Source organism: Enterococcus sp. ARL09-542 (genome assembly GCF_005234805.1).
Classification (GTDB): Bacteria; Bacillota; Bacilli; order Lactobacillales; family Enterococcaceae; genus Enterococcus_D; species Enterococcus_D gallinarum.
Map to the genome: position 1 here is coordinate 1 of NZ_QPQX01000006.1, position 201986 is coordinate 201986.

186 protein-coding genes, 14 tRNA genes, 1 rRNA gene, 1 pseudogene, 1 riboswitch and 1 other annotated feature are annotated in these 201986 nt (G+C 40.3%); of the genes and pseudogenes, 167 read left to right on the forward strand and 35 right to left on the reverse strand.

Annotated features, from left to right (window positions below):
- The 15 genes from rrf to DVW06_RS08090 form a co-directional block, all read left to right on the forward strand.
- Nucleotides 1-77, forward strand: a 5S ribosomal RNA gene (rrf, locus tag DVW06_RS17830); the annotation flags it as partial.
- An 8-nt stretch (nt 78-85) separates the two neighbouring features.
- Nucleotides 86-159, forward strand: a tRNA-Asn gene (locus tag DVW06_RS08025).
- A 43-nt stretch (nt 160-202) separates the two neighbouring features.
- A tRNA-Ser gene (locus DVW06_RS08030) sits at nt 203-291 on the forward strand.
- Between the two features lie 10 nt (nt 292-301).
- Nucleotides 302-373, forward strand: a tRNA-Glu gene (locus DVW06_RS08035).
- 20 nt (nt 374-393) lie between these two features.
- Nucleotides 394-466 (forward strand) — tRNA-Val (locus tag DVW06_RS08040).
- Between the two features lie 4 nt (nt 467-470).
- Nucleotides 471-544: transfer RNA gene (locus tag DVW06_RS08045), tRNA-Asp, on the forward strand.
- Between the two features lie 34 nt (nt 545-578).
- Nucleotides 579-654: transfer RNA gene (locus DVW06_RS08050), tRNA-Phe, on the forward strand.
- A 1-nt stretch (nt 655) separates the two neighbouring features.
- Nucleotides 656-736, forward strand: a tRNA-Tyr gene (locus DVW06_RS08055).
- Between the two features lie 6 nt (nt 737-742).
- Nucleotides 743-816 (forward strand) — tRNA-Trp (locus DVW06_RS08060).
- A 29-nt stretch (nt 817-845) separates the two neighbouring features.
- Nucleotides 846-918 (forward strand) — tRNA-His (locus DVW06_RS08065).
- Nucleotides 919-928: 10 nt separating this feature from the next.
- Nucleotides 929-1000: transfer RNA gene (locus tag DVW06_RS08070), tRNA-Gln, on the forward strand.
- 39 nt (nt 1001-1039) lie between these two features.
- A tRNA-Cys gene (locus DVW06_RS08075) sits at nt 1040-1110 on the forward strand.
- A gap of 26 nt (nt 1111-1136) precedes the next feature.
- Nucleotides 1137-1220: transfer RNA gene (locus DVW06_RS08080), tRNA-Leu, on the forward strand.
- A 126-nt stretch (nt 1221-1346) separates the two neighbouring features.
- Nucleotides 1347-1430, forward strand: a tRNA-Leu gene (locus DVW06_RS08085).
- Between the two features lie 170 nt (nt 1431-1600).
- Nucleotides 1601-2362, forward strand: coding sequence for a (S)-acetoin forming diacetyl reductase (locus tag DVW06_RS08090; protein WP_005472124.1), 762 nt, complete (start codon nt 1601-1603; stop codon nt 2360-2362).
- Nucleotides 2363-2640: 278 nt separating this feature from the next.
- On the opposite strand, the gene DVW06_RS08095 is transcribed toward DVW06_RS08090, so the two are convergent.
- Nucleotides 2641-4644, reverse strand: a complete 2004-nt coding sequence (locus DVW06_RS08095; RefSeq protein WP_137264549.1) for a beta-galactosidase — start codon at nt 4642-4644, stop codon at nt 2641-2643.
- A 291-nt stretch (nt 4645-4935) separates the two neighbouring features.
- On the opposite strand from DVW06_RS08095, the gene arcA reads away from it, so the two are divergent.
- From arcA to DVW06_RS08155, 12 genes are all read left to right on the forward strand, one after another.
- On the forward strand, nt 4936-6159 hold the full coding sequence (arcA, locus tag DVW06_RS08100) for an arginine deiminase (RefSeq protein WP_005472128.1): 1224 nt from the start codon (nt 4936-4938) through the stop codon (nt 6157-6159).
- 370 nt (nt 6160-6529) lie between these two features.
- Nucleotides 6530-6841: a hypothetical protein gene (locus tag DVW06_RS08105; protein ID WP_117474631.1), complete on the forward strand. Its 312-nt coding sequence runs from the start codon at nt 6530-6532 to the stop codon at nt 6839-6841.
- Nucleotides 6842-8836 (forward strand): V-type ATP synthase subunit I, encoded by a 1995-nt coding sequence (locus DVW06_RS08110; protein ID WP_029487035.1) that lies wholly within the window; start codon nt 6842-6844, stop codon nt 8834-8836.
- Nucleotides 8820-9293, forward strand: a complete 474-nt coding sequence (locus DVW06_RS08115; protein WP_137264550.1) for a V-type ATP synthase subunit K — start codon at nt 8820-8822, stop codon at nt 9291-9293. Before DVW06_RS08110 ends, DVW06_RS08115 begins: the two co-directional genes overlap by 17 nt.
- 13 nt (nt 9294-9306) lie before the next feature.
- The gene (locus DVW06_RS08120) at nt 9307-9897 is read left to right on the forward strand and encodes a V-type ATP synthase subunit E (protein ID WP_005472136.1); all 591 of its coding nucleotides are present in this window, start codon (nt 9307-9309) and stop codon (nt 9895-9897) included.
- A 12-nt stretch (nt 9898-9909) separates the two neighbouring features.
- Nucleotides 9910-10911 (forward strand): V-type ATP synthase subunit C, encoded by a 1002-nt coding sequence (locus DVW06_RS08125; protein ID WP_117474628.1) that lies wholly within the window; start codon nt 9910-9912, stop codon nt 10909-10911.
- The gene (locus DVW06_RS08130; protein ID WP_005472140.1) at nt 10904-11218 is read left to right on the forward strand and encodes a V-type ATP synthase subunit F; all 315 of its coding nucleotides are present in this window, start codon (nt 10904-10906) and stop codon (nt 11216-11218) included. The genes DVW06_RS08125 and DVW06_RS08130 overlap by 8 nt, the downstream gene beginning before the upstream one ends.
- Before the next feature lie 31 nt (nt 11219-11249).
- A complete protein-coding gene (locus tag DVW06_RS08135; RefSeq protein ID WP_029487034.1) occupies nt 11250-13025 on the forward strand; it encodes a V-type ATP synthase subunit A in 1776 nt (591 codons plus the stop codon).
- Complete coding sequence (locus tag DVW06_RS08140; protein WP_021151278.1) at nt 13025-14422, forward strand: V-type ATP synthase subunit B; 1398 nt, start codon at nt 13025-13027, stop codon at nt 14420-14422. The genes DVW06_RS08135 and DVW06_RS08140 overlap by 1 nt, the downstream gene beginning before the upstream one ends.
- Entirely contained in the window at nt 14413-15057 is a 645-nt protein-coding gene (locus tag DVW06_RS08145) for a V-type ATP synthase subunit D (RefSeq protein WP_137264551.1), read from the forward strand. Before DVW06_RS08140 ends, DVW06_RS08145 begins: the two co-directional genes overlap by 10 nt.
- 331 nt (nt 15058-15388) lie before the next feature.
- Entirely contained in the window at nt 15389-15562 is a 174-nt protein-coding gene (locus DVW06_RS08150; protein ID WP_005472148.1) for a hypothetical protein, read from the forward strand.
- Nucleotides 15563-15586: 24 nt separating this feature from the next.
- Complete coding sequence (locus DVW06_RS08155; RefSeq protein ID WP_137264552.1) at nt 15587-16420, forward strand: D-alanine--D-alanine ligase family protein; 834 nt, start codon at nt 15587-15589, stop codon at nt 16418-16420.
- Nucleotides 16421-16650: 230 nt separating this feature from the next.
- Here the strand turns inward: DVW06_RS08155 and vanS are convergent, their stop codons facing one another.
- The 9 genes from vanS to DVW06_RS08200 all read right to left on the reverse strand — a co-directional run bounded on the left by vanS (nt 16651) and on the right by DVW06_RS08200 (nt 26959).
- Nucleotides 16651-17736, reverse strand: a complete 1086-nt coding sequence (gene vanS / locus DVW06_RS08160; protein ID WP_003126774.1) for a vancomycin resistance histidine kinase VanS — start codon at nt 17734-17736, stop codon at nt 16651-16653.
- Nucleotides 17726-18421: a vancomycin resistance response regulator transcription factor VanR-C gene (gene vanR-C, locus DVW06_RS08165; RefSeq protein WP_003126775.1), complete on the reverse strand. Its 696-nt coding sequence runs from the start codon at nt 18419-18421 to the stop codon at nt 17726-17728. Before vanR-C ends, vanS begins: the two co-directional genes overlap by 11 nt.
- A gap of 88 nt (nt 18422-18509) precedes the next feature.
- On the reverse strand, nt 18510-20606 hold the full coding sequence (gene vanT / locus DVW06_RS08170) for a membrane-bound serine racemase VanT (protein ID WP_137264553.1): 2097 nt from the start codon (nt 20604-20606) through the stop codon (nt 18510-18512).
- Nucleotides 20603-21175 (reverse strand): D-Ala-D-Ala dipeptidase/D-Ala-D-Ala carboxypeptidase VanXY-C, encoded by a 573-nt coding sequence (locus DVW06_RS08175; RefSeq protein WP_003126779.1) that lies wholly within the window; start codon nt 21173-21175, stop codon nt 20603-20605. Before DVW06_RS08175 ends, vanT begins: the two co-directional genes overlap by 4 nt.
- Nucleotides 21172-22203 (reverse strand): D-alanine--D-serine ligase VanC1, encoded by a 1032-nt coding sequence (gene vanC1, locus DVW06_RS08180; protein WP_040013725.1) that lies wholly within the window; start codon nt 22201-22203, stop codon nt 21172-21174. Before vanC1 ends, DVW06_RS08175 begins: the two co-directional genes overlap by 4 nt.
- A 348-nt stretch (nt 22204-22551) precedes the next feature.
- A complete protein-coding gene (locus DVW06_RS08185; protein WP_021151270.1) occupies nt 22552-23361 on the reverse strand; it encodes an ABC transporter ATP-binding protein in 810 nt (269 codons plus the stop codon).
- Nucleotides 23358-24278 (reverse strand): ABC transporter permease, encoded by a 921-nt coding sequence (locus DVW06_RS08190; RefSeq protein ID WP_005472153.1) that lies wholly within the window; start codon nt 24276-24278, stop codon nt 23358-23360. Before DVW06_RS08190 ends, DVW06_RS08185 begins: the two co-directional genes overlap by 4 nt.
- A gap of 101 nt (nt 24279-24379) precedes the next feature.
- Nucleotides 24380-25354 (reverse strand): ABC transporter substrate-binding protein, encoded by a 975-nt coding sequence (locus DVW06_RS08195; protein WP_005472155.1) that lies wholly within the window; start codon nt 25352-25354, stop codon nt 24380-24382.
- Between the two features lie 450 nt (nt 25355-25804).
- A complete protein-coding gene (locus DVW06_RS08200) occupies nt 25805-26959 on the reverse strand; it encodes a hydroxymethylglutaryl-CoA synthase (RefSeq protein WP_003126783.1) in 1155 nt (384 codons plus the stop codon).
- A gap of 191 nt (nt 26960-27150) precedes the next feature.
- Here DVW06_RS08200 and DVW06_RS08205 point away from each other — a divergent pair, with 191 nt between their 5' ends.
- Entirely contained in the window at nt 27151-29598 is a 2448-nt protein-coding gene (locus tag DVW06_RS08205) for a hydroxymethylglutaryl-CoA reductase, degradative (protein WP_170081210.1), read from the forward strand.
- Nucleotides 29599-29689: 91 nt separating this feature from the next.
- Here the strand turns inward: DVW06_RS08205 and DVW06_RS08210 are convergent, their stop codons facing one another.
- The 4 genes from DVW06_RS08210 to DVW06_RS08225 all read right to left on the reverse strand — a co-directional run bounded on the left by DVW06_RS08210 (nt 29690) and on the right by DVW06_RS08225 (nt 32289).
- Nucleotides 29690-30109, reverse strand: coding sequence for a GNAT family N-acetyltransferase (locus tag DVW06_RS08210; RefSeq protein WP_174784173.1), 420 nt, complete (start codon nt 30107-30109; stop codon nt 29690-29692).
- 195 nt (nt 30110-30304) lie between these two features.
- On the reverse strand, nt 30305-30946 hold the full coding sequence (locus DVW06_RS08215; protein ID WP_003126789.1) for a hypothetical protein: 642 nt from the start codon (nt 30944-30946) through the stop codon (nt 30305-30307).
- A 213-nt stretch (nt 30947-31159) separates the two neighbouring features.
- On the reverse strand, nt 31160-31429 hold the full coding sequence (locus DVW06_RS08220; RefSeq protein ID WP_005472161.1) for a hypothetical protein: 270 nt from the start codon (nt 31427-31429) through the stop codon (nt 31160-31162).
- 14 nt (nt 31430-31443) lie between these two features.
- Nucleotides 31444-32289, reverse strand: a complete 846-nt coding sequence (locus tag DVW06_RS08225) for an aldo/keto reductase (RefSeq protein WP_003126791.1) — start codon at nt 32287-32289, stop codon at nt 31444-31446.
- A gap of 153 nt (nt 32290-32442) precedes the next feature.
- Here DVW06_RS08225 and DVW06_RS08230 point away from each other — a divergent pair, with 153 nt between their 5' ends.
- Complete coding sequence (locus DVW06_RS08230; protein WP_003126792.1) at nt 32443-33447, forward strand: nucleoid-associated protein; 1005 nt, start codon at nt 32443-32445, stop codon at nt 33445-33447.
- A 44-nt stretch (nt 33448-33491) separates the two neighbouring features.
- On the opposite strand, the gene DVW06_RS08235 is transcribed toward DVW06_RS08230, so the two are convergent.
- Nucleotides 33492-33851 carry a YxeA family protein gene (locus DVW06_RS08235; protein ID WP_003126793.1) on the reverse strand — a complete coding sequence of 120 codons (360 nt, stop codon included), beginning with the start codon at nt 33849-33851 and terminating at the stop codon, nt 33492-33494.
- A gap of 274 nt (nt 33852-34125) precedes the next feature.
- On the opposite strand from DVW06_RS08235, the gene tuf reads away from it, so the two are divergent.
- The 14 genes from tuf to DVW06_RS08305 all read left to right on the forward strand — a co-directional run bounded on the left by tuf (nt 34126) and on the right by DVW06_RS08305 (nt 48112).
- Nucleotides 34126-35313, forward strand: coding sequence for an elongation factor Tu (gene tuf, locus DVW06_RS08240; RefSeq protein WP_003126794.1), 1188 nt, complete (start codon nt 34126-34128; stop codon nt 35311-35313).
- A 178-nt stretch (nt 35314-35491) separates the two neighbouring features.
- Entirely contained in the window at nt 35492-36121 is a 630-nt protein-coding gene (locus DVW06_RS08245) for a lysozyme family protein (protein WP_021151258.1), read from the forward strand.
- Between the two features lie 158 nt (nt 36122-36279).
- The gene (gene dnaG / locus DVW06_RS08250; RefSeq protein ID WP_137264555.1) at nt 36280-38109 is read left to right on the forward strand and encodes a DNA primase; all 1830 of its coding nucleotides are present in this window, start codon (nt 36280-36282) and stop codon (nt 38107-38109) included.
- 23 nt (nt 38110-38132) lie between these two features.
- On the forward strand, nt 38133-39239 hold the full coding sequence (gene rpoD / locus DVW06_RS08255; protein WP_003126797.1) for an RNA polymerase sigma factor RpoD: 1107 nt from the start codon (nt 38133-38135) through the stop codon (nt 39237-39239).
- A gap of 324 nt (nt 39240-39563) precedes the next feature.
- Nucleotides 39564-41519, forward strand: coding sequence for a cell division site-positioning protein MapZ family protein (locus DVW06_RS08260; RefSeq protein ID WP_005472165.1), 1956 nt, complete (start codon nt 39564-39566; stop codon nt 41517-41519).
- Between the two features lie 118 nt (nt 41520-41637).
- Nucleotides 41638-42345 (forward strand): AzlC family ABC transporter permease, encoded by a 708-nt coding sequence (locus DVW06_RS08265; RefSeq protein ID WP_003126799.1) that lies wholly within the window; start codon nt 41638-41640, stop codon nt 42343-42345.
- The gene (locus DVW06_RS08270) at nt 42338-42655 is read left to right on the forward strand and encodes an AzlD domain-containing protein (protein ID WP_003126801.1); all 318 of its coding nucleotides are present in this window, start codon (nt 42338-42340) and stop codon (nt 42653-42655) included. Before DVW06_RS08265 ends, DVW06_RS08270 begins: the two co-directional genes overlap by 8 nt.
- 25 nt (nt 42656-42680) lie before the next feature.
- A complete protein-coding gene (locus tag DVW06_RS08275) occupies nt 42681-43544 on the forward strand; it encodes a CvfB family protein (RefSeq protein ID WP_003126802.1) in 864 nt (287 codons plus the stop codon).
- Between the two features lie 109 nt (nt 43545-43653).
- Nucleotides 43654-44124 carry a ferric iron uptake transcriptional regulator gene (gene fur, locus DVW06_RS08280; RefSeq protein ID WP_003126803.1) on the forward strand — a complete coding sequence of 157 codons (471 nt, stop codon included), beginning with the start codon at nt 43654-43656 and terminating at the stop codon, nt 44122-44124.
- 89 nt (nt 44125-44213) lie between these two features.
- Nucleotides 44214-45104, forward strand: a complete 891-nt coding sequence (xerD, locus tag DVW06_RS08285) for a site-specific tyrosine recombinase XerD (RefSeq protein ID WP_003126804.1) — start codon at nt 44214-44216, stop codon at nt 45102-45104.
- A 14-nt stretch (nt 45105-45118) separates the two neighbouring features.
- Nucleotides 45119-45871 carry a segregation/condensation protein A gene (locus tag DVW06_RS08290; protein ID WP_003126805.1) on the forward strand — a complete coding sequence of 251 codons (753 nt, stop codon included), beginning with the start codon at nt 45119-45121 and terminating at the stop codon, nt 45869-45871.
- Nucleotides 45864-46442, forward strand: coding sequence for an SMC-Scp complex subunit ScpB (gene scpB / locus DVW06_RS08295; RefSeq protein WP_003126807.1), 579 nt, complete (start codon nt 45864-45866; stop codon nt 46440-46442). The genes DVW06_RS08290 and scpB overlap by 8 nt, the downstream gene beginning before the upstream one ends.
- A complete protein-coding gene (locus DVW06_RS08300) occupies nt 46442-47158 on the forward strand; it encodes a pseudouridine synthase (protein WP_137264556.1) in 717 nt (238 codons plus the stop codon). Before scpB ends, DVW06_RS08300 begins: the two co-directional genes overlap by 1 nt.
- An 81-nt stretch (nt 47159-47239) precedes the next feature.
- A riboswitch (FMN riboswitch) is annotated at nt 47240-47364 on the forward strand.
- Between the two features lie 154 nt (nt 47365-47518).
- Complete coding sequence (locus tag DVW06_RS08305) at nt 47519-48112, forward strand: ECF transporter S component (RefSeq protein ID WP_003126809.1); 594 nt, start codon at nt 47519-47521, stop codon at nt 48110-48112.
- A gap of 41 nt (nt 48113-48153) precedes the next feature.
- On the opposite strand, the gene DVW06_RS08310 is transcribed toward DVW06_RS08305, so the two are convergent.
- Entirely contained in the window at nt 48154-48369 is a 216-nt protein-coding gene (locus tag DVW06_RS08310) for a ferredoxin (protein ID WP_003126810.1), read from the reverse strand.
- Between the two features lie 35 nt (nt 48370-48404).
- Here DVW06_RS08310 and DVW06_RS08315 point away from each other — a divergent pair, with 35 nt between their 5' ends.
- From DVW06_RS08315 to DVW06_RS08385, 15 genes and pseudogenes are all read left to right on the forward strand, one after another.
- Nucleotides 48405-49388, forward strand: a complete 984-nt coding sequence (locus DVW06_RS08315) for a helix-turn-helix domain-containing protein (protein WP_003126811.1) — start codon at nt 48405-48407, stop codon at nt 49386-49388.
- Nucleotides 49382-50758, forward strand: a complete 1377-nt coding sequence (locus tag DVW06_RS08320; protein WP_005472169.1) for a RecQ family ATP-dependent DNA helicase — start codon at nt 49382-49384, stop codon at nt 50756-50758. The genes DVW06_RS08315 and DVW06_RS08320 overlap by 7 nt, the downstream gene beginning before the upstream one ends.
- Nucleotides 50759-50830: 72 nt before the next feature.
- Nucleotides 50831-51466 carry an SAG1386/EF1546 family surface-associated protein gene (locus DVW06_RS08325; protein ID WP_003126813.1) on the forward strand — a complete coding sequence of 212 codons (636 nt, stop codon included), beginning with the start codon at nt 50831-50833 and terminating at the stop codon, nt 51464-51466.
- Nucleotides 51467-51540: 74 nt separating this feature from the next.
- Nucleotides 51541-52212: a (d)CMP kinase gene (gene cmk / locus DVW06_RS08330; RefSeq protein ID WP_003126814.1), complete on the forward strand. Its 672-nt coding sequence runs from the start codon at nt 51541-51543 to the stop codon at nt 52210-52212.
- 308 nt (nt 52213-52520) lie between these two features.
- Nucleotides 52521-53729, forward strand: coding sequence for a 30S ribosomal protein S1 (gene rpsA / locus DVW06_RS08335; RefSeq protein ID WP_003126816.1), 1209 nt, complete (start codon nt 52521-52523; stop codon nt 53727-53729).
- 167 nt (nt 53730-53896) lie between these two features.
- Entirely contained in the window at nt 53897-55207 is a 1311-nt protein-coding gene (gene der / locus DVW06_RS08340; protein WP_003126818.1) for a ribosome biogenesis GTPase Der, read from the forward strand.
- A gap of 234 nt (nt 55208-55441) precedes the next feature.
- Entirely contained in the window at nt 55442-55717 is a 276-nt protein-coding gene (locus tag DVW06_RS08345; protein ID WP_003126821.1) for an HU family DNA-binding protein, read from the forward strand.
- A gap of 407 nt (nt 55718-56124) precedes the next feature.
- Nucleotides 56125-57813: a dihydroxy-acid dehydratase gene (ilvD, locus tag DVW06_RS08350; RefSeq protein WP_029487024.1), complete on the forward strand. Its 1689-nt coding sequence runs from the start codon at nt 56125-56127 to the stop codon at nt 57811-57813.
- A complete protein-coding gene (ilvB, locus tag DVW06_RS08355; RefSeq protein ID WP_003126824.1) occupies nt 57813-59510 on the forward strand; it encodes a biosynthetic-type acetolactate synthase large subunit in 1698 nt (565 codons plus the stop codon). The genes ilvD and ilvB overlap by 1 nt, the downstream gene beginning before the upstream one ends.
- 6 nt (nt 59511-59516) lie before the next feature.
- Nucleotides 59517-59993 carry an acetolactate synthase small subunit gene (gene ilvN, locus DVW06_RS08360; protein WP_003126825.1) on the forward strand — a complete coding sequence of 159 codons (477 nt, stop codon included), beginning with the start codon at nt 59517-59519 and terminating at the stop codon, nt 59991-59993.
- A gap of 38 nt (nt 59994-60031) precedes the next feature.
- Nucleotides 60032-61030, forward strand: a pseudogene (gene ilvC / locus DVW06_RS08365) (ketol-acid reductoisomerase); the annotation flags it as partial.
- A gap of 13 nt (nt 61031-61043) precedes the next feature.
- Nucleotides 61044-62297 carry a threonine ammonia-lyase IlvA gene (gene ilvA, locus DVW06_RS08370; protein ID WP_003126827.1) on the forward strand — a complete coding sequence of 418 codons (1254 nt, stop codon included), beginning with the start codon at nt 61044-61046 and terminating at the stop codon, nt 62295-62297.
- Nucleotides 62298-62464: 167 nt separating this feature from the next.
- A complete protein-coding gene (locus tag DVW06_RS08375; protein WP_005472178.1) occupies nt 62465-63514 on the forward strand; it encodes a hypothetical protein in 1050 nt (349 codons plus the stop codon).
- Entirely contained in the window at nt 63515-64774 is a 1260-nt protein-coding gene (locus DVW06_RS08380) for a tetratricopeptide repeat protein (RefSeq protein WP_003126829.1), read from the forward strand.
- A gap of 9 nt (nt 64775-64783) precedes the next feature.
- A complete protein-coding gene (locus DVW06_RS08385; protein ID WP_003126831.1) occupies nt 64784-65341 on the forward strand; it encodes a YpiB family protein in 558 nt (185 codons plus the stop codon).
- Between the two features lie 172 nt (nt 65342-65513).
- Here the strand turns inward: DVW06_RS08385 and DVW06_RS08390 are convergent, their stop codons facing one another.
- Nucleotides 65514-66416 carry a YitT family protein gene (locus tag DVW06_RS08390; RefSeq protein WP_003126833.1) on the reverse strand — a complete coding sequence of 301 codons (903 nt, stop codon included), beginning with the start codon at nt 66414-66416 and terminating at the stop codon, nt 65514-65516.
- Nucleotides 66417-66552: 136 nt separating this feature from the next.
- On the opposite strand from DVW06_RS08390, the gene DVW06_RS08395 reads away from it, so the two are divergent.
- From DVW06_RS08395 to DVW06_RS08410, 4 genes are all read left to right on the forward strand, one after another.
- Nucleotides 66553-66903 (forward strand): nucleotide pyrophosphohydrolase, encoded by a 351-nt coding sequence (locus tag DVW06_RS08395; RefSeq protein ID WP_003126834.1) that lies wholly within the window; start codon nt 66553-66555, stop codon nt 66901-66903.
- Nucleotides 66890-68104: a CCA tRNA nucleotidyltransferase gene (locus DVW06_RS08400; RefSeq protein WP_003126835.1), complete on the forward strand. Its 1215-nt coding sequence runs from the start codon at nt 66890-66892 to the stop codon at nt 68102-68104. Before DVW06_RS08395 ends, DVW06_RS08400 begins: the two co-directional genes overlap by 14 nt.
- 19 nt (nt 68105-68123) lie before the next feature.
- Nucleotides 68124-68489, forward strand: a complete 366-nt coding sequence (locus tag DVW06_RS08405) for a thioesterase family protein (protein ID WP_003126836.1) — start codon at nt 68124-68126, stop codon at nt 68487-68489.
- Between the two features lie 67 nt (nt 68490-68556).
- Nucleotides 68557-69015, forward strand: a complete 459-nt coding sequence (locus DVW06_RS08410; protein WP_003126837.1) for a hypothetical protein — start codon at nt 68557-68559, stop codon at nt 69013-69015.
- 49 nt (nt 69016-69064) lie between these two features.
- Here the strand turns inward: DVW06_RS08410 and DVW06_RS08415 are convergent, their stop codons facing one another.
- Nucleotides 69065-69340: a hypothetical protein gene (locus DVW06_RS08415; RefSeq protein WP_137264557.1), complete on the reverse strand. Its 276-nt coding sequence runs from the start codon at nt 69338-69340 to the stop codon at nt 69065-69067.
- 181 nt (nt 69341-69521) lie between these two features.
- Between DVW06_RS08415 and DVW06_RS08420 the strand changes: the two genes are divergently transcribed.
- On the forward strand, nt 69522-70079 hold the full coding sequence (locus tag DVW06_RS08420) for a hypothetical protein (RefSeq protein ID WP_003126839.1): 558 nt from the start codon (nt 69522-69524) through the stop codon (nt 70077-70079).
- A 321-nt stretch (nt 70080-70400) separates the two neighbouring features.
- Here DVW06_RS08420 and rpmG read toward each other — a convergent pair whose 3' ends face one another.
- Nucleotides 70401-70565, reverse strand: coding sequence for a 50S ribosomal protein L33 (rpmG, locus tag DVW06_RS08425; RefSeq protein WP_369914469.1), 165 nt, complete (start codon nt 70563-70565; stop codon nt 70401-70403).
- 121 nt (nt 70566-70686) lie between these two features.
- A complete protein-coding gene (locus tag DVW06_RS08430) occupies nt 70687-71640 on the reverse strand; it encodes an ABC transporter substrate-binding protein (protein WP_137264558.1) in 954 nt (317 codons plus the stop codon).
- 169 nt (nt 71641-71809) lie between these two features.
- Here DVW06_RS08430 and DVW06_RS08435 point away from each other — a divergent pair, with 169 nt between their 5' ends.
- The 9 genes from DVW06_RS08435 (at nt 71810) to DVW06_RS08475 (ending at nt 78006) form a co-directional block, all read left to right on the forward strand.
- Complete coding sequence (locus tag DVW06_RS08435) at nt 71810-72601, forward strand: ABC transporter ATP-binding protein (RefSeq protein WP_003126842.1); 792 nt, start codon at nt 71810-71812, stop codon at nt 72599-72601.
- Nucleotides 72598-73581, forward strand: coding sequence for a FecCD family ABC transporter permease (locus DVW06_RS08440; protein WP_003126843.1), 984 nt, complete (start codon nt 72598-72600; stop codon nt 73579-73581). The genes DVW06_RS08435 and DVW06_RS08440 overlap by 4 nt, the downstream gene beginning before the upstream one ends.
- Nucleotides 73578-74552, forward strand: a complete 975-nt coding sequence (locus DVW06_RS08445) for a FecCD family ABC transporter permease (protein ID WP_029487021.1) — start codon at nt 73578-73580, stop codon at nt 74550-74552. Before DVW06_RS08440 ends, DVW06_RS08445 begins: the two co-directional genes overlap by 4 nt.
- Before the next feature lie 78 nt (nt 74553-74630).
- Nucleotides 74631-75197, forward strand: a complete 567-nt coding sequence (locus DVW06_RS08450) for a 5-formyltetrahydrofolate cyclo-ligase (RefSeq protein WP_005472181.1) — start codon at nt 74631-74633, stop codon at nt 75195-75197.
- Nucleotides 75190-75870: a rhomboid family intramembrane serine protease gene (locus tag DVW06_RS08455; RefSeq protein WP_041119037.1), complete on the forward strand. Its 681-nt coding sequence runs from the start codon at nt 75190-75192 to the stop codon at nt 75868-75870. Before DVW06_RS08450 ends, DVW06_RS08455 begins: the two co-directional genes overlap by 8 nt.
- 18 nt (nt 75871-75888) lie before the next feature.
- A complete protein-coding gene (locus DVW06_RS08460) occupies nt 75889-76098 on the forward strand; it encodes a YqgQ family protein (RefSeq protein ID WP_005472182.1) in 210 nt (69 codons plus the stop codon).
- On the forward strand, nt 76098-77063 hold the full coding sequence (locus tag DVW06_RS08465; protein WP_005472183.1) for an ROK family glucokinase: 966 nt from the start codon (nt 76098-76100) through the stop codon (nt 77061-77063). Before DVW06_RS08460 ends, DVW06_RS08465 begins: the two co-directional genes overlap by 1 nt.
- Nucleotides 77064-77078: 15 nt before the next feature.
- Nucleotides 77079-77477 carry a rhodanese-like domain-containing protein gene (locus DVW06_RS08470; protein ID WP_005472184.1) on the forward strand — a complete coding sequence of 133 codons (399 nt, stop codon included), beginning with the start codon at nt 77079-77081 and terminating at the stop codon, nt 77475-77477.
- A 166-nt stretch (nt 77478-77643) separates the two neighbouring features.
- Nucleotides 77644-78006 carry a DUF488 domain-containing protein gene (locus tag DVW06_RS08475; RefSeq protein WP_005472185.1) on the forward strand — a complete coding sequence of 121 codons (363 nt, stop codon included), beginning with the start codon at nt 77644-77646 and terminating at the stop codon, nt 78004-78006.
- A gap of 23 nt (nt 78007-78029) precedes the next feature.
- Here DVW06_RS08475 and DVW06_RS08480 read toward each other — a convergent pair whose 3' ends face one another.
- Nucleotides 78030-78197 carry a DUF3042 family protein gene (locus DVW06_RS08480; protein ID WP_003126853.1) on the reverse strand — a complete coding sequence of 56 codons (168 nt, stop codon included), beginning with the start codon at nt 78195-78197 and terminating at the stop codon, nt 78030-78032.
- A 153-nt stretch (nt 78198-78350) separates the two neighbouring features.
- On the opposite strand from DVW06_RS08480, the gene DVW06_RS08485 reads away from it, so the two are divergent.
- The 10 genes from DVW06_RS08485 (at nt 78351) to argS (ending at nt 89290) form a co-directional block, all read left to right on the forward strand.
- Nucleotides 78351-79508, forward strand: coding sequence for a galactokinase (locus DVW06_RS08485; protein WP_003126854.1), 1158 nt, complete (start codon nt 78351-78353; stop codon nt 79506-79508).
- Nucleotides 79509-79556: 48 nt separating this feature from the next.
- A complete protein-coding gene (gene galE / locus DVW06_RS08490; RefSeq protein ID WP_096710800.1) occupies nt 79557-80546 on the forward strand; it encodes a UDP-glucose 4-epimerase GalE in 990 nt (329 codons plus the stop codon).
- 11 nt (nt 80547-80557) lie between these two features.
- The gene (gene galT / locus DVW06_RS08495) at nt 80558-82039 is read left to right on the forward strand and encodes a UDP-glucose--hexose-1-phosphate uridylyltransferase (RefSeq protein ID WP_137264559.1); all 1482 of its coding nucleotides are present in this window, start codon (nt 80558-80560) and stop codon (nt 82037-82039) included.
- A 38-nt stretch (nt 82040-82077) separates the two neighbouring features.
- Complete coding sequence (locus DVW06_RS08500; RefSeq protein WP_003126857.1) at nt 82078-83064, forward strand: LacI family DNA-binding transcriptional regulator; 987 nt, start codon at nt 82078-82080, stop codon at nt 83062-83064.
- 234 nt (nt 83065-83298) lie between these two features.
- Nucleotides 83299-84021, forward strand: coding sequence for a tRNA (adenosine(37)-N6)-threonylcarbamoyltransferase complex dimerization subunit type 1 TsaB (tsaB, locus tag DVW06_RS08505; protein ID WP_005472189.1), 723 nt, complete (start codon nt 83299-83301; stop codon nt 84019-84021).
- The gene (rimI, locus tag DVW06_RS08510) at nt 84005-84547 is read left to right on the forward strand and encodes a ribosomal protein S18-alanine N-acetyltransferase (RefSeq protein WP_003126860.1); all 543 of its coding nucleotides are present in this window, start codon (nt 84005-84007) and stop codon (nt 84545-84547) included. The genes tsaB and rimI (DVW06_RS08510) overlap by 17 nt, the downstream gene beginning before the upstream one ends.
- A complete protein-coding gene (gene rimI / locus DVW06_RS08515; protein ID WP_003126862.1) occupies nt 84540-85001 on the forward strand; it encodes a ribosomal protein S18-alanine N-acetyltransferase in 462 nt (153 codons plus the stop codon). Before rimI (DVW06_RS08510) ends, rimI (DVW06_RS08515) begins: the two co-directional genes overlap by 8 nt.
- A complete protein-coding gene (gene tsaD / locus DVW06_RS08520; protein WP_003126863.1) occupies nt 84998-86017 on the forward strand; it encodes a tRNA (adenosine(37)-N6)-threonylcarbamoyltransferase complex transferase subunit TsaD in 1020 nt (339 codons plus the stop codon). The genes rimI (DVW06_RS08515) and tsaD overlap by 4 nt, the downstream gene beginning before the upstream one ends.
- A 196-nt stretch (nt 86018-86213) precedes the next feature.
- Entirely contained in the window at nt 86214-87224 is a 1011-nt protein-coding gene (gene argF, locus DVW06_RS08525) for an ornithine carbamoyltransferase (RefSeq protein WP_003126864.1), read from the forward strand.
- 80 nt (nt 87225-87304) lie between these two features.
- Nucleotides 87305-87507 (forward strand) — a binding site (T-box leader).
- A gap of 91 nt (nt 87508-87598) precedes the next feature.
- Complete coding sequence (gene argS, locus DVW06_RS08530; RefSeq protein ID WP_003126865.1) at nt 87599-89290, forward strand: arginine--tRNA ligase; 1692 nt, start codon at nt 87599-87601, stop codon at nt 89288-89290.
- A 61-nt stretch (nt 89291-89351) separates the two neighbouring features.
- Here argS and DVW06_RS08535 read toward each other — a convergent pair whose 3' ends face one another.
- Complete coding sequence (locus tag DVW06_RS08535; protein ID WP_117474616.1) at nt 89352-89822, reverse strand: arginine repressor; 471 nt, start codon at nt 89820-89822, stop codon at nt 89352-89354.
- A gap of 302 nt (nt 89823-90124) precedes the next feature.
- On the opposite strand from DVW06_RS08535, the gene rpsB reads away from it, so the two are divergent.
- The 9 genes from rpsB (at nt 90125) to DVW06_RS08580 (ending at nt 103037) form a co-directional block, all read left to right on the forward strand.
- The gene (rpsB, locus tag DVW06_RS08540; RefSeq protein ID WP_003126867.1) at nt 90125-90913 is read left to right on the forward strand and encodes a 30S ribosomal protein S2; all 789 of its coding nucleotides are present in this window, start codon (nt 90125-90127) and stop codon (nt 90911-90913) included.
- 113 nt (nt 90914-91026) lie between these two features.
- A complete protein-coding gene (gene tsf, locus DVW06_RS08545; protein WP_005472197.1) occupies nt 91027-91908 on the forward strand; it encodes a translation elongation factor Ts in 882 nt (293 codons plus the stop codon).
- 144 nt (nt 91909-92052) lie between these two features.
- Nucleotides 92053-92775 (forward strand): UMP kinase, encoded by a 723-nt coding sequence (gene pyrH, locus DVW06_RS08550; RefSeq protein WP_003126869.1) that lies wholly within the window; start codon nt 92053-92055, stop codon nt 92773-92775.
- Between the two features lies 1 nt (nt 92776).
- On the forward strand, nt 92777-93334 hold the full coding sequence (gene frr, locus DVW06_RS08555; protein ID WP_003126870.1) for a ribosome recycling factor: 558 nt from the start codon (nt 92777-92779) through the stop codon (nt 93332-93334).
- A gap of 163 nt (nt 93335-93497) precedes the next feature.
- On the forward strand, nt 93498-94295 hold the full coding sequence (locus tag DVW06_RS08560) for an isoprenyl transferase (protein WP_003126871.1): 798 nt from the start codon (nt 93498-93500) through the stop codon (nt 94293-94295).
- Nucleotides 94292-95098, forward strand: a complete 807-nt coding sequence (locus DVW06_RS08565; RefSeq protein WP_003126872.1) for a phosphatidate cytidylyltransferase — start codon at nt 94292-94294, stop codon at nt 95096-95098. Before DVW06_RS08560 ends, DVW06_RS08565 begins: the two co-directional genes overlap by 4 nt.
- 437 nt (nt 95099-95535) lie before the next feature.
- Nucleotides 95536-96804 (forward strand): RIP metalloprotease RseP, encoded by a 1269-nt coding sequence (gene rseP, locus DVW06_RS08570; protein WP_003126873.1) that lies wholly within the window; start codon nt 95536-95538, stop codon nt 96802-96804.
- Nucleotides 96805-96877: 73 nt separating this feature from the next.
- A complete protein-coding gene (locus tag DVW06_RS08575; RefSeq protein ID WP_029487016.1) occupies nt 96878-98581 on the forward strand; it encodes a proline--tRNA ligase in 1704 nt (567 codons plus the stop codon).
- A gap of 106 nt (nt 98582-98687) precedes the next feature.
- Nucleotides 98688-103037: a PolC-type DNA polymerase III gene (locus DVW06_RS08580; RefSeq protein ID WP_003126876.1), complete on the forward strand. Its 4350-nt coding sequence runs from the start codon at nt 98688-98690 to the stop codon at nt 103035-103037.
- A 111-nt stretch (nt 103038-103148) separates the two neighbouring features.
- Here DVW06_RS08580 and DVW06_RS08585 read toward each other — a convergent pair whose 3' ends face one another.
- The 3 genes from DVW06_RS08585 to DVW06_RS08595 form a co-directional block, all read right to left on the reverse strand.
- Nucleotides 103149-104090: an AEC family transporter gene (locus tag DVW06_RS08585; RefSeq protein WP_060814671.1), complete on the reverse strand. Its 942-nt coding sequence runs from the start codon at nt 104088-104090 to the stop codon at nt 103149-103151.
- 121 nt (nt 104091-104211) lie between these two features.
- On the reverse strand, nt 104212-105141 hold the full coding sequence (gene yidC, locus DVW06_RS08590; protein WP_005472205.1) for a membrane protein insertase YidC: 930 nt from the start codon (nt 105139-105141) through the stop codon (nt 104212-104214).
- A 112-nt stretch (nt 105142-105253) separates the two neighbouring features.
- Nucleotides 105254-105535: an acylphosphatase gene (locus DVW06_RS08595; RefSeq protein ID WP_005472207.1), complete on the reverse strand. Its 282-nt coding sequence runs from the start codon at nt 105533-105535 to the stop codon at nt 105254-105256.
- 109 nt (nt 105536-105644) lie between these two features.
- Here DVW06_RS08595 and DVW06_RS08600 point away from each other — a divergent pair, with 109 nt between their 5' ends.
- On the forward strand, nt 105645-106403 hold the full coding sequence (locus DVW06_RS08600; protein ID WP_137264560.1) for a TrmH family RNA methyltransferase: 759 nt from the start codon (nt 105645-105647) through the stop codon (nt 106401-106403).
- 125 nt (nt 106404-106528) lie between these two features.
- Complete coding sequence (locus DVW06_RS08605; RefSeq protein ID WP_003126881.1) at nt 106529-107041, forward strand: HD domain-containing protein; 513 nt, start codon at nt 106529-106531, stop codon at nt 107039-107041.
- A gap of 119 nt (nt 107042-107160) precedes the next feature.
- Here the strand turns inward: DVW06_RS08605 and DVW06_RS08610 are convergent, their stop codons facing one another.
- On the reverse strand, nt 107161-108363 hold the full coding sequence (locus tag DVW06_RS08610; RefSeq protein WP_137264561.1) for a YdcF family protein: 1203 nt from the start codon (nt 108361-108363) through the stop codon (nt 107161-107163).
- A gap of 130 nt (nt 108364-108493) precedes the next feature.
- On the opposite strand from DVW06_RS08610, the gene DVW06_RS08615 reads away from it, so the two are divergent.
- Nucleotides 108494-109012, forward strand: a complete 519-nt coding sequence (locus DVW06_RS08615) for a GyrI-like domain-containing protein (RefSeq protein WP_005472215.1) — start codon at nt 108494-108496, stop codon at nt 109010-109012.
- 71 nt (nt 109013-109083) lie between these two features.
- Here the strand turns inward: DVW06_RS08615 and DVW06_RS08620 are convergent, their stop codons facing one another.
- The 3 genes from DVW06_RS08620 to DVW06_RS08625 all read right to left on the reverse strand — a co-directional run bounded on the left by DVW06_RS08620 (nt 109084) and on the right by DVW06_RS08625 (nt 111356).
- Nucleotides 109084-110418, reverse strand: a complete 1335-nt coding sequence (locus DVW06_RS08620) for a serine hydrolase (RefSeq protein ID WP_137264562.1) — start codon at nt 110416-110418, stop codon at nt 109084-109086.
- 221 nt (nt 110419-110639) lie between these two features.
- A complete protein-coding gene (locus tag DVW06_RS17200; protein ID WP_003126893.1) occupies nt 110640-110801 on the reverse strand; it encodes a hypothetical protein in 162 nt (53 codons plus the stop codon).
- Between the two features lie 210 nt (nt 110802-111011).
- Complete coding sequence (locus DVW06_RS08625) at nt 111012-111356, reverse strand: DUF4828 domain-containing protein (RefSeq protein ID WP_003126895.1); 345 nt, start codon at nt 111354-111356, stop codon at nt 111012-111014.
- Nucleotides 111357-111728: 372 nt separating this feature from the next.
- Here DVW06_RS08625 and sfsA point away from each other — a divergent pair, with 372 nt between their 5' ends.
- The 11 genes from sfsA (at nt 111729) to DVW06_RS08680 (ending at nt 122069) form a co-directional block, all read left to right on the forward strand.
- Nucleotides 111729-112457 carry a DNA/RNA nuclease SfsA gene (gene sfsA, locus DVW06_RS08630; protein ID WP_005472220.1) on the forward strand — a complete coding sequence of 243 codons (729 nt, stop codon included), beginning with the start codon at nt 111729-111731 and terminating at the stop codon, nt 112455-112457.
- A 17-nt stretch (nt 112458-112474) separates the two neighbouring features.
- Nucleotides 112475-113473, forward strand: a complete 999-nt coding sequence (locus DVW06_RS08635; protein WP_003126897.1) for a Gfo/Idh/MocA family protein — start codon at nt 112475-112477, stop codon at nt 113471-113473.
- A 12-nt stretch (nt 113474-113485) separates the two neighbouring features.
- Complete coding sequence (locus DVW06_RS08640) at nt 113486-114742, forward strand: DEAD/DEAH box helicase (protein ID WP_174784174.1); 1257 nt, start codon at nt 113486-113488, stop codon at nt 114740-114742.
- A 65-nt stretch (nt 114743-114807) separates the two neighbouring features.
- The gene (locus DVW06_RS08645; protein WP_003126899.1) at nt 114808-117519 is read left to right on the forward strand and encodes a sigma 54-interacting transcriptional regulator; all 2712 of its coding nucleotides are present in this window, start codon (nt 114808-114810) and stop codon (nt 117517-117519) included.
- A gap of 135 nt (nt 117520-117654) precedes the next feature.
- Nucleotides 117655-117972 (forward strand): PTS sugar transporter subunit IIB, encoded by a 318-nt coding sequence (locus DVW06_RS08650; RefSeq protein WP_003126900.1) that lies wholly within the window; start codon nt 117655-117657, stop codon nt 117970-117972.
- Between the two features lie 24 nt (nt 117973-117996).
- Complete coding sequence (locus DVW06_RS08655) at nt 117997-118314, forward strand: PTS lactose/cellobiose transporter subunit IIA (RefSeq protein WP_003126901.1); 318 nt, start codon at nt 117997-117999, stop codon at nt 118312-118314.
- Between the two features lie 88 nt (nt 118315-118402).
- Complete coding sequence (locus DVW06_RS08660) at nt 118403-119839, forward strand: PTS sugar transporter subunit IIC (protein WP_003126904.1); 1437 nt, start codon at nt 118403-118405, stop codon at nt 119837-119839.
- Nucleotides 119840-119957: 118 nt separating this feature from the next.
- Nucleotides 119958-120179, forward strand: coding sequence for a hypothetical protein (locus DVW06_RS08665; protein ID WP_003126906.1), 222 nt, complete (start codon nt 119958-119960; stop codon nt 120177-120179).
- A 53-nt stretch (nt 120180-120232) separates the two neighbouring features.
- Entirely contained in the window at nt 120233-120421 is a 189-nt protein-coding gene (locus DVW06_RS08670) for a DUF3188 domain-containing protein (protein ID WP_003126909.1), read from the forward strand.
- A complete protein-coding gene (locus DVW06_RS08675) occupies nt 120418-120831 on the forward strand; it encodes a DUF3284 domain-containing protein (RefSeq protein WP_003126911.1) in 414 nt (137 codons plus the stop codon). Before DVW06_RS08670 ends, DVW06_RS08675 begins: the two co-directional genes overlap by 4 nt.
- 56 nt (nt 120832-120887) lie before the next feature.
- On the forward strand, nt 120888-122069 hold the full coding sequence (locus DVW06_RS08680) for a GNAT family N-acetyltransferase (RefSeq protein ID WP_117474613.1): 1182 nt from the start codon (nt 120888-120890) through the stop codon (nt 122067-122069).
- 225 nt (nt 122070-122294) lie between these two features.
- Here the strand turns inward: DVW06_RS08680 and DVW06_RS08685 are convergent.
- Nucleotides 122295-122366, reverse strand: a tRNA-Arg gene (locus tag DVW06_RS08685).
- A 180-nt stretch (nt 122367-122546) separates the two neighbouring features.
- Here DVW06_RS08685 and DVW06_RS08690 point away from each other — a divergent pair.
- From DVW06_RS08690 to DVW06_RS08700, 3 genes are all read left to right on the forward strand, one after another.
- On the forward strand, nt 122547-123671 hold the full coding sequence (locus DVW06_RS08690; RefSeq protein ID WP_003126913.1) for a baeRF6 domain-containing protein: 1125 nt from the start codon (nt 122547-122549) through the stop codon (nt 123669-123671).
- Nucleotides 123672-124086: 415 nt separating this feature from the next.
- A complete protein-coding gene (locus DVW06_RS08695) occupies nt 124087-124287 on the forward strand; it encodes a cold-shock protein (RefSeq protein ID WP_003126918.1) in 201 nt (66 codons plus the stop codon).
- A gap of 119 nt (nt 124288-124406) precedes the next feature.
- Nucleotides 124407-125039 (forward strand): HD domain-containing protein, encoded by a 633-nt coding sequence (locus tag DVW06_RS08700; RefSeq protein ID WP_005472230.1) that lies wholly within the window; start codon nt 124407-124409, stop codon nt 125037-125039.
- A 134-nt stretch (nt 125040-125173) separates the two neighbouring features.
- On the opposite strand, the gene DVW06_RS08705 is transcribed toward DVW06_RS08700, so the two are convergent.
- Entirely contained in the window at nt 125174-125944 is a 771-nt protein-coding gene (locus DVW06_RS08705) for an SDR family oxidoreductase (protein ID WP_003126921.1), read from the reverse strand.
- 228 nt (nt 125945-126172) lie between these two features.
- On the opposite strand from DVW06_RS08705, the gene DVW06_RS08710 reads away from it, so the two are divergent.
- The 19 genes from DVW06_RS08710 (at nt 126173) to DVW06_RS08800 (ending at nt 151539) form a co-directional block, all read left to right on the forward strand.
- Nucleotides 126173-128935 (forward strand): helicase C-terminal domain-containing protein, encoded by a 2763-nt coding sequence (locus DVW06_RS08710; protein WP_117474611.1) that lies wholly within the window; start codon nt 126173-126175, stop codon nt 128933-128935.
- A gap of 54 nt (nt 128936-128989) precedes the next feature.
- On the forward strand, nt 128990-129490 hold the full coding sequence (locus tag DVW06_RS08715; RefSeq protein ID WP_117474610.1) for a cell wall elongation regulator TseB-like domain-containing protein: 501 nt from the start codon (nt 128990-128992) through the stop codon (nt 129488-129490).
- Nucleotides 129491-129511: 21 nt separating this feature from the next.
- Nucleotides 129512-130705 carry a pyridoxal phosphate-dependent aminotransferase gene (locus tag DVW06_RS08720; protein ID WP_117474609.1) on the forward strand — a complete coding sequence of 398 codons (1194 nt, stop codon included), beginning with the start codon at nt 129512-129514 and terminating at the stop codon, nt 130703-130705.
- A 42-nt stretch (nt 130706-130747) separates the two neighbouring features.
- The gene (gene asnS / locus DVW06_RS08725) at nt 130748-132046 is read left to right on the forward strand and encodes an asparagine--tRNA ligase (protein WP_005472233.1); all 1299 of its coding nucleotides are present in this window, start codon (nt 130748-130750) and stop codon (nt 132044-132046) included.
- 223 nt (nt 132047-132269) lie between these two features.
- Complete coding sequence (locus DVW06_RS08730) at nt 132270-133427, forward strand: CDP-glycerol--poly(glycerophosphate) glycerophosphotransferase (RefSeq protein WP_041119054.1); 1158 nt, start codon at nt 132270-132272, stop codon at nt 133425-133427.
- The gene (locus DVW06_RS08735) at nt 133417-134163 is read left to right on the forward strand and encodes a WecB/TagA/CpsF family glycosyltransferase (protein WP_005472236.1); all 747 of its coding nucleotides are present in this window, start codon (nt 133417-133419) and stop codon (nt 134161-134163) included. The genes DVW06_RS08730 and DVW06_RS08735 overlap by 11 nt, the downstream gene beginning before the upstream one ends.
- On the forward strand, nt 134144-135331 hold the full coding sequence (locus DVW06_RS08740) for a CDP-glycerol glycerophosphotransferase family protein (protein WP_003126929.1): 1188 nt from the start codon (nt 134144-134146) through the stop codon (nt 135329-135331). Before DVW06_RS08735 ends, DVW06_RS08740 begins: the two co-directional genes overlap by 20 nt.
- Before the next feature lie 11 nt (nt 135332-135342).
- The gene (locus tag DVW06_RS08745; protein ID WP_137264563.1) at nt 135343-138651 is read left to right on the forward strand and encodes a CDP-glycerol glycerophosphotransferase family protein; all 3309 of its coding nucleotides are present in this window, start codon (nt 135343-135345) and stop codon (nt 138649-138651) included.
- 78 nt (nt 138652-138729) lie between these two features.
- Nucleotides 138730-142185, forward strand: coding sequence for a CDP-glycerol glycerophosphotransferase family protein (locus DVW06_RS08750; RefSeq protein WP_082031001.1), 3456 nt, complete (start codon nt 138730-138732; stop codon nt 142183-142185).
- A gap of 58 nt (nt 142186-142243) precedes the next feature.
- Nucleotides 142244-143194 (forward strand): GDP-mannose 4,6-dehydratase, encoded by a 951-nt coding sequence (locus DVW06_RS08755; protein ID WP_137264564.1) that lies wholly within the window; start codon nt 142244-142246, stop codon nt 143192-143194.
- Between the two features lie 135 nt (nt 143195-143329).
- Nucleotides 143330-144763 carry a prepilin-type cleavage/methylation protein gene (locus tag DVW06_RS08760; protein ID WP_238696174.1) on the forward strand — a complete coding sequence of 478 codons (1434 nt, stop codon included), beginning with the start codon at nt 143330-143332 and terminating at the stop codon, nt 144761-144763.
- Nucleotides 144764-144904: 141 nt separating this feature from the next.
- Nucleotides 144905-146269 (forward strand): endolytic transglycosylase MltG, encoded by a 1365-nt coding sequence (gene mltG, locus DVW06_RS08765; protein ID WP_137264565.1) that lies wholly within the window; start codon nt 144905-144907, stop codon nt 146267-146269.
- Nucleotides 146270-146380: 111 nt separating this feature from the next.
- A complete protein-coding gene (greA, locus tag DVW06_RS08770; protein ID WP_003126935.1) occupies nt 146381-146860 on the forward strand; it encodes a transcription elongation factor GreA in 480 nt (159 codons plus the stop codon).
- A 150-nt stretch (nt 146861-147010) separates the two neighbouring features.
- Nucleotides 147011-147742 carry a cell wall-active antibiotics response protein LiaF gene (gene liaF, locus DVW06_RS08775; RefSeq protein ID WP_005472252.1) on the forward strand — a complete coding sequence of 244 codons (732 nt, stop codon included), beginning with the start codon at nt 147011-147013 and terminating at the stop codon, nt 147740-147742.
- Nucleotides 147739-148806 (forward strand): sensor histidine kinase, encoded by a 1068-nt coding sequence (locus tag DVW06_RS08780; protein ID WP_003126937.1) that lies wholly within the window; start codon nt 147739-147741, stop codon nt 148804-148806. Before liaF ends, DVW06_RS08780 begins: the two co-directional genes overlap by 4 nt.
- A 2-nt stretch (nt 148807-148808) precedes the next feature.
- Complete coding sequence (locus DVW06_RS08785; RefSeq protein ID WP_003126938.1) at nt 148809-149438, forward strand: response regulator transcription factor; 630 nt, start codon at nt 148809-148811, stop codon at nt 149436-149438.
- Between the two features lie 90 nt (nt 149439-149528).
- Nucleotides 149529-150194 carry a potassium channel family protein gene (locus tag DVW06_RS08790; RefSeq protein ID WP_003126939.1) on the forward strand — a complete coding sequence of 222 codons (666 nt, stop codon included), beginning with the start codon at nt 149529-149531 and terminating at the stop codon, nt 150192-150194.
- Nucleotides 150195-150206: 12 nt separating this feature from the next.
- Nucleotides 150207-150503: a HesB/YadR/YfhF family protein gene (locus tag DVW06_RS08795; protein WP_034704656.1), complete on the forward strand. Its 297-nt coding sequence runs from the start codon at nt 150207-150209 to the stop codon at nt 150501-150503.
- A 103-nt stretch (nt 150504-150606) separates the two neighbouring features.
- Nucleotides 150607-151539 carry a glycosyltransferase family 2 protein gene (locus DVW06_RS08800; RefSeq protein ID WP_003126941.1) on the forward strand — a complete coding sequence of 311 codons (933 nt, stop codon included), beginning with the start codon at nt 150607-150609 and terminating at the stop codon, nt 151537-151539.
- A gap of 34 nt (nt 151540-151573) precedes the next feature.
- Here DVW06_RS08800 and DVW06_RS08805 read toward each other — a convergent pair whose 3' ends face one another.
- Together DVW06_RS08805 and DVW06_RS08810 are read right to left on the reverse strand one after the other, a co-directional pair.
- Nucleotides 151574-152524 carry a phosphoglycerate dehydrogenase gene (locus DVW06_RS08805; protein WP_003126942.1) on the reverse strand — a complete coding sequence of 317 codons (951 nt, stop codon included), beginning with the start codon at nt 152522-152524 and terminating at the stop codon, nt 151574-151576.
- Between the two features lie 80 nt (nt 152525-152604).
- The gene (locus DVW06_RS08810) at nt 152605-153414 is read right to left on the reverse strand and encodes a DUF1189 domain-containing protein (protein ID WP_003126944.1); all 810 of its coding nucleotides are present in this window, start codon (nt 153412-153414) and stop codon (nt 152605-152607) included.
- Between the two features lie 134 nt (nt 153415-153548).
- Between DVW06_RS08810 and DVW06_RS08815 the strand changes: the two genes are divergently transcribed.
- From DVW06_RS08815 to DVW06_RS08880, 14 genes are all read left to right on the forward strand, one after another.
- Nucleotides 153549-153992, forward strand: a complete 444-nt coding sequence (locus DVW06_RS08815) for a GtrA family protein (protein WP_005472254.1) — start codon at nt 153549-153551, stop codon at nt 153990-153992.
- Nucleotides 153993-154067: 75 nt separating this feature from the next.
- Nucleotides 154068-154676 carry a superoxide dismutase gene (locus DVW06_RS08820; RefSeq protein ID WP_003126946.1) on the forward strand — a complete coding sequence of 203 codons (609 nt, stop codon included), beginning with the start codon at nt 154068-154070 and terminating at the stop codon, nt 154674-154676.
- Between the two features lie 226 nt (nt 154677-154902).
- Complete coding sequence (locus DVW06_RS08825; protein WP_003126947.1) at nt 154903-155103, forward strand: cold-shock protein; 201 nt, start codon at nt 154903-154905, stop codon at nt 155101-155103.
- 105 nt (nt 155104-155208) lie between these two features.
- Nucleotides 155209-155610, forward strand: a complete 402-nt coding sequence (tagD, locus tag DVW06_RS08830; RefSeq protein WP_003126948.1) for a glycerol-3-phosphate cytidylyltransferase — start codon at nt 155209-155211, stop codon at nt 155608-155610.
- A 168-nt stretch (nt 155611-155778) separates the two neighbouring features.
- Nucleotides 155779-156834 (forward strand): ABC transporter ATP-binding protein, encoded by a 1056-nt coding sequence (locus DVW06_RS08835; protein WP_003126949.1) that lies wholly within the window; start codon nt 155779-155781, stop codon nt 156832-156834.
- A gap of 46 nt (nt 156835-156880) precedes the next feature.
- Entirely contained in the window at nt 156881-157690 is an 810-nt protein-coding gene (locus tag DVW06_RS08840; protein ID WP_137264566.1) for an ABC transporter permease, read from the forward strand.
- A 279-nt stretch (nt 157691-157969) separates the two neighbouring features.
- The gene (locus DVW06_RS08845) at nt 157970-159067 is read left to right on the forward strand and encodes an LCP family glycopolymer transferase (RefSeq protein WP_005472255.1); all 1098 of its coding nucleotides are present in this window, start codon (nt 157970-157972) and stop codon (nt 159065-159067) included.
- A gap of 298 nt (nt 159068-159365) precedes the next feature.
- Nucleotides 159366-161486, forward strand: a complete 2121-nt coding sequence (locus tag DVW06_RS08850) for a peptidoglycan D,D-transpeptidase FtsI family protein (protein WP_137264567.1) — start codon at nt 159366-159368, stop codon at nt 161484-161486.
- 305 nt (nt 161487-161791) lie between these two features.
- Nucleotides 161792-162073, forward strand: coding sequence for a hypothetical protein (locus tag DVW06_RS08855; RefSeq protein WP_003126954.1), 282 nt, complete (start codon nt 161792-161794; stop codon nt 162071-162073).
- 3 nt (nt 162074-162076) lie between these two features.
- Nucleotides 162077-164113 carry a cation:proton antiporter gene (locus DVW06_RS08860; RefSeq protein ID WP_003126955.1) on the forward strand — a complete coding sequence of 679 codons (2037 nt, stop codon included), beginning with the start codon at nt 162077-162079 and terminating at the stop codon, nt 164111-164113.
- Nucleotides 164114-164234: 121 nt separating this feature from the next.
- A complete protein-coding gene (locus DVW06_RS08865; RefSeq protein WP_117474605.1) occupies nt 164235-166139 on the forward strand; it encodes an ABC-F family ATP-binding cassette domain-containing protein in 1905 nt (634 codons plus the stop codon).
- A 14-nt stretch (nt 166140-166153) separates the two neighbouring features.
- Entirely contained in the window at nt 166154-167101 is a 948-nt protein-coding gene (locus DVW06_RS08870) for a thymidylate synthase (RefSeq protein WP_117474604.1), read from the forward strand.
- Nucleotides 167102-167129: 28 nt separating this feature from the next.
- Nucleotides 167130-167882, forward strand: a complete 753-nt coding sequence (locus DVW06_RS08875) for a hypothetical protein (RefSeq protein ID WP_029486969.1) — start codon at nt 167130-167132, stop codon at nt 167880-167882.
- 3 nt (nt 167883-167885) lie between these two features.
- Nucleotides 167886-168380 (forward strand): dihydrofolate reductase, encoded by a 495-nt coding sequence (locus tag DVW06_RS08880; RefSeq protein WP_003126959.1) that lies wholly within the window; start codon nt 167886-167888, stop codon nt 168378-168380.
- Between the two features lie 63 nt (nt 168381-168443).
- On the opposite strand, the gene trhA is transcribed toward DVW06_RS08880, so the two are convergent.
- Entirely contained in the window at nt 168444-169097 is a 654-nt protein-coding gene (gene trhA / locus DVW06_RS08885) for a PAQR family membrane homeostasis protein TrhA (RefSeq protein WP_096710822.1), read from the reverse strand.
- Nucleotides 169098-169223: 126 nt separating this feature from the next.
- On the opposite strand from trhA, the gene DVW06_RS08890 reads away from it, so the two are divergent.
- From DVW06_RS08890 to DVW06_RS09000, 23 genes are all read left to right on the forward strand, one after another.
- Nucleotides 169224-170066 (forward strand): DegV family protein, encoded by an 843-nt coding sequence (locus DVW06_RS08890; RefSeq protein WP_034704768.1) that lies wholly within the window; start codon nt 169224-169226, stop codon nt 170064-170066.
- A 130-nt stretch (nt 170067-170196) separates the two neighbouring features.
- A complete protein-coding gene (locus DVW06_RS08895; RefSeq protein WP_227760699.1) occupies nt 170197-170454 on the forward strand; it encodes a hypothetical protein in 258 nt (85 codons plus the stop codon).
- Nucleotides 170455-170568: 114 nt separating this feature from the next.
- Nucleotides 170569-171498: an SGNH/GDSL hydrolase family protein gene (locus tag DVW06_RS08900; protein ID WP_285926961.1), complete on the forward strand. Its 930-nt coding sequence runs from the start codon at nt 170569-170571 to the stop codon at nt 171496-171498.
- Complete coding sequence (locus DVW06_RS08905; RefSeq protein ID WP_137264568.1) at nt 171498-172136, forward strand: YpmS family protein; 639 nt, start codon at nt 171498-171500, stop codon at nt 172134-172136. Before DVW06_RS08900 ends, DVW06_RS08905 begins: the two co-directional genes overlap by 1 nt.
- Nucleotides 172136-172657, forward strand: coding sequence for a peptide-methionine (S)-S-oxide reductase MsrA (gene msrA / locus DVW06_RS08910; RefSeq protein ID WP_003126966.1), 522 nt, complete (start codon nt 172136-172138; stop codon nt 172655-172657). Before DVW06_RS08905 ends, msrA begins: the two co-directional genes overlap by 1 nt.
- A complete protein-coding gene (locus tag DVW06_RS08915; RefSeq protein ID WP_003126967.1) occupies nt 172650-172871 on the forward strand; it encodes a YozE family protein in 222 nt (73 codons plus the stop codon). Before msrA ends, DVW06_RS08915 begins: the two co-directional genes overlap by 8 nt.
- A 75-nt stretch (nt 172872-172946) precedes the next feature.
- On the forward strand, nt 172947-174368 hold the full coding sequence (locus DVW06_RS08920; RefSeq protein ID WP_003126968.1) for a S41 family peptidase: 1422 nt from the start codon (nt 172947-172949) through the stop codon (nt 174366-174368).
- A 26-nt stretch (nt 174369-174394) separates the two neighbouring features.
- Nucleotides 174395-174943, forward strand: coding sequence for a signal peptidase I (lepB, locus tag DVW06_RS08925; protein ID WP_137264569.1), 549 nt, complete (start codon nt 174395-174397; stop codon nt 174941-174943).
- A gap of 442 nt (nt 174944-175385) precedes the next feature.
- Nucleotides 175386-176222 (forward strand): PRD domain-containing protein, encoded by an 837-nt coding sequence (locus DVW06_RS08930; protein WP_003126971.1) that lies wholly within the window; start codon nt 175386-175388, stop codon nt 176220-176222.
- A 1-nt stretch (nt 176223) separates the two neighbouring features.
- Nucleotides 176224-178077: a PTS beta-glucoside transporter subunit IIBCA gene (locus DVW06_RS08935; RefSeq protein ID WP_003126972.1), complete on the forward strand. Its 1854-nt coding sequence runs from the start codon at nt 176224-176226 to the stop codon at nt 178075-178077.
- Nucleotides 178078-178111: 34 nt separating this feature from the next.
- Nucleotides 178112-179557 (forward strand): family 1 glycosylhydrolase, encoded by a 1446-nt coding sequence (locus DVW06_RS08940; protein ID WP_041119067.1) that lies wholly within the window; start codon nt 178112-178114, stop codon nt 179555-179557.
- 947 nt (nt 179558-180504) lie between these two features.
- Nucleotides 180505-181374, forward strand: a complete 870-nt coding sequence (ylqF, locus tag DVW06_RS08945) for a ribosome biogenesis GTPase YlqF (RefSeq protein ID WP_005472279.1) — start codon at nt 180505-180507, stop codon at nt 181372-181374.
- Nucleotides 181358-182122 carry a ribonuclease HII gene (locus tag DVW06_RS08950; protein WP_117474599.1) on the forward strand — a complete coding sequence of 255 codons (765 nt, stop codon included), beginning with the start codon at nt 181358-181360 and terminating at the stop codon, nt 182120-182122. The genes ylqF and DVW06_RS08950 overlap by 17 nt, the downstream gene beginning before the upstream one ends.
- Before the next feature lie 64 nt (nt 182123-182186).
- Nucleotides 182187-183059, forward strand: coding sequence for a DNA-processing protein DprA (gene dprA / locus DVW06_RS08955; protein WP_117474598.1), 873 nt, complete (start codon nt 182187-182189; stop codon nt 183057-183059).
- Between the two features lie 144 nt (nt 183060-183203).
- The gene (gene topA / locus DVW06_RS08960) at nt 183204-185282 is read left to right on the forward strand and encodes a type I DNA topoisomerase (protein WP_117474597.1); all 2079 of its coding nucleotides are present in this window, start codon (nt 183204-183206) and stop codon (nt 185280-185282) included.
- Between the two features lie 236 nt (nt 185283-185518).
- Nucleotides 185519-186826: an FADH(2)-oxidizing methylenetetrahydrofolate--tRNA-(uracil(54)-C(5))-methyltransferase TrmFO gene (gene trmFO / locus DVW06_RS08965; protein WP_003126978.1), complete on the forward strand. Its 1308-nt coding sequence runs from the start codon at nt 185519-185521 to the stop codon at nt 186824-186826.
- A gap of 112 nt (nt 186827-186938) precedes the next feature.
- The gene (locus tag DVW06_RS08970; RefSeq protein ID WP_029486957.1) at nt 186939-187364 is read left to right on the forward strand and encodes a hypothetical protein; all 426 of its coding nucleotides are present in this window, start codon (nt 186939-186941) and stop codon (nt 187362-187364) included.
- A gap of 13 nt (nt 187365-187377) precedes the next feature.
- Nucleotides 187378-188829, forward strand: a complete 1452-nt coding sequence (locus DVW06_RS08975) for a flotillin family protein (protein ID WP_137264570.1) — start codon at nt 187378-187380, stop codon at nt 188827-188829.
- 382 nt (nt 188830-189211) lie between these two features.
- On the forward strand, nt 189212-190150 hold the full coding sequence (gene xerC / locus DVW06_RS08980) for a tyrosine recombinase XerC (RefSeq protein WP_238696175.1): 939 nt from the start codon (nt 189212-189214) through the stop codon (nt 190148-190150).
- Between the two features lie 25 nt (nt 190151-190175).
- Nucleotides 190176-190718, forward strand: a complete 543-nt coding sequence (gene hslV / locus DVW06_RS08985; RefSeq protein WP_003126982.1) for an ATP-dependent protease subunit HslV — start codon at nt 190176-190178, stop codon at nt 190716-190718.
- A gap of 14 nt (nt 190719-190732) precedes the next feature.
- Nucleotides 190733-192130, forward strand: a complete 1398-nt coding sequence (gene hslU / locus DVW06_RS08990) for an ATP-dependent protease ATPase subunit HslU (protein WP_103299918.1) — start codon at nt 190733-190735, stop codon at nt 192128-192130.
- Between the two features lie 13 nt (nt 192131-192143).
- Entirely contained in the window at nt 192144-192935 is a 792-nt protein-coding gene (gene codY, locus DVW06_RS08995; RefSeq protein WP_003126985.1) for a GTP-sensing pleiotropic transcriptional regulator CodY, read from the forward strand.
- 11 nt (nt 192936-192946) lie between these two features.
- A complete protein-coding gene (locus tag DVW06_RS09000; RefSeq protein ID WP_003126986.1) occupies nt 192947-193822 on the forward strand; it encodes an aldose 1-epimerase family protein in 876 nt (291 codons plus the stop codon).
- Nucleotides 193823-193886: 64 nt separating this feature from the next.
- Here the strand turns inward: DVW06_RS09000 and plsY are convergent, their stop codons facing one another.
- Complete coding sequence (plsY, locus tag DVW06_RS09005) at nt 193887-194516, reverse strand: glycerol-3-phosphate 1-O-acyltransferase PlsY (RefSeq protein ID WP_003126987.1); 630 nt, start codon at nt 194514-194516, stop codon at nt 193887-193889.
- A 278-nt stretch (nt 194517-194794) separates the two neighbouring features.
- On the opposite strand from plsY, the gene parE reads away from it, so the two are divergent.
- From parE to pflB, 3 genes are all read left to right on the forward strand, one after another.
- A complete protein-coding gene (gene parE / locus DVW06_RS09010) occupies nt 194795-196819 on the forward strand; it encodes a DNA topoisomerase IV subunit B (RefSeq protein WP_003126988.1) in 2025 nt (674 codons plus the stop codon).
- Between the two features lie 11 nt (nt 196820-196830).
- On the forward strand, nt 196831-199293 hold the full coding sequence (gene parC / locus DVW06_RS09015) for a DNA topoisomerase IV subunit A (RefSeq protein WP_137264572.1): 2463 nt from the start codon (nt 196831-196833) through the stop codon (nt 199291-199293).
- A gap of 269 nt (nt 199294-199562) precedes the next feature.
- Entirely contained in the window at nt 199563-201791 is a 2229-nt protein-coding gene (gene pflB / locus DVW06_RS09020) for a formate C-acetyltransferase (RefSeq protein ID WP_003126991.1), read from the forward strand.
- Nucleotides 201792-201986: the final 195 nt, after the last annotated feature.

A 201986-nucleotide genomic window follows, 5' to 3' on the forward strand; every position in this document is an offset into this window, starting at 1 on the left:
CCGAACACAGAAGTTAAGCTTCTTAGCGCCGATTGTAGTGAAGGGTTTCCCTTTGTGAGAGTAGGACGTCGCCACGCTGTTTCATTCCGGCATAGCTCAGTTGGTAGTAGCGCATGACTGTTAATCATGATGTCGTAGGTTCGAGTCCTACTGCCGGAGTTCTCTTACAAGAGAAAAAAGGGTATTGAGCTTCTTTTAGGCTGGAGAGTTGTCCGAGAGGCCGAAGGAGCATGATTGGAAATCATGTAGATGGCTACCGCTGTCTCAAGGGTTCGAATCCCTTACTCTCCGTTATAATCTTGGTCCGTTGGTCAAGTGGTTAAGACACCGCCCTTTCACGGCGGTAACACGGGTTCGAATCCCGTACGGATCATTACAATTTAATGAACACCCGGAGGTTTAGCTCAGCTGGGAGAGCATCTGCCTTACAAGCAGAGGGTCAGCGGTTCGATCCCGTTAACCTCCATTACGGTTTGGTAGTTCAGTTGGTTAGAATGCCTGCCTGTCACGCAGGAGGTCGCGGGTTCGAGTCCCGTCCAGACCGTTTCATTATTATTGTAAATACACCATGTTATTTTGGCTCGGTAGCTCAGTTGGTAGAGCAATGGATTGAAGCTCCATGTGTCGGCAGTTCGATTCTGTCCCGCGCCACCATGGAGGAGTAGCGAAGTGGCTAAACGCGACGGACTGTAAATCCGTTCCTTCGGGTTCAGTGGTTCGAATCCACTCTCCTCCATTTTATAGGGGCATAGTTTAAAGGTAGAACAGCGGTCTCCAAAACCGTTAGTGTGGGTTCAATTCCTGCTGCCCCTGCCATTATTATTTTAAAAAGTTTTCTTATCACGGCGGGTGTGGCGAAGTGGTTAACGCACCGGATTGTGGCTCCGGCATTCGTGGGTTCGATTCCCATCACTCGCCCTTTCATTTTTGGGGTATAGCCAAGCGGTAAGGCAACGGACTTTGACTCCGTCATGCGTTGGTTCGAATCCAGCTACCCCAGTTCGATTTACATTTTTGTAAATTGCAGAAATAGTATAATGGCGGTATAGCCAAGTGGTAAGGCAGAGGTCTGCAAAACCTTCATCACCGGTTCAAATCCGGTTACCGCCTTAGTACGATACTAATATTTGCGTTATGCCGACGTGGCGGAATTGGCAGACGCGCTGGACTCAAAATCCAGTGCCCGCGAGGGCGTGCCGGTTCGACCCCGGCCGTCGGTATTATCGGTACATCATTCGTTCGTACGATTGATGTATCGATTTTTATCCTAATATTGGTTGAAGATCAACTGGTTGGATAAAAAAAGCTGTTAAAATTTAGTAAGTACTTGAGTGATCTGCAATCATGCCGACGTGGCGGAATTGGCAGACGCGCCAGACTCAAAATCTGGTGTCCGCAAGGACGTGCCGGTTCGACCCCGGCCGTCGGTATAACAATGAAGCATCAACGTAAGGAATACGTTGATGCTTTTTTTATTTAAATGTGTGCTTTCTTAAATTTTGAAAGGATTGATCTTTATCAGCAAAAAGAAAAAGTGTTGCGAATTACTGTTTTAGAAAATTTACTAGAATGCGTATTTATTTTCACTAGCTGAGAATGAATGAAAAAAGTTGCATTAGTTACCGGTGCTGGTCAAGGTATTGGCTTTGCCATAGCTAAGCGTTTGTACAAAGATGGCTTTGACGTGGCAATGGTGGATTACAATGAAAACTCTGTAAGAGCGGCAGCGAAAGAGCTTGGTGAACATGCGATTGCTATCAAAGCAGATGTTTCGAAACGGGATGAGATTTTTTCAGCAGTTGATAAAGTAATAGATGTCTATGGTGACTTATCAGTGATTGTAAATAATGCTGGGGTAGCACCGACTACACCGATAGAGTCTATTACTCCAGAACAGTTTGAAAAAGTTTATTCCGTGAATGCCGGGGGCGTATTATGGGGAACACAAGCGGCTTCTGAAGCATTTCAAAAGTTGAATCATGGTGGAAAAATCATCAATGCTTGTTCACAGGCAGGTGTTGTGGGTAATCCTAATCTCATGTTGTACAGTAGCTCAAAGTTCGCTGTTCGTGGTATGACCCAAATCGCTGCGCGAGATTTAGCTGACTATGGTATTACTGTAAATGCTTATGCACCAGGTATTGTTAAAACACCGATGATGATGGATATTGCGCATCAAGTAGGTGCTAATGCTGGTAAAGATGATGAATGGGGGATGCAAACTTTTAGTAAAGATATCGCATTGAAACGTTTATCTGAACCCGAAGATGTTTCGGCAGTTGTTTCATTTTTAGCCAGTGATGATGCCAACTATATAACTGGACAAACAATCATTGTGGATGGCGGAATGCAGTTCCAGTAATCAATAAGTTGTTGATCTAGGATTGGGCGTTCGGATAGTCCCGCAGGTTTTCAGTTGATTGAAACTCACCAAAATAGTGGCATTTTCTTGTTCAATTGTTACTGTAAGAAAAACTAAATGATAGTAGTTATGTAATTTGCTGTTTCATGCAAATCATCGAATGAATGACCCGATTAGATAGATTCTAATCGGGTCATTCATCTGTATACGAAGGAACGATCGAAAAAGTCTGAGAATGGAGTTATCACAAAGAATAGAACAAAAGATAAAGCAATTCTTTAGCCCTTGGCAAATTTGATGATTTCAACTTCCATGGGGGCGAGGGTGAGTTCACAAACTTTTCTTTTTGATAATAATGCTGTACCTTCCGATAGAAATTGTACTTGTTGTGAATCGTTTGTATGATTAAGTAGGAATAAGAAGATATGGGTTGGTCCTTGTCGAACAGTGACAGACAACTCGCTGTTTTCTTGCAAATACCTCTCAGCAACTTTTTTTAGTTTTGCATCACTAAAAATGTCGTTCAATAAGTCGGTCAACCCTTCTTGGTCTAACTCGGTTCCTAAATAATAAGCCAGTCCTTTGCCAAACCGATGTTTAGTGATAGCTGGTGAATCTTTAAGGAAATCACTCGTGAAGGTAGCCAGTGGGGTAGCACCTTGTAAGTGGATCACTTCTTCCCACTGACGATTTTCATAAAATTTATTTTTAAAATGCACTTGTTGCTGGATTTCCGGTTTTAAAGGCTGAAATTCTTCAACTATGATCCCTAATACCTCTTTAAAAAGTCCTGGATAGCCGCCAAGATAGACTTGATCGTTTTCGTTGACGATTCCGCTGAAGAAATTTGTCAAGAATGTTCCACCACTTGCTACAAATTCTTTGACTTTATTGCCGAATTCTTCTGATGAAGAGTACAAATTATACGCAATCACAAGGGGATAGCCGTCTAGTGATTCAGATGGATGAATGAAATCAACAGCAATGTTCAACGCTCTTAGAGCGGCATATAACGCCCTCATTTGGTGAATATAGCGAATATTGGTATTCGGCTTCGCATCTAGCTCAAGGGCCCACCAATTTTCCCAATCAAATACGATAGCAATATCGGCAACAAACCGGCTGCCAACGATGTCATTCAACTGTTTTAATTCATTTCCCAGAGCAGCACATTCTCGAAAGGTGCGACTTGTGTGTGGATCACCATGAGGGACTATTGCACTATGGAATTTCTCTGCCCCTCCTTGTGATTGGCGCCATTGAAAGAACATCATGCCATCGGAGCCATGAGCAAGTGCCTCATAACTCCATAAGCGCATTTGACCGGGTTTTTTGACGCCGTTTACTTGGCGCCAGTTGACCGCACTTGGGGCTTGTTCCATGATCAAAAAAGGTTTCTTTTTTAAACTTCGCATGAGATCATTGGCTAAGAATTGGGGATAGGGCAGAGATTCAAACGGATTAGGATAGGCATTCCAGCTAACGACATCCATTTCAGAAGCCCATTTGAAGCCATCGACATATTTATGAAGACCCATCAAATTCGTCATGAATGGGATGTTTGACGAGAATGTTTGAATTGCCTTTTTCTCGATCTGATAAATTTCCAGATTCATATCAGAAATGAAGCGACGATAATCAAGCTGTTGACAAGGATTCTTAAAAGTCGGCATTTCTTCTGGTAGGAAAATCTCATCCCATTCTTGATAGGTTTGGCTCCAAAATTTTGTTGACCAAGCCGTATTCAATGCTTCAATTGTTTGGTATTTTTTTTCTAGCCAATTTTGGAAACTGGCACGACAGTTTGGGCAATAACATTCATGGATGTGACAAGTATATTCATTATTGATATGCCACATCACAACTCCCGGATGTTGGCTGTATCGTTTGGCAACAGCTTCACTGAGCCGACGGGCATATTCCCGATAAATCGGTGAAGTCGGGCAATAGTGCTGGCGAGAACCATGTACCAACCGATTGCCATAAATGGTCATCGGCATCATTTCAGGATATTTTTTGACTAACCATGCAGGGGGCGAAGCTGTTCCATTGGCTAAATCGATAGCAATATTGTTTTCATAAAGGAGATCCATCAGCCAATCCAAAAAAGTGAAATCAAATGTTGATTCATTTGGTTGAATGTTTACCCAACCAAAAATATTGATGCTGACATAATTGACTCCAACTTCTCTCATTAAGCGCATGTCTTCCTTTATCGTTTCTTGTGACCACTGTTCAGGATTGTAATCTGCGCCGTAATAAATTTGTTTTTGATCAACCATCTGTTAAACTTCCTTTCTCGTAGTAAGACATATTTGTTTCAATCATAACAAAAAAAGTAAAAGCTGAAAGCGTTGGCAAAAAGGTGCATGAAATAATACAAATATCTGTAAAATGTTCAAACCGATCTCAATACACGAGAACCATATTACTTGCTGTTTTTTTATTTTCAACCTACAATTAAATATAATTGATAACACTCAATTCTTAATGAAGCTGTATTATTATTAGATGTTCTTTTATATTTATGCACATCTTCAGCATTTTGAAATGAGCGAAAGGAATGGTTGGATATGTCAAAACCTATACAAATATTTTCAGAAATTGAACCGTTAAAACGGGTGATGCTCCATCGTCCTGGTGCAGAACTTGAAAACTTGATGCCGGATTATTTAGAAGACTTGTTGTTTGACGATATTCCATTTTTGGCACAAGCCCAACAAGAACATGATTTTTTTGCAAAAGTTTTAGTGGAGAATGGCTGTGAAGTGGTTTATTTAGAAGACCTGGCTGCTGAAACATTACAGCTTTCAGGATGTAAGGAAGCTTTCTTGGATGATTATTTGCAAGAGACGAAAATTCAAGATCAAGATGTATTAAATGAAGTCAGAGACTATTTTCTTTCGATTAAAGACGAACGAGCGTTTATTGATCAAACGATGGCGGGGTTAAAAAAACAGGATCTTTCCATATCGAAGACTGCAAGTTTCTCAGCAATGCGGGAAAATGATTATCCATTTATTATTGATCCGATGCCAAACCTTTATTTTACAAGAGATCCGTTTGCTATTATAGGACATAGCATTTCTCTTAACCGGATGTTTTCCGAAACTCGTCGAAGAGAAACGCTTTATGGACAGTACATTTTCAAGCACCATCCGCAGTTCGCCAAGCCATCGGTCAATTTCTTGTATGATCGAGAAGAACCTGCACGTATCGAAGGTGGGGATCAGCTTGTTTTGTCCCAGCATGTATTAGCGATCGGTATTTCTCAGCGTACAGAAGTGCACTCTATCGAAAAAATTGCTGAAAACATTTTTTCAATGGAACCGTCATTTGAACATATTTTAGCATTTGATATTGGTTCTGAACGGAAATTTATGCATCTGGACACAGTCTTTACCATGATTGATAAAGACAAGTTTACGATTCATCCTGAAATAGAAGGTGAACTAACCTTGTTCTCTATTACAAAGCAAGGACAAGAAATCAAAGTAGTTGAAGAAAAAGATACGTTAGATCACATTTTATGCCGTTATTTGGACTTGCCGGCAGTCGAGTTGATTCGTTGTGGCGGCGACGATATCACGGCAGCTGCCAGAGAGCAATGGAACGATGGATCAAACACATTAGCCATCGCGCCTGGCGAAGTGATCGTCTATGACCGGAATACTATTACGAACCAACTTTTAGCAGAGGCCGGTATTAAATTACATCAAATTCCAGGTAGTGAATTAGTAAGGGGCCGTGGCGGTCCCCGCTGCATGAGCATGCCGTTTATTCGTACAGCTGATTGATAGAATGACTAGCTGATTTAAGTGTTTTTTTATCAGCAAAAAACAGGTGGCATCACAAATTAGGACGTTTAAAAAAGATGAGAGGAAGTCATTTTTCTTTCATCTTTTTTTTATTTGATTAAAAAACCTCCATTATAATGAAAGGGATTACTTTTCGTGAAATTGTGCAAAAAATTTAAATTTTATATGTAATGATTGTAAAAAAACAGATGAAACCTTGTTATACTACAAAATATATGTTACGGTTATATTAGTGACGCGGGTAAGTGTGAGTAGATGACACTTATTAAATTTTAACACCATACGAACAGCGATCGCTTGATTCGTAATGGTTTTTTTTCGCGAAAAAAAGTAGAAAGTAGGTGAGAGAATGTCTGTAGATGCCATTCGTTTGCTGCAAGAAGCAGAAGACTTTGCAGAACAAAAAAACACGAAAGCGGAAGCTAAAAAAAAACAACTGATCCATGAAAGTCAAACAAGAATTTCAGCATTCCAGAAAGAATTGGTACAAAAAGAACGTGAAGCACAACGAATGATTGAAGAAAAAGTTGCAACGGAATTTGAGCAATCAAAACAACCCCTTGTGACAAAAACAAAAGAGGAAGTTGAGACATTGCGCACGATTTCAGCTGAGTTGAGAGAACAAGCATTGGCAATAATAATAAATAAGGTTGTGACATAGATGGCGATTGCAAAAATGCAAAAATTCAGCCTGTTAACCTTTTACGAACAAAAAGATGCCGTTTTACAGCAGTTACAAGACTTTCAAGGTGTCGAATTGCTTTCTTCTGAAATGTATTACGAGTCAGAGGAAACCACAGGCGTGTTAACACCCGTTCGTGATGAACAGAAACAGACTGAAGAAGTAGAAAACCAATTTGATCAAGTAAATTGGGGCCTGCAATTATTAGAGGAATATGTTCCAAAAAAAGGAATGCTGGAAAAACTTCGGCAACCAATCAAGCGCTACACACTTCACGAATTAGCGCAAGCCGCTCATACTTATCCTTGGCAAGAAGTTTGTCAAACACTTCGAAAACAAGACAAACGTTTACGATTGATCGAACAAGAAAAACGAGAGCTTTTGGCTCAAGAAGCAGAACTGAATAGATGGAAATACTTTGAAGACCGTCCTCAGATTTTGAATGAATTAAAAAAATCAGGTGGCCTATTAGGTTCGCTCCCAAATTCAGAATTTGCGGCTTTCACAAAGGGTTGCGAAAAACTGCCACTCGTTTATTTTGAAACAGTTTATCAATCACAAACGACTACATACTTATTCGTTCTTTTCCATAAAGATGTTAAAGATAAAGTAAGTTCCCTTTTAAAAAAGACTGCATTCGAGCAGTATACCTATCCCTATTCAGGTCTGCCAAAAGATGACCTGCAACATGTAAAAGAAAAATCCCACGCATTGATTGAGGAAGAAAAATCAATCAAACACTCCTTACGTGCAATGAGCGAAGAGCAGGGACAATTGCGTCTCGTAGCAGAGTATTTAGATGGCGCGATCAAACGAGCTCAGAGTAATGAAAAGTTGCTTCGTTCGGCTCATGCCGTAGCTATTTCAGGCTGGATCCCTGTTGAGCAAGCAGCAGAACTGGAGAAAAGGATCCAACAGGCCAGCAAAGATGCTTTTTATCTTGAATACCAACAAGTGAAAGAACAAGAAATCGAGGATGTTCCGATTTTGTTGAATAATTCGCGGTGGATACAACCCTTTGAAGGGTTAGTGCGGATGTATAGTTTGCCCCAGTATGATGAATTAGATCCTACACCGTTTATGGCGCCATTTTATATGGTTGCATTTGGAATGATGGTTGCAGATTTTGGCTATGGATTATTACTGTTTTTGGCAACATTCTTGGGCAAAAAATTCTTTCATTTAAGTAAAGGATTGGAACAAAATTTGACGCTGTTTCAGCTTTGTTCGATTCCCACGATTATTTGGGGCTTGATTTATGGTAATTTCTTTGGCTTTGAATTGTCATTCCAATTGTTATCAGCCCAAGAAGATGTCAATCAGATTTTGGTCTTGTCGATCATTTTCGGATATATCCAAATCATGTTTGGATTAGCTTTGAAGTTTTATGTCCTTTGGAAACGAAAAGATCAGAAGCTACAGGCTGTTTTTCAGGCTGGATCTTGGATGGTCTTTTTGATCAGTGTTGTTCTATTGGCAGCAGGAATGTTGCTGTTGCCTGATTCGCCTTTACAAACCATTGGTTTTATCATGATTATCGCTAGCTTAGGGGCAGTTGTATTTGGCGGTAGTTTAGAAGGCAAAACACTAGCTGGTAAAATCGGCTCAGGACTATATGGATTAATGGATGTTACGAATTACGTAGGGGATATGATCAGCTTCACACGACTCATGGCATTAGGAGTCGCAGGAGGCAGTATCGCATCCGCATTCAATTTGATCATCAGTTATTTACCAATAGCTGCGCGTTTCACAGTCGGTATTTTGCTTTTTGTGGCGCTGCATGCATTAAATATCTTTTTAAGCTATTTAAGTGCGTATGTTCATGGTATTCGTTTACAGTATTTAGAATATTTCGGAAAATTTTTCACCGGTGGGGGACGAGCATTTGTACCTTTCAAAACCGATGAAAAATACGTAGAAGTTATCTCAGAAGAGAAAATGCAGGAGGAAAAGAATGGAAAATTGGATTAGTTTCTTTTATGAAAATGGTGGGTTGGTTTTTGCCGCATTAGGTGTAGCTACAGCGACAATTTGTGGTGGGATCGGTTCAACGATCGGGGTCGGTATGACCAGTGAAGTCGCTGCAGGATTGACTGCAGAGCAACCAGAAAAATTTGGACAGGCCTTGATCTTGGAACTGTTGTCAAGTACCCAAGGACTATACGGTTTCGTTATATCATTCATGATTTTTGGTCAAATGAGCGGAACGATCTCCCTTGATAGAGGAATGTACCTATTTATCGCTTCTTTACCTATTGCGTTGACAGCAATCGTTGCCGGAAGATGGCAAGGACGTGCTGCAAGTGCCGCTATGCAGATTTTAGCCAAGAAACCGGAGCACGTAACAAAAGGGATCATTTATGTAGCGATGATGGAAACGTATTGTATCTTAGGTTTCGTTATTTCCTTCTTGCTAGTTTTAAATTAAGAGGGGGAGAAAGATGTCTGATATTACGCGATTAACCGAAAAAATCACAGCAGATGCTGAAAAGAAGTATCAGTTGGTCCTTAATGATGCACAAGTAGAAATTGAAAAACAGGAGCGTCTCAAACGTTCTCAACTAGAAGAACAACTTTCTGATCGTTTGGCCCAATTTGAAAAAGAAAAACGGGCAGAAATGTATTTGCAGATTTCCGATATTCACATTCAGTCTCGCAATAAAGTGCTTGCCGCGAAGCAATCCGTTTTGGAAGAATTGTTTAGTGAGGCACTTGAGCGCTTGAACCAAATGGAAGCCGCTGATTTTCAAGCATTCGTCACAAAAGGAGTACAAGAAGCACAGGTTTTTGGTGAAGTTGAATTGGTATTGGGAGAAAAAAGTGCGCATCTGCTGACAGAAGGTTCATTGAAAGAGATTCAACAAACGATTCCTGAATGTCGACTAACAGTTGCAAAACAAGTTTTGCCGCGAAAAGGCGGATTTTTACTGCGCCGAGGCGATATTGAGCTGAACTTTACGTTTGATGCGTTGTTGGATGCCAGCAAAGAAGAGTTGAGTCATACATTACTGCAATTGATTTTTGAACAGTAAGCGGGTGTAAAAATGGAAGATATCAAATACAACACGCTGAATACACGAATACGAACCTATGAAGCGGAATTGATCAGTCGCAGCCGTTACGAACGTATGCTTTCTGCCAACAGTGCCGAAGAAGTTTATGCTCTTTTGCGAGAAACCGTTTATGGTGATTTTATCAATGAAGAAGATCGAGTCCATGATTTTGAACAAGTATTGACCGCAGAATTAAAACGAGTATATGAAAACTTGTATCAGCTAACACCTGATCGTTCTGTGGTGGATTATTTTGCCCTTCGCTATGATTATCAAAATCTGAAGGTGTTAGTAAAAGCTAAATTCATGAAACAAGACTTTTCTGAATTTTTGGTACCGATCGGAACCATGCCTTTAAATGAATTGAAAGATTTGGTCAACACAAGAAAAAGTGCGCACGCAGAGCAGCCAATGATTGCTTGTATCGATGAAGTATTTTCCTATATCGAAAATTATCATGAGATTCAATCCGTAGATATCATTTTTGACAATCATTTTTGGGAACATCTTTGGTCAATTGGTAAGCGATATGATGATCCGTTTTTACAAGGAATCATTCAACGGCAAGTAGATATTTTTAATATTTCGACAGCACTACGTAGTTACGCCATGAAGCGTCATCGAGGCTTTATCAGCGCTGTTCTAGCAGATAATGGGACTCTCCCTGCAAAAGAGCTGTTGGAAGCAATCACGACGTCTTTGGAAGCTTTTGTCCAGTATCTGCAAAATACACCTTACAAACATTTGATCAATCACAGCTATGAAGAACTGCTTGAGAAGAAGACCCTTAATACGTTTGATCTGCGAAAAGATAACTTTTTGATGGGAAAATTGAAAGAACAAAAAATCGTGCCATTCGGTCCAGCTGCGATGATCGGTTACTTGTATGCAAAAGAAATCGAAAGTAAAAATTTACGGATTATTTTGATTGGAAAAATCAATAAAGTGCCGGAAGAGATATTAAGAAGTCGGGTGCGTGATACGTATGAATAAAAAAATAGCAATGATGGGTGGCAAAAACTCAATTTTGCCCTTCAAAGGTCTAGGAATCGATATCTATCCTGTAGATGATCTTGAAGAAGCCGCACAACAGCTGCAGGAAATGGCAGAAGACTATGGGGTGATCTTCTTGACCGAGCGATTGATTGAACAGTTGGAGTCAATCATTCGACAATACGAAGAACTACCCACGCCAGCCATCATCCCCATCCCCAGCAGTACAGGGAGTCTAGGGATCGGAATGGCACGGATCCAGCAGAATGTCGAGAAAGCTGTTGGAATGAATATATTAGATTCTTAAAAGAGAAGTACGGCAACTAGGAGGAATGCATGTGGCATTTGGCACAATAGAAAAAGTATCTGGTCCCTTGGTCACGGCCTCAGGTTTATCAGGAGCTAAGATCCATGAAATCTGTAAAGTCAGTGAAAAAGGCTTGATTGGAGAAATCATCGAGATCAAGAAAGGTCTCGTGTCGATCCAAGTATATGAAGAAACAGCAGGAATTGGACCGGGCGAACCCGTTGAATCAACAGGGGCTCCGTTATCGGTTGAATTAGCCCCTGGCTTGTTGACAGAAATGTTTGATGGTATTCAACGTCCATTAGATACCTTTATGAATCAAACAGAGAGTGATTTTTTGGAACGGGGTGTGACCATTGACCCGCTAAATCGTCAAAAAAAATGGACGTTCATGCCGCAAGTAAAAGTAAGGGACAACGTACAAGCTGGAGACATTCTAGGACTTGTTCAAGAAACAACAGCCATTGAACACAAAGTGATGGTTCCGCCAGGTGTGAAAGGCACTGTAAAGGAAATCATGGTAGGTAATTATGCTATTACTGAACCGATTTGTCTTTTAGAAACGGCAGAAGGCGAACAACGCTTGACTATGATGCAAAAATGGCCTGTCCGTAAGCCTAGACCGACTGCAGCAAAGTTAAATCCGGGTGAACCATTAGTCACTGGTCAACGGGTGATCGATACCTTCTTTCCGGTAGCTAAAGGTGGATCGGCAGCTGTGCCGGGACCTTTTGGTGCAGGAAAAACCGTTGTTCAGCATCAAATCGCGAAATGGTCGGATGTCGACATCGTTGTGTATGTTGGTTGTGGCGAACGCGGCAATGAAATGAAAGATGTTATCAATGAATTTCCAGAATTGATCGATCCTCACACGGGTGAATCGATCATGGAACGAACCGTTTTGATTGCCAATACTTCAAATATGCCAGTTGCAGCTCGTGAAGCTTCGATCTATACAGGAATCACTATTGCTGAATATTATCGGGATATGGGATACAGTGTAGCGATCATGGCAGATTCGACTTCACGATGGGCCGAAGCATTACGAGAAATGAGCGGTCGTTTACAAGAAATTCCTGGAGATGAAGGATATCCAGCCTATTTAGGCAGCCGGATCGCGGAATACTATGAGCGTGCTGGTCGGTTCCGTTCGTTGGGATCGGAGCCTCGAGAGGGCAGTATTACAGCTATTGGTGCTGTTTCGCCAGCTGGAGGGGATATCTCAGAACCAGTTACTCAAAACACGTTGCGGATCGTGAAAGTTTTCTGGGCATTAGACAGTATGTTGGCACAAAAGCGGCATTTTCCTTCTATTAATTGGCTGAACTCCTATTCTTTGTATGAAGATCAAATCAATTCTTATTTAGATCAGTTGATGGGACCTCGCTGGTCGGAGATGGTCAATGAAGCAATGGCGATCTTGCAAGAAGAAAGCCGCTTAGAAGAGATCGTTCAGCTAGTGGGAATGGATTCTCTCTCACAGAAAGATCGTTTGACGATGATGACGGCTCGTTCTTTACGTCAAGATTATCTGCAGCAGAATGCTTTTGATGACGTGGACACCTATACGTCAAGAAATAAGCAATTTAAAATGCTAGAAAATATTTTATATTTTGATGAACAAGCAAAACGGGCCTTGCAGCTAGGGGCGTATCTGGATGACATAACCAAAGGTACCATCGATCTGCGAGAACGGATTGCCCGCAGTAAATATATTCCTGAAGAAGAACTAACACGTTTAGATGCAATCAAACAGGACACGAAAGCATTATTACAAAAAATCGTAGAGACTGGAGGAATTCATTAATGCTAAAAGAATATCGAACAGTCTCGGAAATCGCTGGTCCTTTGATGGTGGTAGAAAATGTCAAAAGCGTCAAATTTGACGAACTTGTCCAAGTGCGAATGGACAGTGGCGAGGTTCGTCAAGGGCAGGTTTTAGAAGTCAGCGATGATTATGCCGTTGTACAGATTTTTGAAGGCACTAGTAACCTGAGTGCAGAAGAGAGTAAAGCCCGCTTTTTAGGAACGGGTTTAACGCTTGGTGTATCGCCAGACATGATGGGGCGTGTCTTTGATGGACTAGGTAAGCCTAAAGATGATGGACCGCAGATCATTCCAGAAAAACGAATTGACGTCAATGGTGAAGCCATCAATCCAATGGCCAGAGATTTTCCAGATGAGTTCATTCAAACGGGGATCTCAACGATCGATCACTTGAATACGTTGGTCCGTGGTCAAAAACTGCCGATCTTTTCTGCGTCAGGATTGCCTCATAAGGAAATTGCAGCACAGATCGCCCGTCAAGCGACTGTGCCAAGTCAAGAAGGTAACTTTGCCATCGTTTTTGCGGCGATCGGCATTCCTTTCGAAGAAGCTGAATTCTTTGTAGAAGAGTTTCGCAAAACCGGTGCATTGGATCGCTCGGTATTGTTCATGAACTTAGCCAATGATCCAGCCATTGAGCGGATTGCTACACCGAAAATGGCATTAACAGCAGCCGAGTACTTAGCTTTTGAAAAAGGAATGCATGTATTAGTTATCATGACCGACATGACAAACTATTGTGAAGCGCTGCGGGAAATTTCAGCTGCTCGCCGAGAAGTTCCTGGCAGACGCGGTTACCCTGGTTATTTGTACACCAACTTAGCGACTCTTTATGAACGGGCAGGACGTTTGATGGATAAAGAAGGATCCGTCACTCAAATTCCGATCTTGACGATGCCGGATGGAGATAAGACCCACCCAATACCCGATCTAACCGGCTATATCACGGAGGGACAGATTATCCTTTCCCGTGATCTTTACAAGAGAAACATCAATCCGCCAGTGGATATTCTACCTAGTTTGTCCCGACTGAAAGATAAAGGAACCGGAGAAGGCAAGACTCGGCGGGATCATGCGGCGACGATGAACCAAATCTACGCGGCATATTCTGATGGGAAGGCTGCCAAAGAACTGTCGATCGTATTAGGGGAATCCGCACTTTCAGATATTGATAAGAAATTTGCTCGTTTTGCGGATCTTTTTGAAAAAGAATACGTAAATCAGGGATTTGATACCAACCGAACGATTGAAGAAACATTGGACATTGGCTGGAAATTGCTCGCTACATTACCGAAGCAAGAATTGAGCCGAATCAAAGAAGAATTTATTGAAGCCTATCTTCCTACTGGGGAGGATGTGAATCCTTCATGGCAATAATGAATGTCAATCCGACTCGGATGGAATTGAGTCGGCTTCGCAAACGCTTGACGACGGCAACTCGGGGGCATAAGTTATTGAAAGATAAACGAGATGAGTTGGTTCGCCAATTCATTCAGTTAGTCAAAAAAAATCAAAAATTGCGCCAACAAATGGAATCAGCGTTACAAGCTGGAATGGAAGAGTATGTTTTGGCATCTAGTAGTATTCCTGATGTGATCTTGCAAGAAGCTTTTATGATTCCTTTGAACAAAGTGACGTTAGATGTTCAAAGCCGCACGGTGATGAACATGGAGGTACCGGTACTCAATCCTGTTTATGAAGAAGAAAGTTCGGATGATGATTTTTCATATGGTTTTGTTAGTACGACAAGTGAGTTGGATCTTTCTCTGTCCCATCTGGATCAGATTTTGCCAGTCATGCTGCAATTAGCTGAAATTGAAAAAACTTGTCAGCTGATGGCAAATGAAATCGAACGGACTCGTCGGCGAGTCAATGCACTAGAATACATGACAATTCCGAAGTTGACAGAAACCATCCAATACATTGAGAGCAACTTAGCAGAGGATGAACGAGCAACATTGACACGCTTGATGAAAGTGACGGATATCATTGCCGAAAATGAAACGCGCTAGACACAATGAGAATTCACCCTTTTTTCAACTATTTTCTGTCATAAACAGTAAGATTTTTTAGTTGAGAAGTCAGTAAAACTGGTTTGTTTTTTCTTTGGGAATAACATAAGCTTACGGCAGCTATTTTCAGTATAAATCTGAAAATAGCTGCCGTGTTTGTGTTATTCGTTTGTAAAGCGAATAGCTAATGATTTCTGCAATGTGAAAGAGGAGGCTTATTTCGAACAGAATAGGTTGCTATGGAAAGAATAGCGAGAAATTTTTCTTCATGATAAAATGAATGCTAGCTATTTCTAAACCAAAACAAAAAGTAAAAGAAGGGATAGGTATCATGAATATTGTGGTATTAGCAGGCGGTCTCAGTCATGAAAGAGATGTATCATTGTCTTCCGGAGGCCAAATCGCCATGGCTCTTGAGGAAAGAGGTCACCGAGCATTATTGTTGGATTTATATCAAGGAAATAACGAGAAGACATTTGAATCCGCTTACTCGATTCAAAAATAAGAAGAGAATCCTTATGATTATTTTGTGGATAAGAATGAACCAGATATTGAGAAACTTATCCAAAAGAATAGCAACCAGAAAAATTTGATTGGAAAGAACGTAGTAGAACTCTGTCTGAATGCTGATTCTTGTTTTATCGCATTGCATGGGGGTATTGGAGAGAACGGAAAACTACAGGCTTTCTTTGATATTTATGGTATTCGCTACTCTGGTTCTCATTACAAAGGCAGTTTATTGGCAATGGATAAAGATATAGCTAAACAACTAATGAAACTGAATGACATCCCCACGCCAAAGTGGCAAATCTGGGAGCAAGGACAAGAAGTGTATTATTCTACACCTTGTGTTGTTAAGCCAATCGATAATGGGTCAAGCATCGGAGTTGAAATCGTTGAAAATAAAGAACAATTTTTTAAGGCCTTAAAAAAAGCTGAAAAATACAACAGTAAAGTGATGATTGAGCAGAAGATAGAAGGGAGAGAATTCTCTGTAGGCGTACTTGGCGATAATGTTCTGCCAGCGATCGAAATAATTCCCCAACAAGGATTTTATAATTATGAAAATAAATATCAAAAAGGAGCAACAGAAGAAATAACGCCAGCTGACATTTCGAGTGATTTGGCGACGCGATTGAGTGAAATGACCGTATTAGTGAACAAAGTTTTGGGCTTATCAATTTATTCCAGAGTAGATTATATCGTTACCAAAGAGCTTGATATTTACTGTATTGAAGCCAATAGTTTACCGGGGATGACGCCAACCAGTTTATTACCACAAGAAGCTGAAGCCATAGGAATTTCTTTTTCAGAATTATGTGAGACAATTGTTGAACTATCACTTGAAAGCTGGTACAAATAGTCAGGATGTCAGCGATTGATTGAAGGCTCCATTAAAAAACTGTGACAAAAGGTTCAGCTACACTAAGTTCTTCGAAGCATAATCACTGGATAATGGTATCTCTGATACATTTTTCCTTTGGACCTATAGCCCGCAGAAGTATGCTTTTCGGATATTTCGTTTGTTGAAAGAGTGATATCACAGTTTTTTATATGAAAGTTGATACTAGAGATTTTTTAAATCAAGAGACGTCAGTTGTTGGCAGGTTTTGGCAAGCGAACGTTGAAAATGATGGTTTCGTCTTTGCTTTCTGCCGAGATATCCCCGCCAGATGCTAACAGAATCTCTTTTGCAATCGGAAGACCAAGACCAGTTCCGCCTGTGGCTGTAGCTCGGGAAGAATCCATGCGATAGAAAGGTTCAAAGAGACGTCCGATCATCTCTTCTGGAATTGTTTTTCCACGATTCGTCAGACGAATGTGAATACTGTCTGATTCGACCAATTCAAGAAGTAAAGGCGAATCTGGATAGCTGTAGTTGATGGCATTGCGAATGAGATTATCAAAGACACGAGCTATTTTTTCGGTGTCTACTGTTGCAAGAACATTTTTTTGTAAGTTGAGTTGCCAATTTAGATTCTTTTCTTCCAAGAGAGGTAAAAACTCAAAGGTCAGCTGTTCAAGCATTAAACTTAAATCAGTCGTTTCTGTCTGCAAAACGATCGTGGTCAAATTGAAGCGTGTGATCTCGAAGAATTCACTGATCAATAGTTCCAGCCGTTGGGCTTTTTGTAAAGCAATCTCCGTGTAACGATTCCGCATCGCATTGGATAATTGTGGTTCTTCTTTTAGAAGAGTCAGATAACCTATGACACTTGTCAGAGGCGTCCGCAAATCGTGGGCGAGATAAACGATCAAATCATTTTTCCGCTGTTCTGCTTCTTTAGCGGCACGTTGATCTTGCAGACTTTTCTCCCGCAGTTGATTCATTTCCTCTTGAACATCAATCAGATGGCTCGATAAAGTGATGCGTTTGGATGGTTCTTCTATCAGTTGAGTCGTGGCTTGGATCGTTTCATTCAAATAACCGATGGCTTTGGTCATATAGTAAATGGTGGTACCAAACCATATCAGTAAAGCGCCAATCGCAACACAAAACAACCAGCGATCCGCAAAAAAACGTAAGATATAGTAGATAGGTTCCGTTCCATACCAAGTCCGGGTTCCGGCAATAAAGCGAATGACTAATGGAATCATTACAAGGAATGCCAGCAAGATTCCAGTGGTGACGAAGTATTGGGTCAAGAGCTTTCGGATCAAAGGATTTCTATTTTTCAATGATATAGCCGACCCCCCATACGGTTTTGATTAATTTAGGTTTACGAGGTTCTTCATGCAATTTTTCTCTTAAACGAGCAATGTGTGCCATGACAGTATTATTGTTATCTAAATATTTTTCTTTCCAAACCGCTTCGAAAAGTGTTTCGGAAGAGACGACGGATCCTTGGTGCTCAAATAAATAAAGCAATATTTTGAACTCAATGGGAGTCAGGAAAACTTCTTTGCCGTAGAGAATGCATTGATGACTGTTGATTTTGAGTATCAAGCCGTCTTTTTCATATTCTTCTACTGTTGGAGAAGCAGTGGAATGATTGTATCGCTGGTAGCGCCGCAATTGGGTTTTTACCCGAGCCACAACTTCTAAAGGATTAAAAGGTTTGGTGACATAGTCATCCGCTCCCAAACTCAATCCAGTGATTTTGTCTAGATCCTCTCCCTTGGCAGTCAGCATCAACACTGGGAAAAAATGGGTCTTGCGGATCTGCTGTAACAGTTGAAAACCATCAATGTCCGGCAACATGACATCTAAAACGGCCAAATCAATGGCTTCTTTTTCAATATAGGCGATGGCACTAGTACCATCATAAAACGGCTGCACACTAAATCCTTCGTTTTGCAAAAAGGTCGTGACTAAGTCCGCAATTTCTTTTTCATCATCAACAACGACTATTTTTTCTGACATACTCTCTCACTCCACCTAAACATAGTTTCGGATTCTCACATTTCCATACCCCCATCATACCTTACCTGGTAAACTTATGCATCGTTTTCTATTTGATCCTAGCACTGACTCGTGGACCGATCCGACAAATCAACTCATTGGTTATAGTTTGTACTTGCTCGGCAGTATCGCTCCAATCTGTCAGAATTTCAATTTCACTTTCAATTGGGATCGTAGGACAATGGCTCAAGTCTATCAAAAGCATGTCCATGCAGATCAAGCCGATCTGCGGCAAGGACTGACCGCGATAGGAAAGACAAAACTCTTGATTTGATAGAGAACGGGGCAGTCCGTCACAATAGCCGATGCTCACAACACCAACAGTTGTTTCTTGATTCGCGACGGCGGTTTGCCCATAACCGATCGCTTCCCCTTTGGCAACGACTCGCTTAGTGATCAACTGTGCTTTGAGGGTCAGAATAGGCTGTAAGCTTACTCGTTGTTTTGTAGGCTCGTTCGTATCACTGAGGGATCCTGTCAATAAAATCCCCGGACGCACATAATCATAGTTTAAGTCTGGATAATTCAAAATACCATAACTGCTTTGTAAGTGTGTGATACCATAAGAAATCTGTCTCTGATCCAACTCTAGGAGAATCTGATCGAAGCAGGCAATCTGCTTCTGAGTGCGAATCATACTATCAGGATTTAAGCGATCTGCCGAACCAAGATGAGAATAAACACCACTGATCGTCAAGAAGGGCAAATCGAAAATCGAAAGAATCGAATCGATAGTCGGTGTTACACCTAACCGATGCATCCCAGTATCGATGGCTAAATGACAGTCAATCGCTACTTTTCTTTGTGACAATGCTACAGCATGACCTTCGCTGATGATCGATTGGGTCAATGAGTAGCGACGAAGTTCTTTTATGCGTTTTGGAGAGGTATATCCCAAGACCAAGATGGGGCTTTTGACAGCATTTTTCCGCAATCGAATACCTTCATCAATCGTAGCCACCGCAAAAAAATCAATTCCGGCTTGTTCTAAAACAGGAGCAACTTCCTTGGCACCACAGCCGTAGGCATCGGCTTTAACGACTGCCATCACTTTTGTTTTCGGTGAGATGATCCGCTGGATCTCCTGTAGATTATGCAAAAGGGCTGTCTTTGAGAATTCTTTTACGGCCCTTTTAACGGGCGTTGTTTGTTTGTGTCTAAACCATGAGTGTTTTTGTCTTAAAAAGAGGCAAATGAATCCAATCGTCAAGATCAAAACAACCAAATAGTTGATTAGATTGTTTTGCAGAATGCTGATTTTTTGGCTCAAAAAGTGTGTGCCGGCAATTGTATAAGGATGTAAAAGGTAAAGCCACAAAGATAGCTGTCCTGGATGCTTCCAAGTCCTGTGGGGATGCCAGCGCAAGATCAGCGGAAATAAGAAAAAGAGTACAACAGGCAAGAAGAGATACATACTGTCATGTTTAGGTATAGAAAACCCATGCAAGTACGCACTCTCAATAAGCAATCCGATAAGACTGATCAAAAAGAAGAGAGCTGTTTTGGATAAACTTCTTTTCTCTGATTGTTTTCTGACCAGCATACCTAAGCACAAAAACAATGGTGTAAAGAAAATACCGTTGCGGGTACCATCTAATAGGTGGAACACAGCAGTATAGAATGGTTCGATTGGTGTCTGTTGGATCAGTCCAAACCAACTATCACCACCTAATCCAATCAGGTACAATCCAGCCGCAAGCCAGAACACTTTTTTGAAGGAGACATGTATCAGCAAACTTGTTAGGAGCAGGCTCCCAGTAATCAAAGCCGGAAAGTACCAAAGATGATAAAGAATGCCATTGACCAAAAGTGCTTGTACTAATGTTCCAACTGGTAGATCGAAGCCGATCGTTTGACTATAGAGTGCTAATGGTAAAAACATTAGTGTGGCTAATAGATAGACTTTTAGCTGTTTTTTGATAAAGTTGAATACTCGTTGTCGCGAAGGATAACTATTGGCCACAGCAAGTTCTGCAAACACATAGTAACCACTGATCATAAAAAAGAAAGGAACAGCTACTCGAAAAATCGTCAATGTGATTAGGATATCGCCTTCTGGCCATAAATAGTGAAGGGGAAGACAATGGATCGCAACCACCATCATGGCTGCAATCACACGAAATTGATCGATTCCTTTATTTTTCATGCGAACTGCCTCACTGTCTGAGCCAAGTAATCATGGTATTCTTCCAGAGTCCATTTTTGGGCAGTGATGACTTGGCTATGGGGAAGCCCGACATAACGAAAATGCCAAGGTTCATAACTGATACCGGTGATCTCTTGTTTATCTTCCGGATAGCGTAGAATAAAGCCATAATTCATCATCTGCTGCATAAATAAATCAGCAGCAGCACTATCTCGAAAATGAGGGCAGATAAGATCATCATCTTCTTGTTTCTTTAGTCCTACATCAATGGCCAGACCGATTTGATGTTCACTGCAACCTGGCAAAGCAACGAATTGTTTGGTATAAGCTAACCCGTTTTCTTTTAGAGAATACTCCCACAAGCGTCGCTGTTCTTTTTCCGTACGATACCCATCTACCAGACGAATGTCCTTTTCTAGTCCGGTTGCTCGTACGAGTCGTTCCCATTGTTTTGCCACTTCTGGCTGCAGGTAAACATCGTGATCGCTAAAAGGAGCTAGCACTAAGTGCGGGGGCTCTTGATTTTTTTTCAATGGATGGTTTTTATTGATCAATTGTAATGTGTTCATCGTTTGTCCTCCTCTGCCAGTGCAATCAATTGCTCTACTAATATTTCGTAGGATAACCCGACTTCCGCCATCATAGCTGGGTAGCGGGAGTGCCCAGTAAATCCCGGCATGGTGTTGATTTCGTTTAAATAAATCGCTCCTTGATTGGTGACGAAAAAATCGATTCGAGCCAGACCCGTCAATCCCAAGTTTCGATAAAGCAGCTGTGCCTGCTCCTTGATCTGTGATTCAAGCGCGAGAGGCAATGGTGCTGGGACAGTGATCGTGGCGCTGATTAATTGGTATTTCTCTTCAAAATCAAAAAAACCGTCGACAAGAGAAATCGCATCACAAGCACCAATCGTCAATTGCTCATTTCCTAAGATGCCGCAGCCAATTTCAATACCCGCTATCGCCTTTTGGATCAACACAGTAGAACCGTAAGCAAAAGCAGTCGTTAATGCAGATTGGAGCGCTGTTTTGTCAGTTACTTTTGTGATCCCTTTTGAAGAACCGGCTTCATTCGGCTTGATAAAGATCGGGAATCCATGGTCTTGAATAAAACGATCGATTGTGGCAGGATCGTTTTCATAGCGGGATAAAAGCAAAGTGGGAGCACTAGCGATTCCCATGGTATCAGCAAGTTGATGCAAGAGCCATTTGTTCATACATAATGCGGAGGCAGCGACATGGCAACCAACATAAGGCAGGTTCATTAGTTCAAGCAGTCCTTGGATACAGCCATCCTCGCCATACTTCCCATGCAAGACTGGAAAGAGGACATCAGGGACGATTCGTTTTTCTCCTAATATAAATCCTTGGCTAGAAAAAGTCAGCTGGTGACAGTTTTTGTGATCTTCTAGCCAAGTATCATTGCGAACATTCGCGAGGTTTCCTTGATACCAATACCAATCCATTGTTGGTGCGATGCCAATGGTCATTACTTCATATTTCAGCGGGTCAATAGCTTGGATCACACTTGCTGCTGAGGCTAGTGACACTGAGTATTCTGGAGAATTCCCTCCAAATAAAACGGCAATTTTTTTCATCATTTTCTTCCTTTCCTTTTTTCTTTTAAGGTTACATTCAGTGTACCTAGGAAAAGAAAAGAAAATTTGCGGTCTTCCTGTTGTCTTTCTCGTATTTTTATGATGAAAATCTAACGATTTTATGACAAAGGGCTTGAAGAAAGCAGGGGAAGCTATTGTTAGTGATCAAATGGACAACAACTCTTGGTACAGAAGTGCGTTGAAGGAAGAGCTCACGCATGCAGGAAAGCGTACAAAAAAGGAACCGAGCTGAACTATTTTCAACTTGGTTCCTCTGTATTCATACGTTAGTTCTTTGGCGTAGTGTGATGTGCCCAATTGAGGCAGCTATAGCTAAAGAAGATACAGTTAAGTGTGCAACAGTAGCTGATCATCTTTTAGCTCAGTCCCACTATTTTGATGGAAGAGTGCCATCAAATCCGGTACCGTTAAGGATTGTTTTTCCTCACCTGCGATATCGACAACGATTTTGCCTTGATGGAGCATGATCAAGCGATTGCCGTAACGGATGGCATCTTCCATATCATGAGTGACCATAAATGCCGTCAACTGCTGTTCTTGAATCAACTGATCAGTCAGTGCCATCACAGTCATGGAGGTTTTCGGATCTAAAGCTGCAGTATGTTCGTCTAGCAGGATCAGTTTAGGCTGTTGCAAGGTCGCCATCAATAGTGTGATCGCTTGCCGCTGTCCTCCGGAAAGCAGCCCAATCTCAGTCGTCAGTCGATTTTCAAGACCAAGATTCAAGCGAGCTAACTTTTCTTTGAAGAAGGCCCGATGCTTTCCTTTGACACCGGAGGAAAACCCGCGAACCTGGCCTCTTTTATAAGCAAGGGCTAAGTTTTCTTCGACTGTCAAACGAACGGCTGTCCCCATCCGCGGGTCTTGGAAGACACGACTGATTTCTTTGGAGCGTCGTGTGACTGAATGACGTGTGATTTCTTTGTCACCTAAGACGATCTTACCTTGTTCTGTTGGGATCGTTCCAGCAATACTATTGAGTAATGTTGATTTTCCTGCACCGTTTCCACCGATAATCGTAATGAAATCACCGCTGTTCATAGTGAGATCGATCCCGCGAAGGACATGATTTTCGTTGATGGTTCCTTTTTCAAATGTTTGGTGTAAATCACTGATCGTTAAAACAGGTGTCGTCATGATTGACCTCCTTTGGTTTTCGGAAGAAATTTTTGCAATCCAAGTTTCGTTCGAATTTGCGGCAATGAAAGACAGATAACCAAAACGATGGCAGAGGCAAGTTTTGAATCTGAAGCTTCCACGTTGAATTCAAAGACGATGGCCAGGATTAGACGATACAAAATCGCACCAATCACAATCGTGATCAAACGAACCCACAAAGATTTATTGCTGAAAAGGACTTCCGCGATAATGATCGATGCTAATCCGATCACGATCGTTCCTACACCTGAGTTAAGATCAGCAAAACCATTGTTTTGAGCTAAGAGGGAACCAGAAAGAGCAATACAGCCATTGGAAATCATATAGCCAATTAGTTTCATATTGTCCGTATTAATTCCGTTGGCTTCACTCATCGCGAGATTGTCTCCCGTTGCTCGCACTGCTAGTCCAATCTCTGTGCGGAAGAAGAGAAACAGCAACAAAATCACGACAGCAGCAAACAGGAGGCCTGTACAAATGACTGCGGTATTTTTCGTTAAGCCTAGTGTTTGAAACCAAGTAAAAACAGTATCTTCCCCTAACAAGGCAATATTGGGTGCCCCCATGATCCGATTTGTAATAGAATACAATCCAGTCATGGTAATGATTCCCGCTAATAATGCGGGAATTTTAAATTTGGTATGCAAGATCCCTGAGACAAATCCGGCAGCTAAACCGCCGCAAAAGCCCAACAGACTTGCCGTAAAAGGGGAAAGGCCATTGGTGATGCTGACAGCAGCAATGCCGGCTCCTAATGGAAAGCTTCCCTCAGCTGTCAAATCGGCAATATCTAAGATTCGGAAGGTCAAATAAACCCCGATCGCTAATAATGCCCACAACATACCTTGAGAGGCAGCTGATTGAATAAGTATGAAAAATGTATTGATTAAATTCATAAGGTTTCCTCAAATCATTTTTAGGTTTTTAGTTTCAAGTTAGTTTTCATCATTTCATCATATAGCAGCAAAATTATAGTAGAGAGTAGATAGTAGCAAAATTACTCAGGAGCCACGATGCTTTCTGGATCAATTCCTAATGCAGTTGCCATTTTCTGGTTCACAACTAGCTCTAGTTTATTCGCTGTTTCTACAGGTGTTGTAGCGGGCTTTTCATCTCCATCAAGAATTTTTGCAGCCAATTCACCCGTTTGTTTGCCTAGTGACTTGTAATCGATCCCGAATGTAGCTAAAGCGCCATCTTCCACTTGCTCGACAGAACCAGCAACGATCGGTGTTTTGGTTTCTTTGGCTACTTCACCAACGACTGCCGCAGCAGAAGCAAAGGTATTATCTGTTGGCACGTAGATACCATCCACATCTTTAGCTAAACTAGTAGTTACTTGTTGGACATCATTTGTCGTGTTTGCTGTCAAGACTTTGACGTCTACACCTGCATCTTTCAATGCTTTTTCTGCCAAATCTGCTTGGATTTTTGAATTTGCTTCTCCAGCATTATACATAATACCGATTGTTTTAGCGTCAGGGACGATACTCAATAACAATTGAATCTGTTTATCGATAGGGACCATGTCAGATGTACCAGTGATATTGCGTCCAGGAGCTTCATTGGACTCCGCTAATTTTGCTTCAACTAAATCAGTGACTGCAGTTACAACGATCGGAATATCTGTTGTTTCATTCGCCAATGAGACAGCAGCTGGTGTCGCGATCCCTAAGAGAAGATCAGGAGAATTTTTTACAAGTTTTTCGCTCATACTCTTCAGATTGTCTTGGCTGTTTTGGGCATTTTGGTATTCTAAAGTAAGGTTTTCGCCTTCTTTATAGCCGCCTTCCGCCAAACCTTCTTTGAATCCTTCATAGGCAGCATCTAACGAACCATGTTCCACCAGCTGCAAGATACCAACCGTTTTTTTGCCATCTTCAGTGGCATTGTTGGTATTCCCGCATGCCGCAAGTCCAAGTCCTAAGGTAGTTGCCAATAGGCCAGTTGTGATCCATTTTTTCATTTTCATCAAATATTCCTCCTAAAAAGTCTTGATTTAAACCCAACGGAACAAAAAAATCCATTCAGACAATCGTCTAAATGGATTTGAACTTACCAAAATTCAGAAATTCAGTGCGGCCATTTAGAAGATTCTCTACATGGCTGCTGTTCACGTTAAACTGCTCTAGCCATTATAGATACAAACAAAGTGTTGTGAGGTTTGTATCCACAATGTTATGAATACAAACTATCTAAAATAGCTAAAGTAAGCAATATTCAGTTGTGGGGATAGCAATAATTTCATGATTCTTCCTCCAAACTTGAATTGTTTTCAGTATAGACGAAAGTTCTGCCATCTGTCAATTGAAAAACGCAATATTCTGAAAATTTTTTTTATAACAGATAAAGAGATGTATGCAAATAGTAAAATAAAATAAAAAAGCAGCCAGATTAACTAAGCTGCTTTGATTAAATAGGTTTAGCTTTCTTTATAATAACGGATCGTATTTTTAATTTCTCGAATACTATAAGGAAGATCATCAGAAAAAGCGGCATCTTGATCGATTTCCAATGAATCAGTAAAGATGGCTTCATATTCCTCAATACTTAATTTTTGTCGCTGATCCAATAGCTGAGTGTGGGCTTCTTTGTTTAATTGATTTTCATAACCAGCTACCAAACGACCACTGAAAAATTCAGAAACAGCCCCAGAACCATAACTAAAAAGACCAATGCGATCTCCTGCGCTTAAATGAGACGAATTTTCTAATAACGAAATCAGTCCCAAATACAGAGAGCCGGTATAGAGATTGCCGATTCTGCGACTATAGACGATGGATTCTTCATAGCGAGCCATCACTCGTTCCTGCTCCGTTTCTACTTCATCGGCAAAGACTGCTAACAATGCTTTTTTCCCCATTTTTGTATAAGGAATATGGAAGCTGATTGCAGCATAATCGCTGATGCTGGCTTGATTGCGTTCACAATGAGCTTGCCACACTTTTTTGAAAGAATCGATGTAAACTTGGTTAGATAGATGCCCATCGACCATTGGATAAGCGTGGCCGAGAGGACGCCAAAAATCATAAATATCTTGAGTCAACATCAAATTGTCATTTTCAAAAGTTAGAATTCGTGGGTTAGCTGTAAGCAACATGGCAACAGCACCTGCTCCTTGTGTTGGTTCACCACCGGAACGTAAACCATAACGAGCAATATCGGACGCAATGACTAGAACCTTGCTTTCTGGATTGGCTTGAATATGGGTTTTCGCAAATTGAATCCCTGCGGTTGCTCCGTAACAAGCCTCTTTGATTTCGAAAGAGCGGGCGAAAGGTTGGACGCCAAGCAATCTGTGTAAGACTACAGCAGAGGCTTTCGACTCATCGATTCCAGATTCTGTACCGACAATCACCATGTCGATTGCCTGCAAATCTTCAGGTTCTAAGATTTCTTTTGCTGCACTAGCCGCAAATGTAACGATATCGTGTGTTTTTTTGCTGACTGCCATTTGGTCTTGACCGATACCAATGGTAAATTTATTAGGATCTACCTCACGAGCGTGAGCGAGATCAACCATGTCTAAATAGTAAGGCGGAACAAAAAAATTTATTTTATCAATACCAACGTTCATTATGACGCTCCTTTGGGTTTAACTTATGTTATACCTATCGTTTATACGGTATCATATTTTTGTTTAAAAATGAAAAAAATTCTATTAGAATTTAAACTTTATTTAAGAATGGCTGATTGGAACAGAATGCAAACTCGTGGGGTATTCTTTTTTTGTGGAAATAATGATATATTTCTGTTGGAGGTGGCATGGTGGAAGAAGTTGTTATTATCGATGCACGAAGAACTCCCATCGGTAAATACCATGGGTCATTAAAGAAATTTTCAGCAGTTGCATTAGGTACTGCTGTAGCGAAAGATATGTTTGAACGAAATCAAAAGATCAAGGAAGAAATCGCGCAAGTGATCATCGGCAATGTCCTACAAGCAGGTAATGGCCAAAACCCTGCCCGACAAGTGGCCCTACAAAGTGGTCTCTCAGTGGACATCCCGGCATCAACGATCAATGAAGTTTGTGGTTCTGGATTGAAAGCCATTTTAATGGGAATGGAGCAAATCCAGTTGGGCAAAGCGCAAGTTGTTTTAGCCGGGGGGATCGAAAGCATGACGAATGCTCCGTCCCTCAGTCATTACAATAAAGCAGAAGATACTTACAGTGTCCCAGTCTCAAGTATGACATTAGATGGCTTAACAGATGCTTTTAGTAGTAAGCCAATGGGCTTGACAGCTGAAAATGTGGCGCAACGCTATGACATCTCACGAGAGGCTCAGGACCAGTTTGCCTATCAGTCACAAATGAAAGCTGCTAAAGCGCAAGCAGAGAATAAATTTGCGAAAGAGATCGTTCCGCTGGCTGGCGAAACAAAAACGATCACCGCAGATGAAGGGATCCGCAGTCAGACCACAATGGAAAAACTGGCTTCTTTAAAACCAGTTTTTAAAACTGACGGTACCGTAACTGCTGGAAATGCTTCTACGATCAATGATGGTGCAGCATTGGTGTTGTTAGCATCAAAAACCTACTGTGAAACAAATGATATTCCGTATTTAGCGACGATCAAAGAGATCGTTGAAGTAGGGATTGATCCTGAAATCATGGGGATCTCGCCTATCAAGGCAATTCAAACACTTCTTCAAAATCAAAAAGTTTCATTAGAAGACATCGGTGTGTTTGAGATCAACGAAGCATTTGCTGCATCTTCGATCGTGGTGGAGTCTGAATTGGGATTGGATCCAGCAAAAGTCAATCGCTATGGTGGCGGAATTTCTCTTGGACATGCGATTGGTGCCACAGGAGCCCGCTTAGCAACTTCTTTGGTCTACCAAATGCAAGAGATCCAAGCCCGTTATGGGATTGCTTCTTTATGTGTTGGTGGCGGGTTAGGGCTGGCTATGTTGTTGGAGCGGCCAACAATTGAAAAAGCAAAGCCGACGGACAAGAAATTTTATGAGTTGTCCCCCGCTGAGCGGTTACAAGAGCTTGAGAATCAACAAAAAATTTCTAGTGAAACAAAACAACAACTGTCACAAATGATGTTAGCGGAAGACACGGCGAACCATTTGATTGAGAACCAAATCAGTGAGATCGAGCTGCCAATGGGTGTAGGCATGAATCTGAAGGTGGACGGCAAAGCATATGTCGTACCAATGGCTACAGAAGAACCTTCTGTGATTGCAGCAATGAGTAATGGAGCCAAAATGGCTGGTGAGATCCATACGCAAAGCAAAGAACGATTGTTGCGGGGACAGATTGTTTTTTCTGCAAAGAATCCAAATGAGATCGAGCAACGGATTGCGGAAAACCAAGCTTTGATTTTTGAACGGGCAGAACAAAGCTATCCTTCGATCGTCAAACGAGAAGGAGGATTGCGGCGCATCGCTCTGCGGCACTTTCCAGCAGATTCTCAGCAGGAATCTGCTGATCAGTCGACGTTTTTATCGGTGGATCTTTTCGTGGATGTCAAGGATGCGATGGGAGCCAATATCATCAATGCGATCTTAGAAGGCGTTGCCGCACTTTTCAGAGAATGGTTTCCTAATGAAGAAATCTTATTTAGTATTTTAAGCAATCTTGCTACTGAGTCATTAGTCACGGCTGTTTGTGAAGTACCGTTTTCCGCTTTGAGCAAAAGAGGTGGCGCCACGGTTGCACAAAAAATTGTTCAAGCTTCTTTGTTTGCCAAAACGGATCCTTATCGAGCAGTCACTCATAATAAAGGCATCATGAATGGGGTGGAGGCAGTGATGCTGGCCACTGGAAATGATACCCGGGCAGTTTCTGCTGCCTGCCACGGCTATGCAGCACGTACTGGCAGCTATCAAGGACTGACTAATTGGACCATCGAATCAGATCGATTAGTAGGGGAAATCACGTTGCCGTTAGCTATCGCTACTGTTGGTGGTGCCACAAAGGTCCTACCAAAAGCACAAGCAGCATTGGAAATCAGTGATGTTCACTCTTCTCAAGAGTTAGCTGCGCTAGCTGCAAGTGTGGGACTTGTCCAAAACTTGGCAGCTTTGCGGGCGCTTGTCTCAGAAGGGATTCAGAAGGGACATATGAGTATGCAAGCTCGTTCACTAGCGATCGCTGTTGGAGCGGAGAAAGCGGAAATCGAGCAAGTAGCTGAAAAACTACGGCAAAATCCTCCAATGAATCAACAACAAGCGTTACGGTTTTTAGGAGAAATTCGGGAACAATAAAAAACTTGTTTCAACGGTAGCAAATGCTACTGTTGAAACAAGTTTTTTTGTCATAGACAAATTGATGAGTGTTTCTAGAAGCTGCTAAAGCTCATCTTTTTAAGTACATCCCAATACTTTTGGGGGCTGTCTCCACAAAGCCAAACTGCTGATAAAGATTTTCAGCTGGACAATCAGCAATCAGGTTCACGTAAGCTTGGGGATCTACTTCATTATGTATATGGTTCATTATGGCGCTCATGATTGATTTTGCCAATCCATTGCCTTGATCTTCAGGAAGGACAGCGATGTCTAGGATTTGATAGGCAGTACCTCTGTCACCAATCAATCGGCCCATGCCGACTAAGGTTTGATCGCTGGTTCTTCGAACAGTCACTGCAAAAAGACTATTGCTTAAACCAATCTTACTCGCAGCTGTTCCACGAAGAGAAAGACCGCAGGCTTTTCGTAGAGTTAGGTATTCAGCTACTTCAGGAACTTTATGTTTTAGGAGATATTTAGAATCGTTCATCATGGTCCTCCTTGATACAGAGTAGAGTTGTTTAGTCCTAGGGAATTTGATCAATACCCTTTAGCAGATGGCTTTTTGGTAATGGGCAAAGACGTCTTTAAAAGAAAGAGACGATGATAGAAGGATTCCAACAAATGAAACAGCCAAACCCCAACAGTTGAGCTGTTCGTTTTTTTCTATCATCGTCTCTTTAGCTTAACGTTCAGTTAGTGGGGTATTCGCATACTCTTCGATCAATGGAATCACATCCAGCTTCAGTTTGTACTTACGAGCTAAGGCAGGTTCAACAGTGAATTCGCCAACTTCAGTCGCTGATATAGTTGCCAATAGGCGTTTTTCTTTCGCTGTATCTTCAAAAATCTGCACATTCTCGGCATTTCTTTCAACAGAGAATTTAGGAAATGCAGTCATTTTTTCTTCAAAAGCGGCAAAACCATCCGTTGTTTCCGCTGCTTCCGTCTGAGATTCTGAGACTGGTTCGGTAGCAGAGGCTTCTGGTTGATTGACAGCTGATGTTGCTGGTAACCAATAAGCGGCGATTTCTTCCACTAGATTATCACTAAAACGATCTAATAGACCTTTTTCTTGTTTTTGGATTCGTTTCACAACGATTTTGAAATTCTCGTCTAAAGGAACTGCGATTTTTTGTTCTTTGGTCGTTGCCGTTTGCAGTTCAATCAACATTTCCTCACGGTTTTTAGGGTTGATATAAACGGTGGTCTCTAGTCCAAAATTTGCAGCTGTCTTGTGTTGGATCGCTGAAAATAATTGTTGACGTGCCATTTCATAAGATGGCCGAAATTGTTGTTTTAACTTGGCTAATTGTTTCTTTTTCATATTCTTCTCCTCTCAATCAATCTCGATTATAAGGAATAATGACGAAAATGAACAGGGGTTTTCATGAAAAAATGAGGAATTTCTTTTGATTATCAGAAAAAATGGCTTTTCTTTAAATGAAATAAAAGAAACAGCCAAGATCATACCCAATGAGTAGGGGGTGACTTTGACTGTTTCTGAGGGCAACAACTTACTTCTAAAGATATACCAGGTTCATCGCATAGTGCTCAAAGCGTCGATTTGCTGATATTTAGGCATCAAAATAAACGAATCATTTTTACCATAGGCGACCAAGCAATTTTCCCATAGAAAAAAGCTTAGCGGCATCTTCGCTTTTTCAGCAAGCATTTGCTGATAGTCTGACTGATCCCATTGACGTGCGGGAAAATGTTGAACGTAGTCGGGAAAAATCAGAAATACAAAATCAGGATGCAAGGCTCGCTTGACGGCAGTGGGCAGTTGATCCAAACGTGTAGAATCCATCGGGTTTTCCCTCATTAGAATCCTGTTGTATCCGGATTAGTTGCTTTCCCAACGACTCCATCTAGTTGGTCGATTCGCTGCATATCTTCATCAGAAAGCTCAAAATCAAAGACTGCTAAGTTTTCCTCGATACGACTTGGTGTAACAGATTTAGGCAGCGGCAAGAAACCATGTTGTAAAGACCAGCGAATCGCGATTTGAGCAATCGTTTTGCCGTACTTGTCAGAGAGTTCCTGCATTTCAGGAACGTCAAAGATCTTTCCTGTGCCTAAAGGACTGTAAGCTTCCAATAAGACATTGTGCTCTTGGCAATAAGACACTACTTCTTTTTGTAATTCACCAGGCGCTAAGAAAATCTGGTTGACCATTGGGAAAATAGTGGCTGTTTTTTTCAGTTCTTCGAAATGATGAGGCAAGAAATTGCTGACGCCGATGGCTTTGATCTTCCCAGCTTGATAAAGCTCTTCCATCGCGCGCCATGTCTCTGCATTTGCTGACTGCCAATTGTCACGGAATTTCACTGGATTTGGCCAATGAATCAAGAAAAGATCGATATAGTCGGTTTGTAATTTCTTCAACGATTCTTCAAAGGAAGAAAGGACCAAGTCGTAAGAGTGATTTTCATTCCATAATTTTGTTGTCAAAAAGATTTCTTCTCTAGGAATGCCACTTTCTTTAATTGCTTGTCCAACACTGTCTTCATTTTTGTAACCTTGCGCGGTATCGATATGACGGTAACCAACTTCCAATGCTTTTTTGACAGCAGAAACAGCAACGTCACCATTTGGTGTTTGCCAAGTGCCAAAGCCAAGTTCAGGAATCGATACATTGTTCGATAAAGTATAACTGTTCATTTTCATTCCTCCATTTCTTTGTTTTTAGTTTAGCAGAGAAGGGATTTTTTTCCAATGGAAGATACTTCTGATCAAAATAATGCACAAAAAAGATGTAAAAAAACTTGTGTTTTGAACCAGTTTTTTTGTACACTTGAGAAATGGATAAGGAGAGAGAATATGGATATCTATTTAAAGCGTGCGATTATGCACATTGTGGATCGACAAACGGGTGATCCCGTATACTCGCAAGTGGAATTGGATCTGACAACGGAATACATCCGAGATTATTTAACGAAAAAAATTCAAAAATTAGCGACACCTCAGACAAAGACCGGCCGCTTGCTGGAGGACTCTGAGATGGCTAGATTCGTCAAACAAGCGCCGGAAGCATTTGTAGAAAGCAGTGAAGCAATCCTGCGACGCTGGTATGAAGTTTACCAACAAAGTGAAGATGCACCAAGTGCGGATGCTTTCATTGTTTTGTATGAATTAGATACCAAACTGCAATTAGCATTTTTGAAGGTTAATTATACAGATGGCTACACGCACTTTATCGACAGTACTGAAACAGGTATCGCCAATAATCTGATTTTGCATCGAGCACTTTTAGCTGGCAAAACCCAAAAAGCAGATGAAGGAATAACGATCGATGTCGAGCAGCTGACTTACGAATTAGTAGAGAAAAAATATACCTTCTCCGGAGAAAAATATTTCTATTTCTCCACGAAAGTGATTGATTCTGAACCGCTGCCTTCTCTAGAAGAAAATGTCAAAGTCATCAAAAAGGTAGCTGAAAAAATTGGTCAAAAGTTTGAGACCCCTTCTTATGATGTCATCGCCGATGTCAAAGAGGCTGTTTACGATACAATAGAAGAAAATGGTCAGCTGCATGTTGATTCGATTGCCCAAAAAGTATTCAAAGATAATATTACGGCTCAGATGGCCTTTCAAGAAGAAGTAGCAGAAAAAGGGTATATCGATCAAGCCCCTATGCTGCGAGAGGTCAGAGAAATTTCAGAAAAAAAATATGGCAAACAAAAGCTAAAACTTTCCAATGGTATCGAGTTGATCGTTCCATTGGATGTCTATCGAGATCCTAATTTGATCGAATTCATCAACAATCCCGATGGCACGATTTCTGTAACCATCAAAAATGTGGAAGAAGTCATCAATCGCATATAAAAATAGCTGCCAGGCTCTTCTCAAGGAGTCTCTGGCAGCTATTTTTATTTATTGTTGAGTTGATCCAAAGCGGGTTTGGGTACATCTTCTTGTGAGACTTCTTCCCAACTGAGGACACCTTTGCGGGGATTGACTAATAGTTTCAGATAAGCTCCTTCTCGTAGGGGCTTGGAGCGGTGTTCATTCATTTTAACGATCTTCTCTTCACCTGATTCATTATAAGCCGCTTGTTCATATTTATAAATATCTTGAGCCACACCATCACTGGCAATTGATGTTGAGTGGGTACCGCTGGTAGTGATTTCGGTGTAGTAAGCAGTGCCGCCATAGTAATAACGGTAGGCAAAGAAACAGCCGCCTAAGAAAACGCCAAAGACGATCAAACTCGCAATGATTTTTTTCATTCCTGTTCACCTCATATCTATTATTCTATAAAAAAGCAGACCCGTCCAACTATTTTATCAAAATCAAAGCAAATCTTAGAAATTTTGAATAAAAACGGCGAACAATGAAGGAGACAATATTCTTGACTTTGACTAAATTTGACCTATAATAGAGATAGGTTTAAACTTACAAAAAATAAGTAAGAAAGAATTTTTTACTTTTGTAAGGAAAAGTCTATAATTGATAGTAGAGCCGATCCAACGGCGCTACATCTCATTTAGGAGGGAAATTATTATGGCAAAACAACATTATGATCGTAGTAAACCACATGTAAACATTGGTACAATTGGACACGTGGATCATGGGAAAACGACACTGACTGCTGCCATTACGACAGTTCTTGGTAAAAAAGGACTCGCTAATCCGCAAGATTACGCAAGTATTGATGCGGCTCCTGAAGAACGGGAACGTGGTATCACGATCAATACCGCTCACGTTGAATATGAAACAGAAAAACGTCACTATGCTCACATTGATGCTCCAGGACACGCGGATTATGTTAAAAATATGATTACCGGTGCTGCCCAAATGGATGGTGCGATTTTAGTTGTATCCGCAACAGATGGTCCAATGCCTCAAACTCGGGAACATATCTTGCTTTCGAGACAAGTTGGTGTGAAACATCTGATTGTTTTCTTGAACAAAATCGATTTAGTCGATGACGAAGAATTGATCGATTTAGTGGAAATGGAAGTAAGAGAACTACTATCTGAATATAATTTTCCAGGTGATGACATTCCTGTTATCAAAGGTTCGGCATTAAAAGCGTTGGAAGGAGACCCTGATGCAGAAGCTGCCATCATGGAATTAATGGATACAGTAGATAGCTATATCCCAACACCAGAGCGGGATACAGACAAACCATTACTCTTACCAGTTGAAGATGTCTTTTCGATTACTGGACGAGGAACAGTTGCCTCCGGACGGATCGATCGGGGAACAGTTCGGGTAGGCGATGAAGTAGAAATCGTCGGTATCAAACCTGAAACTCAAAAAGCTGTAGTGACAGGCGTCGAAATGTTCCGCAAGACGATGGACTTTGGGGAAGCCGGCGACAATGTAGGTGTCTTGCTAAGAGGGATCACTCGTGACGAAATCGAACGCGGACAAGTATTGGCTAAACCAGGTTCGATCACACCACATACAAAATTCCAAGCAGAAGTTTATGTATTGACGAAAGAAGAAGGTGGTCGTCATACACCATTCTTCAACAACTATCGTCCACAATTTTATTTCCGTACAACGGATGTGACAGGGAACATTACATTGCCTGAAGGAACAGAAATGGTGATGCCAGGTGACAACGTGACCATCGATGTGGAATTGATTCATCCAATCGCCGTTGAAAATGGAACGACGTTCTCTATTCGTGAAGGTGGCCGCACAGTTGGTTCCGGTATCGTTACTGAAATCGAAAAATAAATCAGTGTTTCAACAAAAATGAAGCAGTGACTAGAGCCTTTTAGGACAGTCACTGTTTCTTTTTCTAAATTTCTTTGTGATTTTATTAAGGATTTTAGATGATGGAAAACAAACCTAGTCAGCAAATAAGTTTCATAGTAGGATAGAAGCTGACACTAAAAAGATAGGATGTTTTTCCATGAGAAAACTGCGACGATTTTTTATTTTTATAGCAAAAATAGCTGGAGTCCTGTTGCTTATCGGCGGACTGTTTTTAGGCTATAAAAATTATACAGCTCTAAAGAAAGTGTATTCTTATGAAGAAACAATCGCTGAGCAAACAGAAAAATATGGCATCAGCGACTATCAGGAATTAGCGATGAGTATTATGTTGACTGAATCAAAAGGGGAAGGAAACGACCCGATGCAAAGCTCAGAGAGTGCTTACGGGAAACAAAATCAATTTGAAAATGCCCAAGACAGTATCGAGCAGGGAGTGGCTTATCTGGCTAAACTGATCAAAAAATCTGTTGACATGGACTGTGATCTGTGGACCGCCGTTCAAGCCTATAATTTTGGGACAGACTATATTGATTATGTAGCCAAGAATGGTGGCGAAAATACGCTAGAACTGGCAGAGTCCTATTCAAAAGAAGTGCTTTCTCCTTTGTTAGGAAATGATAATGAGCAAACCTATCGTTACTGGGGGTGGCAGTCGATCACTTATAATGGCGGTTATTTGTATCACAATGGTGGCAATTTATTTTATGCAGATGTGGTAAAATTCAATCAATGGAAGATAAAAATGGGTAGTATTTTGTTTTCTTGAAAGTCTCTGAAATCAAGCAGGTAAAAGACTTGAAAAAACAATAAAATATGATAGAATCAATATGAGTGATTCTGTCTAATTATTCGTCGCACTGATTCTGATTGGTGCGATTTTTTACCTAATGAATACGGGAATACTTACCGAATGGAGGTGAGTGGATGGCACGAATACCTCAAACGGTCATTGATGATATTCGAGAACGAAGCAATATCGTTGATATCGTTGGTCAGTACGTCCAGTTGAAGAAATCTGGGAAAAACTATTTTGGATTATGTCCCTTCCACAACGAAAAGTCACCTTCTTTTTCTGTGGCAGAAGACAAGCAGATCTACCATTGTTTTGGCTGTGGCCGCGGAGGCAATGTTTTTGGTTTTTTGCAAGAGTTAGAAGGATTAAGTTTTCCAGAATCTGTTTTGAAAGTTGCAGAAATCAGTGATATCCCTTTAGATGAGCAATACAAGCAAACCGAAGCAATTGATGCAACCTCTTCTCAGCAAAATCAATTGATCGCGTTGCATGAAAAAGCTGCTGAAGTCTATCATCACATGTTAGTCAATACGGCTGCCGGGCAAGGCGCATTGGATTATTTGCTGGAACGCGGATTGACGATGGCACTGATTGACGAATTTCAGATTGGTTTTGCGCCTAACGAGCGTGCCTTTTTGGAAAAAGTTTTTTTGAATGAAAAAGCAAATGCGGCATTTTTTGCGGATACAGGTCTCTTTGTACAAAGGAACAATGGGCAACTTGCTGACCGTTTTTATCAAAGAATCATGTTTCCGATTCGGAACCCTCAAGGAAAGACCATCGGTTTTTCTGGACGCTGGTTTCAAACGGAACAGGATGATAGCAAAGACCAGCCCAAGTATTTGAACAGTCCGGAAACAATGCTTTTCAATAAGCGTGAAGTACTTTTCAACTTTGATAAAGCCCGGCGATCAATCCGAAAAGAAGGCCAAGTCTTTCTATTTGAAGGCTTTATGGATGTAATCGCAGCGTGGCAATCAGGAATTGAGAACGGGATCGCTTCAATGGGAACTAGTTTGACGAACCAGCAGATTGCCAATATTGAACGTGTCGCTACAGAAGTCATCCTTTGCTATGATGGTGACCAGGCAGGAATCAATGCAACGAATCGCGGGATTGATCTTTTACAAGAACATAGCCGCGTGAATCTCTCCGTCGTTCGAGTCCCTGAACGTCTGGACCCGGATGATTATGTGCGAAAGTATGGTACAGAGGCCTTTTTCAAACTGGCCATGCATGGCAGAGAAACGGTGTTTGCATTCAAAATGGACTTTCATCGTGCCAATCGCAATTTGGCCAATGAAAAAGAACAGATCGATTATGTCCAAGAGGTCTTGCAAGAATTACAGCATGTAGATTCTTTGCTAGAACAAGACCGATACTTGACACAACTTTCAACTGAATTTCATATTAGTCGAGAAACACTACAGACGCAATTGCGTCAGTTAAAACAGACGCAGCCGACCCCAACGCCTTCACCGCCAGTTCGTGAAGCAGTGAGTGTAGCACCACCGCCACCACGACAGCAACGGAAAACTCAGGTAGAAAAGGCGGAGGAATTACTGTTATATCGTCTGTTCCATGACAATACGCTGAATCCTCGTTTTAAAAGTACCGGTGTTGCGTTTATTCATGATAAATACCAACAAATCTATTTTTTATACGATGCGTATATGGAAACCGAAGAGCAATTTATCCTAGCAAAATTCTTGGATTTTTTGAAAGATGAACAAATGAAACAACAAGTGATCGAGATCGCTGATATCAAGGCTTCTGAAGAGGGGACGGAACAAGAATTCCAAGACCTTCTGCAGGTATTTCGTAAGTCGGGCATTGCTGAAGAAATCAATCAAAAACGAATCCAGCAGCAAGAAGCACGACAAAAAGGAAACCAGCAATTAGAGTTGGAATTAGCAATTGCGATCATTGATTTGACCAAACGGTTGAAACAAGCTAAATAGCGAACTGAAAGGGGCTTTCTTTCATGGCAGAAGAAACAAAGAAAACATATGACAAAGCTGTTGCCGAATTTATCAAAGAAAACAAACCAAAAGGACAAGTCGTTTATGACGAACTAACCAATCATTTAGCGACCCCTTATTCTTTAGATGCAGACGCAATGGACAAGCTGATCCAAAAACTGGAAGACTCAGGGATCAGTGTAGTAGATGAGAATGGGGAGCCTTCCGTTCATAGTTTGAAGAGCAATGAAAAGCAGCAAGCAACGCAACCACAAGAAGATCTTTCCGCTCCTACGGGTGTCAAGATCAATGATCCGGTACGGATGTATTTGAAAGAAATCGGACGCGTACCCTTATTGACTGCCGAAGAAGAAGTAGCCCTTGCTTTAAAAATCGAAGAAGGCGACCAAGAAGCGAAACAACGGTTAGCTGAAGCCAACTTACGTCTCGTTGTAAGTATTGCGAAACGTTACGTTGGTCGGGGGATGCAGTTTTTGGACTTGATCCAAGAAGGAAACATGGGCTTGATGAAAGCTGTTGAAAAATTCGATTACCGCAAAGGATTCAAGTTCTCGACTTATGCCACTTGGTGGATTCGTCAAGCAATCACTCGTGCTATTGCCGACCAAGCACGGACGATTCGGATTCCAGTCCATATGGTGGAAACAATCAATAAATTGATTCGAATCCAACGGCAATTACTGCAAGATCTAGGTCGCGAACCGACACCGGAAGAAATCGGAGCAGAAATGGATCTGCCAACTGAAAAAGTACGTGAAATCTTGAAAATCGCACAAGAGCCAGTTTCATTGGAAACACCGATCGGTGAAGAGGATGATTCCCATCTAGGCGATTTTATCGAAGATCAAGATGCGACAAGTCCCGCCGAACATGCAGCCTACGAATTGTTGAAAGAACAACTGGAAGACGTACTAGATACGTTGACCGATCGTGAAGAAAATGTTTTGCGATTGCGTTTTGGTATCGATGATGGTCGGACACGTACTTTAGAAGAAGTCGGAAAAGTTTTTGGTGTAACGAGAGAACGGATTCGTCAGATCGAAGCAAAAGCGTTACGTAAATTACGCCATCCATCCCGCTCAAAACAATTAAAAGATTTTCTAGAATAAAACTGAGACCACAAAGACTTTTCCAAGAAGTATGCTTGGAGAAGTCTTTTTCTTGTGGTTTAGCCAACTTTCGTAGGAAAAGTAATGAACTTAATAAAAACGTAACGAAGCAAGTGTTGGCTAATTGCTTTGAATATGATAAATTTAATTTTGTGAATCATTTACACGAAGGTGAATCATTTTGGTACAGAGAGTTTTTTCACCAAAGCCAGTGAATAAAGGGCAAGTCTATAAGTGTGATATTCTGTAGTAAAATGAAACCTTTCAACGATGAACAGATACCTGCCGAAGCAGGTTCAAAATAAAAGGAGCAAATTCGAACAAATGATGAAAACATGTCCTCAATGTGGATTTGAATCAATTGATGCACAAAAGAAATGTCCAAACTGCGGCTTTGAGTTTGTTAAAGCGGATGAGGCAAATGAAAAAGAAGCCCCTCATACGAATGAGACGGTATCCGAAAAGAATCCGCAGCAAAATGATGATATCCGCTGGTCTGATTTTAAGGATGTTCCCTTAGGTGAATTAATTGAACATTTCGAAGACAAGAATGAAACTGATGAGTCAAAGAACAATCAGTCAGAAGACGACGTAAACGTGCAAGAGCTGATAACGAACCCAAATATAGAACAGACACCCGTTTCAAAAGAAACGCTATCAGATGCGTCCGAAACGATCGAATCACAGTCACTTGAATATCAGTCAGCAGAACAATCGATGCACAGTGGAAATGAAAGCAATGAAGTGTCTGGATCAGACAAAGGAATCCAATCGATCGCAGAAAGTTCCGCAGAGCCCAATGATTTAGTAGATTCAGCCGAGGTCCCTGAAGATCACGATTCGGCTATTTTATCTGCTTATATTCGTCAACATAAAAATTCAGAGATGGATGAAGATGCGACAGATGTTCCAGTGATACCGGAAGTCACGGACGATAAAGAGGCTCTTCCTCTAACGGAGGAACAATCTCAATCTGGATTAGAAGATGAACAAACTGATACTGCAGCGATTGCTGAATCTTCAGAAAGCCCTCAATCAACAGAGAGTCCGCAACCGAAAATTGAAGCAGAAGAAACAAAGCTTGCCGAAATTCCAGAAAAAACAGCGGTATCTGAAAATACGAAGAGTAAAACCGATCCACTGCCCAAAAATAAAAAGTCACGCAAAAAATTCTATGTAGCGGCTGCGGCGTTGGTACTTGTTTCTGCAGGTGGCTGGTATTATTACGAAGAGACCGCTCGTCAAGAACAAATTGCGACAGCAAGTGAGCTGGACCAGATCGAAGCGGATCTAGCCGATTTTTATACCGACGATAACCAAGGATTTATCAAAGCAGACAAAACAACTATGCAATTGACGGCATTGACTGATCGACTAGCCAAGTATAAAACGGAAAGCCGTTACCCGGACTTGTTGGCTCAGTCTGAAACAATCAAAGAAAAGATGGCGACTCTTTCGGAAATCAATGGGTATTTCACTAGTCCAGTGATCATTGAAGATCAATTGCAGAAGGTTTCCTTAAAAGAGCCTTCGGCAGTGACTATGTCAAAAAGAACAGCTGAAACACCATTCGATCAATTAGTAAATCGGGCGATTGATCAAGGGCAAAAAGAGTATGCCCAGATCGAAGAAGTACGAAATGCAGTCAAAAGCATGGTTGCTTTGAATAAAGAGGGTGAACTTTCTGACAAAGTCACGCGAAAAAGCTACAATGATTTAGTGAAGAAGATCGATGCATTGCCGATTGCTTCTTTAAAAGAGCAATTGACTGCTGAGATAGCACCGATTGATTCTGCACTGAAGAAAAAAGAAGCTGCCGAGAAGGCTGCTAAAGAGAAGGCGGCCCAAGAAGCAGCTCAGGCACAAGCGGAAAAAGCCGCCGCAGCTCAAGAAACAACTACGGCTAACAATAGCCAGTCTTCTGAAGCTGATTATGTATTATCGCCGAATACACCAACGAATACCAATAATCAACCAATCATTCCAGCACGTGAAAGTGATTTGGCAGACTCTAGCAATCCAGCTTGGAATTGGGCGCCTGGTGTCCAAGAAAAGATCATTGCAACCGCAATTGCTCGCGGCTATGTCGTTGAAGGGGGTTATACCTTTGAGCGCGTACGAATCGTGAATGGAGAAGGTTACTATAATTTTTATGCGACCAACAACCAAGGCTCCTTGTTGAAAGGAACCGGTGATTCCGCTTTTCCAATGTATCTCTTTACAGTGAATGCCAAAACCGGGTATTTCCGTGGAAATGGAAATGATCATACGATTCGGTGATGGGTGACACTTAGAAAATTTTCAGCATAATTACATTATTGAATCAAAAAACAGCTTGTTTCTCCTCCGGCTTTTCGATATGATGGATGATAATCAATCGGAAACGGAGGTTTTTTTGTTGCAGAAAATTGAAAGATATGAACAGTTCAGTGATGGAGTTATTGCCTGTATTCCAACGATTCTGGGTTATCTAGGCATTGGTTTTGCAATGGGAGTCGTGGGGAAAGGAATCGGCTTGACGGTCATTGAAGTCCTCTTGATGTCGATCATTGTCTATGCTGGAAGTGCCCAGTTTATCATCTGTGCCCTTTTGGCTATTCAAGCACCGTTTACTTCGATCGTTGCGACAGTTTTCTTAGTAAACTTACGCCACTTTTTGATGAGTTTATCGGTAGCACCTTATTTCCGTTCTGCTTCATTAGTGTCAGGAATTGGCATCGGCACATTGCTGACAGACGAATCCTATGGAGTTTTAACGACAGCTTTGCAACAAAACAAACCAATCACTACCCGATGGACTCACGGATTGAATGTCATGGCCTATTTAAGTTGGATCTTTGCCACTTTCTTAGGAGCGTTGTTAGGGTCATATATTCCTGATCCTGAAGCATTAGGACTGGACTTTGCACTAGTGGCTATGTTTGTTGGCTTATTCCTTTTTCAAGTAGAGTTGCCTTTAAAAAAGAAGACCAAGCAGACGGTGCTGGTGCTAGCCGCTGTGGTAATTTCATTGGTCCTTTTTATGCGAATTTCAACAGCTGAAGTAGCCGTGATTGCTGCCACTTTGATTGGATGTTTGATAGGGACGGTGACACATCATGATTGATTTTGTTATACTGATGATAGCTTGTGGTGTCGTTACTTGGATACCTCGGGTGCTGCCGTTTTTATTTTCGAAGAAATTAGTTTTTCCTGAAAAATTCACGATCTTTCTAAGCTACTTACCCCTTTGTATTCTTGGGGCGCTGCTTGTTCAAAATCTGTTGGTTTTTCGTGAAGGACAATTTCCATTGCTTAAAGTCAAAGAAACCGTTGCTTGTTTACCAGCGCTAGTGGTCGGTTATTATACAAAAGATTTGATGAAGATCGTTGTTACAGGTGTCATCACGATGGCGGCGATTCGATTCTTTTTCTAGTAAATCATTTCTAAGGAGAGAAAAAATGAAAGACTTATTGGCATCCGTTTTTAGCGGATTGATCATTGATGAGAATGATCAAAATTACTTTGTACAAAAAAATGGTCTGACTTTTCGCTTATCAAAAGCAGAAGGAGAGCACCATCTTGGAGAAGCTGTGGAGGGCTTTGGTTATCAGAATCAAAAACAAGAACTCGTAATCACTACGGAGATTCCTAAAAGCCGCCAAGGACATTATGCTTTCGGAACTGTCACGGACAGTCGTCGAGATTTAGGCGTTTTTGTCGATATTGGGCTCAAAGATAAAGATATGGTGGTATCATTAGATGAATTACCAACAATGCGGGAACTTTGGCCAAAGAAAGGCGATCGCTTGATGGTCAGCTTGACGGTGGATGAAAAGGATCGAATCTGGGCTTCTTTAGCGGATGAAAAGATTTTTAAAGCATTGAGTAAACGTGGTTCAGAGACGTTGAAGAATGCTGACATTACAGGGACAGTCTATCGCTTGAAACTTGCGGGAACTTACTTGCTCACGGATGATTTCTACATTGGCTTTATCCATCCTTCCGAAAGATACCAAGAACCACGTTTAGGAGAAGTTGTCTCAGGACGAGTAATTGGTGTTCGCCCGGATGGTGTTCTGAATTTATCATTGAAGCCTCGTGCTTATGAAGCAATTTCAAATGATGCTGCTATGATCATGACATTCTTGGATCGAGCTGCAGATCATCGTATTCCTTTTACTGATAAATCGACACCAGAAGAGATTCTGCAGACATTCGGTATCAGTAAAGGCCAATTCAAGCGGGCGATCGGTACCTTGATGAAACAGCGTTTAGTGGAACAAAAAGACGGCTTCACCATCAAAGTCAAAAAATCCAATTGAGAATGCTTGTATCTTTTCTCATTCTAATTTATAATGATTACAATATTATCTAAGAGTTGACGTCTCTTAGATTAGAATCGTTATAAATTAGCGATGTATGGAGGCCTGTATGAATACAACTGCTGCTTTAAAGAAGACAAAAAAACAACTTCATGAATCAGGATTTAAATTGACTCCACAACGAGAAGCTACCTTGTTGGTTCTTTTGGAGAATGAGAAAGATCATTTATCTGCAGAAGAAATTTTCTTTTTTGTGCGCAAAAAAAGTCCAGAAATTGGACTAGCTACAGTGTATCGTACATTAGAAATCTTAACTGATCTAAAAATCGTGGACAAGGTGAGTTTCAATGATGGTGTTTCTCGTTACGATCTGCGCAAAGAAGGAGCAAAGCATTTCCATCACCATTTGCTTTGTTTAGAGTGTGGCAGTATCGAAGAAGTAGAAGAAGATCTGCTGACAGGTGTCGAAGACATCGTAGAGAAAAAATACCATTTTCTAGTAAAAGACCACCGATTGACTTTTCATGGAGTGTGTCAGAAGTGTCAGACAAAAAATGCAGCGAAGTTGAGTGAAGCGTAATTGCTCCTCAGCTTTTTTTGTGGTTGAACTACTATCATATCAAACTTTAATTTGTTATGATAAAGAGGTTGAAAGTAGGGGGGACGTGTATGAAAGAACAGATCATCGATTATTTGCATTATCTGACGATTGAGCGGGGGCTATCCCAAAATACCCGTAAAAGTTATGAGCGCGACCTAGAGCAGTACCTTACATTTTTGACGGAACAGCACATCAAAGATTGGCAGGCGGTGGATCGTGTCTTGATCCTCTCTTTTTTGCAGCAATTGCAGCAATCAGGGAAATCCTCGGCGACCATTATTCGAATGGTATCAAGCTTGAGAAGGTTTCATCAATTTCTCCGTCAAGAACGCTTTACGGATCATGATCCTATGCAGCACATCGATTCCCCAAAAAAACAACAGAAACTGCCTGATACATTGAGCCTTTCTGAGGTTGAGCGCTTGATCGAGACACCGGATACCAAAGAAGTGTTGGGAATCCGCGATCGTGCGATTTTAGAAGTGATGTATGCTACCGGCCTTCGGGTCAGTGAACTGATCGGGTTGCAACTGAAAGACCTTCATTTAAGCATGGGTCTGTTGCAGACGACAGGGAAAGGTGACAAGGAACGAATCGTTCCTTTAGGAGATCTGGCGATTCAGTGGATCGAAACTTACTTGGAAGAAGCACGCCCTTTTTTGACTCGGAAACATCCAGAAGAGAGTCATCTTTTTGTCAATAATCATGGAAAACAACTTTCTCGTCAAGGAATCTGGAAAAACTTAAAGGCTCTCGTGCGCAAGGCAGGCATTACAAAAAATGTGACGCCACATACGCTAAGGCATAGTTTTGCCACCCATTTATTGGAAAATGGTGCCGATTTGCGTACCGTTCAAGAATTATTAGGGCATGCAGATATATCCACGACACAGATCTATACTCATATTACGAAAAAAAGGATGACGGAAGTGTATAAGCAGCACTTTCCTCGTGCCTAGAAATAGAGGAAGACATGGAAGAAATCAATATCAAACTAGATGTCTTTGAGGGACCGTTGGATCTGTTGCTGCATCTGATCCAAAAATTGGAGATCGATGTCTATGATATTCCAATTGCAGCGATCACCGAACAATATATGCAATATATTCATGCAATGAAAAGTTTAGAGTTAGAGGTTGCCGGAGAATACTTGGTGATGGCTGCTACACTGATGGCAATCAAAAGCCAGATGCTGCTGCCAAAACAAGAGATCTTGATTGAAGAAAACGATCCTTATGAAGAAGATCCAAGGGATATGCTGGTTGCTCAGCTATTGGAATACCGTAAATACAAATACGCAGCCGAACAATTATCCGAAAAAGCGGAAGAACGAAGTTTATACTTTACGAAAGATCCGATGGATGTCGATGCCTATAAAGAAAAAAGTGATGAATTGGCAGCCAACCGGTTCAACACGATCGATTTATTCTTGGCTTTTCATAAAATGCTTGAAAAGAAAAAGAGTCGGAAAGTACTGGAGACAAAGATCACACCAGATGAAAGTACCATTGATGAAAAAATGGCGACGATCCAATTGGAAATGCAGCAACGAAATGCCAAAAAGGGACGACGTTTTGATTCTTTTTTCACCAATTACAGCAAAACAGAAGTCGTTACCACTTTCATGGCATTATTAGAATTAATGAAAAAAGGATATATTCGAGTAGAGCAAGAAGGAAACTATGAATCGATCTTGCTTTACCCAGCAGGTAAAACAGATGAGTAAATATAGTGAAATAGAAGCGATTCTCTTTGTCGTAGGAGATGAAGGGATCGGATTAGAAGAATTAAGCTACTTAGTCAATAGCAAAACTGCGGCTGTCTATCAGTACTTGCAAGAATTGAATCAGCGTTATGAAGAAAATGAAGATTCAGCCTTGCATATTTTAGAAGTTGGGAATCATTTTGTTTTGTCCACAAAGAAAGAAGTCGCACCGTTATTAAAGAAATACGCAGAATCGCCAATGGGCAACTCTCTTTCGCAAGCTGCGTTAGAGACATTGTCGATCATTGCCTACAAGCAACCGATCACACGAATCGAAGTAGAAGAGATTCGTGGGGTCCAGTCCAGCGGCTCCGTACAGAAATTAGTCGCAAAACGATTGATCGAGGAAAAAGGCCGTGTTGATGGACCAGGTCGAGCAATTTTATATGGAACCACTGAATACTTCATGGATTACTTTGGTCTAAAATCATTAGCCGAATTACCTGATATTCAAGCAATGGAAGACGAACTCGAAGAAGATGGACCAGTGGATCTTTTTTATGATCGTTACAAACAAGAAGGAGACTCATAATGGAACGTTTGCAAAAAGTAATCGCACATGCTGGAATCACTTCTCGCAGAAAAGCAGAAGAGTTGATTGTGGCAGGTCGTGTCAGTATCAATGGTCAAATTGTTAAGGAACTAGGAGTACAGGTGAGTGCCAAAGATCGCGTGGAAGTTGACGGTGTCCCAATTGAACAAGAATCGCCCGTCTACTATATGCTCTATAAACCACGTGGCGTAATCTCAGCAGTAACTGACGATAAAAAAAGGAAAGTTGTTTTAGACTTTTTTACTGAAGTTCCAGAACGTCTCTACCCAATCGGACGATTGGATTATGATACTTCAGGTTTATTATTGCTGACCAATGACGGCGATCTTTCACAAAAACTGATGCATCCAAAACATGAAGTGGATAAAGTCTATGTGGCAAAAGTGAAAGGAATCGCTGATAAAAAACAACTATTGCCCTTGTCTAGAGGAATTCGGATCGAAGGCAAGAAAACCGCACCTGCTCGCTTTGAGATTTTGTCGACAGACGCTGCTACTCAAACAAGTATCGTCCAATTGACGATTCATGAAGGCCGTAATCATCAAGTGAAAAATATGCTTAAAGCAGTTGGTTTACCGGTCCAAAAATTGAAACGGGAAATGTATGGTTCGTTGACATTAGCTGGGTTGCGCCCTGGAGAGTATCGGGAGTTGACGAAAAAAGAAGTCAATGAATTAAAAAAACAAGTGAAATAACCAGCACACAGCAAAAGATGCTTAAAAAATTTGTCAATCGAGAATTTTTGTGTATAATGAAACATGTATTATAAATAAAAGGTTCGTCTTCAGGGGCAGGGTGCAATTCCCGACCGGTGGTGATAGTCCACGACCTACTTCTTTTGAAGTAGCTGAATCGGTGAAATTCCGATACCGACAGTAAAGTCTGGATAAAGAAGATAGAGCGTATTTGATTTGCCTATGGTTTTTCAAATGCCCTCTTTTTCCCTGTGGAAAAGAGGGCATTTTTTACTTTGTCTGGCGCCGACAAGTAAGGAATCAAGGAAATTTAATAGGTTCGTTTGAAGAGGAATCCTGAACTTAGGAGGATTTGTATTAATGAACAACAAAACAAGAAAAATGGTAACAATAGCAATGTGTGCAGCAATGGGAACAGTCTTACAGTTTATTGCGTTTCCCATCATCCCGGCGTTTAGCTTTTTGAAAATCGATTTTAGCGATATTCCAGTAATGATCGTCATGTTTTTATTCGGTCCTTTTGCTGGCGTGGCAACCGCGTTTCTACGTTCTCTCTTACACTTGTTTCTATCTGGTTTTTCACCAGCAGATCTCGTGGGAGACACGGCAAGTTTCTTGGCATCCTGTGTCTTCACTTTGCCAATGTACTACTTTTTCCGTAAAGGGATCCATGCGAAAAATAAATTCGTGGGAGTGGTCACAGGAATCCTCGCATTAACTGCTTTTATGAGTATTGCCAATCTATATGTCATCACACCATTGTACCTGCGCTTCTTTGGTGTTACAGCAGATCAATTCCTTGGCATGTCATTAGCGCGTTATGTCAGCATCGGTATTATTCCTTTTAACTTGATCAAAGGAGTTATCGTCAGTGGGGTCTTCTTGATCCTTCATGCGAAGTTGTTGCCTTGGTTGGCTCGTAAACAACCGCAACATTCACCAGTTGGAAAATAATAAAAAAGATCGTATGTTGCTTTTGAGCAAACGCGATCTTTTTATTTTTCTAACAGTATCGCCCGAGTAGGACACTTTTTATATGCAGCTAAGACTTTTTCTTGCTGATCTTCTATGATAAACTGTTGCCGAGCGGCTGGTTCTTGAGCAAATAAGACGATACCATCTTCATCATAATCAAAAATATCAGGGGCACAGACCGCACATAATCCACAAGCGATACAGCGCTCAGGAATGATTTTGCAGCGTTGAGACATGGAATTGTTTCCTTTCTGGAGGTAAGTATAGACATATGGATGCTTTTATTTTAGCGTTGTTTCATCATTCTGACAAGTTGCGTCCGTCAACCATTTATCAAATACTTTACGGCAAACGAACGAGTTCAGTATTGAGTTATGCTTTTTTTTATGATCGCTTAGGTTACTTTCAAGCAATGCCGAATCTTGAAGAGGATGAATTTAATAAAAGAATCACGGCGCTGATTGCTGCCAAACAACTTGTAGCAGATGAAAAAGGGTTTCTCCAGACAGTTGCACCTGCAACGCTTACTGAAGTAGAGACACTCTGCCGTCATTTAAATTATTTTCAATTCGGTCGCCGGGGGGAACAGATGTGGCGCTTGGTACAGCTGCTTGTTCAAGCGGCTGCTTTTCAAGAAATCAGTAATCGATATATTCCTGTGGAGAACACTCCTATGTTCACAGAACCGGTTCGGCAGCTGATTCGGCAGCACCCAAAATTGAAGCAGGCGTTGTTTACTGAGCTTTGGACAGTCTTCGAGCAGATTCCGGGAGAATTTGCCGACTTTTTGGCAGGGACGTTGACAGGACCTGAGCAAATTGGTCAGACTTTTTTTCAGCTGTTACCAGATAACTACCAAAAAATGCCTTGGAATCAGTTTTTTCCAGCGGCAGCGATCCACTGCTTTTTATCAGTGGCAAAGAAGCAATCTCCTCTTTTAGCAGCAGGGTTAAACCCGTTTTATCAAGAAAACCTCAACCAAAGCATGCTGAAGACCCGTCGCTTATTTCTCAGCGGGAAGTCGATTGAGGAAATCATGGCACTTAGACAGATCAAGCGAGGAACAGTCAACGATCACTTGATTGAATGGGCGATCATCGATGATCAGTTTCCTTATCACTATTTTGCCACAAAGCAGCAGTTCCCTCCATTGTCATGGAAATTACCTTATCACATTCTTCAAAAAGAAGTGCCGCTGGATTTTTTAAGTATCCGAATCAATCAAATTGCACAAAAGCGAGGGATCCTATGTTAGAACAGGCGCTCAAACACTATTTTGGTCATTCCCATTTTCGGACAGGTCAAAAAGAAGTGATCCAATCGGTTCTGAATCATCAGGATACATTAGCAATCATGCCCACTGGTAACGGCAAAAGCTTATGCTATCAACTGCCGGGTTATTTGCTGGAAGGGTTGGTAGTAATCGTATCACCATTGCTTTCTTTGATGGAAGATCAAGTGTATAGTTTGCAAAAAAATGGTGAGAGACGAGCGATCGCTTTTAACAGTCTCTTATCATTCGCTGAACGAAAATTTGTTCTTAGCCATCTACAGCAGTATAAATTTTTATTTATTAGTCCCGAGATGCTTGTTCAAAAGACGATTCTCCAAGCATTGGCAAATAGTAGAATCGCATTGCTGGTCGTAGATGAGGCACACTGTGTTTCTCAGTGGGGGATCGATTTTCGACCAGAATACCTTCAGCTAGCTGCGGTCAAACAACAATTAAAAGCACCAACGACTCTGGCTTTGACTGCCACGGCAACCGAACAGGTGGCACGAGATATTCAACAAAACCTTTTAGGAAAAACGCATCAAGTTTTTCGCTATGGAATGGATCGCAAAAATATTGGACTGATCGTTGATAAAAGCGGCGAAGAAAAAGACACGCTTTTAATGCATTACTTGCAGCAATTGTCAGGTGCGGGAATTATTTATTGTGCCACTAGAAACAAGGTGGAAGAACTTTATCAAAAATTACGCGGCAAGTATTCTGTGGGGTATTATCACGGTGGATTAGCCAGTGATCAGCGTAAAGTCCTTCAGCAGCAGTTTAGTCGGAACGAGCTGCAGTTATTGATCGCCACAAATGCTTTTGGAATGGGGATCAATAAACAAGATATTCGCTTTGTGATCCATTATGATCTGCCGGATTCGTTAGAAAACTATAGTCAAGAAATTGGCCGAGCAGGTCGAGATGGCAAGCAAAGCTATGCGATCTTACTCTATCGTCCTGGAGACGAAACCATCCATTATTTCTTTCAAAAGGAACTAAGTGCAGAAAGAGAACAGCTGGAAATGACGCCGCAATCTTTGATGCTTTCCCCATTGCAGGAAAAATGGCAAGCAAAAATCAATGAGCATGGTGCCAACAAATGGTTTGCTATTTTAAAGCAAAATGAGTGGGAAAAAAAGCAGCAGCTAAAAACGATGCTCGAATACATTCACTGTACTAGTTGTCGACGGTGTTTTTTATTGGCTCATTTTGACGAAGAAAAACAACCGCTTGACCAGTGTTGTGATATCGATGGTATTGAAATTCGGCTTGACCAAAAGGAATTCAAGCCGCAAAGAAAGAACTCGTGGCAGGAACGTTTACTAAAAATTTTTAAAGAAACAAATTGAATCGTTTTTTAAAAGACAGTTCGATTCAAGCTATGTTATAATACATCGGAAGGATATTAGGAGGTAATACGAGTGAGCAAGAAAGACAAAAACTATAATTCAGAAAATCAAGAGCCGTGGGAACAACCAATTTATGATACAGAATATGAAGATTCTGCCTCACGATCACAACAGCGGAAACAAAAACGCGGGAATTCACTCTTTTTGACGATCGTCTTAGTTTTACTTTTCTTGATCGTTGCAATTCCTGTTGGCGCGGGGATTTGGGTCTTAAACCGCTCAAATGATACAGCAACTGTTGCCTCATCAACAAGTAGCAGTACAGTTGCCAGCACAGAATCATCGACTGTTGAGTCATCGACAAAAGTCAGTGAATCATCTACTTCCAGCAGTAGTTCGTCATCGTCATCATCATCTTCTTCCTCATCTGAAAGCAGTGAGTCTGAAGAGCCAGCGAACAGTGAAGCAGAAGGAAACAACACCCAGAACAATCAGGGAAATGCAGACCAAGGAACGACGAATCAAGGTGCAGCGAATCAGGGAGAAACCAACCAAGGAACAGAGCAATATACGACTGTTCAAGCTGGTGAAGGTCCAGAACAAGTAGCAGCACGTACAGGTATTTCTGTCGAGACTTTGTATCAATTAAACGGGATCGATCCAAGTAATTTCATGCTTTACCCAGGCGATACATTACGAATTAAATAAAAAACCGCTTTGGCGGTTTTTTTTCTTGAAAGTTAAAAGGCCGTTGATCGGTAGTTGTTGAGAAGGAGTAACAAATGAAAAAAATCAATATTGCCATCGATGGTCCAGCTTCATCGGGCAAAAGTACAGTGGCAAAAATTTTAGCTCAGCATTATGGATATGTTTATACGGATACAGGGGCAATGTACCGTAGTATCACTTATTTAGCTCTTAAAACAGGGTGCTCATTAGAAGATGAAAGCGGGCTTGTGGCATTAATCGATACTTATCCAATCACTTTTGCGCCAACTGAGACAGGACAAGATGTTTTTGTAGATGGAACAAAAGTGACAGAAGAGATTCGCCAGCCCGAGGTAACCAACGCTGTTTCCAAAGTTTCTGCTTATCAAAAAGTCCGGGAAAAACTGGTCCAACAGCAACAAAAAATTGCTGAAAATGGCGGTGTTGTAATGGACGGCCGCGACATTGGCACCGCAGTCTTACCTCAAGCGGAAGTAAAGGTTTTTCTCGTGGCGAGTGTAGAAGAACGAGCAGAAAGAAGATACAAAGAGAACCAGCAAAAAGGAATCACCACCTCCTTTGACACATTAAAAAAAGAAATCGAGCAAAGGGATTATTTAGATTCTCATCGAGAAATCTCTCCCTTGAAACAAGCCGATGATGCAGTTCGCATTGATACAACAGGAATGTCCATTACAGAAGTCGTTGCAGCGATTCAGCAAATCGTTGATCAAAAAATGGAATAATCAACCACTGGCGCTAGTCGACCTAAAAAAACAGAACCGAACGATTCTCATGAGAAATTTCATTAAATATCGGAATTTTCGCGTAGAAATATTGTTCGAACTCTGGGGTTTTTTAGGTCGGAGGGGCTATTTTTTTTTGTATGAAACAGTGATTTTGAAGCAAAATAGTGAAGGAAACGTTTTTTGAGAACAATTATTGACAGTTTTTTGTGAAAATAAGCGAAATCGCTTTATTTTTTTGGCATTCTAATTTAAACTAAGGGATGTAGTGCATTTACGTACAATTGTTGGTTAGGAGGACACAAGACATGACAGAATTTGAAAATAATCAAGTGGAGAATGGGAATGAATCAATGGAAGCTGCTTTGGATAACTTCCAAGAAGTGAACGTTGGCGATATTGTCAAAGGTGAAGTTTTAGCCATCGAAGACAAACAAGCGATCGTTGGCATCGAAGGAGCAGGTGTAGAAGGAGTCGTTCCAGCAAAAGAATTGTCTACATTGCCTGTTGAGGATATCAATGAAGTAGTCAAAGTGGGCGATGTTTTAGAGTTAGTTGTTATTTCTGCAATCGGTAAAGATAAAGAAAACGGCAGCTATCTACTTTCAAAACGTCGTTTAGACGCGAAGAAAGTTTGGGAAGATATCGAAAAAGATTTCCAAGCAGGTAAGATCATTGAAGCGCCTGTAACAAATGTAGTCAAAGGTGGCTTAGTTGTTGATGTTGGCGTACGCGGATTTGTGCCAGCTTCGATGGTTGAGGACCACTTTGTAGCTGATTTTGAAGATTATAAAGGCAAGACACTCACCTTTAAGATTGTTGAGATCGAACCTTCTGAGAACCGCTTGATTTTATCCCATAAAGCAGTGGTTGAGGCTGAAAAAGAGAAACAAAAAGAAGCCTTGCTAGCTGATCTTTATGAAGGTCAAGAAATCGAAGGGAAAGTTGCACGATTGACCGATTTTGGGGCTTTCGTTGACTTGGGTGGAATTGATGGTTTAGTACACGTTTCAGAAATTTCTCATGCCCATGTAGGCAAACCGAGTGATGTTTTATCTGTTGGTGATACTGTCAATGTCCGTGTCTTATCCGTTGATCCAAATAAAGAACGCGTATCGTTATCGATCAAAGATACATTGCCTGGACCTTGGAGCAATATCGAAGAACAAGCACCCGTTGGTAGTGTTTTAGATGGTGTAGTAAAACGACTAACTAGTTTTGGTGCTTTTGTGGAAGTCTTCCCTGGTGTAGAAGGATTGATCCACATTTCGCAAATCTCACATAAACATATTGCAACGCCTCATGAAGTGTTGCATGAAGGTGATCAAGTGCAAGTGAAAGTTCTTGAAGTGAATCCAACCGATCATCGGATTGCTTTGAGCATCAAAGCACTAGAAAAAGCCGAGGAAGCGGAAGAAGCGCCTGCAGAAGATGACTATGAATTACCAGAAGAATCCACTGGTTTTACCATGGGTGATATCTTGGGCGATGCGTTGAAAGATAACGACGAAGAATAATCTAGCCTAGCAGCTTATAACGATTCGTTTTTTGAATTTGTTATAAGCTGCTTTTTTGTTTGTCATCAACACTTGCAAGTTAGTGATGCATTAGGTAAACTAAGAAAGATTGAAAAGCAGAAGCAGCTGTATTCAGCAGTTTGCTTCTTATAAATGGAGGGTAAAAAATGTCAAATCCAACAATTGCGATCGTCGGACGTCCGAATGTCGGGAAATCGACTATTTTCAACCGGATTGCCGGAGAACGAATCTCGATCGTTGAGGATACTCCGGGTGTGACGAGAGACCGAATTTATGCAACAGGTGAATGGTTAGGTCGAGAGTTCAGTATTATCGATACAGGTGGAATCGACTTAGGCGATGAGCCGTTTATGGATCAAATCAAACATCAAGCAGAAATTGCGATCGATGAAGCAGATGTGATCGTCTTCATTACGAGTGCCAGAGAAGGTGTGACGGATGCAGATGAACTTGTTGCTCGCCTTTTGTATAAGAGCAATAAGCCTGTGATTCTAGCGGTCAATAAAGTCGACAATCCAGAAATGCGTGCAGATATTTATGAATTCTATACATTAGGATTAGGTGATCCGTATCCAATATCCGGCAGTCATGGATTAGGGATCGGAGATGTGCTTGATGAAGCCGTTAAGCATTTTACAGAAGAAGCAGAGGAAGAGGATGAATCGATCATCAAATTTAGTTTGATTGGGCGACCAAATGTTGGGAAATCTTCGTTAATCAATGCGATTTTAGGTGAAGAACGTGTCATCGTTTCGGATATCGAAGGAACGACCCGGGATGCGATCGATACTCATTTTACAAGTGAAAATGGGCAAGAGTTCACTATGATTGATACTGCAGGAATGCGTAAAAAAGGAAAAGTTTACGAATCAACAGAGAAATACAGTGTCATGCGAGCGATGCGTGCCATCGAACGTTCCGATGTGGTTCTAATGGTCTTGAATGCGGAAGAAGGAATACGTGAACAGGACAAACGAATCGCTGGCTATGCTCATGAAGCTGGCCGTGGGATCATCCTAGTTGTCAATAAATGGGATCTGCTAAAAAAAGAAACCAATACCATGCGAGACTTTGAAGCGGAGATTCGTGATGAGTTTCAATACTTAGATTATGCCCCAATCATCTTTGTATCAGCGGCAACGAAACAGCGGTTGAATCAGTTGCCAGCTTTGATCGAAGAAGTCAGCATGAATCAAAACATGCGTATCCCTTCTGCATTATTGAATGATGTGATCATGGATGCAGTAGCCATCAATCCAACGCCAACGGATAAAGGAAAACGATTGAAGATTTTTTATGCGACACAAGTTGCGGTCAAGCCACCAACATTTGTTATTTTTGTTAATGAAGAAGAGTTGATGCATTTTTCTTATGCGCGCTTTTTAGAGAATCAGATCCGGAAAGCATTTACTTTTGAAGGAACTCCGATTCGAATCATTCCAAGAAGACGAAAGTAGCGATTTTATCATACTTTGCTGCTTTTGACAAAGAATTCTATTCTTTTGACAGAAAAACGATAAATCCTAAAAAAAACAGTAGTAAAAACGTTAAAATCCTTGATATTACAACGTTCTTATGATAACGTTATATCAGAATATTGATGGATATCAATATTTGACAAAAAACTTGGACCACTCAAGATTTTTGTTGATGTATGACATCAAAAAAATAATCAGGAGGTGAAACCATCCATGGCAAATAAAGCAGAATTAATCGAAAAAGTTGCAGCAGCTACTGACTTGACAAAGAAAGACGCTACAGCAGCAGTAGACGCTGTCTTCTCAACAATTCAAGACGCTTTAGCTAACGGTGAAAAAGTTCAATTGATCGGCTTTGGTAACTTTGAAGTTCGTTCTCGTGCAGAACGCAAAGGACGCAACCCACAAACTGGTGAAGAAATCAAGATCCCTGCTAGCAAAGTACCTGCATTCAAACCAGGTAAAGCTCTTAAAGACGCAGTGAAATAATTGAGTCTTCCAAACCCTTGAGTAATCAAGGGTTTTTTTGTACATAAATTTACTTATCCCTATTTTCATCAAAAATCCAATGTAGATCCGTCTACTAAAAGTACATTTATCGGATCAATTGCAAAAAAATTCAGAAAATTTATTGACAAGAATTTTTTTTCGCGCTATATTATTAAACAATTACAAGAAAACAGCAAATATTTTAATGAAGGAGCCATTTTTTATGCGCAATTTTAATCAATATTTATTTGTCATTATTATTGAGACCAGGACTTAGAACACGGAAGCAAAATTTATCCGTTTGTTTGAGTCCTATTTGCGTAAGTAAAATGGGATTCTGGCAAAGCATCCCAGTTTATTATAAACCGGGGTGCTTTTTTTTATGAAATAGGCGGGAGATGATGGAATTGAGAAGTGATCAGATAAAAAAAGGCATTGAAGCAGCTCCAGCAAGGAGTTTGCTTTATGCAACAGGACAAGTAAAAAATATCCAAGATATGAATAAGCCTTTTATTGCCATTTGCAACTCGTATATCGATATCGTACCTGGTCACGTCCATCTGCGAGAACTGGCAGATATTGCCAAAGAAGCCATTCGAGAAGCCGGGGGGATCCCTTTTGAATTCAATACAATTGGGGTAGATGATGGAATCGCCATGGGACATATCGGGATGCGTTACTCATTGCCAAGTCGTGAACTGATTGCTGACTCAGCTGAAACAGTCATCAATGCCCATTGGTTCGATGGTGTTTTTTACATCCCCAACTGCGATAAAATTACGCCTGGGATGATCTTGGCAGCTATGCGTACCAATGTGCCAGCAATTTTCTGCTCTGGGGGACCTATGAAAGCCGGGATTGATCCTAGGGGCCATCAGACGACATTATCTTCCATGTTCGAAGCAGTCGGCGCCTTTAAAGAGGGCAAAATGTCACAGGCAGATTTTGAATTCATGGAAAAAAATGCCTGTCCCACCTGTGGTTCCTGTGCCGGCATGTTCACAGCCAATTCTATGAACTGTCTTTTGGAGATTTTAGGGTTGGCATTACCAGGAAATGGGACGATTCTGGCAGTTTCGCAAGAACGGCGGGAACTTGTTCGCAAAGCAGCATTCCATCTGATGGATCTAGTGAAGAATCAAGTCAAGCCTCGGGATATCGTAACAGAAGAAGCCATCGATGATGCGTTTGCTCTTGATATGGCTATGGGGGGCTCTACCAATACCGTCTTGCATACATTAGCTATTGCGAACGAAGGGGAGATCGATTATGACTTGAGGCGGGTCAATGAGATTGCCGAACGAGTTCCTTATCTCTCAAAAATTGCGCCATCTTCCGCTTATTCCATGCACGATGTCCATACGGCTGGCGGCGTCTCTGCCATTATACGGCAATTGGTCGATATCAAGGGGGCGATCCATCCAGATCGGCTGACAGTCACAGGCAGAACCTTGCGGGAAAATGTCGCTCAGGCGACAATCAAAAATGAAGAAGTGATTCATCCAAAGGAGAATCCGTACAGCCCTGTCGGCGGCTTATCGATCCTTTACGGCAATCTTGCGCCTCAGGGAAGTGTCATCAAAGTGGGGGGTGTTGACCCAAGCATTCAGCTTTTTAAAGGAAAAGCAATTTGTTTCGATTCTCATGATGAGGCAGTAGCCGCGATCGACAATCATACGGTCCAAAAAGGGCATGTCGTGGTGATCCGCTATGAAGGGCCTAAAGGAGGTCCCGGGATGCCGGAAATGTTGGCGCCGACTTCGAGTATTGTTGGACGAGGGTTAGGCAAAGAGGTTGCACTGATCACAGATGGACGCTTTTCAGGAGCCACGAGAGGGATCGCAGTTGGGCATATCTCTCCTGAGGCGGCAGCCGGTGGTCCGATCTCTTTGATCCGTGATGGAGATGACATCGTGATTGATCTGCGAAATCGCTCATTGGAAGTATTAGTCTCAGAGGAAGAATTAATGCTGCGTGCACAAACACGTCCGAAGTTTCGGGCTAAAGTGAAGAAAGGCTGGCTGGCACGTTATACGGCATTAGTCACATCAGCAAATACCGGGGCGATCATGAAAATCAGCGAGGAGGAAGTTTAATGGAGAATATCCAGTTGAATGAAGTAACTAGGACCGGTGCAGAAGTGTTAGTCGATAGTTTGCAGAAACAAGCAGTAGAACTGATTTTCGGATACCCTGGCGGTGCTGTCTTGCCTTTATATGACCAACTCTACGATGCTGCGATTCCGAATATTTTAGCGCGTCACGAACAAGGTGCTGTCCACGCAGCAGAAGGGTATGCCAAAGCCACCGGGAAAGCCGGCGTTGTCCTAGTGACTAGTGGACCAGGAGCAACCAATGTGGTAACAGGTATCGCTGATGCCATGAGTGATTCCGTTCCATTAGTGGTGATCACCGGTCAAGTAGCAACAGCCGGTATTGGCAAAGATGCTTTTCAAGAGGCGGATATTCTAGGGATCACATTACCGATCACTAAACATAATTACCAAGTTAGACATGTCGATGATTTGCCGCGAGTGATCGCAGAAGCTTTTCATATCGCTACCACGGGTAGAAAAGGTCCAGTGGTGATCGACTTGCCAAAAGATGTCACGCTTCAGCGGACAGCCGCAGTCATTGAACTGCCGATTGAGCGAAAAAGCTATCAACCCACCGTCTTTCCATCTATTTTGCAAATCGAGAAATTGATGAATTGTTTAAAACAAGCAAAACGTCCAGTTGTCTTGGCGGGAGCAGGGGTATGTGCCGCCAATGCAGCCGAAGAATTGCGTCTGTTTGTCGAAACCCATCATTTGCCGATTGTAACCACGCTCTTAGGTCTTGGATTGGTGCCAGCAGATCATCCCTTATTCTTAGGAATGGGGGGCATGCATGGCACGTATGCTGCGAATATGGCATTATCTGAAGCGGATTTGATCATCAATATTGGCTCACGTTTTGATGACCGATTAGCAACAGCCGGCAGTCAATTTGGACAACAGGCAATCATTGCTCATATCGATATTGATCCTGCAGAAATCGGAAAAGTCGTTCAAACAACTATTCCGATCGTGGCGGATGCGAAAGCAGCTTTGACCCAGTTGCTGCGCTATCCTGCGGAGGAATTAGATTGCAAGGAATGGCTCAATCGTTGTCAAAAACGGAAAAAAGAACATCCTTATCGGTATGACCGCGAGGAAACAAAGGAAATCAAGCCGCAAAAATTGATTGAAGAAGTGGGACGCTTGACGAAAGAGGAAGCCGTTATTGTTACCGATGTTGGTCAACACCAAATGTGGGTCGCTCAATACTATCCTTTTCGATTTCCCAAACAGCTGATCACTAGCGGAGGTTTAGGAACAATGGGGTATGGCATCCCCGCAGGCATAGGGGCAAAATTTGCTTGTCCTGAAAAAACGATAGTCGTTTTTGTAGGCGATGGCGGTTTCCAAATGACCAACCAAGAGTTTGCTCTGCTAAATGATTATGGTCTGGATGTCAAATTCATTTTGATGAATAACCGCTCTCTCGGGATGGTACGGCAATGGCAAGAAACGTTTCATAATGAACGCCGTTCTGCTTCTGTATTTGCTAAACAGCCAAATTTTGGCCAATTAGCAGAAGCATATGGCATCAATAGTGTGCGGATCGAAACCCCAGATCAATTGACCAACGATTTGGCCAATGCATTGCTAGAACCTGGTGCACGACTAATTGAGGTACTGATCTCGCCAACGGAACATGTGCTGCCAATGATTCCACCAGGAAAAGCCAATCATGAGATGATAGGAGTTTAAAAGACTATGAAACGTATCCTTGCTGCCATCGTGCATAACGAAGCTGGTGTTTTAAGCCGCGTCACCAGTGTGTTGAATCGTCGTCAGGTGAATATCGAAAGTATTTCAGTTGGGACCACCGAACAGCCGGAATTTTCGCGAATGACGATCATTATCAACGCAGAAAACCCACTGGAGACAGAACAAGTGACAAAGCAATTGAATAAGCAAATCGATGTCTTAAAAGTTTCAGATATTACAGAAGACCCCCATATTGAACGGGAATTAGTGCTGATCAAAGTGAACGCGCCAACGACTACACGTTCGGAGATCCAAGCTGTGATCGAACCATTTCGAGCCCACATCGTTGATGTTGCATTGAAGACTATCGTGGTTCAAGTAGCGGGAGACTCAGAGAAAGTAGCAGCCTGTATCGACGTGTTGCGGCCTTATGGAATCAAGCAAATGGCTCGTACCGGTGTGACAGGTTTCACTAGAGGTTAAATGCAAGAACAGTTGCTTTTAATAAAAAAAGATTTCGGAGGGAAGCATACATGGTAAAAGTATATTATAACGAAGTGACAGACAATTTAGGAGATAAGACTATTGCAATCATTGGTTACGGTTCTCAAGGACATGCCCATGCACAGAATTTACGGGATACAGGACACAACGTCGTGATCGGGATTCGTGCAGGAAAATCAGCTGAGAACGCAAAGAATGATGGATTTACCGTGCTTCCAGTTTCTGAAGCTGTACAACAAGCAAATGTTGTGATGATCTTAGCTCCTGATGAGATCCAAGGAGAACTTTACGAGAAGGAAATTGCGCCTAATCTTTCTGCAGGGGATGCATTAGCCTTTGCTCATGGCTTTAATATTCATTTTGAGGTCATCACGCCTCCAAAAGAGGTGGATGTCTTCCTAGTGGCACCTAAAGGACCAGGCCATTTGGTGCGCCGGACCTTTAGCGAAGGATTTGCTGTCCCTGCGTTGTTTGCTGTTTATCAAGATGCTACTGGCAATGCACAAGAGACAGCCTTGTCCTATGCCAAAGGAATCGGGGCTACAAGAGTCGGTGTACTAGAAACAACGTTCAAGGAAGAGACGGAAACAGACTTGTTTGGGGAACAAGCCGTATTATGTGGCGGACTGACAAGTATGATCGAGACTGGGTTTGAAACGCTGGTAGAAGCCGGCTATCAGCCAGAACTAGCCTATTTTGAAGTTTGTCACGAAATGAAACTGATTGTTGACTTGATTTATGAAGGAGGATTCGCCAAGATGCGTGATTCAATCTCCAATACAGCAGAATATGGGGATTATGTCTCTGGTTCACGAATCATTACCGAACAAACAAAAGCCAATATGAAGAATGTCTTGAAAGATATTCAAAACGGCACGTTTGCCAAAGGTTTTATTGCGGATAATCAAGCTGGTTTTCCGGAATTCAAAAAAATGCGGGAACAAAACGGGAATCATCCAATCGAAAAAGTTGGGTCAGAATTAAGAAAAATGATGCCTTTTGTTACGAAAGATTAAGGAGGAACAGTGATTGCTGGTATCTGTCGATCAAATAGAACAAGCACATGAAAGCTTGCAATCAGTCGTTTCAAAGACTCCTTTACAGCATGATCGGTTTTTATCCGAGAAGTATCAAGCGACTGTCTTACTGAAACGAGAGGATCTTCAGAAGGTCCGATCGTTTAAATTGCGGGGGGCATATTATGCAATCGCACAGCAAGATCCGGCTATACTGAAGCGGGGGGTTGTCTGTGCAAGTGCCGGCAATCATGCCCAAGGGGTCGCCTATACCTGTCATGAATTGAAAGTGTCGGCGGTTATCTTTATGCCGACGACGACACCGCAACAAAAAGTAGCGCAAGTTTTGTTTTTTGGCGGTGATTTTGTCCGTATCGAACTTGTCGGTGATACCTTCGATGCTTCCGCCGAGGCAGCCCAACACTATGCCGAAGACCATCAAATGGCGTTTATTGATCCCTTTGATGATCCCGCCATTATTGCAGGCCAAGGAACATTGGCAGTTGAACTGCTGGCAGAAGCAAAGCAGCGCAATTATTCTATCGATTATGTTGTGGCAGCAATTGGCGGTGGCGGGTTGATCAGTGGTGTTGCAACTTATTTGAAAGCAAAACAGCCTACAATCTCAATGGTTGGTGCTGAACCTCTAGGCGCCGCTTCGATGCAGGCGGCTTTTGATAATCATGGTCCGACCACATTAGAGCAGATCGATAAATTTGTAGATGGAGCAGCTGTCAAAAAAGTCGGTCAATTGACCTACCAGCATGCAGCCCAGTACGTCGATCGAATAGTAGCGGTAGATGAGGGTTTAATTTGCCAAACTATCTTGGACTTATACAGTAAACAAGCAGTTGTGGCAGAACCAGCGGGAGCACTGAGTGTCGCCGCTCTGGAATTGATCAAAGAAGAGATTAAAGGGAAAACCGTTGTTTGTATTATCAGCGGCGGCAATAACGATAGTACTCGAATGGCAGAGATTGAGGAAAAGTCCTTGATTTATCAAGGCTTAAAACATTATTTTGTGGTCAATTTTCCTCAAAGACCTGGGGCGTTGAAAGAATTTGTTAGCAATATTTTGGGTCCTACGGATGATATCACTCGATTTGAATATACCAAAAAAATCAATCGCGGAACAGGACCAGTACTGTTAGGGATTCTGCTAAAAAGGCAGGAAGATCTGCCCCCACTACTGGCGCGAATGTCAAGATTTGATCCACAATATATTGATTTGCGGGACAATCAATCTCTCTATACTCTTCTTGTTTGATTTTATGAACCAAGCGTTACGAAACAAACGACCTTTTTAAAAAAAAGAGGTCGTTTGTTTTTTGATTTCAAATCCATGGCTTTCCCTCATCCTTTCGCTAGTTAGTAGGTGAAATGGTTGATTCTTGTTATAATAGAAGTAACAAATCGTAGATGGGGGGCGGATGTATGGAATTTGTCTTTTCTAGAAAAGAACAGCAGACGCAAATCTTGTATGGAGAAACATTGAATGCTGTTTTACGGACGCAGGAAATTTCCAATGATCAAGTCATCATTCTCACAAACCAGCGGTATTATGATCGTTTCTCTGAAAAACTGACCCGTTTGTTTTTACCCAAAGAAGTCAGCTGGTATATTTGTACCAATCAAATGTATTGCAATAATTTTACGGAATTTCAGGCCTTTATGTCCTTCCTAAGCCGCTTTTCGAAACAGGAGAACTATTTGATCGTGGGTTTCGGCAATGAAGGTGTGCTGGCGTTAAGTAGTTTTATTCACTACACGTCGATTCTGACTAGCGATCTTTGGTTGATCCCGGTGTCTTTACGGGCGTTAGCTAAAAGTGTCAAAGAATCTGCGATCATTGTTAAGAAACCAGATATTCCTGTTTTGCAAAGTCCCAATGTACCGCAAGTGGTCGTATACGATCAAACGATTGCTGAAAAACAAAAAGATGGGAAGTTGGTGGACTTACTTGTATTGATTCGTTGCGGACTGCTCACGGATCAAGCTTTTCTGCGGGAACTCTTTCGCACGTTTCTGACAGAAAAACAAGTAAACAATCGTTCGTTTGCAGCATATACAGATCGGGTGATCCAAGCCTATCAAGCAAACGGTGCAGCACTTGAAGAATATGGACAAGTCTTTACAGATGCTTTTTATAAGACTGAAAATGGACATTTGCTGTCTGATGCAATGAAACTTTTTTATGGCCTACTCTTTCACTTAATCTGGAATGTTCAACAACAGCAGTTAGCAGTCAAATTAGATAAGCTTTGCTTGTGGCTTGACCAACTAGGGTTTCCTTTAGTATTGCCTGACCAACTATCTTTAAGCGACTATTTTCAGCAAGTTCTGCTGTTACAGAAAAAAGAGAAAAAACTGCTTTTTTTATCAGAAATTGGTACAATAGGGGGCAGAACCAGCGCATTAGAAGAGGATCTCGTCCAGACAATGAGCGCTTACCAAACAATAATCAATCAGATAAGAGGAACTTAGATGGAAACATACAGTGAAAAAATGTTACAGGCATTAGCAGCCGAGAATTTAGCTGATGCGCAATTGAATTTTGCAAAAGCCCTGCAATCAGATCAAAATGAAGTCTTAGCCGAATTAGGAGAAGAATTGATCCAAATCGGCTTTTTAGAAGAAGCAAGAGAAGTATTTGATACACTGCAAGAACGTGACCCCGAAAATGAAGAATGGTTGCTATCGTTAGCAGAAATTGCTATGGAAAATGATCAAATCGACGAAGCTTTTGATTATCTAGATCGAATCACACCGCAAAGCTCTTTTTATCCACGAGCGTTATTGATCAGTGCTGATCTCTATCAATTGATTGGGATCCCCGAAGTCAGTGAAGCAAAATTATTGGAAGCTCAAAAGCTGCTGCCCAAAGAATCGCTGATTCGTTTTGCACTAGCGGAATTGTATTTTTCAACCGACCGTTATCAAGAAGCGGCAGAGTTTTATCAAGGATTACTAAAGGAAAATATCCAGGAAATCACAGGTATTTCCTTATTGGAACGGACCGGAGCCGCATTGAGTATGGCTGGGAAATTTGAAGAAGCCATCGAATATCTGGAAGCAAGTCTAGCTGAGGATCAAACAGATGACCGTCTATTCCAAACCGCTTTAGTTTACTTACAATTAAAAGAAAATGAGCATGCGATTCGATATTTGCAGCAGTTGCGGGCACTGAATCCGCAATACCGTTCCTTGTATCTCTATTTAGCAGAGGCATTACAAGAAGAAGAGCAACTGGAAGAGGCACAAACTGTCATTGAAGAAGGAATCCATGAAGATCCATTTCAAGTGGATTTTTATCATTTTGCATCAGAAAATGCGTATCGGTTGCATGACAGCGAAGCAGCCGAATCCTTCTTATTAAAAGCCCTTGAGACGGGGGAAAAAGAGGATGAAACCCTGCTTACACTGAGTAATCTTTATTTGAATGAAGAGCGTTGGCAAGAAGCTGTGTTGGCTATCGAGAAGATGGAAGACAATGAACAACCCCATGCTCTATGGAATTTAGCACAGGCTTATAACGCGTTAGAAGAGTTTGACCAAGCAGCGAAGTTCTATGAACAAGCGAATGAAGGATTGCAGCATGAACCAGCTTTTATGAAAGAATATGGATTGTTCTTAAGAGAAGAAGGACGATTATCAGAAGCTCTACCTTTACTGAGACATTATCTGGCTCACGAACCTGGTGATCTGGAAGTGCAATCGATCGTGGAGGATCTATTAGAAAGATAGGTGAGGGAAATGAACATCAATGTACAAGAAAAGAAAAAATTTCTCAATTGGTTAGTTTCTACTGTATCATTCAGCCGACGAGAAGTTTCTTGGGTTCTGAACTACCTAGCAAATCATGAAGCCATTTTGACAAATGTTCATATTGTTGAAGGGGCGATGCAGACAGATCGGGGGTTGAGTGTTCGCAGTACAGAGATTGGCGGCGAGCCATTTGTGTTGACGATCCAGAATCAAACCTTTTATGATATCGATCAAATTTTTCACGAAATCAGGATGAATTGGAAACAGCCGCTTTATTTAGAATGTATCTTTCCAAATCCTTGGGAAAAACCACTTTATTTAGCTGTTCTGGAGGACAATCCTTTTGAACGGTGGAATGACCATGTTGACGAAGAAGTACAAAAAAATGTGACAGAATATCTTGACAAAGAAGCTATGCAGCTAAAAATTGAGAAATTATACCGCCAAATCGATCTTGCTTTGGAAAATGGGGATCGGGATGCTTTTTTGGAATTATCGGATGAAGTCAACCGCTTCAAACTCGATCAAAAAGAAAAAAGTCATTAATAAAGCTATTAAAAAGCGCTATGTGAAGTAATAAAAACTAGTGGAACAGAAAAGAACCGCAAGAAAGAAGAGGACTCCCAGCACCGAGCGTTCGTCGTTTGCAACAGTGTGCGGGAGAAATCAAGTTTCTTGCGGTTTTTTCTTTATAATTAGATAGGATGGAAGAATGGGGTTATCTTTTTGATTTTGCTGCCTTGCGTTGCAAAAATCGTGATTTAGGACGTAAATAAGTGAAGCCTTCCCCTTCGACTTCATGGACATTGATCACCGACACGAACGCTTGTTGATCGAAGTCGGCAACGATCCGTTTGACCTCTGAAATTTCCCGGCCGCTTACTACCATATAAATGATCCGTTTGTTACCACCGGAATAGGCTCCTTCCCCATTTAAAAAGGTGACGCCTCGTTCCAATTCATTCATTAAGACAGGGGCAATTTCTTCACTATGATTACTGATAACAATGATCCCTTTTGCTGAATAGCCGCCATCTAGGATCGAATCAATCACGCGAGCGAAAACATAGGAAAAGATTAGCGTGTACATCATGCGTTTCAAATCGATATAGGTTAAGGAAAGCAATAGAACGAAAACATCAAAGATCAAGAGAGAACGACCAATCGTGATCCCAAAGTTCTTTTCTAGGATCCGGGCTAATACATCCACGCCACCTGTTGTCCCACCAACTTTATAAACAACACCACTGCCGATCCCTGCAATTAGTCCTGCGAGTAACGCAACGATCAGTAAGTCATGCTGCAGATCGATCAATAATGGAACCGTCTGCCAGAAACCTAACCAAAATGAAAGACCAAAGGTTCCAATCACTGTATAGACTAGCGAACGTCTGCCAAGAATCTTACCTCCTAGCAAAATGATTGGGATATTCAAAATCAGTGTACTGTAAGCGGGATTGATGTCCCACAATGCGCGCATGATCAACGTGATCCCGGTGACGCCGCCTTCAGCTAAATCATTAGGTATATTTAAATAGACGAGACCAAAACCATAGACACTCGTTCCTAGAACAATTAAGGCAATATCGCGGACTGTCCGCCACGAAAAAAAAGATCGCATCCTGTTTCCCCCATTTCTAAATCTCACAAGTACCAATTTAGCACGAAATTTGGCATTAAACAATATGAGCAAGTCGATCCTCTATCTAGGCAGGTGCGTTTTCTTTTGCTAAAATGTGAAAGAAAGGGTGAAGAGGATGACAGAAAAACGTTCACTATATGAGATGCAAGAAGAAGTCGATGCCTATATCCAACAATTCAAGGCGGGGTATTTCAGCCCTTTAGCACAGATGGCCCGACTTACTGAAGAAGTCGGCGAGTTGGCAAGGGAAGTCAATCATCACTATGGGGAAAAGGCCAAGAAGAAGACGGAAGTCGAGAAAACAGTTGCTGAAGAACTAGGTGATGTCCTTTTTGTCACCATGATCATGGCAAATTCCATGGGTATCGATTTGACGGAAGTTTTTGAATCCAATATGAAAAAGTTCAACCGCAGAGATGCGTATCGCTTTGAAAGAAAAGATGGGAAAATGAATGAAGCTGACTAAGTTACCACAAGAATTTGAACAAGCAATCCCTGTATTGCAAAGAATCGAAGCAGCCGGGTTTGATGCCTACTTTGTGGGAGGAAGTGTCAGAGATACAATCTTAGGACAGCCAATCCATGATGTAGATATTGCAACAAGTGCCTTTCCAGCTGAGATCAAAGAACTTTTTCCTCGTACCATCGATTTGGGTATCGAGCACGGAACAGTCCTTGTTTTATGGGAAAATGAACAATATGAGATCACGACTTTTCGGACAGAAGAAGCCTATCAAGATTTCCGTCGGCCAGACAAAGTTGCTTTTGTGCGCTCTTTGGCTGAAGATTTGAAGCGCAGAGATTTTACAATCAACGCTTTTGCTCTGAAAAAAGATGGTGAAATCATTGATTTGTTTGATGGACTGGCAGACCTGCAACTGAAAATTCTGCGAGCAGTGGGTCAGCCGCACGAACGATTTCATGAAGATGCACTACGTATGATGCGGGGCTTGCGCTTTGTCAGTCAACTGGGCTTTACATTGGAACCACGAACATTTGAGGCAATTTATGACAATCATCAGCTATTGGCAAAAATATCCGTGGAGAGAATCACCATTGAGTTCGTCAAATTGCTGTTAGGGGCACATCGCAATTCAGCTTTAAAGGCTTTTGTAGCGACTGAATGTTATCTCTATTGTCCAGGACTGAAACAAGCCGGTGAAGCTCTGTTGCGAATGGCTGATTTACCGGAGAGACCATTGAACAATGAAGCTTCTGCCTGGACACTATTGATTGACCAGATTGGACTTTCTACAGCAGAAGTTCGTCCTTTTTTGAAGCAATGGAAGTGTTCCAATGAATTGATTCGGATGGTCCAATCGTTATTCGAGGGAGTATTGTTGCGGAAAGCAGGGCCGTTTAGTGATGAAGCATTATACCATCTGGGCAGCGAGGCCGCTCGACTATCAGAAGAATTGCTATACTATTACGGACAAGAGGTAGATCCCTCTGTTAGTCAAGCTCGCTACCAGGCGTTGCCAATCCATTCACTTAAAGACTTGGCCATCAATGGGCGCGACTTGCTGAGCCACTTTGACCAATCCGGCGGTCCTTGGATGAAAGAAGTGCTAGCAGCTGCCGAAAAAGCGGTGATTGAGAAACGAGTCGCAAATGAAGAGAAAGCATTATTGGCTTTTGCCAAAACAATCGTATTAAATAACCTATAAATAAGCAGGTGAGAAAACAATGATCGAAAAAGAATTTTTGGTTACCGAGGAAGATACAGCTCTTGCAGTTGGATCGGGAGGACTGCCTGTCTTAGCGACCCCTCGTTTGGCTGCCATGGTAGAAGCTGTCTGTTTTGAAGCATTGGAATCGCGTATAGCGTCTGGTAAGACAACAGTAGGAACACAATTTACGATCGAGCACCGGGCGGCTTCAGGAATCGGTGCAACCGTTCAGGTATGCTGTGAAGAGATCTCGAATGAAAAGACGTATGAGTTTACTTTTCGTGTCTATGAAAACGATCAACTGCTAGCGACAGGTACGCATCATCGAGCGGCGGTCGATATCGAAGGTTTTTTAAAAAAAGTGAGCGAGAAAGAAAGTTAATTTGTGCTCCTTAGCAGACAATGTGTTAAAATTGAAATGTATTATTAAAAAAAAGGAGCGTTATGTCATGGCAAGAGAAATGAAAGCATTGAAATTTTATTTCCGTAATGGAGAAACATGGACGATTGAGCGCCGTTATATTGGAGATTTGTGGATCAAGCAAATCACTACTAGTTTTGGCCGCATCCACGGAAGCGAATTTGTTGAGATCCATCCATGTGCAGGATTCAAAATTGAAATCTTCCAAGAAGGGGATCATGTTGCAACACATGATATCAATTTAGGTGGATTGGAATTAGGCATGTTCGCCCGCGCTTTGAAATACGAAGATATTGAACGAATGGAAATTCTTTACCGTAATGGAACACCCGATCTTGTGTACTTCCCATACAAAGACAAAGATACTGAAGGATTAGATAACGTTTATCAATCAACAAAAATCAGTGAAAAAACAAAAAGCCTTTATATTGTGATTGATCCAAACCAAACAGTCGAAGACGTTTACCAAGAACATTTTGAAGAATAAAAAAAAGCAGAACTGAGAGCTTCTCTCTGGTTCTGCTTTTTCATTACAATCACTGATAAGTGCGAAAAAAGTCGGTATATTTTTTTAATAAAAGATAGTCTTGACTGACGGCATCTTTAAGTATGATTTTGTCTCCAATCAAGCTTTTACGAGCATTTTGGATGATGCGGTGTTGAATATCATGATCGATCAAGTAATCGATCTCAGTACGTTTGATTTCCGGAGAAGCACTCTCGCGATTTTTTTCAAGATACTGCAAAAGATCATATTCAAGATGTCCGGCATCATTGATTACTCGTTTGTATTCGATTTTGTCTACCTTCACACGATCACGCTCCTTTATATGATAAGTTACCTTATTTCCGGAGTAATGTAAAAAAAATCTATATGAATTAGTAAATTTTTAAACACCTGTTTGGTATTGCATCAAAACTACTTTACGCTTAGAAGAAACAGCTAGATGTGTCGCAAGACTTAAACAGAAAATGAAAACAAAGGAGAAACAGATGAAAAAAGCAAGAGTTATCGTTGTTAGTGGAGTGACTGCTTCAGGGAAAACCACCTTTATCCAAAAGGTCGCCAATCTATGTCCCGGTACAGCAGTTTTATCTTTTGATGATTATAGTATCGATGCATTGCCTTCTGCACCATCCTCTGAGGCTCTGTTAAACGAACCCTACGAAGCAATCAATCAATTTGATATTCAACCATTGATAAATGACCTAAAACAAATCATTCACCACTGTGCGCTGATCTTGATCGATTTTCCGTTTGGGTATGTCCATCAGCAACTCGCACCTGCTATCGACAAGGCCATTTATTTAAGAACACCTCTGGATATTGTCTTGGGTAGACTAATCATTAGAGACTTTCAACAACAGCCAGAGAAAATTATTAATTGGGTCACGGGGTATCTAGAGGAAGCGCGACCGCTTTTTTTGATGCACGAAGAAATTGTTTCTCCACAAGCAGATTATATTCGAGATGGGACGATTGATTTTCAAGACCAAATGACTTGGTTCAAAGAAGAAGTTCTAGCGGAAAAAACGATTTTCGCAGAATGATTGTTGGAATTGGGAAAAATACTTGTCACGTAAAGAATAAGGTCATCTTTTGAGAGATAAAAAAAGGGGATCTTAATTTTCCAGGTAATCAAAGGGGAAATTGGGGTAAGCAAAACTTTCTTTGATTCTATACTTTCCCTTGCTGTATTATTATTTATACGCATATTTAGTCTATAGTTAAAAAATAGCATTATTAACAATTAAAAACAAGTTACGATTTTGTCATCTATCTATTTTAAAGTGAACATATGGGTATAGCTCAAAAATAAAAAGCCAACTGCAATGCTTGTTTATCAGCAAGTGCAGTCGGCTTAAAATGAATTATTTTGTTTCACGGTGTAAAGTAACTTTTCTTTCACGTGGGCAATATTTTTTCTTTTCCAAACGATCAGGATTGTTACGTTTGTTTTTGTTTGTTAAGTAGTTGCGTTCTTTACAAGAAGTGCACTCTAATGTGATGTTTACGCGCATGTTTTTCCCTCCCATATATTCAAGAATCCTCTAAGATTTCTCTCAGACTAAAATATAATAGCATGTTTGGCAAAGGAATGCTAGTAGTTTAATGAAATTTGTTAAGTAATTTTACTTGACGATTTTTTGAATGAAATCAACCATTTTCATCCAATTTATTTTTCACGTCTTCGATCATTTTTGTATAAGCAATCGGTCCGTTATACAGCCAGCTGGATTCAGGTCCAAACTCCCAAAGATTTCCTTCTTTGACCGCTTTAAGATTTTGCCAAACTTGGTCTTTAAAAAAGTCGGCTCCTTGATCGCTGTTTACTAGAATCAGGTAATCAGCATCTAATTCAGCTAATTTCTCCAAAGAAACGGCAGACCAGTCAGCTGTCGCTGTTTTGCTGATCTCAGAAACAAGTGGCGGTACAGAGAATCCTAGTTCATGATAGAGGAGCTGACCGCTGGAACGATCGTCAGCAACCATAAAAGCAGAATTGTTGGTGACCCAGAGAACAGCCACCGACTTCCCATTGATTTTACCTGAAAATTCTTGCTTAGTTGTTTTTACTAAGTCATCATAGTCTTTTTCTACTGTTTTTGCTTGATCTTCTTTATGAAGAACTTTTGCGATATCTGTCAAACGGTCTCGCCAAGAGACATTTTCACCATTTTTGACTACATAAGTAGGGGCAATTTTGCTGTATTGTGCATATTTATCCCCTTCAACCATCGTATTGCTGTCGATCAGCAACAAGTCTGGTTCATAACTTAAGACGTCCTCATAGGGCAAGTCGTAGCTGATCCTTGGTACATCACTTAGTTTCTCTTGCAAATAGCCTTGATCACTGTTATTACCAACAGTCCATTGTGCTACTGGTGTGACGTTCAAGGCTACTAAGTAATCTTCTAAATAACTGCCGATGATTCGCTTTGGATCATCCGGGATTGTTACTTCATGTCCAGCCGCATCTTTCAGCGTTGCCGTCTCAGCTGAGGAAGATGACTTGGTATTATTGGAATTAGCTGAACAAGCACTCAATGCTGTTAAGCTGACTAGGGTACAAGACAGCCAAAAAAGTGTTTTTATGGTTCGTTTTTTCATTAGGTTCCTCCTTATAGGATAAATGAGAATCATTCTCACTTTCTTTTTGTCATTATCACGAAGAAAAAGTGATTTGTCAATCCCTGGTTTTTTGCTTTGAAGCATTGACGGATAGAAGGAAAACCGTCATAATTGATAATCATTATCAATAGAATTTTGAGGGAAAGATATGGCAAACTTACGCACGGTCGATTTGACTGTCGGCTATCAAAAACAAAAAATTGTGCAAAAGATAACAATCGACATCCCAGAAGGGAAGATCATTGGTTTGATTGGACCTAATGGTAGTGGCAAGTCGACTTTTCTAAAAGCATTAGCCCGAATCCTGCTACCTATGGAAGGGGAAGTTTATCTAAATGAACAGAATCTACAAACGATCAAAACGAAGGAAGTCGCAAGCCAGATTGCTTTGTTGTCACAAGTCAGTGATTCTTCCATCGGATTAACCATTCGAGAGATCGTTTCTTATGGTCGTTTTCCTTATCAAAAAGGGCTAGGTCGGTTGACCGCAAAAGATTATCAAGCCATTGAATGGGCATTAGCTGCGACAGATTTGACCGAACTAGCGGATGCTGGTATCCATACGCTTTCAGGAGGTCAGAAACAGCGGGTTTGGATCGCTATGGCTTTGGCACAAGATACAGAGATTGTTATCTTAGATGAACCGACGACTTTTTTAGATCCGGCACATCAACTAGAAGTGCTGTTATTGTTAAAGCGAATCAATGAAAAATATGGGAAAACGATCATTATGTCGATTCACGATCTGAATCATGCATCTCGATTTTCTGATTATATTTTTGCCTTAAAAGAAGGTCAATTAATGACTTGGGGGACACCAGAAGAAGTTTTGACCCATTCATGGCTCCAACAATTGTTCGCTATCGAAGCTGTTTTAGGTACGTTTCCCAATAGTTCGAAACCGTTGCTTTTGACCTATGAATTAGGAGCCAACACATGAAAAAATTTACGATTCTTTTGCTTGTTCTAAGCGGATTATTGGTCGCTGTGTTTTTTCTGGCATTGACGCAAGGGGCAGCTGATATTCCCTTAATAACTATTAAAGAGGCCTTTTACGCATTTGATCCAGAAAATCAAACCCATCAAGTGCTTAGAAATATCCGTTTGCCGCGGATCTGTGCTTCGTTTATTGTTGGCAGCAGTTTTGCTGTAACTGGTGCCATCATGCAAGGAGTCACCAAAAATTCGCTAGCAGATAGCGGTTTACTAGGAATCAATAGTGGGGCTGCAGTCGGATTAGCCGTTGCATTTATCTTGTTTCCCTCACTACAACCGAATCAGGCAGCGTTGTTTTCTTTCTTAGGCGCTTTTCTAGCTACTTCTTTTTTATTTTTGTTGACGAAGTATTCAAGGATCGGTATGACGCCGACTGGATTGATTCTAGCAGGTGTTGCATTGAGTTCTTTTTTTTCTGCGATTAGTCAAGTATTATCTTTACAATTTGATTTGAATCAAGACTTGGCCTTTTGGTTTATTGGCGGTGCAGCAAATGTAACGTGGACACAATTACAAGTGATCACCCCTATTTATCTGGTGGCGCTCTTCATCATCCTAGGACTCGGGAAATCTTTGAATTTGCTGGCTATGGGAGATGAGACGGCAATCTCTTTAGGCAAACATCCTGAACGGATTCGACTTGTTTCTTTAGCCGTAGTTGTTCTATTAGCTGGGATGGCTGTTTCACTGGTGGGACCGGTCAGCTTTATTGGATTGATGGTCCCTCATGTGATTCGCGGACTGATTGGCAAAAATTATCAAATGATCTTACCTTTGACGATAGTGGCGGGGGGAATATTGGTAATCTTAGCAGATTGGGTAGGACGAATCATTCAGCCACCTTTTGAAACGCCTTTTGGAATCATGATGGCTTTGATTGGGGTTCCTTTCTTATTAGTGAAGATTCGGAGGGAACAGCTATGAAGAAAAAAATCGGTTTCCTTTTTGTTTTGGTTCTTCTGGCGTTTTGTGGCAGTATCATGGTGGGAAAGACGTTCTTTTCTTTTGATCTCTGGCTCGCTCTTTGGCAGCAAACTCTAACAGCTAGCCAGTCATTGATATTCTTCGATTTCCGACTTCCTCGAGCAGTACTGGCACTGATTGCTGGAAGTGCGTTTGGCTTCTCAGGTTTTTTGTTACAGGGAGTAACCAGAAATGAGTTGGCGGATGCAAGTATTTTAGGAATCAATAATGGAGCTGGCTTATGTGTCATGCTCTACTTAGGCTTTTATGCCCAGGGCTCCCAGCTGTTACCACTAATTGGTATGATTGGCGGACTATTAGCTGCACTGCTAGTCTATGCTATCGCTTATAAACAGCGGCAGCTGCTTTCAATGGAGCGAATTTTATTATCTGGAATTGCTGTTAATGCTGGACTTGCTTCTGCGTCGTTATTATTGACTGTTCAATTGTCAAAAGAACGATATAGTTTTGTTACGGCATGGCTTTCGGGGACTATCTGGGGAACTTCGTGGACGCAAGTACTAAGTTTGTTGCCTTGGTTCTTGATTCTAGGATTGTTGGCATTCATGATTACACCTTTGATCAATTTACTGGGTTTTGGAGAAGAACAGGCGATCAGTTTAGGTGTTCCCCTAAATCTTTTGCGCACCGGTTTGTTGTTCGTAGCGATTGGCCTGGCCGCAAGCAGTGTTGGCTATACTGGAAACTTATCTTTTATTGGTTTATTGGCGCCCCATATCGCTAAACGATTGATTGGCAAAGAATCTCGTTGGGCATTGATAGCAGCGGGAATGATTGGTGCTATTTTGGTGCTAGTCAGCGACACAGTCGGCCGTCTTTTACTTCAAAGTGGCGAAATTCCTGCTGGTATCGTGATTGCGATCATTGGTGCTCCGTACTTTTTGTTTTTGCTGATTCGTCAAAAAACGTAGTCGTGAGAATTTTTTCACGATTGCGTTTGCTATTTGAGTCCGGTTTTTGGTACTATTCGGAGTAGGAGTTGGTTAATTATGGATAAAAAAATTTTGCGTGAACAAGGGCTAACCCGACTCAAGCAACTGGATCCACGAACAAAGCAAACCAAAGAGCAGATCATTCAGTCTTTGTTGTTTGCTTCCGAAGAGTGGCTCGAAGCAGAATCCATTGGTGTGATTCGGTCATTGCCGTTTGAATTTGATACAAAGCCGATTTTTGAGCGCGGATTTCACTCTGGCAAACAAATTGCCGTGCCACGTTCTGTGAGAAAGAAACTTCACTTTTATCAAGTGGAACCACAGACTGAATATCAGCTTTCCAGTTTTGGGGTAGAAGAGCCTCTTTCTCAAAAAAAAATCGATGCATTGGACCTGGATCTTTTGATCGTTCCTGGTTTGATTTTTTCTCATGAGGGATATCGGATTGGTTTTGGCGGCGGTTATTATGATCGGTTTCTGGCAGATTTCCAAGGGAAAACTGTGTCATTGGTTTTTGCAGAACAATTTGATGTCCGGTGGCAACCTGATTCTTTTGATATTCCGGTCCAGAAAATAATCACTGATAAAGTTTCTTTCGGAGAAAAAGGAGTAGACAATGAATAAACAAATGAAACGCTGGCTTAATCGTCCAATCTTTACTTATACGTTTTTAGCCATCCAGACGTTAGTCTTTATTATCGGCTATATTAGTCCGATGACTCAAGTGATGGGGGTGATGTTTGGCCCTTATGTTGCTTACATGAACGAGTATTGGCGTTTTGTAACGCCGATTTTCATTCACTTTGGTCTCGCTCATTTTGCAGTGAATTCTGTTATTCTTTATTTTATGGGTCAACAGGTGGAAGCGATCTACGGTCATGCTCGTTTCTTCATTTTGTATTTGATGAGTGGGGTTATGGGGAACGCGATGAGTTTTGCCTTTAATCAGGCCGGTGTCCAATCTGCAGGTGCGAGCACGTCATTGTTTGGTCTGTTTGGTGCTTTTCTGATTCTGGGACTCCACTTTAAGAATGATTACCAGATCCAAGCGATGGTTCGTCAATTTGCATTGTTCGTTGTCTTGAATTTCGTATTTGGTCTATTTGATCAATCGATTGATATTTGGGGACATGTCGGAGGAATCTTAGGAGGATTCATCTTAGGCAATGCATTGGCTTTACCAAAGAACTTCGAGAAATATTCGATTCATACCCGCATTCTTTCCGCCATTGTTTTTCTTTTTTTACTGGCAGTTTTTGTGATATATGGTTTAAAAAAGTATCAAATACTTGTATAATAAGCAGGAAGTGTGTTTATGGAAACGTTATATGACGTACAACAACTATTGAAACAATTTGGTGTCTATATTTATGTTGGCAAGCGAATCTATGATATCGAGTTGATCCAGATGGAAGTCAAAAATCTTTATGACAGCCGTTTGATCGATCGAGATACCTATTTGACCGCTTGGCGCATTTTAAAGCGTGAACATCGGATTGAAGAAAGCCGGGAGGAAAATAAGTGATGGACAAAAAAATCATCGGGATTGATCTAGGAGGAACAACAGTCAAGTTTGCTGTGTTGACTTCTGAAGGAGAGATTCAACAAAAATGGAGCATCGATACCAATATTCTTGATGAGGGTTCCCACATCGTACCAGAGATCATTGCATCAATCAATCATCGTCTGGATTTGTATGGCATGAAAGCAGAAGACTTCATTGGGATCGGTATGGGGACTCCAGGAAGTGTCGATCGCAAAAAAGGAACAGTTATCGGTGCTTACAATTTGAATTGGAAAACGTTGCAACCTGTCAAAGAAGCGATTGAAAAAGGGACAGGGATTCCTTTTGCTATCGATAACGATGCCAATGTTGCTGCGTTAGGCGAACGCTGGAAAGGCGCAGGTGACAACAATCCCGATGTGATCTTTATCACCCTCGGTACAGGTGTTGGCGGTGGAATCATCATGGAAGGACAACTTTTGCATGGTGTAGCAGGCTGTGCAGGAGAAATCGGGCATATTACTGTAGATCCAGAAGGATTTGAATGTACTTGTGGGAAGCGTGGTTGTTTAGAGACCGTGTCAAGTGCGACGGGTGTCGTTCGGGTAGCAAGACATTTGGCGGAAGAGTATGCTGGCGATTCTGAATTGAAAAAAAATCTGGATAATGGCGAAGATATTTCCAGCAAAGATATTTTTGAAGCGGCCCAAGCGAAAGATCCGTTTGCATTGATGGTAGTAGATAAAGTCTGCTTCTATTTAGGCCTTGCTTGTGGAAACTTGGGCAATACACTGAATCCTTCAAGTATTGTACTGGGTGGCGGTGTCTCAGCAGCAGGTGAATTTTTACGTAGTCGTGTAGCAGCTTACTTTGCAGAATTCACATTCCCGCAAGTAACGGAAAGCACGGAAATCAAATTAGCTGAGTTAGGGAATGATGCTGGTGTGATCGGCGCTGCGTCATTAGCATTACAATTTGCAAAGTAGAGAGGAATAGGTAAGATGTCTGTTTGGAACTGGATTAATATTATTTTAGGATTGATTTTATTGGCAATCGCATTGAATTGGGCGTACTTCCAAATTATGGGAAGACGATCAGCCAAAATCATTTCCGAAGAAGAATTTAAAAATGGCATGAAAAAAGCACAAGTGATTGATGTGCGGGAGAAAAACGAGTTCGATGCCGGTCATATCTTAGGTGCACGAAATATCCCATTTACGGTATTAACCAATTCGTTTAGCGCATTTCGGAAAGATCAGCCCATCTACTTATATGATACCCGTAAATCTCTAAGTATCCGTGCTGCGAATAAACTTCGCAAAGAAGGGTTTAAAGAAATTTACATTCTAAAAGAAGGCTATGAAGGCTGGAGCGGAAAAACGAAAAAGAAAACTAGTTAATCAATCAAAAGACTGAGATCAATGATCAAACAAGATGTTCCTAAGAGGCGCGAGAATGAATCGTTAGAAACCATTCAGCAGCTGTAACTGAGAATCTTGTCATCATGGACTCGGTCTTTTTTTTTTGAAAGAATGTGTTAAGGTAGATTCAAAGGAGTGGAAGGAAATGATTAAAGTAAAACGTGTATACGAGGCTGCAGCACCCACAGATGGTTATCGGGTCCTTGTTGATCGAATCTGGCCAAGAGGCGTCAAAAAAGAAGTGGCGGCGATTGATTCTTGGTTGAAAGAGGTTGCACCTAGTACGGAATTGCGTAAATGGTTTGGTCATGATCCAGAGCGCTTTGATGCGTTTTGTCAAAGATACCTAGCAGAACTAAAAAAGAAGCCAGCGGATGATGCCTTTAGTGCATTGCAGCAAATAGTAAAAGACCATAAAACCGTGACATTGGTTTATGGTGCAAAAGATGAAACACATAATCAAGCGGTTGTATTAGCTGAAGAATTGAAAAAACTGCCATTGAAGTAAAATCTTCAATGGCAGTTTTTGTATTAACGAGAGACACTTTTACGCATAGCTCGTTTTCTTTTTTCTTCATTTAGTGCTTGTTGTTCGTCAATTGGATCGATCACTTGTTTTTTGACAGTCATGACTACGCTAGCAGCTGCTGCGATAGTTGCTACTGTACCAACTAAGAAACCTGAAAGAAATCGTTTCATTCTTCTCCACCTCGCCTTTATCTATTTATTTCTATTATGAAACAAAAGTACAAAAATATCAAAAATAAGCCCTTGTATCGCGAGTAAAGGATTGATAAAATTTAGTAAATATTTTATAATAAATTTACTAAATGAAATGAAGGAGCGAAAAAGATGGAACAGCTACAACAAATTTTTGCAGAAAAATTCGGTGAAAAAGGCACAGGATCGTATTTTGCACCAGGACGAATCAACTTGATCGGGGAACATACAGATTATAATGGCGGGTATGTCTTTCCAGCCTCTATCACGATAGGAACGTATGGTGTAGCACGAAAACGGGCAGATAAGCAAATACGTCTTTATTCGGAAAACTTCCCTGAAAAGGGGATCATCACTTTTTCCTTAGACGATTTGGAGTACCGCAAAGAAGACGACTGGACCAATTATCCTAAAGGTGTGATTCGCTATTTGAAAGCAGCGGGTCATGCAATCGACTCTGGTATTGAAATCGCTTTTTATGGCAATATTCCTAATGGTGCCGGCTTGTCTTCTTCAGCCTCCATTGAATTATTGACAGGAGTGATTCTTGATGATTTGTTCGGATTGGCGATCGAACGTTTAGAGTTGATTTTGACAGGGAAAAAAGTTGAGAATGAATTTATTGGGGTTAATTCAGGTATCATGGATCAATTTGCTATAGGAATGGGAAAAAAAGACCATGCATTACTGCTAGATACCAACACTTTAGCTTATGACCTTGTACCTGCAGAATTTGGGGACTATGTCGTAGCTATCATGAATACAAACAAGCGGCGGGAATTGGCAGATTCAAAATACAACGAGCGCCGTGGGGAGTGTGAAGAAGCATTAAAACGACTTCAAACGAAACTGAAAATCCAATCGCTTGGTGAATTGGACGAAGCAACATTCTTTGCACATACTTCACTGATTGAAGATCCAACCTTGATCAAGCGCGCAAAACATGCTGTAACTGAGAATCAGCGTACCTTAAAAGCTAAAGCGGCATTAGAAGCGGGAGATTTAGAATCTTTTGGTCATCTGTTAGATGCTTCTCATGCTTCTTTAAGAGATGATTATGAAGTTACGGGTATCGAGTTAGACACTTTGGTGGCAGCGGCACAAGAACAGCCAGCAGTTTTGGGAGCCCGAATGACAGGGGCTGGATTTGGTGGTTGTGCAATCGCTTTGGTGAAAAAAAGCGAGTGGGAAGCTTTTGCAACGGCTGTCAAAGAAAGCTATCGTGAAAAAATCGGCTATGAGACAGATATTTACCAAGCAAGCATTGATGATGGCGCGCGAAAACTGTAGAATGTAAGACGGATTCATTGAATAAATGAAAGAAAAGGATGATTAAGAATGGCTATTTTAGTATTAGGTGGCGCCGGATATATCGGCTCTCATGCAGTTGATCAATTGATTACGAAAGGATACCAAGCCGTTGTCGTGGATAACCTTTTAACAGGTCATCGTCAAGCGATCCATCCAGAGGCTGTTTTCTACGAAGGAGATATTCGAGACAAAGCATTTTTGCAAAGCGTTTTTGAGAAAGAGACGATTGATGGCGTGATCCATTTTGCCGCAAGCTCTCTTGTCGGTGAATCAGTTGAGAAACCGTTGAAATACTTCAACAACAATGTGTATGGGATGCAGGTATTATTAGAAGTAATGAAAGACAACAACGTTGATCATATTGTCTTTTCTTCTACTGCAGCGACTTATGGCGAGCCAGAACAAAGCCCAATCACAGAAGAAACACCTACAAATCCTAAAAATCCTTATGGGGAAAGCAAACTCATGATGGAAAAAATGATGCGTTGGTGTGATGAAGCTTACGGCATGAAATACGTCGCTTTACGCTACTTTAATGTTGCAGGAGCTAAATCAGATGCTTCAATCGGGGAAGACCATGATCCTGAGACTCATTTAGTTCCACTCATCTTGCAAGTCGCTTTAGGTCAGCGTCAGGAGCTAGCAATTTTCGGTGATGACTATGATACGCCAGATGGAACTTGTATCAGAGACTACGTACACGTAGAAGATCTATGCAACGCCCACATTTTAGCATTAGAATATTTGAAAAAAGGCAATCCTAGCAATGTTTTCAATCTTGGCAGCAACAATGGCTACTCAGTCAAAGAAATGTTGGATGCCGCGCGTACTGTTACGCAAAAAGATATTCCAGCGAAAGTAGCACCGCGACGTGCCGGAGATCCGGGAACATTGGTCGCTTCTAGTGATAAAGCAAAAGCGGTGTTAGGTTGGGAACCTAGTTACACCGATGTGAAACAAATAATTGAAACAGCTTGGAATTGGCACGTTAGCCATCCAGAAGGTTATCAAGACTAGGAGGCAACAAAATGACGCTCAGTCAAACAATCTGTGATTTCGTGACATTAGCGATCCAGGCTGGTGGTTGGATGGAAATGGATCGTATTTATTTACAAAATAGGATCCTTGGTATGATTGGTGAAGAAGCCTTTGAATCAGCTACTGTACGACCGGTCGAAGAATCAGCCGTGGTATTGATGGATCAATTGGTCACTCAAGCAAAAAAAAATCAGGTGATCGGCGAGGCACTTGCTGATACCGAAATCCTTGAAGCGCAATTGATGGATTTCTTGACGCCACCGCCTTCTGTGGTCAATGCTTTCTTTGCCCAGCACTATGCAAAAGACCCACAAGAGGCAACGGATTATTTTTACCATTTGTGTCAGCAAAATGATTACATCAAGACTCGAGCCATCAAGAAAAATATTGTTTTTCCGGTAATGACCGAGTATGGAGAATTAGAGATCACGATCAATCTATCCAAACCCGAAAAAGATCCGAAAGAAATCGCTGCGCAGCGAGCAGCAGCAGCGATCGATTATCCTAAATGTCTCCTTTGTTTGGAAAATGAAGGTTATAAAGGGCGGCTGAATTACCCGGCTCGAACAAATCATCGCATTATTCGGATGAATCTGGACGGCGAAGCGTGGGGGCTTCAGTACTCTCCGTATGCTTATTACAATGAGCATTCCATCTTTTTGTCTTTAGAGCATCGTCCGATGAAGATCACGCGCAAAACCTTTGATCGTCTATTGCAAATCATTGAGGTTCTGCCTCACTATTTTGTCGGTTCAAATGCTGATTTGCCAATCGTAGGTGGATCGATCTTGTCCCACGATCATTATCAAGGTGGACGGCATACATTTGCGATGGCAAAAGCACCCATTGAGAAAACATTCAAACTAACTGGTTTTGACGAGCTAACGGTGGGAATCGTTAAATGGCCGCTTTCGGTTATTCGGATTCAAGGTCGAGACAAGCAAAAAGTGGCTGCTGCTTCTGATTATATTTTGGCACAATGGAAAGAGTACTCAGATCCTTCCGTTTCGATCAATGCTTATTCAGAAGATGGCACACCGCACCACACCATCACACCAATTGCTCGAAAACAGGGCGAATACTTTGAAATGGATCTTGTTCTTCGGGATAACAATGTTTCTGACGAACATCCTGATGGTATTTTTCATCCTCATAAAGATGTTCAGCATATCAAAAAAGAAAACATTGGGTTAATCGAGGTGATGGGATTAGCGGTCTTGCCTCCACGTTTAGCAACGGAGTTAGAAGAAGTGAGGGCCTATCTTCTTGATCAGCCAAATCAAATTGCTGCTTATCATATTCCGTGGGCACAAGAGATGAAGGAAACCTACACCATCACTGAGGAGAATGTAACAGAGATTGTTTATCAAGAAGTTGGTGGGATTTTTGCAAAAGTTTTGGAATACGCAGGAGTTTTCAAGCGAGATGCATCCGGTCAGGCTGCATTCATGCGTTTTATCAATAAACTTTGAAGTTATTGAGATGACTTTGAAAGAATGGAGGCGCGGGAATGGCTACAATTAAAGATATTGCTGAACAGGCAGGCGTTTCACCAGCGACTGTTTCTCGTGTCCTCAATTATGACAGTGAGTTAGCCGTCAGTTCAGAAACCAAAGAAAAAATATTCAAAACCGCCGAAGCACTGAACTATACAAAGCATAAAAAGAAAAGCCAAGTCGAAAACGGTCGGATTCGTTTGATTCAGTGGTTTGATACCGAAGAAGAACTGGCCGATCTTTACTATTTAGCTATTCGGCTTGGGATTGAGAACAAGACGGAAGAATTGGGGATTCGCTTGTTAAAAGAATCGTTTGCTTCTATCAGTGAGACCCAAGTAGATGGAACGATTGCTTTAGGAAAATTTGATGCCCAGCAGATCGCACAATTAAAAAAGACGCAGCCTCATCTGCTACTCGTTGATTTTGACGGGCTGTCGGCTGGAGTGGATTCATTGGTAGTCGATTTTCAGCAAGCAGTGGATTTGGTCATTGATCATTTTGTTGCTAAAGGACATCAAAAAATCGGTATCTTATCTGGTATTGAATTTACAAAAGGAAGTCGACAAGAAATTGAAGATCCGCGGCTGACGCTATTCAAGGAACGACTGACACGCTTGCGTCTTTATGACGAAGGGTATCACATTGCAGCAGCGTTTACTGTCGAAGATGGATATCAGGCAATGAAACAGTTCTTGCAAGACGCCTTGCCACTGCCTACTGCGTTATTTGCTTCCAGCGATGCTTTAGCCATCGGAGCACTGCGGGCACTGCAGGAAGAAAAGATTCGTGTGCCAGAAGATATCTCCTTGATCGGCTTTAACGATGTCAGTGTTGCCAAGTATGTTTTTCCAACCCTTTCGACAATCAAAGTTCATACGGAGTGGATGGGAGAGTTGGCTGTAACCACACTACTTGAGATCATCAAGAATCCAGCTCCTGTTCCGCGAAAGGTCACCATCGCAACGGAGTTGATTAAACGTCAATCTACGAATCAATGATGGGGAAGTTCATCTGCAACAAATAGAAATGTCCTGAGAATCTATGGGAAAAAGTCTCCAGTAATGGAACAGTTTTCCGTCGCAGTCAGAAACTGTCGCGGCTGCCATAGATTCTTTGGCCATTTTTTTAGTTCACCAGTAACCATGCACCTATGAAAGCAAATAAGCAAAGTTTGGCATTTTATCAGAATATGGTAAAATATGAGTGAGTTTTTTGATTGGGGAGAAAAAGCAATGAAAACATTAGCGATCGATACATCAAATCAAACATTGGCCATTGCAGTCATGGATGGTCAGGAGATCCTAGGACAAAGTCAGACGATGGCTATCAAAAATCACAGCAGTGCATTGATGCCGGCAATCGATTTATTGATGCAATCTGTGGGGGTATTGCCGCAGCAGTTAGAGCGAATCGCAGTTGCCCAAGGTCCGGGATCTTATACAGGATTGCGGATCGGTGTCACGACCGCTAAAACATTAGCCGATACATTACATATCCCATTGGTGGGCGTGTCGAGTTTGAAGAACATAGCTGCGAATTGTGTTGGGGTTTTGAAAGTGATCGTGCCATTATTTGACGCACGTCGCAACAATGTCTATGCTGGTGGCTATCGTTGGCAGGAAGGGGAGCTGCAGTCAGTGATCCCTGACCAGCATGTGGCATTACCGACATTGTTGCATGCACTAGCTGAGTTGCACACAGAGGTACTTTTTGTTGGCGCTGATGCTGCAAAATTTGCCCCGCAAATCACTGAAGCCATGCCGTCTGCACAGATCAATCACGTTTCTTTGTGGAATTATCCGAATGGCGTCGTGTTGGCAGAATTAAGTGAAACAGAGGAACCCGTTTCGTCGATCCATGATTTTGTGCCAGAGTATTTGAAACTTGTTGAAGCGGAAGAAAAGTGGTTGGCATCTCACACTCCAGGAGCGGATACGTATGTTGAAAAAATTTAAATCTTTCAAAGGAAAGCTGCCCCTTTTTCGTAAAGTTCAATACCCAGAACAGACGAAAACGATTCAGGATGAAACGTATGTGATTCGTGAAATCGTCGGCGAAGATATCAAAGAGTTACTGCAAGTGGAACGATTGGTGTATGCCGGCGAGCTGCCTTGGACCAAGAGCGCGTTTCTTTCAGAGATTTATTCGCGATTTAAGCATTTGTACTTGTGTATCTTACAAAATGAGCGCATGATCGGTTTTGCGGGCGTTCGTTTGTTGGGAGAAGATGCTCATATTACCAATATTGCTGTTATACCTGAATATCAAGGCCGAGGTGTCGGCTCTTTTTTGTTGACTGAAATCGAACAGTATGCGCGAAAAAACAAATGTGACCGAATTTCGTTAGAAGTGCGTTTAAGTAATCGTGACGCTCAGCGGCTTTATCGACAGCTGGGCTTTGTCTCGCGAGCGATCAAAACTGCCTACTATACAGAAGGAAATGAAGATGCATTGGATATGGTGAAATTTTTAAATGAATAAACTGTTGAATAAAGAAGAATTGCCTGCAAAAAGTGAAGAGCTGTTATGGCAATTGGCAGAAGCGAGTTACCAAGATGGCTCTCCCTGGACTTGTGAACAATTCAAGCAGGATTTGGCTGCTGTTGACAGTCACTATTTAGTACTCCAGCCAATGGAGGCATTTGTTAGTTACCGTCGGGTTTTAGACGAAGCTGAAATCTTTAATCTCGCAGTCTTACCGGAAAAAAAAGGACAGGGATTGGGGAAACTCTTGCTGCAAGCTGTTATTCAGTCTTGTCAATCTGCTGGCGTCGAAAGGATTTTTCTAGAAGTGCGGGTCCGTAATTTTCCAGCACAAGCCTTATACCTGCGAATGGGTTTTGAAATCATTGGGCGGCGCAAAAATTATTATAGTCATCCTCAAGAGGATGCATTGATCATGGAAAAGAAAGTGAGGCCAGCATCAATCAAATGAATGAATTGATTTTAGCCATTGAAAGCAGCTGCGACGAAACAAGTGTCGCTGTCATAAAGAACGGGGACACGATTTTAAGCAATATCGTGGCTTCTCAAATTAAAAGTCATCAACGTTTTGGTGGCGTTGTCCCAGAAGTAGCTAGTCGACATCATGTGGAGCAGATTACTCTTTGTTTAGAAGAGGCACTGAAACAAGCAGAAGTGACACCAGAAGACTTATCCGCTGTAGCGGTCACGTACGGTCCAGGCTTAGTGGGGGCGTTGCTGATCGGTCTTTCGGCAGCCAAAGCGTTTGCCTGGGCGCATGGATTACCCTTGTTGCCAGTCAATCATATGGCGGGGCATATCTATGCGGCCCGTTTTGTCAAACCTCTGACCTTTCCATTGCTTGCCTTGCTAGTGAGCGGTGGTCATACGGAGCTAGTTTATATGACAGAAGATGGTTCCTTTGAGATTATTGGCGAGACACGTGACGATGCTGCAGGAGAAGCATATGACAAGGTAGGACGAGTCTTAGGACTTTCTTATCCTAGCGGAAAAGAAATCGATCGTTTGGCGCATTTAGGTGAGGACACGTACCATTTTCCCAGAGCAATGATTCATGAAGACAATTTTGATTTTAGTTTTAGCGGATTAAAGAGTGCCTTTATTAATTTTGTCCATAATGCGCAGCAACGAGGAGAAACATTGGACGAAGCCAACCTTGCTGCTAGTTTTCAAGCAAGTGTCGTAGAAGTTTTGGTCACTAAGACGATTCGCGCCTGCAAGACTTATCCTGTTAACCAATTGATTGTTGCAGGTGGCGTTGCTGCAAACCAAGGCCTGCGTCAGGCACTAGATGAAGCAATGAGTGACCTGCCTGAGATTGACTTGATTATCCCACCTTTGCGTTTATGTGGCGATAATGCGGCAATGATCGGGGCCTTTGGGCATATTTTGTTAGAAAAAAAACAGTTTGCCCCACTATCTTTGAATGCTGTGCCAAGCCTAAGTTTTGGTCATGAAATGAAATAATCAAGCATTTGCTGCTCAACATTACAGAGAAGACCGTGGCGTCATCGGGATACGAATCCGAATGGCAGCCCACGGTCTTTTGTTTAATTATTTGGATAAAATTGATTAAAAATACGTAAAACTTGTATATATTGAATAAAAATTAGAAAAGATGTATACTGGCTAAAAAACATAGGCAAGAAAGGGTGCAAAAGAAATGAAATCCGTTTTTAAAGGTCGCAGTTTTTTAGCAGAAAAAGATTTTACCAGAGATGAATTGCAGTATCTGATCGATTTTTCATTACATGTAAAAGAATTAAAGCAAAAGAATATCCCGCATCGTTATTTGGAAGGAAAAAATGTCGCTCTTTTGTTTGAAAAAAATTCTACTCGGACACGAGCTGCCTTTACCGTTGCTGCCGTTGATCTAGGAGCGCATCCGGAATTTTTAGGAGCAAACGATATCCAGATGGGATCAAAAGAATCTGTTGAGGACTCTGCAAAAGTATTTGGTCGGATGTTTGATGGGATCGAATATCGAGGATTTAGCCAAAGAATCGTTGAAGACTTGGCGAAATATTCTGGTGTACCTGTCTGGAATGGATTGTCTGACATGTGGCACCCGACACAGATGATCGCAGACTTTATGACGATTCAAGAAAATTTTGGCAGTCTTGAAGGTCTGACGATCGCTTACTGCGGCGATGGGAGAAATAACGTTGCGCAATCCTTACTTGTGACTAGCAGGATTCTCGGTGTTGCTATTCGAATCATCGCACCAAAAGAATTACAGCCGGAACAGCAAGTCATCGAGCTGGCAGAGCAATTTGCCCAAGCATCACAAGCCGAAATTTTGATTACAGATGATGTGGCAGCTGTAGCAGGAGCAGACGTTGTTTATACCGATGTATGGGTTTCAATGGGAGAAGAAGCAAAATTTAAAGAACGAATCGACTTGCTGATGCCTTACCAAGTAAATGCCGAATTAATGAAAAAAACCAATAATGAACAAGCCATTTTCCTCCATTGTTTACCAGCTTTTCATGATACACAAACCAAATATGGGGCCAAAATCGCTGCTGATTTTGGCTTGAAGGAGATGGAAGTGACGAATGACGTTTTTCACAGCAAGCAAGCGCGCCAGTTCGATCAAGCAGAAAATCGCCTTCACTCTATCAAAGCCATTATGGCTGTCACCCTAGGAGATCTATTTATTCCAAAGGTTTAACTAGCGAAATCCATGCAAAGGCGAAAAACCGGCTAGCCAAACCGATTATTTTTTGTTATACTTTCTGGGAACAAAATAGTAGATAATCGATGAGCAAGAAGAGTAGCTTTTGTTTTTCAGCGAGTTCGGGAAGGTGTGAGCCGAACAATCAAGAAAGTGAAGCGCACTTGTGAGATTTTGCCTAGCAAACGGAATTCTGCCGTTATCAGAAATAAGTAGGTCTTTTAAGAATCATTCCTTAAAGGACAAATAGAGTGGTACCGCGGGAAATCTCGTCTCTAGTGCATGTGATGCACTAGAGGCTTTTTTTAGTTGTTCCGCATGTACATTCGCTGGGCATTGCTTTCGTATCGAAACAAATGGAGGGAAAGAAAATGAATAATAAACAAATCGTTGCACAAGCTATTTATGCCGCTGTCAAAGAAGATTTGACTTTAGAACAAGTCAGTCAATTGTTAGAAAATCCTAAAACTGCTGAACACGGAGACGTTGCTTTTCCTGCCTTTGCTTTAGCCAAAGTCTATCGCAAAGCACCGCAACAGATCGCTAGCGAGCTGGCGGAAAAAATTGATCCAGCTTCTTTTGAAAAAATCGAAGTCGTGGGTCCATACTTGAACTTTTTTATGAATAAAGAAGTGATCAGCGAACACGTCTTACAAACCGTCTTGAAGGAAAAAAATCATTATGGAGATCAATCAATTGGCAATCAGCAGGCGGTTCCGATTGATATGTCTTCACCAAACATTGCGAAACCAATCTCCATGGGCCATTTGCGTTCGACGGTGATCGGTAATTCGATTGGCTTTATTCTTGAAAAAATCGGTTATCAGCCAATTCGGATCAATCATTTAGGAGACTGGGGAACTCAATTTGGGAAATTGATCGTCGCCTATAAAAAATGGGGTTCTGAAGAAGCAGTTAAAAAAGAACCAATCAATGAACTCTTGCGTTTATATGTTGAATTCCATGAACAAGCAGAAAATGATAAAGCGTTGGAAGATGAAGCTCGGGCATGGTTCAAGAAGCTAGAAGACGGTGATCAAGAAGCAACCGAATTATGGCAATGGTTCCGCGATGAGTCATTGCAAGAGTTCAACAAAATCTATGACATGCTGGAAGTAAGTTTTGATTCATTGAATGGGGAAGCCTTCTACAATGATAAAATGACGGAAGTCGTTGAACTTTTGGAAGAAAAACATTTATTACAAGAAGATCAAGGCGCAGAAATCGTTGATTTGACTGCCTATGATCTCAATCCAGCGTTGATCCGCAAATCTGACGGCGCAACATTATATATCACTCGGGATATGGCGGCAGCATTGTACCGCAAACGGACTTATAACTTTGCTAAGTCTCTGTATGTTGTCGGTAACGAACAAAGCTATCATTTTAAGCAATTGAAAGCAGTTCTTAAAGAAATGGGCTTCGATTGGTCAGATGATATGCACCACATCCCATTTGGTTTGATCACCAAAGATGGTAAGAAGCTGTCTACTCGTAAAGGAAAAATCGTTTTATTAGAAGAAGTATTGAATGAAGCCATCGAATCTGCGAAAGAACAAATCACAGAAAAAAATCCAGGCTTAGCGAACAAAGATGAAGTGGCAAAACAAGTGGGTGTCGGTGCGGTCGTCTTTCATGATTTAAAAAATGATCGCCTGAACAACTTCGATTTCACATTGGAAGAAGTCGTTCGTTTTGAAGGAGAAACCGGACCTTATGTCCAATATTCTCATGCACGGGCGATGAGCATTTTAGAAAAAGCACAATTTGATCCTGCCAATGCGCAAGCTCTTGCTTTGAATGATGCAGAGAGCTGGGAAGTGATCAAGTTGATCCAACGCTACCCAGAAACTATCTTACAGGCTGCAGATAAATATGAGCCATCAGTGATTGCTAAACATGCGATCAAATTAGCGCAAGCCTTCAATAAATACTATGCAAATGTCAAGATTTTAGCAGAAGATGCGCAAAAAGATGCTCGATTGGCATTGGTTTACGCTGTAACAGTCTTGTTAAAAGAAGATTTGCGTCTGTTAGGATTACATGCACCTGATAAAATGTAAATAAAAAAAAGATACCAACGGCAGCCTATATGCTTGCCGCTGGTATCTTTTTTTCGATTCTTTAGAGAATAGCATGGGACTTGATATATTCAGTCAGCTTGATGGCATCTTCATTTGTACGGGAAATAACGGCTACTGTATCAAAGCCGGCGAGAGAACAAACTTTCTCAGGCATCGAAACTTCATCTAAAGCCGCTGCCAATAAAGGTGCATTGTCAGGGATCGTATTGATTAGCGTCATAAATTGAACACGATCCACTTTGGTGACGACATCTTCCAGCATGTGGATCAGCCGTTGTTCTTCCGCTTTTTCATTTTCTTGAGTATTCATTCCTTGAAAGAGAACAAATTTTGTTTGTCCAGTCTCATCAGGCTGTTTGACAATTTTTAGATCACGGATATCGCGGGAGATCGTTGCCTGCGTAGCGGTTACTCCTTGTGCTTCGAGCAACTGCAACAGTTCTTCTTGAGTTCCCACATTATGTTCTGCAATAATCTGTTTGATCAATAAATGCCGGTCGGATTTACGCATAAATAGACTCCTTTAATTGAATTCTTCAGCATTATCATAGCAGAAAAAGGATTAAAAACCTAGGCTTTAGTCAGACTGAACACCCGTTGTTTGTAAGAAAAAAATGTAAAAGTAAACAGCTAGGTTTATGAGGAAAAGCAGTTGCAATTCTTTAGTAGCTACTGTATACTGTTTAAGGCGTGAGTTTTTTGACTCCGCAAATCCACATCTTGTTCCATCTGCGAAGCGGTGCTGATAATCAGTTCTTCGAAGAGCTAAAGAGCAAGAGAGGAAATCAAAAACCAAATTGGAGGAAACACATCATGGCAGTAATCTCAATGAAACAATTGCTAGAAGCCGGCGTACACTTTGGACACCAAACACGTCGCTGGAACCCAAAAATGAAGAAATATATCTTCACAGAAAGAAACGGTATCTACATCATCGACTTACAAAAAACTGTTAAGTTAGTAGATGCAGCATACGACTACATGAAAAACGTTGCTGAAGAAGGCGGAGTTGCTTTGTTCGTAGGAACAAAAAAACAAGCCCAAGAAGCAATCAAAGAAGAAGCAATCCGTTCAGGTCAATACTACGTAAACCATCGTTGGTTAGGTGGAACATTGACGAACTGGGAAACTATCCAAAAACGTGTTGCTCGCTTGAAACAAATCAACAAAATGGAAGAAGATGGCACATTTGATGTCCTTCCTAAAAAAGAAGTCGTTGGTTTGAACAAAGAACGCGAACGTCTTGAAAAATTCTTAGGCGGTATCGCTGATATGCCAAGAATTCCAGATGTAATGTACGTTGTTGACCCACGCAAAGAACGCATTGCGATCCAAGAAGCACGTAAATTAAATATCCCAATCGTAGCGATGGTTGATACAAACTGTGATCCAGATGAGATCGACGTAGTTATCCCATCAAACGACGATGCGATTCGTGCCGTTAAATTGATCACTGCTAAAATGGCAGATGCATTTATCGAAGGCAACCAAGGCGAAGACCAAGTAGTTGAAGAAGATTTTTCTGCTGAATCAACAGAAAATGCTACTTCAATCGAAGAAATCGTTGATGTTGTCGAAGGCGACAATGTATCAGCTGAATAAGAAATGATGGAGCTGTTTCAAAGGCTAGGCGCCAAGCCTCACTCTCCTTTGAAACAGCTTTTTTAAAAGGCAAGTTCAGGCTTGTTAAATGACATTTAGGAGGAAAACAAAAAATGGCAGAAGTAACAGCTAAATTAGTAAAAGAATTGCGCGACATGACTGGTGTAGGTATGATGGATGCAAAACGTGCCTTAGTTGAAGTCGAAGGAGATATCGAAAAAGCCGTTGATCTATTACGTGAAAAAGGAATGGCTAAAGCTGCAAAGAAAAATGATCGGATTGCTGCTGAAGGATTGGCATCTGTTGCTATCAACGGGAATGCTGCTGCAATCGTTGAAGTAAACTCTGAAACAGACTTCGTTTCTAAAAACGAAATGTTCCAAGATTTAGTTAAAGAAATCGCAGAAGTAATCGCTGCAAACAAACCTGCTGACATGGAAGCTGCTTTGCAGTTGGAAACATCAAAAGGTAAAATGGAAGCAGCATTGATCGAAGCAACTCAAGTTATCGGTGAAAAAATCAGCTTCCGTCGTTTTGAAGTTGTTGAAAAAGATGACAACTCTGCTTTCGGTGGCTACTTGCACATGGGCGGACGTATCGCTGTCTTGACTGTTCTTGAAGGAACAACAGACGAATCAGTTGCAAAAGATGTCGCTATGCACGTTGCTGCAATCAATCCTCGCTATGTGAATGAATCTCAAATCTCACAAGAAGAATTGGATCACGAAAAACAAGTTTTGACTGAACAAGCATTGAACGAAGGCAAACCAGCCAACATCGTTGAAAAAATGGTTGAAGGCCGTTTGAAAAAATTCAAAGCAGAAATCGCTTTGGTTGACCAACCATTCGTTAAAGATCCTGACATGACTGTTGAAAAATTTGTTGCTTCAAAAGGCGCAACAGTGAAATCATTTGTTCGTTTTGAAGTCGGCGAAGGTATCGAAAAACGCGAAGATAACTTTGTAGAAGAAGTTATGAGCCAAGTCAAAAAATAATTCTGTTCCTCGAACAGATGGGAACGCATGGAAGTGCGCTCCCTTTTTTTAAGCAAAAACCGATTTTCAAAAAAATTGCACAAATTCAAACAGAATGGCGCCAATATGCTACAATAGTATTGGAGAATGTACGGAGGAATCATCATGGGTAAACCAAAATATCAACGTGTTGTGTTAAAATTGAGCGGCGAAGCATTGGCAGGGGATGAAGGATTTGGTATCAAACCGCCAACGATCCAAGAAATCGTCAAAGAGATCAAAGAAGTCCATGAACTTGGTGTTGAAATGGCGATCGTAGTAGGCGGCGGTAACATTTGGCGTGGTCAGATTGGTGCACAAATGGGCATGGAACGAGCGCAAGCAGACTATATGGGAATGTTGGCAACGGTCATGAATGCATTGGCGTTGCAAGACACTCTTGAGAACGCTGGCGTACCGACTCGCGTCCAAACATCGATCGAAATGCGCCAAATCGCAGAACCTTATATTCGCCGTCGGGCAGAACGTCATCTAGAAAAAGGGCGTGTAGTGATCTTTGCTGGCGGCACAGGGAATCCTTATTTCTCAACAGATACTACGGCTGCCTTAAGAGCAGCTGAAATCAATGCAGATGTGATCTTGATGGCAAAAAATAACGTCGATGGTGTCTACTCAGCAGATCCAAAAATCGATCAAAGTGCAGTGAAGTTTGAAGAGCTTACGCATCTAGAAGTGATTTCGAAAGGATTGCAAGTCATGGATTCCACTGCAAGCTCATTAAGCATGGATAATGATATTCCGTTAGTTGTCTTTAATTTAAATGAACAAGGAAATATTCGCCGTGCAATCTTAGGAGAACATATTGGAACGACAGTAAGGGGGAAATAGAATGGCTGACAAAATTTTAACAGAAGCAAAAGATAAAATGAAAAAAGCAGCAGAAAACTTGCAGCGCGAGTTAGGACAAATTCGTGCTGGCCGTGCGAACGCAAGTATTTTAGACCGTGTGATGGTAACCTACTATGGTGTTCCAACACCACTAAATCAAATGGCATCAATCACGATTCCTGAAGCGCGTATTTTGATGATTACGCCTTTCGACAAAACAATGATCCAAGAAGTCGAAAAAGCGATCATGCAAAGCGACATCGGTATCACACCTGCTAATGATGGTACAGTAATCCGTTTAGTCATTCCGCAATTGACGGAAGAGCGCCGGAAAGAATTGGCAAAAGATGTGAAAAAAGAAGCGGAGAATGCGAAAATTGCTGTCCGTAATATCCGTCGTGATGCGATGGATGCTTACAAGAAGCAAGAAAAATCTGGCGATATCACGGTCGATGATTTAAGAGAATCAGAAAAAGAAGTTCAAACATTGACAGACAACAGTATTAAAGAAATCGATCAGATCGCAGCTGAAAAAGAACAAGAATTATTAGAAGTATAAGAAGCAGGGGCGCACAAGCGCCCTTTTTTTATTCCTAACAAAGAGAAAATGTTTTTGTTTTTCTTTAATATAGATTTCTTTTTTTACTTTTCATAGGCAAGAAATATGATTATTGTTATAATGAAAAAGATGAATTTTACGAAATGGAAGAGGAGCGAATCATATGTTGCGTTTTTTTCCACAAAAAGACAAATATGTTAAGGAAGAAACTGAATACGAACTTGATCCGGCATTACCTGTGCCTCAGCATATCGCGATCATTATGGACGGAAATGGCCGCTGGGCTCAGAATCGGCGTCTACCACGGGTGGCAGGGCACAAAGAAGGGATGGAGACAGTGAAGACGATCACGACCCATGCCTCGCGGCTTGGAGTCAAAGTCTTGACATTGTACGCATTCTCAACGGAAAATTGGAAACGACCAAATGAAGAAGTCGATTACTTGATGCAATTGCCAGTTGATTTTTTTGACACGTTTGTACCAGAGCTGATCAAAGAAAATGTGAAGGTCCATGTGATGGGCTTTACCGAATATTTGCCTGCTCACACTCAAGATGCTGTCAATCGTGCCATCGAACAGACCAAGGAGAATACAGGAATGGTCCTGAATTTCGCTTTGAACTATGGCAGTCGTGCTGAAATGCTGCAGGCGATCCAAAAGCTGTATGAAGAACTAGACCACACACAGGAGACGGTGGAAATCACCGAAGAAATGATGGACCAGCATCTCATGACTGGTTTCTTGCCTGCTGCACTTCGCGATCCTGAATTGGTGATTCGAACGAGTGGTGAAGAACGGATCAGTAATTTTCTTCTTTGGCAAATTGCTTATAGCGAGCTCTTTTTCACTAAAGCATTATGGCCTGACTTTGATGCCCAATTGTTAGAAGCTGCCATCGGCAGTTTTCAACAGCGAAATCGGCGTTTTGGCGGGTTGAACAAGAAGGAGGACAAAAAGTGAAACAACGTGTGATCACCGCAGTGGTGGCATTAGCATTTTTTTTACCAGTTATTTATGTCGGTGGAATAGCCATCGAGTTGACGGCAGCTTTACTTGCCGGAATTGGTGTGTTTGAATTATTTCGGATGAAAGGATTAGCGGTTCTCAGTTTTGAAGGGGTGTTATCGATTCTTGGGGCTGTGATCTTAGTCTTACCTAAAGATCCTTGGTTTGCTTTCTTACCAGCAAATACAGATAAAAGTGCCTTGTTTTATCTGATTGTCTTGTTGTTGCTAGGGATCGCTGTCGTTTCCAAAAATATGTACACCATTGATGAAGCAGGTTTCCCCGTTTTAGTCAGTCTGTATGTGGGTGTCGGCTTTGAACGTTTCTTGACGGCTAGATTAGTACCAAACGGATTAGTTGTGCTGATTTTTGGCTTGTTTATTGTTTGGGCGACAGATATTGGTGCTTATATGGTTGGCCGCCGATTCGGCGCACATAAGCTATGGCCGGAGATCTCACCGAACAAGACCGTTGAAGGGGCATTGGGCGGAATTGTTTCGGCAGTCGTTGTGGCAGCTCTTTATTTGTTGGCATTCCCAGGCAACGATTACTTTGGCCATGGAAGTCTGATCATGATCGTATTGACGATTATTTTTTCGATTGCTGGTCAGTTTGGTGACCTTGTCGAATCAGCTATCAAGCGACACTACGGAGTAAAAGATTCAGGCAATATTTTGCCTGGCCACGGCGGGATTCTTGATCGTTTTGATAGTATGCTGTTTGTTTTTCCAATCATGTACTTATTAGGTGTTTTCTAAAGCAATCATTTAGTTAGTCTAGATAAACGAGCAATAATCACTTGCTTGACTAGATAAGTGCTAGGTCATTAATTTGTTTGATCAGCTCCGCAGAAAGAAGACAATTTTTAACCTCATTTTAACCTTATTTCAACCTCTAAATGAAGCCTGTTTTCACGGGACCAGACATTTAGAGGTTTTTTAGTTCTCGACTACTTGGCGGTCGAAGCTTTTTTGACGGACCCCTGTGAAGAATGCGAGGGTAAGGAAAAAAGAACACTTTTCCTGTTAAGGAATGTGTTGGGAGAAAGAGCCACAGTCTTTTTATGCGTGTTAGAGCTTGGTTCTTTAAATTCTTGTTACAATAACGCCGGAAGTTCCTCATTAGGTGTGGGTGTGATAAAATAAAGAAAGGTTTCCCCTTTAGCAAGAGGGAACAGTGAAAGCGAGGAAACAGAATGAAAACGATTCTTGTGTTTATTATCATATTTTCTGTTGTGGTCGTAATCCACGAATTTGGACACTACTTCTTTGCCAAACGTGCAGGGATTTTAGTTCGGGAATTTGCCATTGGAATGGGTCCAAAGCTTTTTGCCCATCAAGGAAAAGATGGAACGACTTACACGATTCGAATGTTACCATTAGGTGGCTATGTTCAAATGGCAGGCTGGGGCGAAGATGAGACAGAGCTGACACCAGGTATGCCGATCTCACTTGTGCAAGACAAGGATGGAAAAGTCATCAAGATCAATACTAGCAAAAAGGTGCAGTTGCCTCATGCGATTCCGATGGAAGTGGTAGACTTTGATCTCGAAGAAAAGTTGACGATTGCAGGGTACATCAATGGAAATGAACAAGAAAAAGTCGCTTATGCGGTCGATCATGATGCAACCATTATTCATGAAGACGGTGTGGAAGTAAGGATTGCACCGAAAGATGTTCAATTTCAGTCAGCGAAACTTTGGCAGCGAATGTTGACCAATTTTGCTGGACCGATGAATAACTTCATCTTAGCTTTTGTTTTATTCACAGGGTTAGTGTTTGCACAGGGTGGTGTACAAGATGTGAATACGACCAGCATCTCTGGTATCCAAAATGGTTCACCAGCCGCTGAGGCAGGCTTGAAAGATGGCGATGAGATCTTAGCAGTCAATGGCAAGACAGTATCCAACTGGCAGGAATTGAGCAGTGAGATCCAAAATTATCCTGACACGAAGATCCCCCTTGAAGTGAAGCGGGGAAGTGATACATTAACGATTGAAGCAACGCCAGAAGGGAAATATGCTGAAGGAGAAAAAGTAGGATTTATGGGAATCAGTCCTGGCTTGAAAACAAGTCTTGGTGACAAGCTATTAGGTGGCTTGAAATTGACCTTCAACAATGCTTTACTGATTTTCCGAGCTGTCGGTAATTTGATCGTACAACCAGATCTGGACAAATTAGGCGGTCCGGTGGCCATTTTCCAATTGTCCTCACAAGCAGCCTCACAAGGGGTAGCTTCTGTCGTCATGATGATGGCGGCGATCTCCATCAACTTAGGAATCTTCAATTTGTTGCCTATTCCAGGATTGGATGGCGGCAAACTCGTTTTGAACATTCTTGAAGGTGTCCGAGGTAAACCGATCAGTCAAGAAAAAGAAGGAATCATCACGTTAATTGGGTTTGGTTTTTTGATGTTGCTGATGGTGTTAGTGACTTGGAATGATATTCAGCGCTTTTTCTTTTGATTAGAGGAAGCAGCTGATATGGGCCAAGCAGGGTGTATGGTATAGCAAAGTGTTTGCAGCAAAGGAGAAAAAAATGAAGCAGTCGAAACTGTTTATTCCGACATTGCGGGAAATACCAAGTGATGCGGAAACATTGAGTCATCAACTTTTAGTTAGAGCCGGTTATATTCGGCAAGTGGCAGCAGGCATCTACATGTATTTGCCTTTAGCCCAGCGGGTGTTGGAGAAAATTAAAAAATTGATGCGGGAAGAATTAGCCAAAATTGATGCAGTAGAAATGACGATGCCAGTTTTATTGCCCTTGGAACTATGGCAAAGTACTGGGCGAGACGGGCTTTATGGGCGCTCACTGTATCAGTTAACGGATCGAAACGAGCGGGAGTATGTCTTGGGGCCAACCCATGAAGAGCCTTTTACGGAATTGATCAAAAGTGAGATCTCTTCCTACAAACGTCTGCCGATCAGTTTGTATCAGATTCAGTCAAAATACCGAGACGAACAACGTCCGCGCTTCGGTTTGATTCGCAGTCGCGAATTCATCATGCAAGACGGCTACTCATTTCATGCCGATGAGTCAAGTTTAGATACGACTTATCGTCGGTATGAAGCAGCCTATCACGCGATTTTGCAGCGTTGTGGTCTGGAGTATCGCGCAGTGATTGGTGATAACGGTCTGATGGGAGGGCATGATTCCAAAGAATTCATGGCACTGTCGCAGATTGGTGAAGAACTAATTTGCTACTCAACGGAAAGCGACTACGTGGCGAATTGGAAAATGGCCACAAGTTTGTATGTATCAAAGAAATCTCACGAAACCTTTCTTGAGCGCGCAGAGTTGCAGGTTGATCCATCTTATTCTCTGGAAGAAGTAGCTGCAGCTTGTGAGAGTGACTTGACTAAGATCGTTCAGTCCTTTCTTTTGTTTGCTGATGGAGAACCGGTCATGATTCTTCTACGTGGCGATCATCAATTGAACGAAGCAAAAGTCAAAAATTTTCTAGAAGCCGATCAATTGAAAATAGCTACACCAGAAGAATTACGTTGTCATCTGCAAACTGAAGCAATCAGTCCCATTGAGCTGCCGGAAAATGTCCGCTTATATGCTGATCAGCATGTACAAGATTTAGCAAATGTGATCGTCTTTGGAAATCAACCGGGCCATTACTATCAAAACGCAAATGTAGGACGAGATTTTTCCCCATTGGCATTTGCTGATTTTCGATTGGTGCAAGAAGGTGATCCTTCTCCAGATGGCAAAGGGGTCCTAACTTTCACACGAGGAATCGAAGTTGGCCACATTTTCAAGCTAGGAACCAAATACAGTGAAAGACTTGGTGCGACAGTTGTCGATGAGAACGGTCAGGAGACGCCAGTCATGATGGGGTGTTATGGCATCGGTGTATCTCGTCTTCTATCAACAATCGTTGAACAGCACGGCAATGAAGAGGGAATCGATTGGCCGAAAGAGATTGCACCCTATGATATCCATATTATTCAAACCACAATGGAAGACTCGTATCAAACTGCTTTGTGCGAGGAAGTAGAGCAAGCGATGCTTGCTGTCGGTTATGAAGTTTTAGTAGATGATCGCAACGAACGTGCTGGTGTCAAATTTGCGGATGCGGATTTGATAGGCTGTCCGATTCGATTGACCATTGGCAACAAAGCGACAGAAGGGATTGTCGAAATAAAAATCAAACACACAAATGCAACCGTTGAAGTTCGTAAAGAGGAAGTGGCTACGACATTAACGATCTTGTTGACTGCATCTGAATGATCCGTGACAAAAATCGAGGAAGGGGGAGCCCTTTCTCGATTTTTTAATGAAAGACAAAAGAAAAAGAGGTATACTAATTAATACTGAGAAAAAGGAGGATGGTCAATTGTCAAAAGAAAGAGAGACCTTTGAGATTTTATTAGAGCAAATCAATGCTGGTCCTGATTTACGCCAACATCCTTTGATACAGACCGCTCAAATCAAACAAGTCGTGGTCCATCGCCAGTCAAAAGCTTGGACATTTTACTTGCAGTTTGATACATTGCTACCCGTTATGGTGTATCAATCGTTCAAACAACATTTGGAACTGGCCTTTAAGGAAATCGCTGCGGTGCGAATGATCATTGAAGCCAAGGATAATGCCTTCGATCAACAACTGATCCAAGAGTACTGGCCATTAGCACTCGCAAATCAAAACTGTGATCGTCCACTAGTACAGCAAGTCATTAAGAATCAGCTACCGGTAGTGAATGAGAAAAAAGTGATCCTGCCTGTTACCAATGAAGCGGTAATCGCGATTTTGCAGCAACAATATTTACCAATCATTGAAGAAAACTATCAAACATTTGGTTTTCAAAAATTTCGTATCATTCCTGAAATGGATGCCGAACAAGCAGAAGAAGCTTTAAAAGAATTGGAAGCTCGTAAAGAAGAACAGACTGCTGCTTTCCAATTACAGGCTGCTGAGAACTTGATCGCCCATGAACAGCGGAAAAAAGAAGTGAAAGCTGTTGAATTTGACGGTCCGATTGCATTGGGAAGGAATATTCCAGCCGATGAACCCGTTACCCCAATGATTAATATCATTGAGGAAGAACGCCGTGTGACGATCCAAGGATATGTCTTTGATAAAGAAGTTCGGGAATTACGTTCAAAGCGGAAGATCTTGATTCTGAAAATCACGGATTATACGTCATCTTTCAGTGTCAAAAAGTTCTCCAATAATGAAAAAGATGAACAAATCTTTGAGGCAATCGCCAAAGGCAGCTGGGTAAAAGTTCGCGGAAGCGTGCAGGAAGATACCTTTATGCGAGATCTTGTTATGAATGCTCAAGACTTGATTGAGGTAAAACACGAGATTCGGAAAGACTATGCACCTGAAGGAGAAAAACGGGTGGAACTCCATCTTCATTCAAATATGAGTACGATGGATGCCACGAATAATATCAGTGATTTAGTTGCACAAGCTGGAAAATGGGGACATAAGGCGATCGCTATTACGGACCATGGTGGCGCGCAAGCTTTCCCAGATGCCCATCATGCGGGTGAAAAAGCTGGTGTTAAGATTTTATATGGGGTTGAAGCCAATATCGTTGATGATGGCGTTGCAGTGGCTTATAACCCTAAACCAGTTCCTTTGACGGATGCCACGTATATTGTGTTTGACGTGGAAACGACGGGGCTATCTGCCGTTTATGATACAATTATCGAATTAGCGGCTGTCCGCATGCATAAAGGCAATGTGGAAGGCTCATTTGATGAATTCATTGATCCAGGACACCCATTGTCTCGCACCACCGTAGAGCTTACAGGGATCACGGATGAAATGGTTCGCGGTTCTAAATCAGAAGAAGAAGTATTGCGACTCTTTAGAGAGTTTTCTGAAGGAGCAATCTTGGTTGCCCACAATGCTTCTTTCGATATGGGCTTTTTAAATACGAGTTATCGAAAATATGGGATTCCAGAAGCCGAAAATCCAGTTATTGATACATTAGAACTGGCACGTTACTTATATCCTGAGTTCAAACGTTTTGGTCTAGGCGTCTTATCTAAAAAATTCGGCGTCAGCTTAGAACAGCATCACCGAGCGATCTATGATGCGGAAGCCACGGGCCATTTAGCTTGGATCTTTGTCAAAGAAGCGATGGAAAAGCATGGCATGCTGCTGCATGAAGACTTGAACCGCCATGTGGGAGGAGAGAACTCCTTCAAAGCGGCGCGACCATTCCATGCGACGATCTTGGCGAAGACGCAAGCCGGATTAAAAAATTTATTTAAATTGATCTCGATGTCGAACGTGAAATATTTCCATGACAAAGTCCCAAGAATTCCTCGCTCGGAATTGGTGAAGCTGCGGGAAGGATTACTTGTAGGAACCGCCTGTGACAAGGGAGAAGTCTTTGTCGCCATGATGCAAAAAGGGGTGGATGCTGCCCGTAAATTAGCAGAGTTCTACGATTATATTGAAGTCATGCCCAAAGAAGTTTACGCTCATTTGATTGAGACCGAACTTGTTAAGAATGAATCAGACCTAGAAGACATTATTCGCAACCTGATCGAGATCGGGAACGAATTAGGCAAAGTGGTGGTAGCTACAGGGAATGTTCATTATTTGAATGAAGAAGATGCGATCTATCGTAAGATTTTGATCAATTCAATGGGGGGAGCCAATCCTCTGAATCGCCATAGTCTCCCAGCTGTTCACTTTCGGACGACAGATGAGATGCTGACCGCTTTTCAATTTTTAGGCCCAGATACAGCCAAAGAAATCGTCGTGACAAACCCCAACAAAATTGCGGATATGTGTGAAAAGGTCATTCCAGTCAAGGATGATTTGTATACGCCAAAAATCCCAGGTTCCGAGCAAGAAATCACAGATCTAAGTTACAATCGTGCCAAAGAATTATATGGGGATCCTTTGCCTGAGATCGTTGAAAAGCGATTGAAAAAAGAATTAGATTCCATTATCGGAAATGGCTTCTCCGTGATTTACCTGATCTCCCAAAAACTGGTACACAAGAGCAATGAAGATGGCTACTTGGTGGGCTCGCGGGGATCTGTCGGTTCCAGTTTTGTCGCAACGATGACGGGGATCACTGAAGTGAATCCATTAGCTCCTCATTATTATTGCCCAGACTGTCAGTACTCGGAGTTTTATGAGGACGGGTCTTATGGTTCTGGCTATGATATGCCAGAAAAAAAATGTCCGAAATGCGGCACCCGACTAAACAAGGACGGTCATGACATTCCGTTTGAAACCTTCTTAGGTTTCCATGGAGATAAAGTCCCCGATATCGATTTGAACTTCTCTGGGGAATACCAGCCCGAAGCGCACAATTATACAAAGGTTCTTTTCGGAGAAGATTATGTTTACCGTGCAGGAACGATCGGTACGGTAGCAGACAAAACCGCATTCGGTTTTGTAAAAGGGTTTGAGCGGGATCACAATCTTCATTATCGTGCAGCAGAAGTGGACCGATTGGCCAAAGGGGCTACCGGAGTGAAGCGCACCACCGGACAGCATCCAGGGGGGATCATTGTAATCCCCGATTATATGGATGTCTATGATTTCACACCGATTCAATACCCAGCCGATGATATGAATTCTGAATGGAAGACGACACACTTTGATTTCCACTCGATCCATGACAATATTTTGAAACTGGATATTTTAGGACATGATGATCCGACAGTGATTCGGATGTTACAGGACTTATCTGGAATTGATCCAAAAACGATCCCTACCGATGATCCAGAAGTTATGCGTATTTTTGGCGGAACGGATGTTTTAGGTGTAACAGAAGAGCAAATTTATTCTAAAACTGGTACCTTAGGGATTCCTGAATTTGGGACCCGTTTCGTACGGGGGATGTTGGAACAGACCCATCCGTCCACCTTCGCAGAGTTGTTGCAGATTTCAGGACTTTCCCACGGAACGGATGTTTGGCTAGGAAATGCCGAGGAACTGATTCGGCGCGGTGATGCCAACTTGGCAGAAGTCATTGGTTGTCGGGATGACATCATGGTCTATCTGATTCATGCAGGATTAGATGACGGTATGGCTTTCAAAATCATGGAGACGGTTCGTAAAGGACAATGGAACAAGATCCCGGATGATTTGCGAGATACTTATCTGCAAGCGATGCGGGAAAATAATGTCCCTGAATGGTATATCGATTCTTGTTCTAAGATCAAGTATATGTTCCCCAAAGCCCATGCGGCAGCCTATGTATTGATGGCATTGCGGGTCGCTTACTTCAAAGTATATTTCCCAATTCTGTATTACTGTGCCTATTTCTCTGTTCGTGCGGACGACTTTGATTTGATCGCCATGTCAAAAGGCAAAGAAGCGGTAAAAGAGCGGATGCAAGAAATCAATGACAAAGGCATGGATGCATCGACAAAAGAAAAAAACTTGCTGACTGTTTTGGAATTGGCCAATGAAATGTTGGAAAGAGGCTATGAATTTGGCATGATCGATTTATATAAATCGGATGCTGAGAATTTTGTGATCGATGGCAACAAGCTGATCGCACCATTTCGAGCTGTACCAAGTTTAGGTCTAAACGTAGCCAAACAAATCTGTGAGGCCCGGAAAGATGGTCCGTTCTTGTCCAAAGAAGATCTGGCCAACCGAGGAAAAGTTTCCAAAACATTAATCGAATATATGACAGACAATGGTGTCTTGAAAGATTTACCGGATGAAAATCAATTGTCGTTGTTTGATATGCTATAAGGAAGAAATTTATTATCAACTATAAAAACGATTCGCAGGCACTATCTTTCTCAGAAATGATAGGTCCTCGAATCGTTTTTTTGTTTTATACATCGACACTTTTGCTGCATGTCATAATAAAACCATCAACAATAATGGAATGTAAATCATATAAATCAAAACGGAGTAGCCTAATGAAGAAGCAGCAAACTCTTCATCTCCCTGGTAATTTCTAACCAGGATCGGCACAGAATTTTGAACAGGCATCGATGCTTGGATGATAAAGACTTGCAACATCAATGAAGGAACCTGTATCCATTGACCAATCAGCCACACGATCAATGGAGAGAGGAGAAAACGACCTGCGAGGACACCGGCAAGATCCTTGGTCATACGTAAATTCTTGATACCACTATAGTAAACGATGATCCCAATGATGAACATGGATAGAGGCGTGGTCAACTCAGAAAGATAGCCTCCTAGGCCTGCAATAAATTTCGGTAAAGGAAAATCGAAGAGCATCCAGATCAATCCAATAATAAACCCAATCAATGCAGGAGAGAAGATTTTTTTCAACACAACTAAAGGGTGAAAGGAGACTTTTGCTTCTTCGAAACTAGGGCTGTCTCGAGCGATTTCATAGATCCCAACCGTCCAAAACAAACTAGTGTTGACAATATAATAAAGCAAGACATAAGGAACAGCCTTTTCGCCAAAAATAGCCAGGTTGATCGGTAATCCAATAAAAATTGTATTGGAAAAAGTAAACATGGTGGAGAAGGATCCATGATGAGTGGGAGCTACTTGAAAGAAACGCTGCCAAAGTTTACTGATCCCATAAGTAATGACAATGGATAATAATGGAATAATCATTCCAGAAAACAATGAAAGGAATTCATCGCGGGTAAAATTCTTGATGATATTCAAAAACATACTTGCCGGCAGTGAGAGATTCAAAACAAGTTTTGAAAAGGTATCTGCTGTACGATTTGAGAACCATTGCTTAAAAGACAACCAGTAGCCAATAAACATCAAACTAAAAATCACAAAAATATTGCTATATGCTTGGAACATGAACTCACCTCTCTTTCACTATAGCGAATCTTGATTCCATAATCAATTCAATCAGAAAAGAATACCCCAAAAAAGCAATCAAAAAAACTATGACCGAGAAGAGTCGGTCATAGTTCTAAATTTATTTTCGTTGTTGTTTGCCGGCATTACGGCCTTTTGCATTTTTATGATTCAAGTTTTTTGGCGTTGTAGGCTGCGTCTGCTGCGTAGGAGTGACATCTTTCCGAGGCGTCACGACCGTTTTAGGCGGATTGGCTTTCATTTCTGCTTCAACTTGCGCACGAATCTTAGGTTTCATGATGACATTTGTAATAAAGGTTTGCAGGCAGCTGAAGACCCCGCCGACAACCCAGTATAACGTTACACCAGCAGGTGCACTTAATGACATGAAGACAATCATCAATGGCGAAACGATCAACATTGTTTTCATCGTTTTTTTCTGTTCTTCTGGGATTCCAATGGTTGAAATATATCCTTGTATGAGATACGAAATACCAGCAATGGCTACAAATAGGAAACTTGGTTGTCCTAAGGAAATCCCAAAGAATTCCGAATTTTGAATCCCTTGTGTGTAACGAGCAGTAAAATACAAAGCTGAAAATATTGGCATCTGAATCAGCAGCGGCAAGCAACCGATTCCGCCAAACATGCTGACATTATTTTCAGAATAAATTTTTTGCATGTCTGCTTGTGCTTGCATTTGTTCTTCACGAGTGGTCGCTTTTTTCAAGTTGGCTTGTGCGATATCTACCTGCGGTTTCAAGAACTGCATTTTTTCACTTTGGATCATCGTTTTCTTCGATTGATGGATCCCAAGCGGTAAGATAATGAGGCGTACAACGATTGTCACAGCGATAATTGCCCAACCATAAGACCAATCGAAGTTTTCTACCAGCATGGTGATCAAATTACCTAATGGTTTCACTAAGAAACGATAGATCATGCCGTTTTCATTCGGTGTTCCATCAGAGTTTGTGCTGACGCATCCGGATAAAGTCAGTAAAAGTCCTAACAATCCAGACGAGAGCAGCCATTTATTCATTTTTGACATTCTTTTCTTCCTCTTCACTATAAATTTAGACAAAAATAACTATACTAAAAAAGACCGACTATTTCAATGTACAAAAGGAAATTCATTGAAAAATCAATCTTTCGTCGTAGATTTAGTAACCATATTCAACATCAAAACTTGTTCTTTCCTTGATAGAAGGATCTTCTTGGATCTTTGTACTTGTCACTTTACCAGAAGGAGACGGTGAATCTTTGACCGCTTCAACAAAAGCGTCTACCTGTTTCTCTTCGCCGATAGCTTCGATCGTTACTGAACCATCAGATTCATTTTTGACGGATCCTTGGATCCCCATCCGGTCCGCTAACAATTTTGTCGTGTAACGAAAACCGACTCCTTGGACTCTGCCTTGAACTTGAATGCGTATTTTTTTCATCAAATCATCCCTCGTTTCAGTCAACCTCTATAGTATATGATAGCGTTTTTCTAACGAAAGAACAAGTTTCATCCTTTGACTCATGCTATAATGAGGCGAGGTGAACAGGATGAAGGAAATTCTTTCAAAAAAAAATATATTGATCAAAGAGGTCAAAAAACTCGCACAAAAAAAATACCGCAATCAAACCAATACGTATATAATCGACGGTTGGCATTTGGTACAAGAAGCCATTGCAGCATCGGCACCGATCAATTATCTATTTGTTACTGATAAAGGAATCCAAGAAACCGGCAATCAGTTAAAAGACTATCAAGACAAAGTATTTCGTATCTCCGATGAAGTAGCTGCTTTTCTATCAGATTTACCGACACCCCAAGGGATCTTTGCAGTGATCGAAAAAGAGACGGTTCAAGAAACGATTCATGGAAATTGGCTGATTTTAGATAATGTCCAGGATCCAGGGAATGTTGGGACTATGATTCGTACAGCCGATGCTGCGGGTTTTGCTGGGGTCTTTTTAGGAACAGGCACAGCTGATCGTTACAGCACAAAAGTCTTGCGTAGTATGCAAGGCAGCAACTTTCATTTACCGATCCTTGAAGGGGATGTGCCAGCATTCATCCAAAAATTAAAAGCCCAAGGGACTGCTATTTACGGGACTGAATTGAATAAAGAGGCGGTTTCTTATACGGAGTTATCTAAGAAAGGAACAGCTGCGTTTATCTTAGGGAACGAAGGACAAGGCGTCCATCCAGATATTTTAAGGTTGACCGATCAAAATGTCTATATTCCTATCTATGGGCAAGCAGAATCACTGAATGTAGCTATTGCTGCCGGTATTTTGATGTACTTTTTTGTCAGTTAGACTTTTTTAAGGAACTGTTAAACTCAAAGCAACTCTTTGGATTCTCCTAGAATTCTGTCTGAGCAGATGCTATACTTCTATTTGTAAGAAATAAGCAGTATCAAAAAGGTGGCAGGCATAAATCTATGACAGAAAAATGGCAAGAAGATAGCGAGTATATGTCTTATGTAGCAGATTTGTTAGAGACAGAAGCTGTAAAAAAATTAGCCAATTATGTTCAACATATGAGTTCCACACGTTTAGAACATTCGATCAGCGTTTCTTATTACAGTTATAAATTGGCAAAAAAATGGGGCGGCAATGCTCGTGCAACAGCTCGGGCTGGATTATTGCATGACCTTTTCTATTATGATTGGCGTACAACCAAATTCGATGAAGGAACACATGCCTATATGCATCCGCGAATTGCCGTTAAAAACGCAGAGAAAATTACTGAATTAAGTGATCTCGAGCGGGACATTATTTTGAAACATATGTGGGGAGCAACCATTGCACCACCCCGATATAAAGAAAGTTATATCGTAACCATGGTGGATAAATATTGTGCGGTGAAGGAAGCATCAGAACCAATGACTCAAGCCATGAAAGCAAAATGGCAACAACGGTTTTGGCATAAACAACGACCAACACATCTCTAATAAAACAGGCAAGCGCCTAGAATCTGTAGTGATTTATCAGATTCCAGGCGCTTTTTTTGTATGGTGGTGAAACAATTGGATCGTGGTGCTCATGATTCCATTCAAAGGGCATACTTACGCTAGTTTCCAAAGAAAAATTCGAGAATAGTCATCAAAAAGATGATGATTGCAATTCCGCCTATAGCTAACGCATGTCTTTTTTTGTGCATGAACAAAATGGCGATATATTCTCGTAAAAAAGCATTCGGCAAGTAATAGAAGGCTGTGTGTGAGCCAATCCCATCTGCTTTGACATGCGCTTGGTCGGCGTACATCCCTGCCCGGAAAATATGATAGTTATTGGAAGCAAAGATTGCGTGATATCCTTCTGGACGTAACGAATCCATGATTTCTTTGGAGAATTTCATATTTTCGTAAGTCGTTGTCGAATTGGCTTCCACTAAGATTTCACTTTCAGGGATTCCTTGAGAAACGGCATATTCTTTCATGGCCACTGCTTCAGGAATTTTTTCGTCGCTGCCTTGACCACCGGACATCAAAAGACGAGGGGCTGTTTTCTTCGCACGAAATTGAAGATGATAAAATGCGATGGCTTTATCGATCCGTTGGGCTAATAATGGAGAAACTTTCTCGCCATTAAGGAGACCTGCCCCTAAAACTATAATGAAGTCCTGGTCATAGCGGGGATGATTGAATTGATAAATAACCGAGATCGACAAAAAGTTAAGAAAAACCACAAAAAAATAAAGCAGCGATGCCGGAAAAATTGTAAATAAAACACTGACCCAACTTGGTAAGGCATGTAAAAAGGAATCCGATACCAACAAGATCGTTAAAACGATAGCTAAAACCAATGTCAATAGGTTGGCCAATGAGTGGGATTCTCGGCGTAAAACGACGATTGAATTCCAATAGAGGAAAATAATCAATCCATACAAACCAAAAAGAAAAACGAATAGAAAGCCAACTAATGCAACGGCTAAAATCCCGCCGACTAAAATATCTTCTGTCCGATAAAGATTAACGAGCAAATAAATCCCAAAGGTCAAGATGTAGACATTAAAAAGCAAACCATTCACTAAACGATGCTTGTTTTTAAAATAGGAATATAAAAATAATCCGGCCAAACTAAGCGGGGCTAAGATAAAAAAACTGCCAGTACGTAATTCCGAAATGGACAAATAGGCCAATAAAGCGGCAATCGTCCAACAACACTCGAAGAAAAAGATATCTGGGTCATCTTTTTTCTTGCGGTACCAAAAAACAAAAATCGCTCCTAAGATATAAGCGATACTGAAAAGCCCAATTTGTGTAAAATCCATTCTTTTCACTCCTTTAAATCTAAGAACAGTATACCTAATTTTCGAAGAAAAAGCTTGCAGATGTGGTCAAAGTTGCTGAATTTTCTTGAATTCGCTACAATGGATAGAGAAGAAAGAAGGAGGCACAAGCATGGAATTAGGTGAAGTGATCCGAGTAACACTCCCAGCGTTTTATGTTGTCGGAAAAGAAGGGAAAGGTCTTGCTGAAGAAGGCCCTTCATGGGTACCGGCACTATGGGATCTTGCAACGAAAGATTTTGAAGAAATCGAGTTTTTGCTAGCCGATCAAGAAGCGGAAAATCTGCAGTTCTGGGGATTGATGAGTGACGGAGAGAACTGGCTGGAACCATGGCAAGAGACAGGACGTTACCTTGCGGGTGTCCAAGTCACTACGGATAATTTTCCACCAGTAGATTGGGTCCGTTGGCAAATGCCAGAGATGGAATACATGGTCGTAAAAACAAATGAAGCCAATCTAAACATGATGACAGAGAAGATGCTGAGAGAAGTTCTTCCAGAAAATAATGTTCAACTGGCAGCAGCTATTCAGGAACACTACCTGCCTAATTTTCAAGAAGGGGAAGTAGAACTGTATTTTCCTATTGAACCGATTGCGCCTGTTGTAACCAAAGAAGAGTTACTCTCTTAACAAAAAACTTCCAGTGTTTTAGTGATTACCGGTCTTACCGGCAACGCCAAACACTGGAAGTTTATTTTTGATTAAAAGAGATTTGTAAAGAAATTGGCAACTGATCGCCAGCCGATAACAAAAATATTTGCTTTTTCAACGGCTTTAGTAGTGATCAGCTCAGTAGTAGGGACTTCTTTACTACCATCCATATAACCTAATGTATCTGCAGGAATCGTTGCTGTTACTTTTCCTAAATCCGTTCCTTTGGCAACTGGTGCAGAGACAGTTTCTTCGTTCATTGTTTTGTTATAATCGATTGTTGTAGTGAAGTCTTTTGGATCCATATCTTTACGTACCCAAACAGAAAGATCATTTTTTACCGCTATGGGAACAGTAAGTTCTTTGCCGTTTTTAACAGCGACCGTTTTTGTATCTGCTAACTGATCACCAGCAGATAGAATAGGAACTTGCTCCCACGCATCAAATGAGTAATCCATCAGTTTGCCTGTTTCGGTGAAACGTACACTAGGATTCTCAGCATGACCGTTGACGTTTAACATTACGGTGATAATACGCTGGCCATCTCGCACAGCCGTTCCAACAAAGCAAGCACCTGCTAAATCAGTGGTTCCGGTTTTCAAACCGTCAACACCATCTTTGGCGTTGATGAAACCAGGTAGCATCCAGTTCCAGTTGACCATCTCAACTGGTGAGTAGGAACCTTCACCAAATGTTTTGGTAACCGTGCTGGTGACTTCTAATACTTCTGGGAAGTCTTGGAGCAAATGTCTCGCTACGATAGCGACATCTTTTGCAGATAATTCATTTTCATCAGTGGAAGTGGAACCAGGGTAAAGGTTTTCTCCCAGATAGGTGTTATTCAGTCCGGAAGCATTGACAATCTTAGCATCTGTGATTCCCCATTCAGTGAGTTTGTCTTTCATTTGATCGACAAAGGCTGGCTCCGACCCGGCAATTTTCTCTGCTAGGGCAACGACCGCAGCATTAGCTGATTGAATGTAGCTCGCTTCATAAAGGTCTTTAACGGTGTATTGAACATCACGATGCAAAGGAACATTGGACAAGTCAGGTGTGACACTGAGGTCGGCTGCATATTGTGAGATTTCAACAGGGTCTTCCCAAGTCAATTTGCCTTGCTTGACTTGTTCTGCTACTAGATACAGACTAATGATTTTTGTTACTGAGGCGATGCCCATCGGGGTTTCTCCCTCTTGGTCATATAAAATTTTGCCTGTATCGAAATCCACTGAAAAAGCAGCTTTTGCATCGATAGAAAAGTTTTTGATTTCTTCAGCGGTAAATGTAGTCTCCTCAGCGTGGGAGATCATTGGTATTCCGGCAATAAAAAAGAGGGTTGCTAGACCCGCAATCAATGAATACCAGATTTTGGATAATTTCTGCATAGGTAAACTCCTTCGTTTCTGTATCTAAATCAAAAGTTTAACAAAGAGTTTCCTGAGTTGCAATACTCTAACAGAAAGTTCAAAAATTCGTAAGAACCAGCTTTTTTCTTCTTGCCGAATCACACCAGTGATCGCTTTGTCTTGAAACAACAGTTGTTTTTAGACATAAAAAAAGCTTCTCTTTAACGAACAAAGAAAAGCAGTTTTTTTATCTAATAAAACTATCGGCGAATATGATTTCGGGGATCCTCACTTTGCACTTTTACAGGTACTTTCACTGCTCTTGTTTCTTGCTGCATCAATTGGCGGGCAAGAAACAGCGTTCCTCCAAGTAATGCGGCTAAACCAAAGATTGAAAAAAGTGAAACAAACGTCGCTAACATAGAAATCCCTTCTTTCTGTTTTTAATTAATGTGGAAGGTAGGAATCGAACCTACACCTTAATCTATGAACGATCATCTATCACTCAACGGAACACCTTGTTCAACCACTTCTTATTACTATCATAGCATGAACTGTCTAAAAATGCTGGTAGAAAGTCTGAGCATTTTCAGAGGAAATCAAGAATAAATAATGAAGAAACTTTGAAGAAATCATTCGATTTTTGTCAAAGGATATTGCCAATCTTCTGCTTCATCATAAAGGGTGAAGCGCTGGTCCTTTTGTTCAATGATCAAATGGTAACCCAATGAATCTAGTAAAACCAATCTTGATGGGGTCAGCTCAACGATCACAGTAGGTGAATGTTTCCCATCAATTGTCAGTGAATGCTCCTCTGTGATCTCAATGGATACAGTGTCTTTCATTTTTGAAGTGAACTGCCATTTCCCCACGAATTGTTGGCGGGGCTCAGTTTTTTGCTTTTCTTTTCTTAATATGAGCGAACTGGCAACACCGGTCAAAAGTGACAGACCAATCAACAGTGAACGTTTTTTCACATTTTCACATCCATTCCTACCTATGATGGAACTAGTATACCATGGGGAACAAAGAAATCCTCCTACTTTGGTCGGAACTTTAAAAGTTTTTAATTGACCGCATAATCCATTTATCAAAATCTTACAGCCCTCAGAAAATACCAGAAAATTGCAGCTGCAGCGGATAGCTGCAGCAATGATGCTGACCCAAAGCATTGTTCCATAGCTTATGGTAAAATCAGATAGAAAGTTTTCTGCTTTCTCCTACTTTAATTGAAAGAGAGTCTTTCACTGAGAATCAGAACATCATCAATTACTAGATCAACTGATTTAGCGTTTATTTAAGGAAGTCCGGCTGTTTTAAGGCCGAGGTATTAATGGAGAGGGAAAAAGATGGAATATCCAAATAGTCACTTAGCGATATTTATTATTCGGGAAAATCGCTTTATTGCCCGCTGTCGATTGATGTCAGGGGAGGAAGTAATCGTTCACGTCAAAAATACTGGTCGAGGAAAAGAGGTACTTGTTGCTGGTGCGTTAGTCACTTTGCAATACTGGAATAGTCCAAAGAGAAAAACTAATTATGATTTGATCGCAGTAAAAAAGGGCGACCAATGGATTAATATCGACAGTCAAGTCCCAAACCGTTTGGCCTATGAATCCTTATTGGACGGAACGATTCTTTTACCGCAGATCACAGGCAATCTAACTTTACTAAAGAGAGAAGTGACGTATCACCGTTCAAAGTTTGATTTTTATTTTGAAACAGATGTCGGAGAAAAGGGCTTTATAGAAATCAAAGGGATGACTTTGGAAAACAAACGAGTGGGTGCTTTTCCAGATGCGCCCACCAGTCGCGGATTGAAACATGTAAGTGAACTGATAGATGCCAAGAAAGAAGGGTACTATGCCGCGGTATTGTTTGTCGTCCAATTTGAAGACATTGATGTCGCGACGATCCATCGTGCCATGCAACCAGAGCTAGCAAAAAAAATCGGACAAGCAATTGCAGACGGAATCCAAGTTTTCGCGTATAATTGTCTTGTGGATGAAACCAGCATTTCCATTAATAAAGCAGTACCTTTTGATCTTACGGCTGCTTTTGAAGACCCAAACTTATAAGAAAAGAGGGAATATGAATGATTCATTTAGGGATAATCGGTACAAATTGGATCACGGATCAATTTGTACAAGCTGCACATGAAACGGGACGCTACCATCTAACGGCTGTCTATTCTAGAAAACTGGCGACTGCTCAGTCTTTTGCAGAGAAATACGGAGAAGTGACTTGTGTAGATGATTTAACGGCTTTCTTTCAACTAGAAGAATTAGATACGGTATATATTGCATCTCCCAACAGTTTGCATTTTGAACAAGCAAAACAAGGAATTTTGTCAGGAAAAAATGTGATCGTCGAAAAACCTGCCTTTTCGACACCATCAGAAATGGCTGAGATCATTGAATTGGCCAATGAAAATCAAGTTTTATTTTTTGAAGCAGCGCGCAACATTCATGAGAAAAGTTTTGACACCATTGCGTCTGTCTTAACTGAACATGGCAATATCATTGGTGCAAACTTTACCTATATGAAATACTCTTCACGGTATGATGCAGTGTTAGCAGGAGAGGAGCCAAATATTTTTTCTCCCCATTTTTCTGGCGGCGCATTGGTAGATCTGGGTGTTTATCCCGTTTATGCAGCACTAGCTTGGTTTGGCAGACCACAAAATGTTTATTATTTTGCCCGGAAAATCGTGACAGGAGTCGATGGGATCGGTACGATCATTTTACGTTATGAAACTTTTGACGTAACCATTCAAACTGGAAAAATCGGCAACTCTGACTTGAAATCCGAAATATATTTTGAAAATGGAACACTGGAACTAAATGCAGTCAATGCCATTGAACAAGCGGTATTTTATGACCGTACAAATAATGAAACGGTATTACCGGTGACCGCGCAGGCAAATCCGATGGTCGAAGAAGCTGCAGATTTTGCAGAAGTCATCGAAAATAAAGCAGATCCCCAATTGGGTGCGCGCTATGAAGAATGGATCGAATTAGCTCGTGATGTCAATGAAGCGATCTATCTCATGAGAAAACACGCAGAAATCTCCTTTGACGCAGACAAAGAGTAAGGAATGGAATGTATGACAGCAACTTATTTAGCAGAAGTTTGGCAAGAAAAATGGCAAAGCAGCGGCTTTTCTGCGCCATCACTGATTCAAGAACGGGTTTACCCCCTCTTGAAATCAGGACAATCAGTAGTAGGCGTTTCGCCGACAGGTTCAGGGAAAACATTGGCCTATTTACTACCTTTATTGGAAACTGTAAAAGTTGGTGAAGGCAATCAGCTCCTGATTTTGACCTCTTCCCAAGAACTGGCCATGCAGGTCACACAGGTCGCACGAGATTGGGCCCAGCTTTTAGATTTGCAGGTTTTACCACTGATTGGCGGCGCAAATACTAAGCGACAAATTGAAAAGTTGAAGGCCAAACCAGAAGTTTTGGTGGGGACACCAGGACGAGTATTGGAATTGATCAAATTAAAAAAAGTCAAAACGCAACAGATTCACGGGGTAGTCTTGGATGAAGTGGATCAATTACTGAAAGAAGGGGCCTTTGGGCTCGCTAGCAAAATCTTGACGCTTATTCCAAAACAGGCGACTCGCAGTTTCTTCTCTGCAACTGCCAATGAGGTTCTAAAAGAAATTCAAGAACTGGCTTTTGAAACACCACAGGTCATTGATGTGACAGAGGAAGACCAGAGCAAAGGGGTGATCCATCATTATTATTTGAATTACCCGAGTCGTAAACTAGTGGATGCTTTGCGCCGGTTGGCTTACTTACCAGATTTTCAGGGATTGATTTTTTTCAATGAATTAAGTGCATTAGGTAATGCTGAAGAAAAACTGCTCTTTCATGGTTTGCCAGTCGCCTCCCTTGCTTCAGACCAGAACAAACTGACCCGCCGTGCTTCGCTTGATGGGTTCCGTCAGGGAAAGATTTGTGAATTACTAACGACAGATGTTGCTGCCAGAGGATTGGATGTCGATCAGCTGGGGTATGTGGTCAACACCGAGGTTCCACAAGAGAAAGAATCTTATCTTCACCGAGCAGGTCGTGTGGGACGGATGGGAAATGAGGGCACAGTGATCACGATCGTTCAAGACCATACATTAAAGGATCTAAAGAAAATTGCCGCACAGCTGGATCTAACGCTGCAAGAAGTTTTCTTGCATGGAGGTGCGCTTCACACAGAGCGTCCGGAAGTTAAAAGTGAACCTAAAAAAGAGCAGAGTGTGCAGAAAAATTCCAGAAAAACTTCTGAAAAATTACACACTATGCCAAAGAAAACGAAGAAAAAGCAAAAAAACCAAAAAGATAAAGGCAAAAGACGCCATTGAGCGTCTTTTTGTGTTACCATTAACGGTGGTTAATTACTAGTGTGTAATATTGAGGAGGCATTTTCGTGAATTCAAGGAAAGAAGAAATCTTTCAGACGATCGAACTGCACAAACAAGGTCTGACAGCCTTAGAGGTTGCGGAGATTTTACAAATCGATCGCAGTAATGCAAGCCGTTATCTCAGTGAATTATTTAAAGAAAATAAAATCAGCAAGCGTGCTGGTCGGCCAGTAATCTATGAACCATTGAATGAGGAAGTTCATGTGGATGTGTCCTCCGAGGTTAGTTTTGAAAGTCTGGTGGGCGTTCAAGCTTCTTTGAAAGTCAGTATCCAACAGGCGAAAGCGGCCATTCTATATCCGCCCCGTGGACTGCATACTATTATATTCGGCGAAACCGGGACCGGGAAATCATTATTTGCGGAGTGTATGTATCATTTCGCTGTGGAATCAAAAATGCTGAAAAAAGATGCCCCATTTGTTGCGTTTAATTGTGCGGACTATGCGCAAAATCCCCAATTGCTATTTGGTCATATCTTTGGGATCCGCAAAGGAGCATACACTGGCGCTGCGGAAGATAGTCCCGGACTAATGGCGAAAGCCGATGGCGGTATTTTGTTTCTGGATGAGATTCATCGTTTGCCGCCGGAAGGCCAGGAAATGCTCTTTACCTTTATCGACAAGGGAGTCTATCGTCCTCTAGGTGAAAGCAATCAAGTGTACGAAGCTTCTGTGCAGATCATCGGTGCTACAACAGAATCTTCAGAAACATTTTTGACGACATTCAACCGAAGGATTCCAATGGCCATCACTTTGCCGAATGTGGAGAGTCGTTCACTGGATGAACGATATGAAATCATCTCCTTATTTATCAAGCAAGAAGCAACTCGGCTCAATCAACGGATCGACGTTGAGCGAGATGCGATTTTGGCCTTTATGCTGTATGAAGCAGAAGGCAATATCGGTCAAATCAAACGTGATTTGAAATTAGTCTGTGCCAAAGCATTTCTCCATTATCGGACCTACGGCAAAAAGCATTTATTGATTCGTAAAGAAGATTGTTCACTGCAAGTCCAAAAAGGATTGTTGAAAATCAAAGAAATGTCGGAACGTCTCGATCGATTTTTAGAAGGCAAAGGCGATTTTTTGAGTTTCGAGCCTGGGGATCAAGATGTTGTTTGGTCACAAGATCCTCAAAGAAATATGCAGGTTTACAATGAGATTGAAGAGAAAGTCAGCAGCTTGATCGAGACAGGTGTTGCAACGATCGATCTGGAAAATCTGATTTCCAAGGATGTGGATGCCTATTTTGAAATGTATGTAGAAGAGCTGACGCAAAATCCCGTTCACAAAGAGTTGATTCCAGAAGATATTTGGAAACTGACCAATCACCTTTATGATATCGCTGAGCAAAAATTGGATCGTACATACAATGAAAAAGCACGTTTTGCCTTTGCACTTCATCTTCAAAGTACATTAGAACGCGTAAAAGAAGGCCACATGATCGTTCATCCAGACTTAAATACGATTCGGAAAAATCTGAAATCAGAGTTTCAGGTGGCGATGGATCTATCAACTATTATTGAAGAGGAACGACACGTGGAGATTCCCTTCGATGAAATTGGCTTTATTAGTATGTTTCTAGCTATTCAGGTGAAAAAACAGATCATGCCGCTTGAGAAGGTAGAAGTCGTCGTCTTGATGCATGGAAGAGCAACAGCTAGCAGCATGCTGGAAACCGCACAGGAGCTATTGGAAACCACTAGCGGTTATGCAATGAATATGTCATTGGATACAGAAGTGGGCGCCATGTATGAAAAGTTACTGGCCTATGTTTCTAAGAATAAAGATAAATTAAGCAATGGTCTATTGCTTCTCACTGATATGGGATCATTGAACTCTTTTGCAACACTTATTTATGAAGAAACGGGCATTCGGACGAAAGCAATCTCCATGTCCAGTACGATGATCGTGCTGGAAGCTTTGCGCATGGCAGAGAGTGGACGCAGTCTCGAGGATATCTATCAAAACATCCAGCGTTCCTTTGAGACGATCGTTCAAGAGCAATTCCGCACGGTTCGGGAAGCCAAAGGCAATAAAAAGGCAGTAATCGTTACGTGCTTTACGGGAGAAGGTGTCGCTGCCAAGCTGTATCAGCGCATCTATCCGGTCGTCGATCAAGAGAAGGTCGAAATTATTCAAATGCAATTTATTGAGAAAGAAACCTTCAAGAAACACATCGATGGGTTGCTAGAAGAATATGAGATCAAAGCCATCGCTGGCACAGTAGATATCGATTATCAAAACATTCCTTTCTTTTCGGCTTATGATGTCTTTGATGACGAACGGTTGAATGTGCTGAAGCGAATCGTTTCTGATGAAGTTCCCATCGAGAAAATTGTTCGCTCTCTTGAAAATACCCTTACGCATGTCGGGTCTGTCTACCATTTGATCGAGAGCTTGCAACGAATCGTCCATCAGGTTCAGAATCAGCTGCATGTGACACTAGAACCGACTGTAGATGCCGGGTTAGTGATCCACCTTGCTTTTCTTGTGGAGAGCAATTTGAAGAAGGAACCTTCCCGAGCATTTAAGGATTTAGCAAGCTTCCAAAAGCGGTATCGAATCGAGACCGATGTGTTGCGAACGAACTTGCTGCAAATCGAAAAAAATTATCAAATCAAGATCTCTGAAGATGAGATTGCGTATCTCACACAGATGTTCTTAGAAAATGAAATAAAAAATCATCATGAATCCGCACACAATATTAGTGTGTAATGAGAAAAAGTAAAAGTGTGTAAGCGTTAAATTGGTGCAGACCATTGTTAAATCAAGGTTTGCACTTTTTTTATTTTGGCACGCTTTTTGCTTTATAGTAAAGTGTAAATAATAATTTAGAAAGGAGTGACAATGATGGCGAAAAAAACGATTATGCTCGTATGTTCTGCTGGCATGAGTACTAGTTTGTTGGTAACAAAAATGCAAAAAGCAGCTGAAGCAAAAGGAATGGACGCAGATATTTTTGCAGTTTCCGCTTCAGAAGCAGACCAACATTTAGAATCAAAACCGGTGGATGTTCTATTGTTAGGCCCACAAGTACGTTTTATGAAATCACAGTTTGAACAAAAATTAGCACCTAAAGGGATTCCTTTAGAAGTCATCAACATGGCTGATTATGGCATGATGAATGGCGAAAAAGTTTTAGCACAAGCAGAAAGCTTAATGAAGTAGTGAAGTAAGAGGAGGATTTTTTTGATGGACGAGCAAAATTTGGAAGCCATTATGGGTTTGATCATGTATGGCGGAAATGCGAAAAGTGATGCAATGGAGGCAATTGCGGCAGCCAAAGAAGGAAATTTTGAATTGGCAGACCAAAAGATTGCGGATGCTGAAGCATCTTTAGTAGAAGCACACCACTCACAAACTGGTTTGTTGACACAAGAAGCACAAGGCAACCATATGACAGTGACCTTGTTGACGGTTCATTCGCAAGACCATCTAATGACATCAATCGCATTTACAGATCTAGCGAAAGAAATCATTGATATTTATCGACGTATGAGTAACGAATAATCTTTGAACGGATAGAAGTAGTTATTTGTTGATTTTATCTCTTAGAAAAATCTTCTTTGGCGAATAGAACTTATAGGAGGACATAAAAATGGATGGATTAACGAGTTGGATGGAGAAATACATTCTCCCCGTAGCAGCGAAGATCGGTGCTCAAAAGCACTTAGTAGCGTTGCGTGATGCGTTTATTGGAACAATGCCCGCGACAATGGCTGGTTCGATCGCTGTAATGATCAATGCGATCATTCGCGATCTGCCGCCACAGTTTTGGCCTAGTTATGATGCAAGTACAATTCCAGTTATACGTGAAATTATTAGTATTAATGGGTTTGTTTGGAATGGTACACTAGCTGTAGCTGGATTGGTTTTTGCTTTTTCTTGGGGGTATAACTTAGCCCGAGCATACCGCGTCAATGACCTTGCCGGTGGGATCGTCGGAATGGCGACACTGATCCAAGGAATCGCTTTTTCATATAGCACATCTGTTGCGACGACAGTTCCTGCAAATTTGATGGATGAAATCAATGCTGGTACAGCAACAACTGGTTGGTCAGCAACAGCTGAAGGAATTACAGCTGGCGGCTGGGGCTGGTTGAATTTGAACCATCTAAATGGGAATGCATACTTTACTGTAATGATCATGGGAGCAATCTCAGTCATCATTTTCTGTAAATTAATGTTAGCCAATATTACAATCAAAATGCCGGATTCCGTTCCACCAGCAGTTTCGAAAGCTTTTGCCGCAATCTTACCGGCAACGATCGCTTTGTATGTTATTGCTATTATTAACTTTATTGTTGGACAATTGACGGATGGACAATTGATTATCGACCTTGTTCAGAAATATATTGCTGAACCATTCTTGGGTCTTTCTCAAGGAATAGGTGCAGTCTTGATCGTTACTGTTTTTGTGCAAATCTTCTGGTTCTTTGGTATCCATGGTCCAAACGTATTGGCACCAGTTTTGGAAGGTATCTGGGGACAAGCACAGTTGATCAATATTGATATTTTCCAAAAAGGATATGATGGAAAAACTGGAACAAGCGCGGTATTAGCAGCCATTGAAGATGGAAAAGCGTATATGTGGGTTCGTGGATCATTCGATGCATTTGCATGGTTTGGTGGTTCAGGTGGAACGATCGTTCTTTTGATCGCCATCTTAGTTTTCTCTAAACGTGCAGACTATCTGACAGTTGCCAAATTATCAATTGGACCTGGTATCTTCAATATCAACGAACCAGTCATGTTTGGTTTGCCAATCGTATTGAATGCGATCATGTTCATTCCATTCATTATTGCACCGCTTGTTGCTACAACAATTGGTTGGTTAGCTACTTACTGGGGATTAGTCTCACCAGTTTCTCAACAAGTAACTTGGGTTGTGCCGCCAATGTTATTATCATTCTTAGCAACCGGTGCAGACTGGCGTGCGCCAATCGTCACTTTAGTATGTATGGTGGTCACCTTCTTCATCTGGGCACCATTTGTTATCTCAGCAAATAAAATTGATCCAAAATTAGGCGAATAGCCCTTTAATCGAGAGGAACTGCTATCGCTTCATAGTTGAGGTAGCAGTTCTTCTTTTCATTCATTTAGAATACAGTTAGAAAACAGCAGCAAGAAAACTGCTCAAGGAGGAATAAAAAATGATCTCAATCGCAAGTGCTATGCAACAAGATGCAATCAAAGAATTATTAGAAGGATACAATGAAGACGGTGTGTCTTACACATTTAAAGAAAAACAAGGGATCAAATTGATTTTTACTACCACAGCTGACGATGCAGAAGCAGCAGCTAAAAAAGCGAAAGAATTGATTAAGGCTCAACCATGGGGATCTGTGCTATACTTTCAAGCAACCGCTGTTTGATGTCGTAATACAACTGATGTCAGGGACGATTAAATAGATAGGGATGAATCAAAATGATAAAAAACGGCTTATTTTTGTGCAGTATCGGGTTGCTTGTGATTTTGTATAGCATGAACCCAAGCAATATGCGTTTAGACATTTTCAGTTTTACTACTGGAATTGCTTTGCTGATAGGCGGCGGTTTGTTGTTTATGAAAGGCAAGAAAAAAGCTGATCAATCAAATGGAGGACAGTCTAAATGAAAATTGAAAAAACATTGAACGTTCCAAGTCCAGTCTTTTTCGATAAAATAATCGACTCAGTGATATTTGATATCCGCAAGGCAACAGGCAAAACGGTTTCCCGCAAACAGTTAGCCGGATATGAGTACGTCAAGGAATTTTCAGCTTCCAGCCGTGCAAAAATCAAAATTGAAGAAGTCATTGAGAATCAAGTCTATCAGTTTCGGACAGAGACAACCAAAAATGAGTTTGTCGTTCGCTATGAGCTGGAAACGATAAATGAAAAGCAGACAAAGGTAATTTATACGGAAACGATGAAGTCATTCGGTATTTTGCAACAAATGAATGATATGCTGCTTGGAACGATTCTAGGTTATTTTAAACGAAAACAATTCAAAAAAATGCTGGTTATGATGGAAGAATCATATTAAAGGGGTCCTGTGACGCCTTTTTTGTGTTTTCCAGGTAGGTAATAGGAGGAAATCGGATGAGTGATGTACGTAGAATGGATGAAGCAGGCCCACAAGAAGTTTTGGATTTAGTGGCTTATGCTTTCCAATGGGAATTAAGTGAGAAAAATAAGGAGCGTTATCGCTTACTAGCAGAGAATTCATGGAACTATGGTTCGTATGATGATCAAGGAAAGTTGGCTAGTCAAATCATGGCCACACCTTTTGCCATTGATTTTCATGGAACAAGCTATCCGATGGCAGGAATCGGTTTTGTTGCGTCATATCCAGAATATCGAAGTCAGGGAAGAATCGACCGCATCATGCGCCGCATCTTGGAAGATTGTTATGAGCAGGGAATTGTCCTTTCCTATTTAGCACCTTTTTCTTTTCCCTTTTATCGTCGCTATGGGTATGAATACGTCTTTGAACGTATGGTCTATGACGTTGCTGCTCATGAATGGGCCGATAGTCCCAAAGTAACAGGTTCGATTCAGCGTCTGCCATGGTCAGAGGCTAAAAGTGTGATCCACGATATTTATCATGCGATGCCAAGACATAAAAAAGGCGGATTGCTGCGAGCAGATTGGTGGGAAACGATCAAATTTACGTATCGTAAGCCGTATACATTTGCCATTTACCGCGATGAAGCTGGGAATAATACCGGTTATTTAGTTTATACGATTCAAGAAGGCAAATTCATCATTGAAGAGTGGGGATACTTAAATATTGAGGCTTATCACGGATTGAATCGATTGATTGTCTCTCATGCCGATTCTGTTGCCCGAATCATTTATCAACCAGGTTATGACAATGATATTCGCCAGGCAATTGCTGCCAAACCAATAGCACACTATCAGGTGAGACCGGATATGATGGCGCGGGTAGTCGATGTTCATCGCTTTTTGGCGCAATATCCTTTTGCTTATCAGCTAAATGGAGCTTTTGCTATTGAGATCCAAGAAGATAAATATGCGCCTTGGAACAATGGGATTTATGAAATCTCTATCAAGGACGGTCAGCATTCAGTCGAAAAAGTAACGCAGACGCAACAACCAATAGTAAAAACAACCGTGCAGCGTTTTGTCCAGTTATTTATGGGATACCAAACAGTTGATACAATGGTTTTCTTGGAACAATTAGTGGTAAATGATGCAGCAATAAACTGCATCAAGTCTAATCTTCCAATAGGAAAACCAATATTAGAAGACTATTTCTGATTTATCGAGTCGTCCAACCAGCAAAATACCTGATGGTTCCCTCGCGTTTTAGGTAGGAATCCTTTAAGAAATGAGAGCAGTGATACGGACAGCTGATGGACCAGATCTGTTTTATCATCTTTGGTTTTAACTTGCTTCTTAGACAAGTGTTCTGTTGCAGCTAAGAGTTTTTTATCTGATAAGCAAAAAACTCTTGTCCAACAAGAGTTTAACAGGTTCTTTCAACGTTCCCTGCCGGAATCGAACCAGCAACTAATCCTTAGGAGGGACTTGTTATATCCATTTAACTAAGGGAACACAACAATCCCATTTTACCTGTAAATTCATCTTCCTGCAACCCTAAGTCATAGTTATTTTTGTTGCGGGATAAGGGAAGATGAGGAATAGAAACCCGATTTATGCAATCGTTTTGCTTTATGGATAAAAATAGGCATGGTACACTTTAGGTGTAACCGATCAAGTAGGAGGTAATGTTGAATGGTAAAATTTGGGAAAGCTTTTTTGTCGCAATTAACAACTGACGGAATCAATGGACCATTTGTCACGATCATGCTAAATACTCACGTAGGTCACCAAAATGTAGAGAAAGATCAAATCAAATTCAAAAATTTTGCTAAAGAAGCAAAACGCCGATTTGAGAAGAGATATCCCGACCACTCATGGAACAAATTCCAGGAAAAAATTGAGACTCTGCTTGCTGATCAGGCATTTTGGCGCAGCAGCACCAAAAGTGTGGCAGTGATCTTAACAGCAGAAGAAACATTGATCCATCGCTTGAGTATTCCCGTGGATGATCAATACTATGTCGGAGATACACCTTATCTGTTGGCGATCATCAAAAATGCCCAATTCAATTATGCCTTTTATTTACTTGCATTGAATCGGGATTCCATGAAAGTATACCGTGTTGAAAACAAGCAAGTCACTGAAGTGGCATTGCCTGAAGACGCTCCTATTGACATTGAGACTGCTCTTGGCGAAGAAATCAGCGGTGGTGGAGATTTCAATTATAGTGCACAAGGTGGACCAAACAGTTCTGGTGAAGGCGTTGCCTATCACGGCTTCAGTGCTAAAGACGAAGAGGTTGAGATTGATCATGTCAATTACTACCAAGCTGTAGACAATTATTTTAAAAATGAATTTCCAAATGAGGAAAATTTACCGCTTTATCTTTTTGCACTCCCTGAAAATCAAACATTATTTAAGAAGATTGCAAAAACAAGTTACTTCAAAAAAGATGCTTGTATTGCGTCATCGCCTGCTTCATTATCCCCACAACAAATTGCTGAGTGTGCGCAAAAATTGATGGACGATCTGATGCAGAATGAAGTAGCTTCTTACAACAAACTGCTTGACCGCAAATTTATGGATCAATTAGTGGACATTGTACCAGCAGCGAAAGAAGGACGGATCGCGCAGCTCTTTATCGCCACTTCAAATTTAGTGGATGGCTTCGGAGAAGACCCGGATACTGAGTATGATCGTCGGCAAGTGCTGAATACATTGGCCAAAAATGTGTTGGAAAACAGTGGAGAAGTCTCTATATTGGAGCAAAAAGATGCGCCGGATGAGAAAAGTTTAACTGCGATCTTGCGGTACTAGTTTCCTAAATATCCGTAAAGCACCAGTTGAATAAATTAGCCTGTGACATAAACAACAAGAAGAATAATCTGAACGATTTACCAGGATTGCTTATCCCTTGTATAGTTGCTACTAGAACTTACAAACTGTAGGAGCAATCGTAGAATTTTTCGGATTAGTCCCTTTGTTGTAGAACATATGTCACAGGCTTTTTCTCTAAAAAAGTGCCTTCTTTGTGGGGAAGTTAAGAAATAATTGCGTTTTCATTTTTTTTAAGTTTGCGATAGTCAAGAAGCAAAAACTGTGCTATAATACGAAGTGTAGTTTTTGTTACGGTAATTTATGGTAGCTTGTTTCATTTTAAAACATCTCCCACATTTTCACCATATACAAGTAATTGCAAAATATGTGTTTTAACACAAGGAGGATTTTTATTATGGAAACAGGTACAGTAAAATGGTTTAACTCAGACAAAGGTTTTGGTTTCATCACTGCAGAAAACGGAAACGACGTGTTCGTTCACTTTTCAGCTATCCAAGGTGAAGGCTTCAAAACTTTAGAAGAAGGTCAAGCTGTTACTTTCGATATCGAAGACGGACAACGTGGACCACAAGCTACTAACGTAAACAAAGCTTAATTATTGCCTATCAGAGCAGCCTAGCTGCTCTTTTTTTGTGCTTTCATTCAAAAGAAGGTAGAGTCTAAATTTGTTTGCATTTTCTGTATTTGTTATACTTGAAAAAAGGGGGACTCAGGATGGGACTGAATGAATTTATTTTGGGACTGGCGAATTTGGAAAAGATTCAACGGGCGCCGGGGTTCTTTAAGTTTACAGAACATAGCGTCGCGGCGCATTCTTTTCGAGTCGCAATGATTGCCCAGACATTGGCTGATATTGAAGAGCAGGCGGGAAATACGATCGATTGGCAGATTCTCTATGAAAAAGCATTAAATCATGATTATACTGAACGATTCATTGGAGACATCAAAACGCCTGTCAAATATGCAAATAAAGAATTGCGGCAAATGCTTTCGACAGTAGAAGAAAAGATGACAGATACATTCATCGAAGAAGAGATTCCAGAATCATTTCAGCCGATTTATCGTCGTAGATTGGCGGATGGTAAAGATGATTCCCTGGAAGGCCAATTGTTGGCGATCGCAGATAAAATTGATTTGCTTTATGAATCTTTTGAAGAAATTTCAAAAAGCAATCCAGATAAAGTCTACAAAGAAATGTTTCGCGAAGCAGTAATGACGGTCAAAAATTTTAATCACCGTCCTAGTGTGTCTTACTTCTTTGAAGCGGTCTTTCCAGAACTATTGAATGCAGATTTCTATGGAAAAGAAAATTTTCTAGAAGAAATCGCAAACCTAATCAAAAATTGAAATGGTCTGTGAAACAAGTTTACCTATGGAAAAAACATACTAAGAGCAGAGGAGAAACTCATCCGTCGATAAGTTCCTCCTCTGCTCTAAGTATGTTGTATGTTTTTGAAGCCTTGTTTCACAGGCTTTTTTTATTACAACAATGATTCTGCTCCATCAACATAGACTTCTGTACCCGAAATGTTTCCTGCATCTTCAGAGGAAAGAAACAGCACGAGGTTAGCTACTTGTTCTGGAATACCAGTCTCCTGACGCAAAGGACGTTCCCGTTCCGGAAAGACGATTGGGATTTTGATTTTTTCAACAGCCTCTTCGATAGCCGTATTCTCATCAATATTTGTTGAAATCGCTCCTGGACAAATCGCATTGACTCGGATGTTGTAGCCGGAAAGCTCGAGTGCCGCCATTTTCATGAAAGCAACTTGACCAGCCTTAGATGTGCTGTAGGCACTAGCGCCGAAATTTTTGAAAATTCGGTTGCCGTTAACCGAACTTGTGATCACGATACTGCCGCCGTTGATTTTTAAAAAAGGAATTGCTGCTTTAACTGTGACAAAAGTACTGCGAAGATTCGTTGTAATGGTCGTATCCCAATCATCTAGTGAAAGCTCTTCGATAGGGGTCCAGGTTCCATTGATCCCTGCATTAACGTGGAGAATATCGACACCACCCAACTCTTGTGCCAACGCTGTGACTGCCTGTAAGAGCTCTTCTCCTTTTGATACATCAACCACACGATAAATCGATTGACCTTCAGTAGCTTCTACAAATGCCTTCAATTCTGTTTCATCAATGTCTAATAGACCAACGACTGCTCCTTGATCCAGAAATTGCTGGGCAACTGCTTTGCCAATGCCGGATGCTGCACCCGTCACGATAACCCTTTTATTTTCAAACCGTTTCATTTAAACGCCTCCTTCTTAATTAAATTATAAAAAAGTTCCTGACCTTTGTCGAAAGATACGGATGGTCCATTGATTTTTGATAGGATGAACGTATGAGGACTTTAGTCCTAAAATCAAGCTTCTCGTCTGATTGATCTCAAAATTTGATTTCCTCGTTATTGGCTAAAACAGATGTAAGAGGCAAAGATTTTGTAGTATAATGCAAGAAGTGCGTAAGGAGGAAGCGAAATGAAACCCATATACGCTGTGGTCGACCTTGAAACAACGGGGACTGATCCTGCCATTGATCGAATCATCCAATTTGGCTGTGTTTTGATCCAAGATGGTCAGGTCATTAATCGATTTGCGACAGATATCAATCCGGATCGAAGAATATCAAAGCAGATCCAGAATTTGACTCATATCACCAATCAACAAGTGAAACGAGCACCGTATTTCGAAGATGTTGCTCATACGATTTATAATTTGTTAACACAAACAGTCTTTGTGGCTCATAATATTTATTTTGACTATCATTTCTTAAGTCAAGAATTAATCCGATGCGGGATGCCGCCCCTTGAGATTCCAGGAATCGATACCGTGGAATTGGCGCAAGTTTTTTTGCCGACAGAAAGCAGCTTTCGTTTGGGAGATCTGGCTGAAAGTATCGGATTTGTTCATGAGAATCCACATCAGGCGGATAGCGATGCGGAAGTGACCGCGGCATTATTGCTGTACATCGAATCGATCATGCGTGAACTGCCATGGGTGACTTTAAAGCAAATCGCCCAGTTGAGCGGTCAAATGGGGATGCAGACCAGTCAGTATATTCAGCGGATCGTCAGTGAACGTACCGAAGAGCCGCTTCCTGAACATTTGGAAGAAATCGATGGATTGGTTCTGCGAAAAAAGAGTGTGCCATTGTTTGATTCAAGCTATTTTCAAGGAGAGTATCCTAAAGTTAAAGCGGATAAGATCAAATGTTTTGATGGTCGCCTCAGTTATCGAAAACAACAAGCGCGGTTGATGAATGCTGTTTATGATCACTTTTCTCATGAAGAAAAAAATCTGATCATTGAGGCAGAAACCGGCATGGGAAAAACCATCGGGTACTTATTTCCTGCAAGCTACTTAGCTACTCCAAAAAAACCATTAATCGTCAGTACCACGTCGATTTTGCTACAGAATCAGATATTGGCTAAAGACATCCCATTAGTCAATCAAGTACTGGAACAACCGTTGCAGGCAACTGTTGTGAAAAGCCATCAACACTACATTGATCTCCAGCGGTTCAAAGCAACATTAGAACAACCGCTTGAACAAAAACAGTATGCCCAGTACCAGATGGGACTTTTAGTTTGGCTGACCAAAACTGAGACCGGAGATTTTGATGAATTGAATCTTGTGCGTCTTGATCATCCGCTGTTTTTGGAAATCCGTCATCGAGGGGTGGATTTTTTGGCAAAGAATCAATCTTTTTATGAGCAGGATTTTGTGCGCCATCTCTATAATAAGATGACACAAAGCAATGTGCTGATTGTCAACCATGCATTTTTGATGCAGGAAAATCGGCGACAGTATCCACTACTACCAACGAGTGACTTTCTGCTGATCGATGAAGTCCAGCATTTGCCGGAGATTGCCGAAAGATATTCGCAAAATTCCTTTGATTCCCAACAGTTCAAACGACAATTTTTGCAAATGAATGAAGAAGGTTTGTTTGAAGAGATCAAGCAACTCGTCGCTGAAGAATTCGATCTTTCCCATTTGTTTTCATTGTATATCGATGCCATCAAATTGATTATCGATACGCTAGAAGCCTATTTTGAAACACTCGTGATCGATGGGGAAGAACTGACACTTGTCCAACGCAAGGATCTTTACGATGGCAGCTTGCAGCAAGATCGTCTCCATCAAAAAATTCATTTGTATTATAAAGAAATTTTAGAAATCCAACAGCGATTGCAGACAACCTTCATGGCGACAGAAGAACGGCGATTGGCTCGGGAGCGCATCCTGATTGCCCGCTTGTTCGATTATTTCCATGATATGGAGGTACAGGCAGCAACGGTTCAATCGTGGCTGATGAATTGGCAACCTCGGTATGTCCATTGGATCAAGAAAAAAGCAGGGACTGCTGCAGCGATGATTGAAGTGGCAGACCTGCAGGGAAATCAAATTATCGAAAGCAAATGGTATTCAAGGTACAAACATATTCTTTATTTAGGCGGTACATTGAAAATTCCTGGTAACAAATCTTACTTTGCTCACCGATTAGGCATTCCTGAAGTGACGGTCAAAACGATTCCGGCATTCTATGATTATGAAAAGCAAGCACGCCTGTTTATTGTCAAACAAGGAATCTCGATTCAGCAAGCAACGAATGAAGAATACGCGCAATATTTGGCCGATGCATTAACACCGTTGCTATTTGAAAATTTGCAGCCAACACTTGTATTATTCACTGCTCATGAAACATTGAAACGGGTCTATGAAAAACTGCATAAAAAAGCCTTGGAACAAGGACGAGAACTTGTAGCACAAGGGACTGGCGGTAGTCGCGAGAAAATCATCAAGCGCTTTTTACTGGCGGAAAATGGGATTCTTTTTGGAACAGATAGTTTTTGGGAAGGCATCGATTTACCCGGTCAAGCGCTCAAAATCGCGGTTGTGACGCGCTTACCATTTGAGAACCCCAAACGACCGCTTGTTCAAGCACGTCATGCTTTTTTAGCATCGGAAGGCATTGATCCTTTCAAGGAGGATGCACTGCCAAAAGCAATTATCCGAATGCGTCAGGCGTTGGGACGTCTGATTCGGTCGGAAAATGATCAAGGAGTAATGGTGGTTCTTGATCGTCGGATTCTTTCTACGAAGTATGGCAAGCGAATACTTAAAGGTTTGCCAAAAAATCTGCCGGTCAAAGAAGCTACACCACAAGAAATGACCGAGGACATACGGGCGTTTTTTGATTCTGGAGCAGAAGAAACACCAAAAAAACATTTTTCTTAAAAGATAGCTGAAATCTGCTATAATAGAGCATATTATTTTTATGGAGGATAACGAGTGAAAACGAAAGACAAAGAACAACGCCGTGTGATGATTTTACTGGGTGCGATCGTTTTTTTATTGATCGTTATCATATTCTCATCGATTTTCTACATCCGTTCGACTCGTCCGATGCGACAGGCACGCAATGAAGCAATCGAAATTGCTCAAAAGTATACGGATTTGAAAGAGGTCGATCAATTTTATTGGTTTAATCGTCAAGCCTCTTCTTTTAGTTTAGTTGGTACAGATGATAAAGAAAATAAAATCATCGTCATTATTCCTAAAAGCGGTGAAAAAGTGTCAGTTTTTAAACAATCAGATGGTCTAACGGAAGAAGCCGCTCGTCAATTAGTTGCCGAAAAGCATCCAGAAGAAACGATCCAGAAAGCTACTTTAGGATTGTTTAAAGAGCAAGCTGCTTGGGAAATCATGACGAAAGATGCTTCTGGTGAACTTCATTATTATTTGCTAGGTTTTAAAGACGGCAAGGAAATCAATGCCATCAATAATATTTGATTTAGAGAAAGGATGGTTGACATGACACTCTCCAAACGAGCGTATCAAGTAGAGCCCTCAGTTACATTAGCTGCAGCTGCCAAGGCTAAGGCGTTAAAAGCACAAGGCGTTGACGTATTGAGTTTGACGGTAGGAGAACCCGACTTTATTACTCCTGAGAATATTCGTCAAGCCGCTATCCAAGCCATTGAAAATGGGAAGGCAAGTTTTTATACCCCGACAGCTGGGATCCCTGAGCTAAAAGAAGCCATCCTACGCTATCTGCAGGAGTTTTATGGCGTAACGTATGACACCAACCAAGTGATCGTAACAGATGGCGCTAAATTTGCGCTTTATGCGTTGTTTCAAGCAGTGATCGATCCAGCAGATGAGGTGATTATTCCTGTGCCATATTGGGTCAGCTATGCAGAGCAAGTGAAACTAGCAGGAGGGCAACCAGTCTTCGTCTATGCTGCGGAAACCGAGCAATTTAAAGTAACGGTTTCTCAACTAGAAGCTGTTAGAACAGCCAAGACTAAAGCCATTATTTTGAATTCGCCCTCCAATCCAACGGGAGCAATTTATTCGAAAGAAGAACTACAGGCTATTGGAGAGTGGGCAGTTGTACATCATATCTTGATTGTTTCTGATGATATCTATGGTCGTCTGATTTACAATGGGCACTCCTTTACGCCGATTGCTAGCTTGTCTGAGGCTATTCGTAAGCAAACGATCATCATTAATGGTGTCTCAAAAACATATGCCATGACTGGTTGGCGGATTGGATTTGCCGTTGGCGATCAGACAATCATTCAAGCGATGACGGATATTGCTTCTCAAGCAACTAGCAATCCTACAGCTGTCAGTCAATATGCTGCTGTTGAAGCACTGTCAGGGAATCAAGACTCCATTGAAATCATGCGTCAGCAATTCGAAGACCGATTAAATAAAATCTATCCGATTGTTGCAGCCATTCCAGGTTTTCAATTAGTAAAACCGCAAGGCGCTTTTTACCTTTTCCCAAACGTCAGGGAAGCAATGAATATGTGCGGATATGAAGACATCAATAATTTTGTGGAAGCAATTCTGGAAGAGACCGGAGTAGCAGTCGTTACTGGTGCTGGGTTTGGTGCACCAGACAATTTACGGATCAGCTATGCAACCGATTGGGCAACCTTGGAAGAAGCCGCAAAACGTTTGCAGGATTTTGTTGAAAAGAAAAGCCGAAAAGCTTAAAATGCTTTATGGAACCCTTATTATCAGATTGGAGAGAAACGTGTGGAATCTATTCAAATTTTAGATGCAAAAAAACATGTTGGCGAAACAGTACAGATTGGTGCTTGGGTCGCAAACAAACGATCAAGTGGAAAAATTGCCTTTCTGCAATTACGTGACGGTACCGCATATTTTCAAGGTATCGTGGTAAAAACCGAAGTGGGCGAAGAAGTCTTTCAGCTTGCCAAAAATTTAAATCAAGAAACGGCAGTTCTAGTAACTGGTGAGATTCGTGAAGATAGCCGTTCGAAATTTGGCTACGAAATCGGCATCAGCGGCATTGAAGTAGTGGGCGAAAGCCATGAATACCCAATCACACCGAAAGAGCACGGCACCGACTTCTTGATGGATCATCGCCATTTATGGCTACGTTCTTCAAAACAACATGCCATCATGCAGATCCGTAACGAAGTGATTCGTGCTACCTATGAATTTTTCAATAATAATGGCTTTATCAAAATTGATCCACCAATTTTGACAGGGTCTGCACCGGAAGGAACAACGGATCTTTTTGAAACCAACTATTTTGATCAAAAAGCATATCTATCTCAATCTGGTCAATTATATATGGAAGCTGCAGCGATGGCATTTGGTAAAGTCTTTTCATTCGGACCGACTTTCCGTGCAGAAAAGTCTAAAACGCGTCGTCATCTAATCGAATTCTGGATGATCGAACCGGAAATGGCTTTCATGCATCAAGAAGAAAGCTTGGAAGTACAAGAACAATACGTTGCTTTCCTTGTACAAAGCGTTTTGGACAACTGTGATTATGCATTAGATGTTTTAGGCAGAGATCGTGCCATTCTTGAAAAGTATACGAAATTACCATTCCCTCGTATTTCTTATGATGATGCCGTAGAACTATTGCAAAAAAATGGCTTTGAGGACATTCAATGGGGAGACGATTTTGGTTCGCCACACGAAACATTTATTGCAAACTCATTTGATCAACCAGTCTTTATTCTTAACTATCCAAAAGCCATCAAACCTTTCTATATGAAACCACATCCAACAAGAGATGATGTCGTGATCTGTGCAGATATGATTGCACCAGAAGGCTATGGGGAGATCATTGGTGGCTCAGAACGGGCCACAGATTATGAATTCTTGCTAGAACAAATCCGTAACCACGGATTAGATGAAAATGAATACTCTTGGTATTTAGATCTTCGCAAGTATGGCTCAGTTCCACATACCGGTTTTGGTCTAGGTCTTGAACGGACCGTTACATGGCTATCAGGTATCGAACACGTGCGTGAAGCCATTCCATTCCCACGCTTATTGAATCGTATTTATCCATAGGGGATATTAAAAGCCAGCTTCTAGGTAGGAAGCTGGCTTTTTTTGGTAAAAGGAAGCAAGGAATCTTAGGGGAATGAAGGTGCGAGTTTTTGGATTTATCAAAAGATCACCATATGCCGGAAGGTGTAACTTTTATTGAAATATAACGGTTTTGTTACATTTATTTTCTTTTTGCTTATTATCAGGTAAAATAAGAACTAATGTAAATAAATAGAGGTTATTTATGATTAAACAAATTGCAATTTCGTTTTCAAAAATCGTTTACTTGTCCTTAGTTAAACTTTTTTCACTAAGGAGACGTCCTAAAAACAATAAAATCGTCTTTTTGTTAAGTTTTCCATCCACAAGTACCTATGTTTTGGATGCTTTAGTTGAAAGATACGGTAATCGTTTGGTTATTTGTTATACCAGCAATGCGCAAGAAACGATTAAACGATTTAATCAAGAAAGAATCGACTGCTATCCTCTGCAGTCATTTTATATCTTGTGTACTAGAATCATCCCGATTATTAAAGCGTCGCAAATGATTATATGTGATAATTATTTCGCCTTTCTAGGGGGGATGTCTTTTGATGAACAAACAAAAGTTGTTCAAATATGGCATGCAAATGGGGCAATCAAAAAATTTGGTTTGCAAGCCCAATATGCTAAGAAAGCAACTGCTAAGGATCAACAACGTTATCAAAAGGTATATGATACATTTACGCATTTTGTAGTAAGTTCTCCGACAATGGCTGAAATTTTTGCTGAAAGTTACAATATCGATCCTATCTTTTTAAAATTCGGTTATCCCATGACGGATTATTATTTCAATCGGAACGAAAAAAACATTCTTAAAGAAAAGAATATTTTATCAAAAGGGACTAATAAAAAAATTGCTCTCTATGTTCCAACCTATAGAGAAAACGACTATGAGCTTCCGCTGGACTTCGAGCAAATTGAAGAACAAATTGGTGATGAATGGGTATTCTATATCCATGCCCATCCCCATGATAAAAAATTAAAAAGCTTGGCTAAGAAATATCCATCTTATTTTATTGATGAAATGCAACATGACCTAAAAAATTTACTTATTGTTGCAGATTGTCTGATCACGGATTATTCCTCAGTTCCATTTGAATTTTCTTTAGCGAATCCAAATGGAAAAATAATTTATTTTTGTTATGACTATGAATTATATGATGATCTTGTGGGGATACAAGAGGCCTTCAAAGATACTCTGGATTCTTCAATCGTGAAAACGCCAGCTGGATTATTTGAAGAAATAATGTCCTCCGAAAAACAGGACTTAGTGGATTTTAATGCGAAGTGGAATACGTTTGTTTCTGGAAATGCAATGAACTATTTATTTGAATGGATTGATGAACAATATGAAAACTGAAGAGATAATGGGAATTTTTGTGGATCAAATTACCTATGAGGATGTAATCAATGATTTACCAAATTATATCAATAGTAGTCGTAAAATGACTATTGTAAGTGTAAACCCGCAAATCATCACTGAAAGCAATAAATTTCCTGAAATCGTGCGATTTATCAATCATAGTACACATCGCATACCTGACGGGATTGGCGTAGTCTTAGTTTCGAAATTAACTGGTGGAAAAATCAAAGAAAGAGTCACTGGTTACGATTTAATGTTGAAATTATTGGATTACGCAAATACTCATAAGAAAAGTGCTTTTTTTTATGGAGCAAAGCCAGAAGTCCTTTCTGATGCAGTTAAGAACATCAATCAGCGATACCCAGACCTGATTGTTGCAGGCGCAGTGGACGGATATACTAAGATGGACGATGGAATCTTAGTTGATCAAATAAATGCTGCTCAACCTGATTTTCTTTTTGTAGCGTTGGGGTTTCCTCGGCAAGAGAAATGGTTGGCTAAAAATACAAATGCGCTTGAGGCATCAGTTTTTCAAGATGTTGGGGGGAGTTTTGATGTTTTAAGCGGTCACGTAAAAAGAGCTCCTGCTTTTTTTATTAATTGTCATTTAGAATGGTTGTACCGTTCTTTGAGCAATCCAAAGAGGATTGGAAGAATTCTACAGTTGCCAGTATTTATGGCGAAAAGTATTTATTGGAAGATGGTGCATAGAAATGATAAAACAAATTATTAGTTTTATTTATCGAACGTTATTCAATATAGTCACAGCAATCTTTCCAGTAAATAAAAAAATAGTTTTATTTGAAAGTTTTAACGGGAATATCCCTTCAGATAATCCTTTAGCGATTTATAATGCTATGGTTCAAGACGAAGAGTTTGCAAACTGGAATCTTTATTGGGGAATAAAAAAAGCAAATCTATTAGAAGCAAAAGCTATGTATCCAGAAATGAATTTTCTTTCTCGCTATTCAATGAAATGGTTATGGGTAGCTTCAAGGGCGGGTTTTTGGATTTTTAATGCACGAATGTCAAACTGGTTTAAAAAAAATAAGCAAACAGTCTATTTTCAAACATGGCATGGGACCCCTTTGAAAAAATTAGGATTAGATATCAAAAATGTTGTCATGCCTGGTACAAATACTAAATCCTATCAAGATAGCTTTATCAAAGAAAGTAAGCGTTGGGATTATTTAGTCGCACCTAATGAATACTCAAAAGAGATATTTAAACATGCATTTGCTTTCGAAAATAATTTTTTAGATATCGGATATCCTAGGAACGATCGTTTAGTACAAGCAAATAATGAGTTTATAGTCAACCAACTGAAAAAAGAGCTCCTAGGAGAAAAACGAGGCAACGTTTTTCTATATGCACCAACTTGGCGAGATGATTATTTTATTTCCAAGGGGAATTACAAGTTTAACATGCCTTTCAAATTAGAAAAAATGATACAACTTCTTGATAAAGAAGATTTGCTAATTATCAGACCGCATTATTTAGTAAAAGATTCAATAGATATAGATGGGTATGAAAATCAAGTTAGGGTCTGTGTTGATGAGGATATAAATGATTTGTTTCTGATTGCTGATTGCTTAATAACAGATTATTCATCAGTTATGTTTGACTTTGCGATATTAAAGAAACCAATGATATTTTATGCTTATGATTTGGTTCATTATGAGAATGAGGTTCGTGGATTTTATTTTGATTATGATAGTTTACCTGGACCAATTTGTAAAGATGAAACAGCATTCTATAATGCGATAAAAAACTTTTATACAGAAACCAGTAAAAAAAATCTCAATGATAAAAAATATCTAGAATTTTATAATAAATTTTGCTCTTGGGAAAATGGAGAAGCTTCTCTAAAAGTGGCAGAATTGATCAAGGCAAGTAATTAAGGGGATACTATATGAGTGCAGTAGGGAATATTAAGTTGCTGATTAACAAAGTATTAAACAGTTTTGTTTCAAAAAATGGTAGTATAGCGTCGTTTTATGCAAAATTAAGTACAATCGATATAAAGAAAAATACGATACTATATGAAGTCAGGGATGGTCAATCAATTGTAGACTCTCCTTTTGCAATTTTTAAGTATTTAGTGAATGATCCCGACTTCGCTCATTATCACCATGTGTGGGTAATCAATGATTTAGATTATCCTACTGTTAATAAAATAAAAGCTTCTTATAAGAATGTTGATTTTGTAGTGAGAAACTCAAAAGAATATTTGAAATGGCTTGCGTCTGCAGAATATTTAGTGAACAATGCTACTTTTCAATCTTTCTTTGTTAAGAAAAAAGAGCAAATTTACATAAATACTTGGCATGGGACACCTTTAAAATATATGGGATTTGATATCCCAGGAAATCCTGCTCATTCGCAAAATGTTGTACGAAATTTTTTAATGGCTGATTATATTCTATCGCCGAATGCTCACACAACTGAAATTTTTTCAAAAAGCTATCGATTAGACGGAATTTTTCCTGGAGTGATTTTAGAAGGAGGCTACCCTCGAATAGATTGCACTAATTCTATTCAACGAGAAGTCATCAAAGAAGAATTAGGTGAGTTAAACCTCGTTTTTGATGATAATTTGCCAACTATTTTATATACGCCAACATGGAAAGGATCATCTATATTAAATCCCTCAAATGATGAAGAACAAATTATAAGAGAAACCTATCTTTTAAAAGACTATTTTAAGGGAAAATATAATGTATTGGTCAAGGTACATCCTTATATTTACAAGACATTAAGCAGAAATGAGCGAATCAAACATATTTTGATTCCAGATAGTTTGGATCCAAATGAGGTATTATCAATTGTTGATTTATTGATCACTGACTACTCTAGCATCTTTTTTGATTTTTTGGTTACAGACAAACCTATTATTTTTTATGTTTGGGACAGAGATTTGTATGAAGCGGATAGAGGAATGTATCTCCCAGAAAGTGTATTACCCGGACCTGTTGCTGAGACAGTCGATGAGCTTATTGACCTGATAGAAAAAAAAGATATTTTTGTGGATCAATATAGACAAAATTATCGTTTAATGAAAGAGAAAATTTGCAATTACCAAGATGGTAATGTAACTAAGCGTTATGTTGAAAGGATTTTCAAAAAAAGGAAATCAGAAAAAATTAAGGAGATACTTCTTAGAAATGATCTGAAAAAACTTATTATTTATCCTGGTGGCATGAAAAATAATGGAATCACAACAAGTTTTATTAATCTAAGTAACAATATAGATTATAGCAAGTATGATATTTCTATTATTCTGAATAAACCTGTTTCCAGTGAAGAAATAAAAAACTTAAATAAGATCAATAAAAATGTTCGAATGCTATTTCGTCCAGGAAATTCACTTTTTACTAGAAATGAATTAATCAGAGATTATTTTATTCAGCTCTTTTCATTGAAGAAAGGGTGGCGCTTCTTGCTACCAGAGAAAGCTTATAAAAGAGAGGCTGCGAGGATTGTAGGAAATATTGCGTTTGATGTTGCAATTGATTTTAGTGGGTATAGCTTTTTCTGGGCAAAATTGATTGCATTCATGAACAGTAATAAGAGAATTATTTTTCAACATAATGATTTATTAAGTGATTCAAAAAAAATCATTAATGGAAAGGCTCCGCATAAAAAAAATCTACCTGCAGTCTTTTCCATTTATTACTTGTTCGATCGTATTCTTAGTGTTTCAAAAGAGACCATGGAAATTAACAGAAAGAATTTAAAAGAATTTATTACGGATGGACAAATTGGTTACACGACAAATACGATTGATATATCTAAGATCATGACAAGTGGATCTGTAGATAGTAGTAATCCAAACGCCAATAATCAAGAAATATCTAATTTTAGATTTACAGGAAACATCATTGCCGCTAAAACCTATCAAGTATATACAAGCCTATCACTGCTGGAAAAAGGAGTATATTTTTCCAAAACAATTACAGAAGATGACGAAATTTATGTACTTGCATCAACTTTTTATAATATGAAAGAGTATGCAAAAATTACAGTTAATGGCATTTATACAGGTTGGATTGAAAAAAGATTTATTCAGGCTTCTAACAAAGGTATCCAAAAGGAAGAAACAATAATAGAAAACCGCTCAATGATTGCTACAATTAACTGCAGCAATGATGAAATGATTTATTATTCAATGAGTGATTTGAATAGTATTCGCTCACCACTTAAATATTTAAATAATACGTATGCTTATATTAGTAAAGAGCAGAAAATTAATGACACCAGCTACTGCTACATTGAAAATAGCAATGGAGAAATCGGCTGGATTAACAAAAATTGTCTTTCAAATTTTCATCAAACGTTTCATCTAAAGGCTTTAAAAAATTATTTTTTGAATAAAAATGTCAAAGAAAAAACAATTGTGTTAGATAAGTTTCAGTCTATATTTATTCAAGGTCAATTCAAATATAAAACAACAATTGGATGGACTGAACCAGTGCCAATTGCTGGAAGCGAACAAGTAGCCATTATGTTTGAAAAAGACGATGTAGCTTTATTTACAAAAAAAGCAACAATTAATCAGAAGGATTACTATTGCACTAATTCAGCAGAAGGAAATAAAATATGGATTGAAGCAAAAAACATTGAGGAAGCAAGAGTCAACTCAATGGAAATTCAAAGTAACTTAATTGATGAAAGAGCCAAGAATCAGAAGCGGATAAGCGGTCCTACCATCTCATCTGACTCTATCAATTTAGTTAATATGGGCAGATTATCACCAGAAAAAAATCAAATCAATTTAATCAAGGCTATCAAGCAAATTATTGAAGATCAAAAAAATGTACGTTTGTATATTTTAGGAGAAGGTCCTTTAAAACTTGAGATGAAGCAGCTAATCAAAAAACTTGAGCTTGAAGAACATGTCTTTCTGTTAGGACATCAAGAAGATCCTTTTTCGATTATGAAACAATGTGATTTGTTTGTTTTTCCTTCAATCTATGAAGGGCAACCTATGGTCTTATTAGAGGCGTTAACGTTAAAACTTCCTGTTCTAGCTACAAATATCCCTGCAAATGTTTCAGTTTTGGGAGAGTATTCTACGACCTACATTGAAGGATTTTCCGCAGAGGATATTGCACAAGCTATACTGAATAGAATATGCAAATTGAATGATACTATGAGATTTAGTCCTGAAGAATACAATAGTGCCGCACTAAAAAGTTTTTATAGAGAAATAGAGACTTGAACAATGTTAAACTGAAAATTTATGGGTAAAGAAAAAGTTATTTAACTTTTACTAGTATCAAATAGAAAGGTGTTTTTTATGATAATAAAACAACTTAAGAAGACTAAAATAAAAATCTCTGAACAACTATCTTTATGGTTTTCTGAAGAATACGAGAAAAATGAAGTTGATACATCAATGATATTTTATGAATCAAGAGATGGTAAAAATATGATTGATTCTCCAAAGGCAATGTTTGATTATTTGTTAAACGATCCTTCTTTTAAAGATTATCAACATATCTGGAGTTATGTACCATCAGAAATTGGATGGGATGATTTGGTGGAAAGATATTCTGAAATGTCAAACGTTTTTTTTGTAGAAAGAAATACTCAACAATATGTATCTTATCTATCTAAAAGCAAGTATCTTGTTACTAATTCAACTTTTCAGTCTTTTTTTGTTCCTAAAAAAGAGCAAATAGTTATTAATACTTGGCACGGAACGCCTCTTAAGAAAATGGGTTATGATATTGAAAATGCGAATCCAGCTGGATCACAAAATGTAGTTAGGAATTTTTTGTTTAGCAAATATATTATCAGTCCAAACGCACATACATCCGAGGTTTTAAAAAATAGTTTCCGACTAGATGGAATCTTCTCGGGCGAAATTTTAGAATTTGGTTATCCAAGAAATGACGTGCTACAACGTAAGGATAATTCTGTTTTAAAACAATTGATAGATAGAGGAATTGACATAGATGGAAGTAAAGAACTGATCCTCTATTGTCCGACCTGGAAAGGAACATCTACATTAAATCCCTCCGATTCTCTACAACAAATTTTGGCAGAAACATCTTTTTTGAGAAGTCAGGTGGGTGAAAAGTATAACGTTTTAGTAAAGGTTCACCCGTATATATTTAATAAGGCAAAAGAAGTTGAGGAATTGAATAGATATTTGGTTCCAGATGATTTCGACCCTAATTATGTATTGTTAGTCACAGATATATTGTTGACAGACTATTCAAGTATTTATTTTGATTTTTTGGTAACGAATAAGCCAATAATTTTTTATTCTTGGGATAGTGATATATATGAATCCACTCGAGGAATGTATTTTGATGAAAATGAATTGCCTGGTCCAATTGTAAGCACGATGAGCGATGTAATTGATTCAATAAATAAGATTGATCAGATAAAAGACGAGTACAGAGAAAAATATACTGTTGCAAAGAAGAAGTTTGTTAGTTATGAAGATGGTTTTTCGACGGAGCGAGTGATAAATTATATTTTTAAAAACAATAGGAGTTCCGTTGGAAGTGTCAAAAAGATGTTAAATAACAAAGAAAAAATTTTGATTTATACAGGAGGTATGCAAAATAATGGTATCACCTCTAGTTTACTAAATCTATTGAAAAATATTGATTATCAAAAATATGATGTGACGTGTTTTATGGGTAATCCAAATACTAGAGAAAAGCTGGCAAATGTTGATAAAATTCCAAAAGAATGTCACCTTATTTTCAAACCAGGCTATGCTATTCTTACTCCAGAAGAAAACAAAACACTTAGAAACATTACATCAAAGAAAAATGTAGATAATATAAACAGCGAGTTATTCCCTTGGAAAGGATTTGAAAGAGAGGCAAATCGAATTTTTTCTAACAACGAGTTTGATGTTGCTATAGATTTCTCAGGATATAGTTTTTATTGGACGAAATATATTCTTTCTTCAAACTCAAAAAAGAAAATTTGCTATATGCATAGTGACATGAATGCTGACAGACAAAAAATAGTGAATGGAAAACAAGTTCATTATAAGAGCTTAGGACAACTATTTAGCGTGTACAATCGTTTTGACATGTTACTTGCAGTTTCACCTGTAATGGCAGATGTAAACAAAAATTCTTTGATCAACTTCATTCCTGAAGAAAAAATTAGTTTTGTTTTGAATTCACTAGATTTAGATAAGCTATATGGTGATGATGTTATATCTACTGAAAAAAGAAATGTCAACATAAGAAAAGTAAATTTTGAAATTGATTTAATTGACAAGCAAGATGTTATTGTATGGGAAACGTACAAACAAGAATTCAGTAAAAGAATCCCATATAAAAAAGATATGAAAATAAAAGCAATCGCATATGCAAAGTATAAAAATAACGAATTATATAAAATTCTAATGGATGATATTTATGTGGGGTGGGTTGAAGCAGAAAAGTTTGTAAAAAATTATCCTACTATAGTATCAAAAGAGCCGTATAAGTCATATGGATATATAAAAAATGTGAAAAACAAAGTATTTTGGATAGATTTACCTACGAGTGATTCTAGTAAAAGATATGGAACGACTGATTTTTATAAATATATGTATGTTAAAATTGTTGAAAAAGCAATTTTAAGTAATGGAGATATGTATTTCCACATTACTATTAATAATGAAATAGATGGTTGGGTTTATAGCAATGTAATAAATGAAACAATTAAATTTAGTAGAATCAGAAAAATCAAAAATATTTATTCTAATTTTCATAGATTAAAAAACCCAAAACAATTTCCATTGCTGACTCTTAATGAAGAGGGATACGTGAAGGTAAGAGATATAGCTAGTAACGATGCCTTCGAAAAAGCTGCTAATAATGAGGATGATTTTGACTTTTCTAATGTAAAAAATAAAGTTCTTAAATTTACCAAAATTATTAAAAATCATTACGGAGTGTATTATTTGATATATGATGGAAATAAAAAAATTGGTTGGTTAAATAAGAACTTCCTAATTGATCTCATCGATGATTGTATCGTGTCGGAGAAAAAAGTAAGTATTGAAATCTCTATAGAACAAGGTACAATAAAGTACACAGATTGTTTTTTTAGTAACCCTATTGTTAATAACAGTTCTAATACAGTAATAGTTCATTCTGTTATTGAATCCACCAAAGGAACTTTCTTTTCTGATGGGGAAAACTTTTATGAAACAAAAGATGTTGAAGTCATAAAAGAATTTGGTAAGTATGATCTAATGGGGAACTTTGTTCCTATGCCTAAAAATCAGGATTTTAACATTATAACAATCGGAAGACTATCCGTGGAGAAACAACAAGACAAATTGATTTATGCTTTTCAAAATTTTAAAAAGACTATCCCGAATAGTAAACTGTATATATTAGGTGATGGTATCTTAAGAGAAGAACTGCTATCTATTGTTAAAGAAAATAACTTAGAAGATTCTGTATTTTTATTAGGACATGTATCTGACCCATTTACAATTTTAAAGCAATGTCAACTTTTTACTTTAACATCAGCATATGAAGGACAACCCATGGTTCTACTTGAAGCACTATCTCTGGGAATACCAGTTTGTTCAACTAATATACCTGCAAGCAAGTACGTTCTTTCAGATGGAAAATATGGAATTCTATCAGATTCTAACGATATTGATGGTATAGAGGGCATGCTGTTTGAGTCATATAGTCATAAGCAAAATTTTAAAGAGTTTGATGCAATTAAGTATAATATAGAAGCAGTGAATATGTTTTATGAAAAAATAAATAGCTAAACAGTGAATTGTAAAAGAAAATTCTATATAAAAAATTGTTTCGAAGGAGAAAGATTTTATGAAGTACTTTGTATCTGGTGGCGCTGGTTTTATCGGATCTACATTAGTAAACAGATTAATTGAAGAAGGTAATGAGGTTATCGTGGTTGATGATCTTTCTATGGGAAATGTTAATAATCTTATTGATAACAAAAGATTGACATTTTTCAAGGCAGATATAAGGGATATAGAATTGGTTAGAGAAATATTTAAAAATAATAGTTTCTCTTATATTTTCCATCTAGCTGCAGTTGCAAGTGTTGCCGATTCGATAGAGAGACCATTTGAAACACACCAAGTTAATATGGAGGCTACACTTGACTTACTGGAATTAGCAAAAGAGACCCAGAAAAATCTAAAAAGGTTTGTTTTTGCTTCTTCTGCGGCTGTTTATGGAGACGATCAAGTCTTACCTAAATCAGAGATTTCGAGAATAAAGCCGTTGTCTCCGTATGCAATTGACAAATACTCGTCGGAACAATATGTATTACTTTATAATACGCTGTATGGGTTACCGACAAGTGCTGTACGATTTTTTAATGTTTATGGTCCAAATCAAAATCCTTCTTCTCCATACTCAGGAGTGTTGTCTATTATAACGAATCATTTCAAAAAAATAAGAAATAATGAAAAAGATGTGTTTACAATTTTTGGAGATGGGAGTCAAACTAGAGACTTTGTCTATGTTGAGGATGTTTTGCAAGCTCTAAAATTGGTATCAGAAAAAGAAGAAGCACTAGGAGAAGTGTTTAATGTAGGGACTGGCGCTCCTAGTTCGATTAACGATGTACTTGGTATATATGAATCCGAAATGAATATCAAGCCTACAATTCAGTTTGAAGAGTCTAGAAAAGGTGATATTAAGGATTCGGTTGCAGATATATCAAAACTTAAGAAAATTGGGTTTTCACCTAATTATAGTTTAGATGAAGGAATAGCTGAGTATTTAAAAGAAGAAATACAATATTGATAAATGTTAAATAGTTGTGGAATGGAGTAAATCTCAATGAAAGTGACAAGGTCCAATAGTTCGAAATCTCTCAATACGGAAAAGATATTCTCCTTTATGCTAGTACTTCTTTCATTTGTTTTAATTTTACTAACTTTGAATTCAAATGTTTTTTCAAATAGGATAGACGCTCATGATTCTTCCATGTTTCTTTATTTCGGAAAAGGAATATCGGAAGGATTGATACCTTATAAAGATATGTTTGATCATAAAGGGATAGTATTATTTTTTATTCAATATATAGCTAATATTGTTGGATTGGGCAATATATTTTTGGGAATATTTTTAGTGGAGGCAGTTTTTTTATTAATTGCTTTAATTTTTCTTTACAAAACAAGTTATCTTGTTTCAAGAAATCATTTGATATGTGGAGTTGTAATATTGATTTCTTCTGGATTATTTTCTGAATTATACGAAGGTGGAAATCTTTCTGAAGAATATGCATTAACTTTTATCTCTATCTCAATGTACTACTTTCTGAAAGAGATAATCGGTGATTCATTAAAAAGTTACCATTACTTTCTTTTAGGTCTAATGGGTGGTTTAGTATTTTTTATACGTCTAAACATGATTTCTCTTTGGGTAGTCTTTTGCATAGGAATAGCCGTAAGAGAAATTATAAAAAAAAGTTTTGTTTCTCTTTTTAGAAAAGCTTTTTACATTTTTCTTGGTGGAATGTCTATTGTTTTGCTCATTATTGTATTCTCTATAATGACAAATTCAGTTGAGGAAATGATTTTTCAAACATTCACATTGAACATGCAGTACTCTTCAACATCTCTAAAAGAACGAGTGGCAGCGTTTATATTCTTCTTCGGTTTATTTTCAGTATATGGTCTGCCTATTTGGTTTACAGTTTTGTTTTCAAAAATTGTTATTAAATATAGAGAAATAGAGGTGGAGAAGCGGTCTGTTATTGTTTTAATCCTAATAGCACTGATTTTAAATCTATTTACAATTGTTGTCTCTGGTAGAAATTATCGTCATTACGGAATCACGGAAATTCCTTTTCTGATTGTTTTACAGTGCATCGCAATGGGATTTTACTCAAAAAAATTTAGTAGGAAGAAAAATCTTATAGTTATGTTTGTATTTCTTTTTTCCATGCTACCTATATTCTTGCCAACCGTAGGTGAACGTATTAATAATGTTAATAGAAAAGAAACGCCTTCATATCAATCGGAACAATTAGATATTGCCAGATATATAAAAAATCATTCGAACGAGGATGAACAAATTTATGTTCATGCAATTGATGCAAATATATACTTACAATCTAATAGATTCTCTAATTCCAAATTTTTTGTGCTTCCTTCGCTGAATTATGAAGAATTTCCAAAGTTAAAAAATCAATTTACAAATTCTTTACAAAAAAATCCTCCAAAGTTTATTGTTATTTCAAAAAATTCATTCTTAGAGGAGCATCCAAACGATAGAAAACTAAATAAGATTTTAATTGAAAAAATCAAACAAGATTATCACAAAGTAGACGCATTCGATAAGAGCTACTATGTTTTTGAAAAACAGTAGCTTAAAATCGGTGAGATTTTCATCAATACAACTTACAATAATGTTAAACTAGAGTACGAAAAATATTTATTTTATTCCACTCCTCCTAACTTTCGTGTATAATGGTACAAGTCAGTATTACGAAAGTTAGGAGGAGTTGTTTTGAGTAAACAACATCCAGAAGAGAAGTCCTTCAAAGACGTAGTTTTAGGTGCTTTGAAAAAACCTCAAACCAACGAATCGTCTGAACAAAAGCGATCATCTGTTGAGGAACCTATAGAAAGTCGCTCTGCGACCCGCAGTACAAAAAAGCAGAGCAGTATCCAAAAGGGCCAAATCAAAAATAAAACTGTTCAAAAAAACGCTCAAAAAGCGAAGCGTTCAGCTCCTAAAAAGGAAGAAGCTGGTTTAGATGAAAAGTCAGATACCGTTCGTAAGTTACAGCGGAAAAGAGAAGACCGTATCGTCAATCGCATCGTCACAATTGTTGTAATCGCATTAATCGTTATTGGCGGCGTCCTTGGTTTTTCAGTCTATCGATATGTCACTTCAGGATTGCAGCCGTTAGATCCAGAAAAAACAGAAAAAGTTGCTGTTGAGATTCCAAGCGGATCATCAAATAAAATGATTGGCGAGATTTTAGAAAAAGATAAGATCATCAAAAGTGGTATGATCTTTAATTATTATACGAAATTTAATAATCTGACTGGTTTCCAAGCTGGTAATTATCAGTTTTCTCCAAGTATGACTCTGGATGAAATTAGTGCCCAGTTACAGCAAGGAGAAGGGTCAGTGACATCAGATGCGAAAGTGACGATTCCTGAAGGGTATGATATAGACCAAATCGGAGATGCGCTTGCCAAAGCAACAAGTATCTCGAAAGATGATTTCTTAGCTTTAATGAAAGATGACACCTTCTTTAATAAAATGCATGAAGCATATCCAGAGTTGTTGGATAGCGCGGCAAAAGCAGAAGGCGTTCGCTACAAGTTAGAAGGATATCTCTTCCCGGCAACTTATGACTATTATAAAGGAAACACTTTAGAAGAAGTTGTGACCCAAATGATCGATAAAACAAATACTGTTATGTCTAAATATTACGATCAGATCGCAGAAAAAGAAATGACAGTGCAAGAAGTGTTGACCTTGGCTTCTCTTGTCGAAAAAGAAGGTAGTAAAGAAGATGACCGTAAGAACATTGCCCAAGTCTTCTTTAACCGTCTGGCAGTGGATATGCCATTGCAGTCAGATATTTCTATTCTCTATGCGTTAGGCGAGCATAAAGAGTTGATAACTTACGAAGATACTCAAGTAGACTCACCATACAATTTGTATGTCAACACAGGATATGGTCCAGGACCATTCAATAATCCAAGTGAGCAATCTATCAAAGCAGTGTTGGAACCAACACCAAATAATTACTATTATTTTGTGGCAGACATCAATACGCAAGAAGTCTATTTTGCAGAAACCTATGATGAACATATGCGTTTAGTTGAAAAATATGTAAACAATACTTCGAATTAATTTTTATTAGGATATTAGTTTACATTTAAAAAAAACCATGGTAATCTTTTGTGGACTATTCGCAAAAGATTACCTTTTGCAGTTGATACGAAGTTAAAAGGAGAAATTAAAATGGTAGAAAAAGTATACCCAATGACATTAGAAGGAAAAGAAAAATTAGAGCAGGAATTAGAAGAATTAAAGACAGTCAAACGTGGAGAAATCATTGAAAGAATCAAAGTTGCCCGCAGCTTTGGAGATCTTTCTGAGAACTCTGAATACGAATCCGCAAAAGATGAACAAGCCTTTGTAGAAGGGCGTATCACCACATTAGAAAATATGATCCGTTTTGCTGAGATCATTGATAATGAAGGCGTAGACAATGATGAAGTATCGATCGGAAAAACCGTCACGTTCATTGAATTACCTGATGGAGATGAAGAAGAATATACAATAGTTGGGAGTGCAGAAGCGGATCCATTTTCTGGTAAAATCTCAAACGATTCACCGATCGCTCGTGCATTGATTGGTAAAAAAATCAATGATGAAGTAACAATTTCAACACCAGGCGGAGATATGCTGGTGAAAATCACAGAAGTGAAAAAAAGCTGATTTTTTCGTAAAAGTCTAAGCAGAAGATCCTGATGATCACTTTCTCAAAGAGAAAAGGACCAATCAGGATCTTTTTTCGGACTCGCGACGGATGTATGCCATCGAAGAATCCGTTATGATAAAATAGAATCATTGGGAGGAGGAGCTTACATGAAAAGCCCTTGGCGTTTTTTCTTTGTCGTAGAAGCATTATTATTTCTATTTGCGGTCTGGCAAATTTTATCGAATCCACCGTTATTGATTTTATTGATTTTAGGTGTTGTGACGATCTACTTTGTTTCTCGCAGAGAACGTAAAACAAATTTTAATAATTTTTTGATGGTTACCGGTGGTATCGCCATCTTTATCAGTCTTTTAAATAGTCCGGCTTTGTGGCTGATGTTGATTTTTGCGATCCTTTTTATTGGATTGAAAGGTGTGGAAATCACTGGTGTAGATTTTACAAAAAACACATTTTGGCGCAAAAAACAAATGATCATTTTAGAAACAGAAGAACCAAAGCAGTTTCATCCTCATAAAACGAAACAACAATGGATCGGCAATGAGCGGATCGGGAATCAAGTGTATGAATGGGATGATATCAATATCGACATCTTTTCTGGAGATACGATCATTGACTTGGGAAACACATTGTTGCCGAAAAAAGAAAATATCGTAATCGTCCGTAAGGGATTCGGTCGCACGAGAATTTTAGTCCCTGCTGGGGTTGCTATCAAAATGGAACATAGCACCTTTATCGGTACAGTGATTTTCGAAGGCGAGTCAACAGGTCTGAAGAATGAGAAAGTTACGATCTACAGTCCGGATTATGAGGAAAACACCCGCCGACTAAAAATTTTAACGAACACTTTGATTGGGGATATCGAGGTGATTCGGGTATGATTGCTAAATTTTCTCGAGGAATGATCGCTTTTTATAGTGCGGTCACTAGTTTTTTGATGATGATCTTGATTCTTTTTTCGTATCTTTATGCTAGTGGAAAGAAGAATTGGCTGCTAGAAGTCTTTCAGATCAAACTATTCTTTATACCGATCATTTTTCATTTATTAGTTGTTTCGCTGATGGTGGGCCTGGCTGTCTTTCTATTGATTTCTCTTTTCAGAAACCGCCAATACGGGCCAATCGAAGAGAAGCTGCGATTGCTTTCAAATGGAGATATTGATAGTCCACTACTTGACACACCTATCCCTCATGCGCAAGAAAATCGGTTGATTGAAGATGTCGATCGAGACATCAGGAAATTACAGGTCAAAATGAAAGATATGTCAAGTGAGCTTCAACAATTAAATGCTCGGCCGCAGCTAGTGGATGGCAGTACAAAAGAAGAAATCCTTGAAGCCGAACGACATCGTTTGGCCCGAGAATTGCATGATTCAGTTTCACAACAATTATTTGCCGCAATGATGATGATGTCCGCATTAAACGAACAAGCCATCCGGGACGATGCCCCGGAAATGCAAAAGAAGCAATTGGCTATGGTAACGGACATCATCAATGCTTCGCAGTCTGAGATGCGAGCGTTATTGTTACACCTGCGTCCGGTCACATTGGAAGGGAAAAGCCTCAAACAAGGAATCGAGCAATTATTAAAAGAATTGGAAACAAAAATCAAGATATCCTTGAAATGGGATATCGAAGAGTTTACTATGCCAAGCTCTATAGAAGACCAATTATTTCGAGTGATTCAAGAATTACTATCGAATACACTGCGTCATGCCAAAGCGGATGAACTTGAAGTCTACTTGAATCATATTGAACACAACGTGCTGTTGCGCGTGATCGACGATGGTGTAGGATTCGATGTCGACAATCAAAAAGCTGGCAGTTATGGGCTGATGAATATCCGTGAGCGAATCAGTGCCGTTGGCGGCACATTAAAGATAATCAGTTTTAAAAATCAAGGAACAAGTATTGAAATAAAAATCCCGCTGCTTAAGGAGGCATAAAAATGATCAACGTTTTGTTAGTAGATGACCACGAAATGGTACGTTTGGGGGTTTCTTCCTACTTATCCATTCAAGAAGATATAGAGGTGATTGGAGAAGCTGAAAATGGCAAAATCGGCTACGAAAAGGCATTGTCTTTACGTCCCGATGTCATCTTGATGGATTTAGTGATGGATGAAATGGATGGCATTGAGGCAACCAAAGCCATTCTAGCAGATTGGCCGGAAGCAAAAATCATCATAGTTACTAGTTTTATTGATGACGAGAAAGTATATCCTGCAATTGAAGCTGGTGCTGCCGGTTATTTGTTAAAAACATCCACTGCACATGAAATTGCGGATGCCATTCGTGCGACTCAAAGAGGCGAGCGGGTGTTGGAACCGGAAGTAACAACGAAAATGATGGATCGTTTAACAAATCGCACGCCGATTTTACATGATGATCTGACAAATCGGGAAAAAGAAGTGCTGCTTTTGATTGCTGAAGGGAAAAGTAATCAGGAGATTGCGGATGAGTTGTTTATTACACTCAAAACGGTTAAAACCCATGTATCAAATATATTGTCGAAACTAGAAGTGGAAGATCGAACACAAGCAACCATTTATGCCTTTAAGCATGGCTTGACAAAATAAGAATCTCATCATAAGGGTACCTCCTCATAGTCAGTTGAGGAGGTTTTTGATATACTAGAGTAGGATTTGTAAGGTAAAGGAGCGTTTAATGTGAAGCAGAATTACGCGATTATTGGTCTTGGAAGGTTCGGCGGCAGTATTTGTCGAACATTGATAGAATCCGGACAAGAAGTATTAGCCATTGACAGCAATGAGGATCGGGTCAATGAGTATATGAATATTGCTACCCATGCGGTGGTGGGCAATGCACAGGATGAAATGACGTTGCGCTCATTAGGAATTCGTAATTTCGACCATGTGATCGTAGCAATCGGTGAAGATATCCAAGCAAGTATTCTTGTGACTTTGATGGTCAAAGAGATGGGGGTACCGAACGTTTTAGCAAAGGCGCAAAATGAATATCATGCTCGGGTTCTTGAGAAGCTTGGTGCTGATCGAGTTGTCCACCCAGAACGGGATATGGGGATTCGTATCGCTCACAATCTAGTATCAAAAAATATCTTGGATTATATTGAGCTTTCAGATGAATTTTCGCTGGCGGAGATTCGTGTCTCAAATCCGCGTTTCTTTAATAGGTCCTTACTTGATTTGAATTTTCGTCAAAAATATGGATTGACCGTTGTTGCTATTCGTCGAGGACCTGGACAAGTGATCGTGTCTCCCGCAGCTGATTCGATCGTGCGTGAGAATGATAATCTACTCGTGATTGGGAACACGGATGATGTGGATATTCTTGATGAACATATGAATGATTAGGAGTGAAAAATGATGAATATAACTATTACAGAAGCCGCAATTGATTGGTTCAAAAAAGAACTGTCAGTCGACCAAGGAAGCGGCGTTCGCTTTTTTGGTAAAATCTATGGGAAAACTCAGATCCATGATGGTTTTTCAGTAGGAATGTCAGTAGATAAACCTGAAAATCCTATCGTTCAAAAGACAGTTTCAGACATGCTTTTTTTTATTGAGGAGGCCGACGAGTGGTTCTTCAAAGGGTATGATCTACAAGTCGACTACGATGAAAAGCTAGATGAACCTAAATATAGTTTTACTGAAAACAATTAATTAAAATAAAGATACAATGTAACAGTATGAGTCTATGACTGAAGTTTAGTGGATTCCATATCGCTAGCTTTGATCATAGACCTGTTCGTTAGGAGATGAAACCATGTTATCAATTATCGTACCTTGCTTTAACGAAGAGAGTAGCTTACCACTTTTTTTTGAAGAGACTGAAAAAGTAAAAGATCAGGTAGGCATGCCTTTTGAATATTTGTTTATCAATGATGGGTCATCCGATCAAACACTCGCAGTGATGCGCAAGCTGCATCAAGAGCATCCAGAAAGTGTGCGGTACCTTTCGTTTTCACGTAATTTTGGAAAAGAAGCAGCCTTGTATGCTGGCTTAAAAGCAGCAAAAGGGGATTTTGTTACCGTAATGGATGCAGATTTACAAGATCCTCCAAGCCTTTTGCCTCAGATGTTTGACTTGCTCAACACAAAACAATTAGACTGTGTTGGAACGCGCAGAGCCGATCGCAAAGGGGAGCCTAAAGTTCGTAGTTTCTTTTCAGAAGCCTTTTATGCATTGATCAACAAAATTGGTGAAGCACATATGGTCAATGGCGCACGAGATTTCCGTTTAATGCGTCGGAATATGGTGGATGCAGTTTTAGAACTTTCTGAATACAATCGGTTCTCCAAAGGAATCTTTAGTTGGGTAGGTTTTGATACAGAATACATTGCCTACGAAAATCGTGAAAGAGTAGCTGGAGAAACTTCTTGGTCATTCTGGAGCTTATTCAAGTACTCGATTGATGGCATCGTCAATTTTTCTGATACGCCATTAAATATTGCTTCTTTTGTTGGCGCGTTGTCTTGTCTAGCTTCTGGAATTGCACTGCTATTCATAATTATTCGTACTTTTATTTTTGGTGATCCTACCTCAGGCTGGCCTTCTTTAGTTTGTATCGTATTGTTTGTTGGCGGTTTGCAATTGCTTTGTCTAGGTATTATTGGAAAATATATTGGAAAAATTTTTCTGGAAACAAAAAAACGTCCCCTTTACATTTTAAAGGAGACAGAAAAAGATCAAAAATAATTTTTGGGAATAAAAAAGCAGCGCTGGTTGATGATCAATACCCTTTTGTTACATCGACTTGATTTCGAACCAATTTTTTCTCGTGGATAAAATTGCGGAAGTTATCCATAAAGATGGCCATGAATGCTTTTTGAAAATGTGGGGTCAACCCGGAAATATGCGGGGTGATCAACACATTTTCCAGTGTCCATAGCGGATCATTTGCGGGTAAAGGTTCTTCTTCAAAAACATCAAGAGCCGCAAATGCGATTTCTTTTTGGCGGAGGGCTTCTGTCAACGCTACAGTATCTACACTAGGTCCACGCCCAACATTATAAAAAGAAGCGGATGATTTCATACTATTAAAAAAATGGCTATTATAGATTCTTGTAGTTTCAGGTGTCAATGGTAAGATATTAATCACACAATCAGCTTTCTGACTTTGTTCAATCAACTCTTCAAGTGGATAAGTTTCCTTGAAACCATCAACGGCATGCCCCGTTGTATTTATGCCGACAGGTTGGGTGCCAAAAAAATTTAAGGCCTTTGCTAAAGCCTGCCCAATTTTACCTGTACCTGCGATCAGTATTTCTTTATCAGATAATAATGAATAAGGAATACCATTGGGCTGCCATTGTCTTTCAGCCTGTTTTTTGATGGCGGTAAAAATTCCTCTGGATTCCATGAATAATAAAGCAATTAAATGATCAGTGATCGATTGTGCATGAATGCCGCTACCATTAGAAAGTAAGATGTTCTTTTGGGCAAACTGTGCTAGAGGTAGCGTATCCACACCGGCTGAAATGGCTTGGACCCATTCAAGAGAAGCATTAGCCAGTAACTTTCCAGCCCATTCTTCTTTCCAGCCAATCGTGATTGCAACATTTGACCAGTCGATGGAAGTTGCTTCATCATAGTGGATAAACTGATATTCATCACTGATTTCATGAATTTGTGTGATAAATTCATCACGAAATTCTCTGCTAGATAAAATATATTTAGTCATATTTGTTCCTCCTTTATTTTAGTGTATCAAAGAACAAAGAAAAAACCATGCGCAAAGATCTATGCATGGTTGGATAGTTACTAGCTTTTTAATTGGATTTTAGGCGAACCTTTGACGCCTTGAGTGAATAGAAACAGTGCTGCGAATAAGATAAATGTTGTCCCATCAAAATTTGGTACGAATAGTTGGATCAGCACACTCAAAATTGTTGGTAAAGCAGCACTAACGATTAGTATCTTAAGGTTTTCAAAAAAGCTGTAAGAAAAAAGTTTTAGTTTTGTATAGATAGTTGCAATAAATGTACCCATGATCAATGTGATTAATAAATTTAAAAATGTAGGGTAGAGCGCTACTAAGAAAACAATAAGTTGTAGCCACCAAGGAATTTGATTGCTGCTCAGTGTTTCCCGAATCTTTTTGCCATCTAAATTATTAAATGCTGGTTCATTATAAGAAAATTTTAATTGATTTGTATCTAAGAATGATGTGGAAAGTCCTGTTCCAGGGAAACTGACAACAATTTCTTTTTTTAATAGTCCCACACTCAACACATTTGCAGTGGCATCTGAAGCAATATCGGTAGCGTTGCGTTTTCCTTCAGGGTCGAAAGTAAAAATGATAGAGTCGGTTTGATAGATAAACCCTTCTCCTTGTCCATTCGTTGTTAATTGACCATTTTCAATCGAAAAATTGGGGATTTTTTGCGCAATTTTTTGACTATCTCGCTGGAAATCCTGAAAGATATCATTGACTTGCAAAGTGATTGGTACGGCTAAAATAACGGTAGCTCCAAGTAGAAAAAGAATCACTTTTGAAAAAGCAGCGTCTTTTACATATTTGAGATTTGGGATTCGAATAAATGCACTTTTTAGCATTTGTATGATTGTCATTTGTTTAACTCCTTTTATGTAACTAAAAATAATTGTAACGAAGGCAGCAACAGAACACAAGGACTTATGACAGAAAAGTCCGATTATCTCTAAAGTGTTCTTTGCTGATTAATGAGTAGAATTGGAGATCGAGTATGGAAAGTTTAAAAAATGTGAAAAATAAACTACAAGAAAAAAAATTATGGGAGCCGTTAACGTATTTAATTTTTGGTGGATTAACTACTTTGGTCAATTTAGTTGTTTATTTTCTCTTTAGAGAAATCTTTGATTTTCATTATATGATTGCTAATGTGATTTCTTGGGCAGCTTCTGTGTTGTTCGCATTCTTCACGAATAAGATTTGGGTCTTTGAAGCAAAAAGTGAAACAAAAAAAGAATCGTGGCTTGCCTTTTGGAAGTTTCTTTTCTTCAGAGTCCTTTCGCTGGGATTGGATATGGCTTGTATGTATCTATTGATTAGCGTACTAGGAACCGGTGATTTTATCGCTAAGCTTGTTACACAAATCGTTGTCGTCCTAGCAAACTATGTTTTCAGCAAGTTTCTGATTTTTGCACCAAAAAAAATTGATAAAAAGTAAGCATATGTTTTGATGAACCACTTTTTATCTGATAATGTTACTTATGTAATCACTATCACTGAGGAGGAATTTTTTATGTCTTACACATTACCAGATTTACCTTATGCTTATGATGCATTAGAACCTTACATTGATGAAGAAACGATGCATTTGCATCATGACAAGCATCACAATACTTACGTCACAAATTTGAATGCAGCAATTGAAAAACATCCTGAATTAGGTGAAAAATCAGTTGAAGAATTACTTGCTGATTTTGATTCGGTGCCTGAAGACATCAAAACAGCTGTCCGTAATAACGGTGGTGGTCATGCAAATCACAGCTTTTTCTGGGAAATCTTGGCACCAAATGCTGGTGGTGAACCAACAGGAGCCATCAAAGAAGCCATCGAAGAAACATTTGGCAGCTTTGCTGATTTCAAAGAAGAATTCAAAACAGCAGCAACTGGCCGCTTTGGTTCTGGCTGGGCTTGGTTAGTCATCAAAGATGGTAAATTAGCGATCACTTCAACTGCGAACCAAGATTCACCATTAATGGACGGTCAAACGCCAGTTTTAGGCTTAGATGTTTGGGAACATGCCTACTACTTGAAATACAAAAATGTACGCCCTGATTATATCAATGCTTTCTGGAGTGTTGTTAATTGGGATAAAGTAAATGATTTTTATGCGAAAGCAAAATAATCATTAAGTAAGGGAATTATTTTTAATCAGAATAAAACTATCCCAACGATAAAAGAAAGCACGTTGCATCTTAGCATCAGCTTCGTGTTAACCATAAGTTCTCACTGCTACCTTTGATTCGTTGGGGGTAGTTTTATTTTTTGAAACATATTGCTAACGCTTTCATTTTCAGCTATAATATTGAAGACGGAAGCGTCTTATTTTAATTACTGGAGGATTTACACGCATGGAACATGGAAAAGTAAAATGGTTCAATAATGAAAAAGGTTTTGGGTTTATTACAGTTGATGGCGGAGATGATGTCTTTGTTCATTTTTCTGCGATCCAAGGAGATGGCTTTAAGTCTTTAGAAGAAGGTCAAGAAGTCGAGTTTTCGATTGTCGAAGGCGCCCGGGGACCGCAAGCGGCAGAAGTCACGAAAATCTAAACTAGAACAAGCTGAGGGGGACCTCAGCTTTTTTTAATTTGCTATTTTCGGCCAAATTTGTTATCTTCAGTGTATTATAAATAGATTAAAAATGAGGGATATTTGATGAAACGAGTAATTACGTATGGGACATTTGATTTGCTCCATTATGGTCATATCAATTTATTGCGCCGAGCAAAAGAACAAGGAGACTATTTGATCGTGGCATTGTCTACGGACGAGTTCAATTGGGATGAAAAACAGAAGAAATGCTACTTTTCTTATGAAAAACGTAAACAGTTATTAGAGGCTATTCGCTATGTTGATTTAGTTATTCCTGAAAAAAACTGGGAACAAAAAGTTTCTGACGTCAAAGAGTACCACGTGGATACTTTTGTCATGGGTGATGATTGGGCTGGTAAATTTGATTTCATTCAAGAAGAAACAGATGCCGAAGTTGTTTATTTAGCTAGAACGCCTGAAATATCAACGACACAGATCAAAAAAGACTTAAAAATAAATAATTAATACTTAAAGCATAAAAGGTATCTTTAAATGGTGCCTTTTTTTGTACACTATTTCCGTTTTTTTCTTAAAATTTATTAGATGTTTTTCGTTGTTTATTTTGTCTTAGAGGAAAATATGATATGATGTAGCTTGAGTTGTAGCAAATGAATAGAATTTCTTTGAGAATGGATGAAGAAAGTGGAAAAAGAAATAAAAGTTCGTAGTACTTTGGTTACAAAGGAATATGACCTATACAAAAAGAAATCAGACAAAGTGAAAGCATTATTCAAATTTTATCATCGAAATGTTCCACGTTTTTGGGCATTAAAAGGCGTTAGTTTTGAAGTGCGTGCAGGAGAGTCTGTAGGGATCATTGGGATAAATGGTTCTGGAAAATCAACGCTTTCAAATGTGATCAGTGGCATTATTCCTCCAACATCAGGCACAATGGAAGTCAATGGCGATACGTCGATTATCGCAATTGGAGCCGGATTAAAATATCAATTGACAGGTTTAGAAAATATTCGTCTAAAAGCATTGATGTCTGGAATGACCAATAAAGAAATCGATAAAAAAATGGATGAAATCGTAGCATTTGCCGATTTAGGTGATTTTATTAATCAACCTGTAAAAAGCTATTCCAGTGGGATGAAGTCACGTTTAGGGTTTGCCATTGCTGTTCATAATGATCCAGATATTTTGATCATTGATGAAGCTTTATCTGTTGGAGACGAAACTTTTTATCAAAAATGTGTGGATAAAATCATGGAATTCAAAGAGTCCGGCAAGACTATTTTCTTTGTCAGCCATGCTTTAGGACAAGTTGAAAAATTATGTGACCGTACAATCTGGATGCATTACGGCGATTTGCGCATGTTTGGTCCGACTGAGGAAGTAATGGCGGAATATCGCAAGTTTATCGACTGGTTCAAGAAGCAACCGAAAAAAGAACAAAAAGCTTACCAAGATAAATACAAAGAAAATCAAAAGGCATTTAATCTAGAAAAATTAGCTGAAAAAAGCCAAGATGATAGCTTGCTGAAAGAGCAGCATCTATCTGAACAAATGATTCAGAAGAACCTTAAACGAACTCCTTTAGGTGAGAAGATGACGATTCCAACTAAAGGACTTTTGACTCTTGCGATAGTAGGAACACTGTTTTGCTCTCTTGTTTCTTTCAGTGGCAGATCCATTAGCTATGCGCTAAAGCATCCGGTTGATGCAATTGTACAAGTTTTCAAGTAAAGATAACTATTTCTTTATTTAGTTTAGATAGAAAAGGAAGAGTTTAGTGAAAGAAATTGCTGCAGTAATAAAAGAACAATTTAATCATGCGGGAATTATTTTCCGTATGTCTCGATACGAGGACAAAGCAACCTATCAAAGCCACTATCTTGGTCTTGCATGGCAAATCTTGAACCCTGTGATTCAAATTGGTATCTATTATTTAGTCTTTGGGCTAGGAGTCAATGGTAATCGGAAAGTAGATGGCGTACCATTTATTATTTGGATGTTGATTGGGATCACAGCTTGGTTTTATATCAATTCTTCGGTACTTGGAGCGTCCAATAGTATTCACCGACAAGTTGGTATGGTAGCCAAAATGAAATTTCCAGTAAGTATCTTGCCGTCAATCAATATTATCAGTAACTTGTCATCTTATATCCCTATGGTAGCTATTGTGATTGGCTCGCTCTTATGGGCGGGAGTAACACCGTCCGTTTATTGGTTGCAATTTATTTATTACTTTATTGCGATGGTTATTTTCTTATTTGCTTTCGGATTATTAAATGCGACCATTACAGTATTGATACGTGACTATCATATTTTCTTACAATCAGTATTACGTTTGTTGTTTTATGTTTCAGGACCAATTTGGGATATCAATAATCGAAATATGCCGGAATGGTTAATTAAGCTATTACGTTTAAATCCCTTTTATTATTTGATTGAAGGCTTTAGAGATGCCTTTTTATCACGTGGTTGGGTTTGGGAAAAAACGACCTACACCTTAATTTTTTGGGGAATGACTTTAACACTATTGATAATAGGTAGTCATCTACACATGAAGTTTAGAGCGCGATTTGTGGATTATATTTAAGTATAAAAAAACTATTTTTCAATTAATACAAAAAACTATCCGAAGGAATGAAGGGGTCTGTTAAAGCGTGTCTCTTACTTTCCTTAGGATAGTTTTTTTAGATGTGTTAATGAATAGGGATGTACGCCGTTAAAAGTTAAAATAACAAATTCTTTATCGTTTCATTTTTGTTGCAATCGTGTTAAGATTCTGTAATAAAACAGAAGCAAGATTGCTGAATTTGTAAAATTGTGGCAAAATTTAAACGATTACCTAATAATTTTGTGATAGAGGTGTAGGATGCGTTTATATCAAAAAGTAATTTTAGGATTGTTGGGCTTGGTGGCAGTAAGTATTGTCGGTGTCACTGTCTATGGAATGAAAGTATACGATGATACGAATAAAACGTTCAATAATATTACGCAAAGTGCGGATCGTAAGACGAAAAAACGTGAAACGGCAGTAAGTATTGAAGATAGAGAACCCTTTTCGATTCTTTTGCTTGGGATTGATACTGGAGCGTTGGGGAGAACCGAACAAGGGCGTTCAGATAGTATGATGGTCGTTACGGTTAATCCTGCCAAGAAACAATCAACGATCGTTAGTCTTGACCGTGATATCTACACTCAAATTGTTGGGTATGGCATGTTGGATAAGCTGAACCATGCATATGCCTTTGGTGGCGAAGCAATGTCGATGGATTCCGTTGAAAATCTGTTAGACATTCCTATTGACCATTATGTTACGATTAACATGCAAGGTATGCGAGATTTGATCGATGCAGTTGGAGGCATCGAAGTCACTAATAAAATCGATTTTACTCTGGAAGGAGTGCATGTGCCTAAAGGAACCATTACTTTAGATGGGAAAACCGGTCTTGCCTATGCACGCATGCGAAAACAAGATCCGGAAGGCGACATTGGACGTCAAAAACGGCAAAGAGAAGTTGTCACTAAGATCGTTAAAAAAGTAATGAGCTTGGATGGCGTCAGCAATTATCAAAAAATATTAAAAGCTGTTGAAAAGAATTCAAAAACAGATTTGACTTGGGATGACATGATGGATATCGCTACCAATTATTTGCCTGCGTTCACGACAATCGATCAAGAACAATTGCAAGGTGAAGGCCAAATGATGAATGGGGTCTATTACCAATTATTAGGTATCAATCAATTGCTGGAAATGCAAAATAAATTGAAAGAACAACTGAATCTTCCTACCAGCGAGACTTTGTCTCAAGGAGATGAACATACTGATGGTTATACAAACTATCAATTGTACGACGATACGAATTACAATAGTGAAGAAAACTCAAATGAGAATCCAGGTGAACCGTCAGACATTTATGATGATGGAGCCGGGTATCAGGAAGATACTGGCGATTACTCTGGATATTAATAATGAAAACCAAAGCAAACGGTCATTGATCGTTTGCTTTTTACTTTTCCACAGATGGAAGTTAGAAAAATGTGTTTCACGGGATTAAAATTGGAAAAGATTAAGAAAGCTTAAAGTGTAGCAGATTTTTTCTCAACAAAAAAATCTTTTTGCGTAACTGTGAAACATTACAGTGGATGAGAACGAATTCTTATAATTTTCTCTAAGGATACTTGGATAATTTTGATTTCTTCTGTTTATATTGAAAATTTTTGGTAAAATAAGACGGTAAGCAGTTTGTAATGAGAGGATAGAAGAGATGAAGAATCTAAAAGATAAAGTCATTAAGAATATACGAAAAGGGCCTGAGGAGCCTAAGACAAAATCTTATCGCAAATCCCATGTTCCCTTTCGATTGAATTTTCTCTTTTTTGTGATTTTTGGTCTTTTTGTTGCGTTGATCGTGCAATTAGGTTATTTACAAATCGTCAATGGTGATAATATTGAGAAGCAATTGAAAGCTTCATCCGTGGTAGAAGTCAATGGCAGCTCTCCACGAGGAATGATTTATGATGCATCTGGCAAACCGCTTGTCAAAAATCAAGCCAATGCAGCCATTACCTTTACAAGAGGAAATAAGATGACAGCTGAAGATTTATTGAAGACTGCACAAAAACTAGCTACATTGATCGATATTCCAATCGATAAGAATCTGACAGAGCGGGACCTAAAAGATTTTTGGTTGGCAGATCCTGAAAATTTGAAGAAAGCGCAAGATCAATTAAGTTCCAAGCAAAAAGCGCTCGGGGCTTCTGATCAGTATGCGGCAACTGTCGATAAAGTAACGGATGAGGATATTGCCTTTAATGATGATCAGTTAAAAGTAGCTTCCATTTTTAAACGAATGAATAGTGCACAATCTTTAAGCACTGTTTATTTAAAAAATTCTGATGTATCTGATGAAGAACTAGCAATTGTGGCTGAGAATATGACCGAACTTCCCGGAGTTTCGACTGGCACAGACTGGACTAGAAAAATTGTTGAAGGCAGTTCATTGGCAAGTTTGATCGGAACTGTGACAACAGAAGAACAAGGGATCCCTGAAGAAAATTTGGATGAATATCTAGCGAAAGGGTATGCTCGTAATGATCGTGTAGGACGAAGTTATTTAGAGAAGCAATATGAAGAAGTCCTTCAAGGATCAAAATCAAAGTCTCAAATCACATTAGACAATAGCAATAATATTGAAAGCCAAAAAGAAATCTATGCGGGCTCTAAGGGAGATAATCTTGTACTGACGCTAGATGCCAAGTTCCAAAAAGAAGTTGATGAAATCTTACAAGATAACTTTAAGTCTTTGATGGATTCAGGAGCTGCAGAATACTCGCCTGGAGTCTATGCTGTTGCGATCAATCCTAAAACTGGCGGGATTTTGGCAATGTCAGGTTATCAACATGAGGCAGAATCAAGCAAATTGCAAGAGAATGCAATCGGAACCTTCATCAATGCTTTTGTTCCAGGGTCTGTAGTCAAAGGTGGTACGTTAGCAGCTGGTTGGGAAAATGGTGTCTTGAATGGGAATGAAGTCTTATATGACCAACCAATCCGCATCGGCTCTGATGTCAAAGCTTCGATCTTTAACCCGACAGGAGCAAACAACCGCAATTTGTCAGCTGAACAAGCCTTAGAAGTTTCTTCCAACTCCTACATGATGCAGGTTGCTTTACGCTTGATGGGCATTGAGTATCAGCCTGGAATTTCAATTCCAACAGTTGATCGTCAAACAGAAGCCTACAGTAAGCTGCGTACAGCCTTTGCCTCTTTTGGGATGGGGACGAAAACAGGGATCGATCTTCCTGGCGAAGCAACAGGGATCAGCACACCTGTCGACAAATTAGATACGGTCAGTGATGGCGGTAAGATCCTGGACTTAGCCTTCGGACAGTTTGATACCTATACGACATTACAATTGGCTCAATATGCAGCAACTGTGGCCAATGGCGGCCAACGATTGCAGCCACATATCGTTTCGGGTATCTATGGGAATGATGAAACCGGTGGTTTAGGAAGCTTGAAATCAGCGGTAGAACCTACCGTTTTGAACGAAGTTGGTTTAACTACTGATCAGATGAAAATCATTCAAAATGGATTTTATGATGCCGTTCATGGAACAGATGCTTGGGCTACAGCAACAGGACTAGCTTCTGCTAAAATGGAACTTTCTGCGAAAACGGGTACTGCGGAGACACCGATTGTCGATGAAAATGGCAAAACCATCAATCTGGTCAACCTAAATATTGTTGCTTATGGACCAAGTGATGATGCAGATATAGCAGTTGCAGTGGTTTTACCACAGGTTAAATCTTCAACTACTTCGTATCCAAACGTAAAAATCGTGAAAGAAATCATGGATGCTTACTATGATTTATATATGAAATAAGCAAGGCATAATCGTTGAATGAGTAAGAGGGAGTTGATGAACGGTTCGTTCGCTGATGATTTTCCAAATCAGTGAAGGACGGTTCATCAACTTTTTTTATAGCAAAATACTTTCTATCGGAATTATTAAGAGATTATCAATAATTCGGAGAGAAACCTCTTTTTTAGTAAGTGGGTCTTGCTATTTTTGGTTGAATGGCATAGAATACTCTCGGTCAACAAGAAATGAAAAAGCAGGATTGGTTTCAATCATTTTTCATTTTAACTGACTTCTATTATAATTGACTAGAATTGCAGGGGGCTATCATGACGAAGCAATGTTTAACGAAACAAGAATTGATGGAACGCCTAGGGGAGTTCTCACCAGCAGAAAAAAAAGAAATCCGCGAATATTTGCAACGGAAGAATCCATTGCTGTTTCGCAAATTTGAACGCATGAAACATGAATTATTTCGTCTAGAATCAAGACGGATTCAATGTGAAATCGAAAAAAATGAAAAGGAGTTGAATCAGCTCGATCATAAGATTCTCATGAAAAAAGAACATTTTCTTGAGTTATTAATCGCAATTCGAAAGAAAAGAGGATAATGGATGGAATTTATTGAACTTATCATCATCATCGCGATCCTCGTGACCTTTTCAAATATTGTCAGCAAAATACTGCCATCAGTACCGATTTTCTTCATTCAGATTATCTTAGGCATTCTGCTAGGATTGACTGAAATGGGACAAGAAATCGCATTCGAACCAGAGATGTTTCTAGTGATGATCATTGGACCGCTATTGTTTCGAGAAGGAGAACGAGCCGATGTTCCGGAAATCTTGAAGAACAGTAAGATCGTTTTGTTTCTGGCCTTTGGCGGTGTTTTGCTGACCTTATTTGCAGTGGGAACGACACTGCATTGGCTGATGCCATCGATTCCTTTGGCTGCTTGTTATGCTTTTGGCGCTGCCTTAGGACCAACAGATGCGGTAGCCGTCTCATCTTTAGCGAAACGCTTAAAAATTTCCAAGAACATCATGCATATTTTAGAAGGCGAAGGTCTTTTGAATGATGCTTCCGGGGTAACAGCGCTCCAATTTGCTATCGTTGCTTTAGTCACTGGTAGCTTTTCTGTTATGGGGGCTGGCTTTCAATTGCTTTTTTCGAGTATTGGCGGCGGCTTGATTGGTTACTTGATCGTTTGGTTAAAACGGCGGATCATTCGCTTTATTGAAAAAATATCTGCCCAAGATGTCACTGTTTATCTGTTGATCGAACTACTATTGCCTTTTGCAGCCTACTTGATTGCAGAAATGGTTGGAGTATCTGGTATCATTGCGGCAGTTGTTGCCGGTGTAGCGCAAGCACAAAGAAGACGACGAGTCTCTTTGTTCGATGCGGAACTAGCCAATATCTCTGAAAGTACGTGGTCAACAATTGTATTTACGTTGAACGCCCTTGTTTTTTTATTTTTAGGGATTGAACTTTCGCAAGTATTTTCACCCATTTGGGAAAGCAATTCTTATGCAAACGGTCATTTAGTCTTGACCATCGTAGTAGTAACGCTCGTTATCTTCTTCATTCGTTTCTTATTCCTTCTTTTTTATTATCAGTTTTTACAATCAAAAAAAATCGTGGACTTGAAGCAAGTAGCTTTGTTGACCTTTGGAGGGGTCAAAGGAACGGTCAGCTTAGCGGCAATTTTTATCTTGCCTGTAACGATCAACGGTGACCAATTTGAAGCCCGCAGTTTGCTCTTATTTTTGACGGCTTGTGTCATCTTAGCGACTTTAGTGATCAGTGTACTTGTCTTGCCCTATTTGGCAGATGGTGAAGCTGCCGAATCTGTTGATTTCAATCAGTTGCTGATTTTAGAAGAAGTCATCCAGATCTTGGAAGAAGAAGAGAAAGAAATTACGGATGCCAAAGAGCGCTTAGCGACAGATGCAGTAATCAATACTTATGAAAATCGACGCTGGGAATTGTATCGCAATAGTTTAACTGATTCTGAAAAGCAAGAGATACAGGAAATTCAAGGATTGATTCTATCCATTGAACAGGATGGTTTGGATGAAGCCTACCGAAAAGGTGAGGTTAGCTCCAATGGGTATCGCTTTTATTCCCGGTTCATTTCGCAGCAGCAGCATTCGTTAGCAAAACAGTTCTTGTCTTTTTTCAGTTTTTGGCTTTTGATCATTCAACGTTTTGTACGGATCATTTTTCATCCCAAGCTGTTTTGGCAGCGCCAGCAGCAGCTGAAGGATGCATTGAAACAAAGAGATATATCAGAAGTACAAAAAATCTATATCAAAAACAGTGATTATATTTTTCATAGTTTAAGCAACTTAGAAGATGTCTACGATTCATCTTTGATCAACTTCTTTATACGTCAAAGGGAAATGAGCTTAAAGCGTTTTGAGCATAATAACTTCATTGAGACTATCATGATTGAACAAGAACCGATTTTTGTCAAAAAAGTTTTACGAGGCTATTATTTAGAACGAAAAACGATCGATGAATATGAGGTAGCCGAAAAAATTCCAACGATCTCTGCAAACGAATATCGACGCAACGTAAATCTCTTGGAATCTTATGCGATGGCTCGCGCAGATGAACAGCCGAAACAGCGAATGTTTCGTAGATAAAACAACAACTTCTTCGTCTCAGGGTTGAGATGGAGCGGTTGTTTTTTTCTTTTTTCTTAAAGACCCTGTCATGCTTATGTGGTACAATGGGCGAAGAAAAATAGATCTCAGGAGGGATTCTGTGAAAGAATTAAAAGTAAGTGAGCTTACAAAAACTTACGGCGATAAAACATTATTTGATCAGCTTTCTTTTCTGATACATGAGAAAGACCGGATTGGCTTGATTGGTGTCAATGGGACAGGCAAATCAAGTTTACTAACGATCTTGGCTGGAATTGAAGCCGGAGATGGCGACCGTCCCTCTGTTTTTAAACCACAAGATTATCGAATCGGCTTTTTGGCGCAAGAAAGTCAATTAAAAGAAGAATTATCGGTTGTTGATGCGGTCTTCCAAGGAACAAGTCCATTAATCAAAACCGTTCGTGACTATGAGAAAGCTTTGATTCAGCTGGAACAAAATGGCTCAGATCCTACAGTGCAAGCTGCCTACAGCAGAGCAGAAGAAGCTATGAATAAAACAGATGCTTGGAATACGGATACAACGGCAAAAATCATTTTGCAGAAATTAGGGATTTCAGATTTAAAACAACCAGTCAATGAACTTTCAGGTGGGCAAAAAAAACGGGTGGGGTTAGCGCAAGTGTTGATCGATGAACCGGATTTACTATTGTTGGATGAGCCGACGAACCATCTTGACTATGAAGCTATCCAATGGCTAGAAGGCTATTTGAAAAACTATCGCGGCGCACTGATGATGGTCACTCATGATCGCTATTTTCTTGACCGGGTAGCCAATCGCGTGTTTGAACTCTCTTTTGGTAAACTTTATGAATATCAAGGAAATTACGAGGACTATTTATTAGCCAGAGCAGAAAGAGAACGTATTGAAGAAACCCAAGAAGAAAAACGGCAACAGTTATATAAGCACGAGCTGGCATGGATTCGGACAGGCGCCAAAGCGAGAACGACTAAGCAACAAGCGCGAATTGATCGTTTCGACGATTTGAAAGAGAATATGAACCAAGTCAAGCGGAATGGAGAAGTGCAGATTGATGTTGCGACCTCACGTTTAGGTAAGCAAGTGCTGGAAATCAAAGAAGGTAGTTATGCAATTGAAGGCAAACCAATTCTATCTCAATTTGATTTATTGATTCAGTCGCGAGAACGTTTAGGCATTACTGGTGAGAATGGTGCAGGTAAATCAACCTTGCTGAATGTGTTGGCGGGACGTCTCTCATTAGATTCAGGAACACGGATTATTGGCTCAACCGTCAAATTAGCTTATTATACGCAAACCAATGAGACAATGGATCCGGAACAGCGGATGATTGCTTATTTACAAGAGGCAGCAGAAGAAGTAGAAAAAACAGATGGTGCCCATGTCAGTGTAGCGGAAATGCTGGAACAATTTTTGTTCCCCCGTTTCATGCACGGAACAAAGATCGGTAAATTATCTGGTGGTGAAAAACGCCGCCTATTCTTATTGAAATTATTGATTGGTCAACCAAATGTTCTATTGTTGGATGAGCCAACGAATGATTTGGATATTGATACATTAACTGTTTTGGAGAACTATCTTGAATCATTTCCTGGTGCCGTAATTACAGTTTCTCATGACCGTTACTTTTTAGATAAAGTTGCTGAAAAATTACTTATTTTTGAAGGCAACGCGCAAATTGTTCGCTTCTATGGTTCGATAAACGAATATTTACAAAAGACAGCAACGAAACAGGGCACAAAGAAAACTGCAGCCTCACAACCTGACAAAGGGCTACAAAGCAAATTTGTTTCCGAAAAGCCAGTCAAAAAGAAACTAAGCTACATGGAACAAAAAGAATGGGCAACGATCGAAGATGAGATTGCTCTGTTAGAAGAACGAGTCGACGCACTAACTGAAGCGATGAATCAGCAGGGGGATGACTTTACGAAATTACAGCAGCTCCAAGCAGAAGTTACAGAAACAGAACAATTGTTAGAAGAAAAAATGACACGCTGGGAATATTTAAGCGAGTTTTCAGACGACTAATAAGGAGGCCCATTATGGAACAAGCATATCTTGATTTAGGAAAAAAAATTTTAGAAACGGGAAATGTCAAAGGGGATCGCACAGGGACTGGAACCAAAAGTATTTTTGGTCATCAAATGCGATTTGACCTCTCTCAAGGATTTCCATTATTGACAACCAAGCGCGTACCTTTTGGTCTGATCAAAAGCGAGTTACTCTGGTTTCTTAAAGGAGATACCAATATTCGATTCTTACTGCAACACAAGAATCACATTTGGGATGAATGGGCTTTTGAGCGGTATATTAAAAGTGAGGACTATACAGGTCCTGATATGACTGATTTTGGCCGTCGCTCATTAATTGATGAAGAATTCAATGCCAGCTATCAAGAGGAATTGCAAAAATTTTGCGAACGTATTTTAAATGACGAAGCATTTGCAGAAAAATTTGGTGATCTAGGTCATGTTTACGGGTATCAATGGCGTCATTGGGAAACTACTAAAGGGGAATTTATTGATCAGATCAAAGAAGTGATTGAAATGATCAAAACAACGCCAGATTCTCGGCGCTTGATTGTTTCCGCATGGAATCCAGAAGATGTGCCGTTGATGGCGCTGCCTCCTTGCCATACCATGTTTCAGTTTTATGTTCATGAAGGTCGACTAAGTTGTCAGCTTTATCAACGAAGTGCCGATGTTTTTTTGGGGGTGCCTTTCAACATTGCTAGCTATGCGTTATTGACTCACTTGATCGCTCACGAGACAGGACTCCAAGTCGGCGAATTTATCCATACTTTAGGGGATGCCCATCTGTATAGCAATCATATGGAACAAATGAAAGAGCAGCTTTCCCGAACAATTCGTTCTGCACCTACGTTGCACTTAAATCCTGAGAAACAATCGATTTTTGACTTTGAGATAGGAGATATCACGATTGAAGGCTACGATCCGCATCCCACGATCAAGGCACCGATCGCTGTCTAACTTATTACAGTTGGGAGTGAGAAGATAGATGACAAACGATTTACAGCGGGGAATCGTCGCAACGCTGCATATTACGTCAAAAGATACCATTTCATTATCAGATGTAGAAAAAACAATTACGATCCTTCGTTCTTATTTTTCGCAAGTCATTTTAGCAGTTTCTGAAGTAACGAAACCTGAAATCAAGCGGTATTTATGGCAGCTGCCGCCCCAGATCTATCTCTTTGAATTGCCAGCAGTCGGTGCTGGTCCAGCACGTCGGCAAGCTGTGGCACGCGCTGGAAAGGCATTTCCGCAACTCGCTTCCTTTCAATTATGTGATTTTGATCGTTTGATCACTTGGTGTGAGGAATACCCAGATGAACTGTCAGCTTTGAGCTGTCAGCCGTTTCCTACGAACACTTTCTGTATATTAGGACGTACAAAGAAAGCCTTCCTAAGCCATCCAACTGCTTGGCAGCGGACAGAAAAGCTGGTCAATGAAATTGCAGCGGAAGTTTTTCATATCAAGGGTCTTGATATTACCGCCGGCAGTGTCTTGTTTTCTGCGGAATTGATTCCTTTACTAGTATCCGCAGATTCTTCAAGATGGACGGATGGCGAATGGCCAACCAAAGTGAAGCATCATGGAGGGCATATTTTTTATCAAGCGTGCGAAGGCTTGTGTTATAAAGAAAGAAATACCGATCATCTGCAAGCACAGCCTGCTTATCAATTAATGAGAAGGCTGCAGATTGCAGCGGCTATTGCAGATTCACTTTATCTAGAAAGGGAGTTTTGAAACATGTTGATTGCACTTTGGGCACAAGACAAAAATGGTTTGATTGGAGAAAACGGCACATTGCCATGGCATTTGCCAAACGATCTGAAATTCTTCAAAGAACAAACTACTGGAAATTCGCTCATTATGGGGCGAAAAACGTTTGAGGGCATGAAGAAAAAAGCATTGCCAAATCGAACAACAATCGTTTTGACCAGTGACACAGCATATGAAGCAGAAGGCGTATTAGTTATGCATGATCGACAAGAAGTCTTGGATTATACTGCACAGCAAGATCATCCTGTGTTTCTAACTGGGGGTTCTGGAGTTTTCGAATCGATGATCGAAGATTGCGATCAGTTGTATCGAACAGTGATCGACGAGACATTTACCGGAGATGTCTACTTTCCTGAGATCGATTGGTCAAACTGGCATTTGGATAAAGTCATAGAAGGCGTAGTGGATGAAAAGAACATCTATCCGCACCGGTTTGAGTTTTATAGTAAGCAGAAAAAATAAATAAGGCAGCTGTTACAACATATGGTTGTAGCAGCTGCCTTATTTAAGTAAAAGTGGGTTGGATCATGTAAACCAAAGAACGGAAAAATACATTAGTCCAGCTCCGAGCATAACAAACAAATGCCAAACCACATGCATGAAGCGTACGGATTTGATACTGTAGAATAATGCGCCGACGGTATAAGAGACACCACCGCTTGTTAACAGAAAGGTACCCCAAAAACCCAGTGAAGCAATCAATGGTTTAAATGCAATCACGCAGAGCCAGCCCATAATAATATAAATTAGTGTGGATATTTTTGAAACCGTCTCTTTTTTATGCAGTGTGAGTGACTTATAAACGATCCCGCTGATGGCTAACAACCAAATCAAAATGAAAAGTGTCCAGCCCAACCAACCTTGAATACTCAGCAAGCAAAACGGCGTATAACTGCCTGCGATCAATAAAAAAATCGAGGCGTGATCAAAGACTTGGAAAACTTTTTTTGCTCGTGTGAACATCAAACTATGGAAGAGCGTAGAGAATAAGAATAACAAAATCATCATAGAGCCATAAATCGCATAGGAAATGATGTGAATAGGGGAATCTAATCGAGCCCCTTTAATCAAAAGAATAACGAGTCCAGCTATACTTAATCCAAATCCGATACCATGGGTCACCGCATTGAGTACCTCATTCAGAATCAAGTAGCGTCGTGTAAATTTCATATGATCCATCAAGCACCTTCCCTTCGAATTTAAATAAGATGAAAAAATTTTTTCTCTCTGTTATACTGATTATAAATGGTCTATGGTTATTTTACCACGAAAAGAGACTTGATTTAAAGAGAGAGTGAATGTATGATGGCAAAGCTTAAAGTTGTAACGGATTCCTCCTGTACGATGGAGCCAACCGTTCGAGACCAATTGAATATCCATGTAGTTCCGTTATCTGTAATGATCGATGGGATGGTTTATCCAGATGATGATTCATTGCCCGGAGAACGATTCATGCAAATGATGGCACAAGCAAAAGAACTTCCAAAAACGAGCCAACCACCGATTGGCCATTTTGTGGAACTGTTCGATGAATTAGGAAAAGATGGTAGTGACGTTTTATCGATACATATGACAAAGGGTCTGAGTGGAACTGTCGAAGCTGCCAGACAAGCAAGTAATTTGTCGAAAGCAAATGTGACAGTGATCGATAGTGATACGACAGATCAAGCATTGTCGTTCCAAGTGATTCGGGCAGCTCAATTAGCACAAGAAGGCAAGACATTAGCTGAAGTTTTGCCGGAAGTTGACAAAGTTCGAGAAAATACCAAATTATTTATTGGTGTCTCTACATTAGAAAATCTGGTAAAAGGCGGTCGAATCAGTCGTGCCAAAGGGTTATTATCCAGTTTATTAAATATGAAAGTGATTATGGATTTCGACCATTCAGAATTGATTCCAATCGTAAAAGGACGCGGTGTAAAAACATTTAATAAGTGGTTTGAAGAATTGAAAGACGAATTGAAACGCATGCCGAATGTGAAACAAATAGGGATCTCTCATGCAGAGGGGTTAGAGATCACAGAACAATTCAAAAAAGAATTGCAGCAACTCTTCCCAGAAATGAATATTCCACTACTTCATACCACCCCAATCATCGCTACCCATACCGGCAAAGGCGCATTCGCCATTACGTATTACACCGAATAATTTTAATGACAGTATCCAAGCGATTCGTAAACACGAATCGCTTTTTGCTGCGAATCACAATGATTGGCTTGCGAAGCAAGACAGAATTGATGATGAGCAGTACTAGGCGAGCTGAGCGAGCGTAGTAACCTTGAAAAGAATCACAATGATTGGCTTGCGAAGCAAGACAGAGTTGATGATGAGCAATGGCGAGCCAAGCGAGCGCGACCTTGAAAAGAATCATTATGGTTGTCACTCGAAAAATGACTTTTACATTCTTTTTAATGTAAGTTTAGAAGCAACTGCAGACGAAACAATGAGTACAATGAGTAGCCGAGCAGTTGATGAAGCGGGACTCGAATCAAGCAGATGGGTAGAAATTGCTTCATACTTCGCTGCTCTTCGTTGATTGAGTTTCTCGTCAATCAAAACATTTCGACTATGAATTTAATGAGAATTTTGATAAAATAGCTTAGATTATAGGTTAGGAGATTGAAGATCCGTGAAGTGGAAAAAAGTAGCAATTTATCTTTCAGTTGTATTGATCGTAGCTTTAGGTACTGGAATGCTCGGTCATTTTTTGATTCCAAAAGCGCAACCATTGCTCACACCAGTTGCGAGAACGGCAGAAGAGGGAAAGACCAAAAATGTGATCAATTACATGGCCTTAGGCGATTCGCTGACTGAAGGAGTCGGTGATGAGACGCAACAAGGAGGATTTGTGCCCATCGTTGCAGCCGATTTGCAAGATCGGTATCATTTAGCAAATGTTGTGACGACGAACTATGGAATTGCTGGAGAGCGCAGCGATCAAATCCTGAAACGAGTGAACAAAGACAAAGAATTGCGCAGTGACCTAAAGAAGGCTGACTTGATTACATTGACCGTCGGCGGGAATGATGTATTAAAAGTGATTCAAACTAATTTTTTTGGTTTGAGTGTCGATTCTTTTACCAAACCCATGGCCGACTATCAAGAACGATTAGTAGAGATGTTTGAGCAGATTCGTCAACTGAATGAAACAGCACCCATTTATGTGTTAGGGATATATAATCCTTTTTATTTAAATTTTCCAGAAATTACTGATATGCAAACGATTATTGATAATTGGAACAAAGCAACAGAAACATTTGTCAAACAACAGCAAAATGCTTATTTTATCCCAATCAATGACTTGCTATACCAAGGACTAAGTGACGAAGTTGGGATCGCAGATACGGATTCTTCTGAAGCAGGCGCTTCAGGATCAGCAGAAACTTCGGATACCACAACTTCCACCACCAACGGTATGACCGGTACTTCAGAAACTGGGGGAACAAAAGTGACCAACAATGTACTGTATGATGGGGATCGTTTCCATCCAAACAATCTAGGGTATCAGCTAATGGCGAATGCTGTTCGTGATGAATTAATCAAAACCCAAAATGTTTGGCTGATGAAGGAGGAAAAATAATGAAACAAGAAACTAATGATGTGGATAAAAAAAGTCCAATCAAAAAAATGAATTGCTGGAAAATTGCTTTTCTAGTTTTAGTAGGCATTCTGTTGGGAACAACTGTCTTTTTTGCTTCACGGGTGTTTCAACAACGTGAATCTGGGATCTCAGAAAGTGCAGAACTAGTCAAACGAGACGGTAATCCTGTTTTGACCATCAACAGTAATAAGAGTCAAGTCAATCAATTGATCGATTTCTATTTAACTGATTTTCAGAAAGATCAAGAAGTAAAATACAATTTCGAGTTGAGAAATGAGGCACTACTGACAGGTCAATTTAAAGTGCTGAACTTTCCAATCACATTTTACTTATACTTTGATCCTTATGTCACCGAAGAAGGCAATGTTCAGTTAAAAGCCAAAAGTTTATCAATTGGTACTTTAGATCTGCCGACCAGTGAAGTGTTAAAAATGATCAAGCGCAGCTTCAAGTTTCCAGAGTGGATCGAGGTCAATGCGGATGAACAAATTATTTTGATTCGCTTGGATCAATTCCGCATGCAAAACGGCTTGTTTATCAAAGCGAATAAAATCAATCTAGTAGATGATGAGATCCAAATGAGTCTCTATCTGCCAGCAGAAACGGAGGACAAATAATGGAACGAGCAATTTTTGCGGGAGGGTGTTTCTGGTGTATGATTCAGCCTTTTGATGAGTTAGAAGGAGTACAGTCCATCTTTTCCGGGTATACGGCTGGACACACGGTTGACCCGACCTACGAGGAAGTAAAAAGTCATAAAACCGGTCATACAGAGGCTGTTGAGATCATTTTTGATCCAGAAAAAATCAGTTTTGAGGAATTATTGACTATTTATTGGCAACAGACGGATCCCACGGATGCTTTTGGGCAGTTTGAAGATCGAGGAGACAATTACCGACCAGTCATCTTCTATTTCAATGAGGAACAAAAACAAAAAGCAGAAGCAAGCAAAGCCGCTTTGCAAGCATCGGGTCGCTTTAATGCCCCAATCGTAACGAGTATCGAACCTGCACAACCTTTTTATTTGGCAGAAGAAGAGCATCAAGAATACTACAAAAAGCATCCTGAAAATTTTGCTCGCAATCATGCGAGACGAGCAGCTTTTCTTGAGGATCACTGGGAGAATACGCATGCGTAAAAGTTTTTATACTTATTTAATGGCCATCAAAGGGCCTAGTCATACTGATGAGGCACAGATCTTTGCGACACATGCAAGTCATGATATTCAATTCCCAAAACATACCGACGATTATGATGAAGTTTCTTCTTATTTAGAATTGAACGTCGATTATTTGCCTTCTATGGATATTTTTGATCGTATTTGGGAACAGTATGTGGAGGATAATAAATAAGAGAGAGTGGAGTGGAAACTTCCTCTCTTTTTACACTAGAGGCTAAAAAATTAATGGACAGAAAGGTGTCTTTCTATGAAAAATGTTTCTTTTCACCGTTATGTGATCTCACTGATTTGTGTCGCGATCCTCTCGGGAGGCGGTGTCTACATTTGGCAAAAAAGTACGGCTGCAACACAATCCCCACAGAATCAGCCCACAGTGGCGACATCAAATGAACTGGAAAAAGTTCAAACGCTTTTTGACCAAATTCGTGCCAATTATTACCAAGAAGTAGATGAGGATGTCTTGGTCGAAGGGGCATTAAAAGGAATGACCGATGCATTAGGTGATCCTTATACAACGTATCTTAGTGAATCAGCAGCCAATGAATTGGATCAGTCTTTATCAAGCAGTTTTGAAGGAATTGGCGCCACCCTTACCCTTGTCAACGACTATCCAGAAGTGGCACAAGCCCCTATCAAGAACTCCCCAGCTGAGAAAAACGGTTTGCGTCTAAACGATCGTATTTTGAAAGTGGATGGGAAAGAAACGAAAGGCCTGTCATTAACAGAGGTCGTAAACAACATTCGTGGCAAAAAAGGGACCACAGTCAAGTTGACGATCCAACGGGAAAAAGAGACCTTTGACGTATCGATTACACGAGATACGATTCCAGTGGATACTGTTCATACAGACCTTGATAGTGAGAAAAAAATCGGGAAAATCGAAATTACGACTTTTGGTGAAAGTACTGCCTCCGAATTAAAAGAAGGAATTGAGTCACTGAGAAAGAAAGGAGCAAAATCATTTATTCTGGATGTCCGGCAAAATCCTGGTGGACTTTTAGATCAAGTACAGATCATGGCTAGCATGTTTTTAGAAGATGGAAAAACGATCGTTAAGTTTGCAGATGATAGTGGTGTCATAAGTGAAACGAAGGCAAGTGCTGCTCTTGATGAAGGATTCAAAGTCACAGAACCGGTTGTCGTCTTGGTTGATGGCGGCAGTGCATCGGCCGCAGAAATTTTTGCAGCTGCGTTGCAAGAATCCGCAGATATACCAGTTGTTGGTACAGAAACCTTTGGTAAAGGAACTGTACAAAATGTAAAAGAATTAGGAGACAATAGTGAGTTAAAGATGACGGTCATGAAGTGGCTGACGCCAAATGAAGAATGGGTCAATGAGCAAGGTGTAATGCCAGATCATCAAGCAGATTTTCCTGAGTATGCCTATTTAGCTCCATTACCAAGAGACAAAGAATTGAAAGAAGGGCAAAGCTCAGAAGCAGTTGATCGGTTGAATCAGTTTCTTTCTGCACTAGGTTATCGGACCACCGGAGATACATTTGACCAAACCACCGTATCAGCCGTTCAAGCCGTTCAGCAAAAAGCTGAGCTGGAAGTGACAGGGAAAGTGAATGCAGAAACAGCACAAGCAATTGAGAAAGCTGTGACGGATCAATTAAAACAAGAAGATCATGCTTATTTGAAAGCTGTCGAGTTATTATCAAAGTAGTAACAAAGTAAAAGAGGAGGGACATCATGCAGCGAAGAAAAATCTGGATCGATCGCTTTTGGTTCATCATTAAATACGCGATTATTGCATTGGCCTCTGCATTCCTGATTCGTGCATTCTTGCTGATCCCTGTACCGGTGGGCGGAAATTCAATGGAAGGTACCTTAAGACAGGGTGATATGGTTTTGATCGAGAAAATCTCACTCATCAAGCGATTTGATGTCGTCGTTTTTCAAATGCCGGATGGTTCCACCTATATTAAGCGAGTGATTGGATTGCCTGGTGAATCCATTCGTTACGAAAATGATCAACTATATGTTAATGATCAGCCGGTAGATGAGAATTTCCTAGTGAAAAATCGAAAGAATGATCACGAAAATGTCTCTTATACGAATGACTTTGATCTACAGTCATTGTTGGGCGTTGAAAAGCTGGGGAAAGACAGCTATTTCGTGATAGGTGACAATCGTCGTGCCTCTAAAGACAGCCGATCATTTGGTGCCATTTCTGGAGATGCGATTTTAGGAAATGCTCGTTTTGTTTATTACCCACTAACCCATATGCGCTTTATATAATGAAAAACAAAAACATCATTTATTCATATTTTTGCGTAGGTATCGCTACTTTCAAAAAATATGAGTAGATGATGTTTTTAATAGCAGCTAGTATTTTTCTGCAGAAATCAATGTTGTTGGATCCTTTGCTTGATAATAAAATGCTGTTCTTGTGTCATGTTCTTTACATAATTATTTAACACTTACTTTGTTGTTTTTCGTTATTCTATTGAAACGAACAAGCAAGAAATAATTTTATAAGTAAGCGTTGACAGTGCCATTTTAAGCTGATATACTTTGGCTGTAAGTTAGAAAAAGGAACGAGAAATAGCGCCGCAGCTGTTTCTTGAGTTATGTTACTGAGACGATCAGGCAGAACTCAGAATATATATCAAGTACACTTTCTTTTGTAAAGTTTATTTGATATTTATTCTGAGTTCTTTTTTCTGGAAAGGAGAAACGAATGAAAGTTAAAAAGATTATCAATAATAATGTTGCCTTAGTGGATAGAGGAGGGCATGAGTCGATCATCTACTTAACAGGAGTCGCATTCAAGAAAAAAGTTGGCCAACATATTTCTGACTCTGAAGTAGAAAAGACCTTTGTCTTAGATAGCCAAGATCGATTAGAGCATTTTAGCTACCTCTTATCTCGCGCCGATGATCAATTGATCCTGCTTGTAAACGAGCTCGTACAATATGGAGAAAAAGAAATCGGCAAAAGTGCCAATGATTATCTTTATTTAGCTTTGTTAGATCATTTATCCTTTGCATTGAAACGGGCAAAAAAAGATCAATATTTGAGGAGTCCATTGACTTGGGAGGTAAAAAAATTCTATCCCAGTTATTACAAAATTGGGTTAGAAGCCTTGGAAAGGATCAATCAAACCTTTCAAGTCGATTTTCCTGAAGATGAAGCCGTTGCCATTGCCTTACATTTTGTTAACTTGCAGGAAACGAAAGCAAAGTTTGATGAACAATTAGCTGATATGGAAACGTTGCGGGATATGCTGAATATTATCAAATATCATTTTACGATTACTTTAGATGAAAACAGCATGAATTATATGCGTCTTGTGACCCATCTCCAGTATTTCATCGAACGATTGCGGAACAACCAGACCTATTCCGACAATGAGTCTCAACTTTATAAACAAGTGAAAGCAATGTATCCGGAAGCATTTGCCGCGGTTGAAAAAATTGAGATCTATGTCAAAGGAAAGTTCAACAGTTACCTGACACAAGAAGAGTACACCTACTTAATGATCCACATCAATCGTGTAACAGAAAGAGGAGAATGACATGAATCAATACCATGATTTCAACGAGCAAATCATCAAATTAGTTGGCGGAAAAGCCAATATTCAAGCTGTTGTGCACTGCATGACTCGTCTTCGTTTTACTTTAAAAGATCGCTCAAAAGCAGATACAAAAAAATTGCAAGAGCTGGAAGGGGTTATTGATGTGGTAAGCAATAATGTTGCTTATCAAATTATCGTAGGAACCCATGTAAACGATGTTTACAAAGATTTAATTGACCAACTGGGAATGTCAGGAGACGAAGCAGACCAGTCAAAAACGAAGAAAAATCCGATCAAGGCGATGCTAGATGTGATTTCGGAATCAATGAATCCCATTTTAGAACCAATCATCTGTGCAGGTTTATTAGCCGCATTTCTTTCAATTATTTCATTAACCGGTTTGATTTCGACAGATAGCTCAACGTATCAAATTTTTGATGCATTACGGTCGGCTGTTTTTTATTTCTTACCTATTTTAATGGCGATGAGCTGTGCCAAACGATTAGGCGCCAGCCCTTATCTAGCAGTGGCTTTAGCAGCAACCATTTTATCTGAACCGATCAACAATGTTTCAGGATTGAGTTTATTTGGTATTGGGTTACCACAGATCACTTATTCAAATAGCTTTATCCCGATTTTATTAGCAGTATGGTTCATGGGCTATGTAACAAAGTTTGCCAAAAAAGTCATTCCTAAAAGTTTGCAGTACTTTATGTCTCCTTTAGTGATCATGCTGATTACTTTGCCAGCCACACTCCTGGTTTTTGGTCCATTAGGGTTTTATATTGGGGAAGGCATCATTGGCTTCTTCAATCTATTGATGGACACGATAGGTAGCTGGTTTGTGATGATGCTCTATTCTGCATTACAGCCATTCATCATTATGTTAGGCGCCGGCAATTTCATTATGCCTGTTGTGGCTTCATTGATTGCAGCGAATGGATATGATCCAGCGTTTATCTCATCATGTACAATCTCTGACATCGCTGTCGGCGGAGCAATGCTTGGATACTTCTTGCGTGCTCGCAACTTGAAACAAAAACAACTATTTGGGACCGTGACTTTATCCGCCATTTTAGGAGTTACCGAACCAGCCATCTATGGTGTATTCGTTAAATTCCGTCGTCCGTTTATTGCTGTGATGATCGGTGGAGGTTTAGGGGGACTGTTCGCCGGTTTAACAGGTGTCAAAGCTTATTCAATTGCTTGGGGATTATTTGGATTACCTGCCTATATTGGCGAAGGCGACTTCATGAATCTTTGGTTAATGGTGGCAGCGGTTGCGATCAGTTTTATTGGTGCGACTATCGCAGCCTATATGTTAGGGATTCCAGTAGAAAGTGATGAAGTACCGGCGGTTAAAGAGAAAGAACAACCTGTATCTTCTGAAATGATTCGTTCTACTGCTTTAAAAAGTGTAGTGGAAGGAGAAGTGGTTCCTCTCAATGAAATCAATGACCAAGCTTTTTCAACTGGTGCTTTAGGGAAAGGAATCGGTATCAAACCTATAAGTCATGTGATTCATTCGCCAATCGATGGGGAAGTGCTAACAGTCTTTCCTACCAAACACGCGATTGGTCTTCGCAGTGACCAAGGCGTTGAGGTCTTGATCCATATTGGTATCGACACTGTTTCGTTAGAAGGCAAGTATTTTACGATGAATGTGAAGCAAGGTGATCGTGTGAGGACAGGACAACCAATCGGTGAAGTAGATTTTGAAAAAGTTCGTGAAGCCGGGTATGATCCAACGACTATTGTGGTCATTACGAATACGAATGATTTTCTTGATGTGATCCCAACATCCAATAACCAGTTGGTAAAGTCGGATGATTTACTAAATATTGTCTTGCAATAGAAACCGTAATAAAGAAGATAGAAAAGGTGAGCAGATGAAGTTAAGAAATGATTTTTTATGGGGCGGCAGCATTGCCGCTCATCAATGTGAAGGTGCTTGGCAGGAAGATGGCAAAGGCCCAGCTATTATGGACTATGTCACAGTAGGCAGCTATGAACAGCCTCGTGAGATCGATAAAGAACTTCTTGCTAACAAGGTTTATCCTTCTCATACAGGCATCGATTTTTATCATCGTTATCAAGAAGATATTGCTTTGTTTGCGGAAATGGGATTCAAGGCATTACGGATTTCTATCGATTGGTCAAGAATTTATCCTAAAGGGGACGAAGCAGAACCAAATCAAGCCGGTATCGATTTTTATCATCGAGTCGTTGACACGCTATTAAAACATGGTATCGAACCGATCATTACGCTCTATCACTTCGAAATGCCGATTCATCTAGTGACAGAATATGGTTCATGGACAAATCGCAAAGTCGTTGATTTCTATTTGCGCTTTTGTCACACGATGTTTGAAGCATTCAAAGGAAAAGTCAGATACTGGGCCACTTTTAATGAGATGAACCATATCGATTCTCAAAGTGAGGCTAGTGATATCTTTACCTATATCATTGCCGGATTAAAGTACTCTGAAATCGATGCTAAGGCCCAGACATTAGCCATGATTGGCTACAATATGACGCTTGCAAGTTGTGCTGCTGTCAAAATGGGACATGAAATTGATGAAAACTTCCAAATTGGCTGTGTTTTTGGTATCGAGCCAGTCTATCCAGCAAATTGTGATCCCGTCAATGTTCTAAATGCCTATAAACAAATGGATCGTGACTTCTATCAGATCGATGCAATGTGCAATGGTCTGTTTCCCCAATACAAACTGGAAGAATATGCAGATCAAGGCATAAAAATCGTGATCTCTGAGTCAGATAAAAAAGTGTTTGCTGAGGGCAAAATTGATTTTATTGGCATGAATTACTATGCGTCTTCTGTCGCAGAATATGAAGGTGCATCGGAAGGAAAAAGTGCTTTATTTGGCGGTCTGCAAAATCCTTATTTGGAAAGCAGTAAGTGGGGATGGACGATTGATCCGATTGGCATGCGGTATTTGTTAAATTACACTTATCGAAAATACGGATTACCAATCATGATTACTGAAAACGGACTAGGTGCAGTGGATGAAATCGCAGAAGATGGGCATGTTCACGATGCGTATCGCATTGATTACTTGCACAGACATGTCGAGCAATTGTTGCTGTCAGTTGAAGAGGATCAGGTAGACTGTATCGGTTATCTAACGTGGGCGCCGATCGATTTAGTCAGTGCTACGACAGGTGAGATGAAAAAACGCTATGGATTTATCTATGTCGACAAACAAGATGATGGAACAGGGTCCTATATGCGTAAGAAAAAAGATTCCTTTGAGTGGTATCGGCAAGTCATTAACTCCAACGGTGAGAGTATCAAAAGGGAGAATCATGAGTAAAAATTAGTTTTCTATTCATTTCATTTGTATTTTTTTTCATCAAAACTTGTATCGATACGCACTTTAATAAGAAATGATGGCGATCTAGAAAGAAGTAAATTCTTTCTAGATTTTTTTGTTTTCATTGTTTTCATAAATCAGTATGAGCGATGGGAACCTCTTGGTTTCAAAAAGGTTTGATCTTTTCGATTTTGTTGATCTTAGTACTTAGCTACGATACATAGCTGCATTTCGTTTTATTTCTATTACTTATATATTCAAACGAGGTAGCCGCTTGCTTGAGCAATGTGAAAAAAATGTTCTAGAAATAACGATAAAATTTTTTACAGTGTTGTAATTCTGTCAGACTTTTGGCATTTTTTCTTCAAAATTGATAAGATGATTTGAGTAAAAGACGTAAAATGAAGTATAATTTTAACTAGGCTGAAAATTGGTCTTTTTCTCAAAAAAAGTTGGCTTCCTACATCCTGACACTCAGCTAGCTACTTTTAGCTACTTTTTCCTAATTTTAGCTACTTTCACAAGCCAGCAAGTTCTCTTGGACTGACACTGAGTGACAGAATGAATTGAGCCGTGGGCCAAATCCCCTCATGGTATTTTTAAATTAGTCTGCCAAGTGATTCTAGTGAATGAATTAACAAGGAAAGGCTGTGGAATCAGCCAAATAATGGCATATAACAGAATAGTCAGCGTAGTTGGGCAGTTTTTGGCCATTTTTTGGAAATTTGCTGGACTGTAAGAGCAGGTTGAATGAGCAAATCACCACTACAATACGCGTCTCATAGGTATAGTTGCAGGTGATTGGCAGGTAGTATTTCCAATTAAACCAATTCGTGTTAAAATGCGTAGGATACTCGGCAATCAGGAAATTTTCTCGATTCGTCCGATACTTTTAAGAGAAAGCCAAAACAATGTCTGAAAAAGACTGGTATGAAAGGAAATTAATTATGAGTACCATTCAATGGTTTCCAGGCCACATGGCCAAAGCAAAACGTGAAGTAAGCGAAAAACTAAAATTTGTCGACATCGTGTTTGAACTTGTAGATGCTCGTCTCCCCGTTTCTTCAAGAAACCCCATGCTGGATCAAATTTTACAACAAAAGCCACGCTTGATCTTGATCAATAAAGCAGACTTGGCTGACCCTCAGCAAACAAAACTCTGGGAAGGCTATTTTAGAAAACAAGGTTTCTTAGCCATGGCGATCAATGCTCAGGATAGTCAAGGAATCAAAATGATCGTTCCTAAAGCAAAGGAAGTTCTGCAAGAAAAAATTGCTCGTGACAAAGCTCGTGGGCTCAAACCACGTCCGATAAGAGCAATGGTCATTGGGATTCCTAATGTAGGAAAATCAACATTGATGAATCGCTTAGTCGGCAAAAAAATTGCTCAGACTGGGAATAAACCAGGTGTTACCAAAGGACAACAATGGTTGCGTTTTGGTACAGAATTGGAATTGCTGGATACACCAGGAATTCTCTGGCCTAAATTTGAAGATCCTGAGATTGGCAAAAAATTAGCTTTGACTGGCGCTATCAAAGATCAACTCATCCATTTAGATGATATTGCTCTGTTTGGGTTAGACTTTTTTGCTCGCTACTATGAAGGAAGAATTGCTCAGCGTTATTCACTTTCTGCGGTAGAAGAACAATGTCTAGCACCAGAACTATTGATGAAGATCACTGAAAAACGTGGCTACAAAGACAATTATGATCGCGGTAGTGAATTAGTCGTTTTTGATATTCGACAAGGGAAGCTGGGAAGGTACACATTAGATCGTTACGAGGAGTTAGGTGAAAAAGATGAAAGAGCCGATTAAAACTATCAAAGAGCGACTATTTGCCGAGGAGGTTGACCCGGCTTATGTGGCTCAACTGATGGCAGACGAACGCTCTGGTGTCCAAAAGCTGATTACCAAGTATCAAAATCAGCAGCGTAAACAGCGACAAATGCAAGAAAAATATGCAGAAATGTCTGTATTTGAACAAGAACTCTATCAGAAAGGGCTTCGGTTTGTTGCCGGTTTAGATGAAGTCGGCCGGGGACCGTTAGCTGGGCCTGTAGTTGCCGCGGCAGTGGTTTTACCGAAGAATTGCGGGATCATTGGCTTGAATGATTCGAAACAACTTTCTGCGAAAAAAAGAGAAGAATTATTTATTGAGATCCAAAATAAAGCGGTAGCGATTGGCATCGGTATTGCAGATCATGAGGAAATTGATCGTGTGAACATTTATCAAGCCAGTAAGAATGCGATGAAACGAGCGCTAGCTGACTTATCGATTACACCAGAGCATTTATTGGTGGACGCTATGACGCTTGATACCGATATTCCTCAGACCAGTCTGATCAAAGGGGATGCGCGGTCGATCACTATCGCTGCTGCAAGTATCATGGCTAAGGTATTTCGGGATAATTTAATGAAAGATTATCATGGTGTTTTTCCTCATTATGGATTTGATCAAAATGCTGGTTACGGTACGAAAACCCATTTAGAAGGATTAGCTGCCCATGGGATTTGTCCTATCCATCGCAAAACGTTTGCACCAGTAAAACAGTATGTAAAATAATTCATCAAACAGCCTCATTTTTACGAATCTTATTAGTGAGATTCTTTAGAAATGAGGTTGTTTTATGTACTATCAGGAATGTACGCCCTTCGATAAAATCCTCCTTCGCTTGTCATTTGTACAAGGAGTCGGTATTCAAAGTCAGTGGCAGGTGGTCAAAGGCTGCCTCGCACAAGAAAATTGGACTATAACGGCTGAAGAAGTTATTCAAATGACAGGGATCACACGCAATATTCGTCGTTTTCAACAGTCGTGGCATCAGTTGACAGAGAGTGACTTAGCGGAAAAAATGGCCGACCAGTCATTTATCACCTTTTTTTCAAAAGACTACCCACCTGCACTGAGAAAAATCGCTGATCCACCATTGATCCTCTTTTACGAAGGAAATCTGGCATTACTCCAAAAGCCTTCACTGGCTGTTGTCGGTGCTAGACAAGCGACAAGCTACGGTCAGCAGATTTGTAGAAAAATCATTCCGGAACTAGTGAAAAAGAAGTACTTGATCATTAGCGGCCTTGCCCAGGGATTAGATAGTTTCGCCCATGAAGCAGCGATTGAAAGTGGTGGACAAACCATTGCAGTTATAGGAACGGGACTGGATCAGTGTTATCCTAAGAGTTCGCAACGTCTTTATTCTCAGATCAAGCAGGAACATTTGCTGGTTAGTGAATATTCGCGAGGAACATTGCCGCATAAACATCATTTTCCCATGCGGAATCGACTGATTGCGGGAATCGCACAGGCAGTTTGTGTGATTGAAGCCAAAGAAAAGAGTGGCTCTTTGATTACTGCACAGTTGGCTTTAGAAAATGGGAAGGATGTATTTGCCGTGCCTGGAGAAGCTTTGACCGATCGATCAAAGGGGTGTCATCAGTTGATTCAAGATGGAGCAAAATGCACGCTGACAGCAGAAGATATCTTAGAAGAATTGCCTTAGGCTTTTGAACTTATGATGATCCTTTCTTGACAAAACTTTTTCTGAAAGCTATGATAAGCTACGATTTGGATGTTTGGAAAGCAAGTGGATTGTTTGCCGAATATATTATAGTAGGAAAAAATGAAGGAAGGAGCCATTTTTTATATGGCATATAAATATCTAGTGATCGTGGAGTCGCCAGCAAAGGCGAAAACCATTGAAAAATACCTCGGGCGCAACTATAAAGTTGTTGCGAGTGTTGGACATATTCGTGATTTGCCGAAAAGCAAAATGGGCATTGACGTCGAAAATGACTATGAACCTCATTACATCTCGATTCGCGGCAAAGGCGATGTCATCAAGAGCCTTCGTTCTGCAGCTAAAAAAGCAGAAAAAGTTTATCTCGCAAGTGACCCGGATAGAGAAGGGGAAGCTATTGCTTGGCATTTAGCTTTCTTGCTAGGACTAGATTTAAAAGAAAAGAACCGGGTCGTTTTTAATGAAATCACAAAAGATGCAGTTAAAGCTGCGTTCAAAGAACCTCGTACGATTGATGTCGATTTAGTAGATGCGCAGCAAGCTCGTCGGGTATTGGACCGTCTGGTAGGTTATTCAATTAGTCCAATTTTATGGCGCAAAGTCAAAAAAGGATTGAGTGCGGGCCGTGTTCAGTCAGTAGCATTGAAAATCATCATTGATCGCGAAAAAGAAATCCGCGAGTTTATACCTGAAGAATACTGGAGTATCGATGGCAACTTTAAAAAAGCAACGAAAAAGTTCAAGGCGACTTTCTGGGGGCTAGATGGTAAAAAGAAAAAACTACCAAACGCTGAAAGCATCAAAGAAGTGACCGATCGTTTAGATGGCAAAGATTACCAAGTGACCAAGGTAGAAAAGAAAGAACGAAAGCGCAATCCTTCGGCTCCTTTTACAACCAGCAGTCTTCAACAAGAGGCAGCCCGCAAACTGAATTTCCGTACACGTAAAACAATGATGGTAGCCCAACAGCTTTATGAAGGAATCCCATTAGGCAAGCAAGGAACGGTGGGGTTGATCACCTATATGCGTACCGATTCTACACGGATCGCGGATACAGCTAAAGGAGAAGCGGCGGAATTCATCGAAACAACCTATGGCTCAGCTTTTTCAGCTCATGGTGGCAAGAAAATCAAGAATGCACAAGGGGCGCAAGATGCCCACGAGGCTGTACGTCCTACAAGCGTCATGCGTACACCAGAAGAAATGGAAAAGTACTTGGACAAAGATCAGTTGAAACTCTATCGCTTGATTTGGTCTCGTTTTGTAGCCAGCCAAATGACTCCTGCGATTTTGGATACAATGAAAGTGACGCTACAGCAGAATGGCGTCATATTCATAGCTAACGGATCCAAAATCAAATTTAAAGGATTTATGCAAGTGTATGTTGAGGGACGAGATGACGGCAAAGAAGACAAAGAGAATATTTTGCCGGAATTAAACGAAGGGGACGTTGTTCAGTCGATCTCTATCGAACCAAAACAACACTTCACACAACCACCTGCTCGTTTTAGCGAAGCAACGTTGATCAAAACTTTAGAAGAAAATGGTGTAGGGCGTCCATCGACTTATGCACCAACTTTAGAAACGATCCAACGGCGCTATTACGTTAAATTAACTCAAAAACGTTTTGAACCAACTGAATTGGGAGAAATCGTTAATTCGTTGATTGAGGAATTCTTCCCTCAAATCGTCGATACCCATTTCACAGCCGAGATGGAAAGCAGCTTAGATAGTATTGAAGCGGGCAAACAAGAATGGATCAAAGTCGTGGACCAATTCTATCGACCATTTGAAAAAGAATTATCCAATGCGGAAGAAAATATTGAGAAAATCCAGATAAAAGATGAACCCGCTGGCTTCGATTGCGATATTTGTGGTCATCCAATGGTCATCAAGCTAGGTCGTTATGGAAAATTTTATGCTTGTAGCAATTTTCCAGATTGTCGAAATACAAAACCGATCGTCAAAGAAATCGGAGTGGAATGTCCAGTTTGTCACCAAGGACAAGTTGTTGAAAGAAAATCCAAGAAGAACCGAATTTTCTTTGGCTGCACACGCTATCCAGAATGTGACTTTACGTCATGGGATAAACCAGTAGGCAGAAACTGTCCAAAATGTGACAACTATTTGGTTGAAAAGAAAGTCAAAGGCGGCAAGCAAGTCGTTTGTATCAAAGGTGATTATGAGGAAGATGTTCAAAAGTAAGCTATCGATCGTTTTTGACCTCTCAATAAAAAAATGAAGTGAGCGCAAGAAGTATCTGCTGAGAGACAGCAGACTTCTGCGTTCCTTTTCAAAAAACAGAGCTGTGACACAAGGAATAGAATAAAAAATAAGCAGAGACAAACGGTGATCTGAAGATCAGCATCTGCCAATGTAAGGGTTATTTTTTGTTTTGATGACTTTTGGCACAGACTCTTTTACTATAAAGGAGACGAAGTATGAAAAAAATCAATGTAATTGGTGCTGGATTAGCAGGAAGCGAAGCTGCTTGGCAAGCTGCTGAGGCAGGAGTGGCTGTCAATTTGTATGAAATGCGTCCTAAGAAAACGACAGAAGCCCATCATACGAATAATTTTGCGGAACTTGTTTGTACAAATTCTCTTAGAGGAAACAATTTAACCAATGCAGTAGGTGTTTTGAAAGAAGAAATGCGCCGCTTGAATTCGGTTATTATCTCTTCGGCCGATCAGACAGCGGTTCCGGCTGGTGGTGCACTAGCCGTTGATCGGGACGATTTTTCTGAATTAGTTACAAAGCGGGTGAAAGAACATCCGTTGGTAACAGTGATCGAAGAAGAGATCACCGAAATCCCAGAAGGAATTACGGTAATCGCTACTGGACCATTGACTTCAGAACCGTTATCCAAGGCGATTCAAGCATTCAATGGGTCGGAAGGCTTCTATTTCTATGATGCCGCAGCGCCAATCATTGATAAATCAACTATTGATATGGATAAAGTTTACTTGAAATCACGATACGACAAAGGAGAAGCAGCATACCTGAATTGTCCGATGAACGAAGAAGAATTTTATGCCTTTCGTGAAGCCTTGGTAAATGCCGAAGTCGCTCCTTTGAAAGAGTTTGAAAAAGAGAAATTCTTTGAAGGCTGTATGCCAATTGAAGTGATGGCCTCTCGTGGTCCAAAGACGATGTTGTTTGGACCAATGAAACCTGTTGGTTTGGAAGATCCTAAGACAGGCAAACGGCCTTATGCAGTGATCCAATTGCGTCAAGATAACGCTGCTGCCTCGTTGTACAACATTGTAGGTTTCCAAACGCATCTAAAATGGGGAGAACAAAAACGGGTCTTTCGGATGATCCCTGGATTAGAGCAAGCTGAATTTGTCCGCTATGGTGTAATGCATCGGAATAGTTTCATGAACTCGCCAGAACTTCTGCAACAAACCTATCAATCTCGCAAACGTGATGACTTGTTTTTTGCTGGTCAAATGACAGGAGTAGAAGGGTATGTTGAAAGTGCGGCTAGCGGTCTAGTAGCTGGAATCAATGCAGCAAAACTTGCAAAAGGGGAAGAACCAATCATCTTTCCGCAGGAAACAACAATCGGCAGCATGGCGTATTACATTACGCATGCAGAAGGCAAACATTTCCAACCAATGAATGCCAATTTTGGCTTGCTTCCTGAACTGCCCGAACGAATCAAAGATAAAAAATCCCGTTATGAGGCATTGGCTAATCGTGCGCTTACAGCTTTAGAGGCTGCCAAAGAAACAGTTGCAAATTAAATGTCGAAAACTTTCTCACGAGAAATTGTTGAGAAAGTTTTTTTTTGAATTGTCTTGAAACTTGGTAGCGGTTATCATATGATTAACAGTAACAATAGCGAAGGTGGTGACGATCGTGATTGGGGAATGGGTCACATTGCTTCAAGAGTATCTGCAGCAGTTTCCATCTTATATTCAAATAGTGGGCTGGCTGATTGTACTATTTGTTTTGATATTTGCCGTTTTTCTGCTTTTCAGTTTGTTGCTAGGCCCGTTTATGTGGCTTTTCAATCGCTTGACAGATAAAAATCGCAGCAATGTTCTTGGTCATGAAGATTTTTTGATTGGTGAATTGACAGAAAAGATCGTCGGAAATACCCTCGGTGAAGTGATGGAGATTGGCAGTAAGACAGCGCGTTCTGTTTATCCGGCAAAGTTCTATAAAGAAGAGGATATTCGGGAAAAGCGAGAATTACCAGTCGGAACCAAAGTGATTATTGTTGATTTTGACAAAAAAGGTATTGCTTTAGTGGTAGAAAACCACAATTTTATTGAATAGGGAGTGTTGGAAAGTGTTAGATACAGGGAATGCATTAGATTTTTTAAGTAATCCAATTTTATGGATCATCGTTTTAGTCGTGTTATTGATCGCATTTTTAATGATTCGTTACCGAATCGGCAAGCCAGATGAAGCGTTGATCGTAACGGGGTCATTTTTAGGTAAAGAAGGCATCAAGATTTTAAAAAATAGCGGAACATTCGTGATCCCAATTGTTCAAAAAGCACATAAATTGAGTTTACTGACGCATAAACTTGAAATTGGCACACCAGAAGTTTATACCGAACAAGGGGTACCGATCAAAGCAAGTGCGACGGTTTTAGTTAAAGTTGGTAACAGTACGGAATCGATCAAAACAGCTGCAGAACAATACTTAGGCAAATCAACCGGCGAGTTGGAAGATGAAGCACAAGAAGTACTGGAAGGCCACTTGCGGGCGATTCTAGGGACAATGACCGTTGAAGCAATTTACAAAAATCGAGATGATTTTGCGGAACAAGTACAAGAAGTCGCATCTACCGACTTGAAAAAAATGGGATTAGAGATCGTTTCATTTACGATCAAAGATGTTAGTGACAGTAACGGCTACTTAGATGCTTTAGGACGACCGCAGATTGCTGAAGTGAAGAAGAATGCAGAAGTTGCAGAATCAAATGCATTAAGAGAAACACGAATCAAGCAAGCCGAAAATGAACAATTGGCACAGCACGAGGAAATTCGTCGCCAAACGGAAATCGCAGAAGCAACGAAAGATATGGCATTGAAACAAGCACAATACAAACAAGAACGGGAAGTAGCAGATGCTAAAGCAGAACAGATTGCTGTGGGCGAAAAAATGAAAGTCCAATTGATCGAACAAGAAAAGAACATCGAGATCCAAGAAAAGCAAGCTGAACTGACGGAAAAAGAATTGAATGCTACAGTCCGTAAAAAAGCAGAAGCCGATAAATATGTTGTAGAACAAAATGCCTTGGCAGATAAAGCAAGAGAAATTGCTCGTGCCCAAGCAGAGGCTGAAAAAGTTAAACTAGCTGCCCAAGCAGAAGCAGAGAGAATCGAAAAACTCGGTTCGGCAGATGCTGAAAGAATCGCTAAAGTCGGTCAAGCAGAAGCCGAAAGTCGCGAAAAAATGGCGATTGCTTTAACTAAACTGAATGAAGCAGGTATTTTGATGGAATTCATCAAAGTATTGCCTGAAATTGCCAAAGAAGTTAATGCGCCACTCAGCAACATCGATAAAGTGGTCAGCTTTGGAAGCAACGACGGACTCCACGACATGGGAGAAGCCGGCTTGGCACGGACATTTGATACTATCAAAGAAACAACTGGCATCGATTTAGTCAATCTCATTAATCAAACCATGTCTACTAAACAAGGAAACAAAGAGTTAGTAGCAGCCATCGAAAGCCAAAAGCCAGTAGAAAATCAACCAAACACAGACAATGACACCCAACCAATCGAATAACCCAAACAACGCACTCAAACGAGTGCGTTTTTGCTGCGAATCACAACGAGTGGCTTGCGAAGCAAGGCAGAGTTGATGATGAGCAGCGGGGAGCAAAGCGAGGGTAGCAACCTTGAAAGAATTCCCTACGGCTGACTCTGGAAAGAGTGGAACGCAAGTTCTACTTAGTTCACAGTGAGAAGCAACTGTAGACAAAGCATATGCCAAGTTGAATTTGGGGCAAGTCCTTCGCAAGTTTTCGTGTAAATCATAACAATCAAAAAAAGCTTCGAGAAATCTGCGGATCTTTTCTAAATTCTCCCTTAAAGAATTTTCATAATTATGTCTAAACTTTGAAATATTGGTTAAATTCTGACAATTCGTTTGTTTTTTTTAAAACTCTATGATACAGTTATTTCGAGTCGTGAAATGGGGGATTAGTTTGCCGGAGAACGAACTTCAAAATGATTTTTTTCGTTATCTAATTGTTGAACGAGGCTATTCTGATAAGACCAAGTCTGCTTACCAAGAAGACATGGAGGATTTCTTTCGTTTTTTAAAAGAGTCTGGCAATGAAGACTTTCTTGCCATTGATCACCGTGACGTCAGAGTATACCTTAGTTTTTTGAATGAGCGCAATTACAGTCGCAATTCGATCAGCCGTAAAATGGCCAGTTTGCGGTCGTTCTATCACTTTTTAACGAAACACGAAGTCATTAAAGAAAATCCATTCGCTTATATTCACTTAAAGAAAAAGAACGCAAAATTACCGCGTTTTTTTTATGAAAAAGAAATGGAGGCACTTTTTGAAAGTGTAAAAGGGCACGAACCTTTGCAGCAACGAAATCGAGCTTTGTTGGAGATCCTGTATGGATCCGGACTGCGGGTCAGCGAATGCAGCAACCTAACCTTGTCAGACGTTGATTGGGAGAATGGTGTATTGTTGATCCATGGGAAAGGAAACAAGGATCGTTATGTTCCTTTTGGCAGCTATGCGCAAGAAGCGTTGCGAGACTATGTCTCAGCTGGACGCCAACAGTTGATGGAGAAACACCACAAACGGCATGAGATTATTTTCGTCAATCATTTAGGTGACGGAATCACAGCGACGGGGATTGAGTATGTGTTGAATCAAATCATTCGCAAAAGTAGTTTGGACAGCAAGATCCACCCCCACATGTTGAGGCACACATTTGCCACTCACTTATTAAATCACGGGGCTGATATGCGGACCGTTCAAGAATTGTTAGGCCATGCCAACTTATCTACGACGCAGATCTATGCCCATGTCACAAAAGATAGCTTGCAAAAAAATTACCGCCAATTTCATCCAAGAGCTTAAAAATTGGCGACAGGAGGAAAAAATTATGAAATCACCTTTTCATTCAACAACGATTTGTGCTGTTGAAAAAGATGGCAAATTCGCAATGGCCGGAGATGGTCAAGTAACAATGGGAGAACAAGTCGTCATGAAGGGGACGGCACGCAAAGTACGCCGAATCTATAACGGTGAAGTCGTAGTTGGATTTGCTGGAAGTGTGGCAGATGCTTTCACACTGGAAGAAAAATTTGAAGGAAAACTCAATGAATACAACGGCAACTTACAACGTGCTGCTGTTGAGTTAGCGCAAGAATGGCGGACACAGCAATCGATGCAGAAACTAGAAGCAATGCTGATCGTGATGAATCAGGAAGAAATGCTCTTGGTTTCTGGGACAGGAGAAGTCATTTCACCCGATGAAGGGATTTTGGCTATCGGTTCTGGCGGCAATTATGCACTCGCTGCAGCCAGAGCGATGAAACGTTACGGCGGTGATCTTTCTGCAAAAGAAATTGCTGAAGGAGCATTGAATATCGCCGCTGATATTTGTGTCTTTACCAATCACAACATTATTGTTGAAGAGTTTTAAAGAGGGATGAAGCTATGACAAATCAAAATATATCACCAAAAGAAATCGTCAAAGAATTAGATCAATACATTGTTGGCCAAACTAGTGCCAAGAAATCTGTTGCAGTAGCTTTACGTAATCGCTACCGTCGTCTCCAGTTGGATGAGAAAATGCAGCAAGATGTGACGCCGAAGAATATTTTAATGATCGGACCGACTGGTGTCGGAAAAACAGAAATTGCTCGCCGATTAGCGAAGATCGTTGATGCGCCTTTCGTTAAATTAGAAGCAACTAAGTTCACCGAAGTCGGTTATGTCGGACGTGACGTGGAATCAATGATTCGGGATCTTGTGGAAAATGCCATCCAGATCGTAAAAAAAGAGCAATACAAAAACGTTCGGCTGCAGGCAGAAAAGAAAGCCAATCGTCGACTGGTTAAAGTACTGGTACCTGGAATCAAAAAAGAGCAAAAGAAATCCACGAATCCATATGAACAAATGATGAATATGTTCAATCCTGGTCAGCAGGCAGAAGAACCAAAAGAAGAACTGACGGACGAAATCCGCAGCAACCGTCAAGCCATTTATGAGCAATTAGAAAAAGGCTTATTGGACAATCGTGAAGTAACGATCCAGGTGGATGAACCAAAAACACAGTCACCAATGATGAACAATGGATTGGAACAAATGGGGATCGATTTGAATGAAACATTAGGTGCATTGAAACCGCAAAAGAAAATCGAACGGACAGTAACGGTAAAAGAAGCTCGAGAATTATTGATCCAAGAGGAATCTTCAAAATTAGTGAATGATGCGGATATCCATAGTGCGGCATTGCGTTTAGCCGAATCTAGCGGGATCATCTTCCTTGATGAAATCGATAAGATCACATCAAAATCGCAACAATCAGGCGAAGTTTCTCGTGAAGGTGTGCAACGGGATATTTTACCGATCGTGGAAGGGTCACAAGTCAACACGAAATACGGCCCTTTACAAACCGACCATATCCTATTCATTGCTTCAGGTGCCTTTCATTTGTCAAAACCAAGTGATTTGATCCCTGAATTACAAGGACGCTTCCCGATTCGTGTAGAACTTGATGATTTAACGAAAGAAGACTTTGTCAAGATCCTGACGGAGCCAAACAATGCTTTGATCAAGCAGTATATTGCCTTGTTGGGAACAGAGAATGTGACAGTCACTTTTACGCTGGAAGCAATCCAAAAAATTGCGGAAATTGCCTTTCAAGTGAATCGCGATACAGATAACATTGGCGCCCGTCGCTTACACACAATTCTAGAAAAGTTACTTGAAGACTTATTGTTTGAAGCATCCGACATGCAAATGGGAGAAATCACTATTACAGAAGCGTACGTTGAAGACAAACTTGCTTCTATTGCCAAAGATGAAGACCTAAGCCGGTATATTTTATAAAGGGAGAGAACCAATGAAAACACTTTTAGAAAAGACACGTCAAATCAATGAATTACTGCAACAAAAAAATACCTTCAATCTGGCATCTGATTTGCCTTATGATAAAATGGCGGTTATTTTAGGTGACATACTCGATAGCAATGCTTATATTATCAGTAGTGACGGTAGTGTGTTGGGATTCGTTGAGACGCATGATGTCAACAATGAACGTATCAAAAAGATGTTTGTAGAAAAACAGTTTCCTAAAAATTATACAAGTTTAGTAGATAATTTATCTTCGACAGAAGCAAATGTTCCCATCAGCAACGATATGACTGCTTTTCCTATTGAGATGCGGGAGTTATATCCGAATGGTTTAACAACAATCGTGCCCATTTATGGTGCAGGCGAACGGTTGGGCACGATCATTTTGTCTCGGATCGAAAAAACGTTCGATGACGATGATCTAGTCTTAGCAGAATACAGTGCAACTGTAGTTGGCATGCAGTTTCTTTATCAAAAATCCCGCAATATCGAAGAAGACGTTCGTAGTGCGACTGCCGTACAAATGGCGATCAATACACTGTCATACAGCGAATTGAAAGCTGTCCAAGCGATTTTTGAAGCATTAGAAGGGGATGAAGGACGTTTGACCGCTTCTAGTATTGCGGATCGAATCGGTATTACACGTTCTGTTATTGTAAATGCATTGCGCAAACTGGAATCAGCAGGTATTATTGAGTCACGTTCCTTGGGAATGAAAGGAACTTATTTAAAAGTGTTGAATAGTCGTTTCAAAGAGGAATTGAACAAACATCAATATTAGGAGATGGCGATATGACAGTTACGATCAGCGCAGGGCATTTGCAGGCAACAATTGCCGAAAAAGGAGCCGAACTGCAAAGTTTGATTGATGTGAATACCAACTTAGAATATATTTGGCAAGCTGATCCTGCACATTGGGGAAAGCATGCACCAATCTTATTTCCGATAGTGGGTGCGTTGAAGGACAATCAATACCGCTACAAAGGTGAAACGTATCATCTGCCACGGCATGGTTTTGCTCGAGACATGATGTTTGAAGTCGTGGAGCACAAAGTAGATTATGTTCGTTTACTACTAGCTAGCAGTGAGGAGACAAAGAGCAACTATCCCTTTGATTTTCAGTTGTTTGTTAGTTACGAATTAGGTGGAGACGGTCTTGTAGTCAAGTATCAAGTCGTAAATGATAGTCAGGAAGACATGTTCTTCTCTATCGGTGGTCATCCTGCATTCAATGTACCGTTAGGAGAGGATAATGTATTTGAAGATTTTTATCTCACATTCTCACCTAAGAAATCTCGTGTAAAATTGCCGTTGGTAGGCAATTATATCGATCTGGAGCAGCGGACATTGGGACAAACGAACACTGATCTACGGTTGACTCATGAGATGTTTAAGAACGATGCCTTGATTTATGAAACGAAAGGGTTGAATTCATTTTCGATCCGCAGTGAAAAATCTCCTCACAGTGTGACATTGAGCTATAATAATATGCCTTACGTTGGCTTTTGGACGACTTATCCAGTAGAATCTCCTTTTTTATGTATTGAGCCATGGGTAGGTATTGCAGATACCTTAGAGACTAGTGGCGAACTACATGAAAAAACAGGAATCCAATGCTTGGCAGCCAACGAGCAATTTGAAACGAAATATTCGATCACAGTTAAGTAAGCCTATGTGAATAAGAAAAAAAGAAGCTGGGACGAAAGTCATGAATGACTTTTCCCAGCTTCTCCTATTCTTTTTTATTAAGACCAAAAGAGATACGGCTCTCTGTGCCGTCTTTGATCCGCTTGATATTTTCACGATGACGGATAAAAATAAAACAGGTGACACCAATTGCGATACACGTCAATAACCAATTTTGTTTTGGTAAAATCATTGGTGCGACATAAGGCAATAGGATTGTCGACAAAGTGATCAAGCAGGCTGCAATCATACTTGTCAGGCTGACCATGCTGGTTATGAACAAACAAATCACAAAAATAAGCGCTGAATAAATGAAGAAAATTGGATTGTAGCCTAAAAGCATGCCTGCGCTGGTCGCCACCGCTTTCCCTCCTTTGAACTTGGCAAAAATTGGAAACGTGTGACCTAGAATAGCACAAACACCAAACCAAAGAGGATTGATTGTTGTGACTGAAAAGATCGCCGGCAAACAAGTAGCCAAGGTACCTTTCAGAATATCCATCAATAAAACAATGACGCCAGCTGATTTGCCAAGAACACGAAAGGTATTCGTAGTTCCTGTATTCCCGCTGCCAAATTGGCGAATGTCTTTTTTGAAGAATAGCTGACCGATCCAGACACCAGAGGGAATCGAACCGAGCAAATAAGCAATAAATAGTAACAGAATCGTCTTCATGATAACCCACTTTCCTTGAAAGTCTAGAGCAATTTTAGCATGAAACCGTCGCAGCAACAATAAGAAAATACTGAAGCTATGGATAAACGAGCAATGATAGATGGATCATCCAAAAGCTAAAAGTGACTTTGCCTTGTCGAACGGTAGGAAAAAGGATAAGATAGTTTAGAAAAATGTTCGCTTGAAAAAAGCCGATTTTATGTTAAGATTTTTTTTGCGAATCATTCATGTTGGGTTTCCGCGGAAACCCACTTAATTTAGTTAAAGGAGCGGTGGCTTTGGCAAAGAAAACCACAGAGTATAATGATGCCTCGATACAAGTCCTAGAAGGCTTGGAGGCAGTGAGAAAGCGACCTGGTATGTATATCGGATCGACTGACGGCCGAGGCTTGCACCATTTGGTCTACGAAATCGTTGATAATGCGGTCGACGAAGCACTATCAGGATTCGGGAATGAAATTGATGTCACTATCCACAAAGACAATAGTATCAGTGTGCGAGACAATGGTCGTGGAATGCCGGTGGGAATGCATGCTTCAGGAATCCCAACAGTCGAAGTCATCTTTACTGTACTGCATGCTGGCGGCAAATTTGGCCAAGGGGGCTATAAGACATCAGGTGGACTCCACGGAGTGGGTGCCAGTGTCGTAAATGCGCTATCAAGCTGGCTAGAAGTTTCTATCGTACGAGATGGTATCGAATACCAAGAGAAATTCAAAGATGGTGGCAAACCTGACGGTACATTGAAAAAAATCGGAAAGACGCGGAAAGCAACTGGAACAACCGTACGTTTCAAGCCGGATGACACGATTTTTACAACAACGAAATTTTCTTATGACACGTTAGCAGAACGATTGCGAGAATCAGCTTTCTTATTAAGAGGAGTGAAAATCACCCTAACAGATGAGCGGGCTGAATTGCAGCAAGAGGTCTTTTTATTTGAAGAAGGAATCAAAGAGTTTGTTGATTATTTAAACGAAGAAAAAGATACATTAACGCCTGTTGTGTATTTTTCTGGCACAAAAGAAGCAATCGAAGTGGAAGTTGCTTTCCAATATAATGATGGGTATTCCGAAAATGTCCTATCATTTGTAAATAACGTGCGTACGAAAGACGGCGGTACCCATGAAGTGGGAATGAAGATCTCTATGACTAAAGCTTTCAATGAATATGCTCGAAAGGTCGGCCTGCTGAAAGAAAAGGACAAAAATCTGGAAGGCAGTGATTTTCGGGAAGGTTTAGCGGCAGTTCTGTCGATTCGGGTACCAGAGAATCTGCTTCAATTTGAAGGTCAAACAAAAGAAAAACTAGGAACGCCGATCGCACGAAATGCGGTAGACAATGTGATTGGTGAACAACTGGGTTATTACTTGCAAGAAAATAGCGAGATGAGCCAAATGCTTGTCCGTAAAGCCATCAAGGCTCGGGAAGCGCGGGAAGCTGCTCGGAAAGCACGAGAAGAAAGCCGCAGTGGGAAAAAACGCAAAAAGGGCGAATCGTTGTTATCTGGAAAATTGACACCAGCCCAGTCTCGTAATCCGAAAAAAAATGAGTTGTACTTAGTCGAAGGAGACTCGGCTGGTGGATCAGCCAAACAAGGCCGAGACCGTAAGTTTCAAGCAATTCTTCCGTTACGTGGAAAAGTCATCAATACCGAGAAAGCCAAAATGCAAGACATTTTGAAAAATGAAGAAATCAATACTATGATCTACACGATCGGCGCAGGTGTTGGTCCAGAATTTTCGATCGAAGACTGCAATTATGACAAAGTGATCATCATGACCGATGCAGATACAGATGGTGCTCATATCCAAGTCTTGTTGCTGACCTTCTTTTATCGCTATATGAAACCATTGATCGAAGCTGGCAAAGTTTATATTGCATTGCCGCCTTTGTACAAAGTTTCAAAAGGCCTAGGCAAAAAAGCCGTAGTTGAATATGCCTGGACAGATGACGAATTAAACGCGGTGACCAAAAAAATTGGTAAAGGCTATATGCTGCAACGGTACAAAGGGTTAGGTGAGATGAATGCAGATCAACTTTGGGAGACAACGATGGACCCAGAAACAAGAACATTGATCCGTGTTCGAATCGATGATGCGGCACAAGCGGAACGACGGGTTACTACATTGATGGGTGATAAAGTAGAACCGCGGCGGAAGTGGATCGAAAGCCATGTCCAATTCAGCTTGGAAGAAGACGGCAGTATTTTAGAGAAAAAAGAAGAGACGATCCCTGGATTGGTCGAAGAAAAATTACAAGAAGCTGAGCAAATTTCAGCAATCAGCTTGTCTGAGGATTAGGAGGGGATCTCTTGGAACATAAAAACAATATACAAGAATTAACATTAGAAGAAGTGATGGGGGACCGTTTCGGCAGATACTCTAAATATATTATCCAAGAACGGGCATTACCGGATATTCGAGATGGCCTAAAGCCCGTTCAGCGACGAATTTTGTTTGCCATGAATCAAGATGGAAATACTTATGACAAAGGATTTCGTAAGTCCGCAAAATCTGTAGGGAATATCATGGGGAATTTTCATCCCCATGGAGATTCCAGTATTTATGAAGCCATGGTCCGTATGAGTCAAGACTGGAAATTAAGACAAATCCTGATCGAAATGCACGGGAATAACGGGAGTATGGATGGTGATCCGCCAGCAGCTATGCGTTATACAGAAGCCCGTTTGTCTGAATTAAGCGGAGAATTATTGAAGGATATTGAAAAAGATACCGTTGAGTTAGTTTGGAATTTTGACGATACCGAAAAGGAACCAACTGTTTTGCCAGCAAAATATCCCAATCTGCTGGTCAACGGGTCGACAGGGATCTCTGCCGGTTATGCAACTGAAATTCCCACACACAATTTAAGTGAAGTCATTGACGGAACGATTTATTTGATTGATCACCCGAACGCCTCATTGGATAAATTGATGGAATTCATTCCAGGTCCAGATTTCCCAACTGGCGGCATCTTACAAGGAAAAGAAGAAATCAAGAAGGCATATGAAACAGGTCGTGGGAAAGTGATCTTACGTTCAAAGACTAGAATCGAAGATATCAAAGGCGGCAAACAGCAAATTGTCATCAATGAGATTCCTTACGAAGTCAATAAAGCGAATCTGGTCAAAAAAATGGATGAGATTCGTTTAAACAAAAAAATCGATGGGATTGCCGAGGTCCGGGACGAAACGGACCGTACCGGTTTGCAAATTGTGGTTGAGCTGAAAAAAGATGCCAATGCTCAAGGAATTTTGAACTATCTATTTAAAAATACGGAACTGCAAATCAACTACAATTTCAACATGGTAGCCATCGATGAAATGCGGCCGCAGCAAGTCGGGTTGAAACATATCTTAGAAAGTTATGTGAAACACCGTCGGGAAGTCATTGCTAAGCGGAGCCGCTATGAGCTGAAGAAAGCGCAGAAACGTCAGCACATCGTTGATGGGTTGATGAAGGCTCTTTCGATCCTCGATGAAGTGATCGCGACAATCCGCAGCAGTAAAGACAAAAAAGATGCAAAAAATAATCTGGTCGTTCAGCATGGGTTTACAGAAGAACAGGCAGAAGCCATTGTAACATTGCAATTGTATCGCTTGACTAATACAGATATCACGCAATTACAGGCAGAAGCCCAAGAATTAGCTGAAACGATTCGCGAATTGACGAAAATTTTGAATGAAGAAACGGAATTATTAAAAGTCATCAAAAAAGAGCTAAGAGAAATCAAGAAGAAATACCACTCTGATCGGATGACCGAGATTGAAGCAGAGATCCAAGAAATCAAAATCGAGACCCAAGTACTTGTCGCCCAAGAAGATGTTGTGGTAACTGTTACGACAGATGGCTATGTCAAACGCAGCAGCTTGCGGTCTTATGGCGCTTCTAAGCCAGAAGAGTTAGGCATGAAAGAAGGCGATGCACTGCTTTATATCGGGCAAGCAAGCACATTGGATCATTTGTTGCTGGTGACCAATAAAGGGAACGTCATTTATCGCCCCATTCATGAGTTGCCGGATCTCAAATGGAAAGATCTAGGGGAACATATTTCGCAAACGGTAATGAATCTAGCGACCGAAGAAACCATTTTAGCTGTATTCACCTATCAAGAACTTGATCCGCAAAAGAATTTCGTGCTGATTAGCAAAAACGGTATGATTAAACAAACAAGAATGACAGAATTTGAACCTTGGCGTACGTACAAGAGTCGGCCATTGACTATGATGAAACTAAAAGATGAGGCCGATGAACTTGTCAACGTGTATTTAGCGGATCAAAATGAGCCGTTGGATGTCTTTCTAGTTAGTTATCGTGCTTTTGGCCTACGCTATCCATTAGCCGAAGTGCCTGTTGTAGGACCAAAAGCTGCTGGAGTCAAAGCGATGAATCTTAAAGAAGATGATCAGATCGTCAATGGATTATTGGTTTACTCGGAAGGAGATACGCCTGTAATCATGGTCACTCAGCGAGGGGCGGTCAAACGAATGCTGGCTCAAGAAATCAGTCAGTTAGGACGAGCGAAACGAGGACTGATGGTTCTCAGAGAGTTAAAGAAAAATCCTCATCGGATTGTTTATATGGGAAGCGGTGAAAACCAATCCCTGATTTTGACTACTCAAAAGGGGCAAATGATCGAGATCGAGACGAATCAAATCCCAATCAATGACCGGACATCGAATGGGTCCTTTGTTACCGATGAAAAATCCGGCGGCTTGATCCATGAAGTTGCTCGAGTGATTGATCCTGCGATTCAAGAAGATTCTGTACTATAAGTTAAATGTAAAACACGCATCTGTACCAATACAGACGCGTGTTTTTTTCTATATAATTAATTTTTCACATTTTCAAAAAATGGACTTTAATAAAAAATTCACATTTAAAAAACGTTGATTTAAAAGCTGTTTCGTTGCGTTTTATGTTTTAATAGCTAATTTTGTTAAAAATAATTCTTGTAAATGCTTGCAATGCAAACGCTTTGTGTTATACTATTCACGTAAAGCTGTTACACTTAGTGAACAGAAAATTTAAGGAGGTCCATCAAATGGAACAATGGAATGGATTTAAAGGAAAAACTTGGAAAGAAGAAGTTAACGTACGCGACTTCATCCAAGAAAACTACACACCTTATGACGGAACAGACGAATTTTTAGCTGGCCCAACTGAAGCAACTACAAAGCTTTGGGATCAAGTTATGGACTTGAACAAGCAAGAACGTGACGCTGGCGGCGTTTTAGACATGGATACTAAAATCGTTTCAACGATTACTTCTCACGGCCCGGGCTATTTGAACAAAGAGTTAGAAACAGTTGTCGGGTTCCAAACAGACAAACCTTTCAAACGCAGCTTGCAACCGTTCGGCGGTATCCGAATGTCAGAACAATCAGCAGAATCTTATGGGTATGAAATTGATTCTGAAGTTTCTCACATCTTCCGTGACTACCGTAAAACACACAACCAAGGTGTATTTGATGCGTACACTCCTGAAATCAGAGCTGCACGCCGTTCTGGTGTTATCACTGGACTTCCTGATGCTTATGGTCGTGGTCGTATCATCGGTGACTACCGTCGCGTAGCATTGTATGGTGTGGATTACTTGATCAAAGAAAAACAACAAGACTTGTTGTATTGCGGCAATGGCACGATGTCAGACGATATCATTCGCCAACGTGAAGAATTAAGTGAACAAATTCGCGCATTAAGCGAATTGAAAGAACTTGGTACAATCTACGGGTTTGATATTTCTCAACCTGCACAAACTGCAAGAGAAGCATTCCAATGGTTATATTTAGGCTATCTAGCAGCCATCAAAGAACAAAACGGAGCAGCAATGTCTCTAGGACGTACGTCAACTTTCTTGGATATCTATGTAGAACGCGACCTTAAAAATGGCGTGATCACAGAAGAAGAAGCACAAGAAATCGTTGACCATTTCGTAATGAAACTTCGTCTAGTGAAATTTGCTCGTACACCTGAATACAATGCATTATTCTCTGGTGACCCAACATGGGTTACAGAATCAATCGCCGGGATGGGTGAAGACGGACGCCACATGGTAACTAAAAACAGCTTCCGTTTCTTGCACACACTAGCAAACTTGGGACCAGCTCCAGAACCAAACTTGACTGTTTTGTGGTCAACACGCTTGCCACACAACTTCAAAACATTCTGTGCGAAAATGTCTATCCAAACATCAGCAATCCAATATGAAAACGATGATGTAATGCGTGGACATTGGGGCGATGACTATGGAATCGCATGTTGTGTATCTGCTATGCGCATTGGTAAACAAATGCAATTCTTCGGTGCTCGTGCGAACTTGGCGAAAACGTTGTTGTATGCAATCAATGGCGGGGTCGACGAAAAATCAAAAGCGCAAGTGGGACCTAAATTCCAACCAATCACTTCAGAATATCTTGATTACAATGAAGTAATGGAAAAATATGACACAATGATGGACTGGATTTGTGATTTGTATGTCAATACATTGAACATTATCCACTACATGCATGATAAATATTCTTATGAACGAATTGAAATGGCCTTACAAGATACAGATATCTTGCGTACGATGGCTACTGGTATCGCAGGATTCTCTGTAGCAGTTGACTCATTATCTGCTATCAAATATGCGAAAGTCCGCACAATTCGTGACGAAAACGGCATCGTTGAAGATTACGAAATCGAAGGCGACTATCCTAAATATGGAAACAACGATGATCGCGTAGACGATATTGCTGTTAACCTATTGAAAACTTTCATGAAGAAAGTAAAACGCACAAAAACTTACCGTAACTCAAAACATACAACATCGATCTTAACGATCACTTCAAACGTCGTTTATGGTAAGAAAACAGGGAACACTCCTGACGGACGCCGCGCTGGTGCGCCATTTGCCCCAGGTGCGAACCCAATGCACGGCCGCGATACACACGGTGCGTTGGCTAGTCTTTCATCTGTTGCGAAATTGCCATATGACTATTCATTAGATGGTATTTCAAATACATTCTCAATCGTACCTAAAGCATTAGGACGTGACGACGAAACACAGCAAGAAAACCTAGCAACTATGTTGGATGGTTATGCAGCAAAAGGTGGTCACCACTTGAATATCAACGTATTCAACCGCGACACATTGCTTGATGCACAAGCGCATCCAGAAAAATACCCACAATTAACAATTCGTGTATCAGGTTATGCAGTTAACTTCATCAAGTTGACAAAAGAACAACAAGATGACGTTATCGCTCGTACCATGCACGAAGCAATGTAATAGCACAAAAAAAGGCGGCGGATGGAACATTCCGCCGCTATTGTTATGAATCACTGCGACTGCGAAGCAGAGCAGATGATGAATAATACTAGGGGAACGAAGAGACCGTAGTAATCAAAGTCCGAAGGGAATCACTGCGACTGTGAAGCAGAGCAGATGATGAATAATACTAGGGGAACGAAGAGACCGTAGTAA

Bases quoted from the DNA above. Each gene is read 5' to 3' on its own strand.
- DVW06_RS08090 (WP_005472124.1), top strand. From the start codon at position 1,601: ATGAAAAAAGTTGCATTAGTTACCGGTGCTGGTCAAGGTATTGGCTTT.
- DVW06_RS08095 (WP_137264549.1), bottom strand. From the start codon at position 4,644: ATGGTTGATCAAAAACAAATTTATTACGGCGCAGATTACAATCCTGAA.
- arcA (WP_005472128.1), top strand. From the start codon at position 4,936: ATGTCAAAACCTATACAAATATTTTCAGAAATTGAACCGTTAAAACGG.
- DVW06_RS08105 (WP_117474631.1), top strand. From the start codon at position 6,530: ATGTCTGTAGATGCCATTCGTTTGCTGCAAGAAGCAGAAGACTTTGCA.
- DVW06_RS08110 (WP_029487035.1), top strand. From the start codon at position 6,842: ATGGCGATTGCAAAAATGCAAAAATTCAGCCTGTTAACCTTTTACGAA.
- DVW06_RS08115 (WP_137264550.1), top strand. From the start codon at position 8,820: ATGGAAAATTGGATTAGTTTCTTTTATGAAAATGGTGGGTTGGTTTTT.
- DVW06_RS08120 (WP_005472136.1), top strand. From the start codon at position 9,307: ATGTCTGATATTACGCGATTAACCGAAAAAATCACAGCAGATGCTGAA.
- DVW06_RS08125 (WP_117474628.1), top strand. From the start codon at position 9,910: ATGGAAGATATCAAATACAACACGCTGAATACACGAATACGAACCTAT.
- DVW06_RS08130 (WP_005472140.1), top strand. From the start codon at position 10,904: ATGAATAAAAAAATAGCAATGATGGGTGGCAAAAACTCAATTTTGCCC.
- DVW06_RS08140 (WP_021151278.1), top strand. From the start codon at position 13,025: ATGCTAAAAGAATATCGAACAGTCTCGGAAATCGCTGGTCCTTTGATG.
- DVW06_RS08145 (WP_137264551.1), top strand. From the start codon at position 14,413: ATGGCAATAATGAATGTCAATCCGACTCGGATGGAATTGAGTCGGCTT.
- DVW06_RS08150 (WP_005472148.1), top strand. From the start codon at position 15,389: ATGAATATTGTGGTATTAGCAGGCGGTCTCAGTCATGAAAGAGATGTA.
- vanR-C (WP_003126775.1), bottom strand. From the start codon at position 18,421: ATGTCAGAAAAAATAGTCGTTGTTGATGATGAAAAAGAAATTGCGGAC.
- vanT (WP_137264553.1), bottom strand. From the start codon at position 20,606: ATGAAAAATAAAGGAATCGATCAATTTCGTGTGATTGCAGCCATGATG.
- DVW06_RS08175 (WP_003126779.1), bottom strand. From the start codon at position 21,175: ATGAACACATTACAATTGATCAATAAAAACCATCCATTGAAAAAAAAT.
- vanC1 (WP_040013725.1), bottom strand. From the start codon at position 22,203: ATGAAAAAAATTGCCGTTTTATTTGGAGGGAATTCTCCAGAATACTCA.
- DVW06_RS08185 (WP_021151270.1), bottom strand. From the start codon at position 23,361: ATGACGACACCTGTTTTAACGATCAGTGATTTACACCAAACATTTGAA.
- DVW06_RS08190 (WP_005472153.1), bottom strand. From the start codon at position 24,278: ATGAATTTAATCAATACATTTTTCATACTTATTCAATCAGCTGCCTCT.
- DVW06_RS08195 (WP_005472155.1), bottom strand. From the start codon at position 25,354: ATGAAAATGAAAAAATGGATCACAACTGGCCTATTGGCAACTACCTTA.
- DVW06_RS08200 (WP_003126783.1), bottom strand. From the start codon at position 26,959: ATGAACGTTGGTATTGATAAAATAAATTTTTTTGTTCCGCCTTACTAT.
- DVW06_RS08210 (WP_174784173.1), bottom strand. From the start codon at position 30,109: ATGAACGATTCTAAATATCTCCTAAAACATAAAGTTCCTGAAGTAGCT.
- DVW06_RS08215 (WP_003126789.1), bottom strand. From the start codon at position 30,946: ATGAAAAAGAAACAATTAGCCAAGTTAAAACAACAATTTCGGCCATCT.
- DVW06_RS08220 (WP_005472161.1), bottom strand. From the start codon at position 31,429: ATGGATTCTACACGTTTGGATCAACTGCCCACTGCCGTCAAGCGAGCC.
- DVW06_RS08225 (WP_003126791.1), bottom strand. From the start codon at position 32,289: ATGAAAATGAACAGTTATACTTTATCGAACAATGTATCGATTCCTGAA.
- DVW06_RS08230 (WP_003126792.1), top strand. From the start codon at position 32,443: ATGGATATCTATTTAAAGCGTGCGATTATGCACATTGTGGATCGACAA.
- DVW06_RS08235 (WP_003126793.1), bottom strand. From the start codon at position 33,851: ATGAAAAAAATCATTGCGAGTTTGATCGTCTTTGGCGTTTTCTTAGGC.
- tuf (WP_003126794.1), top strand. From the start codon at position 34,126: ATGGCAAAACAACATTATGATCGTAGTAAACCACATGTAAACATTGGT.
- DVW06_RS08245 (WP_021151258.1), top strand. From the start codon at position 35,492: ATGAGAAAACTGCGACGATTTTTTATTTTTATAGCAAAAATAGCTGGA.
- dnaG (WP_137264555.1), top strand. From the start codon at position 36,280: ATGGCACGAATACCTCAAACGGTCATTGATGATATTCGAGAACGAAGC.
- rpoD (WP_003126797.1), top strand. From the start codon at position 38,133: ATGGCAGAAGAAACAAAGAAAACATATGACAAAGCTGTTGCCGAATTT.
- DVW06_RS08260 (WP_005472165.1), top strand. From the start codon at position 39,564: ATGATGAAAACATGTCCTCAATGTGGATTTGAATCAATTGATGCACAA.
- DVW06_RS08270 (WP_003126801.1), top strand. From the start codon at position 42,338: ATGATTGATTTTGTTATACTGATGATAGCTTGTGGTGTCGTTACTTGG.
- DVW06_RS08275 (WP_003126802.1), top strand. From the start codon at position 42,681: ATGAAAGACTTATTGGCATCCGTTTTTAGCGGATTGATCATTGATGAG.
- fur (WP_003126803.1), top strand. From the start codon at position 43,654: ATGAATACAACTGCTGCTTTAAAGAAGACAAAAAAACAACTTCATGAA.
- xerD (WP_003126804.1), top strand. From the start codon at position 44,214: ATGAAAGAACAGATCATCGATTATTTGCATTATCTGACGATTGAGCGG.
- DVW06_RS08290 (WP_003126805.1), top strand. From the start codon at position 45,119: ATGGAAGAAATCAATATCAAACTAGATGTCTTTGAGGGACCGTTGGAT.
- scpB (WP_003126807.1), top strand. From the start codon at position 45,864: ATGAGTAAATATAGTGAAATAGAAGCGATTCTCTTTGTCGTAGGAGAT.
- DVW06_RS08300 (WP_137264556.1), top strand. From the start codon at position 46,442: ATGGAACGTTTGCAAAAAGTAATCGCACATGCTGGAATCACTTCTCGC.
- DVW06_RS08305 (WP_003126809.1), top strand. From the start codon at position 47,519: ATGAACAACAAAACAAGAAAAATGGTAACAATAGCAATGTGTGCAGCA.
- DVW06_RS08310 (WP_003126810.1), bottom strand. From the start codon at position 48,369: ATGTCTCAACGCTGCAAAATCATTCCTGAGCGCTGTATCGCTTGTGGA.
- DVW06_RS08315 (WP_003126811.1), top strand. From the start codon at position 48,405: ATGGATGCTTTTATTTTAGCGTTGTTTCATCATTCTGACAAGTTGCGT.
- DVW06_RS08320 (WP_005472169.1), top strand. From the start codon at position 49,382: ATGTTAGAACAGGCGCTCAAACACTATTTTGGTCATTCCCATTTTCGG.
- cmk (WP_003126814.1), top strand. From the start codon at position 51,541: ATGAAAAAAATCAATATTGCCATCGATGGTCCAGCTTCATCGGGCAAA.
- rpsA (WP_003126816.1), top strand. From the start codon at position 52,521: ATGACAGAATTTGAAAATAATCAAGTGGAGAATGGGAATGAATCAATG.
- der (WP_003126818.1), top strand. From the start codon at position 53,897: ATGTCAAATCCAACAATTGCGATCGTCGGACGTCCGAATGTCGGGAAA.
- DVW06_RS08345 (WP_003126821.1), top strand. From the start codon at position 55,442: ATGGCAAATAAAGCAGAATTAATCGAAAAAGTTGCAGCAGCTACTGAC.
- ilvB (WP_003126824.1), top strand. From the start codon at position 57,813: ATGGAGAATATCCAGTTGAATGAAGTAACTAGGACCGGTGCAGAAGTG.
- ilvN (WP_003126825.1), top strand. From the start codon at position 59,517: ATGAAACGTATCCTTGCTGCCATCGTGCATAACGAAGCTGGTGTTTTA.
- DVW06_RS08375 (WP_005472178.1), top strand. From the start codon at position 62,465: ATGGAATTTGTCTTTTCTAGAAAAGAACAGCAGACGCAAATCTTGTAT.
- DVW06_RS08380 (WP_003126829.1), top strand. From the start codon at position 63,515: ATGGAAACATACAGTGAAAAAATGTTACAGGCATTAGCAGCCGAGAAT.
- DVW06_RS08385 (WP_003126831.1), top strand. From the start codon at position 64,784: ATGAACATCAATGTACAAGAAAAGAAAAAATTTCTCAATTGGTTAGTT.
- DVW06_RS08390 (WP_003126833.1), bottom strand. From the start codon at position 66,416: ATGCGATCTTTTTTTTCGTGGCGGACAGTCCGCGATATTGCCTTAATT.
- DVW06_RS08395 (WP_003126834.1), top strand. From the start codon at position 66,553: ATGACAGAAAAACGTTCACTATATGAGATGCAAGAAGAAGTCGATGCC.
- DVW06_RS08400 (WP_003126835.1), top strand. From the start codon at position 66,890: ATGAAGCTGACTAAGTTACCACAAGAATTTGAACAAGCAATCCCTGTA.
- DVW06_RS08405 (WP_003126836.1), top strand. From the start codon at position 68,124: ATGATCGAAAAAGAATTTTTGGTTACCGAGGAAGATACAGCTCTTGCA.
- DVW06_RS08410 (WP_003126837.1), top strand. From the start codon at position 68,557: ATGGCAAGAGAAATGAAAGCATTGAAATTTTATTTCCGTAATGGAGAA.
- DVW06_RS08420 (WP_003126839.1), top strand. From the start codon at position 69,522: ATGAAAAAAGCAAGAGTTATCGTTGTTAGTGGAGTGACTGCTTCAGGG.
- rpmG (WP_369914469.1), bottom strand. From the start codon at position 70,565: ATGGGAGGGAAAAACATGCGCGTAAACATCACATTAGAGTGCACTTCT.
- DVW06_RS08430 (WP_137264558.1), bottom strand. From the start codon at position 71,640: ATGAAAAAACGAACCATAAAAACACTTTTTTGGCTGTCTTGTACCCTA.
- DVW06_RS08435 (WP_003126842.1), top strand. From the start codon at position 71,810: ATGGCAAACTTACGCACGGTCGATTTGACTGTCGGCTATCAAAAACAA.
- DVW06_RS08440 (WP_003126843.1), top strand. From the start codon at position 72,598: ATGAAAAAATTTACGATTCTTTTGCTTGTTCTAAGCGGATTATTGGTC.
- DVW06_RS08445 (WP_029487021.1), top strand. From the start codon at position 73,578: ATGAAGAAAAAAATCGGTTTCCTTTTTGTTTTGGTTCTTCTGGCGTTT.
- DVW06_RS08450 (WP_005472181.1), top strand. From the start codon at position 74,631: ATGGATAAAAAAATTTTGCGTGAACAAGGGCTAACCCGACTCAAGCAA.
- DVW06_RS08455 (WP_041119037.1), top strand. From the start codon at position 75,190: ATGAATAAACAAATGAAACGCTGGCTTAATCGTCCAATCTTTACTTAT.
- DVW06_RS08460 (WP_005472182.1), top strand. From the start codon at position 75,889: ATGGAAACGTTATATGACGTACAACAACTATTGAAACAATTTGGTGTC.
- DVW06_RS08465 (WP_005472183.1), top strand. From the start codon at position 76,098: ATGGACAAAAAAATCATCGGGATTGATCTAGGAGGAACAACAGTCAAG.
- DVW06_RS08470 (WP_005472184.1), top strand. From the start codon at position 77,079: ATGTCTGTTTGGAACTGGATTAATATTATTTTAGGATTGATTTTATTG.
- DVW06_RS08475 (WP_005472185.1), top strand. From the start codon at position 77,644: ATGATTAAAGTAAAACGTGTATACGAGGCTGCAGCACCCACAGATGGT.
- DVW06_RS08480 (WP_003126853.1), bottom strand. From the start codon at position 78,197: ATGAAACGATTTCTTTCAGGTTTCTTAGTTGGTACAGTAGCAACTATC.
- DVW06_RS08485 (WP_003126854.1), top strand. From the start codon at position 78,351: ATGGAACAGCTACAACAAATTTTTGCAGAAAAATTCGGTGAAAAAGGC.
- galE (WP_096710800.1), top strand. From the start codon at position 79,557: ATGGCTATTTTAGTATTAGGTGGCGCCGGATATATCGGCTCTCATGCA.
- galT (WP_137264559.1), top strand. From the start codon at position 80,558: ATGACGCTCAGTCAAACAATCTGTGATTTCGTGACATTAGCGATCCAG.
- DVW06_RS08500 (WP_003126857.1), top strand. From the start codon at position 82,078: ATGGCTACAATTAAAGATATTGCTGAACAGGCAGGCGTTTCACCAGCG.
- tsaB (WP_005472189.1), top strand. From the start codon at position 83,299: ATGAAAACATTAGCGATCGATACATCAAATCAAACATTGGCCATTGCA.
- rimI (WP_003126860.1), top strand. From the start codon at position 84,005: ATGTTGAAAAAATTTAAATCTTTCAAAGGAAAGCTGCCCCTTTTTCGT.
- rimI (WP_003126862.1), top strand. From the start codon at position 84,540: ATGAATAAACTGTTGAATAAAGAAGAATTGCCTGCAAAAAGTGAAGAG.
- tsaD (WP_003126863.1), top strand. From the start codon at position 84,998: ATGAATGAATTGATTTTAGCCATTGAAAGCAGCTGCGACGAAACAAGT.
- argF (WP_003126864.1), top strand. From the start codon at position 86,214: ATGAAATCCGTTTTTAAAGGTCGCAGTTTTTTAGCAGAAAAAGATTTT.
- argS (WP_003126865.1), top strand. From the start codon at position 87,599: ATGAATAATAAACAAATCGTTGCACAAGCTATTTATGCCGCTGTCAAA.
- DVW06_RS08535 (WP_117474616.1), bottom strand. From the start codon at position 89,822: ATGCGTAAATCCGACCGGCATTTATTGATCAAACAGATTATTGCAGAA.
- rpsB (WP_003126867.1), top strand. From the start codon at position 90,125: ATGGCAGTAATCTCAATGAAACAATTGCTAGAAGCCGGCGTACACTTT.
- tsf (WP_005472197.1), top strand. From the start codon at position 91,027: ATGGCAGAAGTAACAGCTAAATTAGTAAAAGAATTGCGCGACATGACT.
- pyrH (WP_003126869.1), top strand. From the start codon at position 92,053: ATGGGTAAACCAAAATATCAACGTGTTGTGTTAAAATTGAGCGGCGAA.
- frr (WP_003126870.1), top strand. From the start codon at position 92,777: ATGGCTGACAAAATTTTAACAGAAGCAAAAGATAAAATGAAAAAAGCA.
- DVW06_RS08560 (WP_003126871.1), top strand. From the start codon at position 93,498: ATGTTGCGTTTTTTTCCACAAAAAGACAAATATGTTAAGGAAGAAACT.
- rseP (WP_003126873.1), top strand. From the start codon at position 95,536: ATGAAAACGATTCTTGTGTTTATTATCATATTTTCTGTTGTGGTCGTA.
- DVW06_RS08575 (WP_029487016.1), top strand. From the start codon at position 96,878: ATGAAGCAGTCGAAACTGTTTATTCCGACATTGCGGGAAATACCAAGT.
- DVW06_RS08585 (WP_060814671.1), bottom strand. From the start codon at position 104,090: ATGTTCCAAGCATATAGCAATATTTTTGTGATTTTTAGTTTGATGTTT.
- yidC (WP_005472205.1), bottom strand. From the start codon at position 105,141: ATGTCAAAAATGAATAAATGGCTGCTCTCGTCTGGATTGTTAGGACTT.
- DVW06_RS08595 (WP_005472207.1), bottom strand. From the start codon at position 105,535: ATGAAAAAAATACGCATTCAAGTTCAAGGCAGAGTCCAAGGAGTCGGT.
- DVW06_RS08600 (WP_137264560.1), top strand. From the start codon at position 105,645: ATGAAGGAAATTCTTTCAAAAAAAAATATATTGATCAAAGAGGTCAAA.
- DVW06_RS08605 (WP_003126881.1), top strand. From the start codon at position 106,529: ATGACAGAAAAATGGCAAGAAGATAGCGAGTATATGTCTTATGTAGCA.
- DVW06_RS08610 (WP_137264561.1), bottom strand. From the start codon at position 108,363: ATGGATTTTACACAAATTGGGCTTTTCAGTATCGCTTATATCTTAGGA.
- DVW06_RS08615 (WP_005472215.1), top strand. From the start codon at position 108,494: ATGGAATTAGGTGAAGTGATCCGAGTAACACTCCCAGCGTTTTATGTT.
- DVW06_RS08620 (WP_137264562.1), bottom strand. From the start codon at position 110,418: ATGCAGAAATTATCCAAAATCTGGTATTCATTGATTGCGGGTCTAGCA.
- DVW06_RS17200 (WP_003126893.1), bottom strand. From the start codon at position 110,801: ATGTTAGCGACGTTTGTTTCACTTTTTTCAATCTTTGGTTTAGCCGCA.
- sfsA (WP_005472220.1), top strand. From the start codon at position 111,729: ATGGAATATCCAAATAGTCACTTAGCGATATTTATTATTCGGGAAAAT.
- DVW06_RS08635 (WP_003126897.1), top strand. From the start codon at position 112,475: ATGATTCATTTAGGGATAATCGGTACAAATTGGATCACGGATCAATTT.
- DVW06_RS08640 (WP_174784174.1), top strand. From the start codon at position 113,486: ATGACAGCAACTTATTTAGCAGAAGTTTGGCAAGAAAAATGGCAAAGC.
- DVW06_RS08650 (WP_003126900.1), top strand. From the start codon at position 117,655: ATGGCGAAAAAAACGATTATGCTCGTATGTTCTGCTGGCATGAGTACT.
- DVW06_RS08655 (WP_003126901.1), top strand. From the start codon at position 117,997: ATGGACGAGCAAAATTTGGAAGCCATTATGGGTTTGATCATGTATGGC.
- DVW06_RS08660 (WP_003126904.1), top strand. From the start codon at position 118,403: ATGGATGGATTAACGAGTTGGATGGAGAAATACATTCTCCCCGTAGCA.
- DVW06_RS08665 (WP_003126906.1), top strand. From the start codon at position 119,958: ATGATCTCAATCGCAAGTGCTATGCAACAAGATGCAATCAAAGAATTA.
- DVW06_RS08670 (WP_003126909.1), top strand. From the start codon at position 120,233: ATGATAAAAAACGGCTTATTTTTGTGCAGTATCGGGTTGCTTGTGATT.
- DVW06_RS08675 (WP_003126911.1), top strand. From the start codon at position 120,418: ATGAAAATTGAAAAAACATTGAACGTTCCAAGTCCAGTCTTTTTCGAT.
- DVW06_RS08680 (WP_117474613.1), top strand. From the start codon at position 120,888: ATGAGTGATGTACGTAGAATGGATGAAGCAGGCCCACAAGAAGTTTTG.
- DVW06_RS08690 (WP_003126913.1), top strand. From the start codon at position 122,547: ATGGTAAAATTTGGGAAAGCTTTTTTGTCGCAATTAACAACTGACGGA.
- DVW06_RS08695 (WP_003126918.1), top strand. From the start codon at position 124,087: ATGGAAACAGGTACAGTAAAATGGTTTAACTCAGACAAAGGTTTTGGT.
- DVW06_RS08700 (WP_005472230.1), top strand. From the start codon at position 124,407: ATGGGACTGAATGAATTTATTTTGGGACTGGCGAATTTGGAAAAGATT.
- DVW06_RS08705 (WP_003126921.1), bottom strand. From the start codon at position 125,944: ATGAAACGGTTTGAAAATAAAAGGGTTATCGTGACGGGTGCAGCATCC.
- DVW06_RS08710 (WP_117474611.1), top strand. From the start codon at position 126,173: ATGAAACCCATATACGCTGTGGTCGACCTTGAAACAACGGGGACTGAT.
- DVW06_RS08720 (WP_117474609.1), top strand. From the start codon at position 129,512: ATGACACTCTCCAAACGAGCGTATCAAGTAGAGCCCTCAGTTACATTA.
- DVW06_RS08730 (WP_041119054.1), top strand. From the start codon at position 132,270: ATGATTAAACAAATTGCAATTTCGTTTTCAAAAATCGTTTACTTGTCC.
- DVW06_RS08735 (WP_005472236.1), top strand. From the start codon at position 133,417: ATGAAAACTGAAGAGATAATGGGAATTTTTGTGGATCAAATTACCTAT.
- DVW06_RS08740 (WP_003126929.1), top strand. From the start codon at position 134,144: ATGATAAAACAAATTATTAGTTTTATTTATCGAACGTTATTCAATATA.
- DVW06_RS08745 (WP_137264563.1), top strand. From the start codon at position 135,343: ATGAGTGCAGTAGGGAATATTAAGTTGCTGATTAACAAAGTATTAAAC.
- DVW06_RS08750 (WP_082031001.1), top strand. From the start codon at position 138,730: ATGATAATAAAACAACTTAAGAAGACTAAAATAAAAATCTCTGAACAA.
- DVW06_RS08755 (WP_137264564.1), top strand. From the start codon at position 142,244: ATGAAGTACTTTGTATCTGGTGGCGCTGGTTTTATCGGATCTACATTA.
- greA (WP_003126935.1), top strand. From the start codon at position 146,381: ATGGTAGAAAAAGTATACCCAATGACATTAGAAGGAAAAGAAAAATTA.
- liaF (WP_005472252.1), top strand. From the start codon at position 147,011: ATGAAAAGCCCTTGGCGTTTTTTCTTTGTCGTAGAAGCATTATTATTT.
- DVW06_RS08780 (WP_003126937.1), top strand. From the start codon at position 147,739: ATGATTGCTAAATTTTCTCGAGGAATGATCGCTTTTTATAGTGCGGTC.
- DVW06_RS08785 (WP_003126938.1), top strand. From the start codon at position 148,809: ATGATCAACGTTTTGTTAGTAGATGACCACGAAATGGTACGTTTGGGG.
- DVW06_RS08795 (WP_034704656.1), top strand. From the start codon at position 150,207: ATGAATATAACTATTACAGAAGCCGCAATTGATTGGTTCAAAAAAGAA.
- DVW06_RS08800 (WP_003126941.1), top strand. From the start codon at position 150,607: ATGTTATCAATTATCGTACCTTGCTTTAACGAAGAGAGTAGCTTACCA.
- DVW06_RS08805 (WP_003126942.1), bottom strand. From the start codon at position 152,524: ATGACTAAATATATTTTATCTAGCAGAGAATTTCGTGATGAATTTATC.
- DVW06_RS08810 (WP_003126944.1), bottom strand. From the start codon at position 153,414: ATGACAATCATACAAATGCTAAAAAGTGCATTTATTCGAATCCCAAAT.
- DVW06_RS08815 (WP_005472254.1), top strand. From the start codon at position 153,549: ATGGAAAGTTTAAAAAATGTGAAAAATAAACTACAAGAAAAAAAATTA.
- DVW06_RS08820 (WP_003126946.1), top strand. From the start codon at position 154,068: ATGTCTTACACATTACCAGATTTACCTTATGCTTATGATGCATTAGAA.
- DVW06_RS08825 (WP_003126947.1), top strand. From the start codon at position 154,903: ATGGAACATGGAAAAGTAAAATGGTTCAATAATGAAAAAGGTTTTGGG.
- tagD (WP_003126948.1), top strand. From the start codon at position 155,209: ATGAAACGAGTAATTACGTATGGGACATTTGATTTGCTCCATTATGGT.
- DVW06_RS08835 (WP_003126949.1), top strand. From the start codon at position 155,779: ATGAAGAAAGTGGAAAAAGAAATAAAAGTTCGTAGTACTTTGGTTACA.
- DVW06_RS08845 (WP_005472255.1), top strand. From the start codon at position 157,970: ATGCGTTTATATCAAAAAGTAATTTTAGGATTGTTGGGCTTGGTGGCA.
- DVW06_RS08850 (WP_137264567.1), top strand. From the start codon at position 159,366: ATGAAGAATCTAAAAGATAAAGTCATTAAGAATATACGAAAAGGGCCT.
- DVW06_RS08855 (WP_003126954.1), top strand. From the start codon at position 161,792: ATGACGAAGCAATGTTTAACGAAACAAGAATTGATGGAACGCCTAGGG.
- DVW06_RS08860 (WP_003126955.1), top strand. From the start codon at position 162,077: ATGGAATTTATTGAACTTATCATCATCATCGCGATCCTCGTGACCTTT.
- DVW06_RS08870 (WP_117474604.1), top strand. From the start codon at position 166,154: ATGGAACAAGCATATCTTGATTTAGGAAAAAAAATTTTAGAAACGGGA.
- DVW06_RS08875 (WP_029486969.1), top strand. From the start codon at position 167,130: ATGACAAACGATTTACAGCGGGGAATCGTCGCAACGCTGCATATTACG.
- DVW06_RS08880 (WP_003126959.1), top strand. From the start codon at position 167,886: ATGTTGATTGCACTTTGGGCACAAGACAAAAATGGTTTGATTGGAGAA.
- trhA (WP_096710822.1), bottom strand. From the start codon at position 169,097: ATGGATCATATGAAATTTACACGACGCTACTTGATTCTGAATGAGGTA.
- DVW06_RS08890 (WP_034704768.1), top strand. From the start codon at position 169,224: ATGGCAAAGCTTAAAGTTGTAACGGATTCCTCCTGTACGATGGAGCCA.
- DVW06_RS08905 (WP_137264568.1), top strand. From the start codon at position 171,498: ATGAAACAAGAAACTAATGATGTGGATAAAAAAAGTCCAATCAAAAAA.
- msrA (WP_003126966.1), top strand. From the start codon at position 172,136: ATGGAACGAGCAATTTTTGCGGGAGGGTGTTTCTGGTGTATGATTCAG.
- DVW06_RS08915 (WP_003126967.1), top strand. From the start codon at position 172,650: ATGCGTAAAAGTTTTTATACTTATTTAATGGCCATCAAAGGGCCTAGT.
- DVW06_RS08920 (WP_003126968.1), top strand. From the start codon at position 172,947: ATGAAAAATGTTTCTTTTCACCGTTATGTGATCTCACTGATTTGTGTC.
- lepB (WP_137264569.1), top strand. From the start codon at position 174,395: ATGCAGCGAAGAAAAATCTGGATCGATCGCTTTTGGTTCATCATTAAA.
- DVW06_RS08930 (WP_003126971.1), top strand. From the start codon at position 175,386: ATGAAAGTTAAAAAGATTATCAATAATAATGTTGCCTTAGTGGATAGA.
- DVW06_RS08935 (WP_003126972.1), top strand. From the start codon at position 176,224: ATGAATCAATACCATGATTTCAACGAGCAAATCATCAAATTAGTTGGC.
- DVW06_RS08940 (WP_041119067.1), top strand. From the start codon at position 178,112: ATGAAGTTAAGAAATGATTTTTTATGGGGCGGCAGCATTGCCGCTCAT.
- ylqF (WP_005472279.1), top strand. From the start codon at position 180,505: ATGAGTACCATTCAATGGTTTCCAGGCCACATGGCCAAAGCAAAACGT.
- DVW06_RS08950 (WP_117474599.1), top strand. From the start codon at position 181,358: ATGAAAGAGCCGATTAAAACTATCAAAGAGCGACTATTTGCCGAGGAG.
- dprA (WP_117474598.1), top strand. From the start codon at position 182,187: ATGTACTATCAGGAATGTACGCCCTTCGATAAAATCCTCCTTCGCTTG.
- topA (WP_117474597.1), top strand. From the start codon at position 183,204: ATGGCATATAAATATCTAGTGATCGTGGAGTCGCCAGCAAAGGCGAAA.
- trmFO (WP_003126978.1), top strand. From the start codon at position 185,519: ATGAAAAAAATCAATGTAATTGGTGCTGGATTAGCAGGAAGCGAAGCT.
- xerC (WP_238696175.1), top strand. From the start codon at position 189,212: ATGATACAGTTATTTCGAGTCGTGAAATGGGGGATTAGTTTGCCGGAG.
- hslV (WP_003126982.1), top strand. From the start codon at position 190,176: ATGAAATCACCTTTTCATTCAACAACGATTTGTGCTGTTGAAAAAGAT.
- hslU (WP_103299918.1), top strand. From the start codon at position 190,733: ATGACAAATCAAAATATATCACCAAAAGAAATCGTCAAAGAATTAGAT.
- codY (WP_003126985.1), top strand. From the start codon at position 192,144: ATGAAAACACTTTTAGAAAAGACACGTCAAATCAATGAATTACTGCAA.
- DVW06_RS09000 (WP_003126986.1), top strand. From the start codon at position 192,947: ATGACAGTTACGATCAGCGCAGGGCATTTGCAGGCAACAATTGCCGAA.
- plsY (WP_003126987.1), bottom strand. From the start codon at position 194,516: ATGAAGACGATTCTGTTACTATTTATTGCTTATTTGCTCGGTTCGATT.
- pflB (WP_003126991.1), top strand. From the start codon at position 199,563: ATGGAACAATGGAATGGATTTAAAGGAAAAACTTGGAAAGAAGAAGTT.